This window comes from Paenibacillus sp. 01T443 (assembly GCF_056398325.1).
Map to the genome: position 1 here is coordinate 1 of NZ_JBFTPE010000008.1, position 230686 is coordinate 230686.

General features: G+C 46.2%; 235 protein-coding genes, 2 pseudogenes and 1 riboswitch (1 of these 238 cut by a window edge). Of the genes and pseudogenes, 26 read left to right on the forward strand and 211 right to left on the reverse strand.

The annotated features are described in order from the left end of the window. Positions 1–154: 154 nt before the first annotated feature. The 18 genes from map to lepB (AC1DLI_RS13810) form a co-directional block, all read right to left on the reverse strand. On the reverse strand, positions 155–901 hold the full coding sequence (map, locus tag AC1DLI_RS13725; protein WP_477605000.1) for a type I methionyl aminopeptidase: 747 nt from the start codon (positions 899–901) through the stop codon (positions 155–157). 181 nt (positions 902–1082) lie between these two features. Continuing rightward, positions 1083–1310, reverse strand: coding sequence for a hypothetical protein (locus AC1DLI_RS13730; protein ID WP_477603434.1), 228 nt, complete (start codon positions 1308–1310; stop codon positions 1083–1085). 155 nt (positions 1311–1465) lie between these two features. Continuing rightward, positions 1466–1777 carry a rhodanese-like domain-containing protein gene (locus AC1DLI_RS13735; RefSeq protein WP_477603436.1) on the reverse strand — a complete coding sequence of 104 codons (312 nt, stop codon included), beginning with the start codon at positions 1775–1777 and terminating at the stop codon, positions 1466–1468. Positions 1778–1865: 88 nt separating this feature from the next. Further along, positions 1866–4748 (reverse strand): VWA domain-containing protein, encoded by a 2883-nt coding sequence (locus AC1DLI_RS13740; RefSeq protein ID WP_477603438.1) that lies wholly within the window; start codon positions 4746–4748, stop codon positions 1866–1868. Next, complete coding sequence (locus AC1DLI_RS13745; RefSeq protein WP_477603440.1) at positions 4732–6732, reverse strand: vWA domain-containing protein; 2001 nt, start codon at positions 6730–6732, stop codon at positions 4732–4734. Before AC1DLI_RS13745 ends, AC1DLI_RS13740 begins: the two co-directional genes overlap by 17 nt. Positions 6733–6769: 37 nt before the next feature. Next, positions 6770–7774: a DUF58 domain-containing protein gene (locus tag AC1DLI_RS13750; protein ID WP_477603442.1), complete on the reverse strand. Its 1005-nt coding sequence runs from the start codon at positions 7772–7774 to the stop codon at positions 6770–6772. After that, the gene (locus AC1DLI_RS13755) at positions 7771–8760 is read right to left on the reverse strand and encodes an AAA family ATPase (protein ID WP_477603444.1); all 990 of its coding nucleotides are present in this window, start codon (positions 8758–8760) and stop codon (positions 7771–7773) included. Before AC1DLI_RS13755 ends, AC1DLI_RS13750 begins: the two co-directional genes overlap by 4 nt. Positions 8761–8775: 15 nt before the next feature. Beyond that, positions 8776–10548, reverse strand: coding sequence for a hypothetical protein (locus tag AC1DLI_RS13760; RefSeq protein ID WP_477603446.1), 1773 nt, complete (start codon positions 10546–10548; stop codon positions 8776–8778). A gap of 227 nt (positions 10549–10775) precedes the next feature. Beyond that, positions 10776–11678 carry an ABC transporter permease gene (locus AC1DLI_RS13765; protein WP_477603448.1) on the reverse strand — a complete coding sequence of 301 codons (903 nt, stop codon included), beginning with the start codon at positions 11676–11678 and terminating at the stop codon, positions 10776–10778. Further along, positions 11675–12607 (reverse strand): ABC transporter ATP-binding protein, encoded by a 933-nt coding sequence (locus AC1DLI_RS13770; RefSeq protein WP_477605002.1) that lies wholly within the window; start codon positions 12605–12607, stop codon positions 11675–11677. The genes AC1DLI_RS13765 and AC1DLI_RS13770 overlap by 4 nt, the downstream gene beginning before the upstream one ends. Before the next feature lie 107 nt (positions 12608–12714). Next, a complete protein-coding gene (locus AC1DLI_RS13775) occupies positions 12715–15084 on the reverse strand; it encodes a hypothetical protein (protein WP_477603450.1) in 2370 nt (789 codons plus the stop codon). Between the two features lie 185 nt (positions 15085–15269). Continuing rightward, positions 15270–15581 (reverse strand): YbjQ family protein, encoded by a 312-nt coding sequence (locus tag AC1DLI_RS13780; protein ID WP_308996415.1) that lies wholly within the window; start codon positions 15579–15581, stop codon positions 15270–15272. Between the two features lie 80 nt (positions 15582–15661). After that, the gene (locus AC1DLI_RS13785; protein ID WP_477603452.1) at positions 15662–16000 is read right to left on the reverse strand and encodes a DUF3889 domain-containing protein; all 339 of its coding nucleotides are present in this window, start codon (positions 15998–16000) and stop codon (positions 15662–15664) included. Positions 16001–16201: 201 nt separating this feature from the next. After that, on the reverse strand, positions 16202–19231 hold the full coding sequence (locus tag AC1DLI_RS13790) for an efflux RND transporter permease subunit (RefSeq protein ID WP_477603454.1): 3030 nt from the start codon (positions 19229–19231) through the stop codon (positions 16202–16204). A gap of 24 nt (positions 19232–19255) precedes the next feature. Continuing rightward, complete coding sequence (locus AC1DLI_RS13795) at positions 19256–19945, reverse strand: response regulator transcription factor (protein WP_477603456.1); 690 nt, start codon at positions 19943–19945, stop codon at positions 19256–19258. Continuing rightward, entirely contained in the window at positions 19917–21401 is a 1485-nt protein-coding gene (locus tag AC1DLI_RS13800; protein WP_477603458.1) for a sensor histidine kinase, read from the reverse strand. Before AC1DLI_RS13800 ends, AC1DLI_RS13795 begins: the two co-directional genes overlap by 29 nt. A gap of 164 nt (positions 21402–21565) precedes the next feature. Continuing rightward, entirely contained in the window at positions 21566–22495 is a 930-nt protein-coding gene (locus AC1DLI_RS13805) for a DUF4184 family protein (protein WP_477603460.1), read from the reverse strand. A gap of 19 nt (positions 22496–22514) precedes the next feature. Continuing rightward, positions 22515–23057, reverse strand: coding sequence for a signal peptidase I (lepB, locus tag AC1DLI_RS13810; RefSeq protein ID WP_477603462.1), 543 nt, complete (start codon positions 23055–23057; stop codon positions 22515–22517). 168 nt (positions 23058–23225) lie between these two features. Here lepB (AC1DLI_RS13810) and AC1DLI_RS13815 point away from each other — a divergent pair, with 168 nt between their 5' ends. Further along, on the forward strand, positions 23226–24437 hold the full coding sequence (locus AC1DLI_RS13815; protein WP_477603464.1) for an MFS transporter: 1212 nt from the start codon (positions 23226–23228) through the stop codon (positions 24435–24437). After that, entirely contained in the window at positions 24434–25027 is a 594-nt protein-coding gene (locus AC1DLI_RS13820) for an HAD-IA family hydrolase (protein WP_477603466.1), read from the forward strand. The genes AC1DLI_RS13815 and AC1DLI_RS13820 overlap by 4 nt, the downstream gene beginning before the upstream one ends. On the opposite strand, the gene AC1DLI_RS13825 is transcribed toward AC1DLI_RS13820, so the two are convergent. Together AC1DLI_RS13825 and AC1DLI_RS13830 are read right to left on the reverse strand one after the other, a co-directional pair. Continuing rightward, positions 25007–26815, reverse strand: a complete 1809-nt coding sequence (locus AC1DLI_RS13825; RefSeq protein WP_477603468.1) for an ATP-binding cassette domain-containing protein — start codon at positions 26813–26815, stop codon at positions 25007–25009. The two genes, AC1DLI_RS13820 and AC1DLI_RS13825, sit on opposite strands and share 21 nt — an antisense overlap. Next, positions 26805–27647 carry an ABC transporter ATP-binding protein gene (locus AC1DLI_RS13830; RefSeq protein WP_477605004.1) on the reverse strand — a complete coding sequence of 281 codons (843 nt, stop codon included), beginning with the start codon at positions 27645–27647 and terminating at the stop codon, positions 26805–26807. Before AC1DLI_RS13830 ends, AC1DLI_RS13825 begins: the two co-directional genes overlap by 11 nt. Before the next feature lie 130 nt (positions 27648–27777). Here AC1DLI_RS13830 and AC1DLI_RS13835 point away from each other — a divergent pair, with 130 nt between their 5' ends. Next, positions 27778–28392: a biotin transporter BioY gene (locus AC1DLI_RS13835; RefSeq protein ID WP_477603470.1), complete on the forward strand. Its 615-nt coding sequence runs from the start codon at positions 27778–27780 to the stop codon at positions 28390–28392. Positions 28393–28581: 189 nt separating this feature from the next. Here the strand turns inward: AC1DLI_RS13835 and AC1DLI_RS13840 are convergent, their stop codons facing one another. From AC1DLI_RS13840 to AC1DLI_RS13850, 3 genes are all read right to left on the reverse strand, one after another. Next, positions 28582–29076, reverse strand: coding sequence for a YlbF/YmcA family competence regulator (locus AC1DLI_RS13840; protein ID WP_477603472.1), 495 nt, complete (start codon positions 29074–29076; stop codon positions 28582–28584). A gap of 23 nt (positions 29077–29099) precedes the next feature. Further along, positions 29100–30692: a tRNA (N6-isopentenyl adenosine(37)-C2)-methylthiotransferase MiaB gene (gene miaB, locus AC1DLI_RS13845; protein WP_477603474.1), complete on the reverse strand. Its 1593-nt coding sequence runs from the start codon at positions 30690–30692 to the stop codon at positions 29100–29102. Between the two features lie 73 nt (positions 30693–30765). Beyond that, positions 30766–31368 carry a TetR/AcrR family transcriptional regulator gene (locus AC1DLI_RS13850; protein ID WP_477603476.1) on the reverse strand — a complete coding sequence of 201 codons (603 nt, stop codon included), beginning with the start codon at positions 31366–31368 and terminating at the stop codon, positions 30766–30768. 187 nt (positions 31369–31555) lie between these two features. Here AC1DLI_RS13850 and AC1DLI_RS13855 point away from each other — a divergent pair, with 187 nt between their 5' ends. Next, entirely contained in the window at positions 31556–33049 is a 1494-nt protein-coding gene (locus tag AC1DLI_RS13855) for an MDR family MFS transporter (RefSeq protein WP_477603478.1), read from the forward strand. 239 nt (positions 33050–33288) lie between these two features. On the opposite strand, the gene pduL is transcribed toward AC1DLI_RS13855, so the two are convergent. The 97 genes from pduL to sucC form a co-directional block, all read right to left on the reverse strand. After that, on the reverse strand, positions 33289–33864 hold the full coding sequence (pduL, locus tag AC1DLI_RS13860) for a phosphate propanoyltransferase (protein ID WP_477603480.1): 576 nt from the start codon (positions 33862–33864) through the stop codon (positions 33289–33291). Between the two features lie 95 nt (positions 33865–33959). Next, complete coding sequence (locus AC1DLI_RS13865) at positions 33960–34826, reverse strand: 2-oxoacid:ferredoxin oxidoreductase subunit beta (protein ID WP_477603482.1); 867 nt, start codon at positions 34824–34826, stop codon at positions 33960–33962. Beyond that, positions 34804–36561: a 2-oxoacid:acceptor oxidoreductase subunit alpha gene (locus AC1DLI_RS13870; protein WP_477603484.1), complete on the reverse strand. Its 1758-nt coding sequence runs from the start codon at positions 36559–36561 to the stop codon at positions 34804–34806. The genes AC1DLI_RS13865 and AC1DLI_RS13870 overlap by 23 nt, the downstream gene beginning before the upstream one ends. Before the next feature lie 183 nt (positions 36562–36744). Further along, positions 36745–37686 (reverse strand): dipeptidase, encoded by a 942-nt coding sequence (locus AC1DLI_RS13875; protein WP_477603486.1) that lies wholly within the window; start codon positions 37684–37686, stop codon positions 36745–36747. A 113-nt stretch (positions 37687–37799) separates the two neighbouring features. Beyond that, positions 37800–38060, reverse strand: a complete 261-nt coding sequence (locus AC1DLI_RS13880) for a stage V sporulation protein S (RefSeq protein ID WP_006036664.1) — start codon at positions 38058–38060, stop codon at positions 37800–37802. A 137-nt stretch (positions 38061–38197) separates the two neighbouring features. Next, on the reverse strand, positions 38198–38992 hold the full coding sequence (locus tag AC1DLI_RS13885) for a TIGR00282 family metallophosphoesterase (protein WP_477603488.1): 795 nt from the start codon (positions 38990–38992) through the stop codon (positions 38198–38200). A 90-nt stretch (positions 38993–39082) separates the two neighbouring features. Further along, complete coding sequence (rny, locus tag AC1DLI_RS13890) at positions 39083–40627, reverse strand: ribonuclease Y (protein WP_364140319.1); 1545 nt, start codon at positions 40625–40627, stop codon at positions 39083–39085. Positions 40628–40808: 181 nt separating this feature from the next. Then, positions 40809–41513 carry a regulatory protein RecX gene (locus AC1DLI_RS13895; protein ID WP_477603491.1) on the reverse strand — a complete coding sequence of 235 codons (705 nt, stop codon included), beginning with the start codon at positions 41511–41513 and terminating at the stop codon, positions 40809–40811. A gap of 79 nt (positions 41514–41592) precedes the next feature. Then, on the reverse strand, positions 41593–42642 hold the full coding sequence (gene recA / locus AC1DLI_RS13900; protein ID WP_477603493.1) for a recombinase RecA: 1050 nt from the start codon (positions 42640–42642) through the stop codon (positions 41593–41595). A gap of 321 nt (positions 42643–42963) precedes the next feature. Continuing rightward, entirely contained in the window at positions 42964–44223 is a 1260-nt protein-coding gene (locus AC1DLI_RS13905) for a competence/damage-inducible protein A (protein ID WP_477603495.1), read from the reverse strand. Positions 44224–44313: 90 nt separating this feature from the next. Further along, positions 44314–44889 carry a CDP-diacylglycerol--glycerol-3-phosphate 3-phosphatidyltransferase gene (pgsA, locus tag AC1DLI_RS13910; RefSeq protein ID WP_477603497.1) on the reverse strand — a complete coding sequence of 192 codons (576 nt, stop codon included), beginning with the start codon at positions 44887–44889 and terminating at the stop codon, positions 44314–44316. A 295-nt stretch (positions 44890–45184) separates the two neighbouring features. Beyond that, positions 45185–45679 (reverse strand): YajQ family cyclic di-GMP-binding protein, encoded by a 495-nt coding sequence (locus AC1DLI_RS13915; protein WP_477603499.1) that lies wholly within the window; start codon positions 45677–45679, stop codon positions 45185–45187. A 28-nt stretch (positions 45680–45707) separates the two neighbouring features. After that, positions 45708–46634 carry a helix-turn-helix domain-containing protein gene (locus AC1DLI_RS13920; protein ID WP_477603501.1) on the reverse strand — a complete coding sequence of 309 codons (927 nt, stop codon included), beginning with the start codon at positions 46632–46634 and terminating at the stop codon, positions 45708–45710. An 18-nt stretch (positions 46635–46652) separates the two neighbouring features. After that, positions 46653–47420 (reverse strand): DUF3388 domain-containing protein, encoded by a 768-nt coding sequence (locus AC1DLI_RS13925; protein WP_138751528.1) that lies wholly within the window; start codon positions 47418–47420, stop codon positions 46653–46655. Between the two features lie 193 nt (positions 47421–47613). Next, positions 47614–47865 carry a DUF3243 family protein gene (locus tag AC1DLI_RS13930; RefSeq protein ID WP_477603503.1) on the reverse strand — a complete coding sequence of 84 codons (252 nt, stop codon included), beginning with the start codon at positions 47863–47865 and terminating at the stop codon, positions 47614–47616. Positions 47866–47969: 104 nt separating this feature from the next. Continuing rightward, positions 47970–48716 (reverse strand): elongation factor P 5-aminopentanone reductase, encoded by a 747-nt coding sequence (gene ymfI / locus AC1DLI_RS13935; protein WP_477603505.1) that lies wholly within the window; start codon positions 48714–48716, stop codon positions 47970–47972. Then, positions 48713–49999, reverse strand: coding sequence for an EF-P 5-aminopentanol modification-associated protein YfmH (gene yfmH / locus AC1DLI_RS13940; RefSeq protein WP_477603507.1), 1287 nt, complete (start codon positions 49997–49999; stop codon positions 48713–48715). Before yfmH ends, ymfI begins: the two co-directional genes overlap by 4 nt. Before the next feature lie 2 nt (positions 50000–50001). Next, positions 50002–51294, reverse strand: coding sequence for an EF-P 5-aminopentanol modification-associated protein YfmF (gene yfmF / locus AC1DLI_RS13945; RefSeq protein WP_477605006.1), 1293 nt, complete (start codon positions 51292–51294; stop codon positions 50002–50004). Between the two features lie 129 nt (positions 51295–51423). Continuing rightward, positions 51424–52209: a spore cortex-lytic enzyme gene (gene sleB, locus AC1DLI_RS13950; RefSeq protein ID WP_477603509.1), complete on the reverse strand. Its 786-nt coding sequence runs from the start codon at positions 52207–52209 to the stop codon at positions 51424–51426. Between the two features lie 118 nt (positions 52210–52327). Beyond that, on the reverse strand, positions 52328–55003 hold the full coding sequence (locus AC1DLI_RS13955; protein ID WP_477603511.1) for a DNA translocase FtsK 4TM domain-containing protein: 2676 nt from the start codon (positions 55001–55003) through the stop codon (positions 52328–52330). An 87-nt stretch (positions 55004–55090) separates the two neighbouring features. Further along, the gene (locus tag AC1DLI_RS13960) at positions 55091–55303 is read right to left on the reverse strand and encodes a YlzJ-like family protein (protein ID WP_308994505.1); all 213 of its coding nucleotides are present in this window, start codon (positions 55301–55303) and stop codon (positions 55091–55093) included. Next, complete coding sequence (locus tag AC1DLI_RS13965; protein WP_477605008.1) at positions 55300–56001, reverse strand: ClpP family protease; 702 nt, start codon at positions 55999–56001, stop codon at positions 55300–55302. The genes AC1DLI_RS13960 and AC1DLI_RS13965 overlap by 4 nt, the downstream gene beginning before the upstream one ends. Before the next feature lie 219 nt (positions 56002–56220). Continuing rightward, the gene (locus tag AC1DLI_RS13970; protein ID WP_308994507.1) at positions 56221–57900 is read right to left on the reverse strand and encodes a ribonuclease J; all 1680 of its coding nucleotides are present in this window, start codon (positions 57898–57900) and stop codon (positions 56221–56223) included. Positions 57901–58302: 402 nt separating this feature from the next. After that, positions 58303–59178, reverse strand: coding sequence for a 4-hydroxy-tetrahydrodipicolinate synthase (dapA, locus tag AC1DLI_RS13975; protein WP_477603514.1), 876 nt, complete (start codon positions 59176–59178; stop codon positions 58303–58305). A gap of 27 nt (positions 59179–59205) precedes the next feature. Then, complete coding sequence (dapG, locus tag AC1DLI_RS13980; protein WP_477603516.1) at positions 59206–60420, reverse strand: aspartate kinase; 1215 nt, start codon at positions 60418–60420, stop codon at positions 59206–59208. A gap of 60 nt (positions 60421–60480) precedes the next feature. Further along, a complete protein-coding gene (asd, locus tag AC1DLI_RS13985; RefSeq protein ID WP_477603517.1) occupies positions 60481–61515 on the reverse strand; it encodes an aspartate-semialdehyde dehydrogenase in 1035 nt (344 codons plus the stop codon). Between the two features lie 32 nt (positions 61516–61547). Next, positions 61548–62135, reverse strand: a complete 588-nt coding sequence (locus AC1DLI_RS13990) for a dipicolinate synthase subunit B (protein WP_477603519.1) — start codon at positions 62133–62135, stop codon at positions 61548–61550. Next, positions 62132–63031: a dipicolinate synthase subunit DpsA gene (dpsA, locus tag AC1DLI_RS13995; protein WP_477603521.1), complete on the reverse strand. Its 900-nt coding sequence runs from the start codon at positions 63029–63031 to the stop codon at positions 62132–62134. Before dpsA ends, AC1DLI_RS13990 begins: the two co-directional genes overlap by 4 nt. Positions 63032–63167: 136 nt before the next feature. Continuing rightward, positions 63168–63611 carry a dUTP diphosphatase gene (gene dut / locus AC1DLI_RS14000; protein WP_477603523.1) on the reverse strand — a complete coding sequence of 148 codons (444 nt, stop codon included), beginning with the start codon at positions 63609–63611 and terminating at the stop codon, positions 63168–63170. Then, positions 63592–64860 (reverse strand): M16 family metallopeptidase, encoded by a 1269-nt coding sequence (locus tag AC1DLI_RS14005; protein WP_477603525.1) that lies wholly within the window; start codon positions 64858–64860, stop codon positions 63592–63594. Before AC1DLI_RS14005 ends, dut begins: the two co-directional genes overlap by 20 nt. A 125-nt stretch (positions 64861–64985) precedes the next feature. Then, positions 64986–65984, reverse strand: a complete 999-nt coding sequence (locus AC1DLI_RS14010; RefSeq protein WP_477603527.1) for a polysaccharide deacetylase family protein — start codon at positions 65982–65984, stop codon at positions 64986–64988. A 219-nt stretch (positions 65985–66203) separates the two neighbouring features. Further along, on the reverse strand, positions 66204–68303 hold the full coding sequence (gene pnp / locus AC1DLI_RS14015) for a polyribonucleotide nucleotidyltransferase (protein WP_477603529.1): 2100 nt from the start codon (positions 68301–68303) through the stop codon (positions 66204–66206). A gap of 153 nt (positions 68304–68456) precedes the next feature. Next, positions 68457–68726, reverse strand: a complete 270-nt coding sequence (rpsO, locus tag AC1DLI_RS14020; protein ID WP_053375765.1) for a 30S ribosomal protein S15 — start codon at positions 68724–68726, stop codon at positions 68457–68459. 182 nt (positions 68727–68908) lie between these two features. Further along, complete coding sequence (locus AC1DLI_RS14025) at positions 68909–69856, reverse strand: bifunctional riboflavin kinase/FAD synthetase (RefSeq protein ID WP_477603531.1); 948 nt, start codon at positions 69854–69856, stop codon at positions 68909–68911. 44 nt (positions 69857–69900) lie between these two features. After that, a complete protein-coding gene (gene truB / locus AC1DLI_RS14030; RefSeq protein WP_477603533.1) occupies positions 69901–70815 on the reverse strand; it encodes a tRNA pseudouridine(55) synthase TruB in 915 nt (304 codons plus the stop codon). A gap of 3 nt (positions 70816–70818) precedes the next feature. Further along, entirely contained in the window at positions 70819–71808 is a 990-nt protein-coding gene (locus AC1DLI_RS14035; RefSeq protein WP_477603535.1) for a DHH family phosphoesterase, read from the reverse strand. Continuing rightward, a complete protein-coding gene (gene rbfA / locus AC1DLI_RS14040) occupies positions 71805–72161 on the reverse strand; it encodes a 30S ribosome-binding factor RbfA (RefSeq protein WP_308994519.1) in 357 nt (118 codons plus the stop codon). Before rbfA ends, AC1DLI_RS14035 begins: the two co-directional genes overlap by 4 nt. Before the next feature lie 7 nt (positions 72162–72168). Beyond that, positions 72169–74733: a translation initiation factor IF-2 gene (gene infB / locus AC1DLI_RS14045; protein WP_477605010.1), complete on the reverse strand. Its 2565-nt coding sequence runs from the start codon at positions 74731–74733 to the stop codon at positions 72169–72171. A 61-nt stretch (positions 74734–74794) separates the two neighbouring features. Beyond that, entirely contained in the window at positions 74795–75127 is a 333-nt protein-coding gene (locus AC1DLI_RS14050) for a L7Ae/L30e/S12e/Gadd45 family ribosomal protein (protein WP_308994521.1), read from the reverse strand. Continuing rightward, positions 75114–75428, reverse strand: coding sequence for an RNase P modulator RnpM (gene rnpM / locus AC1DLI_RS14055; protein ID WP_308994522.1), 315 nt, complete (start codon positions 75426–75428; stop codon positions 75114–75116). The genes AC1DLI_RS14050 and rnpM overlap by 14 nt, the downstream gene beginning before the upstream one ends. Positions 75429–75480: 52 nt before the next feature. After that, complete coding sequence (gene nusA, locus AC1DLI_RS14060; RefSeq protein ID WP_141500740.1) at positions 75481–76578, reverse strand: transcription termination factor NusA; 1098 nt, start codon at positions 76576–76578, stop codon at positions 75481–75483. Between the two features lie 39 nt (positions 76579–76617). Further along, positions 76618–77079 carry a ribosome maturation factor RimP gene (gene rimP / locus AC1DLI_RS14065; protein WP_477603539.1) on the reverse strand — a complete coding sequence of 154 codons (462 nt, stop codon included), beginning with the start codon at positions 77077–77079 and terminating at the stop codon, positions 76618–76620. A 169-nt stretch (positions 77080–77248) separates the two neighbouring features. Further along, complete coding sequence (locus tag AC1DLI_RS14070) at positions 77249–81556, reverse strand: PolC-type DNA polymerase III (RefSeq protein ID WP_477603541.1); 4308 nt, start codon at positions 81554–81556, stop codon at positions 77249–77251. 43 nt (positions 81557–81599) lie between these two features. Continuing rightward, a complete protein-coding gene (gene proS, locus AC1DLI_RS14075) occupies positions 81600–83048 on the reverse strand; it encodes a proline--tRNA ligase (RefSeq protein WP_477603543.1) in 1449 nt (482 codons plus the stop codon). Between the two features lie 10 nt (positions 83049–83058). Then, positions 83059–84333: an RIP metalloprotease RseP gene (rseP, locus tag AC1DLI_RS14080; protein WP_477603545.1), complete on the reverse strand. Its 1275-nt coding sequence runs from the start codon at positions 84331–84333 to the stop codon at positions 83059–83061. Between the two features lie 88 nt (positions 84334–84421). Continuing rightward, a complete protein-coding gene (locus AC1DLI_RS14085; protein ID WP_477603547.1) occupies positions 84422–85561 on the reverse strand; it encodes a 1-deoxy-D-xylulose-5-phosphate reductoisomerase in 1140 nt (379 codons plus the stop codon). A gap of 15 nt (positions 85562–85576) precedes the next feature. Beyond that, positions 85577–86371, reverse strand: a complete 795-nt coding sequence (locus AC1DLI_RS14090; protein WP_477603549.1) for a phosphatidate cytidylyltransferase — start codon at positions 86369–86371, stop codon at positions 85577–85579. 27 nt (positions 86372–86398) lie between these two features. Further along, positions 86399–87163, reverse strand: a complete 765-nt coding sequence (locus tag AC1DLI_RS14095; protein WP_477603551.1) for an isoprenyl transferase — start codon at positions 87161–87163, stop codon at positions 86399–86401. A gap of 61 nt (positions 87164–87224) precedes the next feature. Beyond that, positions 87225–87779, reverse strand: coding sequence for a ribosome recycling factor (frr, locus tag AC1DLI_RS14100; protein ID WP_308994531.1), 555 nt, complete (start codon positions 87777–87779; stop codon positions 87225–87227). Further along, a complete protein-coding gene (gene pyrH / locus AC1DLI_RS14105; protein ID WP_477603554.1) occupies positions 87779–88507 on the reverse strand; it encodes a UMP kinase in 729 nt (242 codons plus the stop codon). Before pyrH ends, frr begins: the two co-directional genes overlap by 1 nt. 103 nt (positions 88508–88610) lie before the next feature. Then, the gene (gene tsf, locus AC1DLI_RS14110) at positions 88611–89285 is read right to left on the reverse strand and encodes a translation elongation factor Ts (RefSeq protein WP_308994727.1); all 675 of its coding nucleotides are present in this window, start codon (positions 89283–89285) and stop codon (positions 88611–88613) included. 168 nt (positions 89286–89453) lie between these two features. Further along, entirely contained in the window at positions 89454–90152 is a 699-nt protein-coding gene (rpsB, locus tag AC1DLI_RS14115; protein ID WP_053375748.1) for a 30S ribosomal protein S2, read from the reverse strand. Between the two features lie 179 nt (positions 90153–90331). Next, a complete protein-coding gene (locus tag AC1DLI_RS14120) occupies positions 90332–90913 on the reverse strand; it encodes a hypothetical protein (protein ID WP_477603556.1) in 582 nt (193 codons plus the stop codon). Next, positions 90906–91472 (reverse strand): DUF6115 domain-containing protein, encoded by a 567-nt coding sequence (locus tag AC1DLI_RS14125; protein ID WP_477603558.1) that lies wholly within the window; start codon positions 91470–91472, stop codon positions 90906–90908. The genes AC1DLI_RS14120 and AC1DLI_RS14125 overlap by 8 nt, the downstream gene beginning before the upstream one ends. A gap of 34 nt (positions 91473–91506) precedes the next feature. Next, the gene (locus AC1DLI_RS14130; protein ID WP_477603560.1) at positions 91507–91833 is read right to left on the reverse strand and encodes a hypothetical protein; all 327 of its coding nucleotides are present in this window, start codon (positions 91831–91833) and stop codon (positions 91507–91509) included. A gap of 38 nt (positions 91834–91871) precedes the next feature. Further along, entirely contained in the window at positions 91872–93278 is a 1407-nt protein-coding gene (locus AC1DLI_RS14135) for a DUF342 domain-containing protein (RefSeq protein WP_477603562.1), read from the reverse strand. 15 nt (positions 93279–93293) lie between these two features. Next, positions 93294–94079, reverse strand: a complete 786-nt coding sequence (locus AC1DLI_RS14140) for a FliA/WhiG family RNA polymerase sigma factor (protein ID WP_477603564.1) — start codon at positions 94077–94079, stop codon at positions 93294–93296. Positions 94080–94083: 4 nt separating this feature from the next. Then, positions 94084–94521 (reverse strand): hypothetical protein, encoded by a 438-nt coding sequence (locus AC1DLI_RS14145; RefSeq protein ID WP_477603566.1) that lies wholly within the window; start codon positions 94519–94521, stop codon positions 94084–94086. Between the two features lies 1 nt (position 94522). Beyond that, the gene (locus tag AC1DLI_RS14150; protein ID WP_477603568.1) at positions 94523–95017 is read right to left on the reverse strand and encodes a chemotaxis protein CheD; all 495 of its coding nucleotides are present in this window, start codon (positions 95015–95017) and stop codon (positions 94523–94525) included. Continuing rightward, positions 95014–95634: a chemotaxis protein CheC gene (locus AC1DLI_RS14155; protein WP_477603570.1), complete on the reverse strand. Its 621-nt coding sequence runs from the start codon at positions 95632–95634 to the stop codon at positions 95014–95016. The genes AC1DLI_RS14150 and AC1DLI_RS14155 overlap by 4 nt, the downstream gene beginning before the upstream one ends. A gap of 3 nt (positions 95635–95637) precedes the next feature. Next, positions 95638–96099, reverse strand: coding sequence for a chemotaxis protein CheW (locus AC1DLI_RS14160; protein WP_477603572.1), 462 nt, complete (start codon positions 96097–96099; stop codon positions 95638–95640). A gap of 13 nt (positions 96100–96112) precedes the next feature. After that, the gene (locus AC1DLI_RS14165; RefSeq protein WP_477603574.1) at positions 96113–98194 is read right to left on the reverse strand and encodes a chemotaxis protein CheW; all 2082 of its coding nucleotides are present in this window, start codon (positions 98192–98194) and stop codon (positions 96113–96115) included. A gap of 44 nt (positions 98195–98238) precedes the next feature. Then, the gene (locus tag AC1DLI_RS14170; RefSeq protein WP_477603576.1) at positions 98239–99594 is read right to left on the reverse strand and encodes a protein-glutamate methylesterase/protein-glutamine glutaminase; all 1356 of its coding nucleotides are present in this window, start codon (positions 99592–99594) and stop codon (positions 98239–98241) included. Between the two features lie 26 nt (positions 99595–99620). Beyond that, complete coding sequence (locus AC1DLI_RS14175; RefSeq protein WP_477603578.1) at positions 99621–100490, reverse strand: MinD/ParA family protein; 870 nt, start codon at positions 100488–100490, stop codon at positions 99621–99623. Then, the gene (gene flhF / locus AC1DLI_RS14180; protein WP_477603580.1) at positions 100487–101689 is read right to left on the reverse strand and encodes a flagellar biosynthesis protein FlhF; all 1203 of its coding nucleotides are present in this window, start codon (positions 101687–101689) and stop codon (positions 100487–100489) included. Before flhF ends, AC1DLI_RS14175 begins: the two co-directional genes overlap by 4 nt. Beyond that, positions 101686–103716, reverse strand: coding sequence for a flagellar biosynthesis protein FlhA (flhA, locus tag AC1DLI_RS14185; protein WP_477603582.1), 2031 nt, complete (start codon positions 103714–103716; stop codon positions 101686–101688). The genes flhF and flhA overlap by 4 nt, the downstream gene beginning before the upstream one ends. Before the next feature lie 22 nt (positions 103717–103738). Beyond that, positions 103739–104836 (reverse strand): flagellar biosynthesis protein FlhB, encoded by a 1098-nt coding sequence (flhB, locus tag AC1DLI_RS14190; RefSeq protein ID WP_477603584.1) that lies wholly within the window; start codon positions 104834–104836, stop codon positions 103739–103741. 12 nt (positions 104837–104848) lie between these two features. Next, positions 104849–105646 (reverse strand): flagellar biosynthetic protein FliR, encoded by a 798-nt coding sequence (gene fliR, locus AC1DLI_RS14195; protein WP_308994547.1) that lies wholly within the window; start codon positions 105644–105646, stop codon positions 104849–104851. Between the two features lie 11 nt (positions 105647–105657). Beyond that, positions 105658–105927, reverse strand: coding sequence for a flagellar biosynthesis protein FliQ (gene fliQ / locus AC1DLI_RS14200; RefSeq protein WP_053375731.1), 270 nt, complete (start codon positions 105925–105927; stop codon positions 105658–105660). Between the two features lie 22 nt (positions 105928–105949). Continuing rightward, complete coding sequence (gene fliP / locus AC1DLI_RS14205; RefSeq protein WP_477603587.1) at positions 105950–106705, reverse strand: flagellar type III secretion system pore protein FliP; 756 nt, start codon at positions 106703–106705, stop codon at positions 105950–105952. Continuing rightward, positions 106695–107291 carry a flagellar biosynthetic protein FliO gene (locus tag AC1DLI_RS14210; RefSeq protein ID WP_477603589.1) on the reverse strand — a complete coding sequence of 199 codons (597 nt, stop codon included), beginning with the start codon at positions 107289–107291 and terminating at the stop codon, positions 106695–106697. The genes fliP and AC1DLI_RS14210 overlap by 11 nt, the downstream gene beginning before the upstream one ends. A 57-nt stretch (positions 107292–107348) precedes the next feature. Beyond that, positions 107349–107711: a response regulator gene (locus AC1DLI_RS14215; protein WP_028611027.1), complete on the reverse strand. Its 363-nt coding sequence runs from the start codon at positions 107709–107711 to the stop codon at positions 107349–107351. Between the two features lie 20 nt (positions 107712–107731). Further along, entirely contained in the window at positions 107732–108997 is a 1266-nt protein-coding gene (gene fliY, locus AC1DLI_RS14220) for a flagellar motor switch phosphatase FliY (RefSeq protein WP_477603591.1), read from the reverse strand. Continuing rightward, entirely contained in the window at positions 108987–109988 is a 1002-nt protein-coding gene (fliM, locus tag AC1DLI_RS14225) for a flagellar motor switch protein FliM (RefSeq protein WP_308994550.1), read from the reverse strand. Before fliM ends, fliY begins: the two co-directional genes overlap by 11 nt. 37 nt (positions 109989–110025) lie before the next feature. Continuing rightward, positions 110026–110490, reverse strand: coding sequence for a flagellar basal body-associated FliL family protein (locus tag AC1DLI_RS14230; protein WP_308994551.1), 465 nt, complete (start codon positions 110488–110490; stop codon positions 110026–110028). Further along, positions 110487–110714, reverse strand: a complete 228-nt coding sequence (locus tag AC1DLI_RS14235) for a flagellar FlbD family protein (RefSeq protein ID WP_308994552.1) — start codon at positions 110712–110714, stop codon at positions 110487–110489. Before AC1DLI_RS14235 ends, AC1DLI_RS14230 begins: the two co-directional genes overlap by 4 nt. 56 nt (positions 110715–110770) lie before the next feature. Continuing rightward, on the reverse strand, positions 110771–111589 hold the full coding sequence (flgG, locus tag AC1DLI_RS14240; RefSeq protein WP_477603594.1) for a flagellar basal body rod protein FlgG: 819 nt from the start codon (positions 111587–111589) through the stop codon (positions 110771–110773). Positions 111590–111705: 116 nt separating this feature from the next. Next, positions 111706–112083, reverse strand: coding sequence for a TIGR02530 family flagellar biosynthesis protein (locus AC1DLI_RS14245; RefSeq protein WP_477603596.1), 378 nt, complete (start codon positions 112081–112083; stop codon positions 111706–111708). Next, on the reverse strand, positions 112083–112607 hold the full coding sequence (locus AC1DLI_RS14250) for a flagellar hook capping FlgD N-terminal domain-containing protein (RefSeq protein ID WP_477603598.1): 525 nt from the start codon (positions 112605–112607) through the stop codon (positions 112083–112085). The genes AC1DLI_RS14245 and AC1DLI_RS14250 overlap by 1 nt, the downstream gene beginning before the upstream one ends. A gap of 41 nt (positions 112608–112648) precedes the next feature. Further along, positions 112649–114019, reverse strand: coding sequence for a flagellar hook-length control protein FliK (locus AC1DLI_RS14255; protein ID WP_477603600.1), 1371 nt, complete (start codon positions 114017–114019; stop codon positions 112649–112651). A gap of 48 nt (positions 114020–114067) precedes the next feature. Next, complete coding sequence (locus AC1DLI_RS14260) at positions 114068–114973, reverse strand: magnesium transporter MgtE N-terminal domain-containing protein (RefSeq protein ID WP_477603602.1); 906 nt, start codon at positions 114971–114973, stop codon at positions 114068–114070. A gap of 37 nt (positions 114974–115010) precedes the next feature. Continuing rightward, a complete protein-coding gene (gene fliJ / locus AC1DLI_RS14265; RefSeq protein ID WP_477603604.1) occupies positions 115011–115457 on the reverse strand; it encodes a flagellar export protein FliJ in 447 nt (148 codons plus the stop codon). 8 nt (positions 115458–115465) lie between these two features. Beyond that, positions 115466–116791, reverse strand: coding sequence for a flagellar protein export ATPase FliI (fliI, locus tag AC1DLI_RS14270; protein ID WP_477603606.1), 1326 nt, complete (start codon positions 116789–116791; stop codon positions 115466–115468). Further along, positions 116778–117617, reverse strand: a complete 840-nt coding sequence (locus AC1DLI_RS14275; RefSeq protein WP_477603608.1) for a FliH/SctL family protein — start codon at positions 117615–117617, stop codon at positions 116778–116780. The genes fliI and AC1DLI_RS14275 overlap by 14 nt, the downstream gene beginning before the upstream one ends. Next, entirely contained in the window at positions 117610–118611 is a 1002-nt protein-coding gene (fliG, locus tag AC1DLI_RS14280; protein ID WP_477605013.1) for a flagellar motor switch protein FliG, read from the reverse strand. The genes AC1DLI_RS14275 and fliG overlap by 8 nt, the downstream gene beginning before the upstream one ends. A gap of 23 nt (positions 118612–118634) precedes the next feature. Then, positions 118635–120206 carry a flagellar basal-body MS-ring/collar protein FliF gene (fliF, locus tag AC1DLI_RS14285; RefSeq protein WP_477603610.1) on the reverse strand — a complete coding sequence of 524 codons (1572 nt, stop codon included), beginning with the start codon at positions 120204–120206 and terminating at the stop codon, positions 118635–118637. Positions 120207–120248: 42 nt separating this feature from the next. Beyond that, positions 120249–120554 carry a flagellar hook-basal body complex protein FliE gene (gene fliE / locus AC1DLI_RS14290; protein ID WP_477603612.1) on the reverse strand — a complete coding sequence of 102 codons (306 nt, stop codon included), beginning with the start codon at positions 120552–120554 and terminating at the stop codon, positions 120249–120251. A 39-nt stretch (positions 120555–120593) separates the two neighbouring features. Further along, positions 120594–121043 carry a flagellar basal body rod protein FlgC gene (flgC, locus tag AC1DLI_RS14295; RefSeq protein WP_477603614.1) on the reverse strand — a complete coding sequence of 150 codons (450 nt, stop codon included), beginning with the start codon at positions 121041–121043 and terminating at the stop codon, positions 120594–120596. 2 nt (positions 121044–121045) lie between these two features. Then, complete coding sequence (gene flgB / locus AC1DLI_RS14300; RefSeq protein ID WP_308994564.1) at positions 121046–121459, reverse strand: flagellar basal body rod protein FlgB; 414 nt, start codon at positions 121457–121459, stop codon at positions 121046–121048. 215 nt (positions 121460–121674) lie between these two features. Next, a complete protein-coding gene (gene codY / locus AC1DLI_RS14305; protein WP_308994565.1) occupies positions 121675–122445 on the reverse strand; it encodes a GTP-sensing pleiotropic transcriptional regulator CodY in 771 nt (256 codons plus the stop codon). Between the two features lie 27 nt (positions 122446–122472). Beyond that, positions 122473–123873, reverse strand: coding sequence for an ATP-dependent protease ATPase subunit HslU (gene hslU / locus AC1DLI_RS14310; protein ID WP_477603617.1), 1401 nt, complete (start codon positions 123871–123873; stop codon positions 122473–122475). A gap of 79 nt (positions 123874–123952) precedes the next feature. Next, positions 123953–124498: an ATP-dependent protease subunit HslV gene (gene hslV, locus AC1DLI_RS14315; RefSeq protein WP_308994567.1), complete on the reverse strand. Its 546-nt coding sequence runs from the start codon at positions 124496–124498 to the stop codon at positions 123953–123955. A gap of 60 nt (positions 124499–124558) precedes the next feature. Beyond that, positions 124559–125878, reverse strand: a complete 1320-nt coding sequence (gene trmFO, locus AC1DLI_RS14320; RefSeq protein WP_308994568.1) for an FADH(2)-oxidizing methylenetetrahydrofolate--tRNA-(uracil(54)-C(5))-methyltransferase TrmFO — start codon at positions 125876–125878, stop codon at positions 124559–124561. Positions 125879–126430: 552 nt separating this feature from the next. After that, entirely contained in the window at positions 126431–128539 is a 2109-nt protein-coding gene (topA, locus tag AC1DLI_RS14325; protein WP_477603620.1) for a type I DNA topoisomerase, read from the reverse strand. 28 nt (positions 128540–128567) lie between these two features. Beyond that, complete coding sequence (gene dprA / locus AC1DLI_RS14330) at positions 128568–129701, reverse strand: DNA-processing protein DprA (RefSeq protein ID WP_477603622.1); 1134 nt, start codon at positions 129699–129701, stop codon at positions 128568–128570. A 176-nt stretch (positions 129702–129877) separates the two neighbouring features. Beyond that, positions 129878–130810, reverse strand: a complete 933-nt coding sequence (gene sucD / locus AC1DLI_RS14335) for a succinate--CoA ligase subunit alpha (protein WP_053375706.1) — start codon at positions 130808–130810, stop codon at positions 129878–129880. A 59-nt stretch (positions 130811–130869) separates the two neighbouring features. Continuing rightward, on the reverse strand, positions 130870–132030 hold the full coding sequence (gene sucC, locus AC1DLI_RS14340; RefSeq protein WP_308994571.1) for an ADP-forming succinate--CoA ligase subunit beta: 1161 nt from the start codon (positions 132028–132030) through the stop codon (positions 130870–130872). 349 nt (positions 132031–132379) lie between these two features. Here sucC and AC1DLI_RS14345 point away from each other — a divergent pair, with 349 nt between their 5' ends. Next, positions 132380–133948, forward strand: a complete 1569-nt coding sequence (locus tag AC1DLI_RS14345; RefSeq protein ID WP_477603624.1) for a YifB family Mg chelatase-like AAA ATPase — start codon at positions 132380–132382, stop codon at positions 133946–133948. A 66-nt stretch (positions 133949–134014) separates the two neighbouring features. Here AC1DLI_RS14345 and AC1DLI_RS14350 read toward each other — a convergent pair whose 3' ends face one another. From AC1DLI_RS14350 to rplS, 7 genes are all read right to left on the reverse strand, one after another. Beyond that, positions 134015–134422, reverse strand: coding sequence for a YraN family protein (locus tag AC1DLI_RS14350; RefSeq protein ID WP_477603626.1), 408 nt, complete (start codon positions 134420–134422; stop codon positions 134015–134017). Next, positions 134412–134720, reverse strand: coding sequence for an EscU/YscU/HrcU family type III secretion system export apparatus switch protein (locus AC1DLI_RS14355; RefSeq protein ID WP_477603628.1), 309 nt, complete (start codon positions 134718–134720; stop codon positions 134412–134414). The genes AC1DLI_RS14350 and AC1DLI_RS14355 overlap by 11 nt, the downstream gene beginning before the upstream one ends. Continuing rightward, positions 134717–136567, reverse strand: a complete 1851-nt coding sequence (locus AC1DLI_RS14360; RefSeq protein ID WP_477603630.1) for a hypothetical protein — start codon at positions 136565–136567, stop codon at positions 134717–134719. The genes AC1DLI_RS14355 and AC1DLI_RS14360 overlap by 4 nt, the downstream gene beginning before the upstream one ends. 253 nt (positions 136568–136820) lie before the next feature. After that, positions 136821–137435: a ribonuclease HII gene (locus tag AC1DLI_RS14365; RefSeq protein WP_477603632.1), complete on the reverse strand. Its 615-nt coding sequence runs from the start codon at positions 137433–137435 to the stop codon at positions 136821–136823. 21 nt (positions 137436–137456) lie between these two features. After that, positions 137457–138323, reverse strand: coding sequence for a ribosome biogenesis GTPase YlqF (ylqF, locus tag AC1DLI_RS14370; RefSeq protein ID WP_308994577.1), 867 nt, complete (start codon positions 138321–138323; stop codon positions 137457–137459). A gap of 9 nt (positions 138324–138332) precedes the next feature. Next, the gene (lepB, locus tag AC1DLI_RS14375) at positions 138333–138944 is read right to left on the reverse strand and encodes a signal peptidase I (RefSeq protein WP_477605015.1); all 612 of its coding nucleotides are present in this window, start codon (positions 138942–138944) and stop codon (positions 138333–138335) included. Between the two features lie 181 nt (positions 138945–139125). Then, on the reverse strand, positions 139126–139467 hold the full coding sequence (gene rplS, locus AC1DLI_RS14380; protein WP_053375699.1) for a 50S ribosomal protein L19: 342 nt from the start codon (positions 139465–139467) through the stop codon (positions 139126–139128). Positions 139468–139668: 201 nt separating this feature from the next. On the opposite strand from rplS, the gene AC1DLI_RS14385 reads away from it, so the two are divergent. After that, complete coding sequence (locus tag AC1DLI_RS14385; protein WP_477603635.1) at positions 139669–141081, forward strand: CAP-associated domain-containing protein; 1413 nt, start codon at positions 139669–139671, stop codon at positions 141079–141081. 76 nt (positions 141082–141157) lie between these two features. Here AC1DLI_RS14385 and trmD read toward each other — a convergent pair whose 3' ends face one another. The 18 genes from trmD to AC1DLI_RS14475 form a co-directional block, all read right to left on the reverse strand. Then, a complete protein-coding gene (gene trmD / locus AC1DLI_RS14390) occupies positions 141158–141910 on the reverse strand; it encodes a tRNA (guanosine(37)-N1)-methyltransferase TrmD (protein ID WP_477603637.1) in 753 nt (250 codons plus the stop codon). Positions 141911–141913: 3 nt separating this feature from the next. After that, complete coding sequence (gene rimM / locus AC1DLI_RS14395) at positions 141914–142438, reverse strand: ribosome maturation factor RimM (protein WP_477603639.1); 525 nt, start codon at positions 142436–142438, stop codon at positions 141914–141916. A gap of 216 nt (positions 142439–142654) precedes the next feature. Then, positions 142655–142885: a KH domain-containing protein gene (locus AC1DLI_RS14400; RefSeq protein ID WP_053375695.1), complete on the reverse strand. Its 231-nt coding sequence runs from the start codon at positions 142883–142885 to the stop codon at positions 142655–142657. Positions 142886–142910: 25 nt separating this feature from the next. Next, on the reverse strand, positions 142911–143183 hold the full coding sequence (gene rpsP / locus AC1DLI_RS14405) for a 30S ribosomal protein S16 (RefSeq protein ID WP_056637034.1): 273 nt from the start codon (positions 143181–143183) through the stop codon (positions 142911–142913). A 33-nt stretch (positions 143184–143216) separates the two neighbouring features. After that, on the reverse strand, positions 143217–144593 hold the full coding sequence (gene ffh / locus AC1DLI_RS14410) for a signal recognition particle protein (RefSeq protein WP_477603642.1): 1377 nt from the start codon (positions 144591–144593) through the stop codon (positions 143217–143219). Positions 144594–144619: 26 nt separating this feature from the next. Continuing rightward, on the reverse strand, positions 144620–144982 hold the full coding sequence (gene ylxM / locus AC1DLI_RS14415; protein ID WP_477603644.1) for a YlxM family DNA-binding protein: 363 nt from the start codon (positions 144980–144982) through the stop codon (positions 144620–144622). Between the two features lie 166 nt (positions 144983–145148). After that, entirely contained in the window at positions 145149–146156 is a 1008-nt protein-coding gene (gene ftsY / locus AC1DLI_RS14420) for a signal recognition particle-docking protein FtsY (protein ID WP_308994584.1), read from the reverse strand. Between the two features lie 41 nt (positions 146157–146197). Beyond that, on the reverse strand, positions 146198–149773 hold the full coding sequence (gene smc / locus AC1DLI_RS14425; protein ID WP_477603647.1) for a chromosome segregation protein SMC: 3576 nt from the start codon (positions 149771–149773) through the stop codon (positions 146198–146200). 235 nt (positions 149774–150008) lie between these two features. After that, a complete protein-coding gene (gene rnc / locus AC1DLI_RS14430) occupies positions 150009–150713 on the reverse strand; it encodes a ribonuclease III (RefSeq protein WP_138751618.1) in 705 nt (234 codons plus the stop codon). Continuing rightward, complete coding sequence (gene fabF / locus AC1DLI_RS14435) at positions 150703–151944, reverse strand: beta-ketoacyl-ACP synthase II (RefSeq protein ID WP_308994586.1); 1242 nt, start codon at positions 151942–151944, stop codon at positions 150703–150705. The genes rnc and fabF overlap by 11 nt, the downstream gene beginning before the upstream one ends. A 289-nt stretch (positions 151945–152233) precedes the next feature. Next, positions 152234–152467, reverse strand: coding sequence for an acyl carrier protein (locus AC1DLI_RS14440; protein WP_053375686.1), 234 nt, complete (start codon positions 152465–152467; stop codon positions 152234–152236). 91 nt (positions 152468–152558) lie between these two features. Next, positions 152559–153308: a 3-oxoacyl-[acyl-carrier-protein] reductase gene (fabG, locus tag AC1DLI_RS14445; RefSeq protein WP_477603650.1), complete on the reverse strand. Its 750-nt coding sequence runs from the start codon at positions 153306–153308 to the stop codon at positions 152559–152561. A 15-nt stretch (positions 153309–153323) separates the two neighbouring features. After that, complete coding sequence (fabD, locus tag AC1DLI_RS14450; RefSeq protein WP_477603654.1) at positions 153324–154262, reverse strand: ACP S-malonyltransferase; 939 nt, start codon at positions 154260–154262, stop codon at positions 153324–153326. A gap of 23 nt (positions 154263–154285) precedes the next feature. Next, complete coding sequence (locus tag AC1DLI_RS14455) at positions 154286–155272, reverse strand: beta-ketoacyl-ACP synthase III (protein WP_477603656.1); 987 nt, start codon at positions 155270–155272, stop codon at positions 154286–154288. Positions 155273–155281: 9 nt separating this feature from the next. Continuing rightward, a complete protein-coding gene (gene plsX, locus AC1DLI_RS14460) occupies positions 155282–156271 on the reverse strand; it encodes a phosphate acyltransferase PlsX (protein WP_477603658.1) in 990 nt (329 codons plus the stop codon). Continuing rightward, positions 156255–156851: a transcription factor FapR gene (gene fapR / locus AC1DLI_RS14465; protein WP_364144420.1), complete on the reverse strand. Its 597-nt coding sequence runs from the start codon at positions 156849–156851 to the stop codon at positions 156255–156257. The genes plsX and fapR overlap by 17 nt, the downstream gene beginning before the upstream one ends. Positions 156852–157072: 221 nt before the next feature. Further along, positions 157073–157246 (reverse strand): 50S ribosomal protein L32, encoded by a 174-nt coding sequence (gene rpmF, locus AC1DLI_RS14470; RefSeq protein ID WP_006036546.1) that lies wholly within the window; start codon positions 157244–157246, stop codon positions 157073–157075. 38 nt (positions 157247–157284) lie between these two features. Beyond that, positions 157285–157806, reverse strand: a complete 522-nt coding sequence (locus AC1DLI_RS14475) for a YceD family protein (protein ID WP_477603660.1) — start codon at positions 157804–157806, stop codon at positions 157285–157287. 162 nt (positions 157807–157968) lie between these two features. On the opposite strand from AC1DLI_RS14475, the gene AC1DLI_RS14480 reads away from it, so the two are divergent. Next, entirely contained in the window at positions 157969–159228 is a 1260-nt protein-coding gene (locus AC1DLI_RS14480; protein ID WP_477603662.1) for a nucleotidyltransferase, read from the forward strand. 15 nt (positions 159229–159243) lie between these two features. Here AC1DLI_RS14480 and AC1DLI_RS14485 read toward each other — a convergent pair whose 3' ends face one another. Beyond that, positions 159244–160302: a S16 family serine protease gene (locus AC1DLI_RS14485; protein ID WP_477603664.1), complete on the reverse strand. Its 1059-nt coding sequence runs from the start codon at positions 160300–160302 to the stop codon at positions 159244–159246. A gap of 208 nt (positions 160303–160510) precedes the next feature. Between AC1DLI_RS14485 and AC1DLI_RS14490 the strand changes: the two genes are divergently transcribed. Then, complete coding sequence (locus AC1DLI_RS14490; protein WP_477603666.1) at positions 160511–161746, forward strand: nucleoside recognition domain-containing protein; 1236 nt, start codon at positions 160511–160513, stop codon at positions 161744–161746. Positions 161747–161770: 24 nt separating this feature from the next. On the opposite strand, the gene coaD is transcribed toward AC1DLI_RS14490, so the two are convergent. The 3 genes from coaD to AC1DLI_RS14505 all read right to left on the reverse strand — a co-directional run bounded on the left by coaD (position 161771) and on the right by AC1DLI_RS14505 (position 164513). Further along, positions 161771–162280 carry a pantetheine-phosphate adenylyltransferase gene (coaD, locus tag AC1DLI_RS14495; protein ID WP_477603668.1) on the reverse strand — a complete coding sequence of 170 codons (510 nt, stop codon included), beginning with the start codon at positions 162278–162280 and terminating at the stop codon, positions 161771–161773. Then, positions 162267–162860: a 16S rRNA (guanine(966)-N(2))-methyltransferase RsmD gene (gene rsmD / locus AC1DLI_RS14500; RefSeq protein WP_477603670.1), complete on the reverse strand. Its 594-nt coding sequence runs from the start codon at positions 162858–162860 to the stop codon at positions 162267–162269. Before rsmD ends, coaD begins: the two co-directional genes overlap by 14 nt. 387 nt (positions 162861–163247) lie before the next feature. Next, positions 163248–164513 carry a DNA polymerase IV gene (locus AC1DLI_RS14505; RefSeq protein WP_477603672.1) on the reverse strand — a complete coding sequence of 422 codons (1266 nt, stop codon included), beginning with the start codon at positions 164511–164513 and terminating at the stop codon, positions 163248–163250. A gap of 364 nt (positions 164514–164877) precedes the next feature. On the opposite strand from AC1DLI_RS14505, the gene AC1DLI_RS14510 reads away from it, so the two are divergent. Together AC1DLI_RS14510 and AC1DLI_RS14515 are read left to right on the forward strand one after the other, a co-directional pair. Then, positions 164878–165765, forward strand: a complete 888-nt coding sequence (locus AC1DLI_RS14510; RefSeq protein WP_477603674.1) for an ATP-binding protein — start codon at positions 164878–164880, stop codon at positions 165763–165765. Further along, the gene (locus AC1DLI_RS14515) at positions 165756–166061 is read left to right on the forward strand and encodes an STAS-like domain-containing protein (RefSeq protein ID WP_477603676.1); all 306 of its coding nucleotides are present in this window, start codon (positions 165756–165758) and stop codon (positions 166059–166061) included. Before AC1DLI_RS14510 ends, AC1DLI_RS14515 begins: the two co-directional genes overlap by 10 nt. 41 nt (positions 166062–166102) lie before the next feature. Here AC1DLI_RS14515 and AC1DLI_RS14520 read toward each other — a convergent pair whose 3' ends face one another. From AC1DLI_RS14520 to AC1DLI_RS14715, 40 genes are all read right to left on the reverse strand, one after another. Beyond that, positions 166103–166765, reverse strand: a complete 663-nt coding sequence (locus AC1DLI_RS14520; RefSeq protein ID WP_477603678.1) for a peptidoglycan recognition protein family protein — start codon at positions 166763–166765, stop codon at positions 166103–166105. Further along, entirely contained in the window at positions 166755–167255 is a 501-nt protein-coding gene (locus AC1DLI_RS14525) for a phage holin family protein (protein WP_477603680.1), read from the reverse strand. The genes AC1DLI_RS14520 and AC1DLI_RS14525 overlap by 11 nt, the downstream gene beginning before the upstream one ends. A gap of 42 nt (positions 167256–167297) precedes the next feature. Next, positions 167298–171449: a hypothetical protein gene (locus AC1DLI_RS14530; protein ID WP_477603682.1), complete on the reverse strand. Its 4152-nt coding sequence runs from the start codon at positions 171447–171449 to the stop codon at positions 167298–167300. A 16-nt stretch (positions 171450–171465) separates the two neighbouring features. Then, complete coding sequence (locus tag AC1DLI_RS14535) at positions 171466–171873, reverse strand: aggregation-promoting factor C-terminal-like domain-containing protein (RefSeq protein WP_477605017.1); 408 nt, start codon at positions 171871–171873, stop codon at positions 171466–171468. After that, positions 171843–173348, reverse strand: coding sequence for a hypothetical protein (locus AC1DLI_RS14540; protein WP_477603684.1), 1506 nt, complete (start codon positions 173346–173348; stop codon positions 171843–171845). Before AC1DLI_RS14540 ends, AC1DLI_RS14535 begins: the two co-directional genes overlap by 31 nt. A gap of 283 nt (positions 173349–173631) precedes the next feature. Next, positions 173632–174171 carry a stalk domain-containing protein gene (locus tag AC1DLI_RS14545; RefSeq protein WP_477603686.1) on the reverse strand — a complete coding sequence of 180 codons (540 nt, stop codon included), beginning with the start codon at positions 174169–174171 and terminating at the stop codon, positions 173632–173634. Between the two features lie 63 nt (positions 174172–174234). Beyond that, on the reverse strand, positions 174235–174984 hold the full coding sequence (locus AC1DLI_RS14550; protein WP_477603688.1) for a hypothetical protein: 750 nt from the start codon (positions 174982–174984) through the stop codon (positions 174235–174237). Between the two features lie 9 nt (positions 174985–174993). Beyond that, positions 174994–176397, reverse strand: coding sequence for a hypothetical protein (locus AC1DLI_RS14555; protein WP_477603690.1), 1404 nt, complete (start codon positions 176395–176397; stop codon positions 174994–174996). A 2-nt stretch (positions 176398–176399) separates the two neighbouring features. Beyond that, on the reverse strand, positions 176400–176960 hold the full coding sequence (locus AC1DLI_RS14560; protein WP_477603692.1) for a hypothetical protein: 561 nt from the start codon (positions 176958–176960) through the stop codon (positions 176400–176402). Between the two features lie 57 nt (positions 176961–177017). Beyond that, positions 177018–177785, reverse strand: a complete 768-nt coding sequence (locus AC1DLI_RS14565) for a toll/interleukin-1 receptor domain-containing protein (protein ID WP_477603694.1) — start codon at positions 177783–177785, stop codon at positions 177018–177020. Positions 177786–178059: 274 nt separating this feature from the next. Further along, positions 178060–178335, reverse strand: coding sequence for a hypothetical protein (locus AC1DLI_RS14570; protein ID WP_477603696.1), 276 nt, complete (start codon positions 178333–178335; stop codon positions 178060–178062). A gap of 16 nt (positions 178336–178351) precedes the next feature. After that, positions 178352–178642 carry a hypothetical protein gene (locus AC1DLI_RS14575; RefSeq protein ID WP_477603698.1) on the reverse strand — a complete coding sequence of 97 codons (291 nt, stop codon included), beginning with the start codon at positions 178640–178642 and terminating at the stop codon, positions 178352–178354. A gap of 28 nt (positions 178643–178670) precedes the next feature. Then, positions 178671–180641, reverse strand: a complete 1971-nt coding sequence (locus tag AC1DLI_RS14580; protein ID WP_477603700.1) for a glycoside hydrolase family protein — start codon at positions 180639–180641, stop codon at positions 178671–178673. Continuing rightward, entirely contained in the window at positions 180638–181225 is a 588-nt protein-coding gene (locus AC1DLI_RS14585) for a phage adaptor protein (RefSeq protein WP_477603702.1), read from the reverse strand. Before AC1DLI_RS14585 ends, AC1DLI_RS14580 begins: the two co-directional genes overlap by 4 nt. Before the next feature lie 17 nt (positions 181226–181242). After that, a complete protein-coding gene (locus tag AC1DLI_RS14590; RefSeq protein WP_477603704.1) occupies positions 181243–181584 on the reverse strand; it encodes a hypothetical protein in 342 nt (113 codons plus the stop codon). Positions 181585–181640: 56 nt separating this feature from the next. Next, complete coding sequence (locus AC1DLI_RS14595) at positions 181641–182654, reverse strand: N4-gp56 family major capsid protein (protein ID WP_477603706.1); 1014 nt, start codon at positions 182652–182654, stop codon at positions 181641–181643. 15 nt (positions 182655–182669) lie between these two features. After that, on the reverse strand, positions 182670–183476 hold the full coding sequence (locus AC1DLI_RS14600) for a hypothetical protein (protein WP_477603708.1): 807 nt from the start codon (positions 183474–183476) through the stop codon (positions 182670–182672). Between the two features lie 83 nt (positions 183477–183559). Beyond that, positions 183560–183700, reverse strand: coding sequence for a hypothetical protein (locus AC1DLI_RS14605; protein WP_477603710.1), 141 nt, complete (start codon positions 183698–183700; stop codon positions 183560–183562). Beyond that, positions 183697–184281, reverse strand: coding sequence for a DUF2829 domain-containing protein (locus tag AC1DLI_RS14610; protein ID WP_477603712.1), 585 nt, complete (start codon positions 184279–184281; stop codon positions 183697–183699). The genes AC1DLI_RS14605 and AC1DLI_RS14610 overlap by 4 nt, the downstream gene beginning before the upstream one ends. Before the next feature lie 2 nt (positions 184282–184283). Further along, complete coding sequence (locus AC1DLI_RS14615; protein WP_477603714.1) at positions 184284–184478, reverse strand: hypothetical protein; 195 nt, start codon at positions 184476–184478, stop codon at positions 184284–184286. Between the two features lie 11 nt (positions 184479–184489). Then, positions 184490–184858: a hypothetical protein gene (locus tag AC1DLI_RS14620; protein ID WP_477603716.1), complete on the reverse strand. Its 369-nt coding sequence runs from the start codon at positions 184856–184858 to the stop codon at positions 184490–184492. Positions 184859–184882: 24 nt separating this feature from the next. Then, on the reverse strand, positions 184883–186589 hold the full coding sequence (locus AC1DLI_RS14625; RefSeq protein ID WP_477603718.1) for a portal protein: 1707 nt from the start codon (positions 186587–186589) through the stop codon (positions 184883–184885). 3 nt (positions 186590–186592) lie between these two features. Beyond that, entirely contained in the window at positions 186593–186802 is a 210-nt protein-coding gene (locus tag AC1DLI_RS14630; RefSeq protein ID WP_477603720.1) for a hypothetical protein, read from the reverse strand. Then, the gene (locus AC1DLI_RS14635) at positions 186796–188607 is read right to left on the reverse strand and encodes a terminase large subunit (protein WP_477603722.1); all 1812 of its coding nucleotides are present in this window, start codon (positions 188605–188607) and stop codon (positions 186796–186798) included. The genes AC1DLI_RS14630 and AC1DLI_RS14635 overlap by 7 nt, the downstream gene beginning before the upstream one ends. Continuing rightward, positions 188604–189215: a phage terminase small subunit gene (gene terS / locus AC1DLI_RS14640; RefSeq protein WP_477603724.1), complete on the reverse strand. Its 612-nt coding sequence runs from the start codon at positions 189213–189215 to the stop codon at positions 188604–188606. Before terS ends, AC1DLI_RS14635 begins: the two co-directional genes overlap by 4 nt. 265 nt (positions 189216–189480) lie before the next feature. Next, the gene (locus AC1DLI_RS14645) at positions 189481–190041 is read right to left on the reverse strand and encodes a tyrosine-type recombinase/integrase (protein WP_477603726.1); all 561 of its coding nucleotides are present in this window, start codon (positions 190039–190041) and stop codon (positions 189481–189483) included. Then, positions 190038–190337 (reverse strand): hypothetical protein, encoded by a 300-nt coding sequence (locus tag AC1DLI_RS14650; protein ID WP_477603728.1) that lies wholly within the window; start codon positions 190335–190337, stop codon positions 190038–190040. The genes AC1DLI_RS14645 and AC1DLI_RS14650 overlap by 4 nt, the downstream gene beginning before the upstream one ends. A 251-nt stretch (positions 190338–190588) precedes the next feature. Next, a complete protein-coding gene (locus tag AC1DLI_RS14655; protein WP_477603730.1) occupies positions 190589–191068 on the reverse strand; it encodes a hypothetical protein in 480 nt (159 codons plus the stop codon). A 345-nt stretch (positions 191069–191413) separates the two neighbouring features. Further along, positions 191414–192115 (reverse strand): hypothetical protein, encoded by a 702-nt coding sequence (locus AC1DLI_RS14660; RefSeq protein ID WP_477603732.1) that lies wholly within the window; start codon positions 192113–192115, stop codon positions 191414–191416. 220 nt (positions 192116–192335) lie between these two features. After that, positions 192336–192584: a hypothetical protein gene (locus tag AC1DLI_RS14665; protein ID WP_477603734.1), complete on the reverse strand. Its 249-nt coding sequence runs from the start codon at positions 192582–192584 to the stop codon at positions 192336–192338. A 20-nt stretch (positions 192585–192604) separates the two neighbouring features. Next, positions 192605–192760 carry a hypothetical protein gene (locus tag AC1DLI_RS14670; RefSeq protein ID WP_477603736.1) on the reverse strand — a complete coding sequence of 52 codons (156 nt, stop codon included), beginning with the start codon at positions 192758–192760 and terminating at the stop codon, positions 192605–192607. 13 nt (positions 192761–192773) lie between these two features. Continuing rightward, on the reverse strand, positions 192774–194198 hold the full coding sequence (gene dnaB / locus AC1DLI_RS14675) for a replicative DNA helicase (protein ID WP_477603738.1): 1425 nt from the start codon (positions 194196–194198) through the stop codon (positions 192774–192776). Further along, entirely contained in the window at positions 194195–194536 is a 342-nt protein-coding gene (locus tag AC1DLI_RS14680; protein WP_477603740.1) for a hypothetical protein, read from the reverse strand. The genes dnaB and AC1DLI_RS14680 overlap by 4 nt, the downstream gene beginning before the upstream one ends. Continuing rightward, complete coding sequence (locus AC1DLI_RS14685; protein WP_477603742.1) at positions 194514–195482, reverse strand: replication protein; 969 nt, start codon at positions 195480–195482, stop codon at positions 194514–194516. Before AC1DLI_RS14685 ends, AC1DLI_RS14680 begins: the two co-directional genes overlap by 23 nt. Positions 195483–195512: 30 nt before the next feature. Then, on the reverse strand, positions 195513–195746 hold the full coding sequence (locus tag AC1DLI_RS14690; RefSeq protein WP_477603744.1) for a hypothetical protein: 234 nt from the start codon (positions 195744–195746) through the stop codon (positions 195513–195515). Between the two features lie 141 nt (positions 195747–195887). Next, on the reverse strand, positions 195888–196103 hold the full coding sequence (locus AC1DLI_RS14695; RefSeq protein WP_477603746.1) for a hypothetical protein: 216 nt from the start codon (positions 196101–196103) through the stop codon (positions 195888–195890). A gap of 227 nt (positions 196104–196330) precedes the next feature. Further along, positions 196331–196582 carry a helix-turn-helix domain-containing protein gene (locus tag AC1DLI_RS14700; RefSeq protein WP_477603748.1) on the reverse strand — a complete coding sequence of 84 codons (252 nt, stop codon included), beginning with the start codon at positions 196580–196582 and terminating at the stop codon, positions 196331–196333. Positions 196583–196747: 165 nt separating this feature from the next. After that, on the reverse strand, positions 196748–196945 hold the full coding sequence (locus AC1DLI_RS14705; RefSeq protein WP_477603750.1) for a helix-turn-helix domain-containing protein: 198 nt from the start codon (positions 196943–196945) through the stop codon (positions 196748–196750). A 9-nt stretch (positions 196946–196954) separates the two neighbouring features. Continuing rightward, positions 196955–197164: a hypothetical protein gene (locus tag AC1DLI_RS14710; protein WP_477603752.1), complete on the reverse strand. Its 210-nt coding sequence runs from the start codon at positions 197162–197164 to the stop codon at positions 196955–196957. Then, a complete protein-coding gene (locus tag AC1DLI_RS14715; protein ID WP_477603754.1) occupies positions 197165–197422 on the reverse strand; it encodes a helix-turn-helix transcriptional regulator in 258 nt (85 codons plus the stop codon). It abuts the gene before it with no gap. Positions 197423–197560: 138 nt separating this feature from the next. Between AC1DLI_RS14715 and AC1DLI_RS14720 the strand changes: the two genes are divergently transcribed. The 6 genes from AC1DLI_RS14720 to AC1DLI_RS14745 all read left to right on the forward strand — a co-directional run bounded on the left by AC1DLI_RS14720 (position 197561) and on the right by AC1DLI_RS14745 (position 202075). Further along, positions 197561–197938, forward strand: a complete 378-nt coding sequence (locus AC1DLI_RS14720) for a helix-turn-helix domain-containing protein (RefSeq protein WP_477603756.1) — start codon at positions 197561–197563, stop codon at positions 197936–197938. Next, positions 197935–198720 carry an ImmA/IrrE family metallo-endopeptidase gene (locus AC1DLI_RS14725; RefSeq protein WP_477603758.1) on the forward strand — a complete coding sequence of 262 codons (786 nt, stop codon included), beginning with the start codon at positions 197935–197937 and terminating at the stop codon, positions 198718–198720. The genes AC1DLI_RS14720 and AC1DLI_RS14725 overlap by 4 nt, the downstream gene beginning before the upstream one ends. Positions 198721–198806: 86 nt before the next feature. After that, on the forward strand, positions 198807–200036 hold the full coding sequence (locus AC1DLI_RS14730; protein WP_477603760.1) for a site-specific integrase: 1230 nt from the start codon (positions 198807–198809) through the stop codon (positions 200034–200036). A gap of 384 nt (positions 200037–200420) precedes the next feature. Then, a complete protein-coding gene (locus AC1DLI_RS14735; protein ID WP_477603762.1) occupies positions 200421–200657 on the forward strand; it encodes a translation initiation factor 2 in 237 nt (78 codons plus the stop codon). A gap of 905 nt (positions 200658–201562) precedes the next feature. Continuing rightward, positions 201563–201685 carry a DUF2905 family protein gene (locus tag AC1DLI_RS14740; RefSeq protein ID WP_477603764.1) on the forward strand — a complete coding sequence of 41 codons (123 nt, stop codon included), beginning with the start codon at positions 201563–201565 and terminating at the stop codon, positions 201683–201685. A gap of 162 nt (positions 201686–201847) precedes the next feature. Further along, the gene (locus AC1DLI_RS14745; protein ID WP_477603766.1) at positions 201848–202075 is read left to right on the forward strand and encodes a WGxxGxxG family protein; all 228 of its coding nucleotides are present in this window, start codon (positions 201848–201850) and stop codon (positions 202073–202075) included. A gap of 58 nt (positions 202076–202133) precedes the next feature. On the opposite strand, the gene AC1DLI_RS14750 is transcribed toward AC1DLI_RS14745, so the two are convergent. Beyond that, positions 202134–202307 carry a hypothetical protein gene (locus AC1DLI_RS14750; RefSeq protein ID WP_477603768.1) on the reverse strand — a complete coding sequence of 58 codons (174 nt, stop codon included), beginning with the start codon at positions 202305–202307 and terminating at the stop codon, positions 202134–202136. A 571-nt stretch (positions 202308–202878) separates the two neighbouring features. Between AC1DLI_RS14750 and AC1DLI_RS14755 the strand changes: the two genes are divergently transcribed. The 3 genes and pseudogenes from AC1DLI_RS14755 to AC1DLI_RS14765 all read left to right on the forward strand — a co-directional run bounded on the left by AC1DLI_RS14755 (position 202879) and on the right by AC1DLI_RS14765 (position 203847). Beyond that, entirely contained in the window at positions 202879–202998 is a 120-nt protein-coding gene (locus AC1DLI_RS14755) for a YjcZ family sporulation protein (RefSeq protein WP_308994598.1), read from the forward strand. Positions 202999–203268: 270 nt separating this feature from the next. Continuing rightward, positions 203269–203691, forward strand: a pseudogene (locus AC1DLI_RS14760) (hypothetical protein); the annotation flags it as partial. An 18-nt stretch (positions 203692–203709) separates the two neighbouring features. Continuing rightward, entirely contained in the window at positions 203710–203847 is a 138-nt protein-coding gene (locus AC1DLI_RS14765) for an excalibur calcium-binding domain-containing protein (protein ID WP_477605019.1), read from the forward strand. 139 nt (positions 203848–203986) lie between these two features. Here AC1DLI_RS14765 and AC1DLI_RS14770 read toward each other — a convergent pair whose 3' ends face one another. Then, positions 203987–205516 (reverse strand): FAD-dependent oxidoreductase, encoded by a 1530-nt coding sequence (locus AC1DLI_RS14770; protein WP_477603771.1) that lies wholly within the window; start codon positions 205514–205516, stop codon positions 203987–203989. Between the two features lie 164 nt (positions 205517–205680). On the opposite strand from AC1DLI_RS14770, the gene AC1DLI_RS14775 reads away from it, so the two are divergent. Continuing rightward, positions 205681–206526, forward strand: coding sequence for an MBL fold metallo-hydrolase (locus tag AC1DLI_RS14775; protein ID WP_477603773.1), 846 nt, complete (start codon positions 205681–205683; stop codon positions 206524–206526). 54 nt (positions 206527–206580) lie between these two features. Here the strand turns inward: AC1DLI_RS14775 and AC1DLI_RS14780 are convergent, their stop codons facing one another. After that, a complete protein-coding gene (locus tag AC1DLI_RS14780; RefSeq protein WP_477603775.1) occupies positions 206581–206931 on the reverse strand; it encodes a WGxxGxxG family protein in 351 nt (116 codons plus the stop codon). A gap of 449 nt (positions 206932–207380) precedes the next feature. Between AC1DLI_RS14780 and AC1DLI_RS14785 the strand changes: the two genes are divergently transcribed. Beyond that, entirely contained in the window at positions 207381–207539 is a 159-nt protein-coding gene (locus AC1DLI_RS14785) for a hypothetical protein (RefSeq protein ID WP_181425935.1), read from the forward strand. 81 nt (positions 207540–207620) lie between these two features. On the opposite strand, the gene AC1DLI_RS14790 is transcribed toward AC1DLI_RS14785, so the two are convergent. The 11 genes and pseudogenes from AC1DLI_RS14790 to AC1DLI_RS14840 form a co-directional block, all read right to left on the reverse strand. After that, a complete protein-coding gene (locus tag AC1DLI_RS14790; RefSeq protein ID WP_477603778.1) occupies positions 207621–208319 on the reverse strand; it encodes a glucosaminidase domain-containing protein in 699 nt (232 codons plus the stop codon). A gap of 310 nt (positions 208320–208629) precedes the next feature. Beyond that, positions 208630–209136 (reverse strand): ankyrin repeat domain-containing protein, encoded by a 507-nt coding sequence (locus tag AC1DLI_RS14795; protein ID WP_477603780.1) that lies wholly within the window; start codon positions 209134–209136, stop codon positions 208630–208632. A 204-nt stretch (positions 209137–209340) separates the two neighbouring features. Continuing rightward, a complete protein-coding gene (locus tag AC1DLI_RS14800) occupies positions 209341–210192 on the reverse strand; it encodes a TatD family hydrolase (RefSeq protein WP_477603782.1) in 852 nt (283 codons plus the stop codon). Continuing rightward, the gene (locus AC1DLI_RS14805; protein WP_477603784.1) at positions 210192–210989 is read right to left on the reverse strand and encodes an ABC transporter ATP-binding protein; all 798 of its coding nucleotides are present in this window, start codon (positions 210987–210989) and stop codon (positions 210192–210194) included. Before AC1DLI_RS14805 ends, AC1DLI_RS14800 begins: the two co-directional genes overlap by 1 nt. A gap of 3 nt (positions 210990–210992) precedes the next feature. Beyond that, positions 210993–211766: an ABC transporter permease gene (locus AC1DLI_RS14810; protein ID WP_477603786.1), complete on the reverse strand. Its 774-nt coding sequence runs from the start codon at positions 211764–211766 to the stop codon at positions 210993–210995. Continuing rightward, positions 211756–212058: a thiamine-binding protein gene (locus AC1DLI_RS14815; protein ID WP_308994609.1), complete on the reverse strand. Its 303-nt coding sequence runs from the start codon at positions 212056–212058 to the stop codon at positions 211756–211758. Before AC1DLI_RS14815 ends, AC1DLI_RS14810 begins: the two co-directional genes overlap by 11 nt. Before the next feature lie 70 nt (positions 212059–212128). Further along, positions 212129–213175, reverse strand: coding sequence for an ABC transporter substrate-binding protein (locus tag AC1DLI_RS14820; protein WP_477603788.1), 1047 nt, complete (start codon positions 213173–213175; stop codon positions 212129–212131). Positions 213176–213460: 285 nt separating this feature from the next. Continuing rightward, a riboswitch (TPP riboswitch) is annotated at positions 213461–213573 on the reverse strand. A 454-nt stretch (positions 213574–214027) separates the two neighbouring features. Then, positions 214028–215206 (reverse strand): annotated as a pseudogene (locus AC1DLI_RS14825) (glycosyltransferase); the annotation flags it as partial. A 90-nt stretch (positions 215207–215296) separates the two neighbouring features. Further along, complete coding sequence (locus AC1DLI_RS14830) at positions 215297–216379, reverse strand: GerAB/ArcD/ProY family transporter (RefSeq protein ID WP_477603790.1); 1083 nt, start codon at positions 216377–216379, stop codon at positions 215297–215299. A 16-nt stretch (positions 216380–216395) separates the two neighbouring features. Then, positions 216396–217601 (reverse strand): Ger(x)C family spore germination protein, encoded by a 1206-nt coding sequence (locus AC1DLI_RS14835; protein ID WP_477603792.1) that lies wholly within the window; start codon positions 217599–217601, stop codon positions 216396–216398. 17 nt (positions 217602–217618) lie between these two features. Next, entirely contained in the window at positions 217619–219160 is a 1542-nt protein-coding gene (locus AC1DLI_RS14840; protein ID WP_477603794.1) for a spore germination protein, read from the reverse strand. A gap of 357 nt (positions 219161–219517) precedes the next feature. Here AC1DLI_RS14840 and AC1DLI_RS14845 point away from each other — a divergent pair, with 357 nt between their 5' ends. Genes AC1DLI_RS14845 through AC1DLI_RS14855 form a run of 3 tightly spaced genes read left to right on the forward strand, consistent with a single transcriptional unit; the run spans position 219518 to position 221305 of the window. After that, the gene (locus AC1DLI_RS14845) at positions 219518–219727 is read left to right on the forward strand and encodes a hypothetical protein (protein WP_477603796.1); all 210 of its coding nucleotides are present in this window, start codon (positions 219518–219520) and stop codon (positions 219725–219727) included. Further along, positions 219717–220982 (forward strand): DNA polymerase IV, encoded by a 1266-nt coding sequence (locus tag AC1DLI_RS14850; RefSeq protein WP_477603798.1) that lies wholly within the window; start codon positions 219717–219719, stop codon positions 220980–220982. Before AC1DLI_RS14845 ends, AC1DLI_RS14850 begins: the two co-directional genes overlap by 11 nt. After that, the gene (locus AC1DLI_RS14855; protein WP_477603800.1) at positions 220979–221305 is read left to right on the forward strand and encodes a YolD-like family protein; all 327 of its coding nucleotides are present in this window, start codon (positions 220979–220981) and stop codon (positions 221303–221305) included. The genes AC1DLI_RS14850 and AC1DLI_RS14855 overlap by 4 nt, the downstream gene beginning before the upstream one ends. Positions 221306–221392: 87 nt before the next feature. Here AC1DLI_RS14855 and AC1DLI_RS14860 read toward each other — a convergent pair whose 3' ends face one another. Continuing rightward, positions 221393–222259: a hypothetical protein gene (locus AC1DLI_RS14860; RefSeq protein ID WP_477603802.1), complete on the reverse strand. Its 867-nt coding sequence runs from the start codon at positions 222257–222259 to the stop codon at positions 221393–221395. A gap of 131 nt (positions 222260–222390) precedes the next feature. Continuing rightward, positions 222391–223683: a DUF2515 domain-containing protein gene (locus AC1DLI_RS14865; RefSeq protein ID WP_477603804.1), complete on the reverse strand. Its 1293-nt coding sequence runs from the start codon at positions 223681–223683 to the stop codon at positions 222391–222393. A gap of 170 nt (positions 223684–223853) precedes the next feature. Here AC1DLI_RS14865 and AC1DLI_RS14870 point away from each other — a divergent pair, with 170 nt between their 5' ends. Next, positions 223854–224549, forward strand: coding sequence for an SOS response-associated peptidase (locus tag AC1DLI_RS14870; protein WP_477603806.1), 696 nt, complete (start codon positions 223854–223856; stop codon positions 224547–224549). A gap of 60 nt (positions 224550–224609) precedes the next feature. On the opposite strand, the gene AC1DLI_RS14875 is transcribed toward AC1DLI_RS14870, so the two are convergent. From AC1DLI_RS14875 to AC1DLI_RS14895, 5 genes are all read right to left on the reverse strand, one after another. Beyond that, positions 224610–224897: a stage VI sporulation protein F gene (locus AC1DLI_RS14875; protein ID WP_183561882.1), complete on the reverse strand. Its 288-nt coding sequence runs from the start codon at positions 224895–224897 to the stop codon at positions 224610–224612. 70 nt (positions 224898–224967) lie between these two features. Beyond that, the gene (gene recG / locus AC1DLI_RS14880) at positions 224968–227019 is read right to left on the reverse strand and encodes an ATP-dependent DNA helicase RecG (RefSeq protein ID WP_477605021.1); all 2052 of its coding nucleotides are present in this window, start codon (positions 227017–227019) and stop codon (positions 224968–224970) included. Positions 227020–227026: 7 nt separating this feature from the next. Then, on the reverse strand, positions 227027–227881 hold the full coding sequence (locus tag AC1DLI_RS14885) for a DegV family protein (protein WP_477603809.1): 855 nt from the start codon (positions 227879–227881) through the stop codon (positions 227027–227029). A 34-nt stretch (positions 227882–227915) separates the two neighbouring features. Beyond that, positions 227916–229643 carry a DAK2 domain-containing protein gene (locus tag AC1DLI_RS14890; RefSeq protein ID WP_477605023.1) on the reverse strand — a complete coding sequence of 576 codons (1728 nt, stop codon included), beginning with the start codon at positions 229641–229643 and terminating at the stop codon, positions 227916–227918. 56 nt (positions 229644–229699) lie between these two features. Further along, positions 229700–230059: an Asp23/Gls24 family envelope stress response protein gene (locus AC1DLI_RS14895; protein ID WP_308994622.1), complete on the reverse strand. Its 360-nt coding sequence runs from the start codon at positions 230057–230059 to the stop codon at positions 229700–229702. A 292-nt stretch (positions 230060–230351) separates the two neighbouring features. Here AC1DLI_RS14895 and rpmB point away from each other — a divergent pair, with 292 nt between their 5' ends. Then, positions 230352–230540, forward strand: coding sequence for a 50S ribosomal protein L28 (gene rpmB / locus AC1DLI_RS14900; protein ID WP_053375639.1), 189 nt, complete (start codon positions 230352–230354; stop codon positions 230538–230540). Positions 230541–230637: 97 nt separating this feature from the next. Here rpmB and spoVM read toward each other — a convergent pair whose 3' ends face one another. Then, a protein-coding gene (spoVM, locus tag AC1DLI_RS14905) for a stage V sporulation protein SpoVM (RefSeq protein ID WP_010345573.1) crosses the window boundary here: on the reverse strand, positions 230638–230686 show its 3' portion. It continues 32 nt past the right edge of the window; the window shows 49 of its 81 coding nt (coding positions 33–81); its start codon lies beyond the right edge, outside the window; the stop codon is at positions 230638–230640.

Below are 230686 nucleotides of genomic sequence, written 5' to 3' on the forward strand. Positions count from 1 at the left end.
ACTTAGAGGAAAATACTTAGAGGAAAATCGATTTATCTATAAGATTAGACGTTATTTTAGTTGAAAATGTAACGAAAAAAAACAGGCTTCCGTCAATGACGTCAGCCTGTATAAATTCAATAACATTTATAATACCTTGGCAATACATGCCATTCTATTGTTCTGTCAAAATAATAGGTCCATCCTCAGTTATCGCAAGCGTATGCTCGTATTGGGCTGACAATCCGCCGTCAACTGTTCTAGCGGTCCATCCGTCTTGATCAATTTTGCTGTGGTATTTCCCCGTATTCAGCATCGGCTCAATCGTTAGCACCATGCCGGCCTTTAATCGAGTTCCTCGATGGGGAGGTCCGTAATGCGGCACCTGAGGCTCCTCATGCATTTCCTGCCCAATGCCGTGACCGATAAAATCTCTTACAACCGAAAAGCCTTGCGCTTCCGCGAATGCTTGAATCGCATGCGAAATATCACCGATTCGATTACCGACTACAGCCTGCTCAATTCCCTTGTAGAGGGACTCCTTCGTTACATCGAGCAGCTTCTGCGAAGCTTCAGATACGCTGCCTACTGCATAAGACCATGCTGAATCTGCAAGCCAGCCGTCCAAATTAACGACCATATCAACGGTAACGATATCACCTTCAGCCAGCACTGTTTTACTCGGAAAGCCATGGCAAATCACATCGTTAACCGAGGTACAGGTTGCAAATGGATACCCATGATATCCTTTTTGCTCCGGTATCGCTCCATTATTTTGTATAAAGTTTTCGGCAAATTGATCGATTTCGAGCGTCGTAATTCCAGGCCGGATGAATGTGCGCAGCTCGCGATGGCATGCAGCTAAAATTTCGCCCGCTTTTTTCATTTTCATGATTTCTTCATTTGTCTTGATTACAATCATTCCAATCACCCAATCCTTTACTCCAATGACATAACAGCCTGAAGTATTTTATTCTATATAACAGCATGTGATATTAAGAATAACTCAAACAGCCGCAAAAATATATCCAGCGAGCTTGAGCGCTTTATCCCTATCCAGCGTCATTGAAACGCCAGGTTGTCAGTATTAATTATTACTCCCGTTACGCATTCGTATCTTTGATGAGCTCTTTCTTCCAAAAATTAATGACCGTATGGTCTGATAATTCCATAGAAGCCCATGATCCCTTCGACTTAAAGCCCTGCTTATCCATCATTCTTACGGTGTTCTCTATTTCTGCATTACTCACTCTCAGCTCTATCGACACCGCGTTTTTCACGATCATATTCCACTCACTGATTTGTTCAGCCGTATATTCGGCATTAACCATTTTATTCTCATCCTCTCAAATTGTCGCTTGCAAAGATCAATAAAAATAATCGGATATGATTTTGCCCTAAGACTTCAATTTATATCCTTAAAATAGAAATAAAAAAGCCCTTAATGGGCTTTTTTGACATGCAGTCTTGTATTTAAATTGAAAACTTATTGACCGTAAACAACCTCGCCAGGCCATTGAAGCATTCCGCCGGTTACGTTGACGACTTTATAGCCCTGATTATGTAGGAAGTCACATGCTTTGCCGCTGCGTCCCCCGCTTCTGCAAATCAGAACAATGTCCTGCTCGCCCTGTTGAAGCTCGTTGATTCGCTCTTGAAGCTCAGACAATGGAATGCTGCGTGCTTCCTTGATATGGCCTTCTTGCCATTCGTCAGGCTCACGAACATCAACTAGATTTAATTTTTTGCCTTCTTTCAGCTGGATGTCAAGCTCAGCTGCCGTCATTTCTGGATACATAGTACTCATCCCTTCAAGCGATGCTTAGTGTTTAATTGTATACAAGCATTGTATCGCGTAGGCATCTGCATGTCTATCTTGGCCGCTTTTACCGCCGATTTTTGTTTTTCGCGGCTAATAAACGATTGATCGTAGCATCCTTTGCCGCTTCACTTGTTATCGCTGAAGGACTCTTTACCGATTTTTCCGGAATGACTTCTTTCCCGGTTGAAGGAGCAGGCTCGCTTCTCGGCACTGGTCTCGACTCCGCTGAATTCTGCCTGCTGCCGCTCCCATAAAAACGATTGGCTTCCGTCTTGCGTTCCTTCAGTCTGGATACAGCGCTATACGATGCTGATCTCTCCCCAGTCATTTTTGTTTCCTTTAACACAGAATAAGTTTTAACATGAAAAGGGCGTTTGATCAACGAAATCATTCGTTCCCATGGAATGGATAGTCTTCGAACCGCTATATCGAGCAGCCATAACAATAAAGCTGAAATAAGCAGCGCACGTGTCCAATCATAGATCTGTTTCGAAGGCAAAGGATTAAATTGATAAGCCTGCTCCGGTTCAGAGAGATCGATTATCCTTCCCCCCGTCGTTGCGGCGATTTGCTCCAAAAGTGCGGGTCCATCCTCATTCGCTATACGGTACTCAGGCGAGTAGGGAATAACAAAGCCAGCCGTGCTCCCGTTTTGGATGGAGGAATCATCCGACTTTTGTCCAATTTGCGCTAGATATACGCCTGGCTCTGATACGTTAAGCTTAGCTTCGTACTCACCCGGCGCCACAGGCATCAGTCGTTTTTTTTCATGGTTGCCCTCTTGATCTTGAATTCCCGCGGATAGACCGCTGTCGGCAATGTCGCCTTCAGCAAGCGATCGAACGCTTAGCTTTGCTTCATTTCCGGTCATTTGTGTGGAAATGGAATAAGGCGCGCGCTCAAATTGCGGGAACGTCCATTTTACCCAATCCACGAATACGCTTGGCAGCTCCGGCCACTGCACCCACTGGCTGGACCATTTTCCCATCAAATCGCTCGTCCAAGCTACTGTTCTGCCTGATCCGTATGGCCAGCGGGCGAGCAGCGGATCGCCATCTGGCGTCCATAGCGCAATCTCCGCTGTTTCTTTTGGGGAAGTTGCGATATACGCGTTAATGGCAGGCAATCCATTCCGCCAATGCGATGACCAATCGCCTGCTTGCCCGATACTGGGCGTAAAGGTTTGCTCTACGATATAGGTTCTAGACATCATAACGGTCTCACGGCTAAATATAGCCGGCAGCGTACTTTGATCTTTTGTAAAATAGTAACGTCCCTTAGCGTCATCAGCCAGCCGTTTAAGCAGCTGTTGATCCGCCCCGTCCCCTACCGCAACGGTGGATAGCGTCATATTCTCCTCATTCATTGCATCCGTGATCGCTTTGTAATTGGCTGTTGTTGAGGATTGGCCGTCAGTCAGCATAATCATATGTTTACGCTGAGCATCAAGCTCCTTTAAACCTTCATAGCCTGCGCGCAGCGCAGTAAATATTTCAGTGCCGCCCTCAGGCTGTATGCCTTTAATTTTTGTAAGGATTGCTTCCCGATCCTTAAGCTGAGTCGGCTCCACAACCCACCAAGGGGAAGAGTCGAATGCAACCACGCCTACGGTATCCGTGTCGCGCAGCAGCTCAATCGTCCGCATGGCGGCTTCCTTCGCAAGCTCCAGCTTCCCGCCTGACATGCTTCCGGAACGGTCAATAACTAGGACGAGTCCGAGTGATGGAATTTGTTTCTTGCCTTGCAGATCCATATGTACTGGAAGCGCCCGCTCGATTGGTGTTTTGAAATAGCCCCCAAGACCAAAGCTTTCATCGCCGCCGAGCATCATAAGTCCAACGCCGTAGTCGCTTACTGCCTTCGCCATCCATTGCATTGGTTTCTCGGCAATGCGCGTTGCAGATACATTGTTMAATATAATGCTGTCATAAGCTGCATATTCGGCTAGCTCCACCGATAATTGCTCAGGGATGATCGTTTCAAAGCGAATCAACGATGCTTGAAGCGCCGCTTCAATGTTTGCGGATGAACCGCGAACCCCTTCCACGATCAATACGGCAGGCGGTCCGTTTACTCGGCTAAAGGCATGTGCCGTATTATTGGCCTGCTGTTCATCGCCAGAAACAAAAATTTCAGCTCTGAAGCGGTGAAAACCTGGTTCAGCCGCGAGACTTTGCAATGCGATTCGGTTTTCTCCTTTTTCGAGCTGAATGTCGGAAACGGACAGCTCAGCATTATCAGCATAAAGACGCAGCTGGGCAGGTCCGGCAGTCGTACTATTGACTACAATTTCAAAGCTGAACGTCTCGCCTTGCTTTAGTGACGCAGGAACGTTCAATTCCTCAATCGAAGCATCCTTTACCGCTTCCGAATCCATTTGGACAACATCAACGGCAATGCCTGCATTTTTCAATAAACGGGCTTGTCTCCGTGCATCGCCCACATTTTCCGATCCGTCCGAAAGCAGCACGATACGGCCTCCGCCGTCCTTTTGAAGCATTGCTGCAGCAAGCTGCAGTCCTTGCGATAAATCCGTATATTGTTGATTTATATTTGCCCGGAACGAAAAGCTCTGTTCGTTCTCGAATAAGTGCTGCGTTAACGATCGTTCAACTGCGGCATTTAAACCAGAGGAAACAATGCCTCCGAAGTCCTCTTGCTCTTTGGAAGCCCAAGCTTCTTTAATCCATTCGCCCATACGCGTGTCTGCCCGCATGCTCGCAGATCTGTCTGCCAGAAATACTACCTTTCGCTGTTCCCTCTCGATAAAAGGCTGGATATTTGCCATTATGGCGATTAATAGCAAGAGAATAGTGGTTCGAGTGACGATAGATATGAGCTTGCGTCCGCCTCGCAGCCGCAGAGTCATTCGCGACATCCACCACACATAAAGAAGCAGAGGCAGAATGAGTGAGAGCGCCCAAGGGTTATTAGCTTGAAATCCCACGACGATATACCTCCCATTCCGCAGCCAATACAAGAAGCAGAAGAATTGCCGCATATAGCTGAAGCGATAGCTGCTGCTTTCTTATTGTTAGTTGATCTGGACTTGTCGTTTCTGTCGCATCCGAAAGCGCGGCTGCCTGATCCGACACTAGCTGCAGCTTTTCTTCCGAAGAAGCAAGGTTCATTAGCTCCGCTTGATCGGCTGTTACAGCTAATAATCGATCGCTGACAACCGCATTTTCTTTGTTCTTTTCGATTAGTCGATATAACCCCGGAATAGAAGGCGCTGGATACAGCCCTGCTGCATCGATTTCGAGCTCGTCAGATTTCTGTTGCCCTGCGGAAGTTCCTGAAGCAGCAAGTTCCACTGTATTCCATTCCGCATTCACGGTATCCGAGTGAAGTGAGAGCTCCACCTGTTGCCCCGCAATGGCCGAACCAAGCTCAAGCTGCAGCCCTCCGCTCATCCATTCCGCCGCTTGAACGATAAGGACGGGAAATTCTGGACGCAGCGGGAGATCCGTATCTTGAAAATTGAAGGTGAAACGAAGCCGCGGTTTTCCGTCATATGTCCCCGCATAAATAGCAGGAATTCCGCCGTAGCTGAGAACTGGTTCTCCCCATGCCAAATCAGTCGCAGAGGGCTGAGCAAGCCTGCCGATATGAGTGTCAGCAAAGGATAGATACGAAGTGACGGTATGCTCTTTTGTCACCACGCGATTATTTGCAGGCACTGCTGCATTCTTATCCGCTTGCTCTGGATGATCGATCATCCATACGGGTTTCGAATCGAGCAGCTTAGACCACTCTTGATCTGCAGCCAACCGTTCATTCAACCCGTCCCAAACAATCCAGTCGATTTTGTTTGCCTGCTCGCCTGTTGGTGCAGGGCTGTCAGGACTGATCTTAACGGTTTGCACGCCGGCAAGCTGGAGCGCTTTTTCTAGAAACAAGTTGCCATCCGTGATAAGCAGCGCTTGTTTTTTTCGAGGTATGGCCGGGAATTGATATGCCGTATTATCCGCTAAATAAATATCATCGGACTGCTTAATTTGTGCTTTATAGTATAACGCCTCAGGCAGCTCGCTCAATTCCACGCTTTCCCATTCTTCTGCCGGAATGGAAACAAGCGGTTCCGCGGCTAAAATCCGTTCTCCAGATGCAGTCACCGCGTACACCTCAAGCGTCAGCGATTTCTCCTGCCCGCCGTCATTCCGAAGGGTAACAACGCCACTCCCCTTACCGTTACTGCTTACAGACGATTTTATTCCAAAATATGCGATGGATAAATTATGGCTTGGCTCCGAATCATCCAAAACATTTAGTTCAGCCGAAGCTTGAAGCTTCAGCTTATTTGCCTCTAGGGCATCGGACCAATGTCCGTCCGTATAAATCACAATTTCCCCGGATGGGTCATCCAGCAGCAGGGAATCCGCAAGCGAAAGCGCAGCTGCTTGGTCAGACTTGCCGTAAAACGGTACGATGTCCCGCAGCTGCCGGATAATCTCTTCCTTATTGGTTTGCCGGTTGGCAAGCACTTCAGGCTGGGCGCCCGTCGCTACTAATGTGATCGGTCTGCTGCTCGTCTGCAGATCAATCCAGTGTTCGGCCTCCTTAATTGCTAATTCAAGCCGGGTAGCCGGTTCTGGGCTTGAGGCTTGATTGGCTGAGCTTAAGAATGACGCCATACTCGCAGAGCGGTCAATGAGCAGAACAGCATGTCCTGATGGCGCAGCCGGTCTCGTTAAAACAGGCTCCATTAAAGCGAGAACTAATATGATCGCTATCAACAGCTGCAAGAGCAGCAGCCAGCGGCTGCGAAGCTTCTGCCATGGCCGATTTGCTTTTTGTTCCTGAAGTACTCTTTTCCATAGCAAATGGCTTGAAATGATTTTATTTTCATAGGTTCGCTTTAATAAGTACATGGCAGCGATAGCTGGTAAGGCAGCTGCAAACCAAGCAGATGCAATGGACAAAAACTGCATCCATTCCCCTCCTCTCCGGTTAATTCATCATCGATTCTCAGCTATTTAGCACCTGCGAGGAAAGCAAGGTATGCCTGATTGTTTCTTCAAGCGAAATACTTGTATTCACAAAAACATAAACGGCGCCGCGTTCGGCGCAAATCCGTTTAAGCTCGCTCTGAAACGCTGCTACGGTTTCGCCATATTCCTTCAAAATCTTATGTCCGACGGCTACCTCTTTCCCTGTTCCAAGCTCGCTGTCGATCAGCTTTAGCTCGCCGCTAAGACCGGGGTGCAGTTCGTCTTCCGATAATACATGCAGCAGCACAACTCTTTGTCTCGCCGCAATTAACGATACGATGGTCTCTTCCACGCCGCTCTCAAACATTCCATCCGTCAACACCCATGCGGAACCCGAGCGTCTTGGCAATGCGGCTCTCGTACTAAAAGGTACAGCCAGATTGGAGAAATCAACCGCTGCTGCAACCGCCTTATTATCAACCTCGAGCTGCCGCATCGCTTCAGCAAGAAATTGAAACAGCTTTGGAGAAGAAGCGCGGCCATGAAGAGGCTGCAGCTCATTGATTATCCGGTCACGAAATAATCGAATCGAGATACGGTCATCGCCGCTTAGCGCCACATAGCCTAGACAAGCAGCGAGCCTTAAAGCATACTGCAGCTTATTCACGCTGTCTTCCCCAAAATCCATAGAGCGCGATGCGTCAATGTATAGACTAACTTGAAGCTCCTGTTCATCCCAATATTGCCGTAAAAATGCTTTTCCCGTGCGGCCGTAAACATTCCAGTCGATTCTTCTAACATCATCGCCAGGCGAATAAGGACGGTAATCCGCAAATTCCTGCGAGCCACCGAGCGTGCTTGATCGCCTTTTGCCCGCCAGCATCCCTTTAATCCGGTTGCCTGCACGTATGCTCATACGATCGAGCTCGGAAAGCAGGGAAAGATTCGGAAACAATAGTTGGAGCGCTTCCTGCGCCGTTACGGTATCCATCCCTGAAAATAAAGCATGCTCACCATTCTCAGCAGCCTTGTCCCCGTTCATCGTTCCGCCTCGATAGCCGATAATATAGATTCCGTCATTCGATCACTCGTTAATCCCATTGCCTGCGCTTCATAACTAAGCACAATGCGATGGCGCAGCACTGGCAATGCCGTCTGCCGGATATCATTCCACGAAATATGCAGCCTGCCGGAGGCTAAAGCCCTGACCTTACTAACAGCGATGATCGCTTGAAGAGCACGCGGTCCTGCACCGAAACGAACATATCTTTTGACATCGCTTGGCGCATCCGGCTCATGCGGATGCGACATCATCACAGCCTTAACGGCAAAATCCAGCACATCCTCCGCAACAAGAATCTGTTTGGCTGCTGCCTGGAGGTCTGTCAGTTCTCCGGACGACATGACGACAGAGGCCTGGGGCTGCACGGCGGAAGTCGTACGCAGCACGATTTGCTTTAGCTCATCGCGAGTTGGAAAATCGACACCGATCTTTAATAAAAAACGGTCAAGCTGCGCTTCAGGCAGCGGGTAAGTCCCTTCTTGCTCAATCGGATTTTGAGTTGCCAATACGAAAAAAGGCTTCGGTAAGCGATGCGTCTCTCCGCCTGCCGTTACCGTACCTTCCTGCATCGCTTCCAGCAAGGCGCTTTGCGTCTTCGGCGTCGCACGATTAATTTCATCTGCGAGCACAAGGTTCCCGAATATAGGCCCCGGCTGGAAACGGTGAGCTGCGCTTCCCTGTGCGCCGAAGTCAATCAACGTTGTACCTGTAATATCCGAGGGCATCAGATCAGGTGTAAATTGAATCCTGGAAAATTGTAAAGCAATGCTGTCTGCGATCGTCCGTACGAGCATCGTTTTACCTAAGCCGGGAATGCCCTCCAGCAGTGCATGACCGCCTGCAAGCAAGCACCAAAGCAGCTGCTCCACTACGGTATGTTGACCGACGATTACCCGTCCGATTTCCTCCTTAAGTACGGCGATCCTCGCCGCAGCTTCTTCTAATTGCGCTTTCGATTCAATCATCTCGGATCACCTCCATTATCGGTTTGGTTGTATTTGGTCAAAATATTCCTTCACTTTTTCCTGCATGCTGTCAGGAAGCTGAGAACGGCCAAGAGATTCCTTGGCTTCCGTGGCATAATCGTTATAAACATCCTCATACGGCCTCGTCATGCCGTCAATCATCGGTGATTGACCGCCTTTCTCCGTCTGACCGCCCGTGGAGGGGCCTCCATCCTGCTGCACATTGCCGGAGCCTTGCATATTCCGCGGCGTCGTGATCAGGTTCCTGCCGCCCATTCCCGTTCCCGCGCCCGATCCTGAACCAGATCCGGACCCTGAGCCAGATCCAGATCCAGATCCAGATCCAGACCCAGTTCCAGAACCAGTGCCAGAACCAGATCCAGACCCAGACCCAGAGCCAGAACCAGAACCAGAACCAGAACCAGAACCAGAACCGGAGCCAGAACCAGAGCCGGTGCTTGGATTACTACCCGCTCCAGAGTTGGGATCGGAGGCTGCTCCTGAAGGCGATCCGGCATTTGAGCCTGAGGAAGTGCCAGCCGCGCCACCCGTACCTGCGGCTCCGCCTGCTCCGGCAACGCCGCTCCATCCCGGCGGCACCGTACCGCCCTGCGCAGCCAGCTGCTCTGCCAGCTGCTGCCCGCTTTGCCCAAGCTGGCCCGACATGGACCGGGCCAGCTGCTCCAGCTCGCCCTGCGACAATTCGCGGGCGAGCGCTTCCTCCAGAGCGGCGAGCGCATCGCCGTCGCTCTCGCCTTTAGAGGCGGCTTCGCCGCCAGCGTCGCGTGCCTGCTGCGCCGCCTTTTCAAGCGCCGCGGCAAGCTCTGCGGCGCCCTGCTCCTGCGGCTGCTCCGCCGCCAGCCGCTCAAGTGCTTCCGCCAGCGCTTCACGCTGCTCTGGCGACAATCTTTGCAGCTGCGATCGCATATCGCCGATCGCTTGCTGCATGCCTGCGGCGTCCCGGTCCTGCAAAGCTTGACCGAGCTGCCGCAAGCTAGGCTCCATGCTCATCGCATCCGCCGCAGTTTCCATCCGCTTTGCGGCTTGCTGCGCCGCCTCCGCGGTTTGTTCCAGCTCGCTTATCGCATCCTCCAGCTGCTCCAGCGCTTCAGCCCCGTCGCCGCTCAGCGCATCGAGCTTGCTTCGCAGCTCCTCCAGCGGCTGCATCAGCTCCTGCTTCGCTTCCTCCGGTAACTCCGCTGCTTCAACCAGCTCGGCCAGCTCATCCGCCTCGCGCTCCAGCGCATCCAGGCGTTCCTTCGCCTGAGCAAGCGCCTCCGCCCGCCCATCAAGCGGATTAGGCATGACGAGCAGCGCAGCCGTCACAACCCATATAGCTGCTGCGCCATAAACGAGTGACCGCCAGCTGCGCCATGGCGGCCATGGCAAGCTTACGCGCAGCGCGCTCACAAACCGTTCGGCTGCCAGCGTCGCCTCTTCGCGCTGCAGCTTAACGATCGGCTGCTCATGAATATCCTCGCGCAGCAAACCGTCCAATGCGGTCGAAATCGCATCCTCTGTTTCTTGCCGATCCATTACACGAGCGGCTTCCCTTAAAGAAGCGCGCCTCCAAACACCCGCTCCTGCCCCTAAAGCCATGCCAGCGAAGACCAAAACTACAGCTAGAGGCCGTGCGAGCAATATGGGCCACAGTCTGCTTGCCCCTAGCACCAACAGCCCTGCAACACTGCCATATAGCAGACCCAGCAGCGTATAACGAATCACAGCAAACAAAGTCAATCTCGTTCTAACGGGCCGCAGCAGCTCAATCAATGTTTTTTTCTGCATTAGCGCTTCCTCCTAAAAGTTTTGCAACTCAATTAGGCTATGCCAAATTGGTCTGCAAAACTTAACTTCGTAAGCATAATTTGCAACTTAGTTAGGCTATGCCTAATTAGTTTGCAAAACTTAACTTCGTAAGCATAAATTGCAACTTAAATTAGGCTATGCCTAATTAGTTTGCAAAACTTAACTTCGTTAGCATAAATAATTGCAGCTTAATGAAGCATAGCTGATTATTTCTTCAAGCGAGGACGCAGGCTGCGAATACCTAGCCACAACGCCACGGCAGATAATACCGTATAAATAATCATAAATTCCTTCCACAGTGCAAATGGTTCTTTCTGACCGGTCGGGGGGCTCCTAAATGCAGAATAGGCTTGCCCGGTAATTGACGGATCAAGAATACTATATAACGCCGCAACAGGATTCCATGCAAGAATATGGCCCATCCAGCTGTAATTGTTCAAACTGGATTGCGGCACACGATCCATCGTGCCGACCATTACAAAAAACACTAGCGCCGTCCCGCCAAAAATAAACAACGTAACGCCGTATGTGACAATGACTGAAATCATCGTTCGTTTAAACAGCGAGGAAAACAAAATGCCAAAAGAGCCGAGCACCAGCATAATGAACACATAAAATAAAAAAACGAGTACAAGCTGCTTAGGCGAGATGCCGCCGTACAAAAAAACCATGCTGTATACTGGAATGGTACTCAGAACAATCAGCACCATAAAGCTAAGGGATGAAACAAGCTTGCTCAGCACGATCGTAGCAGAGCTCTGCTGCGTTGTCAGCAGCAAGTTAAGCGTTTGCTTCTCCCGCTCCCCGCTAATGACCCCTGCGGTCAAGCCCGGTGCCATGAACGCAATCAATCCGAGCTGTGCCATACTCAAAAAATAAAATAACAGCTTGCTCTGCTCCGGATTAAAGGACTGACCGCCACCTCTATTCACTTCCATTAAATAAATAGCGCTTAAAGCCATCAAGCCGATGGCAAATAAATAGAAAAACAGCGTCCACATTGCCCGAGGCGTTCGCATTCTTAATTTGAATTCTTTATTTAAAACCGGATTAATCAGCTTATTTCGCCAGTTTGCTCTGGCATGCCTTGCAGCGATTTGCTCCTTCATTCGAGTCCGTCGCCTCCCTTCGTTATTTCCAAAAATACATCCTCAAGATTGGTTTGCGCTTCGCTGAATGAAATGAGCTGAAACCCTGCCGCGACTAGTTCGTGCAGAAGCTCTGACTGCTCGGCATCCTGACCGCCAAAATGGATTTGTATGCCTCGTTCATCCCGCAAAATCCGGTTTACGTAAGGCCGTTCACGCAAGAAAACTTCCGCTTCTGCTTCACGATCAAGCAGCCTGATATGAAGGAATCTCTTTACGCGCAAACGGTTTTGTATATCCGACACGTTTCCAATCGCTATCATTTGCCCATGTTCGATTACGCCGATTTCATCTACCATTTCGGCAAGCTCAGGTAAAATATGCGATGAGATAATGATCGTTTTGCCCATCGATTTAAGTTCTCGGAGAATTTCCCGCATCTCGATACGCGCACGGGGATCAAGGCCTGAGGCAGGCTCATCAAGGATGAGCAGCTCAGGATCATGGACAAGGCACCTAGCCAAGCAAAGCCGCTGCTTCATTCCGCGAGAGAGTGTGTCCACATAAGCATCTTTTTTATCGCTTAGATTGACCAGCTCCAACAGCTGAGGTATAAGCTGCTCCCGCTCCGCCTTCGGAATCCCGTAGCTGGCTCCATAGAAATGCAAATATTCTTCCGTTTTGAATTGATCATACACGCCAAAAAAATCCGGCATGTAACCAATTCGCTTCCGCACTTCATCTGGATACTTAGTCACATCAAAGCCATCTACCTTTGCCGTGCCGGAGGTAGGAATCATCAGCGTGGCCAAAATGGACATCGTCGTGGATTTCCCTGCTCCGTTCGGTCCAACAAAACCGAATACCGTACCTTTCGGAATGGTTAAATCAATCGATTTCAACGCTTGAAAGCTACCAAATGTTTTGGTGAGCTGCCTAATTTCTATCATGGGTACATCAATCCGCACATCGGATTGCTGATTGGAGCCATTTTCCTCAACTGCGGGTTTTATCACTTCTACATTAATAATTTCGACGTCGTTGTTTTTGCTCATTGCTATTGCACCTCTCCTTCCATTGCGATCAATGGCAGGTTCATATCGATGGACCCTGCTGCCGTAACCTTCATGCGAAGAATTTCGTTATCAATCAGATACTCGCCCGGGGCAGCGATTGCATCTTTTATTTCCGTCCATTTTCCCGTTTTATCATTCCAAGCCGCAACGGTCATAATGGTATTAGGTATTCCGTTATTAAAAATGATATCTAACTTGTCATACCTGACGTGTCCCGAATTAGGAAGCTGGTATTCAAATATAAGCTCTCCGTCACTCATGGAATAGGTGCCATTTCCGTAATTTTCTAATCGTTGCATGCTATTTTGCTTAATAATTGGATTAACGAGACCTGCCGGTACAATGGCGCGATTCCCGTCGACAAATGACGGTTCAAGCTTCTGGGTCCAGAGCTTCAAATTATCTGACCTTACGTTTTTACCGTTCACCTTGTAACTCTGATCATGGTCAATGCTGAAGCCCACGATAACTGGGCTCGGTGCCAAAATCCCGCCGTTATTGCGATTCACGTAATTGTCCACAAGCTGACGTTGACGATAGAAATCATCCTTCGTGCGATTTGATGGGTATGGAAAAATTTTGTCTCCATAAGAATAATAGCCGGAAAAACTGCCGATGCCATTCTTTATTATCGTTTTTCCGCTTTCACCTTTCTTCAAGTCGCCGAAAAGCAAGGATTGTCCGTTAATAAGGAGTGCCACATGCGTGAGATCGGTCGAAGTATCGTTTTTTGCCGTTACTTCGATTTCATTCTTCGACTGCTTATAAGCTAACGTCAGCTGTCCTGGCTCGCTGTCCATCATGCGCCGTTCCAACCAAACCTTTCGGGTTGACCAATAAGGAACAGAACGCCAGATCATCGATGTTCCGTCATTCTCCATGATGACCTGTTCTTTTCCGTCAAGCGCAAGCGCAGCGTTCTGGAAGTTTGCTGAATACGTTTTGATATTTACTTTTTCATCGAATTCTGCTTTTACCGTGCCGCCAGTGGGCATAAATACCGCTGTTGCGCCCGAACGCACTGCCTCTCCCCGTCCGGTGAGCTCGATAATCTCAATGCTATGGGAAGATATATTTCTTTTATCTTCTGCGCCGAAGAAAAATATGGCGATTCCTGTGATCACCGAAAGAGTCGGAATAAGCCACCAAGACCATTCTCTGCAATCTGCTTTTACTAAAATCAGATAGAGCACAGGAGCAACAATAATCATATAACCTACGAACATCAACAGCAGCAACGTGAAATTGGGTGGTTTAATCGATGGAAATTGATCAATCAAATTATTCATGTTCCAATACATCTCATTTGAGACATTGATCGATCCCGGTTGAATCGGAGTTAGCGTTTTTTGAAGCATACTTGCCCAGAGCACCGCGCTCCCAGACCAAGTAGACATCGGCTGTAGCGATGGATCAAAAGCGACATAAATTACGCTGCCGAATCCGATCATGCGAGACACTGCGAGCGGCAAGCCGTTTTCAGCAAGCACCGCTTTTCCATCCGTTATGGTGCCAGTCGAGACGGTCATTGGAGAATCCAGCTTTAACGCGGCTCCGCCTGCGTTGACAAGCGATGAAACGCTCGATAACTTCGTAGTCCCCATCGCCTCGAGAGGAGTAATTTGTTTGAAGCCTTCTGCAGTTTTGCTGTAACCTACTCCTCCGGACAACACGAGCGTTCCGCCCAGCCGGACCCAATCTTGTATCGCTTTTATCTTATGCTCGTCCCAGCTTGCCGTTGCCATGTCATTAATGACGAGCGTATCGATCGTATTCAATAACACGGGATCTGTCGGCAATTCCTTTTCTTCTATCGGAATAACGGCGATATCAAAGCCCCTTTGGTTTAAAGACGGCATGAAATTCAACGTATCCGGATCACGAGAAATGACGCCAATCGTATTTGTGTTTGTCGTCCTCGCATTTATAAAGTCATTACCGATAATCGGAACGGTCTTGCCAGATTTGAATGAGTCCTTAAAAAATCGGATTTGGTTGTTGTTTTGATTAAGCAATTCGCCTGGAATGGATGCCGTTAATTCAATAGCAGTCCCCTTGGGAAGCACGGCAGGTATGACGATATCGCTAGAGGTTTGTGTGTTAGCAATAAGATAAGAAATGACAAGCTCGCCTTTCAAATCCGCATCCGTCGTATTTGTTAATGTAAATCTTGCCGGATACCATTCATTTTGCTTCATGTTTCCTTGATAGCCTACACTGGCATTCAACAAAATCCCGCTCTCTTCAGGAGCGGCTTGTACTTGACCAGTCACTCCCAATAAAGCGGCAATCATGCTGAATAAGACCGTAAATATGACGGCCCGGTTTCCTTTTCTCAAAAATCGATTCACTTTCCGACCCCTCTCTTTACTCGTCATTCAATTTATGTACATCCTTATTTTAACGGTTTTTACAATCAAAAGGTTGCAAAAATTCCCAAATTTGCAAATTGAGCAAAAAAAAAGCGACAGTACCGATTGCATAAGAAAAACTTATGCTAACCTGAACACTGTCGCTTTTAATTCTATGATTTTCCTTATAAACGAACGGCCGTCCCGCTAACGGCGACCATCAGCATGCCTTCACGAACGACCTCATAGTCGATATCGATTGCAACGATCGCATTTGCTCCAAGCCTTGCCGCTTGGTTTTTCATCTCATCAATCGCTACATCGCGTGCTTCCTTTAGTTTACTCTCATATGCGCCCGAACGTCCTCCGACAATATCCGTTATCGATGCAAAGAAGTCGCGTACGACGTTTGCACCCATAATCGCTTCACCGGTAACGACTCCTACATAATCCTGAATAGGACGGCCTTCAATGGTTGGCGTTGTCGTAATTAGCATGCTTAAGCTCCTCTCGCTTCTCTAGAAGCGTTTCTTATTGTTTTGCTTCTATTACGATGAAGCCTGGCTAAATGTTTCAATTAATTGGAAGGAAGCTCTACCAGCTTGAGCTGCAAAAGCTCATCTGAACCAATTTGAATCGTCATCCGGACCCTGACCCCAAATTCTCTGGCATCCTTACGCAGCCAAAGCACAAAGCTCTCCTCGGCTTGTTCATCAGACAAAACTTTTCTGCCTTCATATTTATAGTCAATAATCGAGGCATCGCGATAAGTCTTTGACGTTTCCTCGATTGCAATCCTCCCCCACTTTGCGTAAGAAGGCTCTGAATATATTGCTGTTTCGCCCGATGAAGTCACCTCAGAATGAGCTAGGCTGAGCAAAACAAAGACAGCCTTCATTACGATATGACGCAGCATTTTACCACCACCTGTCAATAGAAAAAAGATAGGCTTAGGTTCACCAACTTTGAATCGTCCTATTCGCTTTTGCAAAAGCATCCAGCAGAAGATTACTCTGCTCTAGATGATTATCAAACGAAGTAAGAGAAAAAAGAAGACTGCCTTCAGGTTTTTACCTAAAGACAGCCTTCTGCGTTTCAAATGCAATCCGTGACTTTATTAGCCCTCTTCAACCGCACGGTACTTCCGCTTGCGATTCAAGAATTCATACACGACAGGAACAATAATGAGCGTAAGCAAGGTGGAGCTTGTTAGTCCCCCAATTACGGTAACTGCCATCCCTTTCGAAATCAAACCGCCGGATTCAAAACCGAATGCAAGCGGGAGAAGGGCGCCAACCGTAGCAATCGCCGTCATCAAGATCGGACGAAGTCGAGTGCCCGCCGCTTCGATAAGAGATTCGCGAATGGAAAGTCCTTCTTTTTCCTTTTGGATCACGCGGTCAACAAGGACAATCGCATTCGTGACGACAATACCGATCAGCATAAGCGCTCCAATCATAGCCGTTACGCTAAGTGTTTCACCTGCGATAAGGAGACCCACCAATGCGCCAATTATTGTAAACGGCAAGGAGAACAAAATGGCAAATGGCGTTACTGCACCGCCAAAGGTAATGACAAGAACTAGATACACCACGGCAATGGCAGCGAGCATCGCAAGTCCGAGCTGAGTGAATGATTCATTAATTTGTTCGGTTACACCGCCCATGTCAATGTCAACACCTGCTGGGAGATCCGTCTCATCAATCATTTTCTGCAGCTCAGTTGATACTTTACCAACATCAGATGCGGTTACATCCGCGGATACTTCGGCATAAATGCGATCATCACGTCTTGTAATCGTATTAGGCGATTCGCCCTCTTCAATCGTTACCACATCTTTAAGCGAAACCTCAGTACCCATTTGCGAAGTCAATTTCACATTTTCAAGATCTGCTTTATTGCTGTAGGTTTTCGCTTCAACCTTCACATAAACGTTAAATTGCTCGCCATCCTTTTCGATGGTAGTCAGCACAGGACGCTCCCGTACGGGACTTAAAGCCATCGCAATTTGGCCTGCGGTTAAGCCGTTTTGGCTCAGTTTTTCTTGATTTGCAACGAGTCGGTATTGCTCATACGTTTCCGATAAGCTGGAATCGATGTTTTTCAAGTCTTTATTTTCAGCAAGCTTTTTAGTCAGATCATCCACAACAGGCTGGAGCGACTTCATATCCGGTCCATATACCAGCATGGATATACCTGATCCGCCTAGGCCGCCGCCTGAGAAGTCCTGCTGCTTCCACTCCCCTTCTCCGCCAAGTTCTTGAAGAAGCGGTACGATTTTTTCTTTTTCAGCCGTGAAATCCTCAAAATCTTCTTCATAGCTTAGGTTGAACAACGCTTGCTTTGAAGCGCCGGGACTAAACGGATTTTGTCCGCCTACTGCATACTGGACAACGGTAAGTCCTTCGCGACCCAGAAGCTGCTTTTCAGCATCAAGCGCCATTTTTTCAACCTGTTCGCGCGTTTCCCCAGGCGCAGGGTTATAAGAAACGACCATCATTTTCTGTTCATCGCCAGCTAAGAAGCTTGTGCCGATAACGGGAATGAGGAACAAGCTGCCGACTAAAAGGAGAACAGCCAAACCAAAAGCAATCGCTTTGTGGTCCAGTGACCAACGCAGCACGCCTTTATACCATTCAGCCAGACGACCCGGTTTATCATGATGCGCTTTGCCTGCCTTCATTCCTTTACGGAACATCATGTGTGCCAGCATAGGCACAACGGTAATCGCTACTAGCAAAGATGCAAGCAATGCGAATACGATGGTTAATGCGAATGGTAGAAATATTTCGCCGATCATGCCGGATACAAGTCCCAGTGGCAGGAATACCGCAATCGTTACGATTGTCGAAGCCAATATCGGCACGAACATTTCTTTAGTCGCATCAAGGATTAACTCCTTACCCTTCAGCTTCTCCGTAGGCAAAGCCATTCGTCGGTAAACGTTCTCGATGACGACGATGGAATCATCGATAACGCGTCCAATTGCAACGGTCATCGCTCCCAGCGTCATAATGTTAAGCGTAATATCCATCTGGCTTAATATTAACAGCGCGATAAGGATAGACAGCGGGATCGATACGACAGCAATAATCGTGGAGCGGATATCGCGTAAGAAAATCATGATAATAATGACAGCGAACAAAGCTCCGATGATGGCTTTGCTAAGCATAGTGTGAACGGAATCCTCGATCGGCTTGCCTTGATCAAGCGTCATTACAAACGATAGTCCTTCATTCTTGCTTTCAAGCTCTTTAATTTCCTCTTTTACGTTGTTGACGACATCAACCGTATTGGAGTCAGCGGATTTAACGATGTTTAATCCGATAGCTGCTTTGCCGTTCGTACGGGAAATCGACTCGGCTTTCCCGATTACGCTGATATCCGCAATATCGCTCAGCTTGATGCCCGGCATGATGATCATATTTTTCAAATCATCTTCGGTGGAAATATTGCCGTCAATGACGAGCGCTTTCTCAGAGTCACCGAACTCATAAATACCGAGCGGCACAGAGACGGCAGACGCTTGAATAATGCCCTTCACCATGTCCTCAGTCAAACCGGTTTGCTTCAGTTTATCCTGTTTAAAGGCAAGCTCGCCTTCCTTCACGTTCTGTCCGGAAATTTGTACGCTGGCTACACCTTCAATCCCTTGCAGACGCGGCAGAACATTATCCTGCACTTCCTTCGTAAGCTGCTCCAGATCCAATTTATCATTAGAGAGGCTTAGCGAAACAACTGGAAAAGCATTCAGACTGATACGGGATACCGCTGGATCTTGCGCACCATCCGGCAGCGACAGCTCAGACAGCGCGTTTTTCACTTCCGTCGCCGCTTTATCCATATCCGTCTCGTACGTATACTCAATAACGACCGATGATGCATTTTCATAAGACGTAGAGCTGATCACTTCAACGCCTTTCAGATTTCGCGTGCGCTGCTCAATCGGCTTCGTAATTTTGTCCATGATTTCTTCCGGCGCAGCTCCGGGAAAGACCGTTGTGACGCTGACGATCGGAACTGTAATGTCAGGCAGGGTTTCCATTTTCATATTCAAGCCTGAATAGAGTCCCGCAAATAAAACTAGCAGCGTCAAAATCCATAAAGCAAATTTGTTGTTAAGCGAAAAACGGATAATACTCTTCAATTTTCCCCACTCCTTATCATCTATCTATACTTTAAAACGATAACCGACTCCCCAAATCGTCTCGATATATTGGGGTTTTGACGGGTCATGCTCAATTTTTTCGCGCAGCCTCCGAATATGAACCGTTACCGTAGCTGCGTCTCCATTTGAATCCAAACCCCAAATTCGCTCGAAAAGCTCTTCTTTCTCAAACACGCGATTAGGATGGGAAGCGAGCAGCAGCAGCAATTCATATTCCTTGGATGTCAGCATCGCTTCCTGTTCATGAATCATGACTCTGCGCGACGGTTTATCAATAAACAAACCGCGAATACGAATATGCTCGGCCCGCTCCCCTTTATCCGCTGTCAAACGCTCGTAACGAGCCAAATGCGCTTTCACCCTTGCCACTAGCTCGCTCGGGCTGAATGGCTTCGTCATGTAGTCGTCCGCACCTAAACCAAGTCCTCTAATCTTATCAATATCTTCTTTTTTCGCTGTTACCATAAGCACGGGAATATTAATGGATTGCCTAATTTGGCGGCAAATCTCGAAACCATCGACTTTTGGAAGCATGACATCCAAAATGATAAGGTCAAACTTTCCTTCCAATGCTTTCTGAAGTCCRATATCGCCTCTTCCTTCTATGTGAACGGAAAAGCCGTAGCTCTCCAAATAATCGCGTTCCAGCTCTGCAATGGCTTTCTCATCTTCTATGATTAGTATGCTCTTCATGATCATCCACCGTTTTAACGGTTGCTGATTTAGGAAGCTTTAAACAGAACCGGGCACCGCCATGCTCTGCATTTTCCGCCCAAACCGTACCGCCATGCCCTTCGATTATTTGTTTGACGATCGCAAGGCCAAGTCCGCTTCCGCCTGTTTCTAGATTGCGTGATTGTTCTGCGCGATAGAAACGATCGAATATAAATGGTAAATCATCCTCGTCAATCCCTGGACCGGAATCTTCGATCACAATTAAAACATGCTGCTCCTGCTCCATTAATTGAACCAAAATTTTCTTATTAGCAGGTTCGGTATGCTCACCCATGTATTTCACGCAATTGTTCAAAATGTTGGTCAGCACTCTACTCAGCTTATCCGGGTCAGCAGCAATGAAAAGCGGCTCTGCCTCTTGATTCGAATAAATCAATTCCATATCCGATTTCTCCAAATCAAACCGCTGCTCGTCCAAAAAATGCTCCATATAGCGGCGAATATCGATGACCTTGAAATCGAAAGCCACTGTTTGGAGATCAAGCTTCGAGAACAGGAACAGCTCGTCAATCAATTGATCCATGTCCGATGCTTTGCGGTAAATCGTTTCCATGTAACGGATCCGCTTCTCGTCGGTATTCGCAATACCGTCCATGATGCCTTCGACATAACCTTTAATTGCTGATATCGGTGTTTTTAAATCATGCGAAATATGCGATAACAGCATTTTTCGGTTTTCTTCATATTGAAGGCTCTGATCAATCGATTGCTTCAGTCTCACCCGCATATCCTCAAATGCAATGCTGAGCTGGCCAATCTCCCCCTTAGYTGTCGCCTCTACCTTATGAGAGAGGTCACCGTCTTTAATTTGAAGAGCTGCCGCTTCAAGCTTCTTGATCGGCCGTATTATGCTCCTTGATACGAAATAAGTGAGCAGCAGGCTGGTTAAGCCAATGAATGCCAGGCTGAATGCCGTTCCGACCGGCCTCCAATAAATAGGTACCGAATCATATCTTCTGAACAGCAGGGCTCTTCCCTTACCACCATCCGGATAAGTAAAATCAACGGCACTTGTTTCAAAACGAAACGAATTAAACGTCACGGTTGAAGGCGGTTGATCCAACAAATTCTGCCAATCCGCATGCGGTGCAGCCTCTTTCAAAAAAGGAGCTACTGATTTGATTTGTCCATCCCGAGATACAAGAAGTCCCGCCCACTGCTCGCCTAACCTCTCTTGAATTTCGGCTAGGTATTCCTGCTTCTCCAACTCGCCTGCATCATTTCGCAGCACATATGACAACTCGCCATACACGAGTGCTTGAAGATAAGGTTCTTTGTTTTCCTTTTCAAAATATTGCCGGACATCCTCAACCCCGCGAGCATAAAAAATGAATATCATGAAAGCACTCATTAATATGAGCGGCACGATCACCATCGCTATGTAGGACATGTATAGCTTTACTCGAATCGACAATTCCGATCACGCCTCGCTGATGCAATATTGTTGAATCTATGGTTTATCATAACGGCTATTTCTAAACGAACTTGAAACCAATTCTTACAAAATTATTACGTTTGATCGATTTCCCGGAATTAATTAATGGTATAACTATTTAATGATGTTAAATTTAAGCCTCGTTAATTAGTTGAATTCCTTTTCGATTTACTAGTAATGGATATAGAACTTATGAGCAAAACGGCTGTAAGCAGCCAAGTGTATGATATCCAGCTTATCGTTGAAAATTTCTGATTATAGGTAACCCATTCAAAGCCTCCAATAATAGCTAATATAAGAACAGAAAAAAATATCCCCCATCCTTTCTGAAAGGACATGTAAGCTAATTGCAGCATAGAAGTTAAATATAAAGCCAAAACCGCGGCAGTAATTGGRGCAACGACCCAAATACTTATTGAAAAAAAGCTGCCTGAAATCATGAGCTTGCCAAACAAAAGAACAGATGCAGCCAATAGAAAAAGCCCCCAATACTTAAAAGGGCTTCGCGATTGTTGGTAAGCCGCAGACCGTTTGTGGTTCCTTTTCCAATCTAAGTAACGATATATGAAATAAAGTCCCGGTATAGCAGCTCCAAGAACCGATAACGAGAGCTGGAGAATATGATAGACATAATCGCCCATGACCTGGGATTGCAGAAAAGGGACTCGAAGTACGAACCAGCCTCCGCTATGCGTAAAATGATCCAAAAACACATGGGATAAAAATCCAATAAATAAGGAAAAGATAAACCTTATCCAGTCCTCGATCTCGCTCATACGCCAAGTCCGGTTCAAATAAGAAGCATATTGATGAATACCACCGATTTTTGGCAGCAGCTCTGGCAGGGAAGGCTTAATAATAAAGTGAAATCCAAAAGCAAAAGTGATACAAATGGGCAGAACCAACAGAAAAAATCCTTCTATGGAATGGCCAATGGAACGAAATGGCTGCATCGCGATAAAGTACTCTATGTCCGGAGACATGCTGCCAAGGATTAAGCCCGTCATGCTTAATGACGGAATTACCTTCTTTAGGGGTGCCGCAAACAAAGGGTGTGACAACGTAAATGGCATGCGGGTTTAAAGCCTCCTATTATTCTTTAAGTGTACCGAACTTAGGCAGCGGCCAAATGCGCAATACCGCTTTTCCCTCAATGCTTGATCTGGCGATTGGTCCAAGTGCACGGCTGTCCATGCTATGTTCACGGTTGTCACCCATGACAAACAACTGTCCATCCTCTATCGTAAAAGGAACGGGTACGCTGCCGGCAAATGTCCGTCCTTTAACGTATTCTTCGTTAATTTTTTCTCCGTTTAAATATACTTCTCCGTTTTGGATATCAATGACATCTCCCGGAATGCCTACGACACGCTTGATCAACCTCAAATCACTCTCCGGTCCATTTATAATGACAATATCGCCATGCCGCGGCTCATGAAAATGATAGGACCACTTATCTTCGATTAATCGTTGACCAGCAATTAGTGTATTTTGCATGGAAACATTTTGAACCTCGGATTGCGCATATACATAGTTTTGAAACAGCAGGGCTGCGATAACGGCAATCCCTAGCGATAGCGTCCATTCTCTTAATTCCTTCATAAAACGTTTTGATTGTCGTTTTTCTGTTTTCATTCGGTTTCACCTCTTCAATTAATAATAACTGCTGCTAGGCGCTATTTAAAATGCCTTTGCTTAATACGCATTTGATTGGGGAAAGTTTCCATATACACTCTGAAAATAGAAAGTGACAATGGAAGCCCTGATGCGCTAAAGTGGAAACGAAAGGGGGCTTCCGCAAATATGAATCCGATCTCCGCGGCGCAGCGAGTTCTATTTACAACGATAACCATTTTATACTGGACTTCTATGTACGTATATGTCCCAACTTTATCGCCTTTTCTTAGTGATCGCGGTTTTTCCCTGCCTTTTATCGGCATCGTGCTGGGAAGCTACGGCTTCGTTCAAATGTTCGTGCGATTCCCGCTCGGTATTATGTCCGACCGTTTCGGTAAGCGCAAGCCATTTATTCTACTCGGCATGTTGACGGCTTGTATAAGCTGCCTCCTATTCCTCATCCCCGGTCTGTGGCTTTGGCCGCTCGCCGGCAGACTTATGGCAGGAGTTTGTGCTTCCACGTGGGTGGCATTCACCGTTCTGTACGCCAGTTTTTTTGGTGCTGGACAAACAGGCAAGGCGATGGGAAATATTAGCGTTATGACGGTATCCGGTCAAATGATTGGTATGCTGCTAAGCGGCTGGCTCACAGACGGCTTTAGCGCGAATGCCCCATTTATGATGGGAGCTGTCATCGCAGTACTGGGGCTGGGTCTTGCTTTTATGCTGAAAGAACCTCGTTCCGAGCAAAAGGATCAGCCAGGAATGTCATTTGCAATGATTAAAAGTGTCGTAAGAACGAAAACGCTTTTACAGGTGTCCCTGCTCTCCATTCTTGCGCATGGTGTCCTCTTTATTACGATGTTTGGCTTTACGCCGCTCAAGGCCGAGGAGCTGGGAGCAGACGGGCTAAAGCTGACGATAGTTGTATTTGCATTCATGCTCCCTCATGCTTTTGCTTCACTCGTGACAGCAAGATGGTTCACGCCTCGTTTTGGTTATTGGGGAACGATAGGCATTGGTTTTATTCTGAGCACCGTTTGCACTGCGGCAATGGTTTTTGGGGATTCTTTCGGCGTTTTGGTAGCTACGCAAGCGGTGAACGGCTTTGCCCAAGGCCTGCACATGCCTCTGCTGCTTGGTCTGGCCATTCGGGATGTTGCGCTTCCCGGTCGAGCGACAGCAATGGGATTATATCAAGCTTTATATGCCATCGGCATGTTTTCTGGTCCTTTTTTGGCAGGATGGCTGAACGAACGCTGGGGCCTAAACGGAGGATTTTTATTCGGTTCGCTGCTTGGCGCGTTAGCATTCGTGTTAGTCGTTGTATGGGCAAGATCCGAGCATAAAGTCGCTCAGAACAATCAGCTTCATCGCAAAGAGGAGATTACAGGATGACTAGGCCGCAACTTGTACTTGATATCGGCGGTGTGCTTGCATCCAATTTGTCACCGCTTTTCTGGCAGCTTCTTGCGGCTGATGTCGGTGTTGCTGAGGATGTAATCTATGGTGATTATAAAAAACAGGTGAGCGAACGATTATGGACGGGCGTTATTACAGAGGAGCAGTTTTGGGACTGGGTCCAGTCCTATGCGCATCAGCTAAACAAGGAGCAGGCTCGAGGCTATATTGATCGGAGTCTTCAGCCTCTTCCTGCTCTCGCAAAAGTGGCGGAATGGAGTGAAGTCGCAGAAATCCATCTGCTCAGCAATCATCTATCTGCATGGGTTGATCCTATTGTTCAGCCGATCAGACCTTATTTGAAAAGTATGACCATTTCTAATGAGGTCGCTTTGAAAAAGCCTCATCCGGATATCTTCACTATGGTCATTGAAAAATTGCCTGCTGGCAGTCCCGTTTTATTTGTCGATGATCATCCCAAAAACACAAAACAAGCAGCTTCGCTTGGCTGGCGAACGCTGCTTGCTGATGAGGAAGGGCTTTGGATTAACAAGGTCATTCCGCTTTTAAAGCAAATAGGCGAGTAACAGAAGTAGAGCTCCGCTAACGAACCCGACGCTGAACAAACCTGCATCCGCTTGGTTGAAGCGAAGACGAAAGGCGTAAGTCGGCTTTCGCTTCTTATAACCGAAGCCGCGTGCTTCAAGAGCATCTGCCATTTGCTCGGCCAAACGGAGAACGGAACGTACATAAGGAATAAGAATAGGAACCAAATTTTTAAACGGGACCGTTTTTAAAGGCGTGACCGCTTTTCCTCTCGCATGGGCAAGCTTGGCAAATCGCTCCCACTCCCCTATCAGCAACGGAATAAATCGAAAAATAAGCGTAACGATAAGGGCGAAGGAATGAATAGGCAGCTTTATTCTCTCAAGAAATCCAAAAGTTTGCTCAATGGCACGCTGCAGTCTATATGGTGTCATCAGCTTTAGGATAGGCATGCTTAAAACCATGACAAGCAGCAGCTTTCCAAACCTCAGAGCAATCGGCCATACCTTATCCCAATCGAAGGAAAGCGGCTCAATTCCAATCCCGCCGATTATACAAAAAATGATAATCATAATGGCATACGCCCGAATGACTCGGATCCAAGGCCATATAAGCGCTCGAAACGGCGCTAGCAGAACTAAGATAACCAATGCAGCTAACGACAGCTCCAAAGCTGTTTTTTGCGCCAATACGCATGCTGCCAGAAATAAATAGACGAGTATAACCGCACGAGGATCGAAGCGGTCTGGACGAAGCAGCTTCGATCCTATAACTGCCGGCGCTGTAATAAAAAGCTGTTGTTCGTTAGTGAACGCCTCTGCCTCTTCAGGCTTCCCCGACATTGCATCCCTTTGTCTTTTTTCTAATTTGTGCTCCTTCGCATCTGAACGTACGCTTTTTTCGCTTCTTGATTCAACAGCATTCGCAGCGCGTCTGTTTCCGCTTGTAACAACGGCTTCATGCTCCTGCGCCCTGCGCTCCAGCTCCGCGACAATCGCCGCTGCAGTCTCGCGCGGTGCCGGCCACGGCGCTCCGCTGCCCAGCGCCGCCTCTTGCGGCGGCAAAGCCGCCTTTGCGCGCAGCTCCGCCACCGCGCGAAGCGCCTGCGGCACAGCGGCGGCATGCGCGATCGCCACCGCTGGCGCCGCTGCACGGACCGTGCCGCCGCTAACCACGGCGACCGCGTCCGCCAGCGGCAGCAGCGCGTCGAGGTCGTGCGTGGCTACGACCGCTCCGCGCCCTGCCGCCCTGTGCGCTTCGAGCACCGCGCACAGGCGGCGGATACCGACGGCGTCAAGACCCGCCGTCGGCTCGTCGAGCAGCAGCCATTCCGGCTGACACGCCAGCAAGCAAGCGATTGATAGCCGTCGCTGCTGCCCTCCGCTGAGCGTCCAGGGATCACGCTCCATGGTCTCCAGCGGCAATCCAACCTCTGCTAATGCATGCTCAATCCTCTTCACGGCGCTTGCTTCATCCAGTCCGTAAGGCTTAAGCGAATACAAAAGCTCATCCCGTACTGTCGCCGCAAACCACTGCGATTCAGAGCTTTGCATGGCTATGCCATATTTGAGCGCCACATTTCGGTTTATCTGTTTACGTCTTTTTCCTTTTATCCAAAGGTCTTCATCGCCGAGCTCGATGTTGCCCTCCTCTACCTTCCGAATACCTGCCATCGTCTCTAGAAGCGTAGATTTACCGGCTCCATTGCAGCCGATTAACAGCGTAATTTCGCCAGCTTTAATAAACATATTAATATCTTTAAGCAGCTCTTTTTTATCAGTGCCTTCGGCGACAACGGTTACGCCGGTAAGCTTCCAATCAGATTTCATAGCGCTTCACCGCCTCTGCCAACATGTTAGCGGTGAAGGGAAACGGTCTCAATCGAACGCCTTGTGTATCCAGCTCCCAGGCTATCTGGGCCGCATATGGAGCCTCAAAGCCAAGCTTCTCGCATAAGCTGTCATTCTCTCCCGCTTGGGATCTGACAAACCAAGCTTCGGCTTGCCCGTCAAACAAAATAGTTCCCTCGTCCATCGCAATGATCCGATCGCCTGGCCGCAGTTCATCCAGCTTCTGTGTGATCCAAATAACCGTCACTCCCGACTGCTGCAGGCCTCTTACGCGCTCCATCACGGAGCTCGCAGACTCCGGATCCAGCATAGCCGTTACTTCATCAAGCACGAGTATTGGTGTTTTCGCTGCCAAACAACCTGCTATAGCAACAAGCTGCTTCTGTCCCCCGGACAAGGTTTCAATCGGCTGATGAAGCCGCTCACCCATACCCACATTCCTCAGCGCACACTCTGCTTCATAAGGTATGTCCAGCGCCTCCAGCCCATTTTGCTCGAGCATAAGCACGACATCCTCCCAAGGGGTCGCCCCGATCATCGCAGCTTCGGGCTGCTGCATGACTATGGGGATCGGCTTGCCTTGCGCTGCAGTCTCAATGCTGCGTAATACTTGGCCTGTGACACCCGCAATACGGAAACCAGCAGCAACTTTTGCCACAGTGCTTTTCCCGCTTCCGTTACGGCCTAAGAGCGAAATCCACTCCCCTTGCCTGATGGAAAGAGACACATCCTTTACAATTGGCTGCAGCTTTTGTCCATCTAACATCGTTGGCGGTGTCACTGTTATTTGCTTTAATTCGATTTGATACACATGGTTCAACTTTATTCACCCAGCCTCTTCCCCAAAACGATTGACTATGCTACAATTCGATTTGTTAACCTAACTTAAATATAAATGGTTAACAATAAAACTACAACTACATAAAGGAGTCGTTATCACCATGCAAAGCAATAATATTCGATCGCTTGTATTTATCGCCTTATTCGCAGCACTTTTTATCATCATGAGTTCACTTACAATTAAGTTTGGAGGCTCGTTTGTTCCAATTACCCTTCAAACATTGGCCGTTATATTAGCCGGCCTTTTCCAAACACCGCGCAACRCATTTTTGAGTATATTTGTTGTCATTGTTCTTGCCGCCTTTGGCTTGCCTTTGTTCAGCGGCGCAGGCGGAATTACACATCTCATCGGCCATACCGGCGGTTTTATCTTCGCTTTTCCGTTTTGTGCGCTTTTAGTCAGCCTAGCGGTAGGAGCATATCTTCGCAGCTCGGGCTCAAAAGGAAATAAAATGATCGCATTTATCGCTTTTTTCGTTATTTTCGAGTTGTTCAGCTCATTAAGCGCTTATGTAACAGGGATTCCGTGGCTTATGCACGTTCTCGATTTTTCCTTCCAGAAAGCAATGACAGTCGGTTTTTATCCGTTCATTATCGGCGATGCGCTGAAATCACTCGTAGGTGCGATTCTTGCCGTCTCTTTAACACCTTACATCGTATACATTCGCTCGTCAACCGCCAGCCTCAGCAGGCAGCAAACATCTTATAAAGCTTAAAACACACCATAAACGAAACGATATAAAAACCGCTTATTCCTTCTTTGATCTTCATCAAGGAATAAGCGGTTTTTTACGTTATTACCGTAGTCATGTGCATTCTTAATGCTGAGTGAGCACGTCAAAAAGCGCCTGTCCTATTCGGCAAGCGCTTCTGATTTGTGCTCTATTTGTTGTTTATCGCTTTGCTTAGTCGCTGCATTCTTCTGGAGCCGGCTCCGATGCATCCTCTACGCTAATCTTCTCGGAAACCGTGTCGCGTACAATGGATATGACGAGCTGCAGTAAGTAGTTGATATCCGTTTGGCTTTGCTGGAATTCAGAGACAATTGGAATGCCGTCAAGCTCATCCTGCAGCGTTTCCATTTCGCCTTCAATTTTTTTAACCATGTCCGCGTTTTTGAAAGTCGTTTCGAATGCCACAACTTCCTTTTGTTTTTTCTTAATCTTTGTAATAAGCTGCTGTACGCGCTCATTGCCATTGATTTGCTGCTCCGCGCGGCGATAGTGCTGTACTTCCTCCGATGTGAAAATCAAATCGGCCAGCTCTTTCGCTTTTTTCGAAATATCCTCACGAACGATTAAATCGCGGGTATGGAAGCTTGGAATTCCGCAGCCTTCCCCGTGTTCGTGATCATGATCGCAATGCGCTGCTTGATTTTCTGCTGTATGCTGCTCTGCCATTTGTCATCTCTCCTGTTTTCCCGTTAGCTAACGGCTTCTTGTGCGCTCTGTTCTATAGATTCGGCTTTGATATACCAGGTTTGAGCTTCTGTAACCTTAGCCATGACGAATTGTCCGATCCATTCCTTGGGACCTTCCAAATGTACTAATTTATTCGTGCGCGTGCGACCCGAAAGGGTGCTCGCATTGTTCTTGCTCTCGCCTTCAATGAGCACCTCAACAATTTGACCTATCAACTGCTCATTCTTTTCTCTCGCATTAGCCGCGAGCTGCGCGTTTAGACGCTGCAGGCGCGCCTTTTTCACCTCTAGCGGAACATTGTCCTCCATGCCGGCGGCAGGAGTTCCTTCACGCGGAGAATATAAGAAAGTGTATGCTGAATCAAATCCGACTTCCTTAACTAGCGTCATCGTATCTTCAAATTGCTCATCTGTTTCACCTGGGAAACCAACGATTATATCCGAAGTCAGCATCGCGGTCGGAATCGCTTTTTTAATTTTTTCAACAAGCTCCAAATACATTTCACGCGTATACTTGCGGCTCATTCGTTTCAATATTTCACTGCTGCCGGATTGAACGGGTAAATGGATATGCTCTACCAGGTTGCCGCCCGTGCCAAGCACTTCAATTAAATGATCGTCGAAATCACGCGGATGGCTCGTCATAAAACGGATACGCGGAATATCGATTTTGGACATGTCAAACATCAGATCGCCAAAGCGGTAGCTGATGTCCTCAAAATCCTTGCCGTACGCATTAACGTTCTGTCCAAGCAGCGTAATTTCTTTAAAGCCCTGTCTGGCCAGTTCGCGCACTTCAGCAATAACGTCCTCAGGCCGCCTGCTTCGCTCCTTGCCTCGTGTGTATGGAACGATGCAGTAGGTGCAAAACTTATCGCAGCCATACATAATATTAACCCAAGCACGCATTCCTTCGCGTTTCTTAGGCATATTTTCAATAATATCGCCTTCCTTGGACCATACTTCAACGACAAGCTCTTTGCTGAAATAAGCGTTCTGCAGCAAATAGGGCAGCCTATGAATATTATGCGTTCCAAAGATCATATCGACAAAAGCATGCTTTTGCAAAATACGCCCGACAACCGATTCCTCTTGGGACATACAGCCGCAAACGCCCAGCAGCAGATCCGGCTTTTCGGTTTTCAGCGTCTTCAGGTGGCCAAGCTCGCCAAACACTTTATCCTCCGCATTTTCACGGATTGCGCATGTATTAAGTAGAATCACATCCGCAAGCTTGCGATCCTCCGTAGCGGTATACCCCATCTCTTCGAACATGCCCTTCATAACCTCTGTGTCATGCTCGTTCATTTGGCAGCCGTACGTTTGAATCAAATAATGCTTGCCAACGCCCATCGTCCGCAGCTCGTCTGGTATCGCGAAGTCATAATGCACCTCGATATCCTCTTTGCCGCGTTTCTTCTCATCCTTATGGCTGGGTGCAGCATTTATATTGACGATCCTTCCTTTAATGCGGTAGGTCGTTGAATTCTCGTCTTGGTCTATCACTTTCGCATCGCTAAAATCAAAATATTTGGAGTAATCCTTAAGCTGGTTTTGCTTCTTGTCCGAAGCGAGCTGGTTACTATCCTTCGTCAATGCCGATTCACTTCCTTATGGGTACTAATAGTTGCCTCGTACGCTTGTATAGCCCAATTCAGTATTATACCAGTTAACGGAATAGAGGGTCAATAAAGGTCAAACAAAATCGGTCCTGAATTTCTTCACATGTATATCCCATTGCATATTTAAGATGATTGAAAGTATGCGGCGAGTGTATTGAGATTAATGAATGAGCCGCATAGGCCGGATCAACAGATTTAATTTGTTCCTTTTCGATAGCTTCTTTAAAAAGCTCGCTGATCGTATGATGCAGAAATACATATGGCGGTGATTGAAAAAAATCGGACTTATCATCCTCCATTTTTTTGTAGGTATGAAGCACGCCCAGCCATTCCGATTTATGATCTATAAATGCTATGATCTTGCGCATCACTATGCTTAATCGCTCTTGTACAGAAAGCTGTGTTCCCGTTTTTAAAATGTCATCGATCTCTTTGATGAAAATCTCGAAGTTTTCTTTCATCATATCCATACACAATTCGCCTTTGTTTGAATACCGACGATAAAGGGTGCCTTGTCCAATGCCTACCGATTTGGCGATTTGATGCATGCTGACCGATTCTACCCCATGCTCCGTAAACAAGTGATTGGCAGTATGCAGGATTGCTTTGCTCAATGCTTGTTTCGTTCTGCCGTTTTCTGGTGCAGTCATCGTTCCTGTCTCCTTTTCCCGCTTTACAAATGAAACGATTGACAATTGCTCAAATCGTCTTTATTATTCAGTAGTGCGGACAATTGTCCGCACATAGATGCGGTCATCTTTTATTGTAGCCTGATTCGTTAGGGCAGGTCAACAAAAGGAAGAATAGACCCCTATAGAAGAGATAGGAGGAAATGAAATGGCTTCAACAACACAAAAAGCAGCACCCACTGGCGATCCCATGTCGATTCGCAATATTCTCCCACCGCTACTCGCCATCATTGTCGGTATGTTTATGGTCATCTTGGATGGTACAGCAATGAATGTAGCTATGCCGGGCTTGATGGCTGATTTCAAAAGCTCAATGTCTCTCGTGCAATGGACAATAACGGGCTATGCACTTGCACAAGCCGCTGTTATCCCATTAGCGGGATGGATGTCCGATCGTTTCGGAGCGAAGCAAATTTTCTTGTTCTCCATCATTATGTTTACGATCGGCTCTGGACTTTGCGCTCTCGCAACAACTGCCGAGCAGCTTATTGTATTCCGAATCATTCAAGGTTTAGGCGGCGGTATGGTAGCACCAATAGCTATGGCCTTTACTTTTAGACTCAGCCCTCCAGGCAAGCAAGGGGCCGTTATGGGTATGATCGGTATTCCAATGCTTCTAGCTCCTGCATTAGGACCTGTCGTGGCAGGCTGGCTTGTTGATTATGTATCTTGGCACTGGATTTTTATCATTAACCTCCCAATTGGCGTTATTGCCGTTATCGTAGGCATTCGCACTCTTCCTAAGGTTGAACGAAAACTCGTGCCTTCCCTTGATTTCTTAGGCATGATTTTTGCTCCTCTAGCATTCGCTATGCTCGCTTACGGCGTAAGCTCCGCAGGCGGCGGCGAGGGCGGCGCAGGCAGCGGTTGGACCTCGCCTGAGGCTCTGATCGGCATGATTGTAGGCGGCATCGCTCTTATTATCTTTATCATCGTTGAGCTGAGCCGTAAAGAACCATTGCTTGAACTGCGTGTTTTCAAATCAAGCAATTTCACGCGCGGCATCATACTGCAATGGATCGTTCAAATCGCTTTGTTCGGAACATTATTCCTAATACCTATTTTCTTACAAATCGCCAAAGGCTACTCTGCGTTTGACACCGGTCTTATTTTGTTGCCGCAGGCTCTTGCAGCTGGTATATTCATGCCGATCGGCGGCAAGCTGTTTGACCGATTCGGAGCGCGGCCTATTGTCATTACAGGCTTAGCCATTGTTACCGTAGCAGGCTTCATTTTAAGCCAAATTTCAGCAGAAACAACCCTTCTTACACTAATGATTCCGATTGCTATGCTTGGCGCAGGTATGGGCTTATCGATGATGCCACTTAACACGCACATCATGCAATCCGCTCCAAAAGAGCTGGTTAGCCGCGTTACTTCGCTTACTGCAGCCGCACAGCAGGTTATGACCTCTTTTGCGATCGCAGGATTGTCAACCATACTCGCAAGCAGAATAGAGCACTACGGTACGACTAATCCAGGACCGAATGTCGTCTATTCTTCTTATGGGGATACGTTTTTCATTCTAGCTTCTATTTCTATCATCGGTGCGATCGTTGCCTTCTTGCTGCGCAGACCGAAGCAAGAGCTAGGCACAAGCCCGGATGAAAAGCCTGAAGTTTCCATGATGATGGGCCACTAAATTCAATTTTACTTATAAGGATATCAAGCGTAAACGGCTGTCGCCGTCCTCTGTGGCAAAAGCAGTCGTTTCGCGGAGATATATAAGCACATTTATATATGAAAACATATAAATTCGTATATAAAAAAAGCCAGCTTCCAGGTCGTCATTGACGAAATGGAAGCTGTCTCTTTATATACCTTCATAAGCACTTCATTTGCCATAGAGGACGGTGACAACCTTTTACCCTTGTTCAAGGCCTAATCAATAATTTCAGCTTTATCTCCGTTCTTCACGCCTGCCGCGTTCGCTTCATCGGTATCGATATGCATATCAAGCGCGAATTGATCAGATACGCGTGCAACTACATTTTCGAAAATGACGCCGCGCTCGCCTGCAAAACGTACCCGAAGCGACTGCTTATCCGCGATGCCAAAGCGCTCAGCATCGCTTGTGTGGAAATGAATATGCCGAGCAGCAACAATTACACCTTCCTCAATGACAATCTCACCTGCAGGCCCCTGAAGCTTGATGCCCGCTGAGCCCTTTGTGTCACCAGATTCCCTAACGGGAGGATTTACGCCAAGCGCGAATGCATCTGTGCGAGAAACTTCAAGCTGAGTCTGTTTTCGTGTCGGACCTAAGATTCTAACCTTCGCAAAACTGCCCTTCGGTCCAACAACAGCAACGGTTTCATTGGCTGCATATTGGCCGGGCTGAGACAATGGTTTCATTTCCGTTAACTCGTAGCCAGCACCGAACAGCAGCTCGACATGCTCCTGTGATAAGTGAATATGTCTGGCAGATACTCCAATTGGAACTTCGTTATGTATCATGTTGTTTGTCACTCTCCTGCTATATAATGAACGTTTTTCCTCAACTTTCGAAAGAAAAAGCATACGGCTGTTCAGCCGCATGCTTATCATACCACTTATTTAAATTCGGCAACAAGCTTCTCGAATTCCTCTGGGGTAATCTTGATATTTTGCTTGGCCAAGCCTTCCGCCTTGAAGCCCGTAACGAGATCCTCGTAAGACTTACGTGTTTTGTTTTGATAAATAAGGCCAGTTAGCATGCCGTTAGTTTCCATGATCTTATTCATCGCTAGCACGCGATTCGTTGGATCGTAATCCGGGAATTGTTCCAGATTGACGATATTTTCTTTAAACCAATCATAGGTGTTGATTTTGTTGAAGGTCACGCATGGGCTGAATACGTTGATTAGAGAGAAGCCTTCATGGTTGATCCCCTCTTCAATCAGCCTTGTCAACTGCTTCAAATCGCTCGAGAACGATTGGGCTACAAATGTAGCTCCTGCAGACAATGCGATTTCAAGCGGAGAAAGCGTTGACTCGATCGAGCCTTCCGGCGTCGATTTTGTTTTAAAGCCCTCTGCGCTGCGCGGTGACGTTTGACCTTTTGTTAAACCGTATATTTGGTTATCCATAACAATATACGTGACGTTCAGGTTACGGCGAATGGCGTGAACCGTATGGCCCATCCCAATAGCGAAGCCGTCACCGTCACCGCCTGAAGCAATGACCGTAAGCTCGCGGTTAGCCAGCTTAACGCCCTGCGCGATAGGAAGCACTCGTCCGTGAATGCCGTGGAAGCCGTATGCGTTAATATAACCGGAAATTCGCCCTGAACAGCCGATTCCGGAAATAACCGCTAAATTCTCAGGCTCAAGGCCTACATTGGCTGCAGCCCGCTGAATAGCTGCTTGAATGGAGAAATCTCCGCAGCCTGGGCACCAGTTAGGTTTTACATTATTTCTAAACTCTTTGAACGTTGCCATCTAGACTCAACTCCTTACAGGCTTTGTGAATGTCGGAAGGCAAGAACGGATTACCGTCGTATTTCAGCAAGCTCTCGATTTTTTCTGCGAAACCGGCGTTCATTTTTATTTGAGCAGCGAGCTGTCCGGTAGCATTGTTTTCGATGACAACAACTTTTTTCGCCTTTTGCAAGTAAGGAAGCAGAGGTTTCGTTGGGAACGGGTGAATTTGACGAATCGTTATATGGTTTGTTGATATACTATCACCTATAAGCATGCTTCTCGCCTCGTCAATTGTGCCGCCTGTGGATCCCATGCCGATAATGAGCAAATCTGGCGTATCATGAGGAGCATCCACTCGGATTGCATCGCGAATGTACATGTCGTTCAGCTTGTTCAAACGTTTATCCATCATGTTTTGACGGTTTAATGCGTTTTCGGATGGACGTCCCGTTTCATCATGCTCGACACCTGTTACATGATGAAGACCGCCTTTTTCACCCGGCAATACACGTGGAGATACGCCGTCATCCGTAAGCTCATAACGTTTAAATAAATCATGGCCTTCAAGCGCAGGCACATTTTCGACAAGCTTGCCGCGTTTGATTTCTATTTTTTCATAATCGAGCGGTTCGCAAGATTGTTTGCCTAGAGACAACTGCAGATCCGTCATCAAAATAACCGGTACCTGATATTCCTCTGCGAGGTTAAAGGATTCTAATGTGTCGTAGAAGCAATCCTCGATGGAGGCCGGCGCAATAACGATCTTCGGAATTTCACCGTGTGTACCGTAGACCATTGCGTTGAGATCGGATTGCTCTTGTTTCGTAGGAAGACCTGTCGATGGACCGCCTCGCTGCGTATTCACAATGACAAGCGGTGTTTCTGTCATGCCCGCCAAGCCGATTGCTTCCATCATGAGGGATAGACCTGGGCCCGCGGATGCGGTCATCGTACGAACTCCGGCATAGTTTGCTCCAATCGCCATCGTAACTGCCGCGATTTCATCCTCTGTTTGCACTACAGTACCGCCAAATTTGGGCAGCTTCTTAATCAAATATTCCATAATCTCGGAAGCAGGCGTAATCGGATAAGCGGCCATCAAGCGGCAGCCTGCCGCAATAGAGCCCAGACCAATTGCTTCATTGCCGATCATGAACATTTTTTGCTGACCGTCAGCCGGGTCAAGCTTGAACTCGTCGAGTGGTCCGCCTGCTTGCTCAAGAACAAACTCGGCACCGCGTTTAACTGCTTCGATATTTTTCTCAACGATAGCCGCGCCTTTACGTCCGAACTCCTCTTCGACCGCTTTATTGAATACTTCAATCGGCAGTCCAAGCAGTGCCCATGACGCTCCGGACGCAACCATGTTTTTCATCAAGGATGTGCCGAGCTCCTCGGCCATAGCCGTAATCGGAACCGAAAATAGTCTTGCATTAATGCCTTCCGGGATGGTTGGATTGAACTTCGCATCCGCAACAATCACGCCGCCAAGACGCAGTTCCTTCGCATTCAAATCGATGCTTTCCTGATCGAATGCAACTAGAATATCTAAATCATCGGAAATCGCACGAATCGGTTTCGTGCTTATACGAATTTTATTATTCGTATGTCCGCCTTTGATTCTCGATGAAAAATGCCGGTAACCATATAAATAATAGCCCAAGCGATTAAGCGCCGTGGAAAAGATTCGGTCCGTACTCTCTACGCCTTCTCCTTGTTGGCCCCCGATCTTCCAAGACAATTGACTAATCAAAATGCCCAACTCCTCTTTTTCTAGAACGTGCAAATATTCAATATCGTCAAGTAATTATATCGTAAAAGTCATAACAGTCACAACAATTTTAAAGCGCAGCATTACAAAAATCAAGATGTAAACGCTTAACAAAAACATAGTTTGTTTCGATCAATTCCATACCGCAAACAGATTGAACCATTTTTAAGAAAAAGGTAGATTTTTTCGGAGAAAACGCAGCGCGTTGCCGGACATAAATTGTTCGGTTTGCTGCTCAGTATACCTTTTCAGCAGCGCGTCCTGAAGAGCGATAAGCTCACCAGGATGTGTTAAGTCCTGCATGTATCGGTCAATGCCGTCAAAATCCGAGCCTAGCATGATATGGGATTCCCCGCCCAGCTCGCAGATATGCTCAATATGGCGCAGCAAATCATCGATGAGCACAACTTCTGAGCTCGATACAAACCAAGGCACGAACGTTATGCCAATCAAGCCTTGCTTCGCTATAATCTTCTCAATCTGTGAATCATTCAAATTGCGAGGGTGATCGCAAATCGCCTTAGCATTAGAATGTGATGCAAGAATCGGTTTTTGCGAAAGCTCAGCAACGTCCCAGAATGCACGCTCTGACAAATGGGACACATCTAATAGTATATCCAATTTATTGCATTCTTCTACTAATAATTTGCCTAAACTCGTCAATCCGCCGCCTCTCGGCTCCATCGCGCCGTCTGCAGCCCAGTTAGCATGGTTCCAAGTTAATCCCGCAGCGCGGATTCCTAATTGATGCAATATGCGAAGCAGGGGCATTTGCCCTTGAAGACCGTCAACACCTTCAAGCGACAACAGCGCTCCAATTTTTCCATTTGTTATACAGAAGTCCAAATCCTTAGCCGTCCGAATCCACATCATGTCCTCGCAAGTTAATACCATTTGGTGAAATCGATCCACGCTTTCCAGAATAGGCTCTAAACGCCCGTTCATCGATTGCGGAATATAGATCGCAAAAGTTTGTAGAATCGTCCCTGCCGCCTTTAAACGCTCGTATGTAACATCTAAACTGCCAGGCTTGCTGGCTTGAAAAGTAAGTTTTTCATTAATTAGCAGTTTGCAGAGCACATCGCAATGAAAATCTATTACTTTCATACACGCACCTCACCATTCGTATGACTCACAGCAAAAAAACCTGTCTACGACGTAAACAGGCGAATCATTTCATTTTATCCAATTGGCTTATTCATTTCCGCCTCTTGGACTTGCTACCGAGGTTCAACAATCAATTTGATTGCTGTTCGATCCTCCCCGTCAATAACAATGTCAGTAAAAGCCGGAATACAAATTAAATCCACCCCGCTGGGAGCGACAAATCCTCTAGCAATCGCAACGGCTTTGATTGCTTGGTTTAACGCACCAGCTCCAATGGCTTGCAGTTCCGCACCACCACGTTCACGAAGAACGCCAGCTAGCGCACCTGCAACGGAATTTGGATTGGATTTTGCTGAAACTTTTAATACATCCATAAAAAGAACCTCCCCTTGGACTGTTGGATGGATTCCACTTTTAAATAGTATTCGGGGGAGATTAAAAAATTCCTGCTTTTATTCCGTCAATTCACAAACAGTTCTGAATTGTCGGAACTTTTCAAAGATTCTAAGCGTTACATCAAAAGCCATTCATCTTCCGTAAGGCGTATTTTTTCGATTTTCCGCGCTTGCCCCGTTGCATCGTCAATTTGAACGGAAATCGCATGCAGATGCCATTTTCCTTCATCCACTACAAAACGGACAGGCAGCTGTGTAATGAATTTATGTAAAACAGCATTTCGCTCCATGCCGAGCACGCCTTCTTTAGGACCTACCATACCAACATCCGTGATATAAGCTGTCCCGCCGGGCAATATCGTATCATCATTCGTTTGGACATGCGTATGTGTTCCAAGCACGATTGAGGCTCTGCCATCCAGATGCCAGCCCATTGCGATTTTCTCAGAAGTCGCTTCCGCATGAAAATCAACAAGGATATTGTTCGTCTGCTCTTTTGCTTCTTCGATCAACTCATCCGCCTTGCGGAAAGGGCAATCAATTGGCGGCAAAAATGTGCGTCCCTGCAAATTGATGATCGCAAGCTGCTTTCCAGCGGCTTTGATAAAAGCCATACCTTGACCAGGAGCGCCTACTGCATAATTCGCCGGACGTACTAGACGCGGCTCCTCGTCAATCCACTCGAATATATCTTTATTATCCCACGTATGGTTACCCATTGTGATGCCATGGATGCCCCATTCGAAAAATTCCTTGGCAATGGTTGCTGTTATTCCGCGGCCTGCAGCGGCATTCTCGCCATTCGCAATAATAATATGCGGATTATATTTACTTTTAAGTGCAGGAAGCACTCGCTTTAAAGCACTTCTGCCTACGTTTCCTACAATATCTCCGATAAATAATACGTTCATGTGAATACACTTCCTTTTTTTATGCGCCTGCAAACAGAAAAGTGGCTAACAAGCAGCCACTTTTCTGAAAAGCTGATATTTTATTGTTGATTACTTCGCATATTCAACCGCGCGTGTTTCTCGAATGACCGTTACCTTAATATGTCCCGGATAATCAAGCTCGCTTTCGATTTTCTTCGTAATATCGCGTGCAAGACGGAAAGCTTCTGTATCGTCGATTTTTTCTGGCTGCACCATGACGCGCACTTCGCGGCCAGCTTGAATCGCGTACGATTTCTCTACGCCCTCAAACGATTCAGAGATATCTTCAAGCTTCTCCAGTCGTTTGATATACGTTTCAAGCGTTTCACGGCGAGCTCCAGGGCGCGCAGCGGACAATGCGTCAGCCGCTCCTACGAGCATCGCGATTACGGAAGTAGCTTCCGTATCCCCGTGATGAGAAGCAATACTGTTTATAACGACAGGATGCTCCTTGTATTTCTTAGCAAGTTCAACACCGATTTCTACATGTGAGCCTTCCACTTCATGATCCAATGCTTTACCGATATCATGCAGCAAACCTGCACGCTTCGCCAATGTAACATCCTGGCCAAGCTCTGCTGCCATTAATCCAGTCAAGTAAGCAACCTCCATGGAGTGCTTCAACACGTTCTGACCGTAACTTGTCCGATACTTCAATCGTCCCAAAATCTTGATTAAATCCGGATGCAAGCTGTGAACGCCAACCTCGAAAGTAGCTTGCTCACCGTATTCACGGATGCGCTCGTCCACCTCTTTACGAGATTTTTCAACCATTTCTTCAATGCGGGCAGGATGGATACGACCGTCAGCCACAAGCTTTTCCAAAGAAGTGCGGGCAATTTCGCGTCTTATCGGGTCGAAACCTGATAAAATGACCGCTTCCGGTGTATCGTCGATAATTAGATCGATACCAGTCAATGTTTCCAAAGCACGGATATTACGGCCTTCACGCCCAATAATGCGGCCTTTCATTTCTTCATTAGGCAATGTTACGACGGATACCGTCGTCTCAGCCACATGATCTGCCGCACAGCGCTGAATAGCTAGTGAAATAATATCACGGGCTTTCTTATCGGCCTCTTCTTTCGCTTGCTGCTCGATCTCTTTAATCATCTGTGCTGTTTCATGTCGTACTTCCTGTTCAACATTGGATAAAATGATCGATTTGGCATCTTCCGTTGTCAGACTCGAAATACGTTCCAATTCACTCAGCTGCTGCTTGTAAATGGAATCGATCTGCTCTTGCGTTTCTTCGATCCGTTTTTCTTTGTTGGCTACAGTTTCTTCTTTGCGTTCTAGCGCTTCTAACTTTTTATCCAGCGACTCCTCTTTTTGGAGTAAACGTCTTTCCTGACGTTGAGCCTCGTTGCGACGTTCACGAATGTCTCTCTCGGCTTCGGAACGAAGTTTGTGGACTTCATCTTTTGCTTCTAGCACGGTTTCTTTCTTCTGAGCTTCCGCTTCTTTCTTCGCATTTTCTACGATTACAATTGCAGCTTGCTCAGCGCTTGAAATTTTGGCCTCGGCAATCGACTTTCGAATAAAATAACCAATCCCAAAGAAAATTGCGCCAACAAAGAGACAGATCAAGATCCAAATGACCTCATTAGGCATCTTGTTCACCTCCTTGTTGCATACACCAAGGCACTGCTTGGGATGATATTAGGTTTTCAACCGGCTTCAAACCGTTTCAACAATTACTAATTTGACGAAAATAATCGTATTGAATCAACTTTTGGAAGGAAAATTGATTCAATAATGAAGGAATACAACCTCATTTTATCTTTTCGTAAAATCAATTGTCAAGCAAAAGCCCATCAACTTCCTCGAATGCGTCATCTTCACCAATCAGATCTATCGACTTTATGGCTTCCTTCACGATATCTCCTGGAAAGCCGCTGCGCATTAAATACCCCATAAGCTTGCGCTTTTTCTCAAACGGCTCCCCTTTTAAGGAGCGCCATTTCTTCTCTGCGGCCTTCTTCGCTGACGCTAATTCAACATTATGGTCCAATGCATCGATCGCCTCTGCAGCGGCTTCTTTCGACACGCCTCGCTGCGCCAGCTCTTGCTGGATAAAGCGTCGACCCTTCAGTCTGTTCTTAAGTCTTCCAGCCGCAAATTGACGTGCATATTGTTCATCATCCACAATATGTTCCTTTTCTAAACGGTCCAGAGCATATTGAATATTGTCTGACTCAAACAGCTTGCGGTTTAAATATTGCTCGATTTGTTTTCTCGTTCTCGGTCTAGCTCCTAAATAGGCGATTGCCAGCACGTAGGCACGGTAACGTTCATCTTCCATTCGTATTTCTTCGATTTGGACCTCCGTTAATAGTTGCCCCTTCGTCAAACGAAACCGAATTAATATATCTTCATGTACAGATAATATCGGTTCCTCTGACTCGGCAAAGAGATGATATAATTTTCTTTCCTTCTTATCAAGACGAACCGATAAGATCATCCATTCTTCTTCGTTTTTAGGGTCACTGTAAGCCACAGCGTACATCCTCTCTAAACACAGCTTCGCCGCCCCTAACAGGGCGGCGAAGCATGGATACGTATGCTATAAGATCATTTTATTCCAGATCTTCGAACTCTTCGTCGTCTTCATCAGGTTTKAAATTCGCCTGAGTTGCAGCTGCCGACAGGTTACTCGCATCGCGAATTTGCTTCTCGATAACCTCTGCAACATCCTTGTGATCCTTCAAGTACTGCTTCGCATTCTCGCGGCCTTGGCCCAGACGCTCGCCATTGTATGAGAACCATGCTCCGCTCTTCTGAACGATATCCATCTCTACGCCGATATCGACAAGAGTACCTTCTCTGGAAATACCCTCGCCGTACATGATGTCTACCTCAGCTTGTTTAAACGGAGGTGCTACCTTGTTTTTCACGACTTTAATACGAGTACGGTTACCAATCATGTCATTACCTTGCTTCAACGTCTCAATACGGCGCACATCTAGTCGTACGCTGGAATAAAACTTCAAAGCGCGTCCGCCTGGCGTTGTCTCAGGGTTACCAAACATAACGCCAACCTTTTCACGCAATTGGTTGATGAAAATAGCAATCGTCTTCGATTTGCTGATTGCACCCGAAAGCTTACGCAAAGCCTGCGACATCAAACGAGCTTGAAGACCAACGTGCGAATCACCCATGTCGCCTTCGATCTCCGCTTTTGGTACAAGTGCAGCAACGGAGTCAATAACGACAATGTCAACCGCGCCGCTGCGTACAAGCGCTTCAGCGATTTCCAATGCTTGCTCACCTGTATCCGGCTGAGAAAGCAACAGCTCATCAATATTTACGCCAAGCTTACTAGCATAAAGCGGATCTAGTGCATGCTCCGCATCGATAAAGGCAGCTTGTCCGCCAATTCGTTGAACCTCTGCAATCGCATGAAGCGCAACAGTTGTTTTACCTGATGATTCCGGTCCATATATTTCAATAACACGTCCACGCGGCAAGCCGCCTATTCCTAATGCAATATCTAGAGCAAGTGAACCGCTAGGCACGGTTTCTACCTGCATGTGTGTGGATTCTCCTAATTTCATGATGGAGCCTTTACCAAATTGCTTCTCAATTTGACGCAAAGCCATTTCTAGTGCAGCGCGACGATCCGACAAGAAACTCACATCCTTCTTTATTTATAATGTTATGATACCTTTTTTCTGACGGGTTGACAAGCATTTTTTCGAACATACATTCGCCTTTTCGCTTCGCCCCCTCAAATGGACATAAAAAAACCGCGGCAAAGTATTCTTCGCCACGGTTCTTCCGATAACTAACTTTAATTATAACGGGCTGGCCCGCAATTGACAAACATTATTTATTTTAATAAGTCGAAATTTCACGATACTTATTGAAAACTAAATCCTGACTATATTTGTCATTATGGAATGGCCCGCGCTTGGAGCCAAACCTCCCTCTCCGTTAGCAATGCCCATTTATTCGCCTTTATCCGCCTGAAGCGCCAGCCATAATCGGTACAATGCTGCTTTCACGGCGCGAAGCCTTATCATGCTTCTGCCGCCGCTTAAATTCAAAGTAAAAACTTCGGTAGCTTTTCCCCGCACCGAAATGCCTACGTAAACAAGACCAACAGGCTTGCCCTCGGATTCCGCCGGTCCGGCTACTCCTGTCAAGGATACGCCAAAGTCAGCATCCGAAAGCTCTCTTACCCGCTCCGCCATTAAAGCCGCAGTCGAGTCGCTGATCGCACCGGGCGCGCCCTCGCCTTCTAACTGAGTCATCGGTATGCTTAGCAAGTGATGCTTCATTATATTGGTGTAAGTGACCACTCCTCCTACATACTCTCCACTGCTCCCAGGAACGTTTGTAATAAGCTCGGCCAATAAACCCCCACTGCAGCTTTCCGCACTCGCCAGCTTGCGCCTTGAGGCTCTCAGAAGGTGTACAACCTCAACCTCGAGCGGTACGTCCTCCTGTGCATACAAGAACTCTCCAACTCGTTCCTTTATCTTTTCTACGCTTTCATCTATTTTCCGATCGGCATCGATGGCAGAGCTTGCTTTTGTCGAAACCCTTATGGAAACCTCGCCTTCCTTCGCGTAAGGAGCGATAGTCGGATCTACCTGACCGTCAATTAAATCAATTAGCTTCGCTTCAAGATTCGATTCTCCAATACCTGCGAACTTTAATATACGCGAATAAAGCGGATTCGCTTCTCCCAGCAAAGAACGAAGCCATAGCTCGCCCGCTCCATCCATCATCGGCTTCATTTCCATCGGCGGACCCGGAAGCAGCAAGTACAGCGTCCCATCTACGGATAAACCGTTACCAACCGCTAAGCCCGTTGTATTTTCTAATGGATCACTACCCTCGATCATCAAGGCTTGGCGACGGTTGCTCTCCACCATATGAATGCCGCGCGAGCTGAACATCTTCTTGATTTGAGTCATAGAAGGCTCATGGATAACGAGCTTGCGGTTTAAATATTCTGCTAAAACATCCTTCGTAAGATCATCTTGTGTCGGACCAAGTCCACCCGTAAAAACAAGTAGATCCGCTCGGCCTCGCCCAATTTCAATCGCTTCCCGCAGCCTCCCGGCATTGTCACCGACAACCGTCTGAAAATAAACGTCAACGCCTAATCCCGCAAGCTTTTGAGACAAAAACTGCGCATTCGTATTTACGATTTGGCCGAGCAGCAGTTCTGTACCGACCGCTATGATTTCTGCTTTCATTATTCGAAATCCCCTCTACGTCAAATGTAGATATGCCCAGAGCAATATAAGTAAAAGCATCCCTCCGTTGAACGGAAAGATGCTTTAACGTTATTCTACCGGAATCAAATGTTTGTTCTTCAAGAAATAATCGATGCCTGAGTATACCGTGATTGCGGCTCCTATCCAGCTTGCGATGACATCAAAAGGAAAATCAATGAAATTAAATGGGAAGTTGTTGATCAAAAGCGCAATAATCATTGTAATTTGAATCGCCGTCTTCCATTTCCCCCATGTGCTGGCAGCCATTACGGAGCCCTCTAAGAGCGCGATTTGACGAAGTCCCGTTACAGCGAATTCACGGCTAATAATAACTATTGCTATTAAAGCATTCAGCTTGTCCATTTCAACAAGTGAAATAAGGACAGCTGCAACAAGCAGCTTATCTGCCAATGGGTCGAGCAGTTTGCCGAGGTTGGTTACGATTTTGTTCTTGCGCGCTATGTAACCGTCTAACCCGTCTGTACTTGCCGCCACAATAAAAATGAGTGCCGCTGCGATTTGATTGTATGTAATGGAGAAGTCTGAAATGCTAAACGACCCCAAATCCACTTTGATAAGCAGAAAAAACATAATAATCGGCACTAAAAATATTCTGGCTAAGGTAATGCGGTTCGCCAGATTCACGCAATTCCCTCCTTAGATCGATCTAACTCATAGGTGTGCGTTACGCGAACCTTTTGTTCGTAAATGAATCCGGAATTGCGTTCCAGATGCGGACCATTTGCTAAGCAACCTTGAGTGACTGCATGTGTGCTTACTTTCATCTATGTATCCCCCAGATCCTTCTGTAAAGCTATCTCAACAAGTATAATACATGCCCATACACGTGTCAAAAGCAGCTATAGCCCCATTTTTCCCTCTATGCGCTATTAAACGAAAAGCTTCGTTTCTCGAATTCCGATGAAACGAAGCTTCGCTATTACGAGCGGTAGTTGGTAAATTGAAGTTCAACAGGCAGGTCCGCTTCTCTGAGAAGCTTCATAATGGCCTGCAAATCATCAAGGCTTTTGCCTGATACTCTAATTTGATCCCCTTGGATCAAGCTTTTTACCTTCAGCTTCGAATCCCTTATTAGTATATTGATCTTTTTGKAAACATCCTGCTCTATGCCCTGTCTAAGCTTAATCCGTTGACGTACCGTATTTCCGGAAGCGCCTTCGATTTTTCCGTAATCTAGGTTCTTAATAGGAACGCCGCGTTTCACCATTTTGGACAAAAGAATGTCAAGGACATTTTTCAGCTTGTAATCATCCTCGGATGCAACGACGAGTTCTTCCTTTTCGAGCGCGATGGAGCTTTTGCTCCCTTTAAAATCAAAGCGTGTTTCAATCTCCCGTTCGGCCTGCTTAATCGCGTTAGCCAATTCTGCCATATCCACTTTGGATACAATATCAAATGCATTTTCTGAAGCCATTAAAACCTCTCCTTTGGTACATTAATCATTATTCCGTTTGATTGCTTTCATTGTTTGGCGTTGGCGATGGCGTTGCTGTTGCGTCTGTGGGGGTTGCTCCATCAGCTATCGGCTGAAGCAGCAGCTTCTTAGACCCAGCTCGGTCTCCGTCAGGAACCGGAACGCCATCCACCGTTATTTCCGTTAGATCAGATCTTCCCACATTGATATAGATCGGGCCGATGAGATCGTAAGACTCTACCGTTCCATCCTCTGCATTCGCCGAATACAGCTTTTCGCCCTTGTTGCTGTTCGAACGGACCTCCAGCCAGCTTCTGCCGCCTACGATTTTCACTTCAACCTTATGCGTTTTTCCAGCAGGCCCAATATCGTATTGATCAGCTTTTCCTACCTTACTGCCGAATGTAACCGTGGTTGGCGCTTCAGTTGGCGTAGGAGCAACTGGTTCGTTTGTCGGCGTAACTTCATTCCCGGCTGTATCTGTTTCGTCAGTCTTAACCGGCGGTTCAGAAGCTTCCGTAATATCAGTGCTGTTATCGACTTGTTTGGGATCATCCGTTTCGTTATTAATGACATACACCCAAATCACGACAACGATTAAAATCAGGAAGGACCACATCATGACGTTGAAACCAATTTTGCCAAGCCTCTCGGACGATTGTGATTTGACGCGACGCGGCGATCTCACGACAATCGGTTCAGAAACTTGCTCAGCCGGCGCTGCCGGCACCTCATGCTGATACAAACGAAGTACTTCGTCCGGATCAAGTCCAACAGCCTCTGAGTAATTTTTCACAAATGCGCGCACGTAAAAGGGACCGGGTAAAACCGTATGGTCTCCGCTTTCGATCGCTTCCAGGTACCGTTTTCTTATTTTCGTTGTTTCTTGAATATCATCTAGCGTTAATCCGCGTTGGTCTCTCGCCTTGCGAAGCAATTCTCCTAAATCAGACATGAGACGGCCTCCTTCCGATTAGAAATCGTCTGTATAGTTAGCTGTGAAAGATTCGTACGATATTTCTTCATCTGGCGTATTGCGTAACTCAACAATTATGTCAAAATGGCTGTAATCGAAATTTGATTCCTTAATGAAAATATCAGGATGCTCAATAACCTTAGTTGAAGGCATCGCCATAATTTCTTGAAGCAATCCATAATGCTTCTCATTTGAGCGGATTGTACTCACAATCCCATCAATAATAAAGATATTATTGGGCTGCATTTCATCCTCTGAGAGCTGGCTTCTAACCGTTTGGCGCAGCAGTGTTGAAGATACGAACGTCCAGCGCTTATTCGAGCATACGCTTCCGGCAATAATGGATTCCGTCTTGCCGACACGCGGCATCCCACGTAATCCTATAACCTGATTTCCATCCCGTTTAAACACTTCGCCCAAAAAATCTACCAATATACCGAGCTCATCCCGCGTAAAACGGAATGTCTTGCGATCATCCGAATCCCGTTCAATGTACCGACCATGGCGAACAGCCAATATATCGACGATTGTTGGCGTTCTCAGTTTGTTTACAGTTATATTATCAACCTTTTGTAGCATTTTGCCAAGCAGCTCGATCTTCTCATCGTCATCCGTCTGGAGAAGCATTCCCCTCGTTCTATCTTCCACACCGTTGATGGTCATAATATTAACCTCAAGCATACCTAATAAAGAGGCGATATCTCCGAGCAAGCCAGGCCTGTTTTTATGTATTTTGTATTCCATATACCATTGTTTCGACTCCAAAGCTGTCACCGTCCTAAACCTGTTCTTATAGAAGTATGTAAATGATGGATACTACGTCATGAAACATAATTCTACAATTTTCGTCACAATCCTGCAAGCCAAAAAGAAACATTGCAGAAAAGCCTCCTATAAGGAGGCTCTCCTGCTTCTGCTTCTACTTCTACTTGAGGAAAATGTCGAATTAATAAAACAACTACGATTTTTGGACGAGCTTGACCATGAGGCTAGAAAGAGTTTTACGTTCTGCCTCGTCACCAACATCCCACAGCTGCTTTAAAATGCGTTCTTCCTCATTTTTCGGATCTACCTTCTCATCGAGAAAGGTACCGATTTCATAAGCCAGGCTTGAAATCGTTTCTTCCGTCATGCCGATCTTCTTTGCTTGAGATACACGGTCTGCCAAGAAATGCTTCCATGTGGCAAAATTAGAAAGGACAGTTGACATGTTTCTTCGCCTCCTAAAGGTATAGAAAAGAATCATCAACAGTCATATCATGTGTAAATGCATCACTAATTATGCATGGAGTCTGTCCGAAAAACATTCTTGGATCACGTGTGCCAACCGCCATTCGGACTGATGACCTGCCCCGTGATATACGATGACTCGGGCAAAGCAAGAAAATAAACAAGGGATGCGATTTCTTCCGTCGAGCCGAATCGGCCAACTGGAATCTCCTGCTCCAAGGCTGCCTTTTCCTCCGCGTTGAACCMGTCCATCATCTCTGTTTCAACAACACCTGGAGCTACGGCATTGACCGTAACCCCAGTTGGCGCAAGCTCCTTAGCCAGCGCCTTCGTAAAGGCGTTCATGCCACCCTTTGTTGTTGAATAAAGCACTTCGCAGGAGGCGCCAGACATCCCCCAAATGGACGAAACATTTATGATACGGCCATAACGCTGCGCAATCATATTCGGCATAAATAACTGTGAACAAAGAAACATGCCTTTTAGATTAACGGACATCACATTATCCCATTCTTCCTCCGAGACATCCATCAGCATGCCATAATGAGAAATGCCGCCATTATTTACCAGTATATCGGGAAGCATATTATGACTCTCCAGCTTCTCACGCATCCGCTCGAGCTGCTCCTTGGAACGCAAATCAGCAGATATCGTTAATACATTTGCACCAAGTGCCATGCAAGTTCGTGCTGTTTCGTTAGCTGTCTCATGAGACTGCAAATAATGAATAACGATGTTAACACCCTCAGCCGCAAATCGTTTGGCAATGGCTGCCCCGATCCCGCGGCCTCCCCCCGTAATTAACACCGTCATTTGCTGGAGCGTTTTCATTTTGACGGCTGTTCCACGATAGATACCGCAAGCTGATCGAAATCAAAATGCTCGCGCAGTCGCGCATTGACATCGTCAAGCGTACATTTTTCATAAAAATCGAGGACATCGAACATATCGCTGTCACGAAACCGATATCTTGTAAATTCACCGGCAATCGCTTCTGGGGAATTGAGCATCCGCAAATATCCGCCGATTTTTTTTCGCTTGGATCTTTCAAAAGCCGTTGGTTCTATTCCGCTCGCCAAAGTACCTTCTACAGCCGCACGGATTTGCTTGATCAGCTCATCCGGATTTGGCGTATCACCGCCGATAACGGAGAATGCGTAGCCCGTACTCGAATTGTACTCATGTCCGAAGGAATCGGAAATCAAATCATTCTCGTAAAGCTGCTGGTAAAGCTTAGAGCTAGGTCCAATTAAGGCTTCCAGCATGAGCTTTGTCGTCACTTCTTGACGCAGGAGCGCTTCACCGGTAAGACCCGTCTGCTTTTCTTTGAATCCGAGCATGCATTTAGGCAATGATACAGGAAGCTCCGTTACCTTTCGGGTAATTTTTACAGCTTCCGGCTCCTTCTCAAAAAACCTCTCGATTGAACCCTGAGGCTCAAATGATTTGCTGCTCTGATTATCGCGAACGAGCTGGAAAACTTCCTCTGCCTTCACGCCGCCCACAACGAAAAGCAGCATATTAGAAGGATGATAAAAGGTTTCATAGCAGCGATATAACGTCTCTTTATCGATTTGTCTAATGGATTCTACCGTACCAGCAATATCAATATGGACGGGATGCTCATGATAAAGCGCATCGATGAGTCCGAAATAGACTCTCCAATCCGGATTGTCTCGATACATATTGATTTCTTGCTCAATAATCCCCTTTTCCTTTTCTACATTTGTATCCGTAAAATAAGGATTTTGAACAAAGTTGATCAATGTCTCCAGGTTAGCATTAATTTGCTCCGTCGCCGAAAACAAATATACGGTGCGGTCAAAGCTTGTAAATGCGTTAGCAGAGGCGCCTTGTGAAGCAAAAACAGCAAAAATATCACCTGTCGGTTCTTCGAACATTTTATGCTCCAAAAAATGAGCAATCCCGTCGGGCACCTTAACTGGCGGCTGATTGCCAACTGAAAAACGATTGTCTACCGAGCCGTATTTTGTTGAAAATGTCGCGTAGGTTTTATTAAACCCTTCCTTTGGAAGCACGATAACCTCTAGTCCGTTATCAAGCACCTCGCGATATAGCGTTTCCTGCACATTTGGATAGCTAAGGGTTTGCATCGTTATGCCTCCTTCCGGTCACGCAAAAAGTAAATCGTATCGAGCTGCACGCGCTCGGCAACCTTCACAATATCTGCAGCAGTAACCGCCTGTACCTGCTCGAGCAGCTGCTCTGCACTTCTTTGCTTGCCTGTAAGAACGCCATTAAAATCATAAGCGATCATCTCATAAGCGGAATCTTGAAGCTCACGAAGATGATTGGATATCATGGCTTTCGTCTGATTCATCTCAAGCTCGGACAGATTTCCTTGGCGCATGCTTTCAAGCTGTTCTTGAATAATAACGACCGCTCTGTCGTAGTTGGCAAACTCAATGCCGGATTGTATGGTGCAAAGTCCTTTATGTCCATCTAGACGGGAAGCCGCATAATATGCCAAGCTTTCCTTCTCACGTACGTTTAGAAAAAGCTTCGAATGAGGATATCCTCCCAAAATGCCATTGTACATTAAGGCAGCTGGATATTCGTCTTCCGTATAACCTACTCCGGTACGCAAACCCAAATTGAGCTTGCCCTGACTGACTTCCATCCGCTCCGTCACCTTTTTCACTTCTTTGACTGGATGTTGCACGTTTGGCGTTGAATAGGAGGATGGCGAGCCGTTTTTCAACTTAAAAGTTTTGGATACAAGCTCCGTTACTTCCGCTAGCGTGGTATCGCCGACGACATACAAATCAAGCGCGGCTTGATCCAGCCATTGCTCATATTGTTTATAAAGCGACGAAGGAGATATAGAATCAATCTCTGCAAGCTTGCCAAGCGGGTGAAGACGGTAAGGCTCATCCGCGCACATTTCTTCCAAGCAGCGCTCTGCCGCATAGCGAATCTTATCATTCACGATAGCTTCTAAGCGTTTCTTAAGCGTTGTTTTTTCTGCATCGACATACTTTTGATGAAATCCGTTATTCTCTAACAAGGGGTCCGTAACGACATCGCCTAAAAATTGTAGCGACTCGGCAAGGAGCGGCGTGTTCGATGACACAAACTCATCATTAATGACATCCATACGAAATTGAACGATTTGGGAATCGCCTCTTTTATATACATCAAAACCAAAACCTGCTCCATATAAATCGTCAAGCTTTTCACGGAAAGAAATAGTTTCAGGCAAGTTAGCGGTTCCTCTTCTCAGTACAAACGGAATAAGAGCAACCGGCGTAACCGTTGCTTCATCGAGTGTGAGCCCCGCAAATAAGGAAATAGCAAACGTTTTGAATCGTTTTGTAGGCATCACATGCAGACGGATGCGCTGCAGCTGCCCTCTTTCGAATATGGACACTCGGTTTGCTCCTTTCATCGGCGTGTTATAGAGTAAATCTATTCCATTAGACAAATCACTATACCATTCTAACCTATAGGAAATGGAAGAAGCAACCACTGCTGCACAAGGCAGTAACGGCTGCTTCCTTTCGTGAAAGTCCTATTGTTACATACAAAAAATATGTTTGCCAATCGTTTTAATCTGCGTTCTCGTCCATATCCATTTCGAGGTAGCTGTCTCTGGATTAAAGTAATAGAGGCAGCCGCCGGATGGATCCCATCCATTGATTGCATCTTCTACGGCTTCTCTCGCTTTGGCATTTGGAGTGAGCCAAATTTGGCCGTCAGCAACTGCCGTGAAGGCACCTGGTTGAAAAATAACGCCGTAAATTGTATTCGGAAAGCTTTGCGATTTCAAACGGTTAATGATAACAGCCGCAACCGCTACTTGTCCCTCGTAGGGCTCGCCTCGTGCTTCTCCGTATACGGCATTCGCCATCATTTGGAGATCATTTTCTGTCAAGCCTAGCCGATTAGACTTAGCAATTGTTGTTTTGTTACCTGTGGAGCTTGCTGTTTCTTTGCCGCTTGCTCCTGCGTTCGATGATGGCGGCGCTGCTGCTGTGGGCTTCCAAGCTTTTGTGGCTTCCCATAACTTCAGCTTTGTTTTCGCACCGACAACTCCGTCCGACTTAAGACCGAACTTCCATTGGAACCAAGTAACTGCATTTTTAGTGCTCGTACCGAATTTCCCGTCTATTTCGCCTTTGAAATATCCGAGGTGCTTGAGTCGACCTTGCAGTTCATTAACGTCCTGTCCGGAAGAGCCTACCGTTAGGGTAGCATTGCTGAACGTTTCCGTTGCTTCTTCACGCTCTCCGTGCAGGAATGAAAAAGAACCGAACAACAACAGTACGATAATCGAAGTCACTAAAATCAAACGATTTCTCATGATAGGATCTGCCTTTCTCTTGCAAGTTAGTTCGCTTCAGGTAGCGTTACCTAACTTTAGTATGAGAAATTCATTCCGCTTCTATGCACATTATTCGGTTTTCTGTAATCAACTTCAATTATGAGCTAACTTTGCCAGCCTGGAATTGATCCATCGTTATAAGCACTTCTCTTGGCTTGCTTCCTTCATAAGGCCCCACGATGGAGCGAGCTTCCATCTGATCAATTAATCTTGCAGCTCTCGTATAACCGATGCGCATTCTACGCTGAAGCAAGGAAACCGAAGCCTGCTTCGCTTCCAATATAATTTGTACGGCTTGATCATATAGCTCGTCCAGGATCTCATTTCCTTCGGCCGATTCTTCCTCAACCTCAGGTACAAGATCTTCTTTGTATTCCGCTTCGGCTTGGCCACGCGCATAGTTGACCAAGGTCTCAACTTCCTGATCAGATAAGAACGCCCCCTGTACCCGGATGGGCTTGGACATACCAACTGGCAAAAACAGCATATCACCCCGACCAAGCAACTTCTCAGCGCCTACCATATCCAAAATGGTACGCGAATCTACTTGGGATGAAACACCAAAAGCAATTCGGGACGGGATGTTCGCTTTAATCACGCCTGTGATGACATCAACTGATGGCCGCTGTGTGGCAATGATGAGGTGGATCCCTGCGGCCCGTGCCATTTGCGCCAGCCTTGCGATCGAATCCTCCACATCATTTGCGGCTACCATCATTAGATCAGCAAGCTCGTCCACGATAACAACGATATAAGGAAGTACGGCTGCGGGATTATCCGCCATTAACGTATTGTAGCCTTCTATGTTACGCGTAGCGGATTTGGAAAACAACTCATAGCGGCTTTCCATTTCAACAACGATCTTCTTGAGCGCGAGCGAGGCTCTCTTCGGATTCGTCACGACGGGAGCTAGTAAATGCGGTATCCCATTATATACATTTAATTCAACCATTTTCGGGTCAATCATTAGAAATTTCACTTCATCTGGCGCAGCCTTATACAAAATACTCGTAATAATTCCGTTAATACATACCGACTTCCCTGAACCCGTCGCTCCTGCTACAAGCAAATGGGGCATTTTGGCTAAATTGCCCACAATCGTTTGCCCGGAGATGTCACGTCCGAATGCAATTGACAGCTTTGATGCGGCATTTTGGAAAGTAGCTGTTTCCATAACCTCACGCATCGTAACGACAGATACTTCCATGTTCGGCACTTCGATTCCAATGGCTGACTTACCTGGTATCGGAGCTTCCATCCGAATGTCTTTAGCGGCTAATGCAAGAGCTATATCATCCGTTAAGCCTACAATACGGCTAACTTTAACCCCTGTAGCTGGTTGAACCTCATATCGCGTTACTGCCGGACCCCGAACGACATCGAGCACTTTGGCCCGAACACCGAAGCTTTCCAGCGTAGCTTCCAGCTTTCTGCGTGAGTCGTACATATCCGTCGCGTCAGCGCTTTTGCCCATTAAGTTAGGTTTCGTTAACAATGAAAAAGGCGGCAGCAAGTACGGCTTGACTGTATTTACCTCAACCTCAGCTGCAGGACGCTTTGGAACCATTTGCGCTTGGCTTTCATCCACGATAAGCGCTTCAGAAGCATCGATAGCTTCAGATGTTTTTATTGCTGATGTTTGATCCTCTGGTTCCTCTTCGTCATCCAGTTCATCCAATGCCTCATCATCTGGTAATGGATCAAGCGGCTCAGGAACAGGATAAGAATCGTTCCATGGTGCCTGCTGACTTGGCAAAGACGCATCATGATCAATAATTAATCCATCGCCTGCTTTTTCCCATGGCGCAGTGTTACCTTGCAATAACTCTTCTTGAACAGAAGCTGTATGTAAATCGGCGCCTGACTTCTCCCAAGGCGGTTCAATATCATTTTGCCAAGCGGGTTTATTCCCAGCTGACGAATCTGTTCCATTGGGCTCGAATACCCACTCGTCATGCTCCTCGGCCTGTGTACTTGAATCCTCTTCATTGCTATTTTGTCTCCAAGAGAAAAATAATGATTTTCTTTTCTTAGGTGGAGAAACAACATAACCTTCATGGTCATCATCAATGGTATCATCATCATCTAAATCTAATGGATCAGAACTTGTACTGGCCGTGGCTGATGCACGCAAAGTGGCTCTCTTTGCCCATTTAGCCGCAAGTAATTTAAACATTCGCGTTGCCCTGCTGCTTATGACTCTTCCTAATTCCACATAAGACTTGCCCGTCATCAGCATGATAGAGATCGCGAACATTACAAACATAATAAGCTTCGCGCCATAATAGCCGAATAATGAGAAAAACAAAGAGTATTGAATAGCACCGACGTAGCCGCCGCTAATTTGCTTGTCTCGAATAGGCAAATCATTTTCAACAGGTACGCTTATTAATGATATTTGCAAATCACTGCTTAGCTGCCTGAATATCATCGTCCCGGTAAGGTCTACGGTAGGAGTTAACTTTTGGTCAATCTCTGATATTGAGCTCATCAGTGTAAACGCAAGCACCAAAATAAATAAGCCCGTACGCTTATTCGTCCATCCCTTTGGCCATGTTCGTTTAATCATGACTGCTAGTCCAATCACAATCCCTATTATTGCAAGCACGAAATAAAACTTGCCGAGCACAAGTCCAAATAATTTGGATAACGAGCGCCCGACAGCCGCTTCACCGGATAGTGCAATAATGGAGATTGTAATTAGCAAAATGCCATACACTTCGTATTTTAGGTTTGAGCCAATTGTTTTTTTCCTTCTTTTTTTCTTTGCCAAATCGGTCACCTCTGGTAAAAGATTATACCATAGGTGGGCAAATGTTCCTATGAGACATTCGTACGAACATCCGTTTGGCGTTACAGATTACTGATAGTGAACAATGGTTCCTGGCGATAAATTAGGATTCAGATAATCGTGCAAGTTGCATTCTATCAAACGTACAATTTTCCCCATTCCCGGTGCTACGGGCATGACCTGCATTTTCACTCCGTTAGACCAAACCTCTTGCAGGCTCTCCATTTCATCATTAAAGCCCTCCAGCACCAGCTCTAGAGGCATATTCGTATACAACGTCATTGAAGAGTCACCTCGATTTTGGCGCTTTTAGAAGCTTCAATACGTCGGTTTAATTCCTTGAGCGCTTCGCCTAATCCGCCAACCGCATCGATACGGCCATGCTTGACCGCATCTGCGCCAATGACCGTTGTTCCAATGTCGCGTGTCAGCTCACCAGTCTTGAACATGAGTTCTTTAAATATATGCTCTGTGACGTTAGAATGCGAAGTCACGAAACGTACAACACGCTCCTGCATTTTATCTAAATACTCAAAGGTTTGGGGAACTCCGATAACTAATCCGTTTAACCGAATTGGATGGATGGTCATCGTCGCTGTTTCTGCAATAAATGACATATCGCCTGCTACTGCAATGGGAACGCCGATTGAATGTCCGCCGCCAAGTACAAGGGTAACGGTCGGTTTAGTTAAGGATGAAATCATTTCAGCAATGGCCAGCCCTGCTTCCACATCGCCGCCTACCGTGTTAAGTACGATGAATATGCCTTCGATTTTATGATTTTGTTCTGCTGCAACTAATTGTGGAATAAGATGCTCATACTTGGTCGTTTTATTTTGCGGCGGCAAAACAAGATGACCTTCCACCTGACCAATAATAGTCATGCAAAATATATTTGATTCTGTCATTGCCGGCGTAGCTGTCTGCCCCAGCTGCTGTATCGTCTCGACGACAGCATTCGCCTTTTTTTTCTCATCCATATTTGGATCGGGTTGCTCCGATGTTAAGTCCATCTGTGACTGCCAATTCATGTACAATCCCCCTCTTATGATATCGCTCGTCATAGTATGGGGTCTGGCGTCAAATTTATTCCGGATAAGGTCATGAAACGACATGTATGCAAAAAAAGAGAATCGCTTGCGTCCGCCGCGGCAATTGCGGAATGGACAAGCGATCCTCTTCAGAAATGATATGTCGATTTATACTTCCATAATAATTGGCAAAATCATCGGACGGCGGCGAGTCTGCTCGTACAAAAAGCGGCCAAGCGCATCTTTCACGTTCGTTTTGAGTGATGCCCATTCATTTACTTTATCATTCATTAAGCGAGTTAATGTCGATGTAACGATACGGTTAGCTTCATCCAGAAGACCTTCGGATTCACGAACATATACGAAACCGCGGGATATAATATCCGGACCAGACAGGATTGCACCGTCTTGTTTGCTTAATGTAACCACAACGACCAAGATACCATCCTGCGATAACAGCTTACGATCACGCAATACGATGTTACCAACATCCCCAACGCCTAAACCATCAATAAGAACATTTCCTGCTTGTACTTTTGAGCCTTTGCGACCGTTTCCGTTTTGGAATTCAACTGTATCTCCGTTATCAATAACGAAAATATTCTCGCGTTCGATCCCAATAGCTTCTCCGAGTTTCGCATGCTGGCGAAGCATACGGTATTCTCCGTGAATAGGAATGAAGTATTTAGGCTTAATCAGGTTAAGCATAAGCTTCAGTTCTTCTTGGCTTCCGTGACCTGAAACGTGAACGCCGGAAACCGATCCATTGCCGTAAATAACGTTTGCGCCTAATCGGAATAATTCATCGACTGTACGACCAACATAACGTTCGTTACCTGGAATTGGCGTTGCAGCGATGATAACGGTATCACCTGGCAGGATGTCTACCTTACGATGCGTTGAACGTGCCATGCGAGTAAGTGCAGACATCGGCTCGCCTTGACTGCCTGTACACAAAATAACGACACGATCTGCAGCTAATTTGTTAACTTCTTCCGGTTCAATGATCATGCCTTCTGGAATATTCAAGTAGCCAAGGTCTGAAGCGATTCCAACGACATTTACCATACTCCGTCCGACTACGGCAATCTTACGGCGGGTAGCAATGGCTGCATTAATGATTTGTTGAATCCGGTGAACGTTGGAAGCGAATGTCGCAACAACAACGCGCTGTGATGATTTACGGAAAATATCTTCCAAATTGTCGCCAACTTGTGCTTCCGACGGCGTGTAGCCTGGACGCTCTGCGTTCGTACTGTCTGAAAGAAGTGCCAAAACGCCGCGTTTTCCAATTTCAGCGATGCGCTGCAAATCAGCGAATTGCTCATTTACCGGAGTATGGTCAAATTTAAAGTCACCTGTATGGACAACAGTACCTTCTGGTGTATCCAAGCTAACGCCTACGGAATCCGGAATACTGTGGTTAGTTCTAAAGAAAGAAGCACGGATCGTGCCTAATTGAATTTCGCTGTCTGCGTTTATGAGAATACGCTTAGTTTCTCCCAGCAAACCCGCTTCCTTCAATTTCCCCTCAATAAGTCCAAGTGTAAGTTTTGTTGCATATAATGGAACATTTAGGCTTTTTAGTACGTACGGCAATCCGCCAATATGATCTTCATGTCCATGCGTGATAATAATACCGCGAACTTTGTCGCGATTTTCTGTTAAGTACGAAATATCTGGAATTACGATATCAATTCCGAGCATGTCCTCTTCTGGAAACTTCAAGCCCGAATCGACAACAACGATATCATTGTTATACTGGATGACATACATATTTTTACCGATCTCGCCTACTCCGCCTAGTGCAAAAATGAGCAGTTTATCCTGGTTGTTCTTCTTAGACAAGTGTATCTTTCCTCCTTAAAATTTTGCGAAGCAGCTGTTGCTTCGTAAGCATTCTGTTAAATTTTTCGAAGCATAATGGCTTCTAAAGCATCTAATTATTTTTGCGAAGCTAGAATGGCCTCGTAAGTATTGTCTTCATATGGAAACGCAAATTTGATTTTGTACTGATCCATAGGTGTTGTGAAGCCGAGTTTGAAGATACCTATGCATTTGTTTCGTCAGATGCCGCTCTGACGTTAAGTTCATTTCCAAATATTTGCCGCACCCAATCACTTGAAATCATTATACATGAAGAAAAAGCTGGAATACAAGTGAAACACGATAAAGCTATTAACCAATATGCTTCCCAAAAAAATAAAACCGATGCTGGACGCACCGGTTGCAATAAACGATAACGTTTATTTATACCAATAAATTGCGTAGGAATGCGGCTTCTGCCTCGTTTACAGTAACAAGTGGCAGTCTTACTCCGCCCACAGAAATACCTTTCAAGCCTAAAGCAAATTTTACTGCAACAGGGTTGGGTACAGGATGAGGGCAATAAAACAAACCCTTGAAAACCGGATGTAAAAGACCGTTTATACGAGCAGCTTCCTGCACATTTCCACTCAGGTATGCATCGATTAGATCTTTCATCTGTGCGCCGACAATATGACTGGCAACACTGATAATGCCATATCCGCCAACTGCTAACGATGGCAATGTCGCGCTATCGTCACCGCTATAAAGCTTGAAGCCCGCAGGAGCGCCGCTAATAATTTGTGTTAGTTGATCTAAATTAGCGCAATCTTTAGTAGCGACAATATTGTCAATTTGTGCTAAGCGAAGCGTCGTCTCGGCGGATAGATTCACACCCGTACGTCCTTCTACATTATACAAAATGATCGGTAGCGCCGTTACTTCCGCAATTGCCTTAAAATGCTGAAAAAGTCCTTCTTGGTTAGGACGGTTATAATAAGGTGCGACAAGCAAAATACCGTCAACTCCAGCTGCTTCCGCATCTTTTGTCAAATGGATGGAATGGGCCGTATTGTTGCTTCCCGTACCAGCAATAATTTTGCAACGACCATTCGCATGCTTGACAGCAAATCGAAACAGTTCAAGCTTCTCTTCATCGGACAGCGTCGGCGATTCACCAGTAGTACCTGAAACGACAAGACTATCGCTTTGCTGCTCCTCAATTAAATAATCGATCAATCGGCCTGTCGTTTGCCAATCAATATGACCATCCGCATCGAATGGGGTTACCATTGCGGTAATTAATCTTCCAAATTCCATCTGAATTCCTCCCAAAAGTGTTGCTCTCTATCGATGAAGCTCGAACTTCGCGTGGAGAGAACGAAGAGCCTCAGCCATATCCGCTTCACGTACGAGCACCCATATCGTTGTATTAGAATCGGCAGACTGCATGATAGAAATCCCTTGTTCCGTCAGCGCTTCCACGATACGCGCCATAACGCCCGGCTCTCCATTCATACCTCCGCCAATTACGGAAACTTTTGCACAGCCATAAATTGCCGAAGGGGAAAAGCCAGCCTCCTGCAATACTTCGACTGCGCGTGTTGCATCATGATCAAATACCGTATAAATTGCGCCGCTAGGCGTTACATTAATAAAATCGACGCTTATATGATGTTTTGCCATCGATTGAAAAACCTGCAGCTGCACATCGTTTCGGCCTTCGATAGCTTTCACTGAAATCTGAGTAATACCGGAAACATGTGCGATTCCCGTGACATGCCGATCCTTTACCGAAAGCTCTGCTTTCAGCTCCGCAGAATCGGTTACCAGCGTCCCTGTTTCATTTGAAAAAGTAGAACGAACCCTCAGCGGTATGCGAGCCTGTTGAGCAATCTCTACAGCACGAGGATGTATAACCTTAGCTCCCTGCCTAGCCATATTACATATTTCCGCATAACTGACAACAGGCAGTGGTTTTGCCTCCTCCACGATGCGAGGATCTGCCGTTAATATTCCATTTACGTCTGTATAAATATCAACCATTTCTGCTCGCACCGCAGCACCTATTGCTGTTGCTGAAGTATCGCTGCCTCCGCGTCCAAGCGTGGTGGTGTCGCCATGTACCGTGCTTCCTTGAAAGCCAGTTACGATAACGACCGTTCCTGCACGCAAATGAGTGAGTATCTTATCTGGCCGAATTTCTTTTATTCTGGCATGCCCATATTGTTCGTCAGTCATCATGCCCGCCTGTCCGCCGGTTAAGACAACGGAAGAAATACCGTTTGCGATGAGTAAACTGCATAAAGCGGCTGCGGAAATAATTTCTCCGCAGCCTAACAGCATATCCCGCTCACGAGCCGGCAGACTGTTACCGTTGTCTCGAATAACCTGCAATAATGTATCCGTAGCGTAAGGATCCCCTTTACGCCCCATAGCAGATACGACAACGACAACAGCAAAGCCATTACTGCGTTCTCTGGTAATGTGATGGATAACGTGTTCTCTGGCGCGATCGGTTGATAAAGAGGTGCCCCCGAATTTTTGAATCAGGATGCGCATATTATGATCCTCCGTAATCGATCCCAGGAAGAAGCAAACGGCTACCCTTAACTTAATACATTAACCTTTTGCGATATGTTCAGCGATTTGAACGGCATTCCATGCAGCGCCTTTGAGCAGGTTATCGGATACGATMCACATATTAAGTCCGCGATCAGAACCTAGATCGCGTCTCAAGCGGCCAACGAATACATCCGGCTTACCGGCAGCATCGGTCGCAAGCGGGTATTGCTGGTTAGCAGGATCATCTACGAGTGTTATACCCGGTGCATCTGCTAACAGCTGCTTAACCTCTTCCAAATCGTAGTCGTTTTTGAGCTCAACATATAGAGATTCCGAGTGACCGTATACGACAGGAATACGAACGCAAGTGGCTGTAACCTGGATAGATTCGTCACCCATTATTTTTTTCGTTTCACGTACCATTTTCATTTCTTCCAACGTATAGCCGTTATCTTGGAATTTATCGATTTGAGGAATCGCATTAAAAGCAATTTGATGCTTTACTGGCAAAGCGCCAACAGGCAAAATAGCCGGGTTAACCTCTTCACCATTAAGTGCTGCTTGGGTTTGACGCAGCATTTCATCGATTGCACGGCTGCCAGCTCCGGAAACAGCTTGATAGGTTGAAACGATAATACGAGAAATGCCATAACGATCTTGAAGCGGCTTAAGCGCAGCTACCATTTGGATAGTCGAACAATTCGGATTAGCGATTATGCCCTTATGCTCGCTAACCTTCTCGATATTAACCTCAGGAACCACAAGCGGAGTGTTCTCGTCCATGCGGTATGCATTTGTATTATCGATGCATACTGCGCCATGCTCAACAGCATGTGGAGCTAGTGCCTTTGTAACGTCGCCGCCAGCACTGAACAAAGCAATTTCTATACCTTTAAAGCTCTCCGGTGTCGCTTCTTCAACCGTTAACTCTTGGCCTTTAAACGTAATTTTTGTGCCTGCTGAACGAGCAGACGATAATAGCTTAAGCTCTTTAATCGGGAAGTTTCTGGATTCAAGTAGTTTTAGTATTTGTTCTCCTACTGCGCCTGTTGCCCCTACTACTGCAACATTAAACAATTTCTGATTCGACATTTGCTGCCGTCTCCCCCTCTATCCATGTGTCATTAGTGACGTTCGACAAGCAGAGGCTGCAGCTGTTTGCCCTGTAAGGCAGCTTCGCATGCTTCCAAGACCAAATCCATTCTGGCAACAAGCGAATTAGGCTTCTGCACGGGGTTATCTTGGCCGAACGGAACAAAATAAATATGTTTAGCCACTAGTAGCTTCGCTATATTAGCGGCATTCAAACCAAGTCCATCATTAGTGGAAATGGCAAGCACCAGCGGCCGTCCATTGCGCATTTGTGCTTTGGCAGCCATAAGCACTGCGCTATCCGTTATTGCATTTGCTAATCTGCTTGTTGTGTTGCCTGTGCAAGGTGCGATGACGAGAACGTCAAGCAGTTTAGAAGGCCCTAGCGGCTCTGCCTGCACAATCGTTGATATAATCTCATTTCCAGTAATTTCTTTAAGCTGCGTTTGCCAATCTTCGGACTTTCCGAATCTGGTGTCCGTTGTCATAATCGTATTCGAGACGATCGGCACGACATTCGCACCTGCATCGACGAACCGTTTAATTTCCGGCATAACTTCAGCAAACGTACAATGTGAGCCCGATAAAGCATAACCCACCGTTATTCCAGTCCAATTCATATCCCATTCCCCCGCTTAATCGTATCGTCCAAAATCAACTGTGATAAGCAATCCGCTATGATACGTCCAGCTGTTTTCGGTGCGACGATACCGGGAAGTCCGGGTGCGAGCAGCGCCTTGATTCCGCGTTTCTCAGCAAAGCGGAAATCTGTGCCGCCTGGCTTCGAAGCGAGGTCAATTATTACGGCTCGCGAAGGTAAATTTGCGATAATTTGTGCTGTGACTATCATAGTCGGAATTGTATTAAAAAGCAAGTCAATATTGCTTACATGATGCAACAAACCACTGATGTAGAAAGGCTCAAACCCCATTTCTGAAGCTCTCGCAAAGTGCTCAGAACGACGTACTCCGACCTTGACTTTAGACCCTAAACCTTGAAGAGTTCGAGCCATTGTAAAGCCGGTTCTACCGAAGCCAAGCACCATAGAAGAGGAACCGTGAATCGTGATATCCGTATTCTGAATCGCCATCATCAGTGCGCCTTCTGCTGTCGGTATGGAATTGTATATCGCAACATCATCACGGTCAAACAGTTCAACTAATGATAAGGAATATTTCTCGCATAGCTGGCGTAAATAAGGTTTTGCCATCCCTGTATAAACCGTACAATGCTTTGGCAATTTTGAAAAATGATTATCTGTCACTTGCATCTGGCGGTCACTAAAAACAGCGTGAATTACACCTTGATCATCTGTACCTACTGCAGGCAAAAGCAGCGCGTCGACAGATTCAAACAATTGTTCCTCAAATTCCGCATGTACTGCTCCGTCAAGCGATGAATGCAAGCCATCAAAGCCTGATACGGTGACGGAAGCATCAAGCTCTGTCAGCTTGCGTATCACCTCAAGCTGCCTTGCATCACCGCCAAGCAAAAGCACTTGGACGCCTGTAAGCATTAAGCTTCACTCCTTTCTTGCTAATAGCTTTAGATCATCTTATGCTTGCGCCCAGAGCGGGGTGAAAAAGAAAAAAAAAGATCGGGCCATTGGCCCGATCTTTTTGAATGCTTATCATATTATAGGGATTCCCCGATTAAAGACCAGTATGGCCAAAGCCGCCAGCGCCGCGCACCGTTTCAGGCAAATCCTCAGCTTCAGTTATAATAACTGCTGGAACTAGTTGAAATACCATTTGAGCGATCCGCTCACCACGCGTGATGGTAAATGGCTGCTGGCCTAGATTAATAAGCAGCACTTTCACCTCGCCGCGGTAATCCGCGTCAATCGTTCCCGGAGAATTCAAGCATGTAATTCCATGCTTATATGCAAGACCGCTTCGCGGTCTAATTTGTGCTTCAAGCTCTCCAGGCATCGCCATAGCAAAGCCTGTAGGAATAAGCTGGCGTTCGCCCGGCTGCAGGATTACAGCTTCTCCAACGGCAGCCTGCAGATCAAAGCCAGCAGCCCATTCTGACATTTTTTTTGGCACCGCGATGTCTTCATTGCCTTCTAGCCTTTTAAACAGTACTTGATACAAATTGATTCCTCCCAAGTTGCGCTGCTGCTTTATCATTCGAGCCAACCATAGCAACGGAGAAAGGCACAGACAGCATACGTTTTGTAACCTCGACCACATCAGCCATATCCACCGAGTCGATTCGCTTCAATAGCTCGTCGAGCGTGTAATGTTGACCAAGCATGAGCTCATTTTTACCTAAGCGGTTCATTCTGCTGCTGGTGCTCTCCAAACTTAAAATCAAGCTACCCTTCAGCTGCTCCTTGCCCCGGTGTAATTCATCTTCTCCTAAGCCTTTGACAGACAGCTCGTTCAACTGTTCCATCGTCAAATCCAGTACCTCTTTGGTCTGCTTCGGTGCCGTTCCTGCATAAAGGGTAAACAACCCTGTATCCGCGTAGGAAGTATGATAAGAATAGACAGAATAAGCGAGTCCGCGCTTCTCTCTGATTTCTTGGAAGAGTCTGGAGCTCATTCCTCCCCCCAAAGCATTGTTGAGTAGTATCATGGCATACAAATGAGAATCTGTAATGGAGCAGCCCGGGAAGGAAATACATAAATGATTCTGTTCCGTTTTCTTTTTGTAGAACAAGTAATCACCGTGGAATGCTGGAGCCGTTACGATCGCTGACGCTGGCTTGCTATTTTTGAAGCTTCCAAAATGCTTCTCCATCAGAGCGAGCAGACTCTGCTCCTCCACGTTGCCTGCAACGCTGATTACTACATTCTCAAGCGTATACGTATCATTCATATATCCGCGAAGCGTATCGGAAGTCATAGCCGTTAAACGTTCCTCTAGACCCAAGATCGAATAAGCTAGCGGGTGATCGCCAAAGGCAGCTCGCGAGGCTTCGTCATGCACTTTATCATCGGGTGTGTCTTCGTACATGGAGATTTCCTCAAGAATAACGTTTTTTTCCTTAGCAAGTTCTTCGGGATCTAACTGGGAATTAAAAAACATATCCGAAAGCGCGTCTACTGCAAGCGGCAAATGCTCATCAAGCACTTTAGCAAAATAACACGTATATTCCTTAGAAGTAAACGCATTAACGTTCCCGCCAATGCCGTCAAATAAATCAGCAATATCCTTTGACGTACGGCTTTCTGTACCTTTAAACAACATATGTTCAATAAAATGGGAGATGCCGTTATTTTCAGGTGTCTCATTCCGGGAACCCGTTTTTACCCATATCCCAAATGACACGGATCTTACCGTCGGTATGTATTCGACAACAACACGTAATCCGTTACTAAGCGTGTATTTGTTCATCATTCGTCCTCCTTATGTGTTGTTTGGCAAAAAGGACCTTACGGACATTTTCCCGGCGTTTCGCCTCACAAAACTAATTTCTTATGCATGTGCCTATAAACATGAATGTTTTTACTATAGCAGAATCAGTCTGCTCGCTCAACAGCAGCCGTAAGACGCTTAGAAGAAAGCGTCTCACTTACCGTGCCAATGGCATATCCCTTCTCTTTGGCCGTTGCAATAATGCCTGCAAGCGCATCACGCGTGGATGATGTTGGATGCATTAAAATTAGGGAGCCAGGCTCAAGCTTCTGTGCTATTTTACGAACAATGGTGTCGGCAGGCGGTTTTTGCCAATCAATCGTATCGATTGTCCACAGCACTGTTTTCAAACCCATCTCCTCGGCGATTTGAACAGTTGCTTCATTAAAAGCTCCTGATGGAGGAGCAAACCATCTGTTATTCACGTTTAGAGAAGATTTTAAAAGCGCTTCTGTCTTCGCGATTTGGTTATACTGCGCCTGTCTGTTTAACGCACTCATATCAGGATGCGTATAGGCGTGATTTGACATCTCATGTCCATCAGCCTGTATGCGTTTCGCAATCTCTGCGTTTTTATTAAGCCAACTACCGTCAAGGAAAAAAGTAGCCTTTACCTTTTCTCTTTTAAGTGTTTTTAAAATAGAATCGATGTATTCATTACCCCAGGCCACATTAATCATAAGGGAAATCATTTTTTTATTCGGATTTCCGCGATAGATCGGATGCGGTCCAAGGTCGTTAAGCTTAATTTCAGGCTCCACCTCTTTAAATATGTATGAAATCGATTCTGACGGCGGAGCCAGCAAAGCTGCATCCAACGTTTTTTCTACATCAACTACCAAGCCGTTATACCCAGGGATCGCTCGCCACACACGATCTATCCTCGCATTTACAGGAAGGATGTTGCGCTTCTCGGCTTCAGCATTGATGAGCGAAAGCAGTCTTTCACGCTCTGGCTGTGAATCCGATAATTGCGCAGATGCCGTTTTTACTTCTCTATATTTCAATGAAGCAAGAAATTGTGAGACATCATCATTCATGCTTACGAACGCCAGCACCATGAGCATGCTTGCCGCAATAATCGCTGCTTTTCTTACCATCATAACTTCCACTCCCATTGTCGTCCTCGTATGCCTACTAAGCTTGACCTTATTCCAGCATGTTAATTCATATGTATGAAATGTTGGACGAGATTATGCAAGCAAATAGCGATGAAGGAAATGGAGTACGGTCATAAATAAAGCAAAAAAGAGCCAGATCAAATCTGTCTCTTTTCTTCTCTTGTAGCTATTGCCGTTTAAGCTTATCAAGGCTCATCACGATTATTGCGAGGAAACCTCAGGTGTCATCAATACTTTTGCAGACAAATTAATACGGCCTTGTTGATCAATTTCAGTTACTTTAACCTTAATTTGATCACCGATGTTCACGACATCTTCCGTCTTGGCAACACGTTCAGTCGATAGCTGGGAAATATGGACAAGTCCATCTTTATTCGGTAAAATCTCAACGAAAGCACCGAACTTCTCCACGCGCTTAACCGTACCTACGTAAATTTCGCCAACAACAACTTCCTTCACAATGCCTTCGATAATCGATTTAGCCTTCTGGTTCATCTCTTCATTAGAAGAAGCAATGAATACCATTCCGTCTTGCTCAATATCGATTTTAACGCCTGTTTCTTCAATAATTTTATTGATGATTTTTCCGCCGGCGCCAATAACATCACGGATTTTATCCGGATTAATACGCAGCGTCAAAATCTTAGGCGCATATTTGGATAAGCTTGTTCTAGTAGTCGGAAGGCTCTCAAGCATTTTACCAAGAATGAAAATACGTCCTTGACGGGCTTGTTCTAAAGATTGCTCCAAAATCGCACGGTTAATGCCGGCAATTTTGATATCCATTTGAATAGCCGTTACGCCTTCAGCTGTACCTGCAACCTTGAAGTCCATATCCCCAAGATGGTCTTCCATCCCTTGGATATCCGAAAGAATTGCGAAATGATCGCCGTCTTTGATAAGACCCATTGCGATACCTGCAACAGGGGCTTTAATTGGTACACCTGCATCCATCATCGCCAGCGTGCTTGCGCAAATACTTGCTTGTGAAGATGAACCGTTCGATTCAAGAACTTCAGATACGAGACGAATTGTATATGGGAACTCTGCTTCAGACGGAATAACTTTCGAAAGCGCACGTTCACCAAGCGCACCGTGACCAATTTCGCGGCGACCCGGCGGACGAAGCGGACGAGCTTCACCAACGCTAAATGGCGGGAAATTATAGTGATGCATAAAACGTTTCGTTTCTTCAGGTGAGATACCATCTAAGATTTGAACGTCACCCATTGCTCCGAGCGTACAAATGCTCAGCGCTTGCGTTTGTCCGCGAGTGAACAGTCCCGTTCCGTGCGTACGCGGTAAAATCGCAACATCACAGTCAATTGGACGAATTTCATCAAGCGAACGACCATCTGGACGAACCTTGTCATGAGAAATAAGGCGACGAACCTCTTCTTTCACGATGTCATAAAGGACTTCCTTTACATCGGATAGAAGTTCAGGGGTATCGATATATTGCTCTTCAAAATGTGCAACTGCCGCGCTATTAACCGCATCAATTGCATCTTGACGAGCATGCTTCTCTTCGACTTTAATCGCTTCAACTAAACCAGCGGAAGCATAAGCACGAACATCTGCATTGACTTGTTCATTTACGGTATGTAGCTTAACTTCCATTTTCGGCTTGCCGGCTACTGCCTGCAGCTCTTCAATTTTCGCGACGATTTTTTTGATTTCATCATGACCGAACATAATCGCTTCAAGCATTACTGCCTCTGAAACCTCGTTCGCTTCGGCTTCCACCATCATGATTGCATCTTTTGTTCCGGCTACTACGACAAAAATGTCCGTTTCCTGACTTTGCTCAACTGTTGGATTAATAACGAATTGACCATTCACGCGGCCAACGTTAACGCCGCCAATCGGACCGTCAAACGGGACATCGGAAATGGACAAAGCAGCAGATGTTCCGATCATTGCCGCAATTTCAGGGGAACAATCCTGATCTACGCTCATTACGATGTTCATAACCTGTACATCGTTCCGGAAACCTTCCGGAAACAACGGACGAATAGGCCTATCCGTAAGTCGGCTGGACAAAATCGCCTTCTCGCTTGGACGGCCTTCACGTTTGATAAATCCGCCAGGAATTTTACCGACAGCATACAAACGCTCTTCATAGTTAACGGTCAGTGGAAAGAAATCCAAATCTTTCGGGCCTGATGATGCTGTAACCGTACACAATACTACAGTATCGCCATATTGCACGGTTACTGCAGCATTCGCTTGCTTAGCAAGACGGCCTGTTTCGATGGATAGCGGTCTTCCGCCAACTTCCATCTCGATTCGTTGTACCATTATATCCCTCCTATAGGTTTTATATTTTTAGTATATTTCGTCGCAAAAGGCAGTTTTTTCCGAGGGTTTCCCTATTACAAAAAGCAACCCGAATCCGCTCATCCGATATTCCCGGACGGCTGGACAACCAGGTTGCTTTTCATTACGCATGTTTTAGCGGCGTAGGCCGAGTTTTTCGATCAATGCGCTGTAACGTCTAACATCATTGTTTTTAAGGTATGCAAGCAGCTTACGGCGCTGACCTACCATCTTGAGCAAACCACGACGGGAATGATGATCTTTCTTGTGCTCCCGCAAATGTTGAGTCAAGTTAACGATGTTTTCAGTCAGGATAGCCACTTGAACCTCCGGAGAACCGGTATCAGTTGCATGTGTCTTATGCGTCTCAATCAGTTCGTTTTTACGTACTTGTGTAATTGCCATCCTAATTCACCTCCTTCTTGATAATCGCCATTAGCCACGAAGCCGTCGGTGAGAACGGGCATCCAAGCTAAGGTTAAGTTAATGGATCAATCATGCAAGATGCATGACTACTCACAACGTTGTATAGTATAACACATATGTTGGACAAATGTCGAGAAGCATATCTTTTGACATTTGGATCGTTAATTATAACCGAGTATTTCCTTCGCTTGCCTTGAATCAGTTCCGATTTGCTCGATTAACTCCGTAATAGAATCGAACTTCTTCTCAGAGCGGATAAACGAAAGAAATTGCAAACGCAATTGCTCGCCGTATATATCGGAATCAAAATCGAACAAATGAGCCTCCATAACCGGAAGCAGCTCATGCTTATTAAAAGTTGGCTTTAAGCCAAAATTCATTACGCCTGGGTATGCTTTATCACCGATCCAAGCCGTTATCGCGTAAACGCCCAATCTTGGTGTTATGTATGGACCGTTTATTTGTAGGTTTGCAGTCGGAAAACCGATAGTTCGTCCTCTTTTGTCTCCGTGAACGACGCTGCCTGTCACTTCATACGGACGTCCTAGCAGTAGTTCAGCCAATTCGATGTCGCCTTGCTCAAGCGCTTCTCGGATATAAGTGCTGCTGACCTTAATACCGTTCTCGAACAGAGGCTCTATTACATGTACGGAAATATCGGGATGACCTAGCCGCTTTAATGCTTCCGAGTTGCCTAAGCCTTTATGACCAAAATTAAAGTCAAAGCCGACAACCACATTTTTAGCACGCAGCGTACGCAGCACCTCATCAACAAATCGCTCAGGAGATACTAAAGCAAACTCAGGATCGAATTTCATTATGAAAACAAGATCTACTCCAAGCTCAGCGAATAATGCTGTCTTGATATCCAGAGGCGTAAGACAACGATAGTATTGCTCTCCTTGTCCGAGCACTTCCTTTGGATGCGGATCAAAAGTAAAAACCGCCGATAGCATATCGGAGCCTTTTGCCTCATTAACGGCTTGGCGAATGACGTTTTGGTGACCGCGATGGACACCATCAAAATGACCGATTGCTATGGAAAGCGGTTTGTCCAGCGATAACGTGGACAAACCGTTTAAAGGAAAACTTAATGGGATAATTTCCAACGCTGAAACACCTGCATTTCCTTTTAACTTTCTACATCGATATGCTATGCTGAAAAAACCTTAATCGGCTTGAGTACGGCCGATCTCAGGTCTATCTGAAAAATACCGAGAAACGAGCTATGATCGTTATAAAGACGAATAAGCTGTTCATCTTGAATAGCGGCAGGATTAATGTCCGAGTGAGTGAGACTGACCTTTTGTCCCATTAGAGCAAGTTTACCTATGGATTCAGGCACGACTGTGCGCTCCAAATGGGTTATGGCTTCATCTGCGGCAATTAAATGTCCGCTTAATTCACCGGATTGCTGCAACTCCTCGATTTGCTCAAGCGTCAAGCAGCTTTCCTTCGTAATGCCTCCTGACATCGTTCTCGTCAGTTGAGCCATTGCTGCAGGTACTCCCAGGGTTTTGCCGATGTCAACACAAAGTGTTCGGATATATGTACCTTTAGAGCATACGACGGAGAATGTAATTCTAGGCTGATCAAGCTCCAGCTGCGCGTCCAGAAGTTCAATTTGATGAATCGTTACTTTCCGCGATTTTCGCTCGACCGTCTTACCTTCTCTTGCAAGCTCATACAACCGTTTGCCATCAATTTTGACTGCGGAATACATGGGGGGAACCTGTTCGATCTCACCAGTAAAACGAGCCAAAGCACGGCGAACCTCATCTTCCGATACCGATATCACTTCCTGGCGCTCAGTCACTGTTCCGGTTAAGTCTTCCGTATCCGTGGCTATACCAAGCTGTAAAACCGCTTCATAAGATTTAGGCCTTTCTTGCACATATTCAACAACTCTCGTTGCACGCCCGAGACATAGAGGCAATACACCTGTCACCATAGGATCAAGCGTTCCTGCATGTCCAATCCGCTTCATTTTTAGCAATCGGCGAACCTTAGCGACCACATCGTGAGAAGTCCAGCCCTCAGGCTTCCAAACTGCCAAAATGCCGTCCATCGTTTAAACCAACGCCTTTCTGACTGCTTCCACTAAAACAGTAATAGAACCCGTTAATGGACCTTCAAGTCGACAGCCCGCAGCCCGCACATGCCCGCCGCCGCCAAATGCTTGCGCAATAGCAGCAACATTTGCTTTCCCAGCGGAGCGTAAGCTTGCTTTAACTGCACCGTCTTCTGTTTCTTTAAATAAAATACCGACCTCAACCCCATCAACATTAAGGGCATAATTCACGATACCTTCTAGATCTTCAGGCACAGCACCCGTATTGCGTAAATCGTCCTTCCCGATATAAACCCACCCAATCTCCAGGTTATCCGTAAAGGTCAGTCGGTTCAACGCAATTTGGAGAAGCTTTAGCTTTGCCATCGTCATTTTTTCAAGCAGATGATCGGCCAGTTCATTACCTAATACTCCAAGTGCAAGCAGCTGCGATGCAATTTGCATGACGCGAGGACTCGTATTGGAATACCGAAAGCCACCTGTATCGGTTAATAATCCAGTATAAATGGCCGTTGCGCATGCCAAATCGCAAGAAATTCCCGCTCGTTCAATTAAATCAAACAAGATTTCTACGGTAGCTGCAGCCTCTGCCCGAATCATATTCACGGTTCCAAATCCATTATTAGTTGGATGATGGTCGATATTAAGCAGCTTTGCATCTGGTGCAAAGCTGCTTGATACCTCACCAATTCGTTTGAAATCCGCACAATCAATCGATATAATCGCATCGAATTTCCGATCTGGTACTGCTTGCTTATAGCTGATAATCGAATCGAATTGATCTAAAAAATTCAGTCTTGACGGGAGCTCGCTTTCATTGACCAGAACAAAGGATTTACCCAACTTCTGAAGAAGCCAACCTACGACGACAGTTGAGCTAATTGCATCACCGTCTGGCTGTACATGGGATACGACCAAAAAATCATCATAAGTCCTCATGAATGCTAAAGCATCATCCAGCTGCTTCAAATAGCTGCCTTGTTCCATCATCGAGCTGAGTTCCCGCTATTAATGTTTTCAAGCAAAGCCTCGATACGGCTGCCATACTCAATACTGCTGTCAAACTTGAACAGCAATACTGGAGTGTGGCGTAGGCGCATACGCTTGCCGAGCTCGGTGCGGATGAATCCTGTACCGCTCGCGAGAGCTTTAAGCGTAGCTTCCTTCTGCTCTTCGCTGCCTAGCACGCTTAGAAATACTTTAGCTTGCGAAAGATCGCTCGATGTTTCAACACCAGTAACGGTGATAAAACCGATTCTCGGATCTTTAAGCTCTGTCTGTATAATTTGGCTCAGCTCTTTCTTAATTTGCTCGCCGACCCGTCCTACCCGGATTTTCGCCATACTATACTCACCTCTCTACTGTTTCCATGACAAACGCTTCAATCGTGTCACCTTCACGAACATCGTTATAACGATCAAGCGTTATACCGCACTCGTAGCCTTGTGCAACCTCTTTGGCATCATCTTTGAAACGCTTAAGGGATTCAATTTTACCCGTGAATACAACAATGCCGCCGCGAATCAGACGCGCTTCTGCTGAACGAGTGATTTTACCGGATGTAATCATACAACCTGCAATTGCGCCAACCTTTGTAACTTTAAATACGTTACGAACTTCTGCGTGACCAATAACAACCTCTTTGTAGATCGGATCAAGCATACCTTTCATGGCTTGCTCAATTTCATCGATTACATTGTAAATGACGCGGTGCATACGCACATCGACTTTTTCTTGTGCAATCGTTGCTTCCGCTTGTGGATCAGGTCTAACGTTAAACCCGATTACGATCGCATTGGAAGCTGAAGCTAGGATGATATCTGATTCAGTGATCGCGCCAACACCGCTGTGGATGATTTTTACGCGTACGCCTTCGATATCAATTTTAGCAAGCGAGCCTTTTAGTGCTTCTGAAGAACCTTGAACGTCTGATTTAATAATTACGTTCAGGTCTTTAATTTCACCATCTTTGATATGGTTATACAGATCATCAAGCGTTACGCGTGTATTGGCACCCATATCCGATTGACGCTGTTTAATGGAACGACGGTCAGCAATATCACGGGCTTTACGCTCATCTTCAAACACCATGAACGGATCTCCGGCTTGCGGAACTTCAGTTAAACCAGTAATTTCTACAGGAGTCGAAGGACCGACTTCTTTTAAACGGCGGCCTTTATCATTGACCATAGCTCTGATACGTCCGAAACAGTTACCAGCAACGAAAGCATCACCGATTTTCAAAGTACCGTGTTGAACGAGAATACGGGCAACCGGACCTTTACCTTTATCTAGCTCAGCTTCAATTACTGTTGCGCGAGCACGCTTGTTCGGATTGGCTTTGTAATCATTTACTTCTGCAACAAGCAAGATCATTTCAAGAAGGCCTTCAAGACCAATTCTTTGTTTAGCGGAAACCTCGACGAAAATCGTATCGCCGCCCCACTCTTCCGGAACGAGCTCATATTCAGTCATTTCTTGTTTGATTTTCTCAGTGTTCGCATCCGGCTTGTCAATTTTGTTAACAGCAACGATGATTGGGACGCCTGCCGCTTTAGCATGGTTAATCGCTTCGACAGTTTGAGGCATGATGCCGTCATCAGCCGCTACCACGATAATCGTAATATCCGTAACCTGTGCACCACGAGCACGCATAAGCGTAAACGCTTCGTGACCCGGTGTATCGAGGAAAGTGATTTTTTTATGGTTAATTTCAACTTGGTAAGCACCGATATGCTGCGTGATTCCGCCAGCTTCTCCGCCTGTTACGTTTGTTTTACGAATCGCATCAAGCAAAGTTGTTTTACCATGGTCAACGTGACCCATAATCGTAACAACTGGAGGACGTGATACCAGATTCTCGTCTTCGTCTGTTTCTTCAACTGTCTCGAAGGAATCTTCCTCTACAGGAATTTTCACTTCAACCTCAACGCCGTAATCAGTAGCGATTAGATGAATCGCATCCATGTCGATTTCTTGGTTAATTGTTGCCATCACGCCTAGGAAAATCAGTTTTTTGATAACTTCTGATGCATCCTTATGCAGCAATTTTGCCAACTCGCCAACGGTCATTGTTCCGCGAACGATAATTTTCTTAGGTGTATTGTCAATTTTCTCGCGTGGCGGTTGCTGTTGGAACTTACCGCCGCGACCTTTTTGGCCTCCACGGTTATTGTTCCCTCTAAAACCACCTGGTTTGCCATCTTCAAATCTTTTTTGACCAGGTCTTGCATTTCTATTGTCATTGCCGCGTGCTTGACCTTGTGCCGGTTTGGAGTCAAAACGGCTTTGGCCGGATGAAGCAGGACGGCTAGTTGCATCTTGACGCGGAGCGCTTGGACGGCTTGCTGTATTCCCTTGACCGCCTTGCGCCGGACGGTTTTGCCCAGATGATGCTGGACGATTCCCTTGTCCGCCTTGACCTTGGCTTGGGCGGCTCGAACCTGCACCGGATTGCGCCGGGCGGCTTCCTTGTCCGCCTTGGCCTTGGCTTGGACGGCTGGAATTGTTGTTCCCTTGTGATGGACGGTTGTTGCTGGATGATTGCGCTGGACGACTGGTTTGCTGTCCTGCTGGTCTTTGTTCGGACTGCTGTTGGTTGGTTTGTGGTTTCGTATTAATAGAATTCATAGGCCCCTGTCTGTCTTGATTAGAATTTTTTACTTCTTGTACTACTGGCTGCGGTTTTCGTTCCTGCTGCTGCGGCTGCTGCGATTGCGGCTTGTTTACAGCAGGCTGTGCGGAGGAAACAGACACATTTGTTGTTTCCTGTGCTCGTTTAACGGCAGCATTTTGTTTAATGTTGCGAAAGAAACCTTCGACTTTATTCACCATTTCATTTTCCATAACACTCATATGGTTATTAACCGGCAGATCAAGTCGTTTTAGTATCGTTATAATTTCTTTGCTGCTCATATTAAGTGACTTGGCATACTCGTAAACACGCAGCTTATCTTTATTATCCTTGCTGTCTTGTTTATTGTCCAATATGATCCACCTCCGTATTATGGCTCAGATGACTCGCAATCATTTTTCCGAACTTCATATCGGTTACCGCAAGCACAACCCGTTCTGGCTTACCTATCGCCTTTCCTAGTTGCTCACGGTCGAATGCTTCGGCGAGTTGTATTCCGTAGGTGTTGCATTTGTCACGAAACTTTTTCTTCGTATTTTCTGAAGCATCTCCTGCAATTATAACGAGATGCACCTGTTTATTTCTTACAGCTTTGAGTACGATTTCGTCGCCTGTAATCAGCTTTCCCGCACGCATAGCCATGCCAAGCTGTGATAAGCTCTTATTCTGCTTCATCGCTTATCAGCTCCTTATTCGCGATAAACTGCTCCTCTACCGCTACAAAATCCTGTGCAAGCTGATCGTAAATATGCTCGCCAACATGCTGCTTCAGCGCTCGATCAAGCGCTTTGGATTTTTTCGCTAGTTTAAAGCAGCTCACTTTTCCGCATAAATACGCACCGCGGCCTGCCTTTTTGCCTGTCAGGTCAATCTGCACCTCTTCGGCCGGTGTCCGCACAATCCGAATGAGTTCCTTCTTCGGCTTCATGTCCTGACAAGCGACGCATTTGCGAAGCGGTACTTTTCTCGGTCTCATTGTACACCCCTCCTCTGCCAGCTGAATTGACGCTTATAACTATTGAGACAGCTTAATCGATGGAAACCGAATCCTGATGCATAACCGTAGTCAAGGATTTCGGACGGCCATACTCCTGCTCTGCTTGCGTCTCACTCTTAATATCAATTTTCCAGCCAGTAAGCTTGGCAGCAAGCCTCGCATTCTGTCCTTTAATACCGATAGCAAGAGATAACTGATAGTCAGGCACAATAACACGAGCCATTTTCTCCTGTTCGAACACAATAACCTCAAGCACCTTTGACGGGCTGAGTGCATTCGCAACATATTCGTCCACGCTTTCAGACCAACGAACGATATCGATTTTCTCACCTTTAAGCTCGTTTACGATCGTCTGAACGCGCAGTCCTTTTTGACCAACGCAAGAACCCACTGGATCTACCTCAGTATTACGGGAATGGACCGCAATTTTGGAGCGGAAGCCTGCTTCGCGGGCAACCGAACGAATTTCAACAACACCGTCATAGATTTCAGGCACTTCAAGCTCGAATAGACGCTTAAGCAATCCTGGGTGCGTACGGGATAATATAATTTGAGGACCTTTAGTCGTATTTTCCACTTTTGTGATATATGACTTCACACGATCGCCGTGTTTGAACTTATCTGTAGGCATAAGTTCTGTCAATGGCAATACAGCCTCGACCTTACCAAGATCCACAAATAGATTGCGGACGTCTTGACGCTGTACGATACCGTTTACGATGTCTTCCTCTTTATCGATAAAAGCGTTATAGATCAGTCCGCGTTCCGCTTCACGAATGCGCTGCGTAACCACTTGCTTCGCTGTTTGAGCGGCAATGCGTCCAAAGTCACGAGGCGTAACTTCAATATCAGCGATATCATCAAGTTGATAGTGGGGATTGATTTCACGAGATGCCTCAACCGTAATCTCAAGACGCGGATCAAGAACCTCGTCAACGACCGTTTTACGGGCATATACTTTTATGACGCCAGTATGACGGTTGATATCAACTCGCACGTTTTGTGCCGTATTAAAATTTCTTTTGTAGCTAGAGATCAGCGCCGCCTCAATGGCTTCCAGGAGTACGTCCTTCGTAATCCCTTTGTCTCTTTCTATTTCCTGTAATGCTTCAATAAAATCCATGCTCATTGGACTGGATTTCCCCCTTTCAATATAAAAAGCGAATATTTAGAATACGATAGCCAGTCTTGCTCCGGCCACCTTATCATAAGGAATCGTATACTCTTTCTTGCCCGTACGCACAACGGCATTTTCTCCATCAAATGAAAGCAGCAGCCCCTCAAATTCTTTAGCGCCGCTGATCGGTTCATATGTCGTTATGTAAACGTGTTTACCGATTGCTTTACGTACGTCTTCTTCCTTCCTAAGCGGTCTTTCAGCTCCAGGAGAAGAAACTTCAAGAAAATAAACGTCTGTAATTGGATCGTTTTTATCCAATTGCTCGCTCAAAAATTCGCTGATGCGGCCGCAATCATCAATATCGATGCCGCCCTCTTTATCCACGAATATGCGAAGAAAATAGTTGCTTCCTTCTTTGACATACTCAATATCAACCAGTTCAAATCCATTGCTGCTGAGGTATGGCAGGACCATTTCCTGGACAGCGGCTTTGATTTTGGATGTACTCAAATTCAGTTGACCTCCTGTTTATACGCACTATGCCATTTTGCCGATTACAAAACGTAAAGAGTGGGTTTCCCCACTCTTCTGCATCAAAGTCTTTATCATCATCATTGCCAGAAAAATTATAACATAACCGCACTATAGTGACAAGAAATCTTTTCTACATCAACCATATCTAGAATAGGGAAAGCTGGTTAGATTCCGGCAATCCACGGAAGCAGCCCATGTTTCCGAGCACCTCGATTATGGTCTTTGTCGCCTTGGATTTCATCTGGAAATCTTCGATGGAAAGATACTCGCCATCATTTCTGGATGCCGCGATGTTGCGCGCCGCATTATCCCCAATGCCGGCAATTGCAGCGAAAGGCGGAATAAGAGATTCGCCGTCCACAAGGAACTTCGTTGCATCGGAACGATAAAGGTCAATTGGCTTGAAAGAGAATCCGCGAGCTGTCATTTCAAGAGACATTTCCAGCTGTGATACCATGTTTTTCTCTTTCGGAAGCGCATTGAACCCTTTCGCTTCGATTTCGATCAACTTTCTCAAAATCGCGTCATACCCTTGGCAAAGCAGCTCTAAATCAAAATCATCTGCTCTTACAGTGAAGTAAGTAGCATAATACTCAATTGGATAATAGAGCTTGAAGTAAGCTGTCCGTACCGCTGATATGACATATGCGGCAGCATGTGCTTTCGGGAACATATATTCAATGCGAAGGCAAGAATCGATATACCACTGCGGTACTTTGCACCGCTTCATTTCATCGATCCATTCCGGTGTTAGCCCTTTCCCTTTACGCACACTTTCCGTAATTTTAAAGGCAAGACCGGCATCCATCCCTGCTTTGTAGATGAGGAAAAGCATAATGTCATCCCGGCAGCCGATTACGGTTTTGATGTTGCATGTCCCGTTTTTGATAAGCTCCTGGGCATTTCCCAGCCATACGCCCGTACCATGCGACAATCCGGAAATTTGAAGTAAATCCGCGAATGACGAAGGCTGCGTCTCTTGAAGCATTTGACGAACAAACTTCGTGCCCATCTCAGGAACACCGTAGGTTGCCACGGACGACCGGATCTTCTCACCCGGTATATTGAGTGCGTTCGTTGAGTTGAACATGCTCATGACTTTAGGATCATTCATCGGAATCGAAGTTGGATCGACGCCTGTTAAATCCTGTAGCATCCGCATCATGGTCGGATCATCGTGTCCGAGTATATCGAGCTTTAGCAAGTTCTCATCAAACGCATGGTAATCGAAATGCGTCGTTTTCCATTCAGCATTCACATCATCAGCCGGGAATTGTACCGGCGTTATGTCTTCAACCTCGATGTAATCAGGAACGACAACTATACCGCCTGGATGCTGACCCGTACTTCGTTTTACGCCCGTACAGCCGCTTGCAAGTCTGGCAAGTTCTGCACCGCGCCATTTCTTGCTGTGCTCTTCTTCGTACTTCTTCGCGAAGCCATAAGCCGTTTTCTCAGCAACCGTACCGATAGTTCCTGCCCGGAACACCGCTTTCTCCCCAAACAGTACTTTCGTATAGTTATGGGCAATCGGCTGGTAATCTCCGGAAAAGTTAAGATCGATATCGGGAACCTTATCGCCTTTAAAGCCTAGAAAAGTTTCGAATGGTATGTCTTGGCCTTCGCCCTTCATCGGCTTCTCGCATTTCGGACATAATTTATCCGGAAGGTCAAAGCCGCTTGGTATGCTGCCGTCCAGAAACCATTCGCTATGCCTACAATCCGAATTTTTGCACAAGTAATGTGCAGGAAGCGGATTAACTTCGGATATTCCGAGGAACGTAGCTACGACCGATGAGCCGACGGAACCCCTCGAGCCAACCAAATAGCCGTCTGCATTCGACTTCTTCACGAGCTTCTCAGATATCAAATAGTTCGCGGAAAATTTAAATTTAATGATCGGAATAAGTTCTTTCTCCAGCCTATCGATGACGACCTGCGGCAAATCCTCACCATACATTGATTTCGCCGTGTCATAGCAGGTGTTGCGGATCTCCTCGTCGGCGCCTTCGATATCAGGAGCGAACAGCCCTTTCGGAAACATATCGTACGGCTCGAATCGGTCAGCAAGCTCTACGGTATTCGTAATGACAACCTCGCGAGCCCTCGCTTCCCCTAGAAAAGCAAATTCCTCTAACATCTCCTCCGTTGTTCGGAAATGTGCATCGGGCTTTCTTATGCTTTTCAGCGGGCTAAACCCCGTAATACCATGAATCGTAATATCACGATACATTTTATCGCGCGGATTCAGATAATGAACATTGCCAGTCGCAATGACCGGTTTCCCCAGTTCGTCTCCGATTTGGCATATCCGACGGTGGGCCTGCTCGATCTCTGCCCGACTGCCGACAAGCCCCTTCTCAACTAGATGCATGTAAAAATCTATTGGTTGAATTTCGAGAACATCATAAAAGCGAGCTACCTCAAGAGCTTCTTCATACGATTTGTTCAATACCGTTTCAAAAAACTCGCCCTTCTCGCAGCCCGAAATGACGAGCAAGCCTTCGCGGTGCGCCGTCAGCTTCGTTTTCGGAATTGTCGCGACGCGTTTGAAATGTTCTGTGTGTGAAAGAGAAATGAGTTTGAATAAGTTTTTCTTGCCCACTGCATTTAAAGCATAAATATTGCTATGGAAAGGACGTGAATTTGATAAGTCAATGCCAACGTAATCATTAAGCTGATGAAGATTCGTTATATTGCGTTCAGCCGCATCCGCTATCAAGCCGTAGAGCACGCCGCCTAGGGCGAGTGAGTCATCTACCGCGCGGTGATGATTTTCAAGACTGATTTTGTATTTATCTGCTAACGTGTTTAATCGGTGATTTTTGAGCGTCGGGAAAATAAATCTAGCCAGCTCAAGTGTATCAAGCACAGGATTTTTGACCTCAGGTATGCCAAATGCTTTGCAATTCGCTTGAATAAATCCAATATCGAATCGCGCATTATGCGCAACGAGTACGTCGTCCCCGATGAATTCGATGAACTCGCGCAGCTTCGGCTCGATCTCAGGTTGTCCCTTTACCATATCATCATTAATATTAGTCAACTGCTGAATATGGTATGGAATTTTTTCATGCGGATCGATCAACGTCGAGAACCGATCGATTTCCTTGCCATCACGCATTTTAACACCGGCAAGCTCAATGATTTTATTATTAATAACGGACAAACCGGTCGTCTCTATATCGAACACGATATAGGTTGCTGTTGCAAGAGGCTCCGGCCTGGATTCGAGTACCATTGGTACTGCGTCGTTAACTACATTTGCTTCAACGCCGAACAGCACTTTGATGCCATGCTTTTTGGCTGACTTATTCGCATCCGGATAACATTGCACATTGCTGTGATCCGTTACGGCAATCGCCTTATGCCCCCATTTAGCTGCGGTCTTGATATAAACGTCAACAGGCGTAACCGCGTCCATCGCACTCATTGTCGTATGAAGATGAAATTCGACGCGCTTTTCTTCCGCTTTATCCATGCGGTCAGGAGGTGATTTGACCTCGTGCAAATCATTTGGCATCATCACGAGCTCCGGCTCCTGCATAAAGCGGTCATATTCGATTCTTCCGCGTGCTTTGATCCATTTTCCATTCGAAAGCTGACTTAATATCTTCACATCATCTTTCGTTTTAGCAAACATCTTCATTGCGATAGAATCGGAGAAGTCAGTCACATTGAACGTAAACAACGTACTGCCGTTACGGAGCTCTTTTACATCTAAGCCAAATACAGCGCCCTGTACGGTAATTTTCTTTTCTTCTTCAATAATGTTCATCAATGGAACAGGCTCTTCCCGAATATCGTAACCAACCGCAAGCTTAATCTCTGCGTCATCTACAAGGTCAGACTCTGATTGGGAACTCGCCATGAGCTCTTGAACATACTCACGTTCTTCCTGCACAATTTTAAGCGCGTACTCATCCAAAATTTCTTGCCTGGACTCGCTGACAATCATTTTAACTTTGCAAGCGCGCTGAAAATAGTCATTATAAAATCGGATAATTTCATCATCAAGACGTTTTTTCCGTGCAAGCTCCAAACCCGTATTATCGAGTAAGGACAAAGTTAATGTTTCGCCTTCTACCGCTATCGTTGCTTTCTGCAGCCATCCATTAACCGAAGCGATCTCACGCTGAGCCCACTCCATAAACAAGCCCCAATWTTGCAACACGATCGACTCTGTCTCAACGACAGAATCATATATAAATAGAAACTTAACAGCGGCAATGTGCTCAAACTTTACTCGGGTTGCTTGACAAAGGCCGTTATAGGCCTGTAAAGGCACCATGGACGTTTTGCGGATGCAAAACGTCCATTCACGGTTACTGTTGCTTACTATAACTTGCTCAATATATCCATCTTGGAAATAAGATTGTATAAGTTCTTGCGGCAGCCCCGACTGCTGTAAAAGCATCTCGAAGCGCTGCCGATTGTCCGCGGTTTGGCCCAAAAAACTCAACCCCTTAAGATCCGAACCGAACTAGCTTCAGTCCTTAATAAGCTCTTGCAAATACGACAGTATGCTTAGCTGAATCTCCGCATACGAGACATGTTCCTTTTTGAACAGTCGGTTCAAACGGAATGTTGCGACTTGTTGCTCCTGTTTCTTCCTTTACCTGCTTCTCGCATGCGGCAGATCCGCACCAGCCTGCTTCTACGAAGCCGCGCTGCTCTTCCAAGAAGCTCTTCATTTCATCAAGCGTATCCACCGAACGTGAATTATCGATACGGAACTGCTTCGCTCGGTTAAACATTTCATGATGCGTTTCTTCCAGCATCTTTTCTACCTCAGCAATAAGGTTCGCTTGCTGCACAACGCGTTTTTCACCCGTAATACGGGAAACGAGTACAACTTGTCCGTTTTCCATATCACGTGGTCCAAGCTCTAAGCGAAGCGGAACGCCACGCATTTCGTATTCATTGAATTTCCAGCCCGGGCTTACATCTGCACGGTCGTCTACGCGTACGCGTACGCCGGCTTTTTTGAGCTCGGCATAAAGTTCATCCACGCGACCTACAACCTGTTCGCGCATTTTTGCTGGACCGATCGGAATCATAATCACCTGAGTCGGAGCTACCTTCGGAGGCAGCGCAAGACCGCGGTCATCACCGTGAACCATGATCAGAGCTCCGATTAATCTCGTGCTAACGCCCCAAGAAGTGGTGTGTGCAAACTGCAAAGTATTTTCGCGATCAAGAAATTTAATATCGAAAGCGACTGCGAATTTAGTACCCAGGTAATGGGATGTTCCAGCTTGTACAGCCTTCCCGTCTTTCATCATCGCTTCGATTGAATACGTATCTACAGCACCAGCGAAACGCTCGGAAGGTGTTTTTTCACCTTTGATCACGGGAATCGCTAGAAACTCCTCAACAAATTGTGTATAGACATCAAGCATTTGCATCGTTTCTTGACGTGCTTCCTCTTCATTTTCATGAGCCGTGTGGCCTTCCTGCCACAAAAACTCACTCGTACGAAGGAATGGCATCGTGCGCTTTTCCCAGCGGACAACGTTTGCCCATTGGTTGATAAGCAGCGGAAGATCACGATAGGATTGAATCCATTTCGAATACATATGGCCAAACATCGTTTCCGATGTCGGCCGTATCGCAAGACGCTCTTCAAGCTTCTCCCCTGCTGCTTCAGTTACCCACGGCAGCTCAGGGTTAAAGCCTTCGACATGCTCTTTTTCCTTTTGAAAAAAGCTTTCTGGAATAAACAACGGGAAATAAGCGTTGCGATGACCCGTTTCTTTGAAGCGGCGGTCAAGATCCCGTTGAATATTTTCCCAAAGCTCATAGCCCTCTGGGCGGAAAACGATGCAGCCTCTAACAGGCGAGTAATCCATAAGCTCAGCTTTTTTTATTACATCAAGATACCATCTAGAGAAATCTTCGCTTTGTGGCGTGATTTCGGTTACGAACTGTTTATCCTTCGACATGAGCGACCAATTACTCCCCTCTTACCAATCGTAAAATATCATTATAGGTTACTACGAGCATGAGCAGCATGAGCAGCGCAAAACCAACAAAGTGCACCATGCTCTCGCGGTTTGGATCTATTGGACGGCGGCGAACCGCCTCGATTCCTAAGAATATCAAACGGCTGCCATCGAGTGCCGGTATTGGCAGCAAATTAAAGATACCTAAATACAAGCTGAGCAGCGCAGTCCATGATGTCAACTGCACGATGCCTTGTTGTGCGATTTGGCTTGTATATTCCATCGTTCGTACAGGCCCGCCAAGATCATCAAGTTTGAACTCTCCGAAAATAATCTTTTTGAAGCCGTCAAAAATGCTAATCGTCATATTTTTCATCAACTTGCCCGCGCCAGAAAAGGTTTCTCCGAACGTTGCTGGGCGAGTAGGTATCGCCGCGCTGATGCCGACCTTGCCTACGCCCTCTTCATTCGGTACTGGCGTAATAACGACCTGTTGGGTTTTGCCGTCACGAATAATATCCATACGGATGGGTACATTCGGAGATTTTCCGATAATCGCAATCATTTTGTCAAAATCGGCTCCGATTTTTTCTCCGTTAACGGCATCAATCACGTCGCCCTCTTTCAGGTCTACCTTAGCAGCAGGCATTCCCTCTGAAATCTGGCCTACGAGCAGCTTATCCGGCGACTCAACCGGAACACCAGCCATTTGGATATAGGCAGCAAATAATACGAAAGCAAGCACGAAATTCATGAGCGGACCGGCAAAAATCGCAAGTGCACGCTGCGAGACCGTTTTACTTCCGAATTGTCTGTCGATTGGAGCGATTTGGGTTTCTTTGCCTTTTGTTATCATTAAAGCGGCCGGGTGAACAGAGAACGTCTCACTCTCGCCTTCAACGTCTAATGTTACTGAAAGCTTATGCTCCAAATCAATGGTAACTATTTCACCGCGAATAACACCGCTCCGCTCATCAAGGCGGTCCAAATAAAGCCGTGTTACTTTATTATCTTTCAGACGAACCGCAATGGTTTGTCCTGGCTGGACATCGACAATTTCCGGATCCTCTCCCGCCATGCGAACAAAACCACCGGCTGGTATTAATCTCAGCGTATATCTTGTCTCACCGCGTTTTACCGAGAAAAGCTTCGGTCCGAAGCCTATTGCAAATTCGCGAACCAATATGCCCGCTCTTTTTGCGAAATAGTAATGACCCCATTCATGAATCGTCACAATTACGAAAAAGACGAGAATCGTCAAAAAGACAACCTGAATCATGTGCATTAAGCTAAAGCCTCCTGTTCGTTACGGCCTGTACATAGATTATCATTATTCTCCCGTCCGATACAAGAGAACCGGTTTTTAACCGATTTTATGCGGATTCAGCGATTCGGCGCGCCCATGCATCCACTTCTGCAATCATCTGCAAATCGTTTATATCAGATGCTTCATGTTGACCGACTACCTTTTCCAAAATCCGTTCAATGTCAAGAAACGTAATTTCTCCTTTTAAAAAGCGCGCGACAGCAACCTCGTTTGCAGCATTGAACACAGCTGGCGCCGATTGTCCAAGTCTACCGCACTCAAAAGCTAAACGCAGGCAAGGATATCTTTCAAAATCCATCTCTCGGAAATGAAGCTTGCCGATTTGCGCAAGGTTAAGCCTCTCAGTAGGCGTTACATTTCGCTGAGGATAGGATAAAGCATATTGAATCGGTACACGCATATCAGGCAGTCCAAGCTGCGCGATAACGCTATTATCGGAAAACTCCACATAAGAGTGAATGATGCTCTCCGGATGAATAATGACATCTATTTGATCGTATGTAACTTCGAACAGCCATTTCGCTTCGATGACCTCAAGCCCTTTATTGACCATTGTCGCAGAATCAATCGTGATTTTCGCGCCCATTGACCAGTTCGGGTGATTAAGAGCCTCAGCCACAGTCACGCCTTCGAGCTGCGCTCTCGTGCGGTCACGGAAGGACCCGCCAGAAGCCGTTAATGTAATTTGATTGATAGACTTGCGATCTTCGCCATTCAAACATTGGAAAATGGCAGAATGCTCGCTGTCGATAGGCAATATCGATACGCCTCGTTCCTTAGCACGTTCCATCACGATGTGCCCCGCTGTAACCAGTGTCTCTTTATTGGCTAGACCAATCGTTTTACCCGCATCAATTGCCGCTATCGTAGCTGGTAAGCCTCTGCTTCCCATGATGGCCGTAACTACAATGTCAGCATCCGTGCCCGCTGCCACCTCTATGAGTCCTTCTTCCCCATAAACAATCCGCGTACCCGCAGGAATCTGCGAACGAACGGTGTCAGCGTCTGCTTTAGATGCCAGACTGACGATTGCAGGTTTGAATTGGTTGGCTTGTTTAATAATTAAATCAACATTCGCACCGGCAGATAATCCCACAACCTTATAACGCTCTGGATCATGAGCAATGATGTCCAACGTCTGTGTTCCGATCGAACCCGTCGAACCTAAAATGCTTATTTTTTTCATGCACATCCTCCTGACTTATACGGGCAGCAGCTCTGTAAGCACTAACAGCGGAAATACGATAAGCCAGCTGTCGCATCGGTCGAGCACACCGCCATGTCCCGGTAACAACGTACCTGTATCCTTAATATCTCTGACTCGCTTATATGCGGATTGTATTAAATCACCAAATTGGCCAGCTACGGCAGCAATTAATCCGATTAGCAAAGCTTTTGGCAATGTAACAAAATCAGGCATAATGACTGCAAATGCAGCGGATACAATTAAGGAAAGTAATACGCCGCCCAAGGCGCCTTCAATCGTTTTGTTCGGGCTGATCGAAGGCCATAACTTTGTCTTGCCGATAGCTCGTCCCGTAAAATAAGCACCGATATCCGATGCCCAGATACACCCAAAGGACAAAAACGTCCATAACAAACCATGCGGCTCAATTTGACGAACCTCGCCCATAGCCGCAAAGCCATAACCTACATATAAAGCGCCAAGCAACATAAGTGCGGCGCCATCAATTGTCGTTCTATTTTTAGTAATCACGGTGATTGCCAGCAGTAAGAAGGCAAGTATCCAAAGAATAGTCAGTGCTGAAGGAATGCTAATTCCCCAATCCGACCATGGAAGCACAAACAGTAGCACGCCCGCATATCCGAGCAATGAAGACGGATGCGACCATGCTACACCATTCATGCGCGCATATTCAGTAAAGCCGATAATTGCGAGTAACACAAGAAGACTGCTGTATAACCATCCGCCTACTACTGTTAAGCCAATGAAGCCTGCCCCTGCCACTACGCCCGTAATAATTCGTTGTCTCAATGAAAAGTCACACTCCGTTGCTTGAAGCTACAATCCACCATATCTACGCGCACGGCGTTGATACTCCAAAATCGCTTCTTGAAAATGTGCTTCCGTAAATTCCGGCCAATACACATCCGTAAACCATAATTCACTGTAAGCAAGCTGCCACATCATAAAATTACTTAAACGCAATTCCCCGCTCGTTCGAATAAGCAAATCCGGGTCCGGCAGTCCACTCGTAAGCAAGCGGTCAGACATGACTTTATCATCAATATCATCGATTGTTAAATGTCCTTGCTGCACTTCTGCGGCGATGCTTTTTACTGCTTCAAGCATTTCCTTACGGCTTCCGTAATTTAATGCGAAATTGAGAACAAGCCCGGTATTATTAGCAGTCTTAACGATTGCTTCTTCAACTGCGCTTATCGTAAATGACGGTAAATCCTCTTTGTGTCCCATCATCCTAACCTGCACGTTGTTTGCAATCAGTTCTTCTAATTCAATCTCAAGAAATTGCTGGGGAAGTTTCATGAGAAAATCCACTTCAGCCTTAGGTCTCTTCCAGTTCTCCGTAGAAAATGCATATAGCGTCAAATATTTGACGCCAAGCCGATCTGCTGCAATGGTGATACGTTTGACCGCTTTCATCCCAGAATGATGACCTGCCATTCGTGGCAATCCACGATCTTTAGCCCAGCGACCGTTTCCATCCATAATAATCGCAACATGCTCAGGCACGTTTTCTGAGGCCACAGAATCAGTCGGCTGTAAGGACGATTTGCCTAATTTGGCCCAAAGTCGCTCGATCATCTTACTTCCTCCCAACTGAAATCAAAACCAAACCCCACCTGTCGGAGGGGCCCAGAGATCATTATACTTCCATAATTTCTTTTTCTTTAGCAACTAGCACTTTATCTACTTCAGCAATAAATTTATCGGTTGCTTTTTGAATATCCTCTTGGTGACCACGTGACTCGTCTTCAGAAATAGTTGTTTTCTCAAGCTTTTTCACGCCGTCATTCGCATCGCGGCGAATATTGCGGATGGCTACCTTAGCCTCTTCACCAAGCTTTTTCGATGTTTTCACAAGCTCAGCACGACGCTCTTCCGTAAGCGGAGGGATAGAAAGACGGATCGAAGTGCCATCGTTAGAAGGCGTAAGGCCAAGATCCGATTTCATAATCGCTTTCTCGATCGCCGACATTGACGATTTGTCCCATGGCTGAATGAATAACGTACGGGAATCAGGTGTACTGATGTTAGCAAGTTGATTGACAGGCGTCATTGACCCGTAATATTCCACTTGAATACGATCAAGCAAAGCTGAACTTGCTTTACCCGCGCGCAAAGAAGACAAATCACGTTTGAGCGCCGAAATTGCTTTATCCATACGTTCTTCTGCGTTTTTTTTCAGCTCTTGTGGCATTATTTCGCACTTCCTCTCACTATCGTTCCGATTTTCTCACCCAGCACGACGCGTTTAATATTCCCTTTCTCCGTAATTGCAAATACAATAAGAGGAATATTATTATCCATGCAAAGCGATGCTGCGGTTGAATCCATTACGCCTAAATTACGATTTAGCATATCGAGGTATGTAAGCTCCTCAAACTTCTCAGCCGTGCTATCCTTAAATGGATCTGCGGAATAAACGCCATCCACTTTATTTTTCGCCATCAAAATAACTTCTGCCTCGATTTCAGCCGCACGAAGAGCTGCTGTCGTATCCGTAGAGAAGAAAGGATTACCGGTACCAGCCGCAAAAATAACTACGCGACCCTTCTCTAAATGACGAATGGCACGACGTCTTATGTACGGTTCAGCGATCTGTTGCATCGCGATCGATGTTTGCACACGAGTTGGGACATCGATTTGTTCCAGCGCATCTTGAAGTGCGAGTGAATTCATAAGTGTAGCCAGCATACCCATATAATCAGCTGTTGCACGATCGATTCCTTTTGCAGAACCAGCAATGCCGCGCCATATGTTACCGCCGCCGACTACAATGGCTACTTCTATGCCAAGCGCTACGACTTCCTTCACCTGATCAGCAATTGAAGATATGACTGTTGCTTCTATGCCATAGCCTTCTTGACCTGACAATGATTCACCGCTGACTTTTAACACGATACGTTTATAAATAGGCTGCTCCAACGTTAATACCTCCATCATGCACCTCATTGGATGAGGTCCTTCAAATATGTTCTATTCATACAAGCAGGCGGGGCGGACGCCCCGCCCCGCCTGTGCGTTCGGATTAATGTTTAACTTGAGCCATAACTTCTTCTACGAAGTTGTCTACTTTTTTCTCTAGACCTTCACCAAGCTCATAACGAACGAAGCGACGGATGGAAATGTTCTCGCCAATTTTGTTGATTTTTTCATTAAGCAAAGTCGCGATTGTTTTGTCTGGGTCTTTAATGAACGATTGCTCAAGCAGACAGAACTCTTCGTAGTATTTCGAAATACGGCCTTCGACCATTTTTTCAACGATTTTTTCCGGTTTGCCTTCGTTAAGTGCTTGAGCTTTTAGGATCTCGCGTTCTTTTTCAAGCTCTTCCGAAGAAACTTCTTCGCGACGTACAAATTTAGGGTTCGCTGCTGCAATTTGCATAGCTACATCTCTAGCGAACTCACGGAATTGATCTGTTTTAGCAACAAAATCCGTTTCGCAGTTAACTTCAACGATAACGCCGATACGGCCGCCAGCGTGGATATACGATTCAACTACGCCCTCAGTTGCGATACGGCCAGCTTTGTTCGCTGCAGCCGCCAAACCTTTTTCACGTAGGAAAGCAATTGCTTTCTCGATATCGTTGTTTGTTTCGTCAAGAGCTTTCTTGCAATCGAGCATCCCTGCTCCAGTTCTTTCCCGTAGTTCTTTTACCGCGCTAGCACTAACTGCCATTGTAAGCCCTCCTATGAGTTTTATGAAGCCTTTATTAACTTCATAATAATTTGGTTAGTTTGAACCTAATCAAGCCGCTATACAGATAAACTATACAAGCTGCTTAGTTTTAGTGATTTACATTCGAAAAAAGGGCAGTGAGAGGTTTATCACCATCTGACCACCCTTTGTTGACTATCTAAAGTCTTTAAATTAAGCCGTTGTTTGCTCGCCTTGGTTAGCTTCAACGATTGCATCAGCCATTTTCGACGTCAACAACTTAACGGCACGAATTGCATCATCGTTACCTGGAATTACGTAGTCGATTTCGTCTGGATCACAGTTCGTATCAACGATACCAACGATTGGGATTCCAAGTTTGCGAGCTTCTGCAACAGCAATACGCTCTTTGCGTGGATCAATAATGAACAACGCGCTTGGCAAACCTTTCATTCCTTTGATACCGCCAAGGAATTTCTCCAAACGGTCTTTTTCTTTACGAAGAATGATAACTTCTTTCTTCGGAAGAACCTCGAAAGTGCCGTCCTCTTCCCACTTCTCAAGTTGTTTCAAACGATCGATACGTTTTTGAATAGTTTGGAAGTTAGTAAGAGTACCGCCGAGCCAACGTTGGTTGATGTAGAAGTTGCCGCAACGTTCTGCTTCTTCTTTCACGGAATCTTGTGCTTGTTTTTTTGTACCTACGAACAGCATAGTGCCGCCGTCTGCAGCAATCGATTTAACAAAGTTGTACGCTTCGTCAACTTTCTTAACCGTTTTTTGCAAATCGATAATGTAAATCCCGTTTCTTTCTGTGAAGATATAACGATCCATCTTCGGGTTCCAACGACGTGTCTGATGACCGAAGTGTACCCCAGCTTCTAGTAGCTGTTTCATGGAAATAACCGCCATTTCCTCAACACCTCCTGTAATGGTTTTTTTAGTGCTCCTCCGCTAGTCGCATCTTTCGTCAAAACTTCCGCCGGGCGGAAGCACCGTTTGACAAAATTGACCTGCGTGCGTTTTTAACACCGTGAATTAATATACCATAAATATATACTGCTTGCAACATTCGTTTAAGAAAAGATAGGTTAACTATTTTTTTTACTAGAGGTTAAAGCATCAGCTTGTTCTTTCGTAAGCGGTTCACCGGTTACAATAGCAATAGCAGCATCAGCCGTTATGTTTTCCTGAAACAAAAAATAACCGGCGCGAACCAGCTGCTTGGATTTTTTCATTTTATTAACGAACACTGCTTGGTCTTCAATAATGTTTTGGGATGCGAGCAGCTCTGCCGTTTTTGACAGACCTAAGCCTGCTTCTATTCTGATCACATGCTTAACAGGAGCCTTTTGTTCTTGTGAAACAGTTGGATTAATTTCGTTTTTGTCCGACTTGCTTGACTCTTCTTTCACTGGCACTGCGGTTGCAGTCGGCTTTGACTGCGAATCCTCCACCCCAGTATTGATCTCTTGGTTAAGCTGCATGGAATCGCGCTCAGCCTTTAACAATGTATCGACTTCAACTTGCGTGTACGATTTCTCATCTGCCGAACTATCTTTTTCATTCAGCCTTTGCCGGCTCTGTTCACCAGAGAGCATAAGCTGAAACAACAAGGCTCCAATAATTATGCCCGTGCCTAACCCGAATAAAAAAGTGCGATTTTTAAGCATGGGCGGCCCCCTCTTGCTTAGCTAGCTGAATAATAAGTTGTACTTCACCTTTGTTCATACCGAGTTTTTTGGAAATGATCTCAATCGATTTCCCTTGCTCATATAGCACGAATAATTCCTTATATCTTGATTGAATCGTTTTCGGTTCGGGTGCAGCTTCCTTTTCCAGCTCCGGCTRCTCGATTTCATGCTGTTGTTGTTTAAACGTATCTACAGTAGGTGCTGGTGCTGGAGTTTCCCCCTGCCTCCCTGTTGGTCCGCCAACGGAGTGAAACAATTGCAGCTGTTCGGTAAGCTGTTCACATTTTTTCTCCAGCTGGGCAATTCTTTGGTCTTTGAGTGAAGCATCCGTTTTTGATTCTAGTTGAGCGTTTTTTACTAAAAGGACTAGTTCTTCATTGTCCTTCTCCATATTTTCCATAAACTGCTCTAACGCGGTCTCCATGTTTTGCATGGCTTGCGACGGTAACGCTGTATCCTGCTTCTTCCGAGGCATTACAAAGGCACCAACAATTACAACCGCTCCGAGTAATACAATATATTGCAAGTATGGCTGCATCGTTCATAGCCTGCCTTTCAAATAAAGCCTTGTTTTATAACTTAATATCAACCCTATGCCCTTTAAATGGATGAGCAGGGGGATGCTCTTCCACATGATCCTCGGGTGCTGTTTCTAATTGTTTGCGCCTTGCCCTTTGATAGGCATTCCCCTGCTGCCTTTCTTGATCATTACGAATATGTGCTCCGTTTGATTGTTCCACGGCCGTATTCTTCCCACGCAAAAGATCGGTTTGCTTCGTTGTTTGAGCAGCTAACATATTTTGATCTACGACTGGCTTATGAATAGCTTGACCATGCTTACCGCTAAACTCTTGCGTTCGTGGTACTGACATTTGTAAATCAATGGATTTAAATGTCAAAATTGCTCACCCCTTTCGACCATTGACAAGGCGCGGCATTAATTAGAATATGGAACTAGAACGATATCGCCTTCGGAATATCGAAAGGATACACGTTGTGATGAATCCTTCACAAATTTCGTGTATCTGCCAATAACAATCTTTGTCCCGCCAAATACAATATTGCTAACGTCAATCTTCGAGCGATCCGTGTTCTCGAGCGTTCTCTCAATCTCAAGAATCCGAGTTTTTGTTGCATCATTTTCAAGCAGAGTCTGGCGCTTGGATGTCGTTAATTTGATTCTTAAAGCTAGCTTTTCAGGCGTGAGCTGTCCTGCCGCTGCCAGCTGGTCGAGGATAGTAAGCGCCTTATCCGTCTTGTCCAAATTGTCCATATATTGTTTCAGTCTTGTTCGCAGATCCTGCAGTTCTGTCCGGTATTCGGGATTAACTCCAACCTCTATCGTCGTAGCCGTTGACATTGAGTTTCCGATTGTCCGTGCGCTGACCATATCGCCAGCCTGCACAAGCCCACCCACTATTAATCCCTTTGCGCCAGAGCAAATAACATTTTTCCCCGCTCTTACATGAGAATGCATAATGCTTTGAGACACAAGAACCTCTTCGCCGGCTATGACATTTCCTTCCTGGATGAAGCTGCTTCGCACGTTGCGTCCTGCCTTTACAAAGCCCTTATTGCCTCCCAAAATGCCACCTGTTATCTCCACAGAGCCTTCTGATTCAATTTCTGCTCCTTCAACACCGCCAATCACTCGTATATCCCCGGATGCTTTAATGCGGAACCCGCTGAGAACATTGCCTCGAATGACTACCGTACCAACAAAATCAATATTTCCTACGCTGTAATCGACATCGCCGTTTACTTCGTATACAGGAAATACATTGATTTTCTCTTTTTCCGTCAATGCAATGAGACCGTCTATGGCAGAATACATAGCAGTCTGCTCATCATTCAAAACGACATTCTTGCCTACTTTAAAGCGAACATTCTTACCTGTCTTCGGAGGAATATCTTCACCCGTGACCGTTTTACCGAAAGGACCTGGCGTTGGCTCATAGCGTTCCGCAATCAATTGTCCCCGTTTTACATTTTTCAGCTGCACAACCTCTTTGAAATCGACCTTACCATCCTCAAGCTCGGTTGGGGCTTGGTTGTTCTTATTCATATCGTACGCTAGCTTCACATACCCATCCTTACCAGGTAAGGGTGCCTCCCCTTGAGCGATAAGCGTCTGCTCTCTACAATACGCGAGAGGATTAGTGCCAATCTGATTCAGAACTTCTTTCCGAAGACCATAAACGATTCCTTTGCTGCGCAAGAAACGCTCTAACTCATCGCCATTACATTCGAATTCATCTGACATCCTGCTAAATGATATAAAGGCAGACAGCTTATCGGCTGATGTCTGAATGCGTAGAAATGATTCTAATTGTAGATTATCCACCTGACTCCTCCTCTCTTAATGCTGCATGAGTTGATCTTTATGCTTAGCCAAAGCTCCTCGCAGCCGTAAAATAGCTTTTGAATGGAGCTGGGAAATTCTCGACGGTGATAGTGACATTACTTCCGCAATTTCACTCAATGATAATTCCTCATAATAAAACAGGGAAACGACGGTGCGTTCCTTTTCCGTAAGGCGGTCAATACCTTTAACTAATGATTCCTTTATATAAAACTCATGTACCTTGTGGTCCGGGTTTTTTGCTTTGTCATCGACGAGAAGAGACATTCTTGTTTCTGATTCCTCTTCACGAATGGGATCTTCAAGAGAGCAGACTGTCGTAACCGCGATATCCTGAAGCATATTCGTAAATTCTTTCTCAGACAAATCTAGATATTTGCTTATCTCAGCATCCGTTACGGAACGCAAATATTGCTGCTCTAAATGCTGATAAGCCTCTTCGACTCTTTTCGCCTTTTCACGAACGGAACGCGGAACCCAATCTCCTTGCCGTAGGCCGTCGATGATCGCACCGCGGATGCGCCAAGAAGCATACGTTTCAAATTGCAATCCGCGGCCGTAATCAAACTTCTCAATCGCATCAATTAGTCCCATTACACCGTTGCTTGCAAGATCGTCTTTGATGACGTTTTTGGGAAGACCGATAGCCATTCGATTCGTTACATAATCTACAAGCGGCAAATATTGTTCGATAAGACTTTTCTTAGCTTCCAAATCGCCCTGTTCTCTCCAGGCTTGCCACATCTGCAAGTTTGTCAAATGAGGGGGTTTCTGCTCAATCATCGACTCACTCTCCTGTCAGGTGACGAATGGCTTTAACCAATTCTTCAGGCTGTGTATTTTTTGTAGATAATAATTGTGGTGGGCTCAGTGGCTTAAAGCCGGCAGCATCTTTATTCTGAGCAAATGCTTTTGGAGCAACTGCCCTATCCTGCAGCTGTGATTTTAACATATCATTTAGATCATCAGACTCGTCTGGCGTTTGCAGATCAAGCTGCGTGCCTCTACTACTTTCATCTTCCGCTAAATCGCCTACAATTGAAGGAGGCTTAAGAATGTATGCCAATATTGCTCGCACTCCAAAAGCTAGAACAAAAAAAGCGATGAAAGCATACATACTTCTAAGCAGCATAACAATAATCGGATTGTTTCCGATTGAGAAAGCTACCGTCAGCACGGTGCCGAAAATTCCAAATACGACATTCCATCGCCATGTTCCCAGCATATCAAATCTCCTTTGTTCCAAACTGCACACTTCTTATCAATAGCATCCCGCTTACACTGCTAAATTCAATCGTCCGCCCGAAATTCCCGCCCGTATCTTGCGAAATGATTGGGATTTTAAATCTGCGAAGTACTTCTGTACAGGATTCCACGTTGCGAGGCCCAATTCTTAAAGAATCCGTATGCCCCGACATGGCAAACATTTGTGCGCCGCCAGCCATTTTTGCTTTCATGCTCACAACGTGTGCACCGGCTGCCAACATTCGATCAAGCAGCTCGGGTATGGCTGTATCTGCATACTTAGCCAAATTCATTTTGGTCTCACGGGCAATTTCTGAAGATGGCAGCATCACATGAGCCATTCCGGCTATTTTCCGTATTGGATCATACAAAGTAAGTCCAACACAAGATCCTAATCCGGTCGTTTTGAGTACCGCTCCATCTGTTGCAATATTTAAATCAGCCATGCCGACTTTGACCAAAGTTTGTTGTATCATTCGCTAACGACTCCCAAAGCCCTAAAAATTTTCTCAAACGACTCCGGATCTGGAATGAGGAAGAAGTGTCCTTCAAGCGATTGACGATCCTCCAAAAATGTCGTTTCGATTAATAGGGCCGAGTCTCCCATTTCACCGTACTGCATTAAGCCATAGCTCAGTACGGCTCCTGCCATATCAACTGCAATTGCAGGAACGGATGGTGCCATCGATAATTGCGTGAAGTCAGCCAAGGAGGAAAGATAGGAGCCAGCCAATATATTACCGATCTCGCAAAGCGCTGACAGCTCCATTTCCGAATATCCCTCTTGCTCTTCGATATTCATTGCCAGAAGCTGACGTAAAATGCGCCTCGCAGATTCTTCCTCTATAATGAAGAACATATTACCAGGCGCTTCCCCTTCCACTCGGAGAAAAACAGCAATGACGATTTGCTCGGAGCCGCCCACACGATCAGCGATTTCTTCAAATGGAAGCAAGCTAACCTTTGGAACAGCCATATCCACGGGTTTGTCCAATAAACGCGATAATGCAGTAGCAGCGTTACCTGCCCCAATATTGCCGACTTCTTTCAAAACATCGAGCTCGAAGGCTTCAAAGCGGCTAAATAGACTCACTTGCTAAACCTCAAGCTGTTCGATTTGAATGATTTCGTTCTTGTTCAATACCTCAGACAAATTGAGCATGATGAGAAGTCGACCTTCACCAAGCTTGGCAATGCCTCTTAAGTATTTAGCTTTAATGCCTCCGACAATTTCGGGCGGCATGTCGATGGAATCCGTATCGATGTCGATAACATCATTTGCGGAGTCAACGATAAAACCAACCTCGATGTCAGCTACGGCAACAACTATTATTCTTGAATTTTCTGTCGGCGTTGTTTCTGAAAGGCTAAACCGCCCGCGAAGATCAATGACAGGAACGACTACGCCGCGCAGGTTAATAACCCCTTTGATAAAAGTCGCTGTTTTTGGGACGCGTGTAATTGGAGATAATCTTTCAATCGTGCGGACCTTATCTACTTCGATTCCATATTCTTCGCTTCCAAGTGCAAACACGATAACCTTTAATTCTTCTCCCATCGTAAAAACCTCCCTATTTGATAAGCGCATTCGGATCAATAATTAGTGCGACATAACCATCGCCGAGAATGGTTGCTCCGGAAACCGCATCGATGTTTGTTAAATATTTACCCAAAGTTTTAAGAACGATTTCACTTTGACCGATAAATTCATCAACCATGACTGCAGCCCATTTTTCGCCTTTGCGCACCACGACAATTTCAGTCTCATTCTCATCGTTTTCATTAAAATCAGGAGAATCAAGTACTTTGCTTAGTGATACTAAAGGAATGATTGCATTTCTAAACTCAATCATCTTATTGCCGTGTACATTAATAATTTGTTCCCTGCGAATAATGCCTGTTTCAACGATTGAAGATAACGGAATCGCATATTTTTCCGAGCCCAGCTTGATCAGCATAGCCGAAATGATAGAAAGTGTAAGCGGCAGCTGTACGGAAAACTTAGTGCCTCTGCCAAAAGCAGAGTCTATCGTTACGTTACCGCCTAACGAAGTGATTTTGGAACGTACGACGTCAAGACCTACTCCGCGACCTGAAATATCCGAAATCTTATCTGCAGTACTGAAGCCTGCTGCAAAAATCAGCATATTAATTTCATCTGGAGACAATAGCTTCGCTTGCTCTTCGGTAACGACACCATTTTTAATCGCGGTTTTAAGCACACGTTCATGATGAATTCCGCGGCCATCCTCTTCGACTTCAATAAAGACATGGTTCCCGCTGTGATAAGCACGCAAGTAAATTGTCCCTGTCTCTGACTTGCCTGCTGCAATCCGCTCATCAACGGTTTCAATACCATGATCAACTGAATTTCTCAACAAATGAACAAGCGGGTCGCCGATTTCATCGATTACAGTGCGGTCGAGCTCCGTATCCGCTCCTGTAATAACAAGATCAATTTTTTTATCAAGCGATTTAGCCAAATCTCTTATCATACGCGGGAATCTATTAAATACGGAATCAACTGGCACCATGCGCAGCTTGAGCACGATACTTTGCAAATCCGAGCTAACACGCGTCATATGCTCTACTGTTTCTGTTAAATCATTGCGTTTGATTTCACTTGAAAGCTGCTCGAGTCTTACCCGGTCGATAAGCAATTCACTAAATAGGTTCATAAGTGTATCGAGTCTCTCAATATCCACTCGAATGGTTCTTGATACGTTGGCAGGCACAGCTTGAGCAGCAGGAGCTTGTCCCTTGGTAGCGGCTTCACGCGGCGTATCCGTCTTAACAGATGCCTGCGCAGCAGGCGCAATCTCCTCGACCGCTTCCACTGCAGCTGCGGCATTTGATTGGCTGAGCACAGCCAATGATTCAGCATCGAGCTGAGTCACAACAGCGGATTCAATTTCCGAAATATTAAGAAGCTGAGCTTGAAGGTCTTCCTGCGTCAAGCGGCAAATCGTAAAAACAGTGAAGGTGAAATCAAATTTTTCCTGCTCGATATCTTGTACCGACGGATCAGATTTAATTACTTCACCGTTACGTTCGAGTAGATCAAACACCATATAGGCACGTACCGCTTTAAGCATGCAATTATCACGGATTGCTATCTGAATGTGATATACTTGATGGCCAATTTCAATCGATTGCAGCAATATGGAAGATTGGAACTCATCCAGCAGCATCGCCCCTGATGCGCTTGGAGTTGCGGTATTTGGCGCTTTAGCAGCTACGGTAGGTGCTGCCATCGCATTGCTTGCACTATAGTCGCTCTTCAATATGATTTGAAGTGACGCAACAATGGCTGTGACGTCTGCTTTACCGGTACCACCGCCTACGATATCCTGAACCATCGCTTCGAGTGCATCTAGCCCTTTGAACAAGGTGTCAAAAATAAAGCTGTCCATTTTAAGCTTGCTATTGCGAACAAGATCCAGCACGTTTTCCATTTCATGCGTCAGTGCAGCCAAATCTTCAAAACCCATAGTAGCTGACATCCCTTTCAGCGTATGCGCTGATCGGAAAATGTTTTGAACGATACTAAGCTCCTCTGGCTCGCTTTCCAGTCGAAGCAAATTTTCATTTAAGGATTGCAGGTGATCATTAGATTCATCGATAAACATCGATAAATAGGCATTCATATCCATTTCCTAGCACCTCCTGTTAGTATGTTTAAGCGATTGGAGCCTATTTATTTCATCACTGCTTGCACGAGTTGTGAAGCAATGTCTTGAAGCGGCAATATTTTGTTGACACATCCTGCTTCAACGGCTGATCTTGGCATACCGTAGACGACACACGTTTCTTCTGCTTCTGCAATGGTCGTTTCTATGCCAGTCTCTACTAGAAGTTTCATACCCTTTGCCCCATCGCTGCCCATACCCGTCATGATAACAGCATGACGTTTAAGTTCTCGATATGGCGTCAATGATTCAAACAAAACATCCACTGATGGGCGATGACCGTTTCGTTGCGGTTGCTCAGTGAGCAAAATCGTGAAGCCTTTCGAATCTTTGCAAAGCTCCATATGAAATCCGCCAGGCGCGATATATACAACTCCAGCACTCACTCTCTCACCTTGCTCTGCCTCAACAACATGAAGCTCGCTAAAACTATCAAGTCGTTGTGCAAGCGATTTTGTAAATCTAGGAGGCATATGCTGTACGATAAGGACAGGAGCTGGGAAGTCAGCCGGCAAGGAAGTAATGACCTCATGCAGCGCTCTTGGGCCTCCTGTAGATGTGCCAATCGCTACGATATGCTTGAAAGTCGATACCGAAGACAATCCTTTTCTAATTATAGGCGGCTCAGTTTGCTGAGGCTTTACATCAGGCTGCACGGTTTTGCCGACTGATTTACGCGTTACAACCGTTGACTTTGCTTCGTTAGACGCAACTTTCTCAGGCTTAGTTTCTTTTTGTTTTGTATGTAAAGGGGGTGCCAATCGCTGCGGCCTTTGCTTGCTATCCTCTTTCGGAAACAATGGTTTGTCCCGATCTTTAATTGGAGTAAGCAGCGGTGCAAGTGTTGGCTCCACTTGTTGTACGGGCTTTTCTATGACTGCAGCTAATTCCTGTTTGGCTTGAATTAAAATATCGATGACCGACTCGTGCTTTTCACTGATAGTAATTGAAGGTTGATGCCGCTTTGTTAAAACGGCAATACGTAATTTTTCAAGTAAAAAATCGCCAACCTGGTGAATATCATTTGAAATCGCGCTAGAAGGTTTTCTAATAAAGTCAAAAGCTCCGAATTGCAGCGCTTTAATGGTTTCTCTCGTGTTATCTTCGCTAATTCCCGAAAGCATAATAACAGGAGTCGGATTTTCTTTCATAATACATTGCAATGCTTCGATTCCGTTCATCAAAGGCATTTCCAAATCTAATGTAACGGCATCCGGTTTCCATTCGCGAACCGCTTCTATGGCTTCTTGTCCATTGGCTGCGGTAGCAACAATCATAAACTGAGGATCTTGAACAATTAGATCACTTATAATCTTCCTCATGAATCCGGAATCATCAACAACAAGCACGCGATAAGGAACCATAATATTTCCTCCTCACTTTCAAAGGATTATCTTGAGAGTCTGAACATTTTATGCAAAAATCCTTTGACTCCGCCGCTTGGCACCGAGCTCTGTGGGATTTCCAGAAAATGCTTCGCGATCCGATCAATGGCGATCGAAGCTTCGCTCCCCGGGTATGCCACAGTAAACGGAATTTGTCGTTTTACAGCTTTAGAAACGTTCGGATCATCTGGTAAAATACCTAAATGAGGCAAATCTGATTGTAAAAATCGCTGGGATACCATACTGATTTTTTCCGCGGTCTGCTTCCCTTCCCGCGTATCGGTAGCACGGTTGACCACTAGTTTGAATTGAACGTCTACTTCCATGGTTTTGACCATTTTAATTAAGGCATAAGCGTCTGTTATTGACGTAGGCTCAGGCGTTGTTACCACAATCGTTTCCTGTGCGGCAGTTATAAACTTAACGGTTTCCTTCGAGAGACCGGCACCTGTGTCAAACAATATAAGATCATATTTGCCATGGAGCTTGTTAATCTCATCCGCAAACCGATCAAGCTGCTCCGTGGATAGGTCCATTAGATCTCGAAATCCGGAACCGCCTGCGATAAAATGAAGTCCCTCAGGGCCCTCCTGCACGATTTCCCAAATCGTTTTTTCTTGTTTAAGAAGGTGATACAAATTGTAAGTGGAAGACACACCCATAAGCACATCAATATTCGCCATGCCAATGTCTGCATCAAAGACGAGCACTTTTTTCCCTAGCCGCTGAAGTGACAAAGCGAAATTCAGGCTGAAATTCGACTTACCGACACCGCCCTTCCCGCTTGTGACCGTTACGACCCGAGTCATTCGTCCTTCTTCTTGCTGCTCTTGCTGCTTGACTAAATTACGCAACGCTTCAGCTTGATCCATCATGGGGCATTACTCCTCAGAAGCTGGCGGATGTACGGTTCAACTTGAAACTTCTCAATATCGTCTGGAACGGTTTGGCCGCTTGCCATATAAGTCGGAAGCAATTCGTAATTCATAATCAGATTAAATATGGCTCCATAAACCGATGTTTCATCAAGCTTCGTGAAAAGCACTTTTTGAACGCCATACTTGCAAAAATGTTCTGCGACCGCAGCCATATCCCGTGTTTTTCCGGTCATGCTAAGCACCAGCACCGTTTCACTTGGTTCTGATGTTTGAAGCAGGCTGTTCACTTCAGAGACATGAAGTTCGCTGCGGAAATTCCGTCCTGCAGTATCCATGTAAATCAGTTCACGCTCTTTCAGTTGCTTGAAGGCGCGTGGCAAATCCATTTGCGAAAATACAACCTCAAGTGGTACGTTCAAAATGTTGGCATAGGTTCTGAGCTGATCCACAGCCGCAATTCGGTATGTATCAGAAGTAATAAAACCGACTTTTTTACCATGCTTGATGGTTTGCTCTGCAGCCAGCTTTGCAATCGTAGTTGTCTTGCCTACACCAGTTGGCCCGACAAAATGAACCACCCTTACCTGATTGCTAATTCCGCTGCCGCTGTAGGGTTGAAGCCATTCTTCAAGCTGCGACGCAGCATGCTCCCAGACCTGTTCTTTACTAAACTCGCTGCCTGCTTCTGTTTGCTTGTCCATGATTGCTTGGAGCAGACGATCAATCCATTTCGTTTCCATCTCTTGCTCGATCAAGTGTTCGTTAAGCCTTATCAAATGCTCAGACATAGCTGCGGCTTGCGTTTGTTGTTTGGATAATTTCACCATATATTCTCTTAAATCTCTGATCTCATCAATGATAAACTGCTCACGTTCGCTGCTGTGCTTCGGATTCGCGACAGGAGGTGCAGCGGGCGCCTCCATTACGGCTGTGGCTGTCCGCTGTGCCGTTTGCAAAATTTGCTCAACCGCGGCATCTACTTGTGGGTTCGACACCCGCTGAGGCTGCGCTGGAATATTCGCTTGATTTGATTCAATGGCGGCTATAACCTCCATCTTTTTCTTGCGAAACATTCCCATAAAACCGCCAACCTTAATTTCTTTCGTGTTTAAGATCACAGCGTCTTTGCCAAGCTCACTCCTGATCAATGTCACAGCTTCTGGCAATGCATTCACCACATAACGTTTTACTCTCATAAATTCACCACCCCGACGCTTTGAACTTCGATGTTGGGTTCAAGCTCACTGTAAGAAAGCACAGGCACATCTTGCATGGTTCTCTCTACAATTTGTCTCAAATACATTCGGATTGTAGGTGATGCGAGCACGACTGGCTGTTGACCGGATTGAATTTGACGATTTACATGCTCGTTCAGCTTCTGATAAATCTGCTGAGTTGAAATGGGATCTAACGCGATATAGCTGCCTTGATCCGACTGCTGAACGGATTCAGCGATTTTCTTCTCAAGCTGAGGACCTACCGTAATTACGCGCAGGGTATCGCTGCCCGATGAGAATTGCTGCGTAATTTGTCTGGACAATGATTGCCTCACATACTCGGTTAAAATATCCGGATCCTTCGTATAATTCCCGTGGTCTGCTAACGCTTCAAAGATAGTAACTAAATCTCGTATGGATACCTTCTCACGAAGCAGCTTAGACAATACTTTCTGTACGTCACCGATCGTTAGAATCGATGGAATTAACTCGTCAATGAGTGCAGGATAAGATTCTTTTACGTTTTCAACAAGCTGCTTCGTTTCTTGACGACCTATCAGCTCATGGGCATGACGTTTAATAATTTCAGTCAGATGAGTTGCCACTACAGATGGAGGATCGACTACAGTATAACCGGATAGTTCAGCCCTCTCCTTCATCTGCTCATCAATCCAGATGGCGGGCAAACCGAAGGCGGGCTCCGTTGTTTCTATCCCCACTACCGAATCGTCCTCAAAACCCGGGCTCATCGCTAAATAATGATTAAGCAGCAAGTCACCGCGAGCAACGGTATTTCCTTTGATTTTAATCACATATTCATTTGGTTTTAATTGAATGTTATCCCGAATTCTTATGACAGGAACGACGAGTCCCAGTTCTAGCGCACATTGCCTCCGAATCATGATGATTCGATCAAGCAAATCTCCGCCTTGCTGCGTATCGGCAAGCGGGATCAGTCCGTAACCAAATTCGAATTCGATAGGATCGACCTGCAAGAGACTTATTACGCTCTCCGGGCTGCGAACCTCCTCAATTTGTTGTTCTTCAACAAGCATATCTTCTTGCTCCTGCTGCTTGTGGATGGCCTTCTGCATGTACCAGCCACCAAAAGCAAGCATAATCGCAAATGGCCAGGTTCTGATCGGTCCAATCGGTGTAAGACCGAGCAAAGCAATCGTCCCTGCGGCAATAAACAACAGCTTAGGATATTTGAAAAGCTGTGCGGTAACGTCTTCTGCCAGATTGCCATCAGATGCTGCTCTCGTAACAATAAGACCCGCGGCCGTCGAAATAAGCAAAGCTGGTATTTGGCTGACGAGACCGTCACCGATCGTTAAGATCGAGAACGTGGAAAGCGACTCGCCAAAGCTTAAGTCATGAATGGCCATACCGATAATAAATCCGCCGACTAAGTTAATGACAAGAATGATGATGGACGCTATCGCATCACCTTTTACGAATTTACTGGCACCATCCATAGCGCCATAAAAATCTGCTTCCCGTTCGATTTTGGAACGGCGTGCTTTCGCTTGTTGTTCGTTTATCAGGCCAGCGTTCAAATCAGCATCGATACTCATTTGTTTACCCGGCATCGCGTCCAGCGTAAACCTTGCTGCAACCTCTGCTACACGCTCAGAGCCTTTCGTAATTACGATAAACTGAACGACTACGAGAATGAGGAAAACAATGAAGCCGATTGCAATTTGTCCTCCGCCAACCCAGCTGCCAAAGGTAGCAACAACTTCTCCGGCTTCCGCATGAGATAAAATGTTTCTTGTTGTTGATACGTTTAGCGCTAGTCGGAACAGGGTAGTAATTAATAAAATTGCCGGAAATATGGAGAAATCGAGCGCTTCCTTTGTATTCATTGCGATAAGCAAAATCATCAATGCGATTGAAATGTTCAATATAATTAGAATGTCTAGTAGTAGGACTGGGATCGGGATTATCATCATGAGCACAATTCCAATTACGCCAAACAGTACTACAAAGTCCTTTGCTTTCATGACGCCGTCTCCTCCCGTGGTGTTATGATGATTTTACTCGGCCCTTCATTTTGTATACGTATGCTAGCACCTCGGCCACAGCTTGGAACAGGTCTGGAGGAATGACGTCTCCGATTTCGGCTCGTTCATACAGCGCTCTGGCCAGTGGTTTATTTTCCATTGTGACAACCCCGTTTTCTTTTGCTATTTCTCTAATGCGAAGCGCTACATGATCCATCCCTTTTGCTATGATCCTTGGCGCCTCCATTTTCGTTGCATCGTATTTCAATGCGATAGCGAAATGGGTTGGGTTGGTAATAATGACATCCGCTTTGGGCACCTCTTGCATCATGCGCTGCATAGCCATTCTTCGTTGACGCTCCCGAATTTTCCCTTTTATGAGAGGATCGCCTTCAGATTTTTTGTATTCATCTTTTATATCTTGCTTTGACATTCTTAGGCTTTTGTTATGCTCATAGGTTTGATAGAAAAAATCGGCTAACGCAAGAGCGGTAAGCACAGCTCCGATCTCAATGCCAAGCTTAACGGTCAGTCCTGCTGTAAAGGTGAATATTTGTTGTATAGGAAGGCTTGCTAATACTAATATGCGGTCCCAATCCTTAGAAATGGTCAAAAACACGAGAATGGCAACGATTAGGAGTTTAAACACGCTTTTCAAAAATTCCACGACTGTCCTTGCCGAGAAAATTTGTTTAAAGCCGTTAAGTGGATTTATCTTATCTAATTTCATTTTGAGAGGATCACCGGTTAATAGAAACCCGAACTGTACAATGTTGCCTAAAATGCCGATCAGAACGGTTATTGCAAAGATCGGTAATAAAATAAGCAGAAGCTCAATCGTAACATCGGTGAAAAGCGACATAATATTTCCCGTTGTTAAATCCATCAAAAGCCAGTCTTCAAACAAATTTCCAAACATCATCATGATATGTTCTTTGAAATAGCCGCCTAGCATGATGAACCCCATAAACATAAACAACAATATAAAAGAGCCTGGCAGGTCTGAAGATCTGGCTATTTGACCTTTCTTTCTTGCCTCATCCTTTTTCTTTGGAGTGGCCTTTTCCGTCTTTTCCTGACTGAAAAGCTGGAGATCAAGCTCTAGCCGGTAATTATGCACGAAAGCATCCTCCTATGGCCCTTCAGGCGGCGGTCCTTGCACGATACCGAATAACTGCTCCAAAGAATCAAACATTATGGAAAACAATCTTTCAAATATCCCAGCAAGACTTGGCATTAACAAAATAAGCAAAAACATGCCAATAATGAGCTTGAGCGGAATTCCGATTACAAAAACATTGAATTGAGGAGCAGTTTTAGTCAAGAAACCTAATCCCACATCCGTCAAAAACATGGCTACAATAAGCGGCGCTGCTACTTGTATGGCTAATAAAAATGTGTTTCCAACCATTCTCGTTAAAAAATCCGTCACGCTGCCACTCATCAACCTGCTGAACAAATCATTGGATAAAGGCATCCATTGATAGCTGTCCATGAGCCCTGTCAATAAAAAATGGTGGCCGTTCATCATCAGAAATATAACGATAATTAACATGTACTTGAAGTTGCCGAGCAGCGGAGCAGAAGTGCCTGTATGAGGGTCTACGATGTTTGCCATTGCAAATCCAACTTGTAAATCCATAAAGGCGCCTGCCGTTTGAACCACTGTGAAAAACAAGTAAACAACATAGCCCATCATTACGCCGACCAATATTTCACGAAACAGCACCAGCACGTACTCTGCGTCCGGAACAATCGTTTGCTTCATTCCATACGTTAAGAAAACGATAAATGAAATGAAAAATCCAAGTCCGATCTTGAAAACATTCGGGACACCACGTGATGAAAACACAGGCGCTACGACGAAAAACGCAGTTATTCGACAAAAGATTAACAAAAAAATAGGAAAACCTTGTACGATCGCGTTCATCCGCTCACAACCTAACCGATGTAATTATGAAGATTATTCAGCAGATTGTAAGTGAAGTCGATAACCGTATTGAGTATCCATGGGCCAAAAATAATGATGGACACGAAAACCGCTACAATTTTCGGAACAAAAGCCAGCGTCTGCTCCTGAATCTGAGTTGTTGCTTGAAATATGCTGACGATTAACCCTACGACCAAAGCAAGAACGAGCATTGGCGCACTGGCTTTCAAAACCACGAATACAGCCTCTCCGGCTAATCCGATAATGAAATCAGTACTCATCGAACGTCCCTCCCTGCTAGTATCACGTGTTGAAGCTTAACAATAAAGATTTTACGATCAAGTACCAGCCATCCACTAATACAAAGAGTAGTAATTTAAAAGGCAATGAGATCATAACCGGCGGCAGCATCATCATCCCCATCGCCATCAACGTACTTGCGACAATCATATCGATGACTAAAAAGGGAATGAAAATCATGAAGCCCATTTGAAAAGCCGTTTTGAGCTCGCTAATTGCATAGGCAGGAATTAATACCGTGATCGGAATATCTTCAAAAGAAGCTGGCTTCTCCGTTTTGGTGTAATTCATGAAGAGCATCAGGTCTTTTTCTCGCGTGTGAGAAAACATGAATTTCTTCATTGGCACGGAGGCTTCTTGAAAAGCCTCTGTTTGCGAGATTTGGCCTTTTAGATAGGGCTGAAGCGCAACCTCGTTTACTTGCGAAAAGGTTGGTGCCATTATAAAAAAGGTTAAAAACATGGCAAGACCAATGAGCACCTGATTGGGCGGCATTTGCTGCGTTCCAAGCGAGGTTCTTACAAAGCCTAGAACGATAACAATTCTAGTAAAGCTAGTCATTAGCACCATAATAGCCGGGGCGACGCTTAAAACAGTTATCAATAGAAGAATGGATAATGCGCTTGTATCAGGTGTTTCGCCATTCCCGTCACCGATATTGATGGATATGTCGGGCAAAGGCTCTGCAAAAGCCTGCGTATGTACGAACATCGCAAGAAGCTGTACAGCAACGATTGATATCCACCATTTATTTTTCATCGTCCATCAACCGTTCATTTGATTTAGAGTCATGCAGTAACGATTCCAATTGTTGTTTGCGGTCTGCTTGCTGACTAAGCTTGTTATGTAGCAAATCTTGAAAAGAGGATGCTTTGTTCCATTGCTCATTTGATGGCTCAGGCTCGTTCTTTTTGTTCCGATCCCTCACCTTATTCAGCAGTTGAGTAACAAGATCTTTTGACCAAGCTGACTCCTGCTGTCGTTCAAGTGAAGCGATAACAGCGTTCACTTGTTCAGGATCATCGAGTTTATCAATTAAAGTAATGTTTTCACCGACACCTACGATATATATCCGTCCCGCAATTTCAACGACTTGGAGCGAATTGTTTTGTCCAAGCGCAATGCCGCCGAGTGAACGAAGCGATCGATTCGTTCCCCACATGCGGTTGCGCTGAGACAGCCATTTAATAACAAAAATAATCAACACGATGACGATGGCTAGCGAGATGATCACCCATACTAAGCTGCCTGCCAGATCCTTCGAACCTGTAAACACCATCTGCTCATCATTGTTTGCGCTGCTGCCGTCTACAGCAGCAGCCGCAAAACGAGGCCATATCGCCATCCCAAGTGCAGACACCATTGAAATGCGCGAAGCTATGTTAAACATAATATCTAACCGTTATCCGAGTGTTTTCTTGATCGCTTCAATTACGCGATCGGCTTGGAACGGTTTAACGATGAAGTCCTTTGCGCCTGCTTGAATCGCATCAATTACCATTGCTTGTTGACCCATTGCTGAACACATAATTACTTTAGCATTGCCATCAAGCTTTTTAATTTCCTTCAACGCAGAAATACCATCCATCTCAGGCATTGTAATATCCATTGTTGTCAAATCCGGTTTTAGTTCCTTGTACTTCTCAACCGCCTGGGCGCCATCTTGGGCTTCACCGACGACTTCGTAGCCGTTCTTTGATAAAATGTCACGAATCATCATGCGCATGAAAGCTGCGTCGTCTACGATAAGAATGCGGTTTGCCATCTTTTTATCCTCCTAGGATGCTATTGTAATTTTTGAATGCGGTCCCATTGGCTTACGATATCCGTTACGCGAACACCAAAGTTTTCATCGATAACAACAACTTCGCCTTTGGCAATCAGTTTATTGTTTACTAGGATGTCAACCGGTTCACCAGCTAGCTTGTCCAGCTCGATAATCGAACCTTGTGACAGCTCCAAAATATCTTTTATCTGCTTCTGGGTCCTTCCTAATTCTACCGTGACCTTAAGCGGTATGTCGAGAAGTAAATTGAGGTTTGTTTCGTCCGGTTGAATAAAGGGCGCATTGCCAAAATTAGCAAATTGAACAGGTTGTACATTGACATTACGATTAGCTGCATGACCGTATGTATGCGGTCCTGGCGGCTGCATAGACATATCATAGCCAGCTGCCGGAGTTTGGTACTGTGTAGGCGGCATTTGCTGCATTGGAGACGCCATATTCATTTGCGGCGGAGCAGCGTTCATATAAGCCGCCGCAGCAGTTTCCTGCATTGCTATAGCTTGTTGCGCCACAGGCGCTGTAGGGGCCGCTTGAGTAGCTGTAACAGGCGCTGGTGCTGCAGGCTCATCTACTACACCCATTAAGATATCTACCATTTGTTTTGCAAATGGAATTGGAAGAAGCTGCATAATAGTAGAATCGATAAGATCGCCAATTGTCAAACGAAACGAAATTTTAATAAACAAATCTACCGGTGGCAAATGGTCCATGCCATCTCCGTTATTCACATCCAAAATATCAATGCCTGGAGGTGAAATGTTAACGAAACGGTTGAAAATCGTTGACATCGATGTGGCAGAAGAACCCATCATCTGATTCATGGCTTCTTGTACCGCACTGATATGAATTTCATTAAGCTCTTCAATAGTAATGTTGTTACCATCTCCGCCAAGCATCAAGTCAGCAATGATTTGAGCATCCTTTGTTTTAATAACCAAAGAGTTAATACCTTGGAACCCATCTACGTACTGCACGCTTACTGCAACATGCGGTTTAGGGAAAATGTCTGGCAGCTCTTCTTTTTTTACAATGGTAACTTGCGGAGTCGTAATATCGACCTTCTTGCCAAGCAAAGTCGATAATGCAGTCGCAGCGCTGCCGAACGTAATATTCCCAATTTCCCCGAGTGCAGACTGTTCCATTTCAGATAAGAAGTCTGAAAGCTGAGATCCGACCTCAGAGGTCTGTTCCGGTTCCGGCTCAATGGAGGATTGACGAAGCAATGCATCAATTTCCTCTTGAGACAAATAGTCTTTACTCATCATAATCTTCTTCCACTCCCTCAACGACAATCTCATCTACTTGAACAGCTATCCGATCCTTTACGGAGCCTGGACTGCCAATGAACTTAAGCTTATCTCCAACTTTAATTTTCAGACCATCATTGACCGACTTATTGAGTGAAATGACATCGCCGATATTCAAACCAAGGAATTCTTTTATCGTAAGCGATGATTCACCAAGCTCAGCTACAATCGGAAGTTTAGCTTTGTTTACCCGCTGCTCCAGAATTTCAACTTCTTCAGGCGCACGAGCCTTCTTCTGCGACACAAACCAATGATGTACAGATAGTCTGGACATTATCGGTTCAATGACGACATGGGGGATACATAGGTTAATCATACCCGTGGTGTCGCCAATTTTGGTGCTGAATGAAATCAGAGCTATCGTTTCGTTAGGAGATACAATTTGCATGAATTGCGGATTAGTCTCCAAAGCTTCAAGTCTCGGAGAAATGTCGATGATCGTTTTCCATGCTTCCTGCAAGCTTTCAAACGTTCGACTAAAAATACGCTCCATGATAATCGTTTCAATCTCTGTCAGGTTGTTGATCTTGGACGGCGCTACACCTTGTCCGCCTAACATTCGATCAAGCATGGCATAAGCCACGTTTGGATGAACCTCAAGTACCATTCGACCTTCCAGCGGCTCCGCTTCAAATATGTTCAAGATCGTCATCTTAGGAATCGAACGTATAAATTCGTCATAAGGCAATTGCTCGACCTGCACGACATTTATTTGAACAAATGTGCGAAGTTGCGCTGAGAAATAGGTTGTCAAATATCGCGCGAAGTTTTCATGAATCCGTGTCAAGCTCCTGATATGGTCCTTCGAGAAGCGAACGGCGCGCTTGAAATCATACAAACTGACTTTGCGTGTCGTCTCTTCCTTTTTTAAATCCTCTGCATCCATTTCACCGGAATCCAAAGCAGCAAGTAGCGCATCTATTTCATTTTGCGATAAAACATCAACCAAATATCTCACCTCCTTCGAGGAATGTCGGCGTAGTCAGTTAAATTTCAGTAATAATAAAGTTTGTGATTTCTACTTTTACCAATTTTCCTTTCGGAATGATTGGAGTAATAAGATTCAATAGCTTTGACTCAAGCGCATCTTCGCCTTGTGAGCCTTGAAGTTCATCAGCAGTCATATCTGCCAGGGCACGGTTAATAATCGGTCTGACTTCGATCTCGATAATCTTGTCAAATTCTTCCTTCGCTTTCTTGCCATCCAGCTGGAAAGCAAAGCTAAGCACAACGACATACTCCGGATCCTTCAGGTTTCTTCTGAAATCTTTTAATTCAGAAGTAACCTCCACTCGCTCATCCGCTGACAAAGCCTTGACCTCAATGGTTTTTGTCTCCGTAGCTTGCTCCTTCGGATCTGCAAAAAAGGATTTAAACAAGATGATGGCAACAATAGCGATTAATGTGATGGATAATAAAATAGTTATTAACCATGGAATCATTTTTTTCATGATGAGGGACCCTCCGTTTGCTCACTCTTCTGGGCCGCCGCAACGAGGCCAATTGCACGAAGATACTGTTGATTAAGCAACAACAGCTCTGCTGTCTTTTCTTTAACGACCAATTTCTTTCCAGTCGTAAGCGTTATAACAGTATCAGCAGCTTCTTCTATTACTTCAATTAATAATGCATTTATTGTGACTTTTGTTCCGTTTAAACGCGTTACGGTAATCATTAGTAACCCCCCTCGCACTAGGGGAGGCACTAAGCCTCCCGCTCGTTATGACTTACCTATCTTTTTAAATTAACAACCTCTTGCAAGATTTCATCAGAAGTTGTAATGATACGTGAATTCGCTTGGAAACCACGCTGCGCAACGATCATTTCTGTAAATTCTGCGGTCAAATCGACATTGGACATCTCAAGCTGACCAGCTATAATGGCGCCTGTGCCAAGCTCAGGATCACCAGCAAAAGTCATGAAATCTTCAATAGAAGCATCGGGATTAGCATTAGCAGTTACTCGGTACATGTTCCCGCCAAGCTTCTCAAGTCCGCTTGGATTTACGACCTTAGCCACTCCCAGCTGGGCAACGGCTTCGGTGCCGTCAGCCGTAACGCCCATTATCGTGCCATCCTGGCCAATTGAAAATGCCGTAATCGCTTCATCAAGCACGATTGGCTCCTGATCCACGCTAAGCACAAAATAGCCGTCGCCATTAACAAGCTGTCTATTCGCATCCAGCGTAAAGTTACCCGCACGTGTAAGCAGCATTTCAGACTCATCGCTTGCTCTTACGACAAAGAAACCATCTCCGTCAATACGCAGATCAGTCGGTTGGTTAGTCGTCATCGCGCTGCCAGCAGTATGTACTGTATCAATGGAACCTATGGATACGCCTAAACCGATTTGTTTTGCGTTCACGCCGCCGCGTACGCCTTCCTCAGGTGCGGTAACGCCCGCAACCGTTTGACTTAGAATATCCTTGAACATAACGCGGCCTGCTTTAAATCCAACCGTATTAACGTTCGCGATATTATTACCAATGACGTCAAGCTTTGTTTGAAAACCACGCATACCGGATACGCCCGAATACATCGATCTAAGCATTTTGGTTATTCCTCCTGGAATATGGATTAAAAGCATTGAGCATAAAAAGGATGTATGCACTATCATTAAGCTGCTTCATTCGGTCCACAGCTTGAGGCTCCCTGATAGGTCCAGCCTTACGATAAAATAATAGCGCTGTCGATTTGTGTGAATACGTTGCTCTTCATTTGACCGCCATCCATTGCTGTCACAACTGTGCGGCTTGGAACGTTCACAATCATTGCGATATCACGAAAAACGATTAATGAATCCTGAGCTCCCTTTGACGCAGCCTCTTCCACAGCGTTTATAATTTTGGTGAGCGATTCTGGCTGCAATTTAATGCCTCTCTGCTGCATTCGTACCTCTGCATGATGACTAAACTTAAGAACCTTGGCATTAAGCATTTCTTGAAACTCTGTTGACTGCGTTGTACGGCTTATGGGCGATTTGCTAGCCTGTAGTGGCGTAGACTTCACTGGAAAGATATGACCGATTTTCACTCCATCGTTCATTAGCTCTCAGCCCCTTCCCCAGCACTTGCCGAAGAAGCATCTTCCTCCGCCGAACTATGGTCCTCTTCTGTTTCTTCTTCTATTTCGCTATCCGTTTCCGAGATAGATGTGACATAATCGAGTGCAATCTCGGCCCCGCCTACTCGTGCATAAAGGATGCCTTCCTTCGAGATTATGGAATCGACAATCCCCTCAACGGTAGTAACTTCGCCGGCATCGTCATATTCATTCCACTCAATCGTTTTACCGATCAGGCTCGATGCTGAACCAATGTTTTGACGCATTAATGTAAGCTCGGTGGACATGTTCATAAGCTGCTCGACAGATGTAAATTGCGCCATTTGTGCGATAAAATCCTTATCCTGAAGCGGCTGCATGGGGTCCTGATTACGCAGCTGTGTGACGAGTATGCTTAGAAATTGGTCTTTTCCAAGTGTATCTGTACTTTTTTTGTTAGCTGCGGCCTGCACGTTCGTCTGACTATAGTTAGGCCAAACAACGCGAGTAGAAACGCTATCTGTCATTTCCGATCACCTCCGATCATTTTAACGATACATCTGATCAGCTATGCCTTAACGTTTATTCCCCTGCCAAATCCAAGACCTTGAATCGTCGCTTGTTCAATGATCTCAGCTTCAAATATACCGTCGTTTGAGTTCTCTTCGATATTGAATCCTTCTCGATTAGAACCCTGCTGTTGACTGCTGCCTTGACCTTGATGCTGCTGCGAAAGCTGCGAGGTGGATTGCCCTTGTGAAACCTCCAGCTTATCTACCATTAATCCCTGCGCCTGGAGCGCCGAGCGCAGTTGAGCCATTTGATTGTCCAGCATATCTTTGGCCATCACATTATCGGTTTGGAAGATTGCAGTCAATAATCCGTTTTGCATTGTAATCCGAACATCTACCTGACCGAGATGCTCTGGGAATAACATGATCTTCGCCTCGGAAACACCGTTAACCGTTGTCAAATCAAACTTTTGAATGATCATGCCTGTCATAGATTGTGCAAACTCATCCGCAGCGACAAACGAAGTCATTGCCGTTGCATTCACAACTAGCGGAGTAATGCCGCGCGTCGTTTCTGGATTGCTTCCGATCTGCAGCTGTGGACTTATCTCAAGTGAGGAAACCGCTGCTTCCGATTCTACAGTTTGCACAATACTATTTGCCGCTGTAGTGGATAAAAAGGCTGGGTGAACCGTTTGCTGTGATAGACGCTGCAAAAGTGTCCCAGCTTCAGCTTGTGGTGCTTGCTGCACGGTAAACAGTTGTTGTGTAAAGGCCGTCGATTTCGTTTGTGACTTTGTTGTATCCACCGTCTCGCCTTCCAAAATCGCTGTTAACGTATGTAGCTGCTGTGCAACCAAAGCGGATGGTTCCTGTTGTTGAATAAGCTTCGAAGTGCCCTGCTGGAGCATGACCTGCACTTGAATCAATGTATCCTGCAGTTTTGACTTTATATTCGCTGCATCTGTTATTGCTTGTGGTACCGTTAGAGTCCCATCCTCTAAGGAAGTTTGCTTATTCGACTGTTGGATGACGGGAACCGGTAATCCGAGAAGCGCCAGCAATGCATTCATTTGATCCAGTACATCGGCTAACTGTTGAAGCTGCTCACTATCTTCAGCAGGAGTTTCGGTCTCATTTGAAGTTGGAGCTTCAAGTTGCTCTAGCAAACCGTCAATGATCGACATGAGATCTGATAACGTAGGAGCAATTTCGGCAGCGCCGCCTTCGATTACTGCTTCTTTATTTACAACCGCTACTAAAGGCGCGGTTTGCGCAATTCCTGAATTAGAAGCAGTTTCACCGTTGATTTGTTGAACTAATGTTTTTTGAAACACAGCACCGCCAGCACTTTTTCCTGCTTGTGTATTTGCGTTCGCCTGCGCTTGCGGCTGCGTTGAGGCAACCTGCGGAACCATCATTTCCATTTTTCTCACCTCCTTTCAAATTGGGGGTATAGATGGTTAGGATAACGATTAGCTTCCTGTCATTAATTTCGTGACCATTTGAGCGGTTAGCTTTTCATCAATCCCAGACATTTCCGCTATAATGGCCGATCTGGTTTCATTATCCACCGCGTTTAGAATGCGAAGGACTTTGCTCGGGCTTACTTCCACCATTTTGATTAACAATTCCCCTGCACTCTTAGCATCCATCGCTGTAAATGTTGCGCTCAACTGCTCTTGATCAAGAACAGAGGATGCGGGTTTTGTCACAGGCGTTTTTAGGGATTCAAGTTTGGCTTGAAGCGCAGCAATTTGCAAATCCTTTGCTTTTACATTATCCTTCAGCTTCATTGCTGCATCCGCAGCCGTCTGAGGATTCATTTTCTCCATAATGCGAACCCGGTCATCAGGCCGCATATTCGCGAACACGAGCACCATTTCATCCAAAGTCATGCTTTGCAGAATCGGCGCAGCCTTGCTTGGCGTAATTTTGGAGAACATGCTGGCTAACTCTTGAATCTTGGCTTGGTATTGCTCATCCTCAAGCGACTGCTCATCATTCGCGCTCTTCAATTGAGAGTTATCGTTCTCGAGGTTCTTAACCTCTTGCTCAAGTGAAGTCTTCGTTTGATTGGCTGCAGCAAGTTCACTTTCAATCGCCGTTAGCTGGGCTTGCAGATCAGCAATCTTAGCGGACATATTCGATGTCTTCAATTCATCATCATTTGTTAACCAGCCTGCAACCTTTGGTTCAGGAAGCACGTCTTTAATGAAAGGAATTGAATTTCCGGCCTCAAGCATTTTATTGCGAAAATCATTATTGAACAAGGTATACAATACGCCTAGCAGCACGATTGCAAATAATATAGGCGTCATCAAAAACATAATTCGTTCAAGCGTGCTGTAGCCTTGCTTCTCGTTTTCCGTACCCGCCAATTCCACTCACTCCCTCTAGCCGGTGTCACGCATCACTTTATGGGGTTGGTATCATGAAACGGACGCTTGCCAGCTCATCCAACTCGTTCTGCTCTTTTATTTGCAAAGCATACTGGAACCGGTCACGCGCATGATCTTTTGCTTTAAGCCACACTTTCTCATCCTTCATCTTGTCAGAAAGTTTAAGTCTGCTTTGCTCAACCGCTTTTTGTGCATGTAACACATCTTTCAATTTACTTTTTATGCAATCAACTAAATAATCCAAGTATTGCTGGATAACCTGAAGCTCGGATAATGGAACTGAAATTTGAGTAGCTTCTTGTAATTTTTCTTCCCAATCCTGTTTTTTCGCACGCAATAGCTCAAGGGACAACTCCTCGGCAGTTAAATCGCCTATTGCAGATGAAAGCATCCATTCTGCTTGCGTCTTCTCGCTGCCCTTCAAATCGACAACCCTCTGGAATGTGTAACGAAACGCTGCCATTTAAAGGTTCAACTCCTGTAGAAATGATTAATTAAATGAGATTGTGCTTCCTCTAAGCTTACTTTTTCATTCGTTTTTTGCTTAGTGTAGCTTTGAATAGGATCAATAAATTGAAGGGCCAAATCAATTTCTGCATTTGTTCCTCGTTGGTACGCCCCTATATTGATCAAGTCTTCCGAATCTTTATAAACAGCAAGAAGTTTCTTTAATTCATTAGCGGCATCCTGTTGTTCTTCGGTTACGATTTCCTTCATAACCCGACTAACTGAGGCTAAAACATCAATCGCAGGAAAGTGGCCCTTATGAGCTAATTGGCGACTCAAAACAATGTGACCATCCAGAATTCCGCGAACGGCGTCTGCAATTGGTTCATTCATATCATCACCATCAACAAGAACGGTGTAAAAAGCAGTAATTGAACCTGACGGCCCCGTTCCAGCACGCTCTAGAAGCTTAGGCAGCGCTGCGAATACAGATGGCGTATAACCGCGTGTAGCCGGAGGCTCGCCGATTGCTAATCCTACTTCACGGAGGGCCATCGCATATCGCGTAACTGAATCCATCATCAGCATGACATTCAAACCGCGATCCCGAAAATATTCAGCGATGGAAGTTGCAATCAGCGCACCCTTTATACGAATCAGTGCCGGCTGATCTGATGTAGCCACTATGACGACAGAACGAGCTAGACCCTCTGGTCCAAGGTCTTTCTCAATAAATTCCAGCACCTCGCGGCCGCGCTCGCCAATTAAGGCAATTACGTTTACATCGGCCGATGTATTGCGGGCAATCATGCCGAGCAGTGTGCTCTTACCGACACCAGAACCTGCGAATATCCCAACGCGTTGTCCACGCCCTACGGTAAGCAGGCCGTCGATTGCTCTCACGCCAATACCGAGCGGTTCAACGACCCGAGGTCGCTTAAGCGGATTACTAGGCTCATTATGGGTTGAATAATGAGGCATTCTTCTAGGCAGAAACGAGCCGTCTAACGGATTTCCTAAACCGTCTAACACTTTGCCTAACAGCTCAGATCCAACCTGGACAGTTAAAGGTTTACCAGTACCAACGACATCGCAGCCTGGGCTTATAGCGTGTAAATCGCCTAATGGCATCAAAATAACCTTGTTTTCTCGAAAGCCTACGACTTCTGCTTTAATCGGCTTTGCGCCCTTGGATGGATAGATGAAGCAAACATCACCTATACTAGCGTCCGGTCCTTCTGATTCAACGGTTAGACCGATGACCTGCGTAACTTTCCCGTTAACTCGCACGGGATCAAGCGGCTGCAAATGCTCAATGTATTTGAGGACATCCAGATTATTCACTATCATCGAAATGACCTCGATCTTCGCTGCTGTGATGAGCAAGATGGATTAATTCCCGCTTTATCTCAGCCAACTGCGTATCAATGCGGGCATCGATGCTGCCAAAAGCGGACCGTATAACGCATCCGTTATCCTTCACAGTCGAATCAGGCAGAATCTGCAATTCTGCTTGTGAATCGATAGCGAAATGAAGCTCTTCCCTGGCAGCTTGTACAAACGCTAGCTGACCTGGCGCGACACACAGCGTAATAACGCCTTGTTCTCTTCGACGGGAGAGAGACTTCAAAATCAGCTCGATAGCCATATCAGGTGCTAAAGTTAGTTGTTGTCCTATAATTTTTTCTGCAATTGCACAGCTAAGCTCGACAAGAAAAGGCTCTGCCTCTTGAATGATTTGCTCACGCATTTCAAATGCTGTTTTGAGCACATCGCTTGCTTCGGCAAGCTTTTGCTCCCAGATTTCCCGCAGTTCTGCTTCAGACTGCGCTGCTCCTTCCGCATAGCCAAGCTCATAGCCAGCTTGTCTAGATCGTTCGGAAGCTGCTTCGTCTTCTGTTCGCTTTTGCAGCCACCACACATCGATCTGCTGTTGTGTTTCGGCAAATAGCTTTTCGCTCTCTATTGCGGCTTCACGCAGTCTTTCTTCCGCATAGAGCTGGGCATCATTCAAAATTTGATCTCGCAATGTAATGGTTTCTTCATCAGGACCAGGCGGAACCTCCTCTTCCTGACTAAGTGTTTCATTGATTTCAAAATTCCGTTGATGCAGCCACTCCAGCTGCTTCAATTGGTCAAGAGTAATCACACTCGATGATTTGATCAAATTAGACAATGATATCGTCTCCTCCACCACGGGCGATGATGATTTCACCAGACTCTTCTAATCTGCGGATTGTTGCTACGATACGTGTTTGTGCCTCTTCCACGTCACGAAGCCGCACGGGACCCATGAATTCCATTTCTTCTTTGAAAGTCTCGGCCATGCGCTTGGACATATTTCGGAAAATCGCTTCTCGAACCTCTTCGCTCGCCACTTTAAGCGCAAGCTGAAGATCTGCGTTCTCGATATCGCGTATAATCCGTTGAATGGAACGATTGTCGATATTGACGATGTCCTCGAATACAAACATCCGTTTTTTGATCTCTTCTGCAAGCTCTGGATCTTGTATTTCAAGCGCATCGAGAATCGTACGCTCTGTTCCACGGTCGACGCCATTCAAAATTTGAACGATGGAATCGATACCGCCGGCATTTGTGTAATCCTGCGTAACCGTTGCGGATAGCTTTTGCTCCAAAACGCGCTCTACCTGAGAAATAACCTCTGGCGATGTACTATCCATCAAAGCAATTCGTCGTGCTACCTCTGCTTGTTTCTCTTGCGGAAGCGAAGAAAGGATATGCGATGACTGTTCCGATTGCAAATAAGATAATACTAGAGCAATGGTTTGTGAGTTCTCGTTTTGAATAAAGTTCAAAATCTGAGTTGGCTCTGCTTTTCTAGCAAAATCAAAAGGTCTTACTTGTAGGGTTGCTGTCAAGCGATTAATGACTTCCAACGCTTTTTGTTCGCCAAGCGCTTTCTCTAAAATGTCCTTAGCATAGGAAATACCGCCTTGCGTAATATATTCCTGAGCCATGCATATTTGATGGAACTCACTTAGAATGGTTTCCCGGTCCAAGCTGTCTACTTTCCGGACATTTGCGATTTCAAGCGTTAGCTTCTCAATTTCTTCCTCGCGTAAATGCTTGAATATTTGTGCGGAAACTTCAGGTCCAAGCGTAATTAGTAAAATGGCTGCTTTTTGTCGACCCGATAAGCCCTGCATGGATTTTGACACATGAACCACCTCTATTCATCCACAAGCCATGTGCGAAGAAGATTAACAAACTCATCTGGTTTTCGTTTGGCGAGTGTTTCAAGATTTTTCCGAGCCTGACTGTCGTTGTTGACACTTTCCAAATCAAGAGTAGGGTATTCCACTTTAGCAGGAGCAGCCAACTCAATTTCTTCCTCGGCAGCCTTTTTACGTCTACGCGACAGCATTACAATTAAACCGCCGATGATTGCAAGAGCTGCAACACCGATACCGATTAACCAAGGCATTGAAAGTACGCTTGATTGATTATCAGAACTACTGCCAGAGAAAGTGCTTGCAATAAGAGCTACTTTTTTCGCCATTAGTTCATCATTCGTCACGTCTTGGCCTGAATCCGCAAGCTGTGCACGTACCAACGCGGTCAAATAAGTCATTATAGCTGTTTTACTAGCCTCATCTTTAATTTCCGACTCTTCGATACCGATACTAATAGAAAGATCTTTTAATACGAAGGGTCCGGAAACAATGTTGCTGCTAATCCGTGAAACATCATAATTTCGAATTTGAGAACTCGTTTCAGATGAGCTTTCACCTGTCGTCGCTGCTTCATATCCCGGAACATCCGTTTCCCCAGTACCAGCAACACCGCCAGCTTCTCCAGAGGAACCCGTTGATGTGCTGTTGTTTATTTCTTCACTAATAATTATCCCGTTATTGTTATTGTTATCTAACGGCTTTACAAGAGATTCTTGCGATGTCTTCTTATCGAAGTTCATGCTGCTTGAAACTTGGATAACTAAGTTATCCACACCAACAATTGGTCCTAAAAATTGTTGAATGTTTTTCTTCAATTCCGTTTCATACTTCCGTTGAATAAGGAATTGTGACTCAACAGCATCTGAATTGTTAGCTATACCGCCGTCTGTCTCCGAAAAAGTCAATTCCCCTTGCGGACTGGAGATCGTAATATCTTTCATCGCTAAATTGGGAACAGCAGTCTTTACAAGGTTGTAGTAGCCATCGATTTCTTTCTGGCTTGGTCGGTAGCCTGACATAAACTTCATCATGATCGAAGCAGATGCTTGTTCTGCGTCTTCAGGTGAAAGGAATACACTTTCTTCAGGCAAGTTTACCAAAACCTTTGAACTGTCGACGCCTTGCATGGCATTAAGCAGCTGCTGGATTTCGCCATTCAACGCATTTAGATACTTTACGTTAAATTCATTTTCCGTTGTACCGAATTGACTTGAGCTTGAATTAAATGCTTCAAACCCGATTGAACCGTTTTGGACTAATCCTTGAGACCCCACGTCAACTTTAATTCGTGCAGCTTCTGTGCTTGGAACCGAGATGCTTTTTCCATTGTTGCTCAGCTCGTACGGGATCCCGCTCCCGTCTAAGTAAGTCATGATGGCGGCGGCGTCTGTTGTATCCAAATTTTGAAAAGCAATTTCGTATTCCGTTCTCGTAAATACGATTGTTAACAAAATAATTGTTAACAACAATCCACTAATGGAAGCCCCCAACCAAATTTTTTGTTTTCTGCCCATTTGGCCCCAAAATTGAGTAAGCCTACTTCTAAATTGGGCGATTCTCTCGTTCACGTTGTCACCTCACCCAAATACTATGCTAGATCAAAATTATGGTTAGATTTGCATCCGCATCATTTCTTGATATGCTTCAACCACTTTGTTGCGGACTTGTGAGGTAAGCTGTAAACTCAGCTGTGCTTGCTCCGAAGCGATTAACACCTTTGTAACATCAACTTGGCCAGTTAAGTATTTGTCATTAAGCTTATGAACGTTCTGCTCTTGATTGCTAACATTATCAATCGCCGTTTGTAAATATTGACCAAAAGATTGTGTTAATTGTGCCGGAGTCGCTTCTTGCACCGATTTATTTTCTAGGAGTTTGGCAGGTTGAACCGGATTAAGCGACATCGATTGTATCATCAATATTCCTCCAATTCATCACATGATATTTCCGTACATTTATTTACCTATTTCTAATGCCTTTACAAACATTGATTTGGTTGCGTTCAATGCGGTTACATTTGCTTCATAGGAACGTGTCGCAGCTATCATATCCACCATCTCTTTGGTGACGTCCACATTTGGCATATTAACGTAGCCATTGGCGTCAGCATCAGGATGCGTCGGATTATAAATAAGCTTGTTTGGCGATTGATCCTCTTTGATTCTTGTAACCTTCACGCCTTGAGCAGCTGAGCTCCCGTTCATTTGCTCGGAAAGTACGCTTGAAAAGGATTGCTGCAGCGGTTCCATAACAACCATTTTCCGCTTATAGGGCTGGAATTGTCCGTTTACAAAACTTCCACGCGTCGTTTCTGCATTAGCAATATTAGAAGATATCACATCCATTCGCAGACGCTGCGCTGACAATGCCGATGCACTGATATCAAATCCTGTGGACAACTTCATCGTTAGGCTCTCCCCTCAATTGCTGTACGCATCATTCTCACGTCATGATTAATTTGTTGGACATAAAAGTTATAGCTTAGTTGGTTTTTTGCTAGCAAAGACATTTCACGATCGATATCAACATTATTTTCATTGTTGTTCATCGAAGTTGTTTCATCGGTGATTAGTTTGGGTATAGGTACATTAGATGAAGCTAATCCAATAGACATATGCTTTTGATTGGTCCGTTTACCGACCAAATGCCCTTGCGTATTGCCCATCGTTTGCTCTAATAATTCCTCAAACAGAACCTCAGACCGTTTGAAATGCGGCGTATCACCGTTTGCCACATTGTTTGAAATGACGCGTTGCCGCATTTCTGCTGCCTGAAGCGCACCTTCCATCCTTCCAAATGCAGCGCCATTCAACAAATTCACGTAGTTTCACCACTTTCACATAGGAGATCTCCTTAACGTATTCAACAGATTACAGCTCATTCCTTCTTTGTTCGACACTAAAAATTAAAAAAATGAGATTACTGTGTCGATTTTTGCCGACATGATAATATTCAACAATTTCCTAAATTATTACAATAAGAAAAAAGCCCTATCTTTGGTAGAAGATAGGGCCAAAATGGTCTATACGACCTATTTTATGACTTCATTTTATCCAATTCTTGCAACAATTGGTGGTTTAATATCTTAATGTATGTGCCTTTCATCCCTAATGATCTAGTCTCGATCACTCCTGCACTTTCCAACTTCCGCAATGCATTCACAATTACCGATCTTGTAATTCCTACCCGGTCCGCGATTTTGGATGCGACGAGCAGTCCTTCCTTACCATCCAGCTCTTCAAATATATGCTCAACAGCTTCTAATTCACTAAAGGATAAAGAACCTACTGCAACTGACACGACAGCGCGACTGCGTACCTCTTGTTCTATTTCCTCAGTACGCTCACGTAAAATTTCCATGCCTACAATAGTAGAACCATATTCAGCTAAAATAAGATCATCGTCATCAAACGTGCCTGACAAGCGGGTCAGCACTAATGTTCCAAGACGATCTCCACCGCCGATAATAGGCACTACGGTCATAATTTCTTGATCCCCTAAACGTGGAAAGGTTTCATAAATACCTGAATCCGGCTTCACGTTCGTCATCGACTCCTGCATGTCAAGAAATCGGACATTGCTTTCTTGAGGGAAACGAAGCTCATCAACGGATAAGGACCGCATGAATTCATGATCATAAGCATCAACAGCTGAGCAGCCTAATATCTTACCTCTGCGGCTAACGACGAAAACATTCGTCTGAATCGTCGTGCACAGCACCTCCGCCATTTCCCTGAAGCTAAGCGCTTTGCCGGCCGCGCGCTGCAGCAGTCGATTCAGTGTTCTTGTCTTTGTTAGTAAAGTCATTCTCTTGCCTCCCAAAACTCATAACAACTACAGTATATATTGACTCAAATCGCGATTTTGCGCAATACTTCCTAGCTTTTCTCGTACGTATTCCGGTGTGATTGTCATTTTTTCAAGCGACAGCTCGGGTGCTTCAAACGATAAATCCTCCAGCAGCTTTTCCAAAATGGTATGCAAGCGACGAGCGCCAATATTTTCAGTATTGCGGTTCACATCGGCAGCGATGGACGCTAGCTCATGGATCGCTTCATCCGAAAACTCGATTTGTATTCCTTCTGTTTCAAGCAAAGCGGAATATTGTTTTGTCAAAGCATTTTTCGGTTCTTTCAAAATACTTACAAAATCATCCAAGCTGAGGCTGGTCAGTTCTACCCGAATCGGAAAGCGTCCTTGAAGCTCTGGAATCAAATCTGATGGTTTTGCGACATGGAATGCGCCAGCAGCGATAAACAATACGTAATCCGTTTTAACTGGGCCGTATTTGGTCATAACAGTCGATCCTTCAACGATYGGAAGAATATCTCTCTGAACACCTTCTCTGGACACATCCGGTCCTGAGCCGCGCGATGGGCTAGCAATCTTATCAATTTCATCTATGAAAATAATGCCGGATTGCTCCGCCCTTGTGATCGATTCCGTAATGACATCATCCATATCGATGATTTTGTTGGCTTCCTCTTGCGTTAACACCTTGCGCGCTTCCTTGACGGGCAGCTTGCGTTTCTTCGGCTTCTTAGGCATTAATTGCCCAAACAGCTCTTGCATATTCATGCCCATACCTTCCGGTCCTTGGCCTGACAGCATATCCATCATATTTGGAGCAGAATCCTCTACTTCAATTTCAATGATTTCATTTTCGAGCTTCCCCGCGGCTAACTGTTCTTTGATTTGCGAACGTTTTTGATGCAGCGCATTTTCTACTTCCGGCTCTTCTTTAGGTTCATCGGTCTGCTGCTGGTTGCCAAAAAGCATTTCAAACGGGTTTTTTGAAGATTTCGGTTTAACTGCAGATGGAGCCAGCAAAGCCACGATACGCTCATTTGCAAGCTTTTCTGCACGATCTTTAACCTTTTCGGTTTTTTCTGTTTTCACCATGCGAATGGCCGTTTCAACGAGGTCGCGTACCATCGATTCAACATCCCGGCCGACATAGCCTACTTCAGTAAATTTAGTGGCCTCAAGCTTCACGAACGGCGCTTTCACGAGCTTCGCCAAGCGGCGCGCGATTTCCGTTTTACCTACTCCGGTTGGTCCGATCATCAAAATATTTTTCGKAACGATTTCATCGCGCAGCGTATCATCAAGCAAGCTTCTGCGGTAACGATTGCGCAGCGCAATGGCTACTGAACGTTTCGCCGGTTTTTGTCCAACGATATACTTATCAAGCTCCGCTACAATCTGACGAGGTGTCAGTGCATCATTTCCCATTATAAAATCCCTCCGATTTATATATCTTCACTATGACTTCCCGAAGCTTGTTTTACCATTCTAGGCCGTATCGTTCAATTTATTCGATTTCTTCAACAATAATATTGTGATTAGTGAATACGCATATTTCCGCGGCAATCTCGAGTGATGAGCGCGCAATATCGCTAGCTGCCATTTGAGGCGCATGCCTTTGAAGCGCACGTGCGGCAGATAAAGCAAAGCTTCCGCCTGAACCGATGGCTAAAATCCCGTCATCAGGCTCAATAATCTCGCCATTTCCGGAAATTAGCAGCAAGCCCGTTTTATCCATTACAAGCATCATGGCTTCAAGTCTGCGCAGCACGCGGTCAGAGCGCCACTCCTTCGCAAGCTCAACGGCAGATCTTTGCAAGTTGCCATGATGCTCCTCCAGCTTAGCCTCAAATTTCTCGAACAGTGTAATCGCATCTGCAACAGAGCCTGCAAATCCTGCGATAACTTGACCGCGATAAAGTCTTCTTACTTTTTTCGCAGAATTTTTCATGACCATGCTGTTCCCAAAAGTCACCTGTCCGTCCCCGGCAATAGCGCCCTTACCTTCATGACGAACGGCACAAATCGTTGTAGCGTGAAATTGCATTTCCATTGCATTGCCTCCTCAAGGTTCCATATTGAAAATAGATTGCGATGCCTACACTACGAAATATTACTGCATATGTTCCTTTTTAAATTGCGCAATGCCTTCAAGCGCACGATTTGCAATCATTTCATTTTTCTCTTTTTTGCTCTTCATTCTTTTCTCAAGAGGCGGGAACAGACCGAAATTGGCATTCATAGGCTGGAAATGCTTAAAATCTGCTGTTGTAATATAATGAGCCATACTTCCAAGCGTAGTGTGCTCAGGCAGCACTACCGGTTCAAGGCCACGAGCCAATCTTGCTGCATTCATACCCGCGATCAAACCCGAAGCAGCAGATTCCACATAACCTTCAACACCAGTCATTTGGCCCGCAAAGAACAACGTTTCGCGATTATTAAGCTGGTAAGTTGGTTTAAGCAGACGCGGTGAATTAATAAACGTATTACGATGCATTACGCCAAACCGAACAAACTCTGCATTTTCCAAACCTGGTATTAAGGAGAATACACGTTTTTGTTCGCCCCATTTAAGATGCGTTTGGAAACCTACCAAATTATATAACGTACCTGCAGCATTATCTTGACGCAGCTGAATAACAGCATGAGGAAGCTTGCCCGTATGCGGGTTGATAAGACCTACTGGCTTCATCGGTCCGAACAATACGGTTTGCTTGCCTCTGCTCGCCATAACCTCGATTGGCATACAGCCTTCAAAATATACTTCCTTTTCAAAATCTTTAACTTCAGCTTTCTCGGCTGTCGTAAGCGCTTCATGGAAAATTTCAAACTCTTCTTCTGTCATCGGGCAGTTCAAATACGCCGCTTCCCCTTTGTCGTACCGAGAAGCTAAATAAACCTTATTCATATCAATTGAATCTTTTTCAACGATAGGCGCTGCTGCATCGTAGAAATAAAAGTATTCCTCACCAAGCAGCTCTTGAATTTGGGAGGATAAGCCAGGCGCCGTAAGCGGTCCTGTTGCAATTACCACGATCCCATCCGTAGGAATTTCCGTTACTTCCTCATTGCGTACTTCAACTAACGGATGGTCATGCAGCCTGCGCGTAACTTCACCGGAAAATCCGTCACGGTCGACCGCTAGAGCTCCTCCGGCAGGTACTGCATGCTGATCGGCACAGCTTAAAATTAATGAATCGAGCTGACGCATTTCTTCTTTCAAGACGCCAACCGCGTTAGCAAGACCATTAGCACGCAAGCTGTTGCTACACACTAGCTCCGCAAATTGATTGGTATGATGAGCAGGTGTTTTTGTGACCGGACGCATCTCGTACAATACGACAGGGACTCCTTGAGATGCAATTTGCCAAGCTGCCTCGCTGCCTGCTAATCCTGCTCCGATGACGGTTACTTTTTGTGGTTGTGACAAAATAAGTTCAATCCTTTCAAGATATAATTCACCTAGTTGGCCCTCGAGGGCTTCTACCATGCCTTCAAAGGTTTCAAAACCTATATTAACCCTTAATATTAAAAGCCTCCGAACCCACCCAACCCCTCCCTTCCAAGGGAGGGCCCCAAGGGCGCTGCCCTCTGGACATCCGAATCCGTAACACGTTGAATGTTAAAGAGACGCCGATATGTTTGGTTGGTGCTTGGAACGCTTTCGTCCCTCCGGGACACGCTTTACGTTTGAAGCGAATAGATTGTTAATTTGATCATTTCTGATTATTTGTAACAATCCAATGCCCGCAATAGAAAAATGATCATGATATTGAGACTCTACTTATATAACCTATTGTATCAAGCTGCAAGGATAAATCTCAACTTTTGCTGTTCTTCAGCGTATTACTTCCTCATTTTAAAAGGATACCCGTAAAAATAACTTGCCCGTTTAACAACGGTGTCCTCCCTGGTTAGAGGGAGGACGGGTTCGACTCGCTTCATTAGATTGCGGTTTATCTGTGAGTACTTAAGCTAATGCTTAATCGGTATCCGTACCCTGTTCGTCTTCGTCAAGTACCTCTTCTGAATAGTCGCAGGTTGGACAAAGCAGCTTTACACCGCTCCGGTTTCGCTTTTCTACGAGCTTTGATTGCTCGCATTGCGGACATGGTTTGTTTGTTGGTTTGTCCCAAGATACGTAATCACAGCCAGGATATTGGTCGCAGCCATAGAAAATACGTCCCTTTTTACTGCGCCGCTCAATGATTTTTCCTTCAGCGCATTTCGGGCATGTAACGCCAATATCTTTGACAATTGGTTTGGTATTACGGCAATCAGGAAAGCCCGAGCATGCCAAAAATTTACCGAAGCGTCCCATTTTGTATACTAAATGTCGTCCGCATTTTTCGCAAATCTCATCTGACACTTCATCCTGAATCTCGATTTCTTTCATTTCATCCTCGGCCACTTCCAGCCGCTTCTCGAAGGACTCATAAAAATTCGCAAGTACCTTTACCCAATCTTCCGTGCCTTCCTCCACATGGTCGAGATTTCCTTCCATGTTTGCTGTAAATTCAGCATCCAGTATTTCCGGAAAAAATTCTTCCATAAGCTGAATAACTAAATCGCCAAGCTCAGTAGGCATGAATTTTTTCTCTTCCATAGCAATGTATCCACGCTTTTGAATCGTTTCGAGCGTAGGCGCATACGTACTTGGCCTTCCTATTCCGAGTTCTTCAAGCGTTTTGACCAATCTAGCTTCCGTAAATCGCGGCGGCGGCTGTGTGAAATGCTGCTTAGGATCTACCGATTCCGAGCTGATTACATCACCTGAAGCGAGAGGCGGCAAAAACTTATGCTCTTCTACCGTACCATCATCATTGCCTTCCACATAAACCTTCATGAATCCGGCAAACTTCACTTTAGAGCCCGTTGCTCTAAACACCGTTTCGCCTGCCTCCAAATCAACCGTCATTGTATCGAGCACCGCGGATTGCATCTGGCTGGATACGAAACGTTCCCAAACCAGCTTATATAAACGGAGTTGATCTCGGCTCAAAAACGGTTTCATCGATTCCGGATCCCTTAGTATGGAGGTCGGCCGGATCGCTTCATGCGCATCCTGGGCGTTGCTATTTTTCTTCGTATATACTCTAGGCTGTTCAGGCACATAGTTCGCACCGTATTTTTCCGTAATATATTCTTTGGCTTCCTCTTGCGCAATTGGAGATATGCGAGTGGAGTCAGTCCTCATATAAGTGATCAAACCGACTGTACCTTCTTTGCCAAGCTCAACGCCCTCATACAGCTGCTGCGCGACAGACATCGTCTTAGAAGCCCGGAAACCTAGTTTCCTTGCCGCTTCCTGCTGCAGGGAGCTTGTAATGAATGGAGGGGCTGGGTTGCGAAGACGTTCCTTCTCCCGCACTTCAGAGACGGTAAACTGGCTGCCTTTCATCGCGCTGAGTACTTCCTGTACTTCAGCTTCCTTGCCAAGCTCCCGCTTCTCGCCATTGATCGAATAATATTTGGCATCGAAAGGAATGCCTGAATGACTAAGTTTCGCAGTAATCGACCAATATTCCTCGGGCACGAATGCATCGATTTCATTTTCGCGATCAATAATGAGCTTAACCGCAACCGATTGAACTCGGCCAGCAGACAAACCCTTTTTCACTTTCTTCCATAGCAGCGGACTTATCTTATAACCAACCAATCGATCCAAAATCCGTCTCGCCTGCTGTGCGTTAACTAAATCCATATTAATTTTCCGCGGAGTCTTAAATGCGTCCTTTACCGCCTGTTTCGTTATCTCATTAAAAACAACGCGGCATGTATCTGTCTCATCCAGTTCCAAGTAGTGTGCCAAATGCCAGGCAATCGCTTCTCCTTCGCGATCCGGATCGGCTGCCAGAAAGACATGTTTTACTTTTTTGCTGGCATCCTTTAATTCCTTAAGGATGCTGCCTTTACCGCGTATTGTTATGTATTTTGGATTAAAATCATTATCAACTTCGACGCCGATCTGGCTTTTGGGCAAATCGCGAATATGTCCCATTGAAGCTTTAACGATATATTTGCTTCCAAGATATTTACCAATCGTTTTGGCTTTTGCTGGTGATTCGACGATAACTAATGAATCTGCCATGTAAGGCGCCTCCTCTCTCCATTGCAAGCTATAAAGCAATATATATTGATCCGGGCTGCAATTCAATTTTTCGTTTTATACATAAATTTAGCAGAAGTGCGTTCAAATGTCCAAACGGTATGGCTGAGAGCTCATGCAGCTCATTGATTGACAATGGTTGATCTCTCAAATAAGCGATCAATTTACTTTCCTCTGCCGTTACCGGAGATCCGATTTCTTCTGGTTTGGATAGGTTCGTTTTTTCTGCTGTTTTGAAGGCACTTATCGCGGCTGGCAGCCAATCCAGCTCATCAATAATATCGCCTATGCCTGTTATCAGCTTCGCTTCGCCGCGCTTGATGAGTTCATTCGGTCCTTCGCTCTTAGGCGATGAGATCGGGCCGGGTATCGCGAACAATTCACGAGACATATCTGAAGCATGCTGTGCTGTGATAAGCGATCCGCTTCTAGTCGCTCCTTCCACCACAACCGTTCCTACTGTTAATGCCGCAATAATGCGATTACGCTGAGGAAACTGACCTGGGTGCAGCGGTGTCCCGATCGGGGTTTCTGAGACGAGCAACCCTTGCTCTGCAATTTTATGAAATAATGATAGATTCTCAGGCGGATAACATTTATCGATCGGAGTCGGCAGAACGGCAATCGTCCCGCCCGGACCGTTCAGCGCGGCTTCATGAGCCTTGCTGTCCACCCCTCTCGCTAGACCGCTCACGACCGTCAAACCCGCATGGGAAAGCTCTTTTGCCAATGTCGTCGCCGATTGCCTTCCATATGCCGTTGGCACCCTTGTTCCAACAATCGCGATAGCAGGTCTTTGCAGCAGTTCCAATCTTCCTCTAGCATACAAAACCCATGGCGGCTGCGCTATTTCTCTTAATATTTTTGGATAGGCGACATCGTAAGGCGTCAAAGCAACCGCATTCGCTTTGGCGACCGCTTCGGATGGATCCTCTGTTAAGATCCAAGGCCGCTCGGCATACCGCTCCGCTGCAGCTTTCGCTTGGCCGCGATGTAAGCCTATTGCTAGTAAATCTTCTATGCTCCATGATCGTTTATTCCAAAACTGATGCTGAACGGCCTTCTGAATCGCATGCCATCCAATACCCGGAATTTCGTGAAAAGCAATGACCATTTGTCTACGAATATCTTGAATTTGAACCATTTGATCCAACCCCTTCTTCCCTCGGGCTGGCCTGCATTCTTATCTATTGTGCGTTACGCGGCATAAGATTGCAAGTCAACCGCTAAAATAATGACAGCGGATAAATAAAAAAGCAACCTTCCAACTCCCGTTTTCGGGTGGTTGAAAGGTTGCTTACCTTACATCATTCGATTTAATTATTTACGCGTAATACATTTTTCAAGCAAACCTTGCTCTTCAAGAACACTCACAAGCGTAGATCCCATCTCAGATGGTGTCGGAGCTACTTTAATGCCGCACGCTTCAAGCGTTGCGATTTTTTCAGCAGCTGTTCCTTTACCGCCTGAAATGATTGCGCCTGCATGTCCCATCCGTTTGCCTGGAGGCGCTGTTGCGCCGCCGATGAAGCCGACAACCGGTTTTTTCATGTTCGCTTTAATCCACTCAGCTGCTTCTTCTTCCGCTGTACCGCCGATTTCGCCGATCATGATTACCGCATAGGTATCTGGATCTTCGTTGAAAAGATTCAAGATATCAATGAACTCGGAACCTTTAACCGGGTCGCCGCCGATCCCTACTGCAGAAGATTGACCAATGCCGCGAGTCGTCAATTGATGAACCGCTTCATAAGTCAAAGTTCCTGAGCGAGAAATAACGCCTACGTGACCAGCTGTATGAATGTAACCCGGCATGATGCCGATTTTGCACTCATCCGGCGTAATAACGCCTGGGCAGTTTGGTCCGATAAGAACGGTTTTGCTGCCGTCCATGTAACGTTTTACTTTAACCATATCAAGCACCGGGATGCCTTCAGTAATACAAATGACAAGATCAAGCTCAGCATCTACAGCTTCCATGATCGCATCAGCAGCAAATGCTGGCGGTACATAGATAACTGAAGCGTTAGCGCCTGTAGCGGCTTTTGCTTGAGCTACTGTATTAAATACAGGCAATGATACGAGCGTGCCGTTATCAAGTGTAATGTCAACGTTCGTGCCACCCTTGCCAGGTGTTACGCCGCCTACCATTTGCGTACCGTATTCCAGTCCGCCTTTTGTATGGAACAAGCCAGTAGCGCCTGTAATCCCTTGGGTAATGACTTTTGTATCTTTATTAACCAAAATGCTCACTCTTAACTCACATCCCCTGAATGAATTCGTATGCGGCAATAGCCACACAGCAAGTTATCTTATTTCACGAGAGCGACAATCTTCTGCGCGCCGTCCGCCATGGAATCCGCAGCCACGATGTTCAATCCCGATTCTTTCAAAATGTTTTTGCCGAGGTCTACGTTCGTACCTTCAAGACGTACAACGAGCGGACGGTCAAGACCGACTTGCTTCGCTGCTTCGACAACTCCATTAGCAATAACGTCACAACGCATGATGCCGCCGAAAATGTTAACGAAAATACCTTTAACCTTTTCATCCGACAAAATGATTTTGAACGCTTCCGTTACCTTCTCAGCAGTCGCACCGCCCCCTACGTCTAGGAAGTTGGCAGGGTCGCCGCCGTAATATTTGATAATATCCATTGTCGCCATAGCTAGGCCTGCACCGTTAACCAAGCAACCGATGTTGCCGTCAAGCGCGATGTAGCTAAGGTCGTATTTGGATGCTTCGATTTCTTTAGCATCTTCCTCTTCCAAATCGCGCAGCTCAACGATATCCTTGTGGCGGTATAGCGCATTGGAATCAAAATTAAGTTTCGCGTCAAGCGCAATAACTTGTCCGTCGCCAGTTACGACAAGCGGATTGATTTCTGCGATAGAAGCGTCTTTCTCTACGAAAGCCGTGTAGAGTGAAAGCATAAACTTAACCGTTTTGTTGACAAGCTCATTAGGGATGTTGATTGCGTATGCCAATTTGCGAGCTTGGAAAGCTTGCAGACCGACAGCAGGATCAACGATCTCTTTGAAAATTTTCTCCGGGGAGTGTTCAGCCACTTCTTCAATTTCAGTGCCGCCCTCTTCCGAAGCCATCATAACGACACGACCCGTACCGCGGTCCAAAACTACGCCGATATAATATTCTTTTTTGATGTCGCAGCCTTGCTCGATCAGAAGACGTTTAACTTCTTTGCCTTCCGGACCTGTTTGATGGGTAACGAGCACTTTGCCTAAAATTTCGCTGGCGTATGCGCGCACCTCGTCGATGCTTTTTGCTACTTTAACTCCGCCCGCTTTACCACGGCCACCTGCGTGAATTTGCGCTTTCACGACAACTACCGGTGTTCCGAGCGCTTTAGCCGCTTCAACAGCTTCGTCTACGGAGAAGGCTACTTTACCTTCTGGTACGACGACACCATACTGTTTCAGGACCGCTTTCCCTTGATACTCATGGATATTCATTGTTGAAATCCTCCATTTCACAGACTGAAATCAGTCATATGTACACAAACCTCTATTATTGTAGCACCTTTCCCCATCCGTTACCTTATTTTCATTCATAATAAATACGGCTTTTTTGATATGGGTTTCATCTCAATTTGAGATTAAATAAATAAAACCTGCTGGATACGGGCATTTAAGAGTCTGGTAACCACGCCATCTAGTATGACCCAATCGCTGTTATCATACCCGAATTTTTTAAACATTGACAATTAGTTGAGAACTAATCTATGATATTGGCAAATTCATAAATACGGATCAGAATCGTAAGGAAGCACCTTCATTCTCATACATGGAGGTGCTTTTTGTTATGTTCAATATCATTCAAAGTGCAAGCGTACACGGAGTAGATGGCAAAAGCATATCGGTTGAGGTTGATATTTCAAGCGGTTTGCCGCAAATTAACATCGTCGGGCTCCCCGATCCCGCGGTTCGTGAATCGGTCGAGCGCGTGAGGGCAGCGCTGAAGAACAGTGGTTTTACTTTCCCCATGGACAGAATAACGGTTAACCTAGCTCCAGCCGACTTGCGCAAAGAAGGCACATCGTTTGATTTGGCCATTGCAGCCGGTATCCTGACCGCAAGCGGACAAATAAGCGCAGCTCCCTTTGAAGGCACACTCCTTATAGGGGAGCTTTCGCTAAATGGCAGTGTCCGGCCGGTTGCAGGCGTATTAGCCATGATCGAACAAGTGAAACGACTTGGCTTTAAGCGTGTTTTATTGCCTAGCGGCAACGTGAATGAAGCCGTTTGGATATCGGATATGGAGCTTTATGCACTGAATCATTTGAATGAGCTGGATTTACTCAAGAAGAAACAAGCAGACTGGGATTACATACGTGTTGTTCAAGGAAGTGATTCTGCATTTGGTTGTATGCAGAGTAAAGATATTTTAAATAAACAGAATGAAATCGGTGATTACGGCGATGTTATTGGTCAGCATCAAGCCAAACGCGCTATGCTCATTGCCGCATCCGGCAAACATAATATTTTGCTAAGTGGACCGCCAGGCACTGGAAAAACGATGATGATACGGCGTTTACCCGGTATTTTGCCGCTGCTGAACGAGCAGGAAGCGCTGGAGGTTACCAAAATCTACAGTGTTGCAGGTAAGCTCCTCGAAAGCTCTCATGGCCTGATTACGCAAGCTCCCTTCCGCGCTCCGCATCATACAATCTCTTCGGGCGGCTTAATCGGAGGCGGCTCTATCCCCAAACCAGGAGAAGTAACCCTTGCACATCGCGGCATTCTCTTCCTTGATGAATTGCCTGAGTTTCCAAGGCAGGTGCTTGAGGTTATGCGGCAGCCGCTTGAGGATAAAATCGTGACCATTTCCCGTTCGAAGGCTGTGTTTCAATTTCCGGCAAATATTATGCTGGCCGCCTCTCTCAATCCTTGCCCCTGCGGTTACTTTGGCCATGAGTACGGCGACAAGCGCTGTACCTGCAGCGCAACTCTAATTAGTCGTTACCGGTCAAAAATTTCGGGCCCGCTTCTTGACCGGATCGATTTGCAGCTCGAAGTGCCCCGTCCGATTTCATTGGATCAGCACTTATTCGGCCCATCTCTGAATACGGCTCAGATGAAGAGTATGGTCATACAAGCTAGAGCCTTCCAGCAATCACGAGCAGCTGAAACCAGCTTCAAAAGCGCTGGTGAACTTACTGGCGCAGCTTTGCGTAAGGCCATACTCATTAAGCCTGAAGCGGTAAGCCTGCTGGAAAATGCTTTTGAAGCGCTCGGCATCAGCATGCGTGCTTATGACCGAATGCTGAAGCTGGCACGAACGATTGCCGACCTAGAAACAAGCGATTACGTTGAAGCAGCGCATATTGCCGAGGCTATTCAATTTCGCGGACTTGACAAGCCGGTACCCTAAGGACGAAGAGAAGGACTCTCACGGCGAGTTGATAACTCCAGTGAAAGTCCTTCTTAATTTGTCCCGCTAAAAGGCTCCTTGATAATGCTTGCATTCAATTATTTTGTCATCTATACGATCTATCGTTACAGTAATGACATCAAACCGCAGGGAGGCATCTAAGCGTCCAATGCTTCGCAAATAAACTTGAGCCGTATTTCTTACCTTCTGCTGCTTACGGTAATCGACGGATTCAGCTGCTGAGCCGAACCTTCCGCCTTCCCTTCTAGCCCGCACCTCAATAAATACAAGCCTGTTCTCTTGTTCTGCGATAATGTCGATCTCTCCGCTGCGGCAGCGCCAATTGCGTTCTGTAATGGTATAATTCGACTCCATTAAATATTCGCAAGCTGACTTCTCGCCAAGCTCACCCGTTAGCTTCCTTGTGTCTCGCTTGTTCTGCGCGTAAAAGTTGCCGGTTTCTTTATCCGTCAATCATATCCCTCGCTTTGCGGTCTGAGCGATAGACAAAGCTCAAAATTTCAGCAACTAATGTGTATAGCTCTGCCGGGATCTCTTGATCTATATCAAGCTTGGAGAGGACCTCTACAAGCGAGGAGTCCTCTTGAACGGGAATGCCATTTTCCTTTGCCCGTTCGAGAATGAGATCCGCCATATGGCCTTTTCCTTTGGCTACCATGACCGGAGCCGTGCGTTCTCCAGGTTGGTAGCGCAGGGCAACTGCTTTTTTTACTTTTGCTGGCTGAGGCTTGTTCTCTTGGTCACTGCTCATATTCGATAGTCCACTCCCTTGTACCGATTCGAAGAAAAAGCGGATATATCAGCCATCTGGTTATTCTTAACAGCTAACGCGGAGGCCGATGTATCATCCTGCTTATTTTCGCCCGCCTTTGGCAGTGGCGTAGTACGCAAAGAAAGCAGCTGATAGCCTGCATTCTGAAGGCTGCCGGCGATTTCGGATCGAGATGCCTCGGCTAGCGCAGAGATTGCCGGATGATCATTCCATAGGTTCAAGCTTACGATTTTATCCATGACATTCACATCAACCATCGTATCGCCAAGCGTATTCATGGACAGATTGAAGAGCAGTCTGCAATTTGAAGAGTCTAGTTCCCCTTTGCTTCCGCGCCTCGTCTGAATATGTACGGATGCGGTTTGTTTTCCATCTTCACTGTTAAGAGGGATATACATCGTCACATGTGTAAGAACCGAGTTATTTCGTTCAGGCGTCAAAAGAAGCTGCTGGCCCGTTATTTGTTGAACAAGCTGCTGTGCTGTCTCTTTGACCGCTGGCGGCGTATTATCCGCCGAAACGAGTGCTAGAAGGGCGCTTTTTAGAGATTCTTGCTGTACTGGGGGCGATGAGTCCGGCAATTGAATCCCGTCTGCTATCCCTGAGACTACGGCTGCTGCCGCTCTCTCGACTCCCAGCTTGAAGTCTTGTAACCTTATGTGACGTTGTTCTGGGTTTTCGTCATCTCCCGGCTTCACTGCTTGATCAACATCAGCTGATTGAGCAGCTTCTTGCTTAATAGTCGCCTCGGGTTGAACCGCAGGCATAACTGGGGGGCTTTGAACAATCAAAGCTGGCTTGACTGTTCTTTCTCCGGAAGCCACCTGCTGTGATAATGCCGCAGCTGCCGGTTGATTTTGTTGGCTCGGTTGAGGATCATTTGTTATTGTCTTCGCAAGCTGAAGCTCATGATCCACTCCCATCCATTTCATCATCTGTCCAAGCCAATTGGGCTGATTGGCAGCTCTGACAGCTTGCGGCATGGATTTTTCTGCGGAACCGTCTTCGGCAGAATCGTCCATTGCTACATTCGCTTGCTGTGATTCTATCTTCACGTTTGATGCATTCTGGATTTTGGCAGCAGGCGGCTCTTTTCCAGCGTCACCCTCCAAGCTTGAGGTTTCGATCGCAGCCGCCGCCCCGCGAAGGAGTTCCATCCCTTCCGACAAAAGGGCTTGTACACGAACTGCCGCGTGATTTAAAGACTTGGTCTCCGTATCCGTACTTTTTAATCCGCCCAATTGCAGCGTTGTAAACTGCTGCTGTAAAGTATCCAGCAGCTCATGTGCGCTTCGTCCAAACATAACCTGCTGCATGGCTCCCACCGTAGCTCCTGTCATAGGCAGTCCGCGTTTAAAAGTAGCGGAGGCGGCCTGCATCCATTGCTCTGGATCGCCGCCTGGTGGCATCGCCAAGGCGGCCTGCTGAAATGCTTGCGCGACCTCGCGATTTAGGATTACGCCTTCTTTGCGCAAATCCTTTACCAGCTGAGCTGCCCACTTTTGTTCAGGCAATGCCAGCTGCTTCGCCCATTCCTTGAACGTATCCTCTGGTAAGCCTACTTGACCAGGTTCAATCTGTTTCAACATCACAAGCGCTCCGCTTGATTGCTGCTGCACCTGCAGCATTGCTGTTTGACCCGCTTGTAAGGGCTGCTCCAGCTTTGCCCGGACCTGCACACCGTTAATTTGGACGAGCGCTTCGTTATTTTCCATTACCTGCAGGATGACTCCCCGTACGATCTGTCCAACCTTAAGCTCTACCGCTCTTGTATCCGCACTTGAAGCCTCGCCCAAGAAGCTTCGCATCATTTGACTAATATTCATCTGTTCATCCGCCTCCGCTGCTCTTGTGCCAATTTGCGCGTACCTTAAAGCGCTCCTTGCTGTCCCCTATGTATCTTCTAACGACTGCGTTAACCTATAAGCCTTATATCGGTCATCATGTGCAAAGCTTGAAGCTATTCATTCCAAAAAATCCTTCTACGAACAAAATAACGCCCGACAATTACACTAGGCATCCTTTGCCTGGTACAATCAATCGAGCGTCATATTACTTCATTATAATTGCAAGGAGCCGTTAAAAAAGCAACAATTGCTCCTCCGTAAACAAATTGCCTAGAAACGATCTGCGATGCAAAGGGCTTGGCCCATTTTCTAACAATCGTTCTCGGTGCAGCTTAGTTGCATAGCCTTTATGAATCGCGATCCCGTATGCCGGGTAATCCTGCTCCCATTCCGACGCGCAAAGCCTATCGCGTGTAACCTTGGCTACAATTGATGCGGCTGCGATGCTCTGGCTCGTTGCATCCCCTTTGATAATGGATTGCTGAGGCAGAGACACATCCACCTTCTCCGCATCGATAAGCAAATAATCAGAAGGAATTTGCAAGGACTCTACGGCAATTTTCATGGCAAGCCTAGCAGCCTGCTTTATATTGATACGGTCAATCGTTTCCGCATCAACGCGAGCGGCCGACCAGGCGACACATTCCTGCAAAATAACATCATAAAGCTGGTCACGCTTTTTCTCAGAAAGCTTCTTAGAGTCATTGACTCCCTCAATCACTAACCCAGGCGGAAAAATAACGGCAGCTGCGACAACATCTCCGAACAAACATCCCCGCCCTACCTCATCTACGCCCGCAATTGCTTTATAACCTTCCTGCCATAACGACTGTTCGTATTGCAGCACGTTACGTTCCCCCGTTTCACATCAATAAGGTGGAGCTTCCAGCGTAATCCGTCCCAGCTTTCCTGAGCGCAAATCACGTAAAATAATGCCTGATGTCTTCTCCAAATCGACGTGGCCGCCGCTAATCAGACAGCCTCTACGACGCCCTATATCTTCCATTACACGTACGATTTCATCCGAATCCGACGCATCCTTCGGCGGAGTTTCAAGTTCGTAACGCTCTTTTATGTTAGGCCAGTAGCGATCCAGCAGCTCACGCATTGCAAAAAAAGCAATATCGTCAACGTTCAAGATTTGCTCTCTAATCGCGCCTGTCATCGCAAGCCGATAGCCGACAAGCTCGTCTTCAAACTTCGGCCACAAAATGCCTGGCGTATCGAGAAGCTCCATTTCCGTACCGATCTTTATCCACTGCTGCCCCTTCGTCACGCCTGGACGGTCGCCTGTTAAAGCAATCGCACGGCCGGCGAGTTTATTGATCAGCGTCGATTTCCCGACATTCGGTATACCGACAATAAGGCCGCGAAGAGCGCGCGGGTTAATTCCTTTGTTGATCTGACGGGCAATTTTCTCATGTAAAATCTGCTTCGCCTTTAACGGAACCTCGTTTACTTTCGTCCCTGTAGACGAATCAATCGCAATCGATTCATGACCTTCATTACGGAAATAGGCCATCCATTGCTCCGTTGTCTTAGGGTCAGCCAAATCGGATTTATTCAATACAATCAATCTTGGCTTTCCGTTCAAAATTTCCTCAATCATCGGATTGCGGCTTGAAAGCGGAACACGAGCATCTAACAGTTCGATGGCAAGATCGATTAGTTTCAGCTTGTCTTGTATTTGCCGTTTCGCCCGGGTCATATGTCCCGGGAACCATTGAATGGTCATTTACTCACCTCATTTAGTCCAGTGCTTAATAAACTCTAATTTGTTCAGCGGCCAAAAAATAATATCAGCGCGGCCCACAACCTCTTTATCGGATACAAATCCGATCACCCTGCTATCCGTGCTGTCGCTCCGGTTATCGCCAAGAGCAAAAATCGTATCCTCAGGAACTACAAGTTCAGCTACATCGGATGTCGATCCTTTTTCATTATAAAGCCTGCCTTCAGCATGTGCTGCCTCAACGGCTTCTTTAATATATGGCTCATCAATTTTTTTATCATTAATATAGAGGTCATCGCCGTCGAGCTTTATTTTGTCGCCTGGTACGCCTATAACCCTCTTAATAAATTTACGGCCTTGCTCTGGAACATCGAATACGACGACTTCTCCAAATTTAGGCTCGCGAATCGTATACAATATTTTATTTACAATCAATCGTTCGCCAGTCTCAAAGTTCGGCTGCATCGAAGGTCCGTCGACGATGAATGGGGAAAACAAAAATTGACGTATTAGAAATACGAGAACGACTGCGATCACTAATGCTTTGATCCATTCTACGATTTCTTTATAAGCACCGCCTTGCTTGCCAGAGCCGGAAGCATGGACAGCTGCTCGAGTAGGTATATTTTGCTGAAAATCCGCATGGTCCTGCGTATCCTTTAAATCATGATCATTGCCTGTCCCGTCATTTCGCTGCTGAGAGTCCACTCTGCCCGCCTTCTTCCCATATGCTGTAGTATGTAAATGACCTTTGAGAAAAAACGAAAAGGAGCTTGTTTGCGCAAGCCCCTCTTGTCGTTTGTTCTTAACGAATTTCTTTAATACGAGCAGCTTTTCCGCGAAGACTACGTAGGTAGTACAATTTCGCGCGACGTACTTTACCACGGCGAGCCACTTCGATTTTTTCGATTTTAGGCGAGTTAAGCGGGAAAGTTCTTTCCACACCAACACCGTAGGAAATTTTACGCACTGTAAAAGTTTCGCTAATACCACCGCCGCGACGTTTGATTACAACGCCTTCGAACAATTGGATACGCTCACGAGTTCCCTCGATAACTTTTACATGAACTTTTAGCGTGTCACCAGGACGAAAGTTCGGTAGACCTTGACGCAGGTTTTCTTGCGCAATTGTTTGCAAAAGATTCATTTGATTCACTCCTTCCGCCATAGACGTTCTTATAAGCTCACCGAATTCCTCTGAACCGGGTCATCGCTGATAGCGGACCGTCCGACTTTTCGAACAACATTAAAAATATTACCATAGTCAGCCCAATAATACAATACGATTTTTTATTCCTATTTCATGTATACTGAAATATGACAAACACCGACAGAAGAGGTGACTGATTTGCACCAACTTAATAAATCTGTTTCAGCGATTAAAAAAGGGGGAATAACGGCTGTTCTTTTACTGTTAGCTTTCTCTGCACCTACTCAAACATTTGGTGAAGCAACCGCTTTCAAGGATACGAATGGTCACTGGGCAGGCTCCTATATCTCCTGGGCTGTCGATCAAAAATTAGCACAGGGCTATGGCGATGGCTCCTTTAAACCCAATAATCTTATTAATGAAGCTGAATTTTTAGCAATGCTGTTAAGAACATATAACCTAGCAGCTGAATCACCGTCAACTGGCAGTGTTTGGTCAAAGCCATATTACGATTATGCAAATAATCATGGCTGGCCGCTTAGTCCTTCACCTCAAAACAAGGAGTTACGCCGAGGCGAGGCGGCTCTCCTGCTTGCTTCAGCAGCGAACGGGAAAGCTTTCACGGAGCAAAGCGCCATCCAATGGCTGCTCGATGAAAAAATTTCTAACGGCCGAACTTCAGCGACAGTTACGGGCTTCAGCCCAGACGGCAAGCTTACCCGCGCAGAGGCGCTAACCTTCTTTTACAACCTAAAGCAGCACTCAAAAACACTATCGGATGCAAAAATTATAAAGACAAATCATTCACTCGGCGGCATTTCATTAAATGATACGCTGGAGAAACTCCACAATACACTTGGCAAACCTTCACGCATTGATCCAAGTGAATACGGTTTCTCCTGGCATGTTTATAACAGTAGCTATAGTCATTACATGATGTTCGGCGTGCAAAACTCCCGAGTTGTGGCCCTCTTCTCGAACGCAGGCGACGACTGGGTAAGTCCGTCCGGAATAAAAATCGGACAAGCGATTGAAAGCGCCAAGAAACTTGTGAAAAACGCAGTTAGCCCCGAGCATAAGGATGACTATTACGCGTATACCATAGTCGGCGAACGAATCACCCTTTTCTACGACAGGCAGGACGCAAATAATATTGCAGGTATCTTGCGAATGAATCAATCGGTCTCCAAACCTGTTAAATCAGCTTATACAAGCAAGCTTGAGTCGGCTTTTGAACAGCAGCTCTTCGATCTTGCAAACGCGGAGCGTTCCATCCGCGGCATACCTCTCTTGCAATGGGACAAGCTCGCTGCCGCTTCCGCACATAGTCACAGCAGCGATATGAATAATCGCGACTTTTTTGACCACATCAACCCGGACGGTTCCTCACCGTTTGATCGCATGAAAGCAAAAGGGGTTATCTACCACTCAGCGGCAGAAAATATTGCTGCTGGCTATTCAAATAGCATATTCGCTCACTATGGTTGGCTCAATTCCAAGTCAGGACATCGCGAAACGATGTTGGACAGCAAGCTCAAGCGACTTGGTACTGGCATTTCCGTTGGTGGAAGCTATCAAACCTATTATACCCAAAATTTCTACACTCCATAATACAGCTAACACAGTTAATATTAAAATAAAAGCAGCAGCGAAAGTCCGCTGCTGCTTTTATTCTCATCTGGACTAGTTACTTGTCCTTTTTAGACGTTTGCTGCCTCTGCTGAGCAGTCAGCCACTTGCGTTCCTTGTCAGTCAGCTCAGCGCTTTCCAGAAGGTCTGGTCGCCGCTCCAGCGTCCGCAGGAGCGATTGCTCGCGGCGCCATACCTCGATATTCGCATGGTGCCCGGAAATTAAGACATCGGGAACATCCCAACCGCGAAATTCAGCAGGACGGGTGTAATGGGGATGCTCCAGCAGGCCCGTGCTATATGAATCCGTTACGGCTGAAGTCTCGTTCCCAAGAACCCCTGGAAGCAGCCTTACAACGCTATCTATAAGAACCATAGCCGGAATTTCTCCGCCAGTAAGCACGTAATCTCCAATTGAAATCTCGTCGGTTACGAGATGCTCTCGAATACGCTCGTCATAGCCCTCATAGTGGCCGCAGATGAGTACCAAATGCTTCTCTTGGGATAGTTCCTCTGCTTTCTGCTGCGTAAACTGCGCGCCTTGAGGACAGAGCAGAATGACACGAGGCTTTACGTCATTATCGAGTTTAAGATCCTCAACGGCAGCAAAAACCGGCTCTGGCTTTAATACCATGCCGCCTCCGCCACCGTATGGATAATCATCAACCGTATTGTGTTTATTGCCTGAATACGCTCTGAAGTTGATCGCTTGAGGGGAAACAATCCCTTTTTCTTTCGCTTTTCCCAGAATGCTGGCGTTAAACACGCCATCGAGCATTTCCGGAAACAGCGTTAGTACATCTATCTTCATCGGTTAAATCAATCCTTCCATCAAATGGACCGTCACGATTTTCTCTTTCTTGTCTACATTTAACAGGACATCGTCTATGACAGGCAGCAGAAGCTGCTTGCCAGAGCCTTTTGGACGGTCAACGACCCAAACATCATTGGCGCCAGGGCTTAAAATTTCGGATATAACGCCCAGCTCTTCGCCCTCATCAGAAATAACGCGGCAGCCAATTATTTCATGATAGTAATATTCGCCTTCGTCAAGCTCCTGCTGCTTGTCCTCGGACACCTTAAGCACCCAGCCTTTATATTTCTCGACTTGATTAATATCCGTGAAGCCTTCCAGCTTCAATATGTATACGTTTTTATTCGCTCGTGAGTTAATTATATTCACTTCTAGCGAAGCTCCGGATTCCTCGTTCAGCATAAGCAGTTTGCTTCCTGCTGCGAAACGATCCTCCGCGAAATCCGTTTGCGATAGAATTTTCAGTTCGCCTCGAATACCGTGCGTATTAACAACCTTCCCGACCGTAAACCATTTCTCGTTCATGACAACCAGCCCTTCATAATGTGTATTGCCTTATTATACATGCAAAAACGGCATCGTTCCATGTTGGAGAACGAAGCCGCTATAATGAGCATAAGAATCGTCGTTAAAAGCTCGGTTCACGGTGCTATATAAGCAGATTTATAAGTGAAATTACAAATTCTTATATAATGAAAAAAAGGCTAGGACATTCATCCTAACCTTCTCCCCGTACGTGCATCATGACATAATGTCTACGATGACGCGCTTTTGCGATTTGACGGAAGCAGAAGTCACTACCGTACGCATAGCTTTCGCTATGCGTCCCTGTTTACCGATGATTTTACCGATATCCTCGGGGTGAACCGAAAGCTCGTATATCGTGCCACGGTCATCATCCTTCACATTGATTTGCACCTGATCAGGATGATCAACCAATGCCTTCGCTATGACAAGAATCAATTCTTTCATCTCAAGGCCCTCCGCTATTCAACAGTTATTTCTGTTGCCGAAGCTCATGGAACTTTTTAAGAACACCAGCTTTGGAAAGCAAGTCGCGAACTGTATCAGAAGCTTGCGCTCCTGTTTGCAGCCATTTCAACGCTTTTTCTTCATCGATCTTAACTTGAGCCGGTTGTGCAACCGGGTTGTAAGTGCCGATCTCTTCGATAAAACGTCCGTCACGCGGCGAACGGGAATCCGAAACTACTACGCGGTAGAAAGGAGCTTTGTGAGCACCAATTCTTTTCAAACGAATACGTACTGCCATGAAAATTCACCTCCTTCAAAGAGTAAACGATTGTTAAAACGGGAATTTCATATTTTTGCCGAGCATGCCCTTCAGGCCTTTCTTGCCGCCCTTCGGTCCTTTCGGCCCCATCATCGATGAGAATTGCTTCATCATTTTCTTCATGTCATCAAACTGCTTAATAAGGCGGTTAACCTCGACAATCGTCGTACCGCTTCCTGCAGCAACACGCTTGCGACGACTATGGTTAAGCAGCTCCGGCTTTTGCTTCTCCTCTTTCGTCATGGAGCGAACAATAGCCTCGACACGGCCGATCTGTTTCTCATCGACCTTCATATCCTTCATGCCCTTCATCTTGTTCATGCCGGGCAGCATATCCATGATTTGATCAAGCGGTCCAAGGTTGCGAACCTGCTCCATCTGCTCAAGAAAATCATCGAACGTAAATTCTGCCGTACGCATTTTACGTTCCATTTCTTTCGCTTTGTCCGCATCGATATTCGATTGTGCCTTCTCAATCAGCGATAGCATGTCGCCCATGCCGAGTATACGAGAAGCCATACGCTCAGGATGGAACGGCTCCAAGGAGTCGATTTTCTCACCCATCGCTGCGAATTTAATTGGGCAGCCTGTTACGGCTTTGACGGAAAGCGCCGCGCCACCGCGAGTATCGCCGTCAAGCTTCGTTAATACGACGCCAGTCAGAGCAAGCTGCTCGTGAAAGCTTTGGGCTACGTTAACCGCATCTTGCCCCGTCATTGCATCCACAACGAGCAGCACTTCATCCGGCTTCGTCACCTGATGGATTTGCTTCAGCTCTTCCATCAACTCTTCATCGATATGCAGGCGGCCCGCCGTATCGATAATGACGTAATCATTTCCGTTCTCTTTGGCATGCTGAAGTCCCGCACGCGCAATTTCTACAGGCGAAGTCTGATCACCAAGCGAGAAGACTGGCGCATTGATTTGTTCACCTAGCACTTGAAGCTGCTTGATCGCAGCGGGACGGTAAATGTCACACGCGATTAGGAGCGGCTTGTTGTTGCTCTTTTGAAGCAGCTTGGCCAGCTTTCCGGTCGTTGTTGTCTTACCGGCGCCCTGCAAGCCTGCCATCATAATAACGGTCGGCGGCTTGTTCGCTTTTGCCAGCTTGCTTTGCGTACCGCCCATCAGCTCGGTCAGCTCTTTATTTACGATATCGATGACGACCATGCCGGGCGTGAAGCTCTTGGATACATCCAAGCCGATTGCCCGTTCCTTCACCTTCGCGATAAAGTCCTTCACGACTTTAAAGTTAACGTCCGCCTCAAGAAGCGCCAAACGCACCTCGCGCATTGCTTCGCTAACATCTTCCTCGGAAACCTTTCCTTTGCCCCTCAGCTTGCTGAACACATTTTGAAGCCGACTCGATAAGCTCTCAAATGCTGCCATGTACCGTCACCTCCATTCTTTATGTATTATTCGGCTAATTTAAATTGTGCAATAACATTCATGAGTGCCTGCCGATCCTGCTCGGCAATGGCAAGCTCATTCACGCTGTTTACAAGCTGCACGGTTAATTGTTGAAGTGAATCATGCCTAACAAGTAAGCTTAGCTTGCTCTCGTAGCTCTCCAGCACCTGCTCAGCACGCTTTATATGCTCGTACACGGCTTGTCGGCTAATCCCGAACTCGGCTGCAATTTCCCCAAGGGAGAAATCGTCGTGAAAATAATATTTGAGAAACGTCCGCTGCTTCTCAGTCAAGAGCGGCTCGTAAAAGTCGAACAACAAGTTTATTCGGGTTGTTTTGGATAAGGCATCTGGTTCATTTGCTTTCATCCCCTCAGCCCCTCCTGTTATTTAGCTTGTTTCGCCGACAAGGTAAACACCTTTACACCTGACAACGTCTTTTATAATACATGACGCCATAGGCTGCTGTCAAGCATTTCCCCTTGTCACCTTTACGAACGGTTCTGACTGTCTGCTGCTTTTGCTCAAATCGGCATTATTCCGCCTTTTTTTCCGTTTCCTCTGCGTCCTCGCGTTGAATCAATCCCGCAAACAGCGCATGGATAAATTGCTCTGAATCAAACTGCTGAAGGTCGCCCATCTTCTCGCCTAATCCAACCAGCTTCACCGGTAAGCTCAGCTCATTTCGAATCGCAATAACGATACCGCCCTTAGCCGTCCCGTCCAGCTTCGTCAGAACAAGGCCGGTAACGCCGCTCTTCTCGCCGAACAGCTTAGCCTGGCTAAGCGCGTTTTGACCAGTCGTCGCATCAAGCACCAGCAGAACCTCATGCGGTGCTTCCGGCAGCTCGCGCTGAATCACACGAAAAATCTTGTTGAGCTCTTCCATCAAGTTCGTTTTATTTTGAAGTCTTCCCGCTGTATCGCATAAGAGTACATCTACGCCGCGCTGCTTAGCCGCTTGCACTGCATCGAACATAACGGCTGCGGGATCTGAGCCAGATTGCTGCTTGATTACATCCACGCCTACCCGCTGACCCCATACCTCCAACTGCTCGATCGCTCCTGCACGGAACGTGTCGCCTGCCGCCAAAAGCACGCTTTTACCCTCGCTCTTGAACTTGTGCGCAAGCTTTCCGATTGTCGTCGTTTTGCCGACACCGTTAACGCCAACGAACAAAATAACGGTGATACCGCTCGGTGCCATGCGCAAGCCGGAATGATCGTCACCCTTCATAAGGTTTATCAACTTTTCCGATAAGATTGGCTGCAAGTCAGATGCATCCTCGATCTTGCGTTTTTTGACTTCGACACGAAGATCGTCAATTAGCTGCATAACCGTGTTGACGCCAACATCCGCGCCGATTAGAATTTCTTCCAGCTCCTCGTAGAACTGTTCGTCAATTTTTTTGCGGCGCGTAATAAGCTCTTCAACCTTTTCTACAAACGCCGTACGCGTCTTCGTCAAACCTTCTTTGAAAATATTCGTTACCGCTTCTGTTTTCGTCGCGATGCTTTCCTTCAGCTTCTTAAAAAAACTCATCGTTTCCACTCCCATCCTCACATTGCCGGCTTTTCTTTTCTTTATGCAGATACCGGCTCTTCATCCTCTAGACGTACGGACACCAGCTTCGATACGCCGCCTTCCTCCATGGTAACACCGTACAGTACATCAGCTTCTTCCATCGTGCCTTTGCGATGCGTCACGACGATAAATTGTGTCAGCTCAGAGAACTCGCGTAAATATTGCGCGAAACGCGATACGTTCGCTTCATCGAGAGCTGCCTCAACCTCATCGAGCACGCAGAACGGAACCGGTTTTACCTGCAAAATCGCAAACAGCAAAGCAATTGCCGTCAAAGCGCGTTCTCCGCCGGAGAGCAGCTGCAGGTTTTGCAGCTTTTTGCCTGGCGGCTGAGCAACAATATCGATGCCTGTGTCCAAAACGCGGTCCGGCTCTACGAGCACCAGATCCGCCCTTCCGCCACCGAACAGCTTCGCGAATACGACGACAAAGTGACCGCGTATCGCTTCAAAGGTCGCTCTGAAACGCTTCGACATCTCATCATCCATTTCGCGGATGACCTGATAAAGCGTCGTTTTCGCCTCGATCAAGTCATTTTTCTGCTCGGACAGAAATTCAAATCGTTCACTGACTCGCTCGTACTCCTCGATTGCGCCTAGGTTTACATCGCCAAGCGAAGTAATTTGGCGCTTAATGTCCCTGACCTCATTTTGTGTACCCAGAATATCCTCTGGAATCGGATACTCTTCCTTAGCAAGCTCATAGCTCAGCTCATACTCCTCGCTAAGCTTGCGAAGCAAATTATCCAGCTCCACATCGAGCCGGTTCGCGGCAATTTCCGTTTGCCGCATTTGCTCTTCGACTTGTCTTAGCTGAGCGCGCTGCTCCTTCGTCTCACTCTCGCCAAGATCGAGCTCCGTAATACGCTGCGCGCGCACTGAACGCTTCAAATCCGTTTGTTCCGCGCATTCTTGTTTCTTTATGCGCAGATGATTAAGCTGTTCAATCTGCTGAACCGACTCATTCGCGTGTCTGGCGATCTCTTCTTCCTGCTGCGCAGCCAAGGAGCGCAAGCCTTCCAGTTCCTGCTTCGCCCGCCCAATCTCGGCGCGAACCCGTGCCGATTGATCCTCAAACGAAAGCTTTTCCTGATCTGTCTTCGCAGCTGCGATCTTAATATCGGTAAGCTGGCCTTGCAGCTCTTCTTTGGCCGATTCGCTCGCTTTGCGACGCTCCTCCGCCATGCGAATCGCTTCCTGCAGCCTTGCCTCGTCCACGACAAGCTGCTCTAAACGCAGTTCAGCCGCCGCTGCCGTTGCTTGAACATCCTTCTGCTCGGATAAATGCGAGTTGCGATCAGCAGAGTATAGCTGTCGCTGCTCATCCAGATGCTTCGCTTCATTGTGAAGCTGCTGAAGCTCAGCCCGGATTTGCTGTTCTTCGATACGGCTTTTCTCGCCTTCCGCACGCAGCTCTTCAATGTTATGAGTGCGGATGGAATGCTCCTTGCGCAGATCGCTTAGCTTATTTCGCAGCTGTTCAACCATCCTGCGCGCATCGGTAATTTCTTGATCGAGCGCATCAATCTGACGTTGACGGCCAAGCAAGCTGGCTCCCTTCTTCTGCAAGCTGCCTCCCGTCATTGAACCGCCGGCATTAACGACATCCCCTTCTAGGGTGACAACGCGGTAGCGGTACTGACACTTCGATGCGATTCGATTCGCCTGTTCAAGCGTTTCGGCAAGCAAAACATTGCCGAGTAAGCTGTTTACAATCGCGGAATACCTAGCATCAGAGCTCACTAAGTCAGCGGCAACGCCTACGAATCCTTCAACGGATTCCGCAGTGCGCTTATCATGCTCTGGCACCTGCCGGCCGCGAATAACGTCAAGCGGCAGGAACGTAGCCCGGCCAAGCTGGCGCTGCTTTAGGAAAGCAATTGCGGTACGAGCCGTTTTTTCGTCTTCCATGACGATATGCTGCAAGGCCCCGCCTAGCGCAGTCTCAACGGCAGTCTCAATTCTTTCCGGCACGCGAACGAGCTCTGCGACCGCACCATGGACTCCGCTAATGCCGCTATTCCCGCGTCTCGAAGCTTTGAGCACCTCTTTAACGCCCTGCATAAAGCCGTCCAACGCATCCTGCATTTCCTTCATCGTGTCGCGCCTCGAAATATGGCTGTCGAGCTTTTGCTCCCACTTTCGAATCGCTAACGTAACTTCTTCCAGGCTTTGCGAAATTGTTCGTGTTTTCTCCGACTCGGTAAGCGTTTTGCTTCTAGCCTGTTCTAAGCGAGCCAGCGTCGCTTCAAGCGCCGTTGCAAGCTCCGAACGTCTCTCGTCCAATTTCGTTTGCTGCTCCAGCCACTTGGTTTCATCCTCGCTTATCCGTTCCATCCGACGTTGCAGCGTTTCTTGCTGTTGAGCCGCGTAACGAATTTCGTTCCGATGCTGCGCCATTGCGCTGAGCACTTCTAACAGCTCGCTCTTCAGTGTTTCTTCTGCATCAGCGACAGCGCCGCCAGCGACGCCTAATAAGCGAGCCTCCTCTTCCGATATCTTAGAGCGAAGATCAGCCAGCTGAAGCTGAAGCGCCGCTGCACGGCTGCGGAATTCTGCTTCCTCCTGCGTCATCGTAACGATTCGGGCGTCCTGCGCTGCAATCGATTCCTCGAGCTTTTGCTTGTTTTGTTCCAAATTGCGCTTTCGCTCCTTCAGAACCTCGCCATAACCCTCACATTTTTCAAAATCCTCGCTTATTTGAAGCATTGCCTCATGCAGCTGGTCGAGCACCAATTCCAAATCGCGAAGCTGCTGACGATCTTTCTCTAAATGGGCATCATGCTTGCTGACTACAGTGGAAAGCTGAAGCTGTTCCTGCTGCAAGCGCTCAAGCTTACCGCTTGCTTCGGTCCATGAACCGTGAATCTGTTCAATGTTATGTACGTACATTGAAATTTCTTTCGTTTTCAGCTGCTCCTTAAGCGCCTTGAAATGGATCGCTTTCTCTGACTGCTTGCGAAGCGGACCAACCTGATCCTCCAGCTCCGTAACAAGGTCGTGAATACGCAGCAAATTTTGCTCAGTTTCGTCGAGCTTCCTCTGTGCTTCGCGTTTACGCGACTTGTATTTGACAATACCGGAGGCTTCTTCAAAAATACCCCGCCTATCCTCCGAGCGCGTGCTTAAAATTTCTTCGATTCGGCCTTGTCCAATAATAGAGTAGGCCTCTTTACCGATACCGGTGTCCATAAATAGCTCGGTAATATCTTTTAGCCTGCATGGCTGCTTATTTATCAAATATTCGCTATCGCCGCTCCGATGTACGCGTCTTGTTACGGTAACCTCGTTATATTCCAGAGGCAGCGCATTATCCGCATTATCAAGGGTGAGCGAAACCTCGCTGTAGTTCACAGCTTTTCGGGAATCGCTTCCCGCAAAAATAATATCCTCCATCTTGCCGCCGCGCAGGCTCTTCGCGCTTTGCTCCCCGAGCACCCAGCGTATGCCGTCAGATATATTACTTTTACCGCTGCCGTTCGGACCTACTACCGCCGTGATGCCGGTTACAAATTCCATTTCAGTCCGATCAGCAAAAGATTTAAAGCCTGATAATTCTATCCGTTTCAGAAACATGTCTTGGTTTTCACCTCACCCCTCATTGTACCACATCTTATGGGCCTTGATAACCATTTCAGCCGCTAATTGCGACCTAGGGGCGTTAGTCTTACACCTTCATACAACACGATATGCAGCTATTTTCAAAATATAGGATTTATAGTATTTAAAAGGTGTTATTTTCGTTAGTCATGTACTAAAAAAAGAGAGCATCCCTTAGGCACGATGGCCGTACGGATACTCTCTTCGTTAATTAAGCTTGTTCCTGCGACAGCGTGCGCCATGCTTCCGCGGCAGCACGCTGCTCGGCTTCCTTCTTAGTTCTTCCGCTGCCAACGCCAAAGCGCTCTTCACCGAGATAGACCTCTACGACAAACTCACGGTCATGCGCAGGTCCGCGTTCTTCGATTATCCGATACTCGACTGCTCCAAGCCCATGATGCTGAGAACGCTCCTGAAGCTTGGATTTGGAATCCTTCACAAGAAGACCGTAATCATTAGATTCAACAAAAGGAAACATATGCTCGTTTAAAAATGCTCTAGTCTGCTCAATCCCTGCATCCAGGAATATTGCACCGACAAACGATTCGAACAAGTCGGCTAGCAGCGCTTGGCGCTGCCTGCCTCCAAGCTGTTCCTCGCCTCGCCCCAGCAATACATGCGAACCTAGCTCCAAACGCTCCGCAAACTGCGCTAAAGACGGCTCGCAGACGATTGATGCACGCATTCTCGTAAGTTCACCCTCAGGCCGCTGCGGATATGTCGCAAATAAATATTCCGACACCAGCAGTTGAAGAACAGCATCGCCCAAAAATTCCAAACGCTCATTATCCTGAGCAGACCCGCGCTTATGTTCGTTTACATAGGAGGTGTGGGTGAAAGCCTGCTTGAGCAGCTTCGTCCGTTTAAAGCTGAGCTGCAGCCGCTGCTGCAGCTCATAGAAGGAATCACGCTTCATAAACTTTCATCACGATCGATGCATTATGACCGCCAAAGCCAAATGAGTTGGACAATGCCGTTCTCACATTTGCTTCGCGCGGTTTGTTCGGAACATAATCGAGATCACATTCCGGATCTTGATTATCCAAATTGATAGTCGGTGCAATGATGCCGTTTTTGAGCGTCAAGCCGAGTATAACCGCTTCTACGCCTCCAGCAGCGCCAAGCAAATGACCTGTCATCGATTTTGTCGAGCTAACCGCTACTTTATAAGCATGGTCTCCAAGCGCTTTCTTAATCGCCTTCGTCTCGGAGCGATCACCCACTGGCGTGGATGTGCCATGTGCATTGATGTAGTCGATGTCAGATGCTTCGACTCCAGCATCCTTAAGCGCCTTTACCATGCAGCGAGCAGCGCCGTCCGGATCTGGCTCAGTCATGTGGTGAGCGTCGCCGCTCATGCCGTAACCGATGACCTCAGCGTAAATTTTTGCACCGCGCGCTTGTGCATGCTCAAGCGATTCCAGTACTAGAACGCCGGCACCCTCACCCATAACAAAGCCGTCGCGATCGATATCAAATGGACGACTTGCCTTTTCGGGTTCATTGTTTCGAACGGACATGGCCCGCATGGAGCAGAATCCCGCCATTCCCGTAGGTCTGATCGTCGCTTCGGCGCCGCCCGCAATCATCACGTCGGCATCGCCGCGTTGGATTAATTTGAACGAATCACCAATGGAATGCGTTCCTGTCGCACAAGCGGTAACCGCTGTGCTATTCGGTCCTTTAGCACCTGTAAGCATCGACACTTGGCCGGAAGCCATATTAGCAATCATCATCGGTATGAAGAATGGGCTCACGCGCTTAGGGCCTTTTTCCAGCAGGATATTATGTTGATCCTCCCAAGTGCCAAGTCCCCCGATCCCGGAGCCGACCATAACGCCAACGCGTTCGGGATCGGCATTTTGACCAATTTGCAAATCCGCATCTTTAACCGCCAATTGGCTGGCTACTGCCGCAAATTGCACAAAGCGGTCCATTCTCCGTGCTTCCTTTTTATCTAAACCGTAATCCTCGGGATTGAAGTTTTTAACTTCTGCCGCAATATAAGTTGGGTAATCGGAGAAATCGAAAGCCTCGACAACCGATACGCCCGACTTTCCTTCCAGCAGGTTACCCCAGAATTGCTCCAAATCGGAACCTAGCGAAGTAATAACTCCCATACCAGTAACAACAACTCTTTGTTTCATTCGATTCACCTCTGTATCCAGCAGTATTGATGAGCGCGTGGCATCATCTCGTTATTCTAAAGCCATGGTGCTGTAATTCGTATACCCTGCTTATATTTCTCGGTAAATACAAGCAATGCCGTTCAAGGACGGTGAGCCTTTACACTTGAAATATAAGGAGGTATAAATTCATTGCGCTTGAAACCATTTACCTTGTGTATATAAAAGCTGTGAAGCCTGCATAATTAATTTCACGAAAACGGTTTAGATGGAGAGAAGTCCCGTTTATTAAAAACGGGACTTGTCCTTCTTACGTATGAGATTGTATGTATTTAACTACTTCTCCCACAGTGGTGATAGTCTCTGCGTCTTCATCAGAGATTTCCATATCAAACTCGTCTTCTAGCTCCATGACCAATTCAACGACATCAAGAGAGTCAGCGCCGAGGTCATCTTTAAATGAAGCTTCTAGTGTAACTTCCGCTTCGTCAACGCCTAGTCGGTCGATGACGATACGTTTTACGCGATCTACTACTTCGGACATCCGGTTCACCTCCTCCATGGTATTATACGAGAATTAAAGATAAAATGCCATACGTAACCGTTTTAATTCCGTATCAGGGAATTATTTGGCGTTACATATACATGCCGCCGTCCACATGAATCGTCTGTCCAGTCATATAGGCTGAGGCATCGGAAGCAAGAAAACGGACCGCATTTGCGATGTCGCTCGGATCACCGAGACGGGCAAGCGGAATTTGACCAGATAAGGATTGGCGTATTTCTTCCGGCAGCTTGTCCGTCATTTCGGTTTGAATAAATCCTGGGGCAACACAGTTAACTGTAATGCCACGGGACGCAAGCTCGCGTGCACTAGCCTTAGTCAAACCAATTACGCCAGCCTTCGCTGCGACATAGTTAGCTTGCCCAGGATTTCCGAGCACACCAACGACAGAAGAAATATTGATGATGCGCCCGGAACGCTGCTTCATCATGGTGCGAGTGACCGCTTTAATGCCATTGAATACACCCTTGAGGTTCGTCTCAATGACTTGGTCAAACTCGTCTTCCTTCATACGCATGATTAAATTATCTCTAGTAATACCAGCATTATTCACTAAAATGTCAACCGATCCGAATTGTACGATGACTTCCTTGACCATCGCTTCAAATTCATCTGTTTTGCCAACATTTGCTTTAATGACAATTGCGCGTCTCCCGAGTGCTTCAATGGCTTCCGCCGTTTCAGCTGCCGCCGCCTCGCTGCCGGAGTAATTGATGGCAACATCTGCTCCAGCCTCAGCTAGCGCAATGGCAATCGATCTTCCGATTCCCCGCGACGCACCCGTTACGAGAGCTTTCTTGCCTTCCAAGCTAGCAAACATGGTATCCCCTCCATCCTAAAATTCATTCACCTGCAGCGCTTCAAGCGCAGAAATACTGTTTATTGAAATGACACGAAGATTTTTGTCGACTTTCTTAATCAAGCCGGCAAGCACCGTTCCAGAACCGATTTCTACAAATGTATCAACGCCCTGTTCGATTAGGTAACGAACGCTGTCTTCCCATAGAACAGGAGAATAAACCTGCTCCACGAGCAAATTACGAATCTCGTCGGCTGAAGTAACAGCCTTTGCGGTTACGTTAGCTATAACCGGAACGCTTGCGTCGAGCATTGCGATGCCAGCCAGCGTGGTCTGAAGATTGTCGGCTGCCGGCTTCATGAGAGACGAGTGAAACGGACCGCTTACTTCAAGCGGAATAACCCGTTTTGCGCCAGCCTCTTCCTTGCCGCGCTGAACAACCGCTTCTACGCCCGCCGCAGTGCCCGATACGACAATTTGTCCGGGACAATTCACATTTGCAAGCTCAACTGCCGTACCTTCCGCCGTAATCGATGCACATAACGCAGCCAGGGTTTCACGCTCTGCACCCAGCACGGCAGCCATTGCACCCTGACCGCTTGGAACAGCCTGCTCCATGAATTGACCGCGTGCGCGAACCGTTCGCACGGCATCCTCGAATGAAAGAACACCCGCTGCAACAAGGGCGCTGTACTCTCCAAGACTGTGACCAGCTACATAATCCGGTTTCAATCCTCGAACCTGCAAGGCTTCTAACAGAGCAACGCTAACGGTAAGCAGCGCAGGCTGTGTATTGGCTGTTTGCTTCAGCACCTCATCTGGTCCCTCAAAAATAATATTACTTAAGGAAAAGCCAAGCGCTCGATCCGCCTGTTCAAAAATTAAGCGTGAATGATCGAAAGTTTCGAAAACATCCTTACCCATTCCGACAGCCTGTGCGCCTTGTCCTGGAAAAACAAATGCAATTTTACTCAAACGCGTTCCCTCCTTAACATTTATTACCACACAAGAACGGAAGCGCCCCATGTCAAACCGCCGCCAAAACCAACAAGCACGATGCGGTCGCCTTCCTTCACGCGGCCCTGCTCGACTGCTTCCGCAAGAGCAACCGGAATGGAAGCCGAAGACATATTTCCGTATTTATCAAGATTGATCATTGCTTTATCTTCTGACAGGCTCAGCCTGTTTAACGCGGACTGGATAATACGAATGTTCGCTTGATGYGGCACGAGAAGATCGACCTCTTCCTTCGCTATTCCCGCTTTCAGTAAAGCCTCTTCAGCAACGCTGCCCATAATTCTTACCGCGAACTTGAATACATCATTACCGGCCATCTGGATATAGTGCTGTTTGGCTTGAATGCTCTCTTCCGTTGCCGGTACGCGTGAGCCGCCTCCATTTACTTTAAGCAGTTCTCCTCCGCTGCCGTCTGCGCCGAGCTCAAACGACTGGAATCCGCGGCCCTCTTCAACTTGTCCTAGTACAACTGCGCCTGCACCGTCACCGAACAGAATGCATGTATTGCGGTCTGTGTAATCAGTAATGCGCGACAGCGTTTCAGCCCCCACAACGAGTACGTTCTTGTACATGCCGCTAGCAATCATGCTCGAGCCTGTCGCAAGCCCGTAAATAAAACCAGAGCACGCTGCAGACAAATCAAATGCCGCAGCTTTCTTCGCGCCAAGCTTATCCTGAAGCAGGCATGCCGTCGATGGAAAAAACATATCGGGCGTTATCGTCGCTACGATTATTAGATCAATATCTTCCGCTGTTAGACCTGCCGCGGCAATTGCTTCACGCGATGCATGCAGCGCAAGATCAGACGTCGCTTCCTCTGCAGCAGCAAGGCGGCGTTCTTTGATGCCAGTGCGCGTTACGATCCACTCGTCATTTGTTTCTACCATCGCTTCGAGCTCTTTGTTCGATAAGATACGTTCAGGAACGTATTTGCCCGTTCCGATAATCCCTACAGGATGTAACCCCATTTCGCACACTCACTTCCCGTTTATTTCGGCTGAAATCGTTTCAATCAGCTGGCCTTGAATCGCGCTTCTTGCTTGTCTTACCGCATTTTTGACGGCAAGCGCATCCGATGATCCGTGGCATTTCACAACAAGCCCGTTTAGTCCAAGAAGCGGCGCTCCGCCATGCTCCTTATAGTCCATTCTTTTCTTCAAGGGCCGCAGCTTAGGCAGCATAATCGCCGCAGCCAGCTTCGTCAGTAACGATTGGCTAAAGGCATCTTTAAGCGATGTAAAAATCGTTCCCGCCGCGCCCTCCATCGCCTTCAACATAATATTGCCGGCAAAGCCGTCGCATACGAGCACATCGCAATTGCGATTAAGAACATCCCTTGCTTCGACGTTGCCAATAAAATGAACAGGCGCTTGCTCCAGTAAAGCATAGGCAGCTTTAGCCATTTCGTTACCCTTCATCGCTTCAGTTCCGACGTTCAAGAGCCCAACCCTTGGATTCTCAAGCCCGTGCACCTTAGCCCGGTAGATACTGCCCATAATAGCATATTGCAGCAAATGCTCCGGTTTGGCATCCATGTTCGCTCCTAAATCAAGCGTTAGAATACCGACATCATCCATTGTAGGCATCATAGGCGCAAGAGCCGGTCTCTCAATGCCATCCATTCTTCCTACTACAAGCAAGCCAGTGGCCATCAAAGCGCCAGTATTGCCTGCTGAGAGCATTGCGTCCGCTTGTTTCTCGCGAACGAGCTGTCCGGCAACAACCATGGACGCTCCCTTCTTGCGGCGCACTGCCTTTACCGGCTCATCATCAGGACCGATAACCTCGTCCGCATGACAAATCGTCACGTTAGCAGGTTTCTGCCCTTTCATGAGCGGTTCAATCACAGACGTATCACCAACGAGCAGCAGCTCCGTATCCGGCCACTCCGCTGCAGCATCAAGCGCCCCTTGCACAATTAGGCCAGGAGCATTATCTCCGCCCATAGCGTCAATAGCGATCCGCACGTTCGTCTCCTCCTTCTGTATCTGTATCTCCCGCGGACCGATAAATCACAAAGTTTCCTTGGAACACCATTTCATCGCCCACATACGTGAAGAGTTCTACCTTTGCTTTGCTTCGTTCTCCCGAAATGGAGCGAACATAGGCCTTAGCGATGCACTTTTCTCCAAGCTTAACGGGACGAATGAATCTAATATCAGCGGTTACAGTAAGTGCAATTTCATCATCTATAATAGCAACGGCAAGTGAGTTTGCTTGGGCAAACACATGATGTCCGCGTGCAATGCCAGTCCTCGAGAACACATGCTCTTCCCGAATCTCAAACACCGAGATACCGCTCTTGTCCAGCTCCAAATCGACAATATCACCGATAACCTCATGCAAAGGCAGCGATCGAACAGAGTCGTAGGAGCGTTCGGCCATTAGCTTCAGGCGTTCTCTCAGCTCCGGTATTCCAAGTTCCATGCGGTCAAGGCGAATCGTCTGGATGCTTACTTTGAGCAGTCGCGTGAGCTCCCGATCGTTTATAAAAGGATTTTCATCAATATATCGGGCAAGCTGCTGATGCCGCTGCCGTTTGGGCATTCGTTCGATGTTCGGCACCACCTTCTACCTTAGAGTAACGGTTAGACCTCATTTACGCACCGCGGACTCCAAGGGTCATCAGTACGATTAGTATATGTATGTTGCTTGATATTATCACCAGGTACTAATTAAGTATATAAAAAAATGCGCCCGAGCGCAATGTTGCATCATAAAAATAGCACTCCATCAAATGATGAAGTGCTACCTCTGACATCAATTCACTATTGGGAAATGATCTCTTTTGTTTTGTAATATCCACAAACTTTGCATACGTGGTGAGCCAATTTCAGCTCGCCGCATTGCTCACATTTCACCATGCCCGGTACTGCAAGTTTGAAATGCGTACGACGTTTATCACGGCGAGTCTTGGATGTTCTACGCTGAGGTACTGCCATATTTAACACCTCCTTCAAAAAATCAATCGGCACTACGCTTATTCCTTAAATAGATCCTTTAGCGCCGCAAAACGGACATCAATCTTCTCCGTTGAGCAGCTGCATGTGTGCTCATTTAAGTTCTGTCCGCAAGTTTGACAGAGACCCTTACAATCATTGCTGCAAAGCGGTGCAAAAGGCATGAACAACTGAAGCGCTTCTTCCACATAAGGCCTCAAGTCCAGTCTGTCCGCATCTACTTCAATGAAGTCACTCTCTTCCTCTTCCATATCCTCATCGCGATCTACGTCAGACGCAGCCCGCTTGAATACTTCCGAGAAACGAATAACCGTATGATCCTTCACCGGTTCTAGGCAACGCGAGCAGGCAAGATCGAGGTCAATGGCAAGTTTGCCATCCACTTCAATGAAGCCTTCGTGCCCAGTCACCTGAAGCATTACATGAAGAGGTCCCGTACGATAAACATCTTGGCGTCCTTTAAAGAGGTCACTAACATCCAACTCTTCGTCGATTGTCGTTTTCAACCCTTTGGACATTGTTTCTTGAATATGAAACTGCATCAGATCACCCCAAACAAACAAAGATTATTATATCTATCAGACTACTGTTTTGTCAACATTTTCACACTGTTTTTCCTTAATGCTTTAAGCAGGCCGTGATTGAGCTTCTTCTCTATGCTATAGTTAAACCACCAACATTTAACAGAGAGAGGACCCAAACGAATGCGTACAGTCGGACTTATTGTCGAGTACAATCCTTTTCATAACGGACATTTGTATCATTTGCAACAATCGCGAAAAATAACGCAAGCCGACGCAGTCGTTGCCGTTATGAGCGGCAATTTCCTGCAGCGCGGCGAGCCTGCCCTGCTCGACAAATGGTCTCGGACACGAATGGCGCTTGAAGGCGGCTGCGATCTCGTTATCGAACTGCCCGTCGCATACGCCACGCAAGCTGCCGAATGGTTTGCTTACGGTGCTGTGTCCTTGCTTGAGGCTACAGGTGTCGTTGACAGTTTCTGCTTCGGAACGGAGAACGGCGAGCTTGAGCCGCTGCTCTTGGCTGCAGATATCGTAGCACATGAGCCCCCTGCCTTCAAAGCTTTATTAAAACAGCTTCTGCAAACGGGAATAAGTTACCCCAGCGCATACAGCAGTGCCATTACTGCTTATTTAGCAGATTTGGGACATGCTTCTGCTGCAAATTTCCCGTTTGCTCTGCCGAACCACACGTTAGGCCTCCATTATTTGCTTGCCTTAAAACGGCTGCAGTGCCAAATGGCGCCTTACACCATCACTCGCGAGAAAGCGCAATATAATCAGGAAACACCGTCAGACAGCCAGATCGCTAGCGCGACTGCGATTCGTAAGCTGCTGCTCGAACAACGCTCACTTGAAGACGCGCGCGCATACGTTCCTGAGACTACGCTGCGTATCCTGCAGGAGGAATGGTCTTCAGGCCGCTGCCCGATCAGTTGGCAGCCCTTCACGAACGCCTTGCTTCATGCGATCGTAACCCGTTCGCCAAATGAACTGGCGGATTTTCATGAGATTAACGAAGGCTTGGAACACCGCATCCTCAATGCCCTGCCTAGCCTTGCCTCTAGAAGCTTCGACGACCTGCTGGCAGCATTGAAAACCAAGCGCTACACGCGGACAAAGCTGCAGCGGTCACTTCTCGCTATCTTGCTAGGACATCGCAAAGAAGATTTCAGCTCGGATAAGCTCGCTGCGGGTGTTGAATATATAAGAGTGCTTGGTTTTACCGAAAAAGGCAAGCATTTATTGCGCCGCATGCGAAATTCAGCCAAGCTTCCCGTGCTGCTTAGCGCTGCAAGACCTCCAAAACCGTTTCGATTCCTCGAGCTTGACACCCAGGCCAGCAGTGTTTATATGCTTGGCGTTCCAGGAGTTGCGAATGTCCAATCGATGTTCCGGGATTTTACGGAAAGACCGGTCGTGATTGAATCTTCGTTGAAGTAAAAATCTGCATGGCTGCTACTTCCCGGCCTCTGACTGGAAAATTCCAATTTGTTCCACAGCTTCCTGGAGCGAAGATACGCTTACAACCTTTGTCGAGGAGCCAAGCGATTTCACTTTCGCCTCGGCTTCCTCGAAATTGTCAGAAGGCACCAGAAACAGCTGGGCGCCTTCTTCGCTTGCGATGACTATTTTTTGCTTAATGCCGCCGATCGCCCCAACCTTGCCATCAACCGCAAGGGTACCCGTTGCCGCGATGCGGCTGCCGCCCGATAAATCACCCTTCGTAAGCAAATCCAGAGCTTGCAGCGCAAAGACAAGTCCAGCCGACGGGCCTCCGATCTCATCGGCCGTTATGGTAATCCGGTTATCGCGATTCGCCGGCTCCAGCACGTGCAGCTCCGTTATACTCCGTATGCCGAGCGCATCCAAAAGCTTCACGTTTGTCTTCACTGAAACAAAGCGATCCGCCGAAACGACTGCTTGAAGTTGCTTGCCATTTCTTACAATATCGAAAGCAACGGATTCAGCAGCACCGCTAATCCCTATCAGCGATTGAAGCAATTCATTTGTGCTACGTGAAGGTTTTTCACCATGGATCCCTAGCAGCAAATCACCAGCCTGAAAGGATACTTCACCCGCAGCCGCATCAGTTAGAACTTCGGAGACAACCATGCCATTCGGCTTGCTCTCATAAGACACACCGGCAAAACGATACGCTGCTTCAATAGCATTATTTTGAGACCCCTGCATGATCACTTGCTGCCTTTCTGCATATTGCTCCTTCGTATATCCCCTAAGCACATCCCGTTTTGGGTGCACCTCTTTATTCGAGTTCAACATAGCCGAGATGGCATTCAGCAAGTTCGGCTCCGTTAGCTTCACTGCTGTGAGCAAGAAATCCCCATCACCAAGCTCGTCTCCCGCTTCAATCGCCAGCATCGGCTTAACGGGGACTGCAATTCCAGGCTCATAAACCACATAAGGCGTTGGAGCATATAACAGCACCCACATCAAAGCTGAAGTCGCTGCAACGACCATCGCTATTCTGCGCAAATCTGTTCGTTGCTTTCGCATCCGCCACTCCCCGATCAAGCAATTTATTCATTTCTTATTGAGTTCTCAATCCTGCTGTCCTGCCGGGCAAAACGTGACACTTGGTCTATCCATGGACAAACATGCGTACTAATTAACGTATACGATTGTCCATTTCTTCATGACATTCGTCTGCGAACCATGTGACCCTACACTTATTTTCCCAATAAAATAAAGGAGTTGTGTAGCATTGGCTAAAACGGTTATGTTAGCGTTCCTGTCCATCCTGCTTGTCGTAGCCATCATCCTTCAGCCGGATGCTTCCTTCCAATCCTCCCTACAAGGACTTACCGTGTGGTGGAATATTGTTTTTCCCGGCCTGCTGCCGTTTCTAGTATTATTCGAGCTTATTGCCTCGTTTGGCCTCGCTCACGCTGTCAGCTCTTTGCTGCAGCCGCTCATGAACCGGTTGTTCAAGCTTCCTGGGGAAGCGTCGCTTGCTATTGTCCTAGGCTGGATGGGAGGTTATCCCGCTGGTGCAGATGCGGCATCCTCCCTGCGCAAAAGAAACCTCGTGACAAAACAACAGGGCCAACGCCTGCTCGCCCTTGCCCATATGCCTAATCCTTTGTTTATGCTCGTGGTCATCGGCGCAGGCTTCCTGCATAAGCCAATAGTCGGTGTTATCATTGCAGCAGCCGTATGGCTCTCAGCCCTGTGGGTGATGATTTTCATGACGCTGGTTCGGCCCAAAGATGACACAGAGAATAACCAAGCTGTTGAAATTAAGTCGGAAGAGAATCGGAGCAGTATCCTGCAGCGCTCAGCAGAGGCGCTTCGCCTCGGCAGGGAGCAGGATGGCCGAAGCTTTGGGAAAGCGCTTGGCGATGCCGTTACAGCCAGCGTTCAGAAGCTTATGATGATTGGCGGCTTTATGATCTTTGCAGCTGTTCTTGCTAAATTATCGGAACCGCTTCTCTCTCCGCTGCTGGATAAGGCTGGGCTTAGTTTTATAAGTCAGGCTTTTTTCGAAGGCCATCTGGGAGCTTATTCGGCTGCTATTTGGGATGCACCTGGTACCGGAACGCTCAGCAATGCCGCTGCTATTGCTGCCGTCCTTGCATGGAGCGGACTTAGCGGCATTTTTCAGGCTGGTTATTCCATAACAGGTACCGATCTCAAGCTGTTCCCTTTCGTCGTATGGCGCGTCGTACACGCCTTGCACGCCTTACTGTTCATGCTGCTCCTTTGGAAGCCCGCTCTATCGCTTCTGCGTCCTATTCTGGCCCCTGGGGCTCTGCCAGCCTTTGTCAACGCTGAATCATTCTTGCCGGAACATACGGTCGCAGTCGTCATTAAAGCCGGCGAGCTTCCGTTGTTATGGCAATTCTCGCTCTCGGCTTGTCTCCTGCTTGCACTGCTCGGGTTATTTGTTTCTATAATCCTTCTTCCGTTTCGCAAACCAATAAATCGGTATAAAGCTTAATTTGAAAAATGGAATATTCCGGAGTTAAGTTATGCTCTTTGTTTTATATTTCTCACGCAATTGCTTCTCAACGACGGGCGGTACCAGCTCATGCACAGCACCGTGGAATTGTGCAATCTCCTTCACGATGCTGGAGCTTAAATAGGAATATTTTGGATTCGTCATCATGAACATGGTATCGATTTCAGCATCGAGCAGGTGGTTTGTTGAAGCTAGCTGCAGCTCGTATTCGAAATCGGTAACCGATCGAATCCCCCTAATGATGACATTCGCCTGCCGTGATTTCATGAAACGGACGAGCAAATCCCTAAAGCTGTCAATTTCCACATTTGGAATATCACTAGTCACCTCAGTAAGAAGCGCCTTACGTTCGTCGACGCTGAACAGCGGATTTTTGCTTGAATTATTTAAAACGGCTACAATCAGCCGGTCAAATTGCTTAGCAGATCTGCGAATGATATCCAAATGACCATAGGTTACAGGATCAAAAGTACCAGGATACACCGCTACGCGCTCTTTTTTATTCATGAACATCGGCCTCATTTCCGTCATGGCTTTCTAAGCTGTTAAATTGATAGATTGTAACTGCCGTATCGCCGTATTTTGCATACTTTAATTGGTCAAAATGCTCCATCTGCTCCGGGTAACGGTGCGAAGCATCATGCTCGACTACAATAATGGCGTCAGGTTCCAGCAGTTCATTCTCCATAAGCTGAGCCATCAAACTGTCCATCGTGATCATTTTGTATGGAGGGTCAAGAAAAACAAGCCGGAACCTCTGTCCCCGCCTCGCTAGCGCTTTCAATGCGCGCTCCGCATCATTCCTATAAATTTCAGCAGCGCTCCCCATATTCGCCGTTTGAACATTGTGACGGATAATGTCGATGCTTATTTTCTCACGATCAATGAAAACCGTACGCTCTATTCCCCTGCTCCAAGCCTCAATACCCAAACCACCCGTACCTGCGAACAGGTCCAGCGCCATTCCGCCATCGAAATAAGGACCAATCATGCTAAAAATAGCTTCTTTTACCTTGTCCGTTGTCGGTCTCGTATTCATGCCAGGCACAGCCTTAAGCGTGCGGCCCTTGGCCTCGCCCGCAATGACTCTCACTGCAATTGCCCCCTTCTATCTCATTCCCGCCTATCGTACCATAGAATCCCTTTCATAATAAAGTGAAGACCCGCGTAAAAATTGAGAGTCTATTGCTGCTTTAAGTACAACATTAAATTTTTTATCTCAATCGTGTATATTTACCATATAAAAGGACAAAATAACCTTATCGGCGTCGCAAGATGTCGTAGACAACCGCGGAGAAGACTTACGTTTCCCCATAAGCTCTTCGTCCGGTTTCTCCTCTCCCATGAAAAGGGCACCCCGCAAGGGGTGCCCGATTTTTTGTTTAAAGCCTTATATACCAAGGGTATTTAGTTATCTCGAGTCTCTATAAAATTAATTTGTCGTTCATTTGTCGTTCTGTTTTTTGAGATCATTCCTCAATTATTTATAATGTCCCCCTATTTTGGATGAACGATCACGCGCTTGGCCCGCCTCGGTAAGTGATGCTGCTCTTAATATTATAGAATCGCCATACTTTCGTTTTATCGCATCTGTAGCCTTTTCTAAAGCCATTACCTTTTCCCTATGTGGATCGAATAAGGACACTTGGTACTGATCATCAGGTACCAATTGAGAGAGGCTGATACCAATTTTGCGAACTGGCTGCCCATCCCAATGTTTATTCAGTACCTCCACAGCAGCACGATACACCTGATTTGTGACGTTTGATGGATCGTCCATTTTCATTTGGCGGCTAAACCCCGTAGGACGTTCATAATCCGCCCCCATGCAACCTACCGAAACAACATGGCCCATATAACCTTTTCCCCGACACCTCTGGCATACCAATTCCGTTAGCTCCAGCAAAACAATCTTTATATCCTCTAGCCGCCAATAATCTCGAGGTAAGGTCATCATATGACCGACAGACTTTGGTGCAATTTCATGTGTGCCCGGCGTAACTGGACTGTCATCTATACCATTTGCTATACGCCAGTACATTTCTGCGTTAACATCAGAGTTCTTCCCAAATTTCCTTTGCATCATTTGCTTGAGCTTATCTAGAGGCGTCGTAGCTAGCTTTCCGATTGTATCCAGTCCCATTGAATTGAAATGCCGGTTCATCCGGCTGCCTACCATAAACATTTTCTCAATAGGCAATGTCCACAGTGACTCATGTAGCTTATCTTTCCTTAATATATACAAACCTGATTCATTTTTCTTTGCAAAATTATCACAGGCTGTCTTTGCAAGAATCTTATTTTCTGAAATTCCAAACCGCGTATATATTCCTGTTTCAGCCTGGACTCTATATTGTATGTGATGAGCTAAATTTTCAGGAGAACCATACATCCGCAACGATCCAGTCACATCTATAAACTGTTCATCGATCGAGTATGGCTCAACGAGGTCTGTATAAGATTGATAAATGCGCGTAATGAGCAACGAGATGTCGATATATAATTGCATTCTCGGTTTAATTATTATCAAATTAGGGCATTTGGCTAGAGCATCACCAATCCGTTCTGCAGTAGTAACACCAAACGATTTTGCTATCGGACAGGCGGCTAATATTATTCCGGATCGTCGCTCAGGATCACCTGCAACAACTAAAGGTCTATCGCGGTACTCGGGATACTCCATCTTTTCTACGCTGGCATAGAAGGATTGGCAGTCAGCTAGCATGATTACTTTTTCACGAGGCATTAGGCTTCACCAATTCCGCGTCTACAATGTTTTCTACATTAAAAATACGTAGGGCCTTTGCAGTAAAACAATAAGCCTTAAGCCTCCCGTCCTTAATTGAACGAATTTGTATCGTTCGAATGGATATATTGCGATTACGATCATTATAGATAATCTGTACTGTCTGGCCTAAATAATTTTCAAGCATGACCTTCACCCCTGTGCGAATGTATGTTCTTATATTTATACCAAACAAATGTTCTTATTTCAATTGTTTTAAATTTTATAGTGCATTTAACCAGTGTCTTATATATCTCGGTGTATCGCCAAAATACGACTTTTATAGTAGACTTGTGCAAATAGTCTAAAATAGGAGTTTGATAGCATGGAGATCTATCTCCCCAATAAATTTACAAAAACATCAATGTATAGATTTATTGATGAGACCATCGACGCAGATATGAACCCCCGTTCAAATCATATTATCTTTGATTTCACCACCCTGAAATTCATTCTCCCAGTTGGTATAACTGTCTTAAGTAACCTTATTGGTAGACTAAGACGAAACGGGACAAGAGTCACTTTCAAATATGATTTCCCTGACCGCTCAAAAAAAAGTTGTCCAATGGCATTTTTAGATGATTCCATGTTTTTTCATCATTACTTACACGAAACTTTGGATCCTTCCTCTAAATTACGTCCAACAACATTACCGTTAGCGAACGTTGCTTACTCGAATAGTTTTCAATATTTAAGTAATGCTATGACTTGGCTCTCTAAAAAGTTATTCCTAACCAAAAAATCTCTAGCTGATATAGAGACTGCACTGAAAGAAATTTTTAACAATATACAGGATCACTCAAGCGAACATGAAGGTAGTGTTTTTATCCAACACTATCCGAATGAAAATAAAGTAACACTCTCCATTTCCGACTTTGGTGTAGGCATTCCGTTTAACATTCAAAAATTACACCCTTTTTTATCAGATGGTGAGGCCATTAAGATGGCTATACGTGAAGGCTTCACTACTAAGACCACACCTCGAAATAGAGGTGCAGGCTTAGATTTGTTATTACATAATGTGGTTAAAAATAACTGTGGCGAGGTTTACATACACTCTAATCATGGTATACTGTGTTGTAAGAATGATGGTTTTGGTAATATGGATATTTCTTACGAAAACGTGGAAGGCTTTTATCCAGGAACACTATTAGATATCCAGTTCCGTACTGATACCATCGAAAATGTAGAGGAGGAATTCATATGGGAGTGATTGTGGTACTTGATCACATCGATCGTTGCTATTCCAATTCAGACGGTGACGTAATAAGAAAATTAATAAATGACAACTTAACAGCTGGAAATTCCACCGAGGTTTCTTTTAAAGGAGTCGACAGCGTCTCATCCTCGTTTATTAACTCGGCTTTAATTGATCTTTTGGAGACGTACAGTTTTGATGTTATTAAAAAACATATCACTTTTGTGGATTCATCGCGATCGATTAACGATCTGATTAAAAAACGTTTTTCTTTCGAGGTAAACGAGAGAAAAAAGTTAATTAGTGTTTAAACGAAAAAAAGCCCTCGACCAATTAAGGTCAAGGGCTTTTTTTATTGGACGGGTTGTCCGCTAGCAGCACGTAGTTCATTCGCAAGTCGGCTATATTCTTTACGCGCTTCCTTGTCCTCAGTAGTTCCGTAAGCGGCTTTCAAGAAGCCAATGATTTTGTTCGCATCTTCTGCTTTCATTTTTGGTTTCACCTCCTCCACTTGCGACTGCATCTTTGTGGCTACCATTTTTTTAAATGCAACCCAGCCCAGCCATGTACCGCCGTCATACATCTTACGCGGGCATATCTTTCCATTCCAATCGTAATGACGTTTCAGTCGATCCACTCCCCATCCTCGCTCCTTAAGCTTGAGAGCCACTAGCTCAACGGCATTGTCCATCGTCTTGGCATAATTGCCGCCCTCACATATCTCGATTCCTATTGAGGTTCGATTACCGCTAGTAGCTCCACTGCCATCACCTGAGTGCCAAGCGTTCTCATTTAATGGCAAACATTCAATTGCTCCGTTTTCGTCTACGACAATATGATAAGACGCTGTACGGTCATTAGCTGCGTTTGTGAGCCAAGATCTTTCGTTTTTTGCCGTGCTCGTCGGATTGGCCGTGTTGTGAATCGTAATAGAAGTAGCATTCATTTGTATCGCGGGTCGACGACCGCACGCCGTCCCTTTTGGAATGTGGTCCTTTACATAATTAATTGACATCTCTGTTCACCTCTTCTGGTACTACTGTCAATTCAGGCGTAACTGCTCCTCGCTGTGTCGCTCTCTGTAATTTCTTATTCAGCTCACTGCCTACCCAATTAAGCAACACCTCTAGCACGTTGAGCGGAATCCATTCCCCCCATCCCGCACGAATCGCATTAGCGACCATGGATTGAATAACGTGGTAAAGCAGTCCAGCTGTCAGCGCACCAAATAGAATGCCAGGTAGATTAAACACTAGATCAAGAAAATGACCGCCCGCTGGTAGAGCCAGCATGAAAAACGTTCTAAATATGCCGTCAATTCCATAGGAGCTGCCATAGCTTTTATCTTTCATGGCTGCGCGAATCCCACTGATCCAATCCATCAAAATGAAAAATGCTAATGTGATCATAGAAGTAAACACCGCTTCACCTGCTCCGTATGCAAATTCAAATACTGGTACGATTATAGCTCCGACTGTTGTGATTATTGTTTGGCCTTTATTCATGTTGTCATCCCCCTAAATGTAAATAGCCCCGCCTGAGCGGAGCTACTTTTTCGCTTGTTCTTTTTGTTTTCTTTTTTCAGTCTCTGCTTCTCGTATCTTCATAAGTGCGTCGTAATAGGCTGCTCCATCCGCTGAATTCTTAAATTTCTTTGTTTGTTTTCCGCTTAATGGTCTTCGCTCCTTGCCTGTATACTCTTGTCCCTTTTTCGTTGCGTAGGGACTAAATAGAGTTGCCCGGATGATATCCGCTGGATTTTGTGAATCTACCGGAAATTTCAGGCTCGGTTCTTCTATCTGTGGACCCGTTGTGAGAATGTCCTCGGTATATGATCCTCCTCTTACTAAGGAGTCTACGCCTTGAATCGTTTTCTTCAATTGATTCCCACCAAACGGCAAGAGTAGTTTGAATATCGGGTCCTGTAACCCTTTTGCTGCTATTAGCCCGCCGCCAAAACGTGTTGGGTCTTTCTTTCCGAAAAATTCTTCACGAGTAGGCCAATCCAAGCCAAACCAATTTGCACCATATTCAGGGTATGCAGCGGCAATTGTTTGACCCATTGGCATATTTGACATACCTTCTCCAAGAATACGGCCCCCACGTTTCAATAGGCTAACATCTTCAGTTACCGCATCATAGATTGCATCGATCGGATCAAGCACCACACCACTACCCGTAGCAGCAACAAACGCTTTGTTTAGTAGGAAATTAGAAACGAATAACAAAGCCATCGATCCGAATTGTTTTTCATCCACGAAATCCTTCATTACGCGCCATAAGTTATTTACTTCTAACTGAAAAGGCGCTAGAAGATTAAACGTCTTTGATTTAATTAATAAGGGTTGCTCCCCGACACCTCTACCAGAAACAAGTCGCCTAGCTTGCTCATCAGCAAATCGAATCGGATCTTCCAATCCTTGTTTTTGGCCTTTGACGTATGCAGTGTTCCAAATAAAAGAAGTTCCAACCCGGTCACTGATCTCCATGATGGCCTCAGCAAAACGTTTCGGTTGCTGCCACCAGTTATCATTAAATCTTCTAAAAGACTTATCAATGTAACGTTCCTTTAGAAAATCCGAATTTCGCATTGCTTCATTGGGTGAATAAATACTTTCAATTGTGCGTAACGCTCCTAAGGGAGCATCAGTTCCCCCGAATGCAATACCATTCGGAATATTTGCTAATTGAGACAGTGTTGAGCGAACATTCCCTAATATTACGTTTGACTTTACCCTGTTATTTGCCATTGTCATTAGGTGTAGTAGATTTCTACCACTTTTAAACGGGCTTACAGCCTCAGCCCATCTATCCAGCGGCGATGTTTTACCCGCGATATCATTCGCATAGTTATGGACAAACGCAAGAAAATTATTAATGTTTTTAGTCTGATCCGTATCCTCGGCAAGCCGCTTTGCAAGATTACGAAAGGTTGAGATCTGAGGATCGATATGAATCGCATAAGAAGCAGCTGGGATATAATCAAGAAATCCACCAACAGCATCATTCTTAAATTCGCCTAAGCCGCGAGACTGTTTAAAGCTAGCCCACTTGGTTTTAGGTTGAACGAAGGGCGATGTTCCTGACAATGTTGCATTGATCTTGCCAGATGTTGAATCAAAGAGATTTACAAGACCTTCCCAGCCCTTGAGTTCTTGGAAGTGACGATAGTAATCAGACCTCTTGGGCACTAGTTTATCGGCGTTATTCGGATATATAGAGGCAATAGATGCATTTACTCTGTCTAAAATCGAATCATACTGTCGTCTGAACCACTGATCAGCCTCTACAATCTTCTCCCAGTTATCAGATTTAGCCTGTAATGCGGCTAAGTCTATTTGGTTTTCGCCGTACTGTTGTACAAGAGCAGAATCAGCACTCCCCTTTCTTATTCCGAGACCCTGAACAATATCTTTATAAAGTGCGTCGGTTAACGTTTTTTGTTCTTCTGCATAGCTGCCTTTAGCTCTATCAAAAGGATCAATAACCGCTGCTTTAACAGAAGGGTAATGTTCACCAAATACCTTTTTAAAATTACGGTATACATCCGCGGTATTTAAATTTAAGCTTGATAAATCTTTAAGCTCTTGAGCTTCAAATCCTGATAAGCCGAGTTCCTCCGATTGAATCTGTTTGTTCATGCTTTGATAGATCGGCTTCGCTTGTTGAAATATCTTACGAACATGCGGCCGGATCTCTTCGCCAAAATCCTTAACAAGCTGTTCGGTAATATCAGCGAGTTTCACAGTTCCTTTTAACATATATCCCGCTGTCAGCTTTGCATATTGAGCATAGATGTCAATCGGATTACTGCTTAACCGATTCACACCTTTTGCAAGCTCAGCCTTAGATGAATTAATTAGATCATCCGCGAAACTTGATAGCCGGCTACGCACTGAAGGTGCAATAGTCTCGTCTTCCGGAATGATGATGTCATCTACATCATCAGACATCGAAAAAGGAATATCCGGATCATTTCGGATACTCAATTTTTCTTCTGCCGATAGATTTGCTGAATTGTACTTCGGCGGTGCGATTGATTCAACTGGTACCTTAGGATTTCCCACAGGTCCAGTAACCTGTGATGCACGACTTACCCTTGGATTTGGATTGTTTATTACAACAGTAGTTGTGCCATCAGAATTCTGAACAATCACTTCGTTTCTCCGTAATGGTCCGCTCGTCGATACTGGAAACCCCGGAGCGCGGCCAGCTACCGTTTGTGGAGATGCTGCAGGTGCAATAGGGCCAGTAACATAACGCTCGTCCATTGTCTTAACAGGTAGTGGAGCCCCGGCTACTTCTCTTGCTGCCTGATAATTCCTAGCCCGATCGACTAGATCAGGAGCTATAGGCCGCTTTGCAGGATACGCTCTTGAGATAAGCTCGTCCAAGCTGACGCCATCCGATGGTGCCATCTGTGTCCACAACGATTCAAGATCAGCGTCCTCTCTACCAGGCGTGAATCTGCCCTCTTGCTGCATACGTTGTGCAGTTACCATAAGGTTTTCGAATTGCTCAAGATACGGATTGGAAGGTTTAGAAATTCGTGCAGTAGTTGGCGAACTGATATTGGGCTCAGGTAATGCATTGATAGGACCAACATAACCTGTCATTATTTCATCATTCACAGCATTATTAGCATTTCCACGAACACGAGCAGGCTGAGGTGCAGGCAGTGTAAGAACCTTCTGCACTTCTGCTTCCGGAACACCATTGCGCTTAAATAGCCTGCTCAGTCCAGCGCCCAGCCCTGTTAATGCAACATCACCGACACCGCCAAGTGCTGCACCTATACCTATATTCATTCCAAGCTGATCTAAATCTGTTTCCCCTCGTACTCCACTAATCACGCCGCCTTGAATTCCTCCGGCCACTGCACCGGTCAATGCCCTTTCTGCTAAATCCGATGTTAAATTGCTTCCGATGTTTATACCGGATTTGTTAAGCATAGGATTAACTGCATTAACACCTTTAGTTACACCTGACTGTGCTGCATTGGTCAACTTGCTGCCCAATTTCGTACCTTGCACTGCTGTATTCGCAATTTTGTAAGGAGCAGTCACGAGGTTTTGTCCAATATTCGATGGGTCAGATAGAGCCCCAGCCAGCATTCCGGCAATCTCAGCTGGCTTATTAATTATCATCGGTCCTGTAACAGGCGCTGTCTCTGCCTCAACGTTTAGCGCGGAAGCCGCGCCTCGTTGAAATGACGAAAGTCCAGGTATATAGGCTTGAGCAGCGTCGATCGTTGTTGCGATCGGCTCCCATAACCCTGTGGCAAATTTAGCCACAGGGTTATCCCCAGCTGTTTGTTGACGATTAGCACGCTGATCGTCCATCCACTGTTGCCTGGTCGGGACAGGGTTATCCTTGAATACGGAGGTCGCTGTACGCAATTGAGTTTCGACGGACGGTAAGGATGTTGGCACAGGTTTCTTCGGCGGGGACGGTTGTTGCATCTGTTGGAAAAAGTCTTTATTGGCTTGATTCTGCTTAAACGGATCAAAAGCTATAGGACCAAGCGCACGAATATCAGGTTCTATACCAACAAGATCAGATGTACGATTACGTACTACATCATATTTACTGGTAGATGATGCAGCTTGTTGTTTGTATACACCAGACAACACACGTTCTTTTGCTGCAGAACCTTGTTGAGTTCGTTGCTGTCTTACAACATCATACTTTGACGCCATCTAATCGCCTCCTACGTCAATAATATTTATTTTTATCCCAGAAGGCCAAAGCCTTTTCAGGAGTTCCATATCTGTCTTTTACGTATTTTAATCCCGCGATCGCCTGTTGGTAGGGGTCTGACCAATCCACCTTCGTACCACCATAGTTACTGCGTGTGCTGTCTAAAAACTGGAACAACCCTTTTGCTGATGATTTTGGATTTGATGCATTGCTGTTAAATGATGATTCACGTGCCACTAGTTCCATTATTGGTTGAAACCACGAATTATCGTAACCGCCATCTCTTAGTGCGCGGGAAACAGCGGAATTTGCAGTTGCATATGCCTTCGGATTACCTTTAGCGTCCTGCTCAGCTTTGTAATAGTTGGAGTATGCTCCCCCGCTGGAGCTCGTTACTTTCCCGGCGTGGCTGCTACACCGTATTTTTTATTCCATGCCGTTAGTTCAGCTTTGGTCAGCCCCAACAGACTCATTAATTGCTCTATTTGTGCATCAGGCAAGCCAGAATCAATTGCGGATAAATACATCTGTTCACGTGTTGCCGCGTCTTTCGGAAGACTTTTTACTGGATTATCGGGATCATCAGTGTTTGTTACTGTAAACCGGCTACTGAGCGCATCATATACCTGGTTCGGGGTCATGCCATTATACTCAGTACCTGCAGATGCTTGATTAGCCATTTCAAAATCCAATCCAGCCCATCTGTAATCGCTATTGTCCTGCTGTTCCAGCTCTTGCAGTGCCAAACGATACTGGTCAAGTGATAATTGACCGTTCTGATATGCTTGCGTGATAGCCGATTGTTGAGCTCTGAATTGGTTATCTAGACTGCGCTGATCTTCACTTGCTACAAAAGATTGACCTGCAAGATTAAGTGGTGTATTACCATTCCCCACTTGCCTAAAGAGACCACCCCAGTCTGAAGTAGGCGTAATCAATCTCCCTGTTGCATCACCAACGTTAAGAGCTGCCGCAAGGTTTGCTTGTTTGCTTTGTAGATCCTGCGCCTGTGCCGCAAGTGTTCGAGTACCAGCTGATCCATAGTTGCCCATAGCACTATTCGCATTCACATTTGCACCAAACAGTGTTGGATCAACGCCTAATCCTCTTAAAGCGGCTCGATACGCGTCCGCTTGTTTGCTAAGTCCTGACCTCGCAGCTGCTGTTATGCCTGACGCTTCAGCTTGTTGTTTAAGACCAATGATTGCATCCATATATTGACGTGCTTCACCGGATAGGTATTGCCCTGTAATTTGAGATTCTGCCAGCGGATTCTGGAAGTCCTGCTGATTTTGCAACCCATATTGATTAGCGAGATTCGATAATCGATCCTGACCAACACCATAGTTAGCACTTTGAACTTGCATGTCACGGTTAGACTGATCAGCATATCGTTCATATGCTTGACTGATAAGCTGTGGCAGCACCTCTGTGCTTACTCTCCCCATCTCTTTTGCGCTAATTTGGTTAGCGACCGATTCCGAATAGCTTGACTTCCCCTGCCCGCGCGCACGTAATGCTGCTCCTGTATCCGCTTGTGACTGAGTAATATTGGATCTGGCTGATGCCAAAGCAGATTGGTAAGCAGGGTCAGTATTGTAATCATATTTGAATTCCTCTGGACCTTTGAATTCAAATTGAGGAGAACTGTTCAAACCAGCTATGGAATTAAGAGTTTGGTTTGTTCTGCTAGTCGGCTGCACTATCGGAGTTGTTACAGACGATGCTGGGGAGACACTAGCTTTTACACTTGATACTGCAGCCTTGTAAGGCTCGAGAGCATACCCTGCTCGTTTAGAATCCGCCTGCAAGCGACCAATTAAATCAGTGTCGCCACTCTTATTAGCTTCTTGCCAACGTTTATTTTGACTTGCTGCATAACTGGATGATGCCGCCATATTAACCCTCCTTCAAAAATAAAAGAGCCGCCCAGTGGACGACTCTTTTATTTGTTATTTTCTTTTTTATTACTGCCGATATAATATCCAATTATTAAAAATACAAATGAAGATGCATGAAAAAACATTACTTTGTGACCGATATTTTCAAAATCCAATTGAGGTAATATATACATCCAAGGGAAAGGGTTGTCTTTTGCATCTGTAGACATTATCCAACCAATAACGATACCAGATAATAGCCATCCTGAAATTAATCTAACATATAAGGGATTTGTTCGACTCATATTTGAGAATTTAATGATTCAATTTCAGCGTCTATTACTCTGAGCTGAGCATTAAGATCAGCAAGGTTTGTTTTATGTTCCGAAAGAGCCAACTTCAATTCGTCGATAACTGCCTGAGATCCAGCTTTTTGAGCGTCTGTTACTGCTGTTTTAAGGCGCTCTTCTCTAAACGGAATAGTTTCTTCTTCGAGTCCTTTGATGCTTTTTTCCACAGATGCAATCTTGTCTTCAATAATTTTCTTTTTTCCTTCTAACAACGCAATTTTATCCGGTATACCAATGTCTGCCTGATTCTCTTCTATTGTAATCACGCCCTTTGTATAGGAAGCTGATGCCCCTAACGCCTCTGCAATGTCACGAACAGGCGCATAGCTCTTGCCTTCGCTTATCACGGCATTACTGAGTTGTTCGCCGTTAAGTACGACCTTTGCTTCACCGTCTATTTTCTGGCCGATCTTTGATACACTGTCAGCTAAAACTTGTCCCGAAGCCATAAGTAGCGCCCCTGACACTAATCCGATCATAAACTTTTTCATATATTCAACTCCTGCAAGGTAATATTTTCTAAGAGTATACCACATTGCAAGATTTGTCGGAATCTATGGAATGTTTACGATAGCTATTTGTGTTCCATTTGCATTAAACATCTTTAGATTTCTTGTCACTGTATCAAAAGTTAAATTCACACCTGCATCAGCAATATCAGCCTTATTATCTAGATCTTGCTGCAATGTGTTTAACGTAGCTATATTTTTCAAGGAGTTCCAACTAGGCACATTCGTTTCGCCAGTTAAATAAATTCCACCGCTAGCTTCTATTTCAAAATCGCTGTTCGCTTTAATTCCCATTCCTAGCAATGAAGCAGCTCCATGACCGATTAGTAGCTTAGCTGTACCTTGATTCATTTCTATTCCAGGTGCTGAGCTCAATCCACTTACAGGGACCAAAATTACATAATCAGACGCGTTTCGATAGGCTCCAAATAAATTACCCGTCGATGAAATCTCGCAGCGCGGATATGTACCGTCAGCTGTCGCAATATATGAACCAATGATCGTAACCGCTTCGATCAAGCCAGCAGTGATATGCCCTAAGTTTGCAGTAATTGCAGATAATTCATTTACCATTATCTTATCAGCCGTAACACTATCTGCTTTAAGGTTCTTCGTCTCAATGCTGTTCGCTCGAATGTTATTCGCATCTAGATTCCCATTAACGATGAAATCTAGATCTTTTGCTAAAATCGCTACTGTGTCATTCAGTTTAGCTACGAAATCTCTCAGACCTTCTAAATCGATCTGACGCGGCGGAGCCTTCATCCTTGTTGAGACTTGATTTAATTGAGTCATATTGCCCTCCTAATACAGCGGAAGCGCCCGCTGTTTCCTCGTGTGATCGTGCAATCTGATCCAGCCGGTGCCATCGATCTTAATTCGCACATACTTAGCTAAAGTGATTTCATCTACTGGAACCAGTACGCGCTGCACTCCCATGCTGCCATCACCTACGATACTCTTTACCAGCGTCCAATCGTTCCCGGTCACGCTAGGAGATAGAGAAACGTTAAGCGTACTTCCCTCTGCCATCTCAACTGCAAACCACAACTTAAGCCAGCGCATCATCTGAGCGATTGTAGAACTGCTAAATGCCTTTGTTATAGCGAACCATGTTATAGGTGCGCCTGCGTCCGTCAAACCGCCTAGGCGGAGCACACGGCCCACAGAATCGCCTACATACATCATGCCTTGCATGACTGTAAAAAAAGAAGCATCAATCCCCTGCCATATGCTCCATGCGTTGACCCCTGACCTTGGATCGTAGGCAAGGATTGCATTAGACACCTTGAAATATATTTTCGTACCGTCCGAGCCGGCCGCACTGTCCGCGTTCACCGTAAACGGATAATCACTGATGGTCTCCGAGAAATCTTTTGAAGGTATGGCCCCGCCGGCATATTCGTATATCCCTGTTCTATGCAGCAAGCGCATGATGCCATCATGTGTGACGGCAGCCTGGTTGCTGGCAAAGCCCGCATCCTCGGTAATAAGCCGATCTGCAAAATCAGAAGGAACACCGCCGTATAACTCCCGGATCGCATTTGGCATTCCGATCGTCAGCTTGGTTAAGCTGCCCGATAGCATGTTAATGTTCTCGCCGCGGCTGCTCTCGATATCTTTAACATAGGAGTCCTCTTCGGTACCGGAGAAGTCCGTCCAATCTGTGGGACGATCAAGCGCACAGGAATGAAGTTCTTTACCCACGGCACACCACAACCTATTTTGGTAAGTTGTAATGTAGTTGCCGCCGCTGGGCGCGCCTGTGAGGTTCTGAACAGTTGCTCCGTCATACCTCTTTACTGGATCAATTCCGTTGGCCGCAATCAAGTTTATATCGGTCAAGCTGCCTTGAAAATTCGTGAACGACCACATTGCGGCTGTATTAAGCCCGCTTGCTAGAGTCGTCCAAGCTGCCCCGGTCCACTTCCGCCAACTGCCGTCATTAAATACAACATGCAGCTCCGCGTCCTTCCATATCCCCATGCCCAGAACCTTAGTCCCGATCGCGTTCCCCAGCACCGTGTAACCCGGCCTGACAGACGCGGCAGGATAATCATCGGTTGTAAGATTCGACATATCCGTCCAAAAGCTATCCGCAATCGATAAAGGATCAAAGCTATTAACCCCACGAAAGTCCCTGACAGTTGCGACCGATATCCCTCCGAGCTCCTGCGGCTGAGTCACTTGATACTGTATAGGTCCCATGCCTAGGCTCCTTTCTGATAGTTCTGCGCGGCCACATTCCAGGCTGCCTTGTACTGCCCCTCATACAAGCTGGCTTTCATCCCATCGTCCTGCGTATTAGCGAGGAACGAGGCTAAAGCTGGGATAAGCGTCCATTGATATTCATCCGGCACATCCGGTATCGCCGCAAGGTTCCCGCTTGTGAATGTCGTTGTGCCGATCCTATGGTAACGAACAATCCCCTGCAATCCACTTTGATACGGTGCAGGGGATAGTGTGAGGACATGAGTATTATCATCGAAGCTAAAATTATTCTCTAGCGGAGTAACACCATCCGTCTGCAAATCCTTATACTTCAACAGCCCAACCTCAACCAAGTCAATGTTCTTCGCCCGCACATCCGCAGCGAGCACATTACCCGCCTGCCCCAGCACGGAAGTGAAACGACCAATCTGCGGTATCTTAACCACATTAAAAAAGTCCTGATTGACTTGCGTCAACTGCAGGACCTTATCCGATACGGCAACGACATTCGGAACAAGAATGTCTGCTTCCGTTATGATTTGTTGCAAAGTTAATGGCATTAAACGTCCTCCTATCTATGCATAAAAAAGAGCACCGCTATGGGTGCTCGCAGTTTGTTATTTCATAACCTTTTCTGCAATAGTGTAGTAAAGTGGCGTCATTTCAAAGGTTAGTTCTAATTCATTGCCGCCCCCTTTTGCCGCAAAGGTCATTTTATTTCCTCCGGTGTTGTAGTCACTCATCCCCATGCTCTTAAGAATATCAAAGTGTGGGCGCAGCTTATCAACAGTTAGCTCACTCATATAACCTGTTATGCGCGTAGCTTGCGGAGTAGGTATTAAAATTTGCTCTAATTGTGGCTCGATTTTGATCATTGCTTTCACGGACTGTTTTACGACTTCTACTACGCCATATTCTTTCTCAAAAACTTTGATTTCATCGATAATCCGATCATAGTCCACATTGGGAGTGAAACTAGCCCCTAAAAATTTACCCACCATTTGAAAAACTTTTTCGAGACCTTGTTTACTTGTGGCCTCTATACCTTGAAGCATGTTAATCGGAATAGGGAGCTCAATTGGACGTATATTTGTATGGCAAACTGGAATGATAGGTATGCCCTTAACCCAGCCTGCCCCTGCTTCAAAGTTAATCCATGGCCTTGTCACTGAACCCTTGCTACACAAAAGCAATATAATCTGTGCTTCTTTAAGTGCTTGGTCAATCTCATCCAACCATTTCGTTCCCACAGATATGCTCTCTCCGTCAGAAGAAACAAATATCTCGGGTAAGCCTAGAAACGCTTTTTCGATTTCCTCTTTTAATATTTTTGCTAAATCTTTTTCTTCAGTGATGTGACTAATAAAAATTTTTGGCTTTTCCACTGTTCTGCCCCTTTTCAATAAATTGGATACTAGTTATTTATACATTAACTGTAAAGGGGCAGTAAATCGTTTTTTTATTTTTTTACACTAATGGCGAGAATTATTAGCTTCAATACGACTTGTGTATCCTCTAGTGTTTTTAGTTCATTTCCGTTTAAGAGAACCTTACCCTCGTCATTTACATGAACCGTTTCTATCACTTCACCTTTGCTATGAAGGATTAAAGAGTTTTTCATATCTCATGTTACTTCCTTTCTACTGCACAGTATATTCCTTAAGCGTCAATCGCTCCTGAAAACTCTTCCAACGACTTAAGATACTCGTATCCCTGCTTGATAAAGTTTGCCGCACTTTCTTCTACAGAAGGTATAAAGGTATATGGCGTTTGTCTTACATGAGCCTTACCTTCCACAGCCGCTTCCTGTGAGATGTATAATCTAAAACCTATTTCCGCGCCTAGTTTACCACCGCTTACCGATTCAATTCGACCGTATGCATTTTCTACAGTTATTCCTGTTTCTAATTCGATTGATCCAATAATTACTCCCATTGTCTGCCTCCCTTTTTTAAACCCAAGCTGAACCTGTCCAAAATATCTTCGTGGAAGTTGTGGTGTCATAATAGAGATATCCTGCATCATTTGTTGTCAATGTTGGTCTATTTGCCGTTGTCCCTGTACCGCATCCATGGGCTGTCCATGTTCCTGATCCACTTGCATTTACACATGTCCAATGTGAAATATTTTTTATTAAAGTTGGAGCAGTATTGAAGACTCTATCCCCAACAGCATAAGTTCCTGTCGTAGGAGCTGCGGTTCCCGAATACCATTTTTTATTGGAATCCGTTATTAAAAACATGTCGAAACCTCCTTTTGTTTAGAATCCGTTACATTATTATATTATTTGATTGGACTGCAGTCGTATCTAAACTATTTACTGCTCCAGATGGCGCTGTTCCGTCGATTTGTTTATTTACTTGAATGTTATTTATATATATAACATTGGTTGCTGTCAAAGCTCTCGTAAAATAGGAAAATGAACCTCTTGCATAAAAAGTATTACCGTCTATTAATACCTTATCGCCAACCACATAAATGCTGTAATCGTTTGACTTGAAGGTGCAATTTTTAATTTTTATATTTTCATTCGTTCCTACGCTTAAATCAATTAACTTACAAGTGATACCTTCCGCTACTTCGAAATGACAAGATTCTATAATAAGATTTTTGATAGATGTTGCGAAGATGCCGTATATCCCTCTTCCTGCAGATGTATCTGAAATGGCTTTAATTTCTTTAATTGTTACTCCATCTAAATTACCAAGAAGTTGAATTCTGCCTTTTAACTTGTCTACAAAAACATCTGTAATTTTACCCGAATCTCCTCCATCAAACTTAACATTTGTCGTTACTCTGCATTTAGAAACTTTTACATTATTAACTTCACCAGTACCTAGACCAGCGGTACTGCCATTATGAGAAATATTGATTTCCAGTGCGATACAATTATCTATCAAAATGTTCTTAAATGTTCTAATGTTTGCATCTGTTGATTCAGTCACAAACGTAATGTCTTTGTCTGTGTAGCAATCCCTAAACACGATGTTGTCACAATTCCCTGGCCTAATGTCAAATCGAAAACCATAAGTATTATTTATTGATTTACACCCTTCTATAATCCTATTTTTAAAAGTTTTGTTATCGTCCGGTTCACAATGGTATCCACTTTCAGGAGCAGATCCATTTGTATTGCTGAATTCGCAATTTCTAACAGTCATGTTATCCAGTGTGTTGTCTGTGAAACCATTTCGAGTGTTGTTATCGAATAAGCAATTCTCTACAGTTGCCCTCTGTGGTGTGATGGTTCTAAATACCATCCCATCAGATTCGCAATTGTTAATCTTGCATTTATTTATATGAATGATTCCTGTAACGGAACTAGTCGTATTGCCGTACAACCTAACCCCGTGCATGCCTCCGTCCTCTCGCGCTTCGGTATGCGTTTGGTTGTCACGGTTTCCGTCAATAGTTACATTCTCAAGGGTGACATATTCATCACTACCTGAGTAAATGTTAATAACCGTTGTAAAGTCCGCGCATGCATCTTTCAATTTAAAATTTATATTCCTCATTGTAATAGAGCCAGAAATATATAGCCCATAGTCATCTCGATACGATCCTGCATCGGCCGGGATTAATCCCATTACATCCGACACAAGATACGTTTTACCTAGCCCATCTAATATAGCTCCTGTCAATTCTGCGTGTTCTATTGCATTTTGTATACTTTGTGTGTCATCGGTTATTTCATCGCCTACAGCACCAAACCTTAAAGGAGAAACAATTAGTTTCGCAATATCCGCCAACTGCGCATCAACATCTGCCTTAAGAGCATAATCCTCAAGTCCATAATCCGACTTCAAACGGAAGCCGCCGACTGGACCGCGAGTGTCGGTTATCGATGCAATGTTCATGCTGCCGTTGGTCGTTACCGTCGCGATCGTTAGGTAGTCCGTCCCGATCAAGCCGTCAGGATGCGAGGTTCCCCAATACCAATCACCATCGCTGGTGAAGTCCAAGTAATAATTCGTGTTGGCGATCTTGGATCGGAAACTCGTGCCCTCACGGGCCATGATGTCATCGTTTAAGGAAACAACGATATCAGTAATATCAATCGTATCGTTTCGCGTTATGTTCTGCGTGACGGCGCCGCCGCTAACAACATACGCCAATAAGAAGTAACCAACGTCCTCGAATCCTTTGATCTTCTTGTAATTCTCATAGGTTGTCTGAGCTTGTGCTGCTATTGGATCTGTATTAGACGATGAATCATCAGGCGGATAGTATCTTGTCGTCAAGGACGGTACACCTCACTAACTTGAGTAGATTCAGGATCTCGTGTAGCAAATACGTAATCTTGAAGCAGATCATCGTATTCAGCTTTATAAAACCCTCTCATGCTTGGTTCTGCTATATCTATTAAAACACCATATACAAGGAGCATATGATAATCTTCTTCAATTTCAGGCGGTACATTGAGAGTGCCCACCTCAAGCGCGGTGGGCACATGTTTATGAAATATTTTAAGCCCCTGCAATAAGTCCTCTGCAGGTGACAGGGATTGATTTAAGTGAAGCCCGATCGTTCCATCTAGCAAGTAATAATAAGTACCCATCATGTAATTGTTCCGCTGCCTGAGCGGAATGCGTTCATTGTTCACATATACGCTTGTAATATTTCCTGGGGCGCAGGGCAGAGGGTACTCTCCAATGCCCGCTAAAATGTCCAAGACGGCGACGTCGTCATTGTTGTATCCATACAGTCGCAGGATTTGTTTTTGCTTCTGGTCCACTTTACGGATAATCGATGGCATAGAGAGTGACCTTCCCGGCCCTTCTCCAACCTTCTCCAATATCTCTTCTACGATTTCAAGGAGCAGCATCCTCTACCCCTCCCTTCTTAGGATCTAATTGTAATGTCGAGATCTTGCTGTACTTTAATCCGGCGGTTTGCTGCGGCCGTTTTCGAATACGATTCATGCCAAATATCCGCGATAACATCAGGTACTTCAAATTCTTTACCGCGTGGAATGGAATAAATAACACCATTTACGCCGATAGGAACCACCAGATCATCCGGATTTAGCGGATCTTCGGGAATTAAAATCGTTTTTGTCGGTCGGTCCTGCAGACGCTTAAGCGTGGATCGCTGGTCCTTTGTTAACTTGCTTGAGCTTTTTTTTTCGGCAGCCGCTGCCTCTTTCTCATTTTGTTCAAGATCTTTCACATTTTCATCACTCATGGTGATCCTCCTTCAAGCGTAGAGGACCCAATAGGGGCCCTCTCGCATGTCATATACTAGATTGCTGTTGCTGAGCTTTCGTAACGAATGATAGCCAATTCTTGCAAGCGAAGAGATGTAAAGGTCGACTTCCAACCAACGGTATTGAATTGGTCGAGTGGATCCGCTGTGCCTGCGCTACCGGCTGCTTTGACTTTAATATCAGGGCTTCCCGATCCGTCCACATCAGGAACACCGTATGCCCCTTTACCAATGCAGATATTCAAGTAAATCTCTGCACTCGCTGCGCCCGCATCCGTCAGGATAGTGTTATTGACCGACTCGAGGAAATAAACGCCATAGAGCTTACCTACAACGCCAGCTTTCCGGTTGTCAGTGCTGACGTACGTGTTCTGGTCCTTCCATTCCTGCGTCTTCATTAGATCCGCAGCTACGTCTGGGTGAATGAACATCAGATAACCCATAGATCCGTCCGGCAGCTTAATCTCACGTACTTTGTTCCGCTTCATAATGGTGCGGACCTTGAGAATGTCAGCAGCTGTAATAAGATCAGTCGCGGTTACAGTAATCCGAGATAAACGACTATTCGCATAAACGACATTCGTGCCGGCAGTAATAATATCTCGGACAATAGTGTCCATCGATTCAGCGGCATTCTCACCCATAAGCTCAGATGTTTCAGTAATAATTGGATCGATACCCACCATGTCAAGAAATCCTGAGATTTTGGTAAAGTTACCATAATCCTTTACAGTGGCTGTCACAGCAGTCACGCTCAAGTTTACGCCATCAGGCGTTACCCCTTCAGTCAAAGCGGTAGTGACTACAGCTAGGTTATTCAGCCTGCGCCACTGCGCCGTAGCGCCACTACGTTTTGGAATAGGTTTCTTCTCTCCGTACTGCATGTAGTGAAGATCCGGCAGCAAGCGGTCAAGCATAGCTGTTTTATAAAAAGTTGCGTTCTCAGCCGAAAGCTGGTTCTGGCCGGCGCCGGCGTTATAGCTGTTAACATCGGTTGGAAAAAACATTGGTTGGCGCATAGCCGCGCCGAATCGTGAACCTGTAAACATAATAAATGTCCTCCTCTAGCGAAGGCTTTTAAGTTCCCCGCGCTTCGCTCGTTCGTAATATTTTTGTCTCTCATCTTTAGAGAGCTTAGTGAAATCAAAACTTTGATCAGGTGCATCGCCGCCAACTGCACCGGGTGATGCCGCGGCATTAGCCTGCAGCTTCTGAATCGCTTCTTGCTGGCCTGCTTGCTTAGCAGCATTAACACGTTCATCAAATACAATGAGCTTGTATGCTTCTTCGAGTGGATAACCTCGTTCGGATGCAAGATCCAGTACTTTATCCTGTACAGATTCAAAATCAGGGTGAGCGCTTCTCAAGCGGTCAAATTCAGCTTTCACCGTTCTTTGAAGTTCGCTCTGTTGCAATTGTGCAAGCTGCTGTTTCGATTGATTCAAATCTTCTTTAAGAGGCGCGAAGTATTGTCGATAGGTCTCGGGATCAACCTGTAGACGCTGAGCTTCAGCAGCATCATGTTGTTGTTTTGCATGTGCTTCAAGAGCTGATAGATATTCGCCCGGATCTTCAAATCCGGCAAGCTTGGCCACTTTCTCCAAATTGGAGTAATGCCCTTGAATCGGCTTATACCGTTCCTCAATCTTCCCTGTCGCTTCGCGAAGGCGAGTAGCAAAGGATTCTTGCTGGGAAACATCAGGCACAGTTCCGCCATCCACCGGAGCTGCTGCAGGGGCGCTCCCTACAACCGGAGCTTCTGCTCCTGCCGCAACGCTAAGCGGCTCCGCACTTCCTGCACCATCACTGGATGCAGCACCAATAGCCCCGTCCATTTCGAACCGGGGCATCAACCATTCAAATTCAAACATATGCATTTCCTCCTTGGTGGTCGGCGCAACCCCACCCTTAACGCCGAAAATTTAAGGCCCTACGCTGCTCTGCGAAGGGCCTTTTAAACAATTCGATATACATCGTTTGTAACATCAGACTCGATAGCTTGAAGCTCAACTACACCATGCTCTTCATTAGCGATCCCAATCTGCCAGTCTGGATTCAGTTGTTGCAGTTGCTCGATCAACACTGATACTTTCATTCTACGACCTGCCAATCCTCCGCCAAGATATCAGCTTGCGATGCTAACCAACCAGGTTGCCATTGCTGAGCCGCTGTCCACATTGCGATGTATGGCTGTGAATCTAGCGGTGTATCGACTCCAATATGCTTAGCAGTACGATCGTTAACCTTTGCGCCCGGCTCTTGTGTAGAGTGTGCTGGAAGTTTCAATGAGGGCATTAGTACCACCCACATTCCCTTGCCGTTCCAGCCTTCACGAGCTACTTTCTTACCATCTTTCAAAGCCTCGATTGCTGCACCAAAGGACATACCGGATATCGCAGGATCATAGGATTTCATAAAAATATCAGCCTTGCACGGATAAAACTCACCCTTGACGCCTTTAATGATATAATCGCCAAAGCTTGCAAGCATAATCCCTTCAAGCGTTCTGATATTAATTCCACCAGATCCAAGTACATTATTTATACATACATCTCTGCCAATAACACTCGTCGACATGTCAATACCATTCACCCATTCAATAACTTGAGCTATGCTTTCTTTATCTTCTTTTAGCAACATTGCTTGAATGACGACTGGCTTCTTTCTGTAATTCATCCTTACACCTCCGCTGGATAATCAACATATTTTACTTGCACCCAAGGCACAAATACCGCTTTTTCGCAGGACTCATACCCTGTTACCACAATGCCGAACGTATCAAGCGTCAGCAGCTTACGGTTTTCCATTGGGTTGCCGTCCTGCGTCCATACAGTAACTTCACTTCCGACCTTATCAACAATGTTATTAGTCATTCATACGCTCCTTAATTCGCTAAGCGATGATAGATTTCATCAAGCATGCGTTCTATTTCTACAGTGCTACCAAATGCGTATCCTGCTAGAGATCGAACATTTGTATCAGGAGAAGAAACAACAGAGTCACACAACATTGGTTCTACGCCAAACAAATAGCCATGAAGCCTAGTGAGCTTGTGCTCAATCGTTTCCAATCTACCAGCTGTAATTACCATCGTTTCAAGGACAGATCGTTCGCCCTGACAAGCGATAGCGTCTTCTTGAATATGTGCGAGCTCTTTAGCGCCAAGCAAGCCTTTTAACCCTGCTTCAGACCTTGCAATGTCTCCGATTTGTCTTTGTTCCTGAAGACGAAGTTGATTCATTTCTAGTTTCATTTTCAGCTCACCTCTTGCATATTATTAGCCCATTTGCTGAGCTTGTTGTAATATTGCCTGCTGTTCCTCAGGCGGTAATGAATCGAACTGCGCTCTCTGCTCAGGTGACAATGATGCGAGTGGATCCGCTGTCGGCATAGCTGCTGCCTGGTCCTCGCGTTGCTTCTCTAGTTCTCGAAYCAAACGAGCTTTAAACGGCACAACGTTGTTTGGAGCGTATTTCAAATACTGATCGAACGTAATGAACTTCATGTCAAGGAAGCGATCAAGCGAGCTCATCATAAGCGCTTCTGAGAACATCGAAGACGGTCCTATATCTATTTTCAAATTCAGATCAGTATCCGCGTACTTGCTTCCGTCGAATTCGGTAAACTCTTCTTCACCGTCATCGTCCTTCACCATTACTTCACGTGGTAAATTGTATCGGACCTTAAAGAACTCTTCCCAGATACGGCCAACATCCTCCATACACTTATAAAACCGACGTTTAACCGATTCAATCGGTACACCGTTAGCTCTTTGTAGCTGGATGAGTGCGGCAGCGCTCATATTCGCTCCTGGCGCTTCTCCTGTAGAAGCATCATTTGCGCTTGTCATTGATCGTGTCATATCAACAACAGTATCAACCAGCTGCATGACATGAGGACTGATATTGCCGGGATTCAGATAGGCTACAGCGTTGCTTAAGCCCTTCTCTGCGTTCTTTACTTCAATGATTTCGCCTGGCGTGTTGGTTATCTTTCGTTTGTCTACGCGCATCGGGTCGATCGCCATCTTCGGCCAACCAGTTAACTGACCAGACAGCAGACCCATTGCGATCATGAAGTTAATCGATTTCTGATTCTCGATAATGGCCTGTGTGTCTCCAATGCCATTGATCGACTTCCTCCGGCGCTTCCACGGCATGAGGGCAATAGGATACTTCTTCATCTGCATATTCGTGTCAGGCTTGATCAGCATGCCAGAAGCTACCTTTCGGAAATGGATGTAACCATCCTCATGACGGTAATAACAGAGTAGCGCGGTTGTTTTATCATCATCACTAATCTCATGCTGTGCCATATCGTATCCTTCATCCGCTGTGTTCTTATCGGGTCCAATCATGCTGATTAAGGTTTTGCTGAGCCCATTCGCTCTAGCCTCATTACGGAGGGTCTTGGTCATTTCACGATAAGAGATCAGGATATACGGTTGTTTCTGGACAACCCTGCACTGCGGATTCCCAAAGATCACGTTGATAGCATCTAACACTTCACCGCACATTTTACCTTCATACTTTAGTTTATTACCGCCTTTGATTGAGCTATCCCAGTAATAGTGGAGAATGCCGGTACCGATGTTTGCTGCTATCTCCAACATTTGTTCATTCAAGTCATTCTGCTGGATCTCTTCCCAAACGGTATCCGAGTATTTCGTAAATTTGTCTGCAGCTTCAATTGCCAGTTCGCTGCCCGAATCTGATGAGCTGAAGCGCATCATGATTTGTTCGTTCATAACCGTACTGACCTTAAGCGATTCAATCAGATCGATGATATTAAACACTGGCCGCGGTAGGTTGCGAGTTCGCTCTGTAGGAGCCGGCCATTGATCGCCTGCTTTAAAGCGTTCATATTTAGGCCAGTTAATTAAGTATCCCATTTGCTTCATGTAGCTCAATCCATCTTGATAACGCTTCTGATCAGTACTCACGATCTGTTGAATGCTATCTATGTTTCGTTTTGTTGTCGCCAATCGTTATTCACCTCCCTGTGCACCATTAACCCATTCGTTCATAATGTCTGGTTGCGTCAACACGTCCGCCACATTTGCTGGTGCAGGAGCCTTCAATTCTGAACGATACAGTTCTACTTGCTCCCGGATCGCCAGGTTAATTAAAGCGGAGGTTTCAACCTCAAGACCATCTGTCTCGAGCACTTTGGCCAATTGTTCAATCTGATCTACCAACCATAACCCTCCTCTTCTTCAGGCTCATCACTTCGAAGTGCAAACGGCAGCGGTTCACGTTCTACAATCGTTTCAGAAAGCGTGAATGATTGCTGTGTGCGGATCTCTGCGGCAATCATGTCGCTGATGAGCAAATCATCGTGTTTACCGCTCTCTGCATCAGGACGACCGTTCTTGTCGTAAATAAACGTCAAGCATTCGCCAAGGAATGTTATGTCCGTGAAAAGATCAATGTTCTTCTCGATCAGACCAATTTCCTTATCGATGATCAGCGGCCGCGTATTGCCGTCCGTCTTCCAGCCGTATTTTTTCTCGGTTTGTTTTGTGAAGTCATCGTATTTTTGACGTACATATTGATTCGGGTACCGAAGACGATCAAGCTCCTCGATCGGCGCCGTGTTGAAGTTCATTTCAATTCCGATCAGTGCGTCATTGTAGTAACGTCCAAGGCAATACATCTGATAGGTGTACGGCTTACTGTTGGTAGCCTCCAGATGCAATGAAGCGCAGCGCTTGCCTGTTATGTTGTTGATTACGGTCGCTGCGTACTTATCGCGTCCCTCGCCCTTCGTGTCACCACCGATAACGTAAGGGTACCGTTCTTGTGGCATATCATAGATCGTTATCGATCCTTGCGGGTTGTCCACCCACTTAATGCTCTTATCCTTAATAAAGTCCAGCTTCTCAGGATCGTTCCACTCAAAGCGGAAATTCCCGCGGCGCGGTAGATTTGCTTTGTACATACGCTTCAAGTATTCGATCCGCATAACAACAACTTCTTGATTAAAGACGCACTTACCAGACGCCAGAAACGCTTCAAGGTCGCTACACGGATATTCCTGCTTGATGAGATCCTTATTGATGTATCCGTCATATTTGACGTAATACCAATAGACCTGTTCGATCTCAAGGCCGATTGTACCCGTCAGCCAGCGGCAGCGCTCCCAGATCCACTCTTTGCCGGCAGTAAGCTGCTCCTTGAACCATTCCTTCTTGCTCTCTGATTCAAAGTGCATGCGGTACTCAGGCGTTCGCCACCATTCGTAGAAGCATTTCTCCCAGTTACCCGAATCCCAAAGGTCTTTGTACTCGTTATAGCCGTTAGCCGTGCTCTCGAAGATCTGAATAGAGTCTTTCGTTAGAGCTTCACCAATACCAGCCTGCGTCCCGCTGATGCCTTCCTTCCAGAAGGCAGCTTCAGAGCCATGAAAGAAGTTAATCGTCCGAGAACGTCCCATGTTTCCGCTAGCAGTCTTTACTTCCCAGCTGCTATGGAGGTTTTCAAACAGGAGCTGCTTCTTATTGTTGTATTTCTCTGTCGGCTTGATCGCACCCGGCAGTGCTTTATAAGGATACTTAGCCTTGTTCTCGAAGATTGTGGCCGAGTTTGAATCATCATCGGCTGCCGTAAATCCTTCAAAGTTCTTTCTCGTGATCGTACATGCCAGTTGGTAAGCCGTGATACACGACGTAAACCCCTGCTGTCTGCCCTTTAAGATGATGAACTTGAGGGATAACCGCCTACCCGCCCTATAATCGCTTACAGCGCAATTTAGACGGTCTATGAAATCATGCTGCACATCGTTCAGAAAGAATGGTGATGTCCGCTTTTCCTTGTCGACAATTATAAAACACATCTCAATCAAGAGCTCGGGATAGTCCACGATCTCCTTCCGGATGTGTTCATGTTGAAGAATATAGTCAGCAACAGCGTCACGAAATTCAATGTCCTGCTGAATATCATGTGAGTCTTCCCACAGTTCTCGCCTTCGCTCGATGATCTGCTTACAAGTTAATAGCTTCATAGGAAGCTCTCCAGCTTCTTAGCCTTTTTATCTCCGCCAAGCGCATTAACCTGTATTTTGAGCTTCTCAATACGGAGTTTCTGCTCTTCATCCGCCAATCCTTGACGACACATGTCCTCGTACTGCTCGATCTTAGACGACAACGTACGCATGGCCGCAGATTGTGAAGTCAAGACCGTTGCCTGCTTATCGAGCCTGTATTTATCCCGTTTGGTCACATGCATGAGGTTTTGAGACAGTATGAGGTTCGTTAAACATATTCGAATGCTTGTCCATAAAATTTCAATTGGATCAAGTTCATTGGTTGCGTCGAATATTTCCAAGGTGTCTGGGTCATCAGGCAGGAATTTGCGAAATAAACCATGCTTTACGGCTTTATCATTGCCAAGTGGTCCGCCGCCTTTATTTCCCTTTGCATTCTTATTTCCTTTTGGAGCTCCACGACCTTTGGGCTTAATTTCTTCCCACTTATAATAGCTTTTCCATTTGCGGACAAGCGCTGCACTCAAACCTAATTGTTCTGCAATAGCTGCTGGCTTCATAGTTTTTTCACTATCGATCCATAATTTATAAGCGCGTTTTTGGTCTGGACTTTTTTCCCTCGCCATTAGTTCATCACCGCCACCTCCGAATGAATTGAGTGGTTTTCCTATTTTGGCTCTTGGACGCTTTCGACGGCAACTGGACGCTTCCAATTCCTAGCCATCAACATTTAACGAATCAACAGCTATTCCACTAAAATATGGAACTAGGGTGAACCACAATCAATATTCTGTTGCACTCGTTGTTTTATGGTTTTCCCAGCTAAATTCTAGCTTTGTTTCGCTTTCTGAAAATGACTGCCACATTCAGCAATTTGTGATGCACTAAAAGTCACCTCATTCGTGCTATGGCCGCATCCATCATGTCCTGAGTCATTCCAATATAGTCTAATGTATAGGCCGGATCCCGATGGCCGAACATCTTCATTAGTAACGCTAGGTTACGTGGATCCTGATTATAAAGCGTATAGCCCCATGTTTTCCGAAGCGTATGGCAGCCTATATCTTTAAGCCGAAACTCCCGCGCTGCTCGGTTCAACATTCTGTATGCAGTGCTGCGGTCGAACGGCTGCTTACGAAGCCTGAGTTTCTTCTTAACTTGCCGACTCGGGAATAAAAACTCATGATCCTCTTTGCTGGCAATGAAGTAATTAAGATCATCTCGGATACTAGGATGAATGATAAAAACCTTATCATGAACGTTTTTCTTTTCGGTCATTTTGACATGAGTTCCTCGAACCATCCCCACACGCAACTGAAGCAAGTCAGAAACCCGTAACCCGCTATAAATGCCCATACAAAAAAATAGATAATCACGCAGGTTCCGTACCTTGAGATACATTTTAATGCCGTCAATGATTGCTTGATCTCGTATCGGTTGAACCGTATTCATAGCGGCTCCAGTAGATTGATGCGATCTTTATTTTTCCTCGACCAGTTGATTGCTTCAGGAATGTCCATATTCGTTCGTCCATAGGTTGTCACGAAATGAACATTATCAGATTCAAACCGGATCACCCACCATACACCATCAACATGGATGAATTCTCGCTTGATGAAATACTTATCATCATGCAAGAATTTCTTGATCTGGTTCAATAGAGTGTCACGGTTTGTTTCTTCTACCCGGTCACAATACTGCTCGAATCCGTGATCGGTTAAATGGATATTGTACTTCTCAAATTTCATAACCCCTTTCTCCTTTTTAAAAAATAATGACTCCGCAAAGTGTGTTACTAAGATAAAGGCGATTCCCCCTTATCAGTAGTGCGGTTGCAAACCGCCGGTGCGGAGTAAGCTGTGTATTTCGCAACGTCCACAAAAAAAGACGACCTCCGCTTTGGAAGTCGCCTTTGATAATTTTTTACAAATAAAGCATAGCATACGATTTGCCCCAAGTGTCCACCAAATTACCCTCAAGTTACCCCCACTTTTAATCATTAAATGACTCCCCACATTTTTAATGTGTTCGCCACAGAAATGAGGCCTTCATTAAGCCTGCGGTCAAGTGTTGAGGACTTCTCACCTCGCTTGAGAAAAAGCAAAGTCTCTGTGTAAGAATGTCCTTTGAGGTAACGGAGCGTAATGGCCTGCTGCGCCTCATTATCTCGAATGATATTCACGGCGCGATCGATCGCATTCTTTAAGGAAATGCATTCTTCTGCAGCTTTCTTCTGATTCATCGCAATTATAACGGCGTTGGCTGTTTTGTTGGCGTAAAGGTCATCCTGGTCAATCCGCCGCGCCAGCTCGCCCTCAATGATTGTCTGCTTGAGCTCTTCCTCATATTTAATATAATCTTCCACCACAATTTTTAATTCGCTGTATTCAGAAAGTATTTTCTTTGTTTTCTTAACATCATTAACTGATGCTTTTGGTAACCATTCCACTTGACCGTATTCTGATGCCATTGCCAACATTCCCCTCATCCTCTCTATTTTTGTGTATAATAGAAGATGAGATTATTAGAAGACCTCCGGCGTGCGTTCCCCAACACTGGCCGGAGGCTTTTTATTTATTTCTATTAATCATGCTATACTTTGCTTCAACTTCAGTTCCGTTATCCAGTAAAACCTGATATACATTCGCTGGACGACAGTTAATCATTTTAGATCGTATCTCTGTTATTTTGCCTCTATATGGACCTTTCCTAGATTCGCTGAGTCGGCCAATGTAGTCTATTAATTCTACAAGCTGCCCTTTCTGTGGACGCCGGCTTGAAAATGTCATGTTGTATCCATCCTCCCAAGTTCTTCTGTATTCAGCTAGTCGTCATACCCAAAGTGAGTATCAACGTCATCCATATCGACGATAATCTTAGAGCCAGCTGCGTGCATCCGGAAAAACTGTTCGCCAATGCTATCAATAGCCCAAGTGGTCTTTACTTCTTTCAGTAAATCATGCGACTTCCAGTGGAGTGCATAAATCGTTCCGTCCTTATTGATCCCGGCACGCAGATCGCATTGATATTTTTCGTTATCCTCATCTTCGTCAATATACAACCAGCCGCCACCACTGCTGTATGTCGATGGTTCCCAAATAACGGTGATTTCTTCTCCATCGCGTTCATGATCGTCGTTCAGCGCTTCCTTCCAGCTTTCGATAATCTTTGAAAGCTCCATCTCCGGTTCAACCGTCTTGAAGATTTCATCCATGCGGGCTTTAAGCAACTCTATGCCTTGGACATGAACCAATTGATCCAAACGTTCCCGAACTACGTTTCGCACCAGGACGTTGTATGTTGGAAGCTCCATCTTATCAACGTCGATAGCCAAACTTTGCTTCACAACTTCTTTGACTTGTCGACCAAAGTCCGAATACGATCCAAGCACTTCATCGACGATGCTCGCGACAGTCTTCGTCATCTTTTCTTCAACGATTTTTTGGATCGCGCCTTCTTCGTGCATTTTCACCATTGCCATATTTACCATCGCCTGAAGATCAACTACATACCCTGCATTTGTCATGATTTTACTCTCCCTTTAAATTAAATTTGATGTATTTCCGTATTCATTCAGATACTTAATCAATGATTGAAACGCACAGCGTTCCGCCGCACTCCGGGCATGCTGGTTCTTCCAGTTCATTGCCCTCGACTTGCTCTATTGCAAATCCACGAAGGCAACTCTCTTCTTCACACCGATAAATATCCCATTTTGTTTGAGTAATCACTTTTACACCTCACATTTATTGAGATACCAAATCGAAAAGATCGATTTGTCCATCCAATTCCTCAACCCATCCGTTATCTACCCAATGCTTAGGAGCACGCTTGCGATATTCAGCGGGAACAGGAGTTGAAAGACGGAACCGATCGATTGCAATCTCCGAATAAATCCATTCCGATAAAGCCTCAACCAGTGCTGGCACCTCTCCCGCATAAGTTTTTGCTGTTTTACTGCCAGGGACCATAGGAACACTTAGTGCCTTAGCCAATAGAAACCCTCCAATCGTTCTTAATCAAAGCATTCATAACCCTTATGAGGCTTATCAAGCTCTTCATCCTCTGCTGGCTTAATTACGAACTGACGGCCTTTAATAAAAATAACCGTCTGCTCGCCCGCAGCCAGATTAAGAATCATTTCCTCAAATGGCATTTTCAAATTATTCACTCTATCCCTCCTTTCAAGAAGACCGCCTATGCATGTCAGGAATTCGCTTTCCATTGTTCTCGGCTGCTGGTAACGCAGGCTGATCATCATGATGTGAACGATCGAGGCTAACAAATTTGTTAAATTGCTTCATAAACGCCAGCTCTACCGTTCCAACAGGCCCGTTCCGCTGTTTAGCAATGATAATTTCGATGATATTCTTCTTCTCGGATTCCTTGTCGTAGTAATCATCCCGATACAAGAAAGCCACAATATCCGCATCTTGCTCGATAGATCCGGATTCACGGAGATCTGACATCATTGGTCGTTTATCCTGCCGCTGTTCAACACCGCGGCTAAGCTGAGAAAGGGCAATCACCGGTACTCCTAGTTCCCTGGCAAGATGCTTAAGCGTCCGTGAAATCTCTGACACCTCTTGCTGACGGTTAACTCCGTTACGCTGAACGGAATTAATAAGCTGTAAATAATCGATAAGAACAAGTCCAAGCCCCTTTTCCTTCTTCAGTCGCCTGCATTTCGCTCTGATCTCCATGACCGTTAGTCCTGGGGAATCATCAATATGTATGTCAGCGCTGGAGAGATTTCCGATCGCTTCGCTCATACGTTCAAAATCATCATTTTCGAAGAATCCAGTCCGTAATCGAGAAGCATCAACATGACCTTCTGCGCTGATCATCCGCATAACCAATTGCGAAGCGGACATCTCAAGACTGAATACGGCTACCGTTTCCTTCGCCCTGATTCCCACGTTCTGAGCTATATTCAGAGCGAAAGCAGTCTTCCCTACCGAAGGCCTTGCAGCTACGATGATTAAATCTTCACCTTGGAATCCGGCTGTAAGGCGATCAAGATCCGTGTACCCGGAAGGGATACCTGTAACACCGCGGTTATTGCTTCGGTTGTTATATAGCTGCTCTGATTTCTCCCATACGTTCACAAGCACCTGACTGATCGGGACGAAATCCCTTTTTGTTACTGCTTGTTCCGATAGGTTCGAAACAGAGTCACTAGCTGAAGCAATAAATGATTTCGCATCGTCTGAATGAACAGCCTTCACGAACATGTCATAGCCGGCTAAAATGTTTTGACGCTGCATAAATTTCTCGTACACAAGATCGACGTAATACGATACGTTTGTCGCTGTTGGTACGCTGTTAGTCAAATTGGTCAGATATGCTACACCGCCAACAGCTTCGAGCTCCTTGCTGTCCTGTAGCCTAGCCACAAGCGTAACAAGGTCTACCGGATTTCCTTTGTCCTGAACATCTGTCATGGCTCTGTATATCCGACCTAGTCCAGCATCAAAGAATTCTCCTCCCCGCAGCGTCTCCCGTACAATATCGATAGCCTGTGTGTCTAAGAGAATCGCACCGATCACTGCCTGCTCTGCGAAGATATCCGAAGGCATTTCAATTCCTAATTGCTGTATGCTTATCATGCGATATCCCCCGTAATGTTCCGTCTTACCCTCTGCCAATATCCATCCGGTGGCGGTGAGCCAGTTGTTCTCCAAAGCTCCAGCTGAGCAAAATATGATTCCGTTTCTGCCTTGCTTTGGTCTTGCTCGATCAACTGCCCCATCTTGCCGCGGATGTCCGCGATCGTCGGAGGGAACTTTTCAACGGCTGCATGCCGCCTGAGATTATCGACCGCTACCGTAAGTGGTATGTCCCGCAGGAGGTCGTGCCAATTCTCACGCTTTTCTTTTTCGGTAGTAAAATTAGCATAATAGCGTTTGATTGCTTCAAAAAGGTCAATCACTTCCGATAGCTTCAAGTCGTTTTGCCTCCTCTCTAGCTTGCTGAAGCTCGTCCATTTCTTGCTCATATTTGCTTCGCCGGGCTGGCTGCTCTCCTACCCCAATGGACGTATTCGCCTTAGGTATGAAAGGTGTGACTTTATTTTGATTTGCTTGCTGCCGGCTGCTGATCCCTTTAAGGATCCAATCCTCAGCGAGMTTCCGCATGTATCTCTCATCTGGCCCAATTCCACGGGCACCCATATCTAGGAAAACCTCACGAACGAATGAATCAGGATATCCTCTTTTAAGAAGCTCGGATACATATCCCTGAATGAACCCGGTGTACATGAATTTATTGAATGAAAATCTGTAAGCATCTAGCGCGGTTTGTGGTTCTTCTTCTTCTTGATAATCTTTAATATCTTTAATACTGTCTTTAATACTATCTTTAGACAGCCGTTTTGCCTTAGAGCCATAAGGGTTTGAGCCTCTTCCGACTTCTCGTTTTAATAAGCGGAAACTTATTGTTTTAATAAGTCTTAACTTATTGTTTTGATAAGTGACTACAATTTTGGGACCAAATAATTCAGAATCTGACTTATCGTTTTGATAACCGTTTTTGTCGAGATTTTCATGAATTAATTGCTTGAATCTTTTCTCGTTCCAGCCTTTAACCGGACTGATCTGCCACCGCTCATAGTCCTTATTAACGGTGAAAACGCTCCCGACTTTGTCCCAATTTATGACTTTGCAAGAGACCAAATAATGAATCTCCTTAGTCACATTCGTCTGGCCTACGCCACATAATTCGAAATCCTTCAGCTGCGGTATATAGGCTGATTTCTTCTTACAGCCGTATGATAGTCGCCAAATGAAAAGAATGATGTCCTTCTGACGCTTCGAAAAATCGCGGCGGATGACCTCATTCCATATCTCATTGGCTATTCTCAAAAAACCGTTTCCTGCTTGCGGATTCGCCATCGGACGACCTCCTACTCCGCATTAATAGATTCAACGAGAAGCAGCGATCTGCCGCTTCCTGCCTTCATCAGCCTTGATTAAAACAGCTTTACATAAACGCCTGAAGCGCTCATCTGTAACTAAATCAGCATTGCGGCAGTGCTTACCATTCGCTAACGTCTGGCGGACCGCATCGTCAACGCTGAGCCCCTTGAAACACATGCGGGCGTATGCCATGCACACTGCCGCTTGCTCCGAGGACTTACTTAACCATTTGAAACGCATTGGTCGTCCCCTCCATCCTCAGATTTGCTGATTTACCTGGGTGAATCTATTCTGTTTTCAATGTGCAATGATGCCTGCTTACCCTGCATCGTCGGAGGCCCCCAGCTGACGCTCAGGACACCCGACGATAAAGGCAATCGCCTATATCGTCGTTTCACTTTCCTTCTTTGAAATAATCACTTTCATCGCATTCATAACATCCATTTGTCCAGCTCTATACAGAGATATGAATAGAGTTTCCGCAGCAATGCGTGTATCGTAATCCCAGCCCTGCAGCCATTCGATATGTCGCTGCTCCTCCGGATCGAGCTCTCGTCCGAGAATGATTTCAAGTCGTTTATTCATGAGTCTTTCCACTAGAGATCATCCTTTTCCTAACACGAATTATGTGATATAATGTCGATAGATAGTTTTTACTTGAATGATCACTTCGGGCCCTAATCCGTAGTGATCATTTTTCATTTCTAGACTTCTTAACTAAGTTCTTCACGATTACCCCATGCTGCATTGGACTCTTGTTGAACCAGATCCGTGCCATTGCCTCGAGTGTCACAAACTCCAACCTCCTGTATAAATTAATTTTCTTAAGCTACAACTGGATCCTGAAGAATATTTTTAATTAGCGATACACCATCCAAACCATAAATGTAAGCGACAATGACTTCACGTGAATTTGTGATTTCTGCCCATTGTAAAAGAATATGTATGTCTGGGGACTTACGGTCCTTTTCAATTTGGGAAATACTCCCTTGTGAATAATCCAGTAAATCAGCCATTTCTGCTTGTGTGTAGCCCTTCCTTTCGCGACATGCTTTCAAAATTGATCCTAATTTCACGTTACCACCCTCCATTTATTTCAAATTGAAATAGGTGAGGGAAATGATTCGTTGTACAATTGGCGTATACCATTCTCGATTAACTATGCTGCCGTTTACCAACGTTCCCCTCATCTTGCCCGGCATCAGATATTCCGATGTCGGGCTATTTTTTAAGGAAATGGATCATACTGCAGTCTCATTTTCCAATGCTGCTGATTCTTTGTCAGACATCCATTGCATAAGTGTTTCTTTCCGGAAGAATATGCGAGTGCGAATTCGTATAGCCGGTATTTGTCTTAAACGAACCATGTCATAGATTAACCAGGAGGATACGCCAATGAAGTCAGCAGCTTCTTGCACGTTAAGAGTTTGACGTTTCATATTCTCACCTCACGAATTAATAGTTAGATTGTCAGCAAGAGTCTTAAAATGGTTTGCAACAAGCTTCAACTCAAGTCCTGAACAATTATGAGCGACTGTTGTGTGATAAAAAATTTCGTTAACTATTTTATTCAACTGGGATGCTCGATTGTTGCTGATTGGAGGTTGGAACTCCGAACCAGCAGCAATCATATCAAAGGAATCATCAGGTGTTCTCAATCAGACAACCTCCCTGCGTGTATTGTGGTTCAACACACTTGGATTAAAAAAAATTTCACCAATAGGGAGATCGAAGAAGTCTGATATTTTCATCATTGTCTCTGTGCTCGGAGCATAAATTCCGTTCTCTATTTGTGATAGAGAAGTTCTCTGCATTCCGATGCCATTAGCGAGTTCTTGTTGTGTCACCTTTTTTATGCGACGTATCTCTCCAATTCGATTACCAATTATGATTTCACTAATAGTTATCACCACCATGTATTGAATTTATATACAAACAATACACCATATTGTTTTGCAAGTCAATACATATGTGTTGTAATCAAGAACATAATATTGTTGTATTGTTGTGTTGTGTAATACTAAACATTTAAAATGATTGTAGGTGGTGAAAATATGAAGGATACTATTGCACTAGGCAAGAAAATAAATGAATTGCGATTAAAAAACAATCTGTCTCTTCGTGGATTAGCTGAGAGATCTGGAGTCAGCTTTTCTTTTATTAACTCAATAGAAAAAAATCGTTTTAACGGTTCTCGTGAGACTATAATTGCTCTCGCTGATGCTCTCAAAGGTGCTGATAAAAACGAACTTTTGCTGCTTGCTGGGTTATCACCAAGTGATGAACTGATTGCAGAAGAACAAATCCTGTATGATCCTGACGTCCAATTTATTGCTCGTTCAAAAAAAGAATTATCCCCGAAAGCTTTTCAAAAGATGATGGAGCTCGCAAAGAAAGCTAAAGAAATGTTTGATGATGAGGATAAGGATTGAAAAACCTGCACATAACATCCGCAATGCATCGTCCGAACTTTAAGCGAGCAAACAAGATTGCTGACGAAGTTTTGCGGAATATGGGCTATCCCACAATCCCTATTCCTCTCAAGGAATTAGTCGATTTATATGGTTGGAAGGTTGAATTCGACGAACTGCACGGACCCGATGGGTATACCGCTAAGATAAATCGAGGAGAAAAAAAAGAATATGTAATTTATATTGCAACAGATATAAATATTCAAAAATATTCTCCGATTACAATACAATACCGCCAGAGATTTACTACAGCGCATGAGATCGGGCATATCTTATTACATGGACATTTCAACTGGCATAATGTAGATGAGTCATATGAAGCAATTTTAGAGGTTGAGGCACATTGGTTTGCATCAAAACTACTTATGCCTGATTATATTTTCACACATATCAATGATCTCGATCCGGACCTTCTTGCTCAGAAATGTAATGTCAATTTTACTGCCGCACAAAAGAGAATTAAAAATATCTCTGATTCCGTGCGTAAACGTTTATTGTTTGATGTTGCCCAGTGGGCTAGAGATGATTCATTGGATCCAATTAAAGAACTCCATATGAGTGATGAAGAAAAAAGAGATTTGGATATGTTCATTGAATCATTATCATTTAATGAAGTTGCAGTTATGAATGAATACAATGAAATTGAATGTTTCGTTTGTGGACACGCATATTGGGTTGGATTTAGTGAAATCGTCCCTTTACAGTGTGTTAACTGCGGAGCTGACTTGTTTGATCTGGGCTAATGGCCTTTTTTTATGTCTAAAATTGAAAACTCATTTTATTTTTTATATCCTGTGGCCTACATCGATGTTTTCGGGAGGGAATCAGAATGGCTAATATGCGTAAGCGCGGTGAAAATTCTTGGACTTTTACAGTGGATATTGGGGTAAACGCAAACGGAAGTAAAATTAGAGAATTCAAAACAATTAAAGTGACTGACCCTACCCTCCTGCGAGCTCCAAAACGGCTGCAAGATTATTTAGATACGGAATTGGCTCACTTTAAGGTCCAGGCATTATCCGGGTCTTATAGAAAGCCTGGAAAGCTGAAGCTTAGCGAATTTTTAAATGACTGGGAAAGCAGCTTTGTTAATGTTCATCTCGAGGAAAAAACAAAAGACAATTATAAATTCCATTCTAAAACAAGGATTACACCTTATTTTGGACATATGACCATGGATCAGATAAAGACAATCCATATCCTCAAATTTTTAGAAACGCTCAGAGGTCCTAATGCAAGGCTGGATGGAAAAGGTCCATTGAAATCAGCGACAATCGTATACAATTATAGGGTACTCAAGAGTATATTTTCAAAAGCAGTTGAATGGAAAGTACTCGTGGAGGATCCTATGACCGGCGTAAAGAAGCCTAAGGAAGACGATATCAAGGAAATGGAAATATACGATGAGAAAGAAATTAAACAACTTTTCACTGCTTTAGAGACCGAATCCTTACAATTACGCACCTATGTCACCTTAGCGGTTACCACTGGCATGCGCCGCGGCGAGATCGCTGGACTCGAGTGGAACAAGGTAGATACTATCACGGGGCATCTGGTTATTTCTCAATCAGTCCCAAAACTTAGCGACGGATTGCCTGTAATAAAAGCTCCGAAAAATAACAAAACAAGAAGAATTGCACTTTCGGAAACTGTTTTAAGCGAGTTGCGCTCACTTCGTGCAGAGCGCGAATCAGAGCTGGCTGAATTATTAGATAAGCCAGTTGGCTCAGAAGATTTTTTCACGCTCCTGCAGTCTACTGAGCTATGGGCAGACGGAAATCATTCATTCATATTCTGCCACCCTGACGGCAAACCATACGACCCTCAGACATTTACTGATTGGTGGATTGATTTTCACCGCCGTCATAAATTAAAACCGATCAGGCTTCATGATCTACGTCATACCTCAGTATCTTGGATGATCTATAAGAAAGTTCACTCAGAAGCGATTGCTAAGCGAGTCGGGCATTCGAACATAAAGATGCTTGAGATTTATGGACATATATTTGAATCCGTTGATCAAGCTGCAGCGTCCGTATTCGACGATATGAAAGATTGAATGAACGACAGTTGTCGTTCGATTGTCGTTCAAATTTTCAATATCATGCTATTTCGAGCCCTTTTACACATGAAATACAGCAGAGAATTCCCAGCAATAACGCGGCATTCATCACTTTACCATAACGATTCGTTCTCCTCTCCCATGAAAAGGGCACCCCGCAAGGGGTGCCCGATTTTTTTGTTTAAAGCCTTATGTAGCAAGGGATTTCAGGTTTCTCTTCATAATCATTGATTAGATTGTCGCCCGTTTGTAGCCCGAATTAAAAATGAATCAAAGATCTCCAACTCGTCCAGGCAAACTCCACTTACTAATCAACAACGCTCTCACCGAATTGGGTAAATGTACATATATTGAAATATATGATTCGGGAGGGTACGGCTTATGGAGAACAATAAAGACTTACGAGATATTGAAATTGCCAAGCTGGCATTTATCGGCGCATCAATTACCGCGTTAGGTGACGGGATAGGCGCACTAGCAGCCGGGCTTGCTTTAGAATCTTTAGAAAAGGACTACTATACTCAAAACAATAGTCGTCATGCCCCTCGTGTAGAATCAACTAAAGTTCAACTTGATCATTTTATAAACGAGCTTCAGATTAGAAATATCGTTAAATGATTAGTTTGAGTTGTATCAGATATTCATTTTGTTACGCTCAAACATAATTTGTTACATCGTAAGTACTATCAATGATTTTTTGAATTTCACGATCAAACCTTTGTTTGTCTCGAACGGCTAAAGTGTTTATCCAGACTAAATGTTCGCCAATAATCTGCTCTTTATCAGCTTTCCAACTACGTTCCCGTTCTTAGTACATCAAATCATTCTGCTTTTCAAAAGTAACAAAATCATATATTCCAATCGTTTCATACGGATTGTGTGATCTTTAGAGATCTTACTGTTGGAAGCCACGCAGTCTTCGTGCCTCCGGAAAAATAAAAGGGGGTGAAACCGATGAATATATTCTAATCTACCTTAATATTTTCTAACTGGCACTGTGCGCACTAATTGTGTACTATACGTACATAACCTTTATTTCTGCTCCTCTAAAGTGGCTTAGTGAACTGCTCTAGAGGCGCATTTTTTTGAGATCTCATTAGCCCCCCTCTATCGTCTATTTGTCAGCTTTCCATCCTTTATAATAATTAATACTTTTTATTTTGTCGCCCAATTGTCGCCCAAATTCTCAAAAGACGCCCATTTCCGGCTATATGTAGCATGTTGATGAGCTGAAAAAATCCAGTAATGCCGCGGAATTACGTTCTGTACCTAAAGGATAGACTTTCCTCTCCCATGAAAAGGGCACCCCGCAAGGGGTGCCCGATTTTTTGTTTACAGCCATGTATATCAATGGAGTTAGAATATCATTTACAAACTACTCATAGGTTATCGCCCACTTGTCGCCCAAATTAAAGTTAAATATAAGATTAACTTTTATTTATTTCATGAGATACTCCAAAATTATTTTCAAAAAATTATGCCTATAATATTTTCATGAATAGTACCAAATAGGAGACGGATAAATGAACACCGTTCCAAAGTTCCTTATAATAGTCGGTACTGTGTTAGTTGTTATTGGGTTGATTTGGGCGGGGCTAGGAAGGTATATCAACCTTGGGCGATTACCTGGTGATCATAGTAATTAGCGTTGTTTTGTCATTGGTCGCCTACATTGCGAGATGGTTTTTCAAGTGATTCGAAAATCAGATAACAGATATACCTATGAGTTTAAGACTTGAGTATAAAATGATGCTCTGTGACTAAAAATAAGCTTGATTTCAATCTAAATTCGAATGGAGCATGCATCTATGAAGAAAGTAATATTAATGATTAGTTTCATCGCATGTTTAATTATGTACACAGCTATACCTGCATCCGCAGATCGTTCCCATAACGGAACAACGGTGAACGCAAACAATTACAGAACAACTGCAGCAACTGATGATGATGGTTTTGATTGGGGATGGCTTGGTCTTTTGGGTCTGTTCGGTTTAGCAGGAGCGAGAAATCGCAATCGTGAACGCGATCGTGCTTAACCATTGAATTCAATACACAAACACCCCCAGTTATAACATGGGGGTGTTTGTTCGTTTTTCACTCCATACTGTTTGTCAGTCCGCGCGGCCCGCGGCGCTTTTCGGATTCTTCTAATTGTTCAACAACCACTACTAATTTGCATCTTTTTTCACGTAACCTTACAACATCTTTTTCAATTTGCAGCTTCTTTAGTTTTAAGTTTCTTTTCTTCGTATTTCCGGAAAATTCCATTCAATTACCTCTCCTATTAATGCATGCACTAAATCTTTGGTTTTCAAAAGAGTGACCCATTACGTCCTTTCTAATCGCGTATCGTACTCCTTCTCATATATACACACAAATTTACGTCTCATTTACACTTGTCCAATCCAATCTAGTATTTTTCGAATATAGTAGATTATCTTCTAAGAGAGGAGACGATATGAATGATTCAAAAGAGCCGCAAGCACAAAAAATCAGTTGTTGTCGTTGTTGTTGTTGTTGTCGTGATCGTGAAGAAACGTCGTAAATTCAAACATTCTTGCTAATTTTTACGGAGAGCCTGATCCTTAAGGCGCTCTTACATATGGTGATAGCAATTCAATGTTTTCTGAACACTTTCCTAGGCTCTGGTTTTCTGTCCCATTCCCCTCAAAGCGCCCCATCATTATTTCCGCCTTAGCCATTCTTCCAAACCTAATGGCTTCCAATCCTAATAGGCTGATGACACGGATAAACTGTCGTGGTAACAAACACCCAATCAGAATCCTTTATCCCAACATAATCTACATTGTACTCAAGACGTAAGGAGGTGTAATGAACAATGTCCGGATACGTTGGTGGTGCATTTACGAATACTGGAACCATTCTGGTCCTTTTCATCTTATTGGTGATCATCGCATGCAGCTGCGGAATTTTTGGCGGCTATGGTAAAGGTTACTAAAAATAAGCGTTTAGCTTACTCAACATATAAGGAGGTGCAATGAACAATGTCTGGTCATGTTGGCGGTGTTTTCACAAACACGGGTACAATCCTGGTCCTTTTCATTTTGTTGGTCATTATCGCTTGTAGCTGCGGTGTTTTCGGCTACTAATATAAATTGATTTAATGTTTACGTAAAGGGCCCCGTTTGTGGGCCTTTTTCGTTTTCCCCTTTTCGGTGCTTTCTAGAGTGTAGTATGATGATTTCAAATACTGGAATGGAGATACATCATGAAATCATACTTAGCCGCAATTCTTATTTTGACAGTAATCCTCTCCGGCTGCGGCGATTTATTAGCCACTACTGCTCCAAAGAGTACCATATCGGAAACGGACTATGATGAAACCATCCTTTTACCGACCGACCGCTACCCCGAGACGATGGCGCATATCGCTGCGGCGATTAAAGCGGGAGCTTCGGCTGTCTGCACCATCGATAGAAATGGCGCTGAATCCAACCGGGATGCTTCTTTAAACGGTATTCCGCTAAAGAAAGGTTTTGATCGGGATGAATGGCCGATGGCTATGTGCAAAGAAGGTGGTGAAGGCTCGGATATTGCTTACGTGACGCCAAAGGATAATCGCGGGGCTGGCTCATGGATTGGAAATCAATTGGCAGATTTAAAGGACGGCACACGGGTTTTATTCGTAGTTAACGGTGAAATTCAACAGATTCCGGCGGATAAAGAAGAGGTTTATTATGCCAATTGTACAGCCGCAAAAGAAGCGGGCGCAGCTCCTTTACATAAGGGAGAACCCGGCTACAGCGATAAATTAGATCGTGATAAAGATGGCGTTGCTTGCAGTTAACTCATTCGTGAAATAGCTTATGTAATCAGTGACAGTGTTTCTAAATCAGAACCGATTAAACATAAAAGGTCACCCCATGCTTGTCAGACTAGAGCTTGGGGTGACTTTTTTTTATACAGGATCTCACTTAAAACCATATTTACATCTGCAATAACTTCAGCGGTTCTTCCGCAGGACCCTCAATGACATCGCCGTTAATTGCAAATCTAGAACCATGGCATGGACAATCCCAAGTCCGGTCCCCGTTATTCCATTCAACCTCGCAGCCCATATGCGTACAAGTCGTATCGACCAGAAACAGTTTACCCTCTTCATCCTTATATGCTCCCGCACGTTTGCCATGAAGCTTAACAACGCTACCTTCATCCGGCGCCAAATCCTCAGGACGCTTATGAACCATTTCAAGCTTGCCTGCGATAAGATGCTTCGCTACATCCGCGTTTTCTACGATAAAGTTCTTAATCGTCCCAAAGGAGACGGAGCGTGATGGCGCATAGAGGTTTTCGAATGCATTTTCCTTCTCCATAATTAAATCTTTAATGAGCAGAGCAGCCGCCGTACCGTTCGTCATCCCCCATTTTCGATAGCCGGTAGCTATGTACACATTAGGGGAAGAAGAAGTGATACGACCGATATACGGTATTTTGTCGCCGGTGACCAAATCCTGAGCAGACCAGCGATAGGCGATTTCTTGCACTTGAAAATGCCCTTCAGCACATCTCTGCAGCTCTTCATAATGATTGATCGTACAAATCCCCTGACCGGTCTTATGGCTTTGGCCTCCGATAAGCAGCAATTTGCCATGCTCCGCCGTTTCTGCATAACGAAAGGAGCGTTTAGGATCCTCGGCGCTTAAATACATCCCTTCCGCAAACTCATCCGCAATACGAATGCCAAGGACGTATGAGCGGTCCGCATGCATTCTTGCGAAATAAAAGCCGAGGCCGTCATAGAACGGAAAGTGGGTACAGGAAACAACATGCTCACATTTTACCCGATGACCCTTATTTGTAATGACCTCCGGCAAGGCGCCTTTCTCTACATCAACCGCCGTTGTGTTCTCGTAAATAGCTCCCCCTGCATCTATGAACTTCTCTACAAGGGCAGACAAATACTGCAATGGATGAAACTGTGCTTGATGCTGCATAATGACCGCTGCTTTAGCGGGTACTTGCAAGGGGATTTTATCGGCGTAGGCTCCGGGAATGCCAAGCGCCGTATACGCAGACATCTCCTTCTCAAGCTTTTTTATGTAATCATTTGAATTTGTATAAACATAAGCATCTTGTATTGAAAAACCGCATTCTATTTTGTGCTTTTCTATCGTTTGCTTCATAAATTGCAGAGCTTCGTTGTTCGCTTTGTAATACAATGATGCTTTCTCTTCTCCTTCACTTTGAATAAGCCCGTCATAGATCAGATCATGTTGCGCTGTTATTTTGGCCGTCGTATGTGCCGTTGTACCGCCCAGAAGCTTGCCCGCTTCAAGAAGTACAACTTTAAATCCTTCCTGAGCAAGCAAAAAAGCCGTTGTAATGCCGGAAATCCCGCCTCCGACAACCGTAACATCCGCTTCAATATTTTGCTCGAGTGAGGGATAGGATGCAAGCTGACTCGTTGAATCAGTCCAATAAGACTCAGGAAATTTCGGCATGCCGTTCGGTTTCATTTTGTTGATCTCCTCCTAGGAATAATACTCTTTAATTTGTACCATTTGCTTACCCTTCATTCTTAACCTCAAAGCTTACGAACAGAAACGATACAGTGATTAGAATAACCTCCCAACATTAGGACAGTTTATAGAGGTATGTCATACAAAGGAGGCGGTTTACGTTGGAGAGCTCGTTTGAGGATACTTTTATCCCTATTACGACCTTTGCAAGCGGTGAGGGACTTGCATATCGGCCTGATATCTATTGCTTCCCTATCCAAATCGTAAATGTGTGTTTCATCGGTGATCCAAAGGATCAACACGGAGGCTGGGTTTTGGTTGATGCAGGAATGCCCAGATCTGCGAAAAAGATTATAAAAGAAGCGGAGGAGCGTTTCGATTTTGCGCCTAAATCGATTATTTTGACCCACGGACATTTTGATCATGTCGGTGCCGTCATTGAGCTGATTGAACATTGGAATGTTCCCGTTTACGCACACAAGCTGGAGCTGCCATATTTAACTGGCAAGTCCGACTATCCGCCGGCTGATCCTACGGTTCACGGCGGACTCATATCAGAGATGTCCCCCTACTTTCCGCATGACGGAATCGATCTCGACGACCGTGTACGCCCTCTGCCTGAGGATGGAAGCGTTCCTGGGCTGCCGGACTGGAAATACATTCATACGCCGGGCCATACACCAGGCCATATCTCTCTGTTTCGCCAAGATGACGGCACTTTGATTGCCGGTGATGCTTTTGTAACCGTGAAGCAAGAATCGCTCTATAAAGTCATGACGCAAGAGCAGGAAATAAGCGGCCCGCCAAAGTACTTCACGACCGATTGGGTTAAGGCCGAGAAATCTGTAAAGAAGCTCGCTGCACTGAACCCTTATTTAGCGATTACAGGGCACGGAGAGCCGATGTTCGGCGAGTTCCTGAAAGCAAACCTGGATTTGTTAACACAGAAATTCAAAGAGATCGCAGTACCCGAACAAGGAAGATATGTATCTGATAAGCCTCATTGACCAATCAAAAACCCTGCCAGAACTGGCAGGGTTTTTGTAATTTCAGATAACCAATTACGTGCGCTCCTGACGGCGGTTTCTTAAACCGGCTAATCCGATCAGACCCAATAAACCGAGCCAGCCCCAATCCATACCATTATCGTCATCCACTGCAGTTGTTCTGTAATTGTTAGCATTCATATCGTTACGGTCATCTACGTCCAAAGCACGGGCCGCTTTATCGACTCCTCTTTCTACTCCTCTTTCGATATCAGAGCGCATGCCGGTATCCGGGACCGTGTTGCTCATACCTCTATTGTTGTAGTTCTCCATCGTTCCTGTCTTCGAATTATCAGCGAATGCAGGTACCGCAAGCACAAAAGTCAAGCATGCTGCTAAACAGAAAATCGACCAAAACTTTTTCATTTACTCGTCCCCTTAATTGTGTAGTTTTTCGTTCCGGATTATTGTTTCTCCGCCGCATCAAATCTATACCGAACGATAGCGATGAAATCATCTCATCAAAAAATTGATCATTTGATTTTATCATTTCAATATTCCGACAAAGATTTTTAAGGTCAAGTTAAGGTTCCTTATTTATACTTAAAGACATCAACCCCACTGTTGATATATAGATCTAGGACACAGGCCCGCAGCGATGCGGGCCATTTTTTTGTCTCCGTTACTAGAATTACTTTTCTTCAGGTTTACCTATCCCCGCCGTAAAGCTTATTTCCCCTGTCCTGCTAATTACTCCATTTTATTTGGAACCATACAACCCATAAAAACGTTATTATCGAATATACTTTCAGGAAGTGGATGCTTGCGAAGAAGGCATTGCATGGCAAAGCCTAAGCTTTAGGAGGCGATTGAGTATGGAAACATTCGGTAGAGGCTGTTTGTACATTATTCTCGGCGTCATCATCGTGATGGCTCTGGCATTTATTGTAGGAGGCACCATTACCATTCCGTGGTACATCCTGATTCCCCTCATCATTCTCGCCTTTTGGGCCGCATCCCGAAAAGGTAAATGACCTTTCCATTTAAGCACAGCAATGAAACCGGCACTCGAGTTAGTCGATTGTCGGTTTCACCTACTCCTTTTGGTCCGTTCCCTACCCCAGCAATATGATTCTAGCTAAGGGGTCCCAGCTCGCCGTAAGCCCCAGTTCTGCCGCCAATGCCCGAATGGGTACATACCCCGTTGCTTCGGACAAAATGGACTCCAGCGCCCTCTGGTTGACGGTTACCTGCATTCCCGTCCAATCAATCTCTGCGCCGAGTGCTTCTCCCAGAAGTCTTGCTGGCACCCAGGTCACTCCGCCAAGCAGATAGCCATCCGAAATTACCAGTCCTTGGTGCAATACAACAATTTGCTCTGCACCCTTCAGCTTCTCCGGCAGAGGGAATTGTTTGCTGCCTAAGGCGTCATATCTCTTTAAACCATACTGGTTAATAATCGCTTTTAATTTAACGGGATAAGCTGGATCTGTCGCATAGCCGCATGCAAAGAGCATGTCAGCTTGCCGCTCTGGCGTCAAAGCCTTCCGAACCCGTTCATAGCGAGGGGTTGCCAGTAATAAATCCAAATCTTTGTAAAAATGATAAACGCTCTTGTAGGCGCGGAATGCGGCCCGGGTATTTTCGCTTCGCCCGTCGAAAACCTCCCATGTCCCCTTCACGACTGCTTCTCCCTGCCAGTACGCATTTGTTTGTCCGCTGCCCACCTTGATGCCGCCTAAATTGTACCACGAATGAATAACGCCGCCGGTTTCAAGCAAATTTTGCGCCAAACGGACGGATGGAAACATCATTGACCCCTCACGCCTAATCCTTATGACTGTAGGGGCCAGAACTGCAAAAAATTGATTCCTAGTCAGATTTGCCATTGTCTCACTCCCTTCTGCCGCTTGCCGCAGCTTGTGATCGCACCCTGTCCATATCTTTGTATGCAGCAGGCTAGCAAATGGCAATGGACATTAGGGTACGAAAAAGCGGGTTCCTGCATTTCCGTTTCTTAATTTTGATACGAAAATAAATGCAGCGGCAGCCAGGACGGATTAAAAAAGCCCCAGACTGCCGCTGCATCAAAACATTCGATTGCAAACTTTGCTTTCACTGCGTTTATTCAATGGCTCCTTTTTCTATTAGACGGGCGGCCACTTTGGAATTGCCTTTTTCTTCTGCCAAGGTTAATGCCGTTATCCCGCCTTCGGCCTTCGCCTGGATGTCTGCTCCATGCTCGATCAACAAATCGATTAATTCAATTTGGTCATCATGGAATGCTGCTGAATGCAAGCTGGTATGGCCATTGCTGTCCAAAATGTCCGTCTTCGCATCATGCGCGAGCAGCATTTTTATGACCTCCATTTCCCTTTCTCCGGCGATAGCCGCATGCAAGGCCGTATTAGATGGGATATAGCTTATTTTGGAATGGGATAAAGCATTAACATCGGCGCCATGCTCGAGCAGCAGCTGAACGGCATTGGTTTGACCGTAATGCGCCGCATAACCTAAAGGTGTCATCCCATCGTCATTCTCCATATTGGAGAACAAAGGATTCATTTCTAGAAGCCCCTTTAATTTTGTCGTATCTCCCTTACTGGCTGCCGTAAAAACCTCATTAATCATTTGTCATTGACCTCCGTCATTCCCCTTATTTCATCACACGTATCTCGTTAGATGATAGGTATCTTTTAATAATGGTTACAAAATCATTTTGTTAAAGGATTCGCTGTCATACAAAAATTTCCTGCTTCGAATGGAATCAACTGCAAAGCAAAAAAAAGCCCCGCTAGAGAATTCCTCTAACGAAGCGACGCTCGGCAACCCTTATTAAATACCGTAAAATCGGCGAGTATTCGCAAGCAAAAGTTCCGTAACCTGCGGAGCAGGCAGCTGCTTAATGCGCGCAATATGCGTCGCTGCGTCTGCTGCCATTTGCGGCTTTGTCTGATGCCCCTCATACGGCCCTTCGAAGGGCCAAGGCCCATCTGTTTCGACCATCAGCTGCTCGATAGGATACTGCACTACAAGCCGCTGGATTTCTTCCTCGTAAGCAACATCTGGCGTTACAGACACCATATAGCCGCTTGCAGCCATTCGGCTAATAACGTCCGCACTGCCCTTGAACCAATGGAAATGCGCTTTACGAACGCCGTGTTTCTCTAAAATATCACAAGCCTTTTCAGCATCCTCATACACAGCATGTAGAATAATCGGTCGATCCAGCTCTGCAGCTAACGCGGCGAACCGCTCAAGAAGCTCCAAATACGGCTTTTCGTCAAAGGCTATACCTTCCCGGGCCGCCTCTGCCTCCGACCGTGTATAATAGGGAAGTCCTACCTCCCCAATCGCGAACTGTTCACCCTCGGCATGGCGCATACGAATCCAAGCGAACAGTTCATCTACTTCCGCGCCGGAAGGTATTGGCTGCTCGGGATGGAAGCCATATGCCGGATGTACGCGTCCAGCGTAACGATCGGCGATTTCCCGATTTATTTTTGACGATGCCAGATGCATCGAGACCGCAACCACCGCTGCAACACCTTCTGCAAAGGCATGCTCAAGCAATGCTGCTCGCTTCTCCTCCGCATACAGATCCACATGGATATGTGCGTCAATGCATCCGTCGGTTAGCAAATTTGACTCCGCAGTCTTCTGTTTTCTATCCAAATCGTTCACCATTATCCGCTCCCTTCCCTTGTGCCGACCTTAAGGAGCTCATAAATGCGCTGCTTCAGCGCATTGAACCGCGGATCCGTCCATAAAGCCTCATGGCGCGGTCGCTCGAAGGGAACCTGAAATTCTTCCAGTACCTCCGCCGGAGACGCAGATAGCACAATGATCCGATCCGACAGAAACAAGGCTTCCTCTATGCTATGTGTGACGAGCAGCACCGACCTCCGGTTCTGCTCCCATATTGACATGAGCCACTGCTGCATTTGCATCCGGGTTAAAGCGTCCAAAGCGCCAAACGGCTCATCCAGCAGCATCAAACGCTGCGGTGCAAGCAGCGCGCGCAGAAAGGAAACTCGCTGCTGCATGCCGCCGGAGAGCACATGCGGATAATCATTCGCATATTCATCCAAACCGATTCGCTCCAGCCACTCTTTCGTCTTAAGCTTCGCCGTCTTGCGGTCAACGCCCGAAATCTTCAGTGATAGCTCGATATTGCCTGCAACGGTCTCCCATGGCAGCAGCGACGACTGCTGCGGCATATAAGAGATATGTCCGCGCTCACCGGTCGTATGCTTCCCATTGATCCAAATTTCGCCTTCCGACGGCTGCTCCAAGCCGCCAATGACTTGGAACAACGTCGTTTTCCCGCTGCCGGATGGTCCCACAATGGATACGAATTCTCCATCCGCTACAGCAAAGGACAAACCAGCAAGCACCTCTTTGCTTGACGCTCCCTTGCCATACTTCTTCCGGATGTTCTGCACCTGCAGCGTAGCCGAATGCTTTCCTTCTGTGAAACCCATCCGCTACCTCACCTCTTTCTCAGGGCGCCAACGAATGATGAGGCGCTCTGCCAGTGTCACTAGACCAAACAGCGTTAAGCTGAGTCCGACGATAATAAAAACAGCCGCAAACACCCGGTCCGGCATAAAGCCTTTGGACGAGATGAGCATAAATGCCCCAAGACCTTTGTTTGTGCCAAGCCATTCAGCTACAATCGCGCTCAGTACGCTATAAGAGGCAGCAATTCTTAAGCCGGAAAATAAATGAACGATCGCATGCGGAAGCTCCAGCCGCCAAAACAGCTGCAGCTTGCGAATGCCGATCATTTGCAAATAATTGCGAAGCTGCGCATCGGTATTCATGAGTCCGCTCAGCATAGCCACCGTAATCGGGAAGAAGCAAACCATGATGACAAGCAGTGCCTTCGGCAGCAATCCATAGCCAAGGAGCATCGTCAAAATAGGCGCAATCGCGATAATGGGAATATTTTGCGACAGGACAAGCAGCGGATATACCGCCGTTCGTACGCCGGGAATTAAATGCAGCAAAGCGGCGAGCACGAAGCCCACCGCCGATCCTCCCGCGAAGCCGAGCAGCGTAAGCCGCACCGTTGCTTCTGTATGTTCCATTAACCGCGGCCAAATTTCAATCGTTTCTTCTATGATAGAAATCGGCGATGGGATCAGCCATTGATCAAATAATTCAAGCCATGCCGCAGCCTGCCAGCCAGAGAGCAATACGATAAGCAGTACGGCAGGCGGCCATATTTTCGTCCAGAAGCTTCTCTTATTGCCCATCTGGATATTTCTCCAGCAGCCTGCCCATTGAAGCGCCGTTTGCCGGATTATAATAAATTTTAATTTGCGAAATAACGGATGGACAGCCCATCTCTGTCATGGCCTCGCTCATCGACTGCACCACGCCAAGCAAATGGCTAAGCTCGCCTTCCATCGTGGTTTCGAGCGGTGCAACGCGGTACGGCACTCCCGCTGCCTTAATGATTTCGATTGCCTTGTCTACATAAGGAATGACGCTCTCGCCGCCTGGCGTTGTCGGTAAAATTTGAATGCTTACTAATGCGTTTGCCATTTGTATTCCCTCTCTCTCATCGTTGTCAAAGTCAGCGGTCGATACCGCCTTCCCATATTGCATTTAGCTATTATTCCGGCAAAAACTCATTCGTAAATGCTTTGTCCGCTTCAAGTTCTTTCTCCAGCAGCTTGTGCTCGAACATCCAGCTTGCGTAATTCTCCCAAACGCTCAGCTTCTGCTCACCCCAGCGCGGCGCATCATCCTTGTATTTTGGACTCAGCCATTTTTGGCTTGCGCGCACAAGTTCTGCGTTCAGATCCGGTTCTGCTTTGATCAAAATCTCCGCTGCATCGTCCGGGTTGTCGATCGCGTATTGGTAGCCTTTTGCCGCAGCAGCCGTGAATGCTTTAACGATCTCCGGCTTGTCCTTGATCATCGCCTCGCTCGTAGCAAGAACTGGCGTATAATAATCCAGCTTGTCGCTGTAATCCGTCAGATAAAGCATGTTGATTTTCTCGCCGCGAAGCTCAGCCTCCACGCCTGTCCACGCATAATAGATCCATGCAAAATCAATGTCGCGTTTTACCGCCGTGAAAAAGTCGCTGTCGCCGATGCTGATCATGTTCACCTTGCTAACGTCTGCGCCCTTTTCCTGCATAAGCGATTGTATAACCGCCTCCTCAACGGGAGCTCCCCAGCCGCCGTAGGTTTTGCCTTCGAATTTCTCCGGCGAATCGATTCCTTTGGCTAGCGGCGACGCAAAGCCTGAGGTGTTATGCTGGATAACGGCCGCGATCGATACTAACGGAACCCCTGAGATACGCGCCAGCGTAATCGACTCTTGGTAGCTTACGCCGAATTGCACGTTGCCCGAAGCGACCATTTGATCAGCCCCGCTTTGACCCGGTTGAATAATTTCTACGTCCAGTCCTTGCTCCTTGAAAAAGCCTTTATCTCTAGCGACATACAGCCCGGTATGGTTTGTGTTCGGCGTCCAGTCCAATACGACCTGTACCTTCTCAAGCGGCTTATCCGCTGCTCCCTCTTGCTCTTGCGGCTGCTCAGTCGCTGCCGGCGCGGTATTGTTTGCACCGCAGCCTGCCAGCGCCATGACGAAGACGAGCATAGCGGCTGTCAGCCTCCATGACATTTTCCCTGCTTTTTTCGGATTCATGATGTTTTGTTCCCCTCTCACTGCTTCTATTTGTATAAGGCGACGAGTCCTCGTAATATCCGGAGTCAAGCTGCAACCTTCGCGCTGCAACAAGCGTAAACGGCTGTCGCCGTCCTCAGTGGCAAAAGCTATCGTTTCGCGGAGATATATAAGCACATTTATAAGTGAAAACTTATAAATTCTTATATATTAAAAAAAACGCCCTCCTAATCCGGAGGACGCCATATAATCGGCTTTGCAGCTGTTTGAGCCAGCAGATGCTTGATCGAATCGACCAGCCGGCTTTCTAAACAGAGCTTCTGTCCCTACGCTGGCATTATCCAGATCAGGTTTAACGGGTCGGAATTGTACTGATAACTCCCTCTCAGCCGGCCTAACCAGCTCCCCGGAACATATTCGGTTTTCGTCAACAACACCAATTGTATAGCAAAACCCAAGTATAATGCTAGTTTTTTTTTGAAAATGATTATCATCAGGTCTGTAACGTTGCTCTAAGCCACCATCCAGCGCCGCCTCCGCTCCAGCAGGCTCTTCGTTTTCGTCTTCATCCTGCTCACTGGCTGCAAGCGCGACGCGCCCATATACAAGGAGATAGGCGGCGGTCAGCTCCTTCGTAATCACTCCATCCGTTAGCTGCTCCAGCAATCGAATATAAGCCAGCTGATCCTCCGGTTTATTTTCGGCGAGCGTGACCTTTACATAGGAGAAGCCGGCCTGCGCAAATAACCGGCTGACCTGCTGCATCGTGTACTGGATAACCGTTTGGCGCTGGGCTTTAACATTCGAAGGATCTAAATACTGCCTGATGTTCTCAAAATAAAAACGGTTCGCGAAGCAGCCGATAATCCAGCCTCCCGGCTTCAGCAAACGGACAAGCCGATTCATTGCTTGCGGCGTCCCGTAAGCATGGGCATCACCGATCATAATCCCGTCGAGACCTTCGGCTGGAATCATCCATTGTGCCGGGTCGTTTGACCGGAATACTGTAATGCCCGATGCCTCAGCCACTTTAGCCGCCAGCTCATTGCCTTCGACGCCGAACCATTTGGCAGCTGGGAACTGCTGCTTCAAATGGAGCAGCGTCGCTCCGCAGCCGCAGCCAATTTCCAGGATGGAGCAATCCTCGCGCCTGTACCCATGAGATTCCCGCCCGATGACGGTATTGAAATCCATCCGTATATGCGTAGCTTCTTCTGGATGAAAGCCCCATTTCTCCATAAAAAGATTCTCGTTTTCCTTGAAGGTTCGTTGAAACAGCTCCGGCTCTGAGCCAAAGGTAATGCTGCCAAAATGATGAATAAAGACATCCCCGCATAACATGAGCTTATATCCCGCCAAGCGCAGCCGCAGTCCGTAATCATCATCCTCAAAGCTGCCGATGCGGAAGCTCTCATCAAGCGGTCCGACCCGCTCCCAAGCCTCGCGACGCATAAGCAGGCAGTAGCCCGCCAGCTTCACGCGTTCCTCCCATCTCGTACGGTCGGGTATCGCGTGAAGTGCAGACGCGAACAGCTCCATCTCCTCCACCGTTTTATACGTAACCGGAATTGACGTCCAGTAGGAGGCCGAGTTCGTAACGGGGCTTACTGCTCCGATTCGATCGTCGCTGAACAAGCAGCGTTTTAAACCGTCAAGCCAGCCCGGCGTAACAATTGTATCGTTATTAAGCAGCAGCAGGAGATCGCCCGAAGCCGCTGCAATCCCTTGATTGCAGCCTTTCGGAAAACCTGCATTGCTTTCGGTTTCAATAAATATGATGTCGCTTTCACTTTTTGCCCAATCCACCGTGTTATCCGTCGACCCGTTATCTACAATAATCAGCTCATAGCAGCCCCGCTGCGTATGTCTCCGAATGCTCTCCACGCATTGCTTCGTGTACTCGAGTTTATTGTAGGTAACAAGAATGATGCTTGTTATGCATCCGCTGGCATCGCTCACGCGCGTATCCCCCTCAAGCAAGCATAAACGGCTCACGCAGTCCTTTGGCGGCAAAAGCTCGTTTCGCGATAAAATATAAGCAGGATAAAACACACTTCGTTTTATAAAGCCAATATTTCAAGCTGTACCCATAAAATATGTCGGCACAGTCTTTTCGGTGAGAAATGCATGATGACGACGAGCCTATCCAGCTGATTTATATTTCTTCCGTATACCTACCACAAGCATAAGAAATGGCAGCACAACCTGAAATAGGGGAACGATCTTCAGCGTAATATCGAGCCCGATCCAGATATGGTACGTGTTATTTGGCTCCAGGAATGAAGCCCCATAAATGGCGAGACCGATCGGCAGCACGCAGTAGCGGTACGCTATGCCTGTTACCGTCTTCAACGTGAAGACAGATGCCATGTACAGCGCCGTCATTTTCACGTAGAGACCGATAAACAAAAGCAGCGTCACAATAACATCAAGCCGCTCCAAAAAGTTAGCGAGCCTAATCAATTGGACGACCTCAAGCAGCGGCAGTGCCATAATGGAGGCAAGCTCCGGGCCTAATACGCACATGGTGAGTGAATTCATCAGGATAAGGAATGCAGATACCCCGATAAAAGCCCAATAGGAGGCTCGTCCGATGATTTTTTTCTCGCTCACATGCTTCCAAAAAACAAGAAAAATGACCATTTGCCCAAAAGGAAAGGACAATAAATCCGGAAATGCCGCCTTTACGACCGGACCGAAGCCATTTTCTAAGATCGGCATTAATTGCGATAATTTAGGCAGTCTCGAAATGAAAAGCAGCATAAGAATGGAAGCATAGCTAATGGCTACGACCGGAAACAACAGCTGCACGACGCGGACGAATACTTCAATTCCTTTGCTTACGGTATAAGCCGCAGCGCTCAGGATGAGCAGCATAATAATCCACTTTGGCGTAAAGGTCAGAAGCGCCATCATCGTAAGCTCGCCGACATCCCGTACGTTTCGCATCGATTCGTAAGCAAACCATATGGCGTGTAGAATTCCGATAAAACCGCCGATCCACCGTCCGAAATGCATGATGTAAAGCTCGGCAAGCTCCGATTCAGGAGAACGCTTCTGTATGCGAACGTACATCACGGTAAGCAGCAGTCCGGCAAACGCAGCAAGCGTCATTGCCATCCAAGCATCCTGTTTTGCCTTAATGCCGAGCTCGAACAATGGCGTGCTGCCGATCAAAAAAACGACGATCAGAATAGAAAGCTGATTTTTCCCGATCTGCTGCATACGTTCTCCTTTCCGCCTATGAGCTGCTCTTTTTCTGTTCCTTTTTAAATCCGCTTCCGCTCATGCCTGCGGAATTCAGCTTCACCTTTACCGAAACCTTTACTTCCGTGTTCGGAAACAGCTCCGGCCAGCTGTCGCTTACTTTTGACCATTGCTTCGGATATTTTTTGTGAATTGCGCTGCCAAAGCCGATGACATCGGTCCGGTGCTTGCGAACGGCCTTCCAGCCATGCTCTATTATGGATTTTATTTCACCTTCAATGAGCCGCTCAACCTCCTCTACTTGCTTCGGCTTTGCGAGGTCGCCCTCGCAATTGTATTCCATCAGCATACCGTCCGCATTCACATTCACATGCATAATCCACTTGCCGCTTGAAGGTTCGGGACTCAGCTTAGTCTTCGCATGGATAATGCGAACAGAGGAGCTCTTCTCCTCTCCGTCCTCCGAGCATGCAAAGGCGATTGTCGTTCTCTTCACATGATCGGTAAGCAACATAACGCCTTGACTCTCCTCATTGTTAATCCAGCCTACCAGCTTATCGCCTGCAATCAGCGCCAAATCATACAATCTAACCTTGCTGGGCGTGCTGGTATGCGTCAGCTGCTCAGCCCTGTCAATATTTTCATTCGCTCCTGACACAACCAGGCCAGGTATGCTGGTCGCGTGTGTCGTACCCAGCAAATCGAGCAGCACTTGATGGATGGTCATTTGACGGAAGGTGGAGCTGTTCACTTCTTCATTCGTAATCATGCGCTGAATGGCTGCGCCTGGAATCTTCTCCAATGGGATGAGCTGCTCCAGCATACGGCGCGCGCTTCCTTTCGCCATATAGACGCTTACGGTCTCGCGGGAGTCATGATTGCGCATATAGGTATCGAGGAGCGGGCCCAGCCCTTTGCGTGCAGCCTCTTGACCTATGATGATGATTTGAGTGTGAGAGAAATAAAGACGGCGCGACGTCTCCTGGCTTGCCTTGCTGACCGCGCTTCGGAAGCTCTCGCCTTTCGTTGAAAATACATTGACCGCGGCGGAGTTGCCGGCAGCGCTTTGACTGGAAATCGCCTGCGGAATAACGACCTGGTACGAAATCACCCAATTCCCGTCCTTCCAGTCGAGGCCGGTTGCGGAAATAACCGCTATATCGTTCAGCTCCACGCGGTTCCAGCAGCCCGTTGCCAGCAAGCATACAAGCAGCGGCAGAAGCAGCCTCCATTTATTCATTGCCGTTCCTCCTCCCGTTAAGCCTTATCGGAATGACGCTGAGCCCGCGGCTTTTTCCCGTTCGGCCTCCGTTTTGGATTTCGCAGGTTTAAATCAAGCGGCCGAAGGACGATCGCCCACCATGGCAGCCTTATGAATACGTCTCTCCATGGTCCCTGCTTGGTTGGACCGGGCGCCATCGGAGACATATACGGCACTCCGAAGGAGCGCAGCGACGTCAGATGAATCAGCATAAACAGCACCGAGATAAAAATACCGAAAAAACCAAAAATACCGGCCATAATCATGAACAGAAACCGGATAATACGTGAGGTGGCCGCCATATTGAATTCCGGCATAACAAAATTCGAAATCGCCGTAAAGGATACAATGATAACCATCCCCGCAGAAACAATGCCCGCCTGTACAGCCGACTGCCCTAAAACGAGAGCGCCGACGATGGAAATAGCAGGCCCGATGGCCCGCGGCATTCGCAGGCCCGCTTCCCGCAGCACCTCGAACGTCAGCTCCATCAGAAGCGCTTCGACTAGGCCGGGGAACGGAATGCCTTCGCGCTGTGCTGCTAGACTAATAAGCAGGGTTGTCGGAAGCATCTCTTGATGATAGGTCGTTACCGCGATGTACAAGGCTGGCAGCACAATGGAAACGACATAGGCGCCGTAACGAATGAGACGGACGAATGTTGCAATATCAAATCTTTGATAATAATCCTCTGGCGACTGAAAAAAAGTGAAAAAGGTAGTGGGGGCCATTAAAGCCATAGGCGAGCCGTCGACCATAACCGCTACTCTTCCCTCGAGCAGCGCTGCCGCTACCGTATCCGGCCTCTCCGAATTCAACATCGTTGGAAACAGCGTAAAGGTCTCATCTTGAATGAATTCTTCGATATAGCCGCTCTCGAGCACGCCGTCGATCTCGATATCCGCCAATCTGCGGTAAACCTCTTTCACGATTCCTTCATCCACTATTCCGTGCAAATACAGTACGGCCACGTTGGTATGAGTTTGCTGGCCAATCTTATGCATCTGCACGTGAAGATCAGAGGAGCGAATAATGCGTCGGACCAAGCTAATATTCGTATGAATGCTTTCCACAAAGCCGTGCTGCGGCCCCCGAATGACCGTCTGTGTCTGGGGAATCGTGACGCTTCGCACCTCTCCTCCGCACACGTCAGCAATCAATGCCTCAGCGCTTCCGTCTGCCATAATTACGCAGAGCCCTTCCACCATAAATTGCAGCGCCTGCTCAAATGTATTTATCGTTTGCACCGATCCGATCGAAACGACGCAGTTACGAAGCGCATCCAGCAGCTTGCCGCCCTTGACGTAAGCATGCGGAGGAAGTTTCATTGACATTAACGGCTCCATAATGCTTTCGTTAATCGTCTCCATATCTACGATTCCATCCACATAGAGTATCGCAATCTCACGTTCTGGAGCCGCATCGCTGCGAAACATCCGGATAACGATATCTGAGCTGCCGCCGAAGCGTTTACGAATCGTATCGACGTTCGCATGCAGCGATGGGCTAAACGGCGTACCTGCGTTTTGTTTGTTCATAACGGCACCTTTCGTTTCCATGTTGCTTCTATTTTGGCGCATTATGGGTTTAAATATGTACGGTATTATCCATGGCATACAGGAAAGAGGACAGTCCGCGTTGAACCGCCCTCTTCCCTGTATGATTAATTCGCATCCGGCAGCATTCTAATTGCATTCTTACTCGCAGGGAACTTTCGCGCATCGGAGATCGAATACAGCTTTATATCCCTCGTCGAGTACGCAAATTGGCTTCCTGATGTCCCGATGAACCAACAACCAGCCCTTGTCAAAAATAACCACAAAAATCCTGTAGTATAAGAACGCATGTTCTGTATATAATAAGAACAAACGTTCTTACCTTGAAGGAGGAGCATCATGGCATTGGAAAAATGGTTCAATACGATCGGTTGTGTCGTTGATGTCATTTATATAAGCAAAAAAGGAGTGTTTACGAAGCGGAGAATTCGGGTCCTCTCTGTCAGAGACGGCTATATCAGAGCCTTTTGTCTCGACTCCGGCGCGCAGCGCGTCTTTCTCGCAGCAAATGTATTAGCGGCAGAGCTGGTGAGTCGAGATGTCTCCTAATAAAGTTATTATGCTTGCAGATTGCCAATCCTTTTATGCATCCGTCGAGAAGGCGGAGCATCCCGAGTACCACGATTTGCCGCTTGTCGTTGCGGGGGATCCCGAGCGCCGATCGGGCATTATTTTGGCAGCTTGCCCCATCGCCAAGTCATTTGGGGTAACGACTGCCGAACGGCTCGGCGATTCGCTTGCGAAATGCCCGAATTTAGTCATCATCCGGCCGCGAATGCAGCTGTACATTGACATTTCGATGACGATTACGCGCATTTACCAAGCCTATACCGACCTCGTTGAACCCTATTCCATCGATGAGCAGTTTCTCGATGTGACAGGCTCGCTCCATTTATACGGCTCGCCGGAGGAGCTGGCGCATCACATCCAAACCCGCATTCAAGCCGAGCTCGGCATATACACCCGCTTCGGCATTGCGGAGAACAAAATGTTAGCGAAGACGGCCTGTGACAACTACGCGAAGAAAAACGATTCCGGGATCTATATTTTGACAAAAGAAAAGCTTCCTGAAACACTATGGACCCTGCCCATTTCCAAAATGTTCATGGTCGGCAGCCGGATGACGAGGCATTTTCAGTTCATGGGGCTGGAAACAATCGGCAAGCTCGCCGCGACGCCGCTTGATAAGCTGAAGCTGATGATGCGCCGCAAGCTTGGTAAAAACTCTGATATCAACGCGGAGTTATACTGGAATATCGCCAATGGGATCGATAATAGCCCCGTTACCCCGGGGACGCATGAGGTCGCTCCGAAGGCGGTAGGGCATATGATGACGCTGCCGCGCGACTATGGAACGCTTGAGGAAATCAAGGTCGTGCTGCTTGAGCTGACTGAGCTCGTCTGCCAGCGCTGCCGAGGCAAAGGGTATATGGGGCATGTCGTTTCGGTTGGCTTGATGGGCGCCGATTATGATCGGCCGACCGGCTTCAGCCGGCAAATGAAAATGGACGATCCAACGAACATCACCAATCAGGTTTATCGCGCCGCCATCCAGCTGGTGCTGCGGCACTGGGACGGCTATCCGGTGAGGAAGGTTGGCGTCAGCCTGTCGCAATTTTCCCAGGATGACGAATATCAGCTTTCTTTATTCGACACGCAGCGCGAGAAAACAATGGCGCTTGAGAAAGCGACGGATGCCCTGAAGCAAAAGTACGGAGACGCCGTTATTTTGAGAGCGGTGTCCGTTACGCCGGCCGGTCAAGCGCTCCATCGCTCGGAGAAGATCGGAGGACATTACAAATGAGAAAGAAGCTTGTAGGAAACGGGCTTTGGGAATCCAGCCGCATGATGCTGCCCGAGCACAAGGTCGCGATTAATGAGCATGAGAAGAGTTTACGGCTGCGGGAGCGCGTGGAGCTTGACGAGCAGGAATGGGAGCATGTGGCCCGCTCCGTGACGGAGTCGCTGCAGCAGCGGCAGCCGATTGCGCTCCGTTTGTTCCACCCGCTCGAAGAGCTCGCGGTCATCGGCATCGTAGAACGGATTGACCAGCTGAAAGGCCGCTTCATGGTCGATGGCGAGTGGTTCTCGATTCAGGATATTGAAGGCGTGTCTGTTCAGGAATAATAAGTCTGACCTATTTTATAAACAAAGCTGCAGCCCTCGGCCTGATTAATGGGGCCAAGGGCTGCCGGAATGAATGGAGTATTATGGCTACAAACTTTTATCAATAATTTTTTTTTGACGCAGCATAAGGATGGCGGGCACTAATGCGGCAAGGAAACAGCCAGCGGCAAGAACGGGAAGCAGGGACCACTCAAAAATAGAATTTCCAAGATACGTTTGCCAGCCGATCAATGCTAATCCAAGCAAATAAGTGGCACCGGTTATATGAATCGACGTTCGCCGAACGGGAGAAGTAAGCGATTGGCGTTCAGTCAGCCAGGCGACAAAAGGCAGAGCCTGCAGCGCATGGAAACCGAGCCCATGGAGCCAAATAATATTTCCGTGCAGGCCAACAAGCCGCCCTTGGTTAAAAGAAATCCAGAGCCCTGCCGCAAAGGAGACCATGATCGCAATCATCGCATAACGAATACTGAGCACAAGCTCCGGACGGATCAAGTAAGCTTTTTTACGGAAATATTGAATAGCCAAAAAGCAATAAAACAATACCAGCAAAAGTGCAACTAATGTAAAGATTGAACCGACAGCTACATCAAAAGCTGTTCCGTTCTGTACGAACCTCGGATTTACTCCGCGGAAATTTTGAACGGTTTCTGCAAAATAGGAATAAAACGCCAGTACAATATAGGACAATCGAAAAAAACCTTTACTCTTCTTCCCCATTGCCGAAAATGGAAGAACTGCCGCCGTGGATAGCAAAAATATGCCCAGAGCAGCATTAAAGGAAAATGCTTTCAAAACATCCCCGTCCGGGGCTACGGCTCCCCCGTTCAGCATTCCCCATACCCCGCATATCCCCGCAAGCAAAAATCCGAGAAGTCCGGTAAGCACCAAGGACTTCTCTCCTTCAAAAAACTTGACTGCCGGATGCAGTCCGCTACCTGTTTGATTATTCAATTTAAACACCCTTCCTGTCATGAGTTGATGACTCTCACTTTACAGGAAGGATATTACATTTTTAACGGACGCAGGTTTGATTTCTATTTGAACCTGCAGGATGGTTTTGTACTCGACTTAAGTATAGGGCTTCATTTTCCCCGCTGCATCGCGAGCACCGCCAGTTCGATCTTGTTCAGCATGAGACCGTATTCATTCGTAATCTCGAAGGAATGGGGCAATGGCAGCTTTTGAAAATACGGCCACACCTCGTTTACCGATTTGAACCAATCGCCAGGATCCGGGGCCTCTAGCGGCTGATCGCTCCACGCTGCGCCCAGCTCCGGACTGTACAGCGGTTCCGCCCCCAGCCTCAATCGCCCGCCAAGCAGGCGCTCCTTATAGATGCTCTGAGGAAGCTGATGGCGCACGCGTGAGAACATATGCGGCGCATAGTCCGCACGCGATCCTGTATGCTTTACGGCGCCTGCAAAGCATCTCGCGCCTTCATACACACGCGGAATGCCAAACAACATCGCATACAGGCGCTTGCCGAATTCAATCCGCTCCGGTAAACTTTCGAACTGTTCCAGAATAAGACCCGAGAGCTTTAGCACGGAGACTCCTTCACCTCTTGCTTGCCCTGTTCCATAAGGGAAAATAACGCCGTTCAGCTGAAGCAGGGACTGCAGTCCAAAAAATAACGTATGCAGCACTTTTTCGCGATAATACGGATGCTGCACGACCCGCTGCTCGATATAATGCTGCTCATTTACGATTAAAGCAATCGTAAGCGGCACTGCGTCTCGATCTCGCCAGAACTGCTTCCAGACAGGTGCCATGAACACCGATACGCCAAAGGCAGGCAGCAAATGGAACAAGCTCCTTCCCTCGCGCCGGCTCCACTCGTACAACAGCAGCTGAGGATATGCATCTTGAAAAATCAAAGCGTTTGCCTGCTCTAAAAATCGGAACACCGCCTCCCTCTGCTCTGCATTCAGCAGCCAAGGAAGCCACTCTCCTTGCAAATCTGTCATATTCCAGCCGCCATTGCGGGATACCATATGGGCAAGCAGCGCCCAATGCAGCTCTGGCGTACGGAAGTATACGTTACGGTAAGCTTCTGTACGCGTCACATTATTACGGTTGCAGGCAGCCGTCTCCGCGCGGATTCGCGCAACGAGTGCGTGGTCCCGTTCATTCCAGCCTTCTGCCGCCGGAGGGTCAGGGAATACGCTCTGTTTAGACCATGCATGCTTTAGCTTCGCGGCAGTCGAGGTCGAGAGCTGAAGCGGAATCGCCTCCGCCATCATCGCATGTGATGCACTCATGGCAGCCCATTTTCCCGCCGCATAGTCAAACGCCGCGCCAGGAAGCGCCAGCAGCTGCCGGAGCCAGTAGCCGAATGACCGGCGGTATGTTCTTACCCCATTATTTTTGCCCATCATAAGCGCCCCTGTTCAACGTCATTGACTATATGAAGCTTGATGCTCGCATCATCCTATATAACCAGTATTTGCCACCTTGATGATCGTCATACCGTGTATGCAACATATGCGCCGCAGCTGACCGCGTTGTATAATAAAAGCAAGCATAAGGGAAGGAGACAGCAGTCATGTGCGGAAGATACACGCTCACCGTCACGCTGGAGGAACTGATGGTTAGATATATGATTGGGGAGACAATGGTGCCGTTTCACCGTCCAAAATATAATATAGCTCCGAGCCAGCAGGTGCTGACGATCATAAACGATGGGCAGAGCAACCGATTAGGAGAGCTAAAATGGGGACTTGTTCCGCCTTGGGCTGACAATCCAAAGATTGGCTTTCAGATGCTTAACGCTCGCTCTGAGACGGCGGCCAGCAAGCCAGCCTTCCAAAAGCCGCTGCAGCGCAAGCGCTGCCTCATACCGGCCGACGGGTTTTATGAGTGGAAAGCGACGGCGCAGGGGAAGCAGCCTATGCGAATCGTGCTGAAGAACCGGGCACTGTTCAGTATGGCCGGTCTCTTTGAGACATGGATATCACCTGAAGGAACAAAAATTAACAGCTGTACGATTTTAACAACAACCCCCAACGAGCTCGTTGCTCCTATACACGATCGTATGCCGGTTATTTTGCGTCCTGAGGATGAACAGCTCTGGTTAAATCGCGCGGTAACTGACATCACAGCGCTTACTCCTTTATTTAAGCCCTACAGGGCAGAAGAGCTCGAGGCGTATACGGTTTCCGCTGCTGTCGGAAGTGTCCGCAATGATGAGCCTTMATTAATTGAACCTTACAAAGCCGATGAGCAGCTGGAGCTATGGTAGCCGGCAAGAACAGCGCTGAGGCCACTGCACAGAACAAAAAAAATCGCTGACCTCAAGCGGTCAGCGAAACATTCCCCAAAGCTTCAACAAGTGAAACGTGTTGTTGGGATCGATTTTTTGTCCCATGACAAAAGCAACGATCTGATCCTCCTGCGTATCCGTAAGCTGTTCCTGCAAAATAACCGCTGCTGCCTTCACAAGCTTCCTCACCTTTGGCCGATCCTGCAAATCATACTTCGTCACATTTCCAAGCAGCTGCCTGATACGATCCTTAACAACTGGGTTTTTCATTTTGTATTTGATGCGCTCGACCAACTGCGGCCGAATTCCATAGTTTTGGTAACTCACTGCCTCGACACCTCCATCCGGCAATCCCGTCACATTGTTAAACTATATGCCGAGAGGAGGGAATTATTGCCTAGTCCAGCTGTTCGCCTTGAAAAAATTGATCCTTACGCAAAACGCTTCGTACTCTCTCAAAGGAGTCATTTGACCAAAAATCATCGCGTTCGGTCATTTCAGCGGCATCTTCCCTAGCAAGCTCGAGCACCTCATAGTCTGCTACCATATCCGCTAAACGGAATTCAGGCAGCCCGCTTTGCTTCGTGCCAAAAAAATCGCCAGGACCGCGAATCTCCAGATCGCGCCTAGATACTTCAAAGCCATCATCCGTATCCGTCATGACCTTCATGCGCTCACGCCCGGTTTCCGACTTCGGATCGGCTACCAGAATACAATGCGACTGATGCTCGCCCCGGCCAACCCTCCCCCGCAGTTGATGCAGCTGGGACAAGCCGAAGCGCTCCGCGTCCATAATGATCATGAGCGTCGCGTTAGGCACGTCCACGCCAACCTCGACCACAGTCGTCGCCACCAGTACATGCGTATCGTTTGCGCCGAAGGCGCCCATGACCGTTTCCTTCTCCGCTGCCGATAACCGGCCGTGCAATAAACCGACGCGCAGATCTGGAAACGACTGCTGTGTCTGCACGTAAAGGTCAATCGCATTTTGAACGTCAAGCTTCTCTGATTCTTCAATCAAAGGACAAATAATATAAGCCTGCCGGCCTTTGTTAACCTCTTTCCGAATAAAGCCCAGCACACGCTCCATCATGGTGTGCTTTACCCAATATGTCTTGATCGGCTTACGTCCATGCGGGCGCTCGCGAATCGTCGACACATCCATATCTCCAAACGCCGTAATCGCCATCGTTCTCGGGATTGGTGTAGCGGTCATCGTAAGCACATCGGGATTCATTCCTTTGCGGCGCAGAACGCTTCGTTGGTTGACGCCGAAACGATGCTGCTCGTCAACGACCACGAGTCCTAAGCTGCGAAAAAAAACATCATCCTGAATAAGTGCATGCGTGCCGACAACGATATCGATGATTCCCATCTGCAGCCCAGCGAGTACATCCCTACGTTTGCGATCTGTCAGACTGCCCGTTAGCAGGGCCACCTGGATACCGAGCTCTGCAAACATTCTCGTGAGCGATCTCATATGCTGATCGGCCAGTATTTCGGTCGGCACCATCAAAGCGCCTTGATGCCCGGACTTAACCGCACAATAAAGTGCAATCGCGGAGACGACCGTTTTGCCTGAGCCAACGTCTCCCTGCAGCAGACGGTTCATGCATGAGGGCCTTCTCATATCGACGCAGATTTCATTAACGACCTTCTTCTGCGCATCCGTCAGTTCAAAAGGCAGTGTAGCGGCAAATTGACGGATCGTCTCGCTCTCAATACGGTGTGCAATACCGTCATTGCGCTTGCGGTTAAGCGCTCGGTAAGCTTGCAGCTTAAGCTGGAACAAGAAGAGCTCCTCATAAACCAGCCTTCTGCGGGCCTCCTGCCCTTCCTTCGTATCATCAGGTAGATGAATGCGCTGCACGGCGTCCCGCCTAGCCATCAAATCATGCTGGCGGACAAGCTCCTGCGGCAGCATCTCTTCTATCATCATTGCATATTGTGTCAAAGCTTGGCGGACCGTTTTCCGCATCCAAGGCTGCGTAATGCCTCCCCCGACGGAGTAAACAGGCTGGAGTGTTCCCGTCTTCGCAGCACCGCCGCTGCCTGGAAATTCCGAGTCTGATACCGTCATTTGCAGGCGCTGCTGTTCCCACTTGCCGGTCAACATAATCTCTCGGCCAATGGTCAGCTGATCCTGCAGAAAATGCCGATTAAACCAGACTGCCGTCACCAGCCATTGCCCGATCTCTACTTTACAAGTCAGTCTTGATTTGCTTTTGCCATAGCGCTGCAATAAGGGAATGCCCCTCACATGCCCCAGCACCGTCACTTTTTCGCCTTCCTTGACATCTGTCAGCTCGCGAATTCGATAATCCTCATAACGAAACGGAAAATAATCGAGAATATCAGCAACAGTTTTAACGCCAAAGGCGTGAAGCTCCTGTTCCTTAGGAGCACTCACGCCTTTGATTTGCCGAACAGAAATTTGATCCAGCGTCATCATAATATCACATCCTGTACATAAACACGGCTGATGCGCCTGGTCCGGTGTGTGTTCCGATAACCGCGCCAATCGTCGTCCAGTTAATCGCTTGTACATTGAATTGGCTCTTTAGAAGCTCACAAAGGTCCTCTGCCGTATCCTTGCGGAAAGAGTAAGCCATTGTCATGCCGACCGGCTCATCACCGTACGTCTGCTTCAGCAGCTCTATGATACGCGCCATCGCTTTCTTCGTACCGCGTACTTTATCAACCGCAAGCACGACACCTTCTGAATCCAATGACAAAATAGGTTTAATATTAAGGATCGAACCGATCAACGCCGAGGCTTTCCCGATCCGACCGCCCTTCTGCAAATATTCCAATGTATCAACAAGAAAATATAAATTCATATCGCGCTCAAGCTGCTCGATCGCCGCTATAATCCGTTCCTTTGATTCTCCTGCTTGCGCCATTTCCGCCGCTTTTACGACACGCATCCCAAACCCGTAAGACGCCGACCTGGAATCCAGAATCGTAATATCAGCTTCTTCCTCCAGCATAGAATGTGCGATGACCGCTGACTGAAAGGTTCCGCTGAGCGCCGCTGATAAATGAAGTGAAATAATTGGAGAATCAGCGTCTTCTGCGAGCAGCCTCCCGTATACATCAGAGAACTCAAGCGGCGATGGCTGCGATGTGGTGGGGAGCACAGCGGACTGTGCTAGCTTTTCATAGAATTGCTCCGATTTTATCGTCACCGAGTCTAGAAATGTCTCTTCGCCAAAGAGCACCTTGAGGGGAACAATGGATATCCCCAAACGCTCTTTAACTTCATCTGGAATGTCGGCCGTGCTATCCGTTACGATTCGGACCTTCCCCATTGTCATACCCTCCCAGCATTAAACGAATATAGCTTTATTCCAAGGCAAAAACATAAGGATAGAGCGGTTGTCCGCCCTTTTGCACTTCAAGCTCCAGCTCAGGATACTGCTCCCCTACCCATTCGCAAAGCGATGCCGTCTCCGCAGCATCCGCTTCCTCGCCGGATAGAATCGTTAACAAATCTCCAGAGGAATCCATCATGCTCGCGATAAGCGTTTGACAGGCTTCCAGTAAGCTCGCGTTCGATACGACGATCGTTTTCTCCTTAATGCCGATATAATCTCCTTCGTGGATGTCCACGCCTTCAATGGTCGTATCCCGTACAGCCTTCGTTACCTGCCCCGAGATAACTTGTTCCGCGGCATTTTTCATCCAAACGCTGTTGCGCTCAGCCGTTTCTTCTTCTTTAAAAGCAAGAACCGCCGCCAAGCCCTGCGGAATCGTACGGGTTGGGATTACGGTAACGCTACGCTCGCTAAGCTCAGCAGCCTGTTCAGCCGCTAAAATAATATTTCCGTTATTCGGAAGTATGTAAATGTGATCCGCTGACAAAGCCTCGATTGCATTTACAAAATCCTCGGTGCTCGGATTCATCGTTTGGCCGCCAGACAATACCGTATCTACTTCATTTTCCAGGAAAATATCAGCAATCCCTTCGCCTAACGCGACTGCGATAATGCCAAAAGGCGCCTTTTCGAACACTTGTCCCGGCGGAACCCCTTGAACCGCTTGACCTGCAAGCAGCTCAGCCGCAGAAAAGTCTGCGACGCTCGTATCCAATTGCTCATACTCAAGCAAATCACGATGCTGCTCACGCATGTTGAGGATATGGATATCGGTTAATTCTCCGTGAGGAAGTGATAGATTAAGAACATCCCCCGGTTTGCGCGAGTGCACATGCACCTTGATAATATCGTCTTCCGTTATGACTAATATAGAATCGCCGTCCTTGCTCAGCGCGCGTTTGTAAGCGGATTCATCAAAAAACGCTCCCGCTTGGCCGGACAGCTTGCGATTAATAAAAAATTCCATGTCATATAAAAATTCGATAGCTTCCGTCGATAAACGTGATTGTGCCGAGGTTGGCTCTTGCTTACGAACGGGAGGAGCAGTAGTAGGAACAGCTACCTCTTCAGGCGGAGCCGCTTCTGAAGCCATGGAAAAGGAATCAAGCTGCCCGTCAACATCGATAAGGCTGCGTAAGAAACCTTCATAAATAAATACGAGACCTTGTCCACCAGAATCGACTACGCCAACCTGCTTTAGCACTGGCAATAGATCAGGCGTACGCTGGAGTGCCTCATATGCTTTCTGGTGAACCTCCTGCATCAGCTCAGCCACATCGTTTGTTCTGCGGGCATACTGTACGGCATGCTTGGCGGCTTCCTTGGCAACGGTAAGAATCGTTCCTTCTACTGGTTTTACGACAGCTTTATAAGCGAGGTCAACACCGTATTGCAAAGCAGCGGCAAGCTGTACCGTTCCAGCCTCTTCAAGACCGGCAAGCGATCTGGAGAAGCCTCGGAATAGCTGCGACAGAATAACACCAGAGTTTCCGCGAGCGCCCATCAGCAGCCCTTTGGATAAAGCCTCTGTCGCCTTCCCAATGCTGTTTGACGGCTTGCTGCGGAGCTCGCGAACGCCGGAGGACATCGTTAAATTCATGTTTGTTCCCGTGTCGCCATCCGGCACTGGAAATACATTTAATGCGTTAACGTGCTCTGCGTTACGCTGTAAATAATCCGCGCCGAGCAGTGCCATTGCGGCAAAATCAGATCCGTTTATAAAGCGCTTACTCAACGAAAGTTCCCTCCCTGTTACTTAAGTACCCTGACATCCTGCACAATTATATGGACTTCTTCCACTTGTAGACCGATCACGTCATTCAGCACATATTTTACTTTGGATTGAATATTATGCGCTACCTCGGAAATTTTTGTTCCATAGCTTACGATGATGTAGAGGTCAATATGCAATTTTTCATTTACCCGTCTAACTTCAACGCCGCGAGTTAGATTATCTCGTCCGAGCAACTCGGCAATTCCGTCCTTCAGCTGTTTGCGAGAAGCCATTCCGACAAGTCCATAACAATCCATGGCCGCAGAGCCGGCAATAATGGCTATGCAATGGTCAGAAACATGTATGGAACCGAGTTCGGTGCTTAGCTGCAGTGACATGGAAATACACTCCCTTACTGTATATATTATGGACTAAGTATCATTGTACTATAAACGGCTCCTTTATAGAAGTCCGATCAAAAAATCCAGTCTTTCTGAGGGATTGCAAGCTATAAATGCCATGAAAAAAGGCCTTGTCTGTATATTTAGGTTGAACAGAACCAATGTTTATGATACGATATTCAAGTGTGTTTAAATGTTATTTCGCTTACGAATGAAGTTTTCCTCACGCATAACGAGCCATACTTATGGAATCAGTTTTGCTCACGCAAGATTTAAAGGAGGTGTAGTCATGTCCCGCAAATGTTTTCTTACAGGTAAAGCACCTGGTAAAGGTAACAACGTTTCCCACGCAAACAACAAAACTCGTCGTTCTTGGGGCGTAAACGTGCAAAAGGTTCGCATTTTGGTTGACGGTAAACCAAAACGTGTTTATGTTAGCACTCGCGCACTGAAAGCCGGTAAAGTTACCCGCGTATAATGATGGCTTTGGCCATAGACAAAAGCACCTGAGCGCTCAGGTGCTTTTCTTTTACTTTTACACGATCACGGCCGAAGGGTGCCCTGCAGCATCTGACCTAATTTTTTTGGAAGGTATTCAAAATCGCCTTTACGAATCCGCCCAAA

Bases quoted from the DNA above. Each gene is read 5' to 3' on its own strand.
- map (WP_477605000.1), bottom strand. From the start codon at position 901: ATGATTGTAATCAAGACAAATGAAGAAATCATGAAAATGAAAAAAGCG.
- AC1DLI_RS13730 (WP_477603434.1), bottom strand. From the start codon at position 1,310: ATGGTTAATGCCGAATATACGGCTGAACAAATCAGTGAGTGGAATATG.
- AC1DLI_RS13735 (WP_477603436.1), bottom strand. From the start codon at position 1,777: ATGTATCCAGAAATGACGGCAGCTGAGCTTGACATCCAGCTGAAAGAA.
- AC1DLI_RS13745 (WP_477603440.1), bottom strand. From the start codon at position 6,732: ATGCAGTTTTTGTCCATTGCATCTGCTTGGTTTGCAGCTGCCTTACCA.
- AC1DLI_RS13750 (WP_477603442.1), bottom strand. From the start codon at position 7,774: ATGAACGGGGACAAGGCTGCTGAGAATGGTGAGCATGCTTTATTTTCA.
- AC1DLI_RS13755 (WP_477603444.1), bottom strand. From the start codon at position 8,760: ATGATTGAATCGAAAGCGCAATTAGAAGAAGCTGCGGCGAGGATCGCC.
- AC1DLI_RS13760 (WP_477603446.1), bottom strand. From the start codon at position 10,548: ATGCAGAAAAAAACATTGATTGAGCTGCTGCGGCCCGTTAGAACGAGA.
- AC1DLI_RS13765 (WP_477603448.1), bottom strand. From the start codon at position 11,678: ATGAAGGAGCAAATCGCTGCAAGGCATGCCAGAGCAAACTGGCGAAAT.
- AC1DLI_RS13770 (WP_477605002.1), bottom strand. From the start codon at position 12,607: ATGATAGAAATTAGGCAGCTCACCAAAACATTTGGTAGCTTTCAAGCG.
- AC1DLI_RS13780 (WP_308996415.1), bottom strand. From the start codon at position 15,581: ATGCTAATTACGACAACGCCAACCATTGAAGGCCGTCCTATTCAGGAT.
- AC1DLI_RS13785 (WP_477603452.1), bottom strand. From the start codon at position 16,000: ATGCTGCGTCATATCGTAATGAAGGCTGTCTTTGTTTTGCTCAGCCTA.
- lepB (WP_477603462.1), bottom strand. From the start codon at position 23,057: ATGAAAACAGAAAAACGACAATCAAAACGTTTTATGAAGGAATTAAGA.
- AC1DLI_RS13815 (WP_477603464.1), top strand. From the start codon at position 23,226: ATGAATCCGATCTCCGCGGCGCAGCGAGTTCTATTTACAACGATAACC.
- AC1DLI_RS13820 (WP_477603466.1), top strand. From the start codon at position 24,434: ATGACTAGGCCGCAACTTGTACTTGATATCGGCGGTGTGCTTGCATCC.
- AC1DLI_RS13825 (WP_477603468.1), bottom strand. From the start codon at position 26,815: ATGAAATCTGATTGGAAGCTTACCGGCGTAACCGTTGTCGCCGAAGGC.
- AC1DLI_RS13840 (WP_477603472.1), bottom strand. From the start codon at position 29,076: ATGGCAGAGCAGCATACAGCAGAAAATCAAGCAGCGCATTGCGATCAT.
- AC1DLI_RS13850 (WP_477603476.1), bottom strand. From the start codon at position 31,368: ATGACTGCACCAGAAAACGGCAGAACGAAACAAGCATTGAGCAAAGCA.
- AC1DLI_RS13855 (WP_477603478.1), top strand. From the start codon at position 31,556: ATGGCTTCAACAACACAAAAAGCAGCACCCACTGGCGATCCCATGTCG.
- pduL (WP_477603480.1), bottom strand. From the start codon at position 33,864: ATGATACATAACGAAGTTCCAATTGGAGTATCTGCCAGACATATTCAC.
- AC1DLI_RS13865 (WP_477603482.1), bottom strand. From the start codon at position 34,826: ATGGCAACGTTCAAAGAGTTTAGAAATAATGTAAAACCTAACTGGTGC.
- AC1DLI_RS13875 (WP_477603486.1), bottom strand. From the start codon at position 37,686: ATGAAAGTAATAGATTTTCATTGCGATGTGCTCTGCAAACTGCTAATT.
- AC1DLI_RS13880 (WP_006036664.1), bottom strand. From the start codon at position 38,060: ATGGATGTATTAAAAGTTTCAGCAAAATCCAATCCAAATTCCGTTGCA.
- AC1DLI_RS13885 (WP_477603488.1), bottom strand. From the start codon at position 38,992: ATGAACGTATTATTTATCGGAGATATTGTAGGAAACGTAGGCAGAAGT.
- rny (WP_364140319.1), bottom strand. From the start codon at position 40,627: ATGCCTAATGAGGTCATTTGGATCTTGATCTGTCTCTTTGTTGGCGCA.
- AC1DLI_RS13905 (WP_477603495.1), bottom strand. From the start codon at position 44,223: ATGAAAGCAGAAATCATAGCGGTCGGTACAGAACTGCTGCTCGGCCAA.
- AC1DLI_RS13920 (WP_477603501.1), bottom strand. From the start codon at position 46,634: ATGTCTGATTTAGGAGAATTGCTTCGCAAGGCGAGAGACCAACGCGGA.
- AC1DLI_RS13930 (WP_477603503.1), bottom strand. From the start codon at position 47,865: ATGTCAACTGTCCTTTCTAATTTTGCCACATGGAAGCATTTCTTGGCA.
- yfmH (WP_477603507.1), bottom strand. From the start codon at position 49,999: ATGCAAACCCTTAGCTATCCAAATGTGCAGGAAACGCTATATCGCGAG.
- yfmF (WP_477605006.1), bottom strand. From the start codon at position 51,294: ATGAAAGGAGCAAACCGAGTGTCCATATTCGAAAGAGGGCAGCTGCAG.
- sleB (WP_477603509.1), bottom strand. From the start codon at position 52,209: ATGAGAAATCGTTTGATTTTAGTGACTTCGATTATCGTACTGTTGTTG.
- AC1DLI_RS13960 (WP_308994505.1), bottom strand. From the start codon at position 55,303: ATGACGTTGTATACGAATATGCCTCTAGAGCTGGTGCTGGAGGGCTTT.
- AC1DLI_RS13965 (WP_477605008.1), bottom strand. From the start codon at position 56,001: ATGGATGAGAAAAAAAAGGCGAATGCTGTCGTCGAGACGATACAGCAG.
- dapA (WP_477603514.1), bottom strand. From the start codon at position 59,178: ATGGAATTTGGAAGATTAATTACCGCAATGGTAACCCCATTCGATGCG.
- dapG (WP_477603516.1), bottom strand. From the start codon at position 60,420: ATGCGCATCCTGATTCAAAAATTCGGGGGCACCTCTTTATCAACCGAT.
- AC1DLI_RS13990 (WP_477603519.1), bottom strand. From the start codon at position 62,135: ATGAATTGGACTGGAATAACGGTGGGTTATGCTTTATCGGGCTCACAT.
- dpsA (WP_477603521.1), bottom strand. From the start codon at position 63,031: ATGCTTACAGGCGTCCAAGTGCTTTTGCTTGGCGGTGATGCAAGGCAG.
- AC1DLI_RS14005 (WP_477603525.1), bottom strand. From the start codon at position 64,860: ATGAACAAATACACGCTTAGTAACGGATTACGTGTTGTTGTCGAATAC.
- AC1DLI_RS14010 (WP_477603527.1), bottom strand. From the start codon at position 65,984: ATGATGGTAAGAAAAGCAGCGATTATTGCGGCAAGCATGCTCATGGTG.
- pnp (WP_477603529.1), bottom strand. From the start codon at position 68,303: ATGGTACAACGAATCGAGATGGAAGTTGGCGGAAGACCGCTATCCATC.
- rpsO (WP_053375765.1), bottom strand. From the start codon at position 68,726: ATGGCAATTACACAAGTACGTAAAAACGAACTGATTGAGACGCATAAG.
- truB (WP_477603533.1), bottom strand. From the start codon at position 70,815: ATGGACGGCATTTTGGCAGTTTGGAAGCCTGAGGGCTGGACTTCTCAC.
- AC1DLI_RS14035 (WP_477603535.1), bottom strand. From the start codon at position 71,808: ATGATGGAACAAGGCAGCTATTTGAAGCAGCTGGATGATGCTTTAGCA.
- rbfA (WP_308994519.1), bottom strand. From the start codon at position 72,161: ATGGCGAAAATCCGGGTAGGACGGGTCGGCGAGCAAATTAAGAAAGAG.
- infB (WP_477605010.1), bottom strand. From the start codon at position 74,733: ATGAGCAGCAAAGAAATTATAACGATACTAAAACGACTTGATCTGCCG.
- AC1DLI_RS14050 (WP_308994521.1), bottom strand. From the start codon at position 75,127: ATGAAGCAGAATAAGAGCTTATCACAGCTTGGCATGGCTATGCGTGCG.
- rnpM (WP_308994522.1), bottom strand. From the start codon at position 75,428: ATGAGACCGAGAAAAGTACCGCTTCGCAAATGCGTCGCTTGTCAGGAC.
- nusA (WP_141500740.1), bottom strand. From the start codon at position 76,578: ATGAGCATGGATTTTATTGAAGCATTACAGGAAATAGAAAGAGACAAA.
- proS (WP_477603543.1), bottom strand. From the start codon at position 83,048: ATGTCGAAGGATAAACAGTTCGTAACCGAAATCACGCCACAAAGCGAA.
- rseP (WP_477603545.1), bottom strand. From the start codon at position 84,333: ATGCACATGATTCAGGTTGTCTTTTTGACGATTCTCGTCTTTTTCGTA.
- AC1DLI_RS14085 (WP_477603547.1), bottom strand. From the start codon at position 85,561: ATGAAAAAAATAAGCATTTTAGGTTCGACGGGTTCGATCGGAACACAG.
- AC1DLI_RS14095 (WP_477603551.1), bottom strand. From the start codon at position 87,163: ATGATCGAGCGACTTTGGGCCAAATTAGGCAAATCGTCCTTACAGCCG.
- frr (WP_308994531.1), bottom strand. From the start codon at position 87,779: ATGCCACAAGAGCTGAAAAAAAACGCAGAAGAACGTATGGATAAAGCA.
- rpsB (WP_053375748.1), bottom strand. From the start codon at position 90,152: ATGGCGGTTATTTCCATGAAACAGCTACTAGAAGCTGGGGTACACTTC.
- AC1DLI_RS14120 (WP_477603556.1), bottom strand. From the start codon at position 90,913: ATGCTTAAAAATCGCACTTTTTTATTCGGGTTAGGCACGGGCATAATT.
- AC1DLI_RS14140 (WP_477603564.1), bottom strand. From the start codon at position 94,079: ATGATTGAGCAGAAACCCCCTCATTTGACAAACTTGCAGATGTGGCAA.
- AC1DLI_RS14145 (WP_477603566.1), bottom strand. From the start codon at position 94,521: ATGCTGGGAACATGGCGATGGAATGTCGTATTTGGAATTTTCGGCACC.
- AC1DLI_RS14150 (WP_477603568.1), bottom strand. From the start codon at position 95,017: ATGATACAACAAACTTTGGTCAAAGTCGGCATGGCTGATTTAAATATT.
- AC1DLI_RS14160 (WP_477603572.1), bottom strand. From the start codon at position 96,099: ATGGGAGAAGAATTAAAGGTTATCGTGTTTGCACTTGGAAGCGAAGAA.
- AC1DLI_RS14165 (WP_477603574.1), bottom strand. From the start codon at position 98,194: ATGGATATGAATGCCTATTTATCGATGTTTATCGATGAATCTAATGAT.
- AC1DLI_RS14170 (WP_477603576.1), bottom strand. From the start codon at position 99,594: ATGGTTCCTTATCGCGTGCTTGTTGTTGATGATTCCGGATTCATGAGG.
- AC1DLI_RS14175 (WP_477603578.1), bottom strand. From the start codon at position 100,490: ATGATGGATCAAGCTGAAGCGTTGCGTAATTTAGTCAAGCAGCAAGAG.
- flhF (WP_477603580.1), bottom strand. From the start codon at position 101,689: ATGAGAGTAAAACGTTATGTGGTGAATGCATTGCCAGAAGCTGTGACA.
- flhA (WP_477603582.1), bottom strand. From the start codon at position 103,716: ATGAAAGCAAAGGACTTTGTAGTACTGTTTGGCGTAATTGGAATTGTG.
- fliR (WP_308994547.1), bottom strand. From the start codon at position 105,646: ATGAACGCGATCGTACAAGGTTTTCCTATTTTTTTGTTAATCTTTTGT.
- fliQ (WP_053375731.1), bottom strand. From the start codon at position 105,927: ATGAGTACTGATTTCATTATCGGATTAGCCGGAGAGGCTGTATTCGTG.
- fliP (WP_477603587.1), bottom strand. From the start codon at position 106,705: ATGAAAAATAAATGGTGGATATCAATCGTTGCTGTACAGCTTCTTGCG.
- AC1DLI_RS14210 (WP_477603589.1), bottom strand. From the start codon at position 107,291: ATGGCGATATGGCCTCGTTTTGCGGCTGCTGCTGTAGACGGCAGCAGC.
- AC1DLI_RS14215 (WP_028611027.1), bottom strand. From the start codon at position 107,711: ATGGCAAACCGCATTCTTATCGTAGACGACGCAGCTTTCATGCGCATG.
- fliY (WP_477603591.1), bottom strand. From the start codon at position 108,997: ATGATGAGTAAAGACTATTTGTCTCAAGAGGAAATTGATGCATTGCTT.
- AC1DLI_RS14230 (WP_308994551.1), bottom strand. From the start codon at position 110,490: ATGAAAAAAATGATTCCATGGTTAATAACTATTTTATTATCCATCACA.
- AC1DLI_RS14235 (WP_308994552.1), bottom strand. From the start codon at position 110,714: ATGATTACCGTAACGCGTTTAAACGGAACAAAAGTCACAATAAATGCA.
- flgG (WP_477603594.1), bottom strand. From the start codon at position 111,589: ATGCTTAGATCGATGTATTCGGGCGTATCCGGTATGCGTGGTTTTCAA.
- AC1DLI_RS14245 (WP_477603596.1), bottom strand. From the start codon at position 112,083: ATGAACGATGGAGTGAAAATCGGTCATATCTTTCCAGTGAAGTCTACG.
- AC1DLI_RS14250 (WP_477603598.1), bottom strand. From the start codon at position 112,607: ATGACAGATAGCGTTTCTACTCGCGTTGTTTGGCCTAACTATAGTCAG.
- AC1DLI_RS14255 (WP_477603600.1), bottom strand. From the start codon at position 114,019: ATGGAAATGATGGTTCCGCAGGTTGCCTCAACGCAGCCGCAAGCGCAG.
- fliJ (WP_477603604.1), bottom strand. From the start codon at position 115,457: ATGGCAGCGTTTCGTTACACATTCCAGAGGGTTGTCGATTTGAAGGGC.
- fliI (WP_477603606.1), bottom strand. From the start codon at position 116,791: ATGATAGTGAATAATCTGGATGTCCTCAAATACATTGAGCATTTGCAG.
- fliG (WP_477605013.1), bottom strand. From the start codon at position 118,611: ATGCAGGGCTTATCGGGTCGACAAAAAGCAGCCATTTTACTAATTACG.
- fliE (WP_477603612.1), bottom strand. From the start codon at position 120,554: ATGATACAATCGATGTCGCTTAATCCGGTTCAACCTGCCAAACTCCTA.
- flgC (WP_477603614.1), bottom strand. From the start codon at position 121,043: ATGAAGTTGTCCACAGGATTTGATATCAGTGCATCGGCATTGTCAGCG.
- codY (WP_308994565.1), bottom strand. From the start codon at position 122,445: ATGACTTTACTAACAAAGACAAGAACACTGAATCGACTGCTGCAGCGC.
- hslV (WP_308994567.1), bottom strand. From the start codon at position 124,498: ATGGAAATGCAATTTCACGCTACAACGATTTGTGCCGTTCGTCATGAA.
- topA (WP_477603620.1), bottom strand. From the start codon at position 128,539: ATGGCAGATTCATTAGTTATCGTCGAATCACCAGCAAAAGCCAAAACG.
- dprA (WP_477603622.1), bottom strand. From the start codon at position 129,701: ATGGTTCAAATTCAAGATATTCGTAGACAAATGGTCATTGCTTTTCAC.
- sucC (WP_308994571.1), bottom strand. From the start codon at position 132,030: ATGAATATCCATGAGTATCAAGGGAAAGCGGTCCTGAAACAGTATGGT.
- AC1DLI_RS14345 (WP_477603624.1), top strand. From the start codon at position 132,380: ATGTTCAATATCATTCAAAGTGCAAGCGTACACGGAGTAGATGGCAAA.
- AC1DLI_RS14355 (WP_477603628.1), bottom strand. From the start codon at position 134,720: ATGAGCAGTGACCAAGAGAACAAGCCTCAGCCAGCAAAAGTAAAAAAA.
- AC1DLI_RS14360 (WP_477603630.1), bottom strand. From the start codon at position 136,567: ATGAATATTAGTCAAATGATGCGAAGCTTCTTGGGCGAGGCTTCAAGT.
- ylqF (WP_308994577.1), bottom strand. From the start codon at position 138,323: ATGACCATTCAATGGTTCCCGGGACATATGACCCGGGCGAAACGGCAA.
- rplS (WP_053375699.1), bottom strand. From the start codon at position 139,467: ATGAATCTTTTGCAAACAATTGCGCAAGAAAACCTGCGTCAAGGTCTA.
- trmD (WP_477603637.1), bottom strand. From the start codon at position 141,910: ATGAAGATAGATGTACTAACGCTGTTTCCGGAAATGCTCGATGGCGTG.
- rimM (WP_477603639.1), bottom strand. From the start codon at position 142,438: ATGAACGAGAAATGGTTTACGGTCGGGAAGGTTGTTAATACGCACGGT.
- AC1DLI_RS14400 (WP_053375695.1), bottom strand. From the start codon at position 142,885: ATGAAAGAATTGATTCTTGTCATAGCGAAGGCATTGGTTGATCATCCT.
- rpsP (WP_056637034.1), bottom strand. From the start codon at position 143,183: ATGGCAGTACGTATTCGTTTGAAAAGAATTGGTGCTCACAAAGCTCCT.
- ffh (WP_477603642.1), bottom strand. From the start codon at position 144,593: ATGGCAGCATTTGAGAGCTTATCGAGTCGGCTTCAAAATGTGTTCAGC.
- ylxM (WP_477603644.1), bottom strand. From the start codon at position 144,982: ATGAAAGCAAATGAACCAGATGCCTTATCCAAAACAACCCGAATAAAC.
- ftsY (WP_308994584.1), bottom strand. From the start codon at position 146,156: ATGAGTTTTTTTAAGAAGCTGAAGGAAAGCATCGCGACGAAAACAGAA.
- smc (WP_477603647.1), bottom strand. From the start codon at position 149,773: ATGTTTCTGAAACGGATAGAATTATCAGGCTTTAAATCTTTTGCTGAT.
- rnc (WP_138751618.1), bottom strand. From the start codon at position 150,713: ATGAAGCGTGATTCCTTCTATGAGCTGCAGCAGCGGCTGCAGCTCAGC.
- fabF (WP_308994586.1), bottom strand. From the start codon at position 151,944: ATGAAACAAAGAGTTGTTGTTACTGGTATGGGAGTTATTACTTCGCTA.
- AC1DLI_RS14440 (WP_053375686.1), bottom strand. From the start codon at position 152,467: ATGTCCGAAGTAGTAGATCGCGTAAAACGTATCGTCATCGACCGACTA.
- fabG (WP_477603650.1), bottom strand. From the start codon at position 153,308: ATGTTTGCTAGCTTGGAAGGCAAGAAAGCTCTCGTAACGGGTGCGTCG.
- fapR (WP_364144420.1), bottom strand. From the start codon at position 156,851: ATGCCCAAACGGCAGCGGCATCAGCAGCTTGCCCGATATATTGATGAA.
- rpmF (WP_006036546.1), bottom strand. From the start codon at position 157,246: ATGGCAGTACCTCAGCGTAGAACATCCAAGACTCGCCGTGATAAACGT.
- AC1DLI_RS14475 (WP_477603660.1), bottom strand. From the start codon at position 157,806: ATGCAGTTTCATATTCAAGAAACAATGTCCAAAGGGTTGAAAACGACA.
- AC1DLI_RS14480 (WP_477603662.1), top strand. From the start codon at position 157,969: ATGCGTACAGTCGGACTTATTGTCGAGTACAATCCTTTTCATAACGGA.
- AC1DLI_RS14485 (WP_477603664.1), bottom strand. From the start codon at position 160,302: ATGCGAAAGCAACGAACAGATTTGCGCAGAATAGCGATGGTCGTTGCA.
- coaD (WP_477603668.1), bottom strand. From the start codon at position 162,280: ATGTTCATGAATAAAAAAGAGCGCGTAGCGGTGTATCCTGGTACTTTT.
- AC1DLI_RS14505 (WP_477603672.1), bottom strand. From the start codon at position 164,513: ATGCCTCGTGAAAAAGTAATCATGCTAGCTGACTGCCAATCCTTCTAT.
- AC1DLI_RS14510 (WP_477603674.1), top strand. From the start codon at position 164,878: ATGGAGATCTATCTCCCCAATAAATTTACAAAAACATCAATGTATAGA.
- AC1DLI_RS14515 (WP_477603676.1), top strand. From the start codon at position 165,756: ATGGGAGTGATTGTGGTACTTGATCACATCGATCGTTGCTATTCCAAT.
- AC1DLI_RS14520 (WP_477603678.1), bottom strand. From the start codon at position 166,765: ATGTCAATTAATTATGTAAAGGACCACATTCCAAAAGGGACGGCGTGC.
- AC1DLI_RS14525 (WP_477603680.1), bottom strand. From the start codon at position 167,255: ATGAATAAAGGCCAAACAATAATCACAACAGTCGGAGCTATAATCGTA.
- AC1DLI_RS14530 (WP_477603682.1), bottom strand. From the start codon at position 171,449: ATGGCGTCAAAGTATGATGTTGTAAGACAGCAACGAACTCAACAAGGT.
- AC1DLI_RS14540 (WP_477603684.1), bottom strand. From the start codon at position 173,348: ATGGCGGCATCATCCAGTTATGCAGCAAGTCAAAATAAACGTTGGCAA.
- AC1DLI_RS14545 (WP_477603686.1), bottom strand. From the start codon at position 174,171: ATGAAAAAGTTTATGATCGGATTAGTGTCAGGGGCGCTACTTATGGCT.
- AC1DLI_RS14550 (WP_477603688.1), bottom strand. From the start codon at position 174,984: ATGACTCAATTAAATCAAGTCTCAACAAGGATGAAGGCTCCGCCGCGT.
- AC1DLI_RS14555 (WP_477603690.1), bottom strand. From the start codon at position 176,397: ATGGGACCTATACAGTATCAAGTGACTCAGCCGCAGGAGCTCGGAGGG.
- AC1DLI_RS14560 (WP_477603692.1), bottom strand. From the start codon at position 176,960: ATGCCATTAACTTTGCAACAAATCATAACGGAAGCAGACATTCTTGTT.
- AC1DLI_RS14570 (WP_477603696.1), bottom strand. From the start codon at position 178,335: ATGGGAGTAATTATTGGATCAATCGAATTAGAAACAGGAATAACTGTA.
- AC1DLI_RS14575 (WP_477603698.1), bottom strand. From the start codon at position 178,642: ATGTTTTTAATAACGGATTCCAATAAAAAATGGTATTCGGGAACCGCA.
- AC1DLI_RS14585 (WP_477603702.1), bottom strand. From the start codon at position 181,225: ATGCTGCTCCTTGAAATCGTAGAAGAGATATTGGAGAAGGTTGGAGAA.
- AC1DLI_RS14590 (WP_477603704.1), bottom strand. From the start codon at position 181,584: ATGAGTGATGAAAATGTGAAAGATCTTGAACAAAATGAGAAAGAGGCA.
- AC1DLI_RS14595 (WP_477603706.1), bottom strand. From the start codon at position 182,654: ATGTTTACAGGTTCACGATTCGGCGCGGCTATGCGCCAACCAATGTTT.
- AC1DLI_RS14600 (WP_477603708.1), bottom strand. From the start codon at position 183,476: ATGTTTGAATTTGAATGGTTGATGCCCCGGTTCGAAATGGACGGGGCT.
- AC1DLI_RS14605 (WP_477603710.1), bottom strand. From the start codon at position 183,700: ATGAAAGTATCAGTGTTGATCGAGCAACTGCAACAACTGAATCCAGAC.
- AC1DLI_RS14610 (WP_477603712.1), bottom strand. From the start codon at position 184,281: ATGAATTACAGAAAGAAGCCAGTCGTCATTCAAGCAATGTTGCTAAAA.
- AC1DLI_RS14615 (WP_477603714.1), bottom strand. From the start codon at position 184,478: ATGACTAATAACATTGTTGATAAGGTCGGAAGTGAAGTTACTGTATGG.
- AC1DLI_RS14620 (WP_477603716.1), bottom strand. From the start codon at position 184,858: ATGAAACTAGAAATGAATCAACTTCGTCTTCAGGAACAAAGACAAATC.
- AC1DLI_RS14635 (WP_477603722.1), bottom strand. From the start codon at position 188,607: ATGAAGCTATTAACTTGTAAGCAGATCATCGAGCGAAGGCGAGAACTG.
- terS (WP_477603724.1), bottom strand. From the start codon at position 189,215: ATGGCGAGGGAAAAAAGTCCAGACCAAAAACGCGCTTATAAATTATGG.
- AC1DLI_RS14645 (WP_477603726.1), bottom strand. From the start codon at position 190,041: ATGAATACGGTTCAACCGATACGAGATCAAGCAATCATTGACGGCATT.
- AC1DLI_RS14650 (WP_477603728.1), bottom strand. From the start codon at position 190,337: ATGAAATTTGAGAAGTACAATATCCATTTAACCGATCACGGATTCGAG.
- AC1DLI_RS14655 (WP_477603730.1), bottom strand. From the start codon at position 191,068: ATGTTGGCAATGGCATCAGAATACGGTCAAGTGGAATGGTTACCAAAA.
- AC1DLI_RS14660 (WP_477603732.1), bottom strand. From the start codon at position 192,115: ATGACAAATGCAGGGTATGTAGTTGATCTTCAGGCGATGGTAAATATG.
- dnaB (WP_477603738.1), bottom strand. From the start codon at position 194,198: ATGATAAGCATACAGCAATTAGGAATTGAAATGCCTTCGGATATCTTC.
- AC1DLI_RS14690 (WP_477603744.1), bottom strand. From the start codon at position 195,746: ATGCGTTTCAAATGGTTAAGTAAGTCCTCGGAGCAAGCGGCAGTGTGC.
- AC1DLI_RS14705 (WP_477603750.1), bottom strand. From the start codon at position 196,945: ATGAAACGTCAAACTCTTAACGTGCAAGAAGCTGCTGACTTCATTGGC.
- AC1DLI_RS14715 (WP_477603754.1), bottom strand. From the start codon at position 197,422: ATGGTGGTGATAACTATTAGTGAAATCATAATTGGTAATCGAATTGGA.
- AC1DLI_RS14720 (WP_477603756.1), top strand. From the start codon at position 197,561: ATGAAGGATACTATTGCACTAGGCAAGAAAATAAATGAATTGCGATTA.
- AC1DLI_RS14730 (WP_477603760.1), top strand. From the start codon at position 198,807: ATGGCTAATATGCGTAAGCGCGGTGAAAATTCTTGGACTTTTACAGTG.
- AC1DLI_RS14735 (WP_477603762.1), top strand. From the start codon at position 200,421: ATGGAGAACAATAAAGACTTACGAGATATTGAAATTGCCAAGCTGGCA.
- AC1DLI_RS14740 (WP_477603764.1), top strand. From the start codon at position 201,563: ATGAACACCGTTCCAAAGTTCCTTATAATAGTCGGTACTGTGTTAGTT.
- AC1DLI_RS14745 (WP_477603766.1), top strand. From the start codon at position 201,848: ATGAAGAAAGTAATATTAATGATTAGTTTCATCGCATGTTTAATTATG.
- AC1DLI_RS14750 (WP_477603768.1), bottom strand. From the start codon at position 202,307: ATGGAATTTTCCGGAAATACGAAGAAAAGAAACTTAAAACTAAAGAAG.
- AC1DLI_RS14755 (WP_308994598.1), top strand. From the start codon at position 202,879: ATGTCCGGATACGTTGGTGGTGCATTTACGAATACTGGAACCATTCTG.
- AC1DLI_RS14770 (WP_477603771.1), bottom strand. From the start codon at position 205,516: ATGAAACCGAACGGCATGCCGAAATTTCCTGAGTCTTATTGGACTGAT.
- AC1DLI_RS14780 (WP_477603775.1), bottom strand. From the start codon at position 206,931: ATGAAAAAGTTTTGGTCGATTTTCTGTTTAGCAGCATGCTTGACTTTT.
- AC1DLI_RS14785 (WP_181425935.1), top strand. From the start codon at position 207,381: ATGGAAACATTCGGTAGAGGCTGTTTGTACATTATTCTCGGCGTCATC.
- AC1DLI_RS14790 (WP_477603778.1), bottom strand. From the start codon at position 208,319: ATGATGTTTCCATCCGTCCGTTTGGCGCAAAATTTGCTTGAAACCGGC.
- AC1DLI_RS14795 (WP_477603780.1), bottom strand. From the start codon at position 209,136: ATGATTAATGAGGTTTTTACGGCAGCCAGTAAGGGAGATACGACAAAA.
- AC1DLI_RS14800 (WP_477603782.1), bottom strand. From the start codon at position 210,192: ATGGTGAACGATTTGGATAGAAAACAGAAGACTGCGGAGTCAAATTTG.
- AC1DLI_RS14805 (WP_477603784.1), bottom strand. From the start codon at position 210,989: ATGGGTTTCACAGAAGGAAAGCATTCGGCTACGCTGCAGGTGCAGAAC.
- AC1DLI_RS14810 (WP_477603786.1), bottom strand. From the start codon at position 211,766: ATGGGCAATAAGAGAAGCTTCTGGACGAAAATATGGCCGCCTGCCGTA.
- AC1DLI_RS14815 (WP_308994609.1), bottom strand. From the start codon at position 212,058: ATGGCAAACGCATTAGTAAGCATTCAAATTTTACCGACAACGCCAGGC.
- AC1DLI_RS14820 (WP_477603788.1), bottom strand. From the start codon at position 213,175: ATGAATCCGAAAAAAGCAGGGAAAATGTCATGGAGGCTGACAGCCGCT.
- AC1DLI_RS14830 (WP_477603790.1), bottom strand. From the start codon at position 216,379: ATGCAGCAGATCGGGAAAAATCAGCTTTCTATTCTGATCGTCGTTTTT.
- AC1DLI_RS14835 (WP_477603792.1), bottom strand. From the start codon at position 217,601: ATGAATAAATGGAGGCTGCTTCTGCCGCTGCTTGTATGCTTGCTGGCA.
- AC1DLI_RS14840 (WP_477603794.1), bottom strand. From the start codon at position 219,160: ATGAACAAACAAAACGCAGGTACGCCGTTTAGCCCATCGCTGCATGCG.
- AC1DLI_RS14845 (WP_477603796.1), top strand. From the start codon at position 219,518: ATGGCATTGGAAAAATGGTTCAATACGATCGGTTGTGTCGTTGATGTC.
- AC1DLI_RS14850 (WP_477603798.1), top strand. From the start codon at position 219,717: ATGTCTCCTAATAAAGTTATTATGCTTGCAGATTGCCAATCCTTTTAT.
- AC1DLI_RS14855 (WP_477603800.1), top strand. From the start codon at position 220,979: ATGAGAAAGAAGCTTGTAGGAAACGGGCTTTGGGAATCCAGCCGCATG.
- AC1DLI_RS14865 (WP_477603804.1), bottom strand. From the start codon at position 223,683: ATGGGCAAAAATAATGGGGTAAGAACATACCGCCGGTCATTCGGCTAC.
- recG (WP_477605021.1), bottom strand. From the start codon at position 227,019: ATGACGCTGGATCAAATTTCTGTTCGGCAAATCAAAGGCGTGAGTGCT.
- AC1DLI_RS14885 (WP_477603809.1), bottom strand. From the start codon at position 227,881: ATGGGGAAGGTCCGAATCGTAACGGATAGCACGGCCGACATTCCAGAT.
- AC1DLI_RS14890 (WP_477605023.1), bottom strand. From the start codon at position 229,643: ATGGCACTGCTCGGCGCGGATTATTTACAGCGTAACGCAGAGCACGTT.
- AC1DLI_RS14895 (WP_308994622.1), bottom strand. From the start codon at position 230,059: ATGTCACTGCAGCTAAGCACCGAACTCGGTTCCATACATGTTTCTGAC.
- rpmB (WP_053375639.1), top strand. From the start codon at position 230,352: ATGTCCCGCAAATGTTTTCTTACAGGTAAAGCACCTGGTAAAGGTAAC.